Source organism: uncultured Algibacter sp. (genome assembly GCF_947487575.1).
Classification (GTDB): Bacteria; Bacteroidota; Bacteroidia; order Flavobacteriales; family Flavobacteriaceae; genus Algibacter_B.
Genome location: NZ_CANKXG010000004.1, coordinates 115,344 through 306,667, shown reverse-complemented (window position 1 = coordinate 306,667; position 191,324 = coordinate 115,344). Strand labels below are relative to the sequence as shown.

The window sequence follows — 191,324 nt, the reverse complement described above, 5'->3', positions numbered from 1 at the left end:
ACTAGAACGTATGCTTATACTTATACCGATTGTGCTGGTAACACTGCAAATTGGGCTTATGTATATACTATCGATACGCCTGCCTTCACTATTACCGATATTGACGGTGCAGAAACTGTAGATTGTATTGCTGATGCTACTGAAACATTTACTTTACCTACTGTAACCGATGCGTGTGGAAATACATTGACACCAAGTGCCGCAGTAATTACAGATAATCCTAATCCTTTAACTTGTGAAGGAACTAGAACGTATGCTTATACTTATACCGATTGTGCTGGTAATACCGCAAATTGGGCTTATGTATATACTATTGATTTAACACCATTTATATTACCAAGTGATGATGGAACTACAGTAGAGTGTATTGCGGATGCGGTACAGCCTAGTGCTCCTATTATAACTGATGTTTGTGGTAATGATATTACACCTGTAATTACTGAAAATGTAGACCCTGTTTGTGAAGGTCACAAAATCTATATATTCACATATACAGATTGTGCAGGTAATGAATCGGTTTATACTTATACTTATCTTGTAAAAGATACCACAGCTCCAGTACTTACAATACCAGCTAATGTATCTGCAGAGTGTAGTGATGATTTAACACCTTCAACATTTGGTGAGGCCACAGCTACTGATAATTGTGATGCAAATCCAGTTATAACATTTAGTGATGAAAGAACAGATGGCGTTTGTTCAGGCACATTTACTATCATTCGTACTTGGACAGCAACCGATGCATGTGGAAACCCTACAAGCGCTAATCAAATTATTTCAACAGCCGATACTACTGCACCAGAATTTGTACAATCAACGCTTCCTAGTGATTTAGTAGTTGAATGTAATGCTATTCCAGATGAAGAAATTTTAACGGCTACAGATAATTGTGGTACTGCTGAAGTTACAGTAAAGGATGAAAGAATCAATGGTAGTTGTACAAATAATTATGTAATTAAACGTTCTTATACAGCTACAGATGAATGTGGAGTTACTAATACTCACGTTCAAACAATTACAGTTCAGGATAGTACTCCTCCTGTTTTTGTAGAGGCATTACCAAATTTAAATATTGTTGCAGAATGTGATAATATCCCAGAACCTGAAACACTAACGGCTACCGATATTTGTGGTTCAGCTACAGTTTCAGTAAGCGATTCACGAATAAATGGCGATTGTCCGAACAGTTATAGACTTGCACGTACATGGGTTGCTGAAGACGAATGTGGTTTACAAACTACCTATACACAAAATATAATAGTTCAAGATACAACGCCACCAACTTTTGTTGAAACTTTGCCAAGAGATACAACTGTTGAGTGTGATATGGTGCCAGAAACTACAACTCTAACAGCTATTGATAATTGTGGAGATGCAACGGTAAGTGTAAGTGATGCAATAACTAATGGAGATTGTCCTTCAAATTATACCATTGCACGTACTTGGATTGCTGAAGATGAGTGTGGATTAAAAACAACGCATACTCAAGTAATTACTGTGCAAGATACAACAGCACCAGAACCAGAGTCGGCTATTGAAGAAACTCTTGAAGTTAGCTGTACAGATATTCCTGAAGCCCCTGAAGTAAAATTTATAGATAATTGTTCTTCAAATATTATTGTTGACTTTAATGAAACAAACTCATTTGATGAAAACGTTATTGCAGATTATCAAATTGTTAGAACCTGGACCGTAAGAGATGCGTGTAATAATGAGGCTGAATATACTCAAACATTAAATGTAGCTCTTGATGAAATATTAAACACAGTTAATGCTGATGATGTGTGTTTTGATAATGGTGTTGTGAACTTAGATAACTTTTTAGCAGAAGATGTTTATGGCGGAACATGGGAAATTGTTGAAGGAAACACTATAGCAACAATATCTGGTAGTGTTTTTGACCCTACTAATCTAGAAACTGCTTATTCTGAAGAATTTAACCCTAATACGGAAGGTATACTTTATCAATTAAGATATACAGGCTTCCAAACAGGATGTCTTAATATAACAGATGTTTATATGGTCGTTGATGCAAAGTGTAAAGTATTGCCTTGTGGTGAAAAAGACATTAGTATCTCAACTGCAATAACACCAAATGGAGATGACTATAATAAAACTTTTGACATTGAGGGTATAACATATTGCGGTTTTATTGCCGAAGTAAAAATATTTAACCGTTGGGGCGCTTTAGTCCATGAAACTAACGAATATACGTTAGGTAGCGAAAGAGAAGGAAGTGCTTTTGGAACTTTTGGAAAATGGGATGGTTCATCACCTAAATCATCATTTGGAAGCAACGGAAAATTACCAAATGGCACCTATTATTACATAATAAAATTATTTAGTATTAATACTATTACAGGCATGAAAACTCTTGAATTAGACCCAATAACTGGTCCAGTTTATTTAGGAACCAAATAACAACTTAACCTTAACCTATGAAATTTTTAAAATATAATATAATAGCTATTGCGTTGTTAAGCTGTACGGTTGGAATTGCACAACAATTGCCACAATTTACACAGTATATGTATAATACAGTCTCAATAAATCCAGCTTATGCAGGAAGTAGAGAGGTTTTAAGTATTGTAGGTTTACACAGAAGCCAATGGGTTGGTTTTAAAGGAGGACCAATAACGCAAACACTTTCTATTCATACTCCACTTCGAAATGATAGAATAGGTGTAGGTTTGTCGTTAATTCAAGATGATTTAGGTCCTCAAAATTTCACATATTTATATGGTGATTTTTCTTATAGTATTCCAACAGGAAGAGATGGAAAATTAGCTTTTGGTTTAAAAGCAGGATTTACACAATTTAGTTTTGATACAAATTTCCGTTTAGACAAAGACAATGAATTTGATCCTTTAATTTATGGAACTGAAGATAGATGGGCTCCAAATATTGGTGCTGGTGTTTACTGGAGCACTAATAGAGTTTATGCAAGTTTATCTGCTCCAAGAATTTTAAATAATGATGCAAATAATGCAAATGATTTTGAAGCTTTAGATCGCATAAGCTATTATTTTACAGCTGGAGGCGTTATTGATTTAACTAAAAATATAAAATTTAAACCCGCAGCTTTAATAAAAGCCACAAATGGTGCCCCTGCATCATATGATTTAACTGGAAACTTCTTGTTTAATGAAAAGTTCTGGATTGGTGGCTCGTATAGAATTAATGAACTAACTCAAGCTTTTGGTGGGATTGTTGATTTTCAAGTGTCCAGACAATTACGTATTGGTTATGCCTATGAAAAACCAATATCTGAAATTGCAGACTTTACACCCGGAACGCATGAAATACTGCTTATGTACGAATTTAAATTTTTGAGTTCTAAATTAAAATCACCTAGATATTTCTAAGATTAATTCCCTATGAATACAAAAAATTACATATTAGTTTGTATGGCTTTAATGTTTAGTCTTTCAATGTTTCCGCAACAGAGAAAACAAAAAAGAGCCGATACATTATTCAATAAATTTTCTTTTGTTAAAGCAGCAAAGCTATATAGAGAACTTGTTCAGGATAACTATAATAGAGACTATGCTACTCGAAAACTTGCTGATAGTTATGCACTTTTACGAGACCCAAGAAACGCATCTAGATTTTATAAAAGTGCAGTTAAGCAAAAAGATGTACCTGTAGAATATTATTATAAATATGCGCAATCACTTCGTGGTATGAAAAAATACGAAGAATCTCAAATATGGCTTCAGCGCTATAAAGATTCAGGTGGTGTAGTAAATACCAATGATTTTTCTAAAGACCTCAATTTTATTACGAGTGTATTCGGTGCAAAACAGCAATACTTTTTAGATAGAGTACGCTTCAATTCTAAGTTTAGTGATTTTGGCGCTTTTGAGCATGATGGAAAAGTGTATTTTGCTTCTGCCAGAGACGAAGGTGTTTCCATTGAACGTTTATATGGGTGGAATGAACAGCCTTTTTTAGATGTTTATGTGGCCAAAGCTGGTACAAGAAGAAATGTAGACCACACTGCCAAGGTTAAAGGTGAGGTGAATTCTATTTACCATGATGGTCCAGTTACAATCACTAAAGATGGAAAAACCATGTATTTTTCTAGAAATAACTTTAAAGATGATATAGAGTTAAAAGATAAAAAAGGGCTTACCAATATGAAAATTTATCGTGCTACCAAAGTGGATAGCTTGTGGACTAATATAGAAGACCTTTCTATTAATGGTGATGAATTTTCTACGCAACATGCTGCATTAAATACAGATGAAACAAAATTATACTTTACATCTGATAGACCTGGAACTTATGGTGGTTCAGATATATGGACAGTTGATATTGCTCAAGATGGTTCCTTAGGGAATATTCAAAACCTTGGAGATATTATCAATACAGAAGATGCTGAAGGATTTCCTTTTATAAATAATGAAGGTGTTCTATTCTTTTCTTCAGATGGTCATACAGGCTTAGGTTTGTTAGATATTTATGCAACCATTAAAGGTGAGGATGAAGAAAGCATTGTTGATGTTATAAACTTAGGTATTCCTGTTAACTCCAATAAAGACGATTTTGCGTTTACCATGAATCAAAATGGTATTACGGGCTATTTTGCATCAAACCGCCAAGGCGGTCGTGGTAGTGATGATATTTATGCATTTCATAGGGAGCCTGTACTTCACGTTGAAGGTGTAGTTACAGATGCTATTAACACAAATCCAATTCCTAAAGCTAAAATCACCTTATTTGATGATAAAGACAATCAAATAGCCTTTATGGAGACTGATGAAAACGGGTATTACCAGATAAACATCGATAGAAACAAAGACTATAAAATTGTTGCAAATCAAGATAAATATATTGAAGATTATAGAGAGTTTACCTCTAAAAATATTCAGACTGAATTAATAACGATTTCTGGTAATTTATTATTAAACCCAGTACAAAATGTTGTTAAACTTGCAGAATTAAATACCAACAATTTAGATTACGAAAATAACTTGGTTGGAGGCGATTCTACATCTGTAAAAGGTGCACAACTTAAGCCTATTTATTTTGATTTCGAAAAGTATAACATTCTTAAAGAATATGCCCTTGAGTTAGATAAAATAGTAAAACTTATGACAGAGGACTACCCAGAAATGGTAATTCGAATTGAAGCTCATACAGATTCTCGCGGAACTTTTGAATACAATGACATCTTATCTACTAATAGAGCTAAATCAACCTATAACTATTTAATATCTAAAGGTGTAAACTCATCAAACATTACAGAATATAAAGGTTATGGTGAACGTAGGTTAATAAATGAATGCGCCGATGGTGTATCTTGCGATGAAGAAAAACATCAATTAAACAGACGTACACAATTTATTGTAGTAAGAATGGAATAGATAGCGCAACACCTAATTGCGTAAATAATACATATTATCATAGGATTTTTTAATTAAATAAGACCCCAATGAAATTAAAAAACGACATAATAACAAGCACCCTCTTGCTTATCACTTTTTGTGTGTTTTCGCAAAATGATATGCAAAAAAAAGCAGATAATTTATTTAACAACTTTGCTTTTGTTCAAGCGTCAAATGCTTATCATGATTTAATCAATGAGGGTATTAACACAGATTATGCTATCAGGCAGCTTGCCGATAGTTATGCCTACCTGAGAAATCCAGATAGTGCTGTAGTTTATTATGAAAAGGCGGTTAAACAAAACCACGTCCCTATTGAGTATTATTATAATTATTCTCAAGCATTGCGTGGTATAAAAGATTATGAAACGTCTAGAACATGGATGAAACAGTATAAAGAAGCTGGTGGTAATATTCAAGAGAAATTATTTTCAAAAGATTCAGATTTTTTAAATGCTATTTTCAACGCGAAAAAGCAATACTTTTTAAAAGACGTAAAATTCAATTCTAAGTTTAGTGATTTTGGTGCCTATCAACATGGTGAAAAAATCTATTTTGCATCAGCAAGAGATGAGGGTGATTTTAAAAAACACCTTAATGCATGGGATGAAGAACCTTTTTTGAATATTTATGCTATTAATAAAACCTCAAAAGATAGTCTTAAAGGAAATAAATCAAAACTTAAAGGAAAAGTAAATTCAGTATACCATGATGGACCACTTACTATAACTAAAGATGGTAAAACCATGTATTTTTCTAGAACAGACTTTATAAAAAATGTTTTAGGCAGAAACGGTGAAGGTATTTCAAACTTAAAAATTTATAAGGCTTCATTAGTTGATGGCAAATGGGAAAATATTAAAGAATTACCTTTTAATAGTAATCATTATTCAAATGCTCATCCAGCTTTAAGTGCCGATGAAACAAAGCTCTATTTTGCCTCAGATAAATCAGGAGGTAAAGGAGGTTCAGATATTTATTATGTAGATATTAATAATGGTTCTTTTGGGAAACCAAAAAATCTTGGGTCTATTGTAAACACAAATAAAAATGAAAAGTTTCCATTTATTAATAGTGAAGGTGCACTTTTCTTTTCTTCAGATGGTCATCCAGGGTTAGGTTTGTTAGATATTTATGGCACTGTTTCAGATGAAAATAAAAATATTGTTAGTATTATAAATTTAGGAACTCCTGTAAATTCAAGTAAAGATGATTTTTCATTTTTCATGAATTCAGATGGTTTATCTGGATATTTCGCATCCAATAGAAAAGGTGGCGCTGGTAGTGATGATATTTATGCATATGATAGAAAAACACAATCACAGCTTCAAAATACTGTAGATGATACTAAAAACGAAATGATTGATGATGTAGCTAAAACTAATAATGATACAGATAAAGTGGTTTTAGAAACACCAGAACTGATAGTCCTATCTCCTATTTATTACAATTATAATAGTTTTAAAATTAGAGATGAAGATATTCAAGAATTAGATAGTATTGTAAACATAATGTTGACCCTACATCCAACTATGACAATTAAAATTGAGTCATATTCAGATTCTAGAGGTCCTGTAAATTACAATTACAAACTTTCTCAAGAAAGAGCAAATAATGCATATAAATACTTAGTAAATAAAGGTGTTAAACCATATAGGATTTTAAGTTATAAAGGCTACGGAGAAGAAAAATTAACCAATAACTGTGGTAATACTTCAAAATGTACAGAAACGCAACACCAGTTAAACAGGCGTACACAATTTGTAATTGTTAAAATGGAATAATAGAAACCTAACTTAATTATAGTGCCATCAAAGGAAAATTTCTTTTGGTGGTTTTTTGTTTTAGAATGTGAAGTATCTAAATCATTAATTTTAATTCTTAAATTAGATGCTTATTATTAAGATATTTTAGATATAAAAAATGAGAAGTTTTAACATCCTTTTAATTCTAGTTTTTATTTTTTCTTGTTCAAACAAAAAGCCTACAATAAATACTTCTGAAGAAGAAAACATCAAAGAGAAAAATATAAACAGCAGTTCCATTGTTATACTCGGAACGATTCAAGATGCAGGTTCTCCGCAAATAGGTTGTAATAAATCATGCTGTGTAAATTTATTTGAAAACATCGATAATAATAGACAAGTAGTTTCTTTAGGGCTCATTGATGTTCCGAATAGCGAAACCTATTTATTTGAAGCAACTCCAGATATAGTGAAGCAAACAAAAATGCTTACTAAATATGAAACAAAAAGTAATAAAGAAATTGTTGACGGTATCTTTTTAACTCATGCACATATTGGCCATTATACGGGCTTAATGTTTCTGGGTAAAGAAGCTATGGATGCTAAGAGTATACCAGTTTATGCGATGCCAAGAATGAAGGAATTTCTAATTAATAATGGCCCGTGGAGTCAACTTATTGCAAGAGAAAATATTCTAATAAATGAAATGGAAAATGAAAAAGCCATTCAATTGTCAAGTTCTATTCAAGTAACTCCATTTTTAGTACCACATAGAGATGAATATTCTGAAACTGTAGGTTATAAAATTAATGGCCCAAATAGAAGCGCATTATTCATTCCAGATATTGATAAATGGCATAAGTGGGATAAAGATATTATTGAAGAAATTAAAAAAGTAGATTATGCTTTTTTAGATGCTACTTTTTATAGTGGAAAAGAAATAGATAACAGAGATATTTCTGAAATTCCTCACCCTTTTATTATTGAAAGCCTAGAAGAGTTTAAAAACTTAAACAGTTATGAAAAGAATAAAGTAATTTTTATTCATTTTAATCATACCAATCCTGTAATTAATTCAAATAGTAGTGAAGCCAAAATAGTAGAAAAATTAGGTTTTAGAATCGGAAAAGTTAATGATGTTTTTGATTTGTAGATTAACTGTTAATTTAAATTATGAATACTCTTAAAAATAACTTTTATTTTAATAAATCAGAACCAAACAAAAGCTGTTTATTAACCTTGCGAGATATTATTTTAAAACAAGATAAAAACATAACCGAAACAACAAAATATGGTATGCCTTGTTTCTGCTTTAAAAAGAAAATGTTTTGCTATTTATGGGTAGATAAGAAAACAGAAGAACCTTATATGCTTTTTGTTGAAGGTGAGCATTTAAATCATCCAGAATTGGAAATAGGTACTCGTAAGCGCATGAAAATCTTTAGAGTTAACCCAAACCGTGATATTCCAATAAAAACTGTTAAATCGTTATTAAATAGTGCTTTAGATTTATATAGAAAAGGCACGATAACAGTAAAATAATTTTTGTTAGAAAAAATCTCTATCAAATATGACTTAAAATGTTAAACTAAACGGGCTTTAACCAATATACTCACACTAGAAATAGCATTAGAAAATCACAATACGAAATAATAAAGATTTGCAACTCATTTTAATCTCCAATCTAATTCTTTTTGGTTATGTATAAATGACAAAAATTATGAAGAGATTTAAATAAAACATCATCTCAGTACCTGAGAGGATGTTTTCTAATGTTAAGTTTAATAACAATTGCGTTACTATTATAACCAAATTGATTTTATTATAGCTATTAATCAGTCAATAAGAGGTTATACAGTGTTATTACTTAAATACTATTATTTCTGTATGAAGATATTAGTAAAATACCATCTGCCTTCTGCATTTTTTTCTGCTGATATATCAAAATTTGTATAGTCGCCTTCTAAATTTTCTTTATGTGCTTCGCTTCTTATCCATGCTCTTACTACAGCTTCTGCCGAACTATACCCAAAAGCTACATTTTCTGAAACTTTCTTTGCGCCAGCTTTAGATTTTAAATAGTCACTTCGTGTGAAAAAATTATGATGTGATACTTGATCATTGTCAACCATATAATCTGTATGACTATGAGCCACAGATTTTACAATAGTCATTTCCTCTAATGGATTTAAACCTAATGACAACCTGTGATTGTTTAAAAGTTCTAGAATTTCAACTTCAATAGCTTTTTTCTCAGGATTAATGAGGCTTAGTTCCATAGTCTCTGCCTTATCATCAAGGTTGTCCGTTGTACATGAAGACAGGCTAAAAACAACTAGAAATACCATAAATGGTAGATTAGTAAACAACTTCATAGGTTAAGTTTATTTAGATTTGGTTATGTAAAATTAACCGCCTAGCCTTGAAGTAAATGTTAATGAAGTGTTAAAATCGATAAAAAACATGTTGTTTGTCGATTTTATATGTTTTTAATCGATGAATCACACTATTGATGCAATTAAATATGTATTTAGTCGATGTTTTAAGGAGATAAACGATTTATTTTCCAGTTATAATCAACCTGAAGTTCGTAACGAATACGATCATGCAATCTATTTGGACGGCCTTGCCAAAATTCTATTTCTACTGGTTTTACTATATAGCCTCCCCAATGGTCTGGTCTAAGAATTTCTTTTCCTTGGTATTGTTTTTCTGTTTTTTTGAGTTTATCTTCAAGCTGTTGTCTATTTTTAACAACTTCGCTTTGGTTGGATACTATGGCTCCTAATTGACTACCGCGTGGTCTAGATTCAAAATAACCATCACTTAAATTATCAGCAATTTTTTCGACTTTACCTTTTATAATGATTTGTCTTTCTGCCCCATGCCAAAAGAAGGACAAACAAACATTTGGGTTAGCTTCAATAGCCTTCCCTTTTTCACTTTCATAATTGGTATAAAATATAAAACCTTCGTAAGTATATTTTTTTAATAGCACTACCCTATTCTTCGGAAAACCATCTAATCCTATGGTTGAAATAGTCATGGCGTTAGTTTCATCTTCTGCAAAATGGGTATCAACTTCATGAAACCACTTTTGAAACAATTCTAAAGGGTTTTCTGGCACTTCATCTAAAAGAAGTTCACTTTTCTCGTAAGATTTTCTATAATTGCTTAGATCCTTTTCCATTATTAATGTCTGCGAAATAAATATTATATTTATATGTTCAAATTTACATAAAATGCTTTTTGCAGAACCCCTTATAGGCTTCATTTTTATTATTTGTGGTCTTTTAGTAAAAAAATACCCAAACTTAATTGCTGGATATAATTCAATGTCTACAGAGGAAAAAAAGAAGATTGACGTTAAAAATTTTTCAACCTTTATACACAACGGACTAATAATAACTGGTGCTTTAGTAATTATAGCTAGAGTTATATGCTACTTTTTAGACGTAGCGCTTTTATACAGAATTTTAGTAGGGATTATAATTATAGTTTTTGGGTTATTTTATACTCTTGCAAATGCCACTAATACCAATTAAAAAAGAATTAAACTGAAATTTACTTGTTCTATAAACATTGATAAACCTAAGAAAGAGGTTGCAAAATATTAGGACTTACCTAATCTGAAAATTCTTCTTCTAAAACCAGTTATAAATAACATGTCTTTTTTGTGGTTTTGTACTATAAAATTTACCTTGTTGGAAACATTTTTTCTACTTAATATACCTTTAAAAGTTACTCGTTTAGTAAAGTCAGAAAATTCACTAAACTAGAAATGCAATTTGGTACTTATTATTTATGTGAAAATTTTTTTATTGGTGAACTACATGAAGGCATTCATTTTGATTGGGAAAAAACAAAACTAATTTACGATTAGATAATTAATTTTTATGGTAATGATTCACAAATTGGATACATTTCAAATCGAATAAATCACTACTCCACAGCCCCCTGTAATTGGATAAAAATTAAAAAAATTATCATTTGATTGTTGCAAGCGCAATCGTTATTTATAATAATTCAAATTACATGAATGCATCTATAGAAAAACAATTTACTAATAGAAGTATAAAACGATGTATGTCATTAAAAGAAGCCATTGGTTGGATGGAAAGCTTGAAGGAATTTAATTAAAATTCAAAAATTTTACCATCTTCGGCTAATTCTACTTTGTCAAAAACAACTTTTGCTTCGTCTTTAAAAGCATCTATATTCCCATAACGTGTAGAGTAATGGCCAAGTATTAAAGTGTCGGCATTGGCCAGTTTTGCAATAGTTGCAGCTTCTTTTGCTGTTGAGTGCTTCGTTTTTACTGCTAAATGTGCATGTTGCTCTAAAAAGGTTGATTCATGGTATAAAACATCAGTATTCTTTATAATGGGTACAATGTCTTCTTTGTACATTGTATCACTACAAAATGCATAACTTTTTGGTTTTAATCCAGGTTTAGTGACACTTTCATTTTTTATGATTACTCCGTCTTCATTCTCAACATCAAAACCTTGCGTTAGTTTTCTATAATAGGCTACGTTAATATTTGCATCTTCAACAGCATTCATTTTTAGTTTACGTAAACCTTCCTTTTCTTTAAATAGATAGCCATTAGTATAAATTCTATGGTTTAAAGGAATGGTATGTACTTCAACCTTATCGTCTTCATAAATTACTTCAGATTTCTTTGAGGTCAACTCATGAAAATACAAATTAAAATTAGTCCAAGAATCGGCTAGTTTCATTTGAAGCGTTACTATCTCTTTGATACCTTTTGGTCCATAGATATGCAAATCGGTTTCTCGTGTTAATAATCTAAACGTTGAAATTAAACCTACTAAGCCAAAAAAATGGTCGCCATGCAAATGCGATATAAAAACATGTTTAATTCGATTAAACTTAATTTTATGCTTGCGCAATTGAACTTGTGTACCTTCTCCACAATCAATTAGAAACATATGGTTGTTTATTTCTAATACTTGAGATGTGGTATTGTTTAAAGTACGCGGTGTTGCACTATAACAACCTAAAATGGTTAGTTTCATAAAGTTAGGTTAGTGTTTATAGTTTAATGCATCAGTACTAGTAAATTTGCTTTTAAATGAGAAAGCATAAGGTGTGTCACCATGCTTATTTAAATAATCCAAACGGTTTTTAGCGTCTTGAAAAGTAGGCTCATACCCTTCTGGAACATACCAAAATGCCATGTGCATCATTTTCATTTTACTAAACCATTCTTTTTTTCGTTTAAAAACTTTTATATGTCCAGAATTATAAGTGTAGTTAAAAAGTGATTCTAAATTTTCCCAAACAGACATGTTAATTATTAGGGAGTCATCTTGAAAAATAGCAGTTGCTTCGTCTTTATCCTCATCCTGTAATCTCCAAATAAATCCATCTGCTGCATCAGCAATAGCGTTCATTTTATCAACATTATTCACAAAATCTTGCATAATGGGATTATCCATTGGAGCCAGTGGTTTAGCTATATTTACTTCAGCAAGATGTAATGTGTTCATTTTAAAAACCTAAGTCGCGTTCCATGTCTTCCATTTCAATAATATCATGAGCTTCTTGAATGGTAGGTGCTACAACCATTTGATCTGGCACAATATCTAAATCTATTTTATTTGAAACAATCACAAAAGAATGTTTTGCAGCTTTATGTGTAGTTGATAACTGTAAAAACTCTGCAATTTCTGCTTTCGTTAAAACATCAAAAGACGTTAAAGCAATTATAATATTATTGTTTTTATATTTCGGGTATAGAACTTGTAGCTTTTTAACTAATTCTATAACAGAAACCTTTTCTTGAGTAATTATAGTAGTATTCTCTTTTTGTTCAAAAATCATAATCTATTGTTTTATTTTTGATGCTAGTAAATAAATAACGGCCATTCTCACTGCAACACCGTTTTGTACTTGATCTAATATAATAGATTGTTTTGAATCTGCAACATCGCTAGTTATTTCTACACCTCTATTTATTGGTCCAGGATGCATAATGGTTATTTCTTTATCTAAAGAATTCAGTAAATCTTTATTTACACCAAACTGTTGTGTGTATTCTCTTGTTGAAGGAAAATAACTAATATCCATACGTTCATTTTGCACACGAAGCATATTTGCTACATCACACCAATTCAATGCATTACGTAAGTTAGTTTCAACTTTTACTCCAAGATTATTTATGTACTTAGGAATCAATGTTTTTGGTCCGCAAACCATAACTTGAGCACCTTGTAATTGTAACGCAAAGATGTTTGAAAGCGCCACTCTACTGTGCAAAATATCTCCAACTATAACAACTTTTTTTCCTTTAACATCTCCTAGTTTTTCTCTAATTGAATACGAATCTAGCAGGGCCTGTGTTGGATGTTCATGTGCTCCATCGCCAGCGTTAATTATACTAGCATTAACATGCTTAGATAAAAACACACCCGCTCCAGGATTTGGATGGCGCATTACAACCATATCCACCTTCATAGATAAAATGTTGTTTACCGTATCAATAAGAGTCTCTCCTTTTTTAACTGAAGATTGTGAAGATGAAAAATTAAGAACGTCTGCAGACAAACGTTTTTCAGCAAGTTCAAAAGATAATTTTGTTCGGGTTGAATTCTCAAAAAACAGATTAGCAATAGTAATATCTCTAAGCGAAGGTACTTTTTTAATGGGTCTATTAATCACTTCTTTAAAATGATCGGCTGTTTCAAAAATAAGTTGGATATCTTTTTCTTGAAGATATTTAATTCCTAATAAGTGATTGACACTTAATTCGCTCATTGTTATACTATTAGCTGTTTTTATTTACTTATTATATAGGTTTCGACTTAGCCTGTCTTGAGCGACAGACGAAAGACTCAACCTGACAAGAACTTCTAACTTCGTGCTCCTATCTTCAAACTTAATTCTATTTTTCAATTAAGTAAACTGAATCTTCATTATCATGTTCTTTCCAGTTTACTTTTACTTTTTCATTATTTATAACATCTACCTGTCTGCCTCTATAATCTGGTTGTATTGGTAAATGTCTACTAAAACGTCTATCAATTAACGTTAAAAGCTCTATTTCATTAGGTCTTCCAAAAGATTGTATTGCCGTTAAAGCTGCCCTAATACTGCGTCCTGTATATAAAACATCATCAATAAATACAATATTTTTATCTTCAACTAAAAAGTTGATTTTTGTAGAGTTGGCTTCTAAAGTTTTGTCACCTCTTCTAAAATCATCTCTATAGAAAGTGATATCTAAATGACCTAATTCAATGTTTTCAACCCTATATTCTTCTCTTAAAATTTTCGCTAATCTATCTGCTAAAAACACGCCACGTGGTTGTAAACCAATGAGTACCGTGTTAGAAAAGTCGTTGTGATTTTCAATAAGTTGACAAGCCAATCGATGAAGAATGATGTTTACCTCTTTTGCGTTAAGTAAAACTTTTTGACTCATATACTATCCAAACGTATTCGGGGTACAAAGGTAATGCAAAATTTTAGAAGTAAAAACCAATAGCAATAATCTTTATTTGGGCGCATCCCTAAAAGGGTCGGGCTATCCGTTACAAGTCCTCGCACCTCCTGCGTCGGGCTGTGGGCTATCCACTACTATCCCTTGCGCACGTATCAGCTAAAGTTCGTATCTTAAATTAGCTTATTGTTTTATAAACCTTTTGTAGATAATACCGTTAAATGAATTAATTTTAATAAAATAAGTTCCTGATAAAATAGTTTTCATTGAAACATGAATATTGCTTTCAAGTTTGTTAATTTTTATTTCTTTAACCAAAGAACCTGAAATATTATAGATGCTTACCGCATTAAAAAACACGTTTGATTCTATAAATAACCTGTCTATAACTGGGTTTGGATATACTTTAAAAACAACAGAATCAACAAATGTATTTCCTAATGTTACATTTGCTTCTAAATAATCAGCAATACCGTTAAAATTTGTATCATCTTCTTTTGGGTCTCCATTTCCATTGTAATCTTCCTGAATAGTCAAAATACCATCTCCATCATCATCTAAGTCTTCATAATTCATTAATCCATCTTTATCAGTATCGTCATCAAAATAATTTCCGTTTCTATTTGAATCTTCTTCGTAATTTTCTAAGCCATCATTATCAACATCAACTACTACACAAGATTGCAAGGTTAAGCCAAAATAATGAATCATAACATCAGCATTTGCAGTATTAGAGATTCTATAGTAAATATCAGTATTTTGAGTTAACTGAAACACTTCATTTAGTGAATTAGTTTGATTTTCTGCGTCTTGCTCCGTAGTGTAAAAAGTTGTTACTATCTGATTATCAAATAGTCCACAAAAACTATTATTAAAGGCAGGACTATTGCCACTAATAGTTGTTAAATTATTTAAATAAACAATTTCTTGAACATCATTATCAATGTCGCAGATATCATACTGTATGTATCCTGGGGGCGGAAAACCTATAGGACTTAAGTTTAAAGTTACTTGTGAAATTGCGAAACTTGTATCGCTTAAATTAGTTACTCTAGCAAATAATACCTGATTATCACTTGTATAGCTATAGAATCTAGGTATTTGATTTACATTGTTTTGAGCATCACTAATAGACAGAAAAAAGGTCACTTCTACATTATTTTGATGTCCTATAACCTGAGGTATATTATAGTTTAAATCAACACAATCAATATTATTCCATCCAAAATATTCTGAGTCATAAGCTACAGTTTGAGAAATGGAATTAGAAACAGACAGGATAAATAATAAAACAAGGAAATTTTTCATAAATAAATATAATAATTTAAAAAGTAATATTTGTATCACAAATTTAAGCATAAAAAAAAGCCCCACATTTCTGTGAGGCTTTAATATTATAAATGAATTTCAGAAAGAATTACTTCTTCTTAGCTTTTGCAGGTTTTGCTTCTTTTCCATCCATTTTATCTTTAAGAGCTTGTAAAGCATCATTTGCATCACCTAAAGTTGGTTTTGCTTCGGCAGCTTGTGAAGCTTGCTTTTTAACAGCGGCTTTTACATTCTTAATTTCTTCTTCTCTAAAAATAGCAGTATGAGAAGCAACTACTCTTTTAAACTCTTTGTTAAATTCAATAATTTTGAATTCTGTTTCTTCACCTTTCTTAAGTTTAGAACCATCTTCTTTCTCTAAGTGACGAGAAGGTACAAAAGCAATAATATCTTCGTTAAAATCAATAGTAGCACCTTTGTCAACTATTTCAGTAATAGCAGCTTTATGTACAGTTCCTAAAGCGAATTCAGTTTCATATTTATCCCAAGGGTTATCAGTAGTTTGTTTATGACCTAAACTTAATTTACGTCCTTCAACGTCCAATTCAAGTACAATAACATCTAACTTATCACCTACAGCACAAAACTCAGATGGATGCTTTATTTTCTTAGTCCAAGATAAATCAGAAATGTAAATTAATCCATCAATACCTTCTTCTAATTCAACAAAAACACCAAAATTTGTAAAGTTACGTACAATACCTGTGTGCTTAGAGCCTAATGGGTATTTAGATGTGATATCTGTCCATGGGTCTGGCGTTAATTGCTTAATACCAAGAGACATTTTACGATCTTCTCTATCTAAAGTTAAGATAACTGCATCAACTTCATCACCAACTGTAACGAAATCTTGAGCAGAACGTAAATGCGTAGACCAAGACATTTCAGAAACATGAATTAGTCCTTCAACACCATCAGCAACTTCAATAAATGCACCGTAATCAGCTATTACAACTACTTTACCTTTTACTTTATCACCAACTTTCACCTCTTCTGCAAGCGCTTCCCATGGGTGTTTAGATAATTGTTTAAGACCTAATTGGATTCTTGATTTGTTTTCATCAAAATCAAGGATTACAACATTTAATTTTTGATCTAACTCAACAATCTCATTTGGATGATTGATTCTAGACCAAGATAAATCTGTAATGTGAACTAATCCGTCAACACCACCAAGATCAATAAATACACCGTAAGAAGTGATATTTTTAACAATACCCTCTAGTACTTGACCTTTTTCTAATTGACCAATAATTTCTTTCTTTTGTTCCTCAATATCAGCTTCAATAAGCGCTTTATGAGATACTACTACGTTTTTGAATTCGTGGTTGATTTTCACAACTTTAAATTCCATAGTTTTATTTACATACTGATCGTAATCTCTAATTGGTTTAACATCAATTTGAGAACCAGGTAAGAATGCTTCAATTCCAAAAACATCTACAATCATACCACCTTTAGTTCTGCATTTTACAAAACCATTAACGATTTCACCAGTATCATGTGCACCGTTTACACGATCCCATGCTTTAATTACACGTGCTTTTCTGTGAGATAATATTAATTGTCCTGTAGCATCTTCGCGTACATCAATTAATACTTCAACTTTATCTCCTACTTTTAAATCGGGATTGTAACGAAATTCGTTTAAAGAAATAACACCTTCAGACTTTGCGTTGATGTCAATAATTGCATCTCTATCAGAAATATGAACTACTGTGCCTTCAACTACTTCATCATCTAAAGTATCAACGAAATTTTCTGCTACTAATTTTTCAAATTCTTTAAGTTGTAAATCGTCAACCTCATCAATACCTTCTTGGTAATTGTGCCAGTTAAATTCTTTTAAAAACTTTTCAGGATTTGCTTGTGCTTCAGATACTACTGGAGCTTCTACTGCTGGTGCATCTGTTGCTTCAACTTCAGCTTGTTTTGCTTTTTCAGCCATTTAAGATAATTTGGTAATGCCTTTACAGGTTGTATTGGCACTACATTTTGTATTCTGCTATGTTTCAGGAATTTTAAGCGATTAACACACAGAAGTGTTATATTATTTTTAGTTTCATTCCTTTTATATTCCTGACGATTCGCTAAAAGGAGTGCAAAAATACATAATATTGATATAATTACCTAAAAATGAGAAAATAAAATACTGTGACTATTATAGTTACAATGTGTCATATTTATTAGAAACAATATCTTAATCATTATTTGTTTATATAATTCGAATAATTTATTATATTGTTGATTACAAATTAACACTTTAAAAAAATTCAAATCATGGTTAAAGCAAAGTATCAAGACGTATTAAACTTAGGAGAAGAACTAAACATTCAAGATGGCAATATAACAGAAGAAAATGGTGTACTTAAAATTAAAGGGACTGCTAATACGCAATATGAAAAAGATATTCTTTGGGACAAAATAAAAACTATTGGTGGAGATAATCCATCAGATATTATAGCAAACATATCAGTTGCCGATGAAAGCGTTTACGCAAGGCATACTGTAAAAAGCGGTGAAACTTTAGGGAAAATTGCAATCCAATATTATGGAAAGGCTTCTAAGTATCAAGATATTTTTAAAGCAAATACTGATATTTTAAAAAATCCAGATGTAATTCACCCAGATCAAGAATTGATTATTCCTAATTTATAGAAATACAATAATTATAAATTTATAAAACGAATCTTTATTCATTTAAGGGTTCGTTTTTTTTTGAAATTGAAAACTTGGTACAAACTTGTGTTTATTCCAAATCTTCAATAGTCATATTTGCTAATTTTAAAATTTTATTGAATTGTTCATCTAGGCTCATGTGAGAATTATCGATTTCAATAGCGTCTTTTGCTTTTATTAGTGGAGAATCTGCTCTATTAGAATCAATATAATCGCGTTCTTGAACGTTCTGTAGGACATCTTTATAATCTACCTTATCACCTCTTTCTATTAATTCTTGAAAACGACGCTCTGCTCTAGTTTCGGCTGAAGCTGTCATGAATAATTTAAGCTCAGCATCAGGAAAAACAACCGTTCCAATATCTCTACCATCCATTACCACTCCCTTATCATGACCCATTTTTTGTTGTTGCTCAACTAATTTTTTACGAACCTTAGATATTGCAGCTACTTTACTTACAAAACTTGAAACTTCTAGTGTCCTTATTTTCTTTTCAATATTAACATCATTTAAATAAACCTCGGCAAACCCCAAAGCAGCATTAAACTTAAAACTAATATTAATATTTGATAATTGATAAATTAAAGCTTCAACATTAAAATCTGAATTATTTATAAGTCCGCTTTGCATGGCATACAAAGTTACCGCTCGGTACATAGCTCCTGTATCTACATACACATAACCTAATGCTTTTGCCAGTTGTTTTGCAACTGTACTTTTACCTGTTGAGGAAAACCCGTCTATAGCAATGGTTATTTTATTCATTCGTATTAGTGCCTTGAGTGCGCTAAAATAATTAAAGTATGTTAAAGTTTAGAAATGCATAACGTTAAAAATAATATCCTTTGATTTATAGTAGTATTTACCTTAAATCTATCTGCAAACCGAAAAAATTTGAGTTTGCAGCACCTGTATACTTTGCATGTGTATAGCTAAAACGCATTTTATTCATTTTTATAGAAATACCTGCGGATAATCCCGAAAAGTTTCGTTGATCTATAATCCTTAATTCCTCGCCTCTTCTAAAATTATATCCTAGCCTAATATTAAAACCACCCTCAGGAAATAATTCTGCACCTACAATAGTATGCCTTATAACTTGACCCAAAAACCCAATTTCTTCTGAAGATTGATTTCCAGACAAATCACTTGTTGCCCGCGCTGGATTTGGCCTTGAAATTGGCCATTCTTGTAAGTTCTCTAAAGTTACATGCCAACGAATTGGTACATTTTCTAGGCGTTGAGACATTCCAAACGCGACTTCAAATGGTAATTTCTCGTTTAAGCCTGCATAAGTTGTTATTTGAGAACCTAAATTTCTTACTACTAAAGCGGCATTAAAATCTAGCTCTTCATTAATATATAATAAACCTAAATCTGCAGCTGCACCAAATGAAGTATACTGCTCTAATTTTGATGTAATTAATTTTATACTTGCACCAAAATAAAAATCAGAATAGCCAATTTGTGAAGCATATCCAAACGACAGTGCTGTTTCACTTCCAGTAAATGTGCCCGTAGAATTGCCTATCTCATCATAACCATCAAAAGAACCATAATTTACATAAGTAATACCAGCATGAAGCGTTTGAGTTCGCCTATCTAGCGTATAAGCATAAGCTGCTGTTCCATATCCTATTTCACCTAAATGGCTTGTGTAATTTAAAGCTAATTGATTATCCATTTCAGCATTAATGGTAGCTGGATTATAGATAGCTTGCGTAACATCATAATCAACATTAGTTAAAACCTTACCTCCTAGTGCTGCTTGACGAGGTGATGACACTAAATTAAGAAATTGATATGTTGCTTCTCCTCCAACCTGTGCCATTGTGAGAGACGCTAATGTTAAACAAAAACAGGTAATAATTTTCCTTAGCATATTTGGGATACAAAGTAAATGAATCTATACTAAAACGTCAGCATCCTTAGTTTATTTTTTTAAAATCTATATTTCTATTTTAAATACAGCTTTTGCCCTATTGATAAATGGTTACTCTTCAACCCATTTAAAAGCTTAATAGTTTCAATGCTTACACCCGTTTTTCTTGAAATGGAGTACAATGTGTTTCCTTTTGAAACCACCCAAATATCATCTAAATTACTTTGTTCTTCTTCATCAAAGTTTCTAACACGAAGCTTCTGTCCAACACTAACCAAAGTTGTTTTTAAATTATTAACTTCTTTTATTTTATTAATTGTAAGCCCATACTGCTGTGATATTATCGCCAAATTGTCTCCTGGCTTTACAGTATGATAATTCAACCTTTTTATTGAATTATCTTCATTGCTTTTTCGAGCATTAACAATTGAATCATTCCCACTCGAGTCAATTAATGTAAACTCTCCAGTAGCTACATTTAACTTTGCTGGTTTTCCATTTAATAGAACATCTTTATAAATAATTTTGGTTTGCGCCTGCAAATTGTATTTACAGGTTAGAACAACCATAATTAATACTAAAATCTTATAATTTTTTTGCATGCTGTACTTTTTGCTTGGTTACCGCAATATCAATAACATCGCTCATATCCGTTACATAATGGAACGTTAAACCTTTTAAATATTCTGGTTTAATTTCTTCAATATCACGTCTATTATCTTCACACAATAAAATTTCTTTAATACGTGCACGTTTTGCTGCCAATATTTTTTCTTTAATGCCGCCAACAGGTAATACTTTACCTCGAAGTGTAATTTCGCCAGTCATAGCTAAACTTTTCTTTACCTTTTTTTGAGTAAAAAGTGAAACCAATGAGGTTAACATGGTTACACCCGCACTAGGACCATCTTTTGGAGTTGCACCTTCAGGCACGTGTATGTGTACATTGTATTTTTCAAAAATGGAAATATCAATTCCAAATTTATCAGCATTAGATTTAATATACTCCATAGCAATAGTAGCAGACTCTTTCATGACTTTACCCAAGTTTCCGGTAATGTTCATTGTGCCTTTTCCTTTTGAAAGAATAGATTCTATAAACAAGATATCACCTCCAACACGAGTCCATGCTAAACCAGTTACCACACCAGCAACATTGTTATTTTCGTATTTATCACGTTCTAATTTTGGACCACCTAAAACTTCAATAATATCTTCGTTAGATACTTTGATGTTGTAGTCTTCTTCCATGGCAATATTTTTGGCCGCATAGCGTACCATTTTTGCAACTTGTTTTTCTAACCCACGAACACCAGATTCTCGAGTATAACCTTCAACAATTTTTTCTAATTGAGGTTTACCTACTTTTAAATGCTTATCCGTTAAACCGTGCTCTTTTAATTGTTTAGGTAATAAATGGCGTTTTGCAATTTCCACCTTCTCTTCTATAGTATAACCAGTAACGTTTATGATTTCCATTCTATCACGCAAAGCTGGCTGAATAGTTGATAAACTATTGGAAGTAGCAATGAACATAACTTTAGAAAGATCATAACCCATTTCTAAAAAATTATCATAAAACTCGTTATTTTGTTCTGGATCTAATACTTCCAACATAGCGGATGATGGATCTCCTTGATGCGAATTTGACAATTTATCAATTTCATCCAAGACAAAAACTGGGTTTGATGTGCCCGCCTTTTTTAAACTTTGAATAATACGTCCTGGCATAGCACCAATATATGTTTTTCTATGTCCGCGTATTTCCGCTTCGTCTCGCAAACCACCTAAAGAAATTCGAACATACTCACGCCCTAATGCCTCAGCAATCGATTTTCCTAAAGATGTTTTCCCAACTCCTGGAGGTCCGTAAAGACATAAAATTGGTGATTTCATATCATTACGAAGTTTTAAAACAGCCAGATATTCTATAATTCTTCGTTTTACATCTTCTAAGCCAAAATGGTCTCTGTCTAAAATCTTCATGGCACGTTTCAGGTCGAACTTATCCTTACTAAACTCATTCCATGGTAAATCTAAAAATAGTTCTAAATAGTTTCTTTGAATAGAATACTCAGCAACTTGTGGATTCATACGTTGCATTTTGGCAATTTCTTTTTCAAAATGTTTTGCTACATCTTCATCCCAAAGCTTCGTGCTAGCCTTAGCTTTCATTTCATCAATTTCTTCATCATGACTCACGCCACCCAATTCTTCTTGAATGGTTTTCATTTGCTGATGCAAGAAGTACTCACGCTGTTGTTGGCTCATATCCATTTGAACCTTAGACTGAATATCATTCTTAAGTTCCAATTTCTGAAACTCAACATTCATAAACTTAAGCGTAGCTAAAGCACGTTTTTTAAGGTCGTCAATTTCTAAAAGCTTTTGTTTTTCGTCAACAGAAAGATTCATGTTTGAAGATACAAAGTTTACCAGAAATGAATTACTTTCAATATTCTTAATAGCAAAAGAAGCCTCACTTGGAATATTTGGGCTTTCCTTAATTATTTCTAAAGCTAACTCTTTTATAGAGTCAATTATAGCTGAAAATTCCTTGTTTTTTTGAGCTGGTTTTGCTTCAGGAATATCTCTTATCGTAGCGTTCATATAAGGCTCTTCAGTAAGCACTTCAGCTACTTTAAAACGTTTTTTACCTTGAATAATTACCGTTACGTTGCCGTCTGGCATTTTTAAAACACGTAAAATCCTGGCAACTGTTCCCGTTTCATGAATATCTTTTGCAGTAGGTTTCTCAACCGATTCATCTTTTTGGGCTACGACGCCAATAACTTTTCCGCCTTTATTAGCATCATTTATTAGCTTAATTGAGGCATCTCTACCTGCTGTTATAGGAATAACAACACCTGGAAATAACACAGTGTTTCTTAATGATAGAATTGGTAGAGTTTCTGGTAACTCTTCATTATTTATTGCTTCTTCATCCTCGGGTGTCATTAACGGAATTAACTCTGAGTTTTCATCAAATTCCTGTAATGACAAACTGTCAAGGGTAGTAAATTTAGATTTCTTCATATTTATATTTAGGTCAATCTGTCATTAAAACTAGATTGAGCATTTATTCACGTTTATAGAAAATACATTAAACCGCTGAATATAAGCGATTTTAAACAAATTCAATATATCCAACATAACTATAAATTCAATAGCTGTGCCAATAATTAAATGTTGTTCATCTAAATTTACTAATTAAATCTAGTTATGTAAGAATATAAGACTACATTTGCGCCTTTGTAACTCAAAAATTATATAAAATGAAATTTAACAAATTCCTACTTTTTATCCTATGTGCTACTTTTTTTGCTTGTAGTACTGAATCTTCAAATGATAAAGATGATGATGAGGAAACTACTGATAATACATTATTAAAGAAAATAGTTTATAATAAAGGAACTATTGATGAATATTCTGAAACATTTAGTTATGATGGCAATAAATTAGTTAGCGTAGATTATGGAGGTGGTTCCTTTACAGATTACTTATATGAAAATGGTAATTTAGTGAGAGTAAATTCAACTATTGATGGAGTAGTTGATGCCTACACAATAATTACATACAATGAAGATGATAAAATAGGTAGCTATATCCTGCATATAATTGATAATAATACTTTTAGATATGAGTTTACTCATAATTCAAATAATACTATCAAATTAGATGCCTATATTGGTGATTTAAATTCTCAAACTACTTTAAGCAGAACAAATCTTATTTCCTATGATGGAAAGAATATAATAAGTCAAGTTAATGATGATGATGATGATTATGAATTAATATTTGAGTATGATAATAAAAATGGTGTTTTTAAAAATGTTGAACAAATGGAGGTCATAAATCTGGTATCAATTGATTTTGGCGGCTTAGAAGGCTTTACAGAAAACATAAAAGAAAGAACAGATAATGATTTTGTCGATATTTATAAAGAAACATATGACTACACGTATAATGAAAATGGATATCCAATTACTGCCATTTATAAAGATTTCTACGATGGAGAGCTTGAGGAAGAAACTTTAATTGAATATATCTATGAATAATATAAGTATTTCTAAAATAAAAAGGCTAACTCAATAATTGAATTAGCCTTTTTATTTTAGAAATACTTATATCTTCCCTAGCTTCTTCAACCCAAACAAAATAATAATTGGAATTGCTAATAAAACAATCATGAGCAAATTGGTTTCAAATAACCAAGGTGATAATAATAAGGTTATCAAATAACCACCAACAGCCCCTCCAAAATGCGCATCATGACCAATGTTACCTATTCTATTTTTCATGCCATAAATTGAATATAATAAATAGCCAATACCGAAGATGTATGCAGGAATTGGTATAGGGATAAAAAACATATATAAGTTCATTCCTGGTTGTAATAATATGGCTGAATAAATAACGCCACTTACCGCTCCACTTGCTCCTACTGCGCTATAATGATATTCATTTTTATGGAAATAAAGCGATAATAAATTACCTACTAAAAGACTTCCAAAATAAACTAATAAAAACTGAATTGGACTTAAAAGAGCTATAACAACATCTGCAAAAAAGTATAGCGAAAACATGTTAAATAATAAGTGTTGCGTGTCTGCATGCAAAAAACCAGAACTAAGCAACCTTACTTGTTCCCCGCGTTTAACACCACCTACATTGAATTTATACTTATCAAAAAAACCATAATCACTAAAACCTTTATAAGAGATAATCACATTCGCTGCAATAATTATAATGGTTACTAAATCTAAATTACCCATAAGGTTAGAACGTTTAAAATCAAATTAATTTATATTTGCGCTACAAATCTAAAACTAATTCATGCAATTTCTAGTTTATATTCTGGTTTATCCACTTTTATGGATAATATCTATATTACCTTTTAGAATATTGTATTTATTATCTGATGGCTTTTATGGGTTACTTTATTACATTATTGGTTATAGAAAACATGTTGTTCTGGATAACTTAAAGCTTGCACTTCCAGATAAATCAGAAAAAGAAATATTAGCCATTAGAAAACGTTTTTATCATCATTTATGTGATATGATGGTTGAGGCTATAAAATCTATTACTATTTCTCAAACCGAAATGCAAAAGCGCTATGTTTTTACTAATGTTGAGGAGATTCATAAGCTTGAAAAAGAGCATAGAAGTATTGTTTTGTTTATGGGACACTACGCCAGTTGGGAATGGATTTTTATTCTACAAACACACATAAAACATAAAGGTTACGCTGTTTACAAGAGGCTTAGTAACAAGTATTTTGATGCCCTTGTAAAACGCATTCGTGCTAAGTATAATAGTTATTTAATTACTACAAGAGAAACATTTCCAACACTTATAAATGCAAAAAGAAATAACGAATTAACCCTTAATGGTTTTGTTTTTGATCAGTCTCCAAAACTTAAAAAAGCTATTTATTGGCAAAATTTTATGGGTATCGAGGTTCCTGTTCATGTTGGTGCAGAGGTACTTGCTAAACGCTTAGATATGGTAACGCTTTTTTTAAAAGTTAAAAAGGTAAAACGAGGTTATTACGAAGCTACTTTTACTGATATTATTAGCAATAGTCAAGACTACACAGATTTTAAACTTACCGATTTATATTTAAAGCGTGTTGAAGAACAAATTTACGAAGCACCAGAATATTATTTCTGGACTCACAAACGTTGGAAACATGCTGGTAAAAAACCTAGTTAAATAAATAATTTGGGCGTTACCCACAAGGGGTCGGGCTATCCGTTACAAGTCCTCGCACTTCTCCGGATAGCTATCGGGATCAAGCTGTGGACTATCCACTAATATCACTTACGTGAGTAAATCTGTAAAGGCGTTTTATGGTTTGGTTAATCTAACTCAAGTTAGCTCAAAGTAATTGCTTTGGCGGGTAATTTAGCCCCGATTGAAGCGGCATCCTTTTTAAAACTTAAGAACAACATTTTTTGATTTGAAACTGTTAATTAACAGATTACCACGTCGCATACTCCTTGCAATGACGTAATTTTAAAAAGATATAGCGGAAAGCGGGAAATAGCTTCTAAAAAAATTAATTATAAAGCTTATTAATTAAATGGAAATCGGCTAAAACCAATGCAGCCATAGCTTCAACAATAGGCACCGCGCGCGGAACAACACAAGGGTCGTGACGTCCTTTACCTTGCATTTCTACAGTGTTTCCAGCCTTATCGATGGTTTCGTATTTCTGAATTAGTGTTGCTACAGGCTTAAAAGCCACATTAAAATAGATATCCATACCGTTACTTATTCCGCCTTGGATACCACCAGAATAGTTGGTTTTTGTTGAACCATCATTATTAAAGGCATCGTTATGGTCGCTGCCATACATGGTGCTTCCGTGAAAACCACTACCATACTCAAAACCTTTTACGGCGTTTATCGATAACATAGCTTTTCCTAATTCTGCATGCAATTTATCGAACACCGGTTCGCCTAAACCTACCGGTACATTTTTTATAACGCAACTTACAATACCACCAACTGTATCGCCTTTTCCGCGTACTTCTTTAATGTAAGTTTCCATTTTTGCTGCCATGTCTTGATCTGGACAACGCACAATATTTGACTCTACTTTTGTAAGATCTATTTCGTTATATGGTTTATCCAACCTTATATTTCCAACGCCAGAAACATAAGCTGTAATCTCAATGTCTTTTAGCATTTGTTTAGCTATGGCACCAGCAACAACACGACATGCGGTTTCTCTAGCAGAACTACGTCCGCCACCTCTGTAATCTCGTACACCATATTTTTTATCATAGGTATAATCTGCATGGCTTGGTCTGTAACTATTTTTTATATGCGAGTAATCGTGAGATTTTTGGTTAGTATTTTCAATAACAAAGCCTATAGAAGTTCCTGTGGTTATTCCTTCAAAAATCCCTGAATGAAACTTTACAGTATCAGGTTCTTTCCGTTGTGTTACAATAGCAGATTGCCCTGGTCTTCTTCGGTTTAATTCATTTTGAATTTCATTTAAATCTAATTTAATTCCAGAAGGGCATCCATCAATTACACCGCCTAAAGCAGGTCCGTGAGATTCTCCATAAGTGGTTAGGTTAAATAATTTTCCAAAGGAATTCCCTGCCATAATTTTGATTTTCGGCTAAAATAAAACTAATCCCATTAATAAGAAAATGAAATCGTATTTAGCTTAATAAATCTCATAACAATAAATTAACAATCCTCTGACGTACAATTAATTATATGGTAATGACTACATAATAATAAAGTGTGTTATTTATTTCGTACTAATACTACTCTAATTGAAAATAAAAAGGAAAATAGAAATTGTAGTAATATCAGACGTGCACCTAGGAACCTATGGCTGTCACGCAAAACATTTATTAACCTATTTAAACAGTATTGAGCCAAAAAAATTAATACTTAATGGAGACATTATTGATATTTGGCAATTTAGCAAAAGATACTTTCCAAAAGCTCATTTAAAAGTTATTAAAAAGATAATGACCATGGCATCAAACGGTGTAGAGGTTATTTATATTACCGGAAACCATGACGAAATGCTTAGAAAGTTTAGCGGTACAACCATTGGTAACATTTCTATTGTTGACAAAGCTGTTTTAAAATTAGACGGAAGAACAGCATGGTTTTTTCATGGTGATGTTTTTGATATTTCTATTCAAAATGCAAAATGGCTAGCTAAACTTGGCGGATATGGATACGACTTATTAACTCTTTTAAACCGAGGCGTTAACTGGTATTTAGAAAAACGAGGTAAAGAACGCTACTCACTTTCTAAGCGCATAAAGAATGGAGTAAAAGGTGCAGTAAAATATATAAATGACTTTGAAAAAGTGATTTCAGAACTAGCGATTGAAAACGATTACGATTATGTAATTTGTGGTCATATTCACCAACCCAAAATGGAATATTTTGAGAATAAATATGGCAAAACCATGTATTTAAACTCAGGTGATTGGATCGAGAATTTCACAGCACTTGAATATCAATTTAAACGTTGGAAAATCTATAGTTTTAATGAAGATAAATTAGCACCTTTTATAGTATTTGATGATGAAGATGACCACTTTGATGTTAAAAATTTGATTGCCGCTATTACTATAGTTGAGCAGGCCGAAAAATAAAATTAAATTAACGCCTCTCTTAAAATTGTTATAGGATGTTTAGCCTCTCGCTCTGTTCCGTCTTTAATTTGATGTCTACAACTTGTTCCATTTGCAGAAATAATTGTCTCTATTGAAGCTTTTCTAACTGCTGGAAATAAGGTTTGCTCACCAATTTGCATACTTACTTCGTATTTATCTTTTTCGTATCCAAAACTGCCTGCCATTCCGCAACATCCACTTGGAATAATAGCCACGGTATAGTTAGTTGGCAAATTCAACACCACAAAACTTGATAATTGATTACTCATAGCCTTTTGATGACAGTGCCCGTGAAACTTTATGGTTTTAGCTTCTAACGTAAATTGCTTTGGCTCTATATTACCTAATTGTATTTCTTGCTGTAAAAACTCTTCTATTAAAAAGGTGTTTTTTGATATCGCTTCAGCTGAATTTGTATCTGCTGACAATTTTAAGTATTCGTCTTTAAAGGATAAAATTGCTGAAGGTTCAATACCTATAAGCGGTGTTTCGTCTGAAACTTTGTCTTTAAAATATTCAACATTTTTATTAGCATGTTCTTTTGCTTCTTCCAGAAAACCTTTAGATAAATAGGAACGACTACTTTCTAGATGATGCACAGGAATTATCTTATAATTTAATGCTTCTAAAACTATCAAAGTGTCAATAGCAATTTCAGATTCTAGATAATTTATAAACTCATCTACAAATAAGTAAACTGTTTTTATTGGCTTAGGTGTATGATTTTTGCCATCTATCCAATTTGAAAAATTATTGAAGCCTGAAAAAGATTCTGATATTTTTGGTAAACTACGTTTTGGATGGATACCCAGAACTTTCTTGATAATATCACTAGAAAAATTATTTTGAAATAAGGCATTATAAAACTTCGGAATTCGTGAAGCTATTTTATTATATTTAGTTGATTTAGCAAAAAACTTATCTTTAAACTTAAAACCATTTGCTTTTTGATATTGGTATTGAAATTCTGTTTTTAGGCTTGCAACATCAACACTACTTGGACATTCACTTGCACAGGCTTTGCAGCTTAAGCATAAATTAAAAACATCTTTTAACTCTTTATAATTAAATTTATTTGCTTTTTCAGAGTTAGTTAAAAACTCTCTTAAAGCATTGGCTCTTGCTCGTGTTGTATCTTTTTCATTTCTAGTTGCTCTGTAACTCGGACACATCGTTCCTCCAAATTCGGGTAGTTTTCTACAATCCCCAGAACCATTACATTTTTCAGCTTCTCGAAGAATTCCTTGAGATTTTGAAAAATCTAGTAGGGTTTTTATTTCTGGCTCTTTTCTATTTGATTCATATCTAAGCGATTTATCCATTGGTAACCCATCAACTATTTTACCTGGATTGAAAATATTATCGCTATCAAAAGCTGTTTTTATACGTTTTAAAATATCGTAATTGGTTTCTCCAATCATTGTGGAAATAAACTCAGAACGTACTATTCCATCACCATGCTCACCACTCATAGAACCTTTATGCTTCTTAACTAAATGAGCTACATCAGTAGTTATTTTTCTAAACAATTCGACATCTTCGACTTGTTTTAAATTCAAAATAGGTCGCAAATGGATTTCTCCAGCTCCAGCGTGGGCATAATAAATAGCGTCTTGCTTATAGTTTTTCATGAGTTGCGTAAACTCAGAAATATAATTTGCTAAATCAGGTAATGCCACAGCCGTATCTTCAATACAAGCAGCAGATTTTTTATCGCCAATAATATTTCCTAAAAGCCCTAAACCTGCACTTCTCAATGCAATGGCTTTGTTTACATCATTCCCAAAAAGTTTAGGGTTTGCGTAACTAAAACCAGAATTCTTAATAGTTTTTTCAAGGCTTATTGCTAATTCTTTTGCTTTTTCTATAGTACTGGCTTTAACTTCGCACATTAATATAGCTTTTGGGTCACCAAATATAAACTGTCTGTTTTCTTGCTGTTTTTTATTATGTTTTGTGCAATCTAATATGGTTTTATCCATCATCTCGCACATATACAAATTGTGTTGCATAACAGGTTGCACTGCTTTCATGCAATTTTCTATACTATCAAAATGAGCTGCTACCATAACAGATTCTTGTGGTGGTAACTTATCTAATTTTAAAGTGATTTGAGTTGTAAACGCTAAAGTGCCTTCGCTGCCTGAAAGCAGTTTACACATATTAAATGATTCATTAGACTCTGTAAAAATGTTAGTCTTAATTAATTCATCAATCGCATAACCTGTATTTCTTCTGTGTATTTCAGGTTTAGGAAATTGTTCTATAATTTCTTTTTGAATAGATTTTAATTCTAAAGACTCAAATATGGTTTTATAAATACGCCCTTCTAATGAATCTTCTTTTATTTTTTGTTGAAATGTTTCTGAATTGATTTTACCAAAAATAGCTTGACTGCCGTCACTCAAAACAACCTCCATTTCTAAAACCTTATCACGTGTTACTCCATATTGAATGGAAGTTGTTCCTGACGAGTTATTACCAACCATACCGCCTATCATACATCGGTTTGAAGTTGACGTATTTGGCCCGAAAAAAAGCCCAAAAGGTTTTAAGTAATTGTTTAAAACGTCACGAACTACACCTGGTTGTACAGTAACAGTTTGCTCTTTTTCGTTAAGCTTAATTATTTTTGTAAAATACTTAGAAACATCAACAATAATACCTTCACCAACGCATTGTCCGGCTAATGATGTTCCTGCGGTTCTTGGTATTAATGAGGTATTATAATTCTTTGCAAATTGGATTAACAACTTTATGTCAAGTTCGTTTTTTGGGTATGCAACAGCCAATGGTAGTTTTCTATATACCGAGGCATCTGTAGCATATAGAGATTTCATTAAATCATCATAAAACAACTCACCTTCTAACACCTCTCTTAACTCCTGTAAATTTGGACTTAACGTCATCTGCAACAAAATATATTTGTAAATCTAAAAAGAAGTTAAATATAAATACATTTTTGGCGTTATTCTTGCTAATCTATTATGAATATTAAAAAAAGGTCTTTTTAACGTATAAGGCCGTATATAATTTATAAAAACTAAAACTTTATTTTATGAAAAAATTATTTTTATTGTCACTGTCATTAATAGGCTTTGCGTTTACATTGAATGCACAAAGCATTTCAAAGAATGCTATAGGTTTGCGCTTAGGAGATAGTGATGGCTTAGGTGCAGAAGTATCTTATCAACATGCTTTGGGAGCAAATAATAGGTTTGAAGGCGATTTAGGTTGGAGAAATGGAAATAGTTATAGCGCTTTTAAACTTACTGGTCTTTACCAATGGGTATTTCCTCTTGATGGGTCTTTCAATTGGTATGTTGGTGCTGGTGGTGGTTTAGCTTCTTTTAGCGGTAAAAAATCCTTAGACGGAGCAAGTGAAACTGCCCTATTTGCGGCTGGTGATATTGGCATTGAATACAATTTTGATATTCCCTTACTATTATCTTTAGATTTTAGACCAGAATTAGGTTTTGGAGATTTTAGTAATGATTTAGATTTTGATATTGCTTTAAGTATTCGTTATCAGTTCTAAAAAACAAAACTAAATTTAGATAAAAGCACCTTTAGAGGTAGTCATGGTCGGAAGAAATTTCGACCATTTTTTTTAAGTCTCAAAATGGTTTAAGTTTCCTTTGCAGTCTACAACAATCATAGCAATAGCTAAATTTCTGAGTTCCATTTTAAATCTTCTCTTGGCTGTTTTATAACCTATTTTATTAGCTTTTTTATAGATTAATATTAACATTGCTACAATTAAAGTCATGTATAGTAAAACTTCTATTCCATTTTTATTCAATGAGACTAGATGGCTTACATTGAGTTCTTGTTTTATAAAACGAAAGAATACTTCAATATTCCATCGCCTTCTATAAGCTTGGGCTACTTGTTTTGCAGATAAATCAAAATCATTGGTAATAAACCAAAAGTATTTTGGTTGCTCTGTTTTAGTTTTTGCTACGATTAAACGAAAAGGAGTTTCTACTAATTCTTCTCTGTAATGTATATTTCCTTTTTTGTTATGTATCGCTTTTCCAGTATAAAGATTTACTTTACTGTCTTTAATAAGGGTTAATTCTCCTAAATCTAGGTCTTGATTTTTATTAAGTAATGACTGAAATTCTACATGTTTTCGGTTTTCTTTTGCTCTAACAATAAAAGTAACAGCATCATTAGTAAATGAGTTCATTGTTCTTGTAGGTTGAAATCCTCTATCAATGACATAGATATTTTGATGATTTACGTCTTGCTTTACATGATTCATTATAGCCTCGGGTAAAGCCATATCTTCACTAGAATACTTCGACTTAGTAAATACTTCAGAATGACAAGGCAACAAACCATCAAAAGCCATGCTGCATTTAACAGATTTCTTTCCGTTTTTATGGTCAATACCTTTTAATAATTTGGAAGAAGCCTATAATTGACTTACTGAAATTCTGTGGTCTTTAAATACTGACATAATATATTGGCTATAAGGTATTAATATGCGAAAATTACACTAAAAAAACAAGGTAAACAACTATTAATCAATAAGTTAATTAACTGGTATCTGTGTTTTATAAAACAAAAAAACCGGAAGAATAAATCTTCCAACCATGACTACCTTTAGGGGTGTTTTTTTATTTCTGAAGTTCTTATTAATTTTAGTGATGACATTTTTAAAAGTCTTTTATGTATTATTATAAACTTAAAATTAGTAATATGAAAACTATTAAAACTTTAGCATTATTTTTATTTGTATTAACTTTTTCTTGTTCTGAAAGCAACGATTCGGAAGATGTAAAGCAACAAGAACAAGGTAGTATTTCCATAGCATTTACAGATTTTGGAGGCTTTGTAATGGAAAACATAGTAGCTACAATTTCTAATAATTATGAAGCTACTAATAATATATCCATTAATGTTAAAGCAGATGCGGAAGGTGCTAGCGGAAAACTAACACTAACAATTGTAGATAATAGTGATATTGAAGCTTTTAAAACTGGAGAGGAATATGCTTTTAGCGATAATACCGCTCCTATTTATGTTACTGCAAGCTTTGTTAACATTAACAGAGATTTTACAGGTTCAACTGGTAAATTAAGGATTACTAAATTCGAGGAAAATGTAAATGGTAATTCAAAATTAATAAAAATTAGTGGTACTTTTAATGTAACTGGAACGGGATTCACTACTATGCTTTCAACTATTAATGATCTCATATTAACTTGTAACAGTTGTGGGAGTTAATTTTAGAAACTAAATAAGTTTGATTTCATTTTAAAAACACAACTTAAGCAAGGTGCTTTTAAAATGGAATCTTCTATTACAATACCAAGCATTTTGCTAGAGTATCTTCATAAATAGCTTCATATTTAGGAACAATAGCGTGCAAATCGAACTTTAAAGCCTCTTTACGCGCATTATCCTTAAAGTTTTTTAGGCGCTCATCATTACTTAAAATATATAGTGCATTTTTAGACATTTCCTCAACATTACCAACGTTACTTAAAAACCCTGAAATACTTTGAATATTAACTTCAGGTAAACCACCTGTATTAGTTGAAATAACAGGAACTCCTGATGCCATAGCTTCAAGCGCCGCTAAACCAAAACTTTCAGTTTGCGATGGAAGTAAAAATAAATCGCTAAAACATAAAATCTTATCAATTTCATTACTTCTTCCAAAGAAAACCACTTTATCTAAAATACCTAATTCTTGACAACGTAATTCTACTTTTTCTTTTTCAGGACCTTCACCAATAAACATTAATTTTGCTGGCATTTCCTTTTGGATGCTATAAAAGATGCTAATTACATCTTGAACACGCTTTACAGGTCTTAAGTTACTAATGTGTGTGATTATTTTCTCATCATCATTAGCCATCATTCCGCGTTGACAATCTGTAAACCCGTGATTATACTTTTCTAAATCTATAAAGTTAGGTACTACATTTATATCTTTTTTAATATCAAATAAACGCAAAGTATCATCTTTTAAACTTTGAGATACTGTTGTTACAGCATCCGATTTATTAATGCTAAACGTTACAGCGGGTTTGTAAAACGGATGACTTCCAACAAGTGTAATATCTGTACCGTGTAAAGTCGTTACTATAGGAAGATGTATACCTTCTTCTTTTAACATTTTTTTTGCCATATATGCCGCATAAGCATGCGGAATAGCATAATGTACATGTAATATTTCTATATCATGAAGTTTAACCATATCTACCAATTTACTTGATAAAGCTAATTCATAGGGCTGATAATGAAACAATGGATATTCTGGTACGTTTACTTCGTGATAGTGTACATTGTTACTTATTAACTCTAACCTTACAGGTTGATTATAAGTGATGAAGTGTATTTCATGACCACGTTTAGAGAGTTCTAAACCTAGTTCGGTTGCTACTACTCCACTACCTCCAAATGTTGGATAACAAACAATACCTATTTTCATTTATTAAGTTTTAAGTACTTCTTTAATCTTCTATTGCTTCGTAAATTAAGCGTTGTATTTCCGTTCTAATATTTTTTCTGAGTAATAAATTTTTCCCAGCATGCGGATACGTTCTATTTGCTAAAAAAACGTATACAATCTCTTCTTCTGGGTCTGCCCAAGTATATGTTCCAGTAAACCCAGAATGACCAAAACTTGTCATGGATATACAGCCACATGTTGGTCCAGAATCTCCAAGTTGTGGTTTATCAAAGCCAATACCTCTTCTATTATTATCATCACAATAATAGCATGTGTTAAACTTATCAATTGTTTCAGGTTTCAAATAACGCTTGCCTCCATAATAACCTTTTTGCAAGTACATTTGCATAATTTTTGCAACATCATTTGCATTACTAAATACACCTGCATGACCACCTACGCCGTTTTGCATAGCTGCTCCCATATCATGCACGTAACCATGAACTTTTCCATATCTATAATAATCATCAATCTCTGTTGGTACAATTTTTTTATTACTGATTTTATAGTACGGATTATACAAAGTGTAATTGGCGCCTAGAGATTCATAAAAATGTGATTGAACTAACTCATCAAGTGTTCTGTCGTAATGTTGCTCAATAAATTTCTTTAAAATGTAATATGGGAAATCGCTATAACGGTATCTTTGGCGTTCTAGCAGTTCTGAATTTTTTATAATTTCGGGCAAAGAGTCCTGATAATCAGTTCTTAAAAACAAGTTTTTTGTGACTTCAATATTAAATTTATCGCTACGTTCTTTTCTATAATATTTTCTACTAGGGCGTTTGGTTACAGTATCTAAAGTGCGATAATAAAAAGGTTCCCATGGTCTTAAACGTGCATAATGAGATAACATGCTTTTTAAAGTAATATGAGATTTATTAGAGTCTTTATATTCGGGTAAAATTGAAGGTAATTTAGTGTTTAATGAAAGTATACCTTGCTCTTCAAGTTCCATCAATAAGGGTAATGTTGATAATATTTTAGTAAGAGATGCTACATCATAAATATCATCAAAAGACACTTTTTTCTTTCCACTATAGGTGTGTTTTCCAAAATTCTTGTTATAAATCACTTTTCCTTTTCTAGCTACTAGTAATTGAATTCCGGGTGTCATCATAGAATCAACAGCCATTTGAGCAACAGAATCTATACGTTTTAATTTATCCGAATTCATTCCCACGCGTTCGGGTATAGAATATGCTAAACGTTTAAGTTCATTATTATGTATACCATCACCTTCTTTAAAATAATTTCCAATAGAAACAGGTAAATTCCCTTTAGAAGGTATAGCTCCAAAAATAAGCTGTGCCGATTTTCTTTGTGCAATTTCGCTATTTTGATAGCTAACAACGATGCTCTCAATGTTTTCTAATGTTTTTAATTTTGAGAGCGCATAAGGCTTTACAAAAGCATCCAAAATAACGGTGTGGTTTTGCGCTATTTCATGTAGCCACACTAAGTCTTTATTAGTGAATTGATAAGCTTTCCATGGATTTTCGTTAGAACGATGAAAACCAATAACAACTGTGTTGTATGGCTTTAGGCTACCCATTAAAGAATATAAATTGTCTGATTTAATAGCGTGAACTTTGGCATACTTTTTTAACTCATCGAAAAAGGCTGAACCAGAATCATCACCAAGTTCTACATATGCAATACTTTTAGTTTCTAACCGCCTAAGTGGTAATAAATCATTTTCATTTTTAACGACGGTAATCGCATTTTCTAATAGTTCTTCATATAAAATATCATCTTTTAGTCGGTTTAAGTCCTTTAATATATTATACAACCCTATAGGCTCATAATGATGCAATCCTACTTTGTATTTTGCTTGAAGAATTTTTTTAACTGAATGCTCTAAACGGGCTTCAGTTATTTCCCCTTTGTTATATGCTTCAATGATTTTAGATATACCAAGCCCAACATCCTCAGACATTAACATAACATCATTACCTGCTTTAAACGCAGCTAAATCTATATCACCGCTTGTTATAAATTTTTTGGTTGTAGTGCCTTCTAATGTGGGTTCCATATAATCTGCAGCCCCTTTCATCGTTAACGCATCTGTAAAAATGAGTCCTTTAAACCCTAATTTTTCTTTTAAAATATCGGTAACAATGTGTTTTGATAATGAAGAAGGGTAGCCTTCACGAGATTCTAAACTTGGTACATTTAAATGGGCGACCATAACACTTGAAAGCCCTTCTTTGATTAATTTTTTATATGGATATAATTCTATAGAATCAATACGTTTCTCATTAAAACTTATAGTTGGTAATGTTTTATGAGAATCTTGATTGGTATCGCCATGACCAGGAAAATGCTTTGCATTAGCTAATACTCCAGCACTTTGCATGCCTTTCATGAATGCCGATGCCTTTTCTGTTACATTATCTCTGTCTTCACCAAAAGACCTGTTTCCAATAATTGGATTTAACGGATTTGTATTAATATCGACAACTGGTGCGAAATTGAAATGAACCCCTAATCGTTTGCAATGTTCTCCTATTTGTCTGCCTGTTTTCTCTACTAATTTATTATTACTAATGGCACCAAGGGTCATATTCCAAGGAAATGCATAAGTAGAATCTAAACGCATACTTAAACCCCATTCTGCATCCATACCAATAAGCATTGGGATTTTAGAAAACGATTGTAACTCATTATTGAGTCTTGCTTGTTTGTTAGGGTTGCCGTTTGAATATATAATTCCACCAATGTGGTGCTCTTTTATAGTACTGATTACCTTGTTTCTTGTGGCTTGATCTTGATTAGACATGACTTGAATCATGTATAACTGCCCCACTTTTTCAGCAAGACTCATTGAGTTGTATAAACTATCTACCCATTTTTTTTGAGCAATTGAATCTGTAGTTAGTAGAGGATTATTATTATTATTAGTTTGAGCAGCTGTTTGTAATACTAAAAAAAGGACTATAACAGTAATAAAGATTTGACGCATAAAAGATTTGTTAAGGGGAATTACTAGTAATTAATAGATATACTAATAATTATGCCAAAATAATACTTTTAAAAAGAAGATAAAAAGACTTTAAGATAGATTTATAAAGAAGTAATTAACCAAAAAATTATTTTATAAAACGGCCGTGCCAGCTTTCGCTTGCCGGAACTTCCCAATTTTCATTAAACTCAGCAATATTATTTACTAAATTATTAAAGACAATAGTGTTCTTGGATACTGCTTTATCCTTGGCCATTTTCCTGAAATCGGAAAGTGATTTATAGGCTACAAAGTCTCCTTGTTTATAAGAAACATTCATTTTGTCCATTAAGTCAACATTATAATCTTTTTCTAATTGTTGAATAAAATGAACAGATGCATCGATAGAACAGCCTGTAGCTTTGTTTAAGCTTTGATTTAAAGATAAAACAATAAAACGCTTATATTTAACAATATAACCTGCTTGTAAGTCGCTACCGTGAGCTGTCCAATTTTCAATAAAAATGTCTAGTTTTGATTGAATTTCCTGAAGTTCATCTTCTGAAAATGAACGATTAGCTTGGTATATCCAAACACGTGATTCTTCTGGTAATGTATTAAAATCTACTAGCATTAAATTGATTTAGGGTTTTACTATTATAAATTCTGGGAACTTGCAATGAGTTCTGCAATGTCCATGACTTTAATTTGATTTTCTTTTTCTTTAACTTTTACACCGTCCGTCATCATAGTCATACAATAAGGACAAGCTGTTGCAATAATTTCTGGATTTGTTTTTAAAGCATCTTCTGTGCGAAGTTCATTAATGTCTTTATCTCCCTTTTCGGGTTCTTTAAACATTTGCGCTCCACCAGCACCACAGCATAGAGCAAATGCTTTACTTCGCTTCATTTCAACTAAATTAGCATTTAGATTATTTAAAACGTCGCGTGGTGCATCATATTCTGAGTTCGCCCGTCCTAAATAACAAGGGTCATGAAAGGTTATTTGTTTGCCTTTATAATCGCTTTCTTTAATGTCTAATCTATTGGAGTTTATTAATTCTTTTAAAAACTGCGTATGGTGCATAACTTCATAATTACCACCTAAACTTGGGTATTCGTTTTTTAAACAATTGTACGAATGCGGATCGCATGTTACAATCTTTTTTATTTCATAAGCATTTAAAATTTCAATATTTGTAACTGCTTGCATTTGAAATAAAAACTCGTTACCGGCACGTTTTGCTACATCGCCAGTGCAACTTTCTTCTGTTCCTAATACGGCAAATTCGACATTGGCTTTGTTTAAAATTTTAACAAAAGCTCTTGTTATTTTTTTTGCTCTATCATCAAAACTACCTGCAGACCCAACCCAAAATAGCACTTCAGGTTGTTTTCCTTGAGCCATAAATTCTGCCATGGTTGGTACTTTTAGTAATTCGCTCATTTCTTTAAATTTAATGCCTATAAAGTTTTTAAAACTTTGCAGGAATATCGTTATATGTTACGTTTTGCGTTAGGGATTGAGGCATTTGTTGAAGCTCTTTTTTGTTTTTCTCAAAAAAAGCGACTGCCGAAAGCCCGACCCTTTTTGGGTAACGCTCTAATTATTTGTTTTTTCTTCTTCTCTTTTCTTTCTCTCTATCATTAAATCTTGATTGTAACTTTTTGCGCTTTCTAATAAGCTGGCTGGGACAATGTTATAGAATAAAGGGGAGTCTGCATCATAATTAACCATTACCCACTTATTATTTGTGGTGTTATCTTTTAGAACAATTGTGACTCTATCTTTCATGAAAATATCCATAGAGTTATTTGATATAAAACTAACTTCCATACCCTTAGCAAGCATTACATTTTTCATCATATTTTTACTTTCATCATCAAACTCTTGTTTATGGAATGTCATTTTCATGGCCATGTCATAAGAGACAAACACATACTTTAAGCTGTCTTTTTCGTTTATAAAGACTTTAGATAGTTTATATTTTGGAATGGTTTTAGGAACATCAATAGAAAACTCTTCGTTACCCTCAAACATGCTTTTAAAAACATCTTTCATTGATTCTTTAGGGATAATTTCAAATACTTTTGGGTGTGTCATTTCTATAATAGCATCGTAATCCCTATTGTTCATGTCCGTAAACATTTTTAGGGCTATTTTGTCTATTTGCTTAAGCGTTTCTTCGTTGCTTTGAGAAAATGCTGTTGCACACAAAAGCATCATAAAACTAAATAAAACACTTTTAAAAGTTATTGTTTTAATATTCATATTCTATTCGTTTTTCCAGTTTAGCCTGTCCATTTGATTGTACGGCCAAGGGGCTCCGTTGTTTTCTATATTGGTCATCATATTATTTAACTCAACTGGTGCTGCTGATTGTTCCATTACTAAATAACGACGCATTTCTAAAATAATAGAAAGTGGATCTATACTTACTGGGCATTCTTCTACACAAGCATTACATGTTGTGCATGCCCAAAGCTCTTCATGAGTAATATAATCGCCTAATAATTGTTTACCATCATCTTTAAACTCGCCTTTGTTAGTGTCAATATTTTTACCTACTTCCTCTAAGCGGTCGCGGGTATCCATCATTATTTTTCTTGGAGATAGTTTTTTTCCAGTTAAATTTGCTGGACATGCCGATGTACATCTACCACACTCTGTACAGGTGTATGCGCTTAATAATTGTACCCAATTTAAATCCTGAACATCGCTGGCACCAAACTTAGCTGGGGTTTCTTCTTCTTCTCCTTCTACGGGATTAGCAAATGGATCTGCAGTAGGATCCATCATCATTTTCACTTCTTTTGTAACTGCTTCAAGATTGTTAAATTGACCTTTAGGTTTTAAATTGCCATAATAGGTATTTGGAAATGCTAATAGAATATGTAAATGCTTAGAATAGTATAAATAGTTTAAAAATATAAGTATACCAACAATATGAATCCACCATGCGCCTCTTTCAATAAAGTGCAATGTGCCTTCTGATAGGCCTAAAAACCAAGGTGCTATATACTGACTAATTACATTGCCTGAATTTAAAGATTGAAAATGTAAGTCGGTAGCATTCATTATTAAAAATAGTGACATTAATACCATTTCAAAATACAGAATGAAGTTACCATCATTTTTTGGCCAACTTGTCATTTCACTGTTCCAGAAACGTGCTAGTTTTAATATATTTCGACGAATCCAGAATATGGTTACTGCAACAAATACAAAACATGCCAGAACCTCGAATGTTCCTATTAAAAATCCATATACAGATTTTGGCAACACACTTAAACCAATTCTATGTGTTCCAAATAAACCGTCAATTATGATTTCTAAAACTTCAATATTTATAATTATGAATCCTACATAAACAACAACATGCAAAAAACCTGAAATTGGACGACGTACCATTTTACTTTGCCCTAAGGCTATCATTGCCATGTTTTCCCAGCGCTGCGATTTGTTATCACTAACAACTGTGTCTTGACCAAGTTTAATATTCCGGATAAGCTTTTTAATGTTTTTAACGAAAAAGCCAATACCCAAAATAAGTATTATAGCAAACAAGATATTAGGTATATAATCCATAAATATTAATTGTCTTCTGGTTCTTTATAAGGAATTTCTTTTTTTGATAAAATACGTCTGTAACGCGCTGGGTGTAATTTAATATCTAGTATTAAAGCTTCCATTTCTTTTGATGCGCCTTCTAAATTATTATAAAGTGCATCATCCTTAAGAAGTTTGCCCATTGTTCCTTCTCCATTTTCTAAATCAACTAAAATTTTATTAAAATTATCTAGTGTAGATTCTAAATTTTTTACTGTTTGACCTAAATCAGATTCAGCTAACGACCCGGTAATTTTAGTTAAATCGGTAGAAGCCTTTTCAGCATTTGAAAAAACAACGTCAATTTTAACTTTATTAGTTTTCATTAATTGATCTAGAGAATTTGAAGTTTTTTTAAATGACTCTATTGTTGAACTTAATCCAGCAATACTAGTTTTAAGATTTGCCTTAGTTTTATCATCAAAAACATCGTTTAAATTTGTAAGTAGAACGTTTGCACTTGTTAATACAATTTCGATTTTTTCTTGTAGTGGTGTTAAACTTTGTGCTAATAAGGATGTTAAGCCTGCTTTAACTGTACCTTGAAGCACATCATTACTTTTGGCTTTTTCTGCGCCATCAAACGCAGGAATAATTGCTATAGCCTTCCCTCCTATTAAACCCGTGTCATATAACTCGGCTTTACTGTTTTTTGAAAATTCAAAATCACTTTCTACTCGAAGTTTAATTTGAAGTTTTCCTGAACCATCTCCTTTAAAACCAACATCAATAACTCTACCTACAGATAAGCCATTTATAGTTACTGGAGTAGATGGTACTAAACCTTCAACATTATTATAACTTGTATAAAACGTACGTGAAGAATCTAAAAGATTTTGCCCTTTAAGATAATTAAACCCAAAAATAAAAAGGATTATACCTATTATTACGAGTATGCCTGTTTTAACTTCTTTTGTTATTTTCAAATTGATTTTCTTTAGAAAAACAAATTTAATATAAATTTTAAGAAGTACACCTCTTAATTAGTTGTGGATTTTAGAGTATCAATTAACGTAATCTTTTTCCACCTTTAAACGCCACTATAAAACTTGAATTATAACCTTTATTTCGGGCTTCATTTTCTAAAATTTTTGTTTCCTCATAATCCGTACTACTTCCATAAAAATATTTATACAAACTCCCTTCTTTTACTCTTGAAATAGTTGTTAAACCTTTAAAATTATAAGGTTTTGTTTCTAGTGCTTTTGAGCTAGCGGCGATTTGAACTTTGTAAACAATGTCATTATTGTGTGTGTTTTTAGTTTCAGTGTTATTCGGTTTTTCATCATTAAAAACAGTTTTGTTTTTTACTCCTAAGAATTCCATGTAATCATCCAAGGCGTTAAAAAGAGCGTTGGTCATTATTCTTTTTCCTTTTTTCGAATTTAAAAAGTCTTCTTCTTTTTTATGAGTAAGAAACCCTAATTCAACTAACACGCTTGGCATATAAGTATATGCTAAAACATAAAATACATTCTGTTTTACACCTCTACTTTTTCGCTTTGCGTTTACTTTAAATTCTTTTTCAATTAATGTAGCCAATCTTATGCTCTGATCAAGATAATCTTCTTGAGCCAGTGTAAGCCCCAATAAAGATTCAGGAGAACTTGGGTCAAAACTTTTATAGGTTTCTTTATAATCTTCTTCAAGAAAAATAACTGAATTCTCTCTTTTAGCTACTTCAAGATTTTGTTTGTTCTTTGTAGGCCCCAATACATATGTTTCAGACCCATAAGCTGTTCCTTTCCCACCTGGCTGTGCGTTACAATGTATTGAAATAAATAAATCAACATCTTTATTGTTAGCAACTTTAGCTCTGCCATTTAAAGTAGGAAACATGTCATTCTTCCTAGTGTAAACAACATCTACATAGCTTATGTTTTCTTCTAACATTTTACCTAATGCTAAAGACACATCTAAAGCTATATCTTTTTCTGTTGTTTTATATCTCCCTGTTCCAGGTGTCCCTGAGTCTCGCCCACCATGGCCAGGATCTATCATAATAACAAATTTGTTATTACTTGATTGCGCATGAACATTATATCTTGAAGATAATGTTAATACTATTAAAAAAGATACGAAAAGTAATAAGTTGTTCGTTTTCATGTGGTAAATACTATTTTTTTCAATAGAATGTTTCATTTGGACTTAGTAGGGCATTATTATTGATACACTTGATAAACCAAACAATTAAGCAATTTTAACGACTAAAAAACACGGTTTATTTTAATTTTAAATTTTTAGTTGAATATTAAATCAATCACAGAAAAATATATGTAATTTTGACTTTTCAAAAACCGAGCCATACTTTTACAAAAATACATTTAAAAGCGTTGCATACAAACAACTTTAAAATACTTTTTGCATTAAGTTTTACAGTGTTTATCAACACGTTAAGCTTTTCTCAAGATATTCCAAATAAAGGAAAAACGATTAATAGAACGACTAAGGATAGTTTAGTAACAAGCATTGACAGTCTCTCGATTTTAAGCCCTTTAGAAAAGATTCAAGATACTATTGTAAAAGATTCTATAAAACCTAAAAAAGATCTTTTAGAAAACATTGTAAAATATCACGCTAAGGATTACACTAGATTTAGTCATAAAAAACAAAAGCTATACTTATATAATGAAGCCAATATTGATTATGGCGACATGAAAATTACTGCTGGTAATATAATAATTGATTATAATACGAATACAGTATATGCAAAAGGTATTACAGACACGATTGATGGGTATACACAAAAACCAGTGTTTTCACAAAGTAATAACGTTGTAGAACCTGACTCGATTGTTTTTAATACACAAACGCAAAAAGCACTTATTTACAATTCTAAAACAGAACAAGGTGAAGGTACTGTTATATCTGAAATTACTAAAAAAGAAAATGATTCTGTTTACTTTGTAAAAGATGCAAAATATACAACTTCGGAGAACCTTGATGACCCGGAATATTACATAAAATTAAGAAAAGCTAAAATTGTACCAGGTAAAAAAATTGTTACAGGGTTAGCAAATATCTTTATTTATGATGTTCCAACACCATTAGGTTTACCATTTGGCTTTTTTCCACAAAGTGAAACGCAAACCTCTGGTATTATTATACCAACTTTTGGGGAACAAAATAACCGAGGCTATTTTTTGCAAAACGGAGGATATTATTTTGCCATTAGTGACTACTTAGATCTAGCAGTTTTAGGAGACTATTATACTAATGGAAGTTACGGTATTCGTTTAGAGAATACTTATGCCAAAAAATATAGGTTTAGAGGCAATGTTGCCTTTAGATATGAAAACTTAATTACTAGCGAACGTGGTTTTCCAGACTATGCGACAAGCACCGTTTACAACCTACGTTGGTCTCATAGTCAAGATTCAAAAGCAAACCCAAGTTCTCGATTTTCAGCTTCTGTAAATCTTGGAAGTAGCACGTATTATAGGCAATCTGTAAATCAAGTAAACGCTGGTGCGTTTTTAAATAACACCTTGGCATCTTCTGTTTCGTATTCAAAAACATTTCAAGGCGAGCCTCAGGTTAATTTTAGTTTAACAGCTACACATTCGCAAAATACGAATACAGAAAGTATAAACATGACACTACCAACCTTTCAAGGAAGTGTTGGCAGAGTATACCCGTTTGCATCAAAAAATGGTACTAAAAAAGGCATTATTCAAAATGTAAATTTGCAGTATAACTTAAGAGCAGAAAACAGAATACAAACTACAGATTCTTTATTTTTTACAAAAAAAATGTTTGATGATGCTAAAACAGGCTTTCAACACACTATACCTTTAACAACAAATTTTAAGGTATTTAAATATTTTAGTGCCAGTGCAAGCACAAATTATAATGAAGTATGGGCATTAAAAACAATTAATAAAACATACGACACTGTAGAAAGGAAAGAGGTTACAGAAACAATTAATGGCTTTGACTCCTATAGAACTTATAATTTCAGTACCAGTTTGGGTACCACTATTTATGGGATGTTTAATTTTGAAAAAGAAGAAGGGAAAGACAGAAAAATTAAAGCAATACGTCATGTTATAAGGCCTTCCATTAGTTACAATATTAACCCTGCTTTTGATAAATATTATGATACTTACGAAGTCGTTAGTGCAGATGGTTTAACAACAAGTGATGTGGAATTTAGTAGATTCGAAGAAAGCATATTTGGCTCTCCAAATAAAACTTTTTCAAGTTCTATGGGTATTTCTGTTTCTAATAATTTCGAAGCCAAAGTAAGAGATAAAGACAGTACAGCTACAGAACCAAAGAAAGTTATTCTATTAAATAACCTAAATTTTTCCACATCATACAACTTCGCCGGAGATTCTTTGCAATGGAGTCCAGTTAGAATGAACGGTGGAACGCAGCTTTTTAAAAATAAAATGAGTATTAATTTTGGTGCCACTCTCGACCCTTATGCTCTTGACAATAATAATACTAGAATTAATAAATTCAATATAGATAATGGTGGGAGTCTTTTTAGGTTAACTAGTGCAAATCTTAATGCTAGTTGGTCTTTTTCTAGTAAAGATGGCAAAGGGAAAGACAAAAATGCTGAAATTGAAGAAAACAAGCGAAGTGGAGGTCGAGCAGATGATTTATTTGGTGTCTCCCAAGATTTTTCAAATCAACAAATAGAGGACAAAAAAGGTAATACTGATGATGAAGAATCTGGAGAGTTATATAACTATAAAATTCCTTGGAGTTTTAGAGTTGCTTATGCCGTTAATTATGCAAATAGTAGGCGGCAAAATGAAATTTCTTCTCACTCACTTATGTTTTCTGGTGATATAGAACTCTCGCCCAAATGGTCTATTGGTGGATCATCTGGTTATGATTTAAAAAATGCCGGTTTTACTTACACCCAACTTCGTTTTGAACGCGATTTGTTAAGTTGGCGCATGAATTTTAGTTGGGTACCATTTAGTACCAGAACATCCTGGAATTTCTTTATTGGAATTAAATCTAGTATCTTAAGTGATCTTAAATACGAAAAACGTAGACAGCCAGATATTAGGTTATAGATTTACTAAATCCATAAACAAACAGTTTTCTTAATAGCAGAAATAAGCTATAAAAATAGATTCTCATGAAAACAATAATTACAACCAAAAATGCTCCTGCTCCTATTGGTCCATACAGCCAAGCTGTTTTAACAGGTAACACATTGTATACATCTGGTCAAATTGCTATAAATCCTGAAACTAATAATTTGGTCTTAGGTGATATAGCTAAGGAAACTAAACAAGTAATGCTAAACTTAAAAGCTGTTTTAGAGGCTGCTAATATGACCTTTGAAAACGTTATTAAATCATCTATTTTTATTAGCGATATGAATAACTTCTCGTTTATTAATGACATTTATGGAAGTTATTTTGATGATTCAAATGCGCCAGCAAGAGAAACAGTAGAAGTTGCTAGATTACCAAAAAGTGTTAATGTTGAAATTAGTATGATTGCTGTTAAATAAAAACAGTCAATTCCTAAGCTGGTGTATTCGCTTTAGAAAACTTTGTTAGTATAGCATTTAGTTTTTCTTTATCAATGGGCTTTGGTAAAAAGCCATCAATACCAGCACGCTTTGCTTTCTCAATATCCTTCTCAAAAGCACTCGCAGAAACCCCAATTATAGGCGTATTATTTCTTAAATATTTATCGGTTTCTCTAATGAATTTAGTTGCTTCATAGCCATCCATGTCTGGCATGTATATATCCATAAAAATCATATCAAAATCCAATATTTTGTAGAGATCAAGTGCTTCGAGTCCATTTTTGGCAAACGTACAATCAGCCCCCTGACGCTCTAAAAGAAACTTTATTACCTTTTGATTCATCCTATTATCTTCGGCAACCAAAACATTAAACTTACTTGATAAAATTGGCTTAACGTTTTCTTCAACTGCCTTGATATTTAGTGTTTTCTGTAGTTGCAAACTAAAATAGAATGTAGAACCTTCATTTTCTTTACTTTCCAATTTAAGGTCACCTCCCATAACTTCTACTAATTGATGAGAAATTGATAAGCCCATACCTCCGCCACGGTAATCTTTCTTGATTGAATTATCATAAATGCCATCAAAATTATTAAAAATCCGTTTTGCTTCTTCAGGTTTCATACCTATCCCTGTATCCTTAATATAAAATGTGATAATTTGATCGTTATCAATGCCAACAGATTGATCAATAATAATAGAGATTTTACCAGCATTAGTATATTTAATTGCATTATTAATTAGATTAATTAATACTTGCTGAATCCTATTAGAATCGGCTAAAACTAAAAACTTATCTTTTTCTTCAGATATAAATTTGTATTCAAACTCTAAGCCTTTTTCCCAAGCCTGATATTCTAAAATTTTAAAAATATTTGATAAATCTGCTTTTAAATCGACTGTTAACATGTTCAATTCTATGCGTCCTTCACGAACTTCCTTGTTTGAAGACACCATATTTACTAGTTGTAATAAATGCTTTGATGAGAATTCAGCTATTTCAACTTGTGCCGTTTGGTCGCTATTTAGTTCTGTTTGTTTTAGCATATTAAGCATCCCTAAAACCGTATTCAATGGCGTGCGAACTTCATAAATCAAATTAGCCAGATAAATCGATTTTTGATTTGCTAACTCCTCAAAAGATTCTAAACTTGCTTTTAACTCTTCAACCCTAAGTCTCAGATTTGTTTTAATTACATCATTCTTAAGTTGATTTTTTAAAAAGAATTGTAACGCTAAAACTTGTATAATTGCCAATACAAACAAAAAAAGAGCAGCACTTTCAGCATATATTTTCTTTTCAAGAAATACATAACCAATAATTAAAATCGCAGCAATAGATATAAAAATGAAAAAAGATAATTTCTTCTTCATTTTTAATTTCATAATAGATTTAGGGAAAATCTTCATTAAAAAGTGCTTTTAACAAACTTATCCAAAATTAAATTAATTAACAAAAGTATTATAGTAGTAAAGAAATACAGTTTAACAAACAGCACTAGTTGGTATATATCATTTTACCTTTAGAACCTTGTTTGTCAGGGAAAAGTTCATAAATAAAATCTGGAATTATATACTCTTCTTTTCTGTGAGACACATAAATTATAGCAGTATTACTTTCTTTTGCTATTTTGTTTACTAGTTCTGAGAACAATTGAGCATCAGTATCATCAAGACCATTTGTAGGTTCGTCTAAAATAAGGAGTGATGGATGTTTTACCATTGCTCTAGCAATTAAAACCAAGCGTTTGTGTCCGTTAGATAAAAATTGAAAACTTTTATCTTTAAAATGAAACATATTTAAAAGAATTAACCATTTATGAGCGATAGCAATTTGCTTATCGGTGGGTTGTCTATAAAGACCTATGGAATCAAAAAAACCAGAAATTATCATACTTTCAATAGAATCTTTTCTTTTAAAACCGTGTAAAATTTCGGAAGTATAAAATCCAATATTTTTTTTAATATCCCAAACGGTTTCACCACTCCCCTTTTTTATTCCAAACAACATCATATCAGCCATATAACCTTTTGGGTTGTCTCCAGAAATCAAAGATAGGATAGTGCTTTTTCCTGAACCATTAGGGCCTATGAGTTGCCAAAATTCTCCTGGTTTTATTATCCAAGATATGTTATTTACAATGGGTCTTTCACCATAACTCACAGACACTTTATTAAGTTTTATTAAAGGATTAAACGTTTCATTAATAGTTATATAAGGCTTAGGTAAATCTTGGGTAAAATTGATATTAGCCACTTTAGTGCTTGTTGTAAACAATTTTGGACGATTATCTTCTAATATATAGACATTATCAATAAATGACAAAATATCACGTTTTCTAGCTGATATTTGAATAATTAAAATGCGCTTGCTTAATTCGGTAAGTTTACTTTCAATTTTAGATTGAGCTTCAACATCTAAACAATCAAAAACATTATCTAATATAATGTATCCTGGATTGAACTGTAAAATATGGTTTAGTAAGGCACGTTTACGCTCGCCTTCAGAAGAATTTTTAAGACTGTTTTTTGTAGATGTTTGGACATCAAAACGACCATAACGTATTTCTTTATCAATAAACGCGTTCAAAGTCAATTCAGAAAATAGTACTCCTTCAAGAGAATCTAAATCGTCAAACCATACACCTGATATTATATTATTTAATAGCTGTTTTTTATTTTCGGTATTAGAAATGTAAAATGCTTTATGCTGAAGCACGGATAAAGATTATAGATTTTTAGTATGAAACGGTACTAAGCCGTCAATTGGTCTACGTTCAAAATTACCAACTTTGAATCCCATTTCTTCTGCAACCTCTTTAATCTCTTTTTGAGCAAAGAACGCAATAGAACCAGCAAAATGCACTGGTACTGTTTTAAGTTCTTCTTTATATTGCATAATCATATTTTCAGCGAATAATCGTATACCATTTTTAATAAGATTGATAGTATATTCAGAATCTTTATGTAAAAACATAAACTCAGCAAAATTCGCTAAATATGCATTTGGACTAGGTTGTTTGTATAAATTATATTTTATAAAATCTGCCTCCATGTTAAACTTAGCACCAAAGGCTATTTTTACATTTTCGGGCATCTTATTAAAATAATAATCTCTTATTAATTGCTTGCCATAATAATTTCCGGATGCGTCATCCATTAAGGTGTAACCTAATGATATGACACGTTGATGTAACGTTTGCCCATCATAATAACTACAGTTTGACCCTGTACCCAAAATGCAAACTACAGCCGCTTCTTTAGGATTGTTTATAGTAGCATAAACAGCTGCTAGAGTATCTTCATTTACTTCAACATGTGCTTTGGGAAATATTTCTGTGATTACACTATTTAAAAGCTCTTTTGCGTTTTCTGTACCACAACCAGCACCATAAAAAAACACATGAGTAACTTTTTCTTTATTGTTTTTTAAATCTTTACTTTTTAAGATTCGTTTTGCTAGTTTTTTTTCATTTAAAATAGCTGGATTTAATCCTTTGGTTCGGATTTTATCCATTAATTTATTTCCATTACTATCTACAGCTAACCAATCGGATTTTGTAGAACCACTATCAACAATTAAAATCATAAGTTTAGATATAAAAAATCCACAGCATTAATCAATATGATAAATACTGTGGAAATATATTAATAATTACTATAATGAACCAATATGTTGAGCTAAATCAACTAATTTAGTTGAATATCCAAACTCATTATCATACCAAGAAACTAATTTTACGAAACCATCATTTAATGCCATACTTGCATTAGCATCGAATGTACTTGTTTTAGGTTCAGATACAAAATCTTGAGATACTACACCTTCTTCAGTATATCCTAAAACACCTTTTAATTCATTATCAGACGCATCTTTTAAAGCCGCTTTAACATCAGCCCAAGAAGCAGGTTTCTCTAAACGACAAGTTAAATCTACTACAGATACATCAACAGTAGGAATTCTAAAAGCCATACCAGTTAATTTTCCGTTTAATTCAGGAATTACTTTACCTACAGCTTTAGCTGCTCCAGTTGAAGCAGGCACAATGTTGTTTAAAGAAGCTCGACCTAAACGGTAATCTTTTTTAGAAACACCATCAACAGTTGATTGTGTTGCAGTAGCAGCGTGAACTGTAGTCATTAAACCTTCAGCAATTCCAAATTTATCGTTAATTACTTTAGCTAATGGCGCTAAACAGTTAGTAGTACAAGATGCGTTTGATACTATGGTATGAGCAGCAGTAAGCTCTTTATCATTTACTCCCATTACAAACATTGGCGCATCAGCAGATGGTGCAGAAATTGCAACCTTTTTAGCTCCAGCTTTAATGTGTTTACCTGCACCTTCTAAGTTTGTGAAAATACCAGTGCAATCTAAAACAACGTCTGCTCCAACAGCATCCCATTTTAAATCTTCAGGGTTACGTTCTGCAGTCACTCTAATAGTATTACCGTTTACTACAAGATTTCCATCTTTTGTAGAAATAGTACCATCAAACTGTCCGTGAACAGAATCGTACTTTAATAAGTAAGCTAAATGATCTACATCTAATAAATCATTAATCCCTACTACTTCAATATCATTTGATCTAGATGCTGCTACTCTAAAAGCAATTCTACCTATTCTACCAAATCCGTTAATTCCAATTTTTAATTTTGACATAATCGTGTTTATAAATGTTTATGTGCTCATGATATCTGAGACACGCAATAATTCTAAGTTTATTTTTGTTTTTCCTTTAATAGCATTGTCTAATGGCGTTAATTCCATTTTTCCGTTTAATAAACCAACCATGTAATTGGTTTGTCCGTTTTTTAAGGATTCAACAGCTTTTACACCCATTCTACTGGCTAAAACGCGATCAAAACACGAAGGTGCACCACCACGTTGCATATGGCCGAGTACTGATACTCTCACATCATAGCCTTCCATATTCTCATCTACATAGTCTTTCAACTGAAAAATATTTTTACCAATTTTATCACCTTCTGCAACTATGACTATACTTGAACTTTTACCAGATTTCCTACTTCTTCTTAAAGATTCTACTAATCTATCTAAACCTAAGTCTTCTTCAGGTATCAAAATTTCTTCTGCTCCACCAGCTATTCCAGCATTTAAAGCTATGTGACCTACATCTCTCCCCATAACTTCAATAAAAAACAGTCTATTATGTGAACTTGCTGTATCTCTAATTTTATCAATAGCCTCAACTACAGTATTTAGTGCTGTATCAAAACCAAGAGTGTGTGAGGTTCCAACTATATCGTTATCAATTGTTCCTGGTATGCCCATTACTGGAAAACCAAACTCTTGATTAAATATTAAAGCTCCGGTAAAAGAACCATCTCCTCCAACAACTACAAGACCATCAATATTTTCTTTATTTAGATTTTGAAATGCTTTTTCACGACCTTCTTTCTTTCTGAATTCTTTTGAACGTGCAGATTTAAGTATGGTACCACCTTTATTGATAATACCTTTTACACTTCTTGCATCCATTTTTTTGAAGTCACCGTCAATTAAACCTTCATAACCACGGTAAACGCCAAAGCATTCTATATTATGGTAGGCACATGCTCTAACTACAGAACGAATGGCAGCATTCATGCCAGGCGAATCTCCTCCTGAAGTTAAAACTGCTAATTTTTTTATTGTTTTCGGCATTAAATTCTCTAATTTATATGGTAAAATTACTAAACAAAACTCATATATCTATAGCATTTATAGTAAATAATATAACTTTTGAGACTATAACGTTTTAGTTGATAAAAAAAATAAATGATATAAAATTACAGAGTGAAAAACTATTACTTTTTTGAAGAAGGTTTAATAGAAATAAAATCTGGAAGTGTGTTTTCGTTTACTGTTTCTTTTTCTTCACTAGCAGTTTTTATATCTTTTTCAGATTTCTTAAAGAGTTTTTGAAGAAGTTCTTTAAAAGTATCAAAATCTACACTATAAGAAAGTCCCACGCCCTGAGTATAGCCAATTGGATCTCCAAAATTTCTTATACTATTTTCTCTATTGAATACTTTTGCTGATAGTGTGCCTTCTTCATTTAGCAAAAAATCTATTTCTACATCGCCCGCAATAACAGTTTCAGTTGCCCCCCCAACTGGTACACCTACTTTACCATTTATTAAAACACGGTCGCTAATTTGGGTTTGAAGCGTTACACCAAATCGATCATCTGTTTGGTATTCAGGTAAATTTTGACCTGCTTCGTAATTAAAACCAAAATTTAGCTTTCCATTATCAGATGAAAAAATGCCATTAATAATACCATTAAGTCTTTCTGCAATTGTACCAGATGGGTTTAGATTGAGCGCATTAAGTCCACTCGAAAAAGCACCTGTAGATACTAAAAACAAAGCTTGTTGGTCGCGTTCATCTTTTGCTTCCAAACGATAATTAAGCTCAGATTTTATAGTTGAGTTTACATTAGGAAAATCAAAACTAAATTCTGGATCTAACTGTTCTAAATCTCCATTTAAAGTAATATTCAATTCTACAGGAATACTTCTGTTGATAGGATTATCAAGCAATGGCGAAGGATTAGTTTGTGTTTTATATTTAGCAAGCATATCAATTTTTGGTTTAGCTGGTTCGCCTTCCCATGCAATTGTTCCTCCTGGTTGTACTATAAATTCTTTTTGTATTATGCCTCCAAATGCAAAATTATAAACGCCCTCAAAAACCGAGAAATCACCCCACATGTCAAATTTACCATTGGTATTTATTTCTACTAATAAACCTCCAACACCACGTCCTTTTAAGGCATGGCCAGTTTCCTTATCTATAATCAATTCTACCTCTGCAGCTTCAGTAACATCTAAATCAAAATCAAGTTCGATACCTTTAATTTCATCAGCTTCAACTTCTTCACCTTTTTTTCGAGCTTCTTTTTCTTCTTTAGTTATAAAATGAACATAAGAATTATCACCAAAGGATTCTGTGTCGCTTAACGGTATTTTAAATACTGTTCCTTTTTTAGTTTCTCCTATAACATTTATTACTAATTGCTCTGTAGGTCCAATTATGCTAGCTCTTCCTCCTATAAAACCAGTGCCATAATAAAGAGATTCTTCGGTTTCTTTAGTATCAAGAATTAAAAAACGTGGCGTTGTGACCTCCAAGTCTAAGTTCCATTTAGAAAAATTTACATGACTCAAAGCTCCGTCTAAAAAACCGATTGATTTGTGTTTTGAATCTGTTAACCTTATTCTATTAAAAATAAAACTTTGATTTTTTAAAGTTACTGATGCGTTGGTATTAAAATCATAATCCACATTAAGATAAGGTATTCCTAACCCAGCATTTTTAAGTATTAAATCTCCGTTTATTTCGGGCCTTTTAAGATCACCTATTACTTTAACATCACCATTTGCTTCTCCTCTAATATCAGACAAAACCCCATCAAGCAATGGGTTTAATGGAGATAAATTAAATGCATTGAAATCTAGAGTTACATCTATAGTAGATTTACTACCAGACACAAAAATATTTCCTTTAGCACCAAATGCCTTTGTAATATCGTTTTTTATTGTAGCATCTACTTCATAATTAGTAAGTGATTCATTGCCAGTTATTGTTGCATCAAATGATCCCAATAAAAAGTCATTAACTTTAAAATTATCAATAACAATGGTGGAATTTGGAAGATAACTTCCGTTTTTTTGCAAAAGATCCAATTTACCATTAACATTACCGGCAAGTGACAAGCTATCAATAGCTGGTGTTATTTTGGCTAAGTCTACGTTTGTAAAATTAAGTTTAAGGTCTTTCTGTGTAGAATCTCTAACAAAACCAGAAAGTTTAATTTCTTCATTGTTATGATTAACCCTAAACTGATCGATATCAAACTTGACTAGTTTTTTATCAAATGATATTTTATGAAATTTATCTTGGTTTTCATTTATCAACCATTTGTTGTCGCTAATAGTAAAATCGGATTTTTTAAAACCAATAACTGACTCGTTTTCTTCATTTATTGTATGGTAAAAACTAAGGTTAAACTCATCGTTATTACGCTTTCCTCCAGAGAATTCTGTTCTCATAAAAAGCGTATCATTTACAGTAACATTTATTAAATTAAACTTAGATACGTCGTAAAATTTTGTATTCAGACTATCAACTTCAACATACGTATTAAATAGCGGATTACTATTATCTACTTGCAACTCTATATTATCTGCAAAGTTTTCAAGGTATTTAATTTTAGGCGATTTAAAGGTGAGTTTAAAATTCTGTTCTTCACTTTCAACCCGACCTCTAATAAATGTATTTTTACCAAGTTCAATCTCAGGATAAAATACTTCAACAATTTTATTATAAATTTTAAAATTAAAGTCTATGCTTTGATTTGAATCTACAACATGTGGCAAATAGTTTGTATAAATATGCCCAACAGAGTTTTCAAATAATTTTTTTAAATCCTTCAGAAAAAAACGTCCTTTTAATCCGCCTTCAATTATATCAGGTGAATTAAATTCTACAAACCTAATATCTTTTTCAAATCTTGAAGACACATTAAACTTATTAAAGTAATACGTATCATTTTCATTTTTATACATGGTTTTAGTAAATGCTATTTTTCCATAAGCATCATCAAGACTACTACTATTCATGTTCATCTTAACCTTACTTTTAAAGATAGAAATACTGTCTTTATTTATAAAATTAAGCGTCTTTAAGTTTGCATAGTCAACTACTGCTTCAAAATCATATTTCCTAACAGCTTCTGAAAAATCTATTAATCCCGAAAAGCTTAGCTGCAGATTTTTATCATTTACATTTAAGTTGCCATCAAAAATTTTGTTCTGAACATTACCGCCTACTTTTATATGATTATAGTTGTAATCATTATAAACTAATTCGAAAACCTCCCCTTTTACTTGCGTATTAATCTTTTCGGCAATAAACCCTTTACCGTTTACATCAAAATCAAGAGAGCCTATTCCAACACTTGGGTCATTTAGAAATGTACCAAAATCAAATTGTTCAAATTTAATATCTCCTTTATAATCGGCATTATCAATATCATTAATTCTTGTGATTTCTAAATTGGAATCGACAAACCCCAAATCGGTATCAATTTCAATATCTGCTATAACCTTAGACGATGTAACTTGGGAGTTTCCTATAATTGTAAAATACCCCAATCTATCAAAAGAGGTTGGTATAGCCGCACCTAAAACATTTGGCAACAGGGCTTTTAAATCTTTATAAGTTGAAGATAGATTTCTGAAATTTCCATTCATATAAAAATCATCAGCTTCTTTGCTAAATAAATTTTTAAAATTTATATCACCATAAACTTTTGTGTTATAGCTTGTATTTAACTTTAAATTAGTTGTGTTTAAATTATTTAGAGTACCTGAAATATCTGTACTAAACTTTGCAGATTGATTTACTCCAAATTCGTTATAGAATGTATTGAGTTCATCCAATAAAACGTTAGAATCTTTAAAACTTGCGTTAACTTGAACTTTATCAACAAAATATTGTAAATCATCACGATTATAAGAAAACTTTAAATTACCTTTTAAAACAGAACTGGGTGTTTTTATTTGCAAATTATTAAAAGTCATGTCTGTTAGTGTATATGCAAAATCTGTCATCAAATTTTTCACTACAACCCCTCTACTATCTTTAAAAGCCAAAGTGTTTATTCTTGCACTTACATCGCTACCATTAATTAAAAAATTAGTGGCGTTAATATTTAAATTTTCAAAATGAAGTGCTTTTACAGTCTCTTTGTTTTCATTTGAGAGTTTAAAAACACTGTTATAAATTGAGACATCGCTTGATGAAAGCAAAAAACTACTCTTACCCTTTCTAGGATTATCACTCTCAAGTTTAGCAACAAAAATATCAAGGTTTGTATCCGTATCGCCCTTGTATGTTTTTATATGAAATAATAGGTTTTCAATATCAATATCTCCAAAATTTAATTTACCATTAGTAAGGTTACCAAAATTTAAAATTGAAGTGTTTAGTTCGGTTATACTGATGAGCGTATCTTTTTTATAATCTTCAACGTAGATGTTTTTAATTTCGACATCGCCATTAAATTGCAAACTAACTTTATCTATATTAATGTTTGTTTTAAATTCATCATTTAATCGCTTAGTAGCATATTTTCCTAACCCAGTCTGAACTACAGGAATAGAAAGCATCAACACCGTAATGATGAAACATAGCAGTATAATCCCTGCTACTTTTAACGATATTTTTAAATTTTTTTTGATGCCTTTAAAGTTATAACTTTATTAAGAATAAACTACTTTTGTAATTACGAGTAAATGTAAAGGTTTGAGATGTTTATTCGTTTTCAAAATTAACAATTATTGTGCCTAAAATTTATTAATGTCGTCACAAAATATTTATATTCTAGGAATTGAGTCATCTTGCGATGATACTGCGGCTTCTGTAATTCATAACGGGCGTATTTTAAGCAATGTTGTTGCAAGCCAAAAAATACATAAAGAGTACGGTGGTGTTGTACCAGAATTAGCTTCTAGGGCTCATCAGCAAAATATTGTTCCTGTTGTACATCAAGCCATAGAAAAGGCTGGAATTACTAAATCGCAACTACATGCTATAGCTTTTACCCAAGGCCCAGGGTTAATGGGGAGTTTGTTAGTTGGAACCTCATTTGCTAAATCATTGGCTTATGGTTTAAATATTCCATTAATTGATGTGAACCATATGCAGGGGCATATTCTTGCTCATTTTATTGATGAAGATGGGTTTGAAAAACCACTCTTTCCTTTCTTAGCAATGACTGTTTCTGGAGGCCACACTCAAATTGTTAAAGTAGATAACTATTTTGATATGACCGTTATTGGTGAAACTATTGATGACGCTGTTGGAGAAGCTTTTGATAAAAGCGGAAAAATTTTAGGTTTAGGCTACCCTGCAGGGCCAGAAATTGATAGACGTGCGGCTCTTGGAAACCCAAAAGCATTTCAATTTACTAAACCCAAAGTGGATGGATTAAACTTTAGTTTTTCTGGTTTTAAAACGGCTGTTCTATATTTTGTACAGCGAGAAGTAAAGGCTAACCCAAATTTTATTGCAGAGAATCTTAATGATATTTGTGCTTCTATACAATACACCATTATTGGTATTTTGATTGATAAGCTAAAACTGGCAACCAAAGAAACTGGCATAAGTCATATAGCCATTGGTGGTGGTGTATCTGCTAATTCTGGAATACGGCAAGCGTTAAAAGATGGCGAGCAAAAATTTGGTTGGACTACTTATATTCCAAAATTTGAATTCACGACGGATAATGCTGCTATGATTGCTATTGTTGGATATTTAAAATATTTAGAGGGCGATTTTGCAGAACAGGGTATTGTGGCTTCAGCTCGGTTGAAGATTTAAACAAGAAGTTATAAACAATCTCTTCTTAAAAACTTATTTCTTCTTTATTCATATCATTCACAATTCCTTTTAAATTTGAAATTGAATTTAAAACCTACATTATGATTAAACAATTACTTATTTTATTTTTCGTTGGAATAACCTCATTTTCAACCGCTCAAACTAAAGGAGAGCAGGCTCTTGTAGCTATTGAAACCTCCGAACAAGCCAATTTATTTCTTAAAAATAAACCTTCAAAAGAGAACAAAATATTCACTTTCAATGAAGAGAAACATAAAACTGACCTAGCTAAAGCTTTATTTAAATTAGAAATAGGAAATGTTAAGTCTATAAGAACAGAACGCGACAAAACATTTTATAAAATTTTAGAAAAAAGCAGCAAACCATACTACAGAGTTTCTTATATAGTTTTAGATGGCTCCAAATATACTAAAGAGAGTATCAACCAACTAAGAACAGCACTTATAGAAAAGCATAGAAATGGATCACCTTTTAGTTTTTTAGCAAAACAATATTCTATGGATCAAAACGCTAATAGAGGTGGTGATACAGGATGGTTTACAAATGGGGATGTGTCGCCAGATTTTGAAAGTGCTATTATTTCAGAAGAGCATAGCTTAGAGGATGTTTATACTTTTGATATTCCAGAAAAAAAACAATATTATCTGATATTGCAATCGCATGAATCTAAAGATATTTCGGAAATAAAAGTTTTAAAAATTGTAGAAACAGCCAGATAATGCAATTATTTTTTAATTCGGAACTAACAAAAGACACTGTGCAATTTTCTTTTAATAAAGAGGAAAGTAAGCACATTGTTAAAGTACTTCGAAAATCCATTGGCAATAAATTATATATAACTAACGGCAAGGGTATACTATTTACAGCTGAAATCTCACTACCAAACATTAATAAATGCATTGCTAATATTATTTCCAATACACTTCAGCTAAAACGAAAATACAATTTACATTTGGCAGTTGCACCAACAAAAATGAATGACCGTTATGAGTGGTTTTTAGAAAAAGCTGCCGAAATTGGTATTGACAGCATCACTCCTATTATCTGCGATCATAGTGAACGAAAAATCATTAAACCTGAACGTTTTGAACGTATTCTCCAATCTGCTATGAAACAATCACTAAGTTGCTATTTACCAAAACTTAATGAAGCTATTACTTTTCGAGATTTTATAAATCAAGAGTTCAGTGGTGATTTATTTATTGCGCATTGTGAAGAAACAAATAAGAAGTCTTTAAAGCAACAATTAAAGCCTAATACGGATATAACTATTCTAATCGGGCCAGAAGGTGATTTTTCTGTTAAAGAAATATCCAAAGCACTTGAAAACAATTTTATTCCTGTAACTTTGGGTGAAACAAGATTACGTACAGAAACGGCAGCTATTGTTGCTTGTCATTCCGTAGCTTATACTAATGAGTAAAAATTCTATGAAATTATTTTTCACTTTTATCTTTTCATTTTTAGTTTTTAACTTATTTGCACAAGATTTAGCCATTTTAAAATACAAAGGCGGGGGCGATTGGTATGGAAACCCAACCGCCCTTCCAAACCTTATTGCCTTTTGTAATGCCAATATAAACACCAAAATTAACCCAAAACCTCAAACTGTTGAGACTGATAGCCCTGATATTTTTCAGTATCCCTTTTTGCACATGACTGGTCATGGCAATGTGTTTTTTAGTGAAACTGATGCAGAAAACTTACGTAATTATCTTATTTCAGGTGGCTTTTTACATATTGATGACAATTACGGTATGCAACCTTATATTACTAAAGAATTAAAAAAAGTATTTCCTGACAAAGATTTAGTAGAACTACCAACAAACCATGCTATTTTTAATATAGAATATAAATTCCCAAACGGATTACCCAAAATACATGAGCATGATGGCAAACGTCCGCAAGCATTTGGCCTTTTTTATGAAAATAGATTGATGCTGTTGTTCACTTACGAAAGTGATTTAGGCGATGGTTGGGAAGATGCTGAAGTACACAATGACCCAGCCGATATTAGAGACAAAGCACTTAAAATGGGTGCTAATATTGTGAAATATGCTTTTGAGAATTAGATTGCATTGAAAGAACTTTTAATTACAATAGTTGAGTGGTTTTTTGAAAACCAAAATGAGGAAAGCACTTTAAAAGGGCTGCTTAAAATATTATTAAAAGTTTTAATCTTTATTTTGCTATTTATATTGATATTATATTTTCTTCTAAACAAATAAATTTCCAGATTGCAACTAACCCACTACAATACCAACTTCAAAAAGCAAAAATTTCCTATCACATTAATTTGTGATAACGTAACTAATGCACCAAACATAGGTAGTTTATTCAGAATTGCTGATGCTTTTGGAATTGAAAAACTAATGCTTTGTGGCGAAAATATTCAGTTAGGACGGAAAATGGCGAAAACATCCAGAGCTACTGAAAAAATTGTGCTTCATGAAATTAATTGTGATGCTTCAGAAGTTATTGAAGATTTAAAAAGTAAAAACTACCAGATTATTTCATTAGAAATTACAGATTCTAGCAAACCTATTCATAAGGTTCAATTTTCAACAGAAAAACCAATAGCATTAATTATTGGCGATGAAAATTTTGGCGTTTCAGAAAACATTCTAAAAATCTCTGATTTGATTATTCATATCAATATGTTTGGAAAAAATAGCAGTATGAATGTTGTACAAGCAACCAATATTGCTTTATATGAAATGACTAAGCAGCTTACAATGTCATAGTGTAACAAACAGCCAAAATAATATACCAATCATAGCATGTTCTGCTAATTACAAATTATTATATTTACTTTATGAATTCAAACACTATTTCTAATGGTATTTTAAAAGCTATAGGTATTATTTTAGGTATTGCTCTTTTACTCTACTTCTTATATCAAATTCAATCTGTAATTGGCTATATAGCCATAGCTGCGGTTATCTCTTTAATAGGAAGGCCAATAGTTTTGTTTTTAGAAAGAAAACTCAAATTTAAAAACACCATAGCCGTAATTGTTGCCATGATCTTGTTATTAGGAGTATTTATTGGGTTAGTTGGTCTTTTCGTCCCCTTAGTTATTAAACAAGGGCAAAATTTATCGTTACTAAATATTGAAGAACTACAGCACAATCTGGAGAATTTATACAGCGAAATTGTAACTTATTTTGATTTACATCAAATAGATGTTGAGCAGTCTTTAAAAGAATCGAACTTACTTTCTAAGATTGATTTCTCTTTAATTCCAGATTTTTTAAATTCGGTTATTAGTGGCCTAGGTAGCTTTAGTATTGGTTTATTTTCAGTGTTATTTATTTCGTTTTTCTTCTTAAAAGATAGCCGATTGTTTGAAAATGGTATATTAACTTTTATTCCAGATAATAAAGAGGCACGATGGAAAACATCTTCCACACAAATTAAAGATTTACTCTCTAGATACTTTGTGGGACTCATATTTCAAATACTAATTCTTTTCATAATTTATACCATTGGCTTACTGATTATTGGTGTAGAAAATGCAATAGTAATAGCTTTTTTGTGTGCGCTTTTAAATTTAATTCCATACGTTGGTCCATTAGTTGGAGCTTTCTTAATGCTAACATTAACCATGACAAGCAACCTAGGAGAATCATTTAGTGATGTTATACTACCAAAAACATTCTGGGTGTTTATAGTATTTATGATTGGGCAGTTGGTTGATAATTTTGGAAGTCAGCCTATAATTTTCTCTAAAAGTGTAAAATCACATCCTCTTGAAATTTTCTTAATAATTTTGATTACAGGTATTTTATTCGGTGTTATTGGTTTAATAATAGCTGTACCTGCTTATACTGCTATAAAAGTTATTCTAAAAGCGTTTTTATCAGATAACGAGATAGTAAAAAAACTCACTAAAAACCTTTAAGTTTTATTTTGAATAAAGATATATTAAATACTTATATTCAAGAATTTATAAAAATTAACACGAATTCCGAAATCAGTAATTTATTGTTAAAAGGAATTTCCTTTCCTGAAGTTGACACAAAAACTATAATAGAACAAATTGAGGCTAAAAAAAGATGTAATACTAAGCTTCCAACCTGGTTTTCTACTAAGAATATTTACTATCCCAATAAGTTAAATATAGAGCAAACATCATCTGAAACTACAGCAAAGTATAAATCGCAATTATTAAAAGGAAATTCGATAATTGATTTGACAGGAGGCTTTGGAGTAGATTGTTTTTACTTTTCAAAACAATTTAAAACAGTTACCCATTGTGAAATAAATAATACACTTTCAAAAATTGTTACCCACAACTTCAAACAATTGGATGTTTATAATATTGAAACTATTCAAACGGATGGTATTGAATATTTAAAAAAATCATCTAAAATCTATGATTGGATTTATGTAGACCCCTCAAGACGGCATAATAGCAAAGGAAAAGTATTCTTCCTAAACGATTGTTTACCAAATGTACCAGAACATTTAGATTTGCTGTTTAAGCATTCTAAAAACATCATGATTAAAACATCACCGCTATTAGATTTATCTGTAGGGATTAACGAGTTAAAGCATGTAAAAACCATACATACAGTTGCCGTGAATAATGAGGTAAAAGAATTATTATGGGTTTTGGAGTATAGTTTTACTGGTGTTATTTCTATAGAAACTGTAAATATTAAAAAGAAAGCTAACACTATTTTTAAATTTAATTTGGAAGATGAAAAACAAACCGAACCAGATTATAGCTTACCACTCAACTATTTATACGAACCTAATTCGGCTATTTTAAAAGCTGGCGCGTTCAATGAAATTTCAAAACAATTAGAAGTTTATAAACTCCATAAACATTCTCATTTATATACTAAAAATCAACGCATTGATTTTCCTGGCAGAGTTTTTAAAATTGAAAATATAATCCCTTATAGCAAAAAAACACTTAAAAGTTTATCCATAAAAAAAGCTAATATTACCACTCGAAATTTTCCTGAAACGGTTCAACAAATCAGAAAAAAATTTAATATTAAAGATGGTGGTAATCAATATCTATTTTTTACCACCGATTTGAATAATAATAAATTAATTTTAATAACAAAAAAAGACTAACTCCTAGGCTTATTTACGCCTCTATCATAAAGTACAATACTTCCAGCTACGGCAACATTTAAGCTTAATTCCGACTTAAATTTAACTAAAAAATGTGCTTTTTCAATGGCTTGTTTAGATAAACCATGATCCTCGGCACCTAATAAATAAACACAACGCCTTGGGTGATGGAATGTTTCCAACGCTTCAGCAGTATCGGTAAGTTCTACACCAACTAAGCGAGCGCCTTTTGGAAGGTTATTAAAAAAATCATCAAAAGTTTTATAATGAAAATAAGGCATTGCTTTTACAGCATCATGCGTGTCACTAGCCTGTTTAGCATATCTATTGCCTATTGTAAAAATAAAACTAGCTCCTAAATTTTGTGCTGAACGCCATAATACACCTAAATTTTCAGGCGTTTTTCCATTTTGGATACCTATTCCAAAAAATTCATTTTCAAAATTATTACTCATATTCAGAGATGCTTAAAAAATACACCACAAAAAAACCTAAAAATATCTTTAAAACAAAAAATACACATATAACCTTTAAGGATTAAAACTATTTTCTTAATTGCACTTAAAATGATTAAGCATTATCATCCATGTTTTCAGCAATTTGATTAATATTAAAGCTATCATTATAACATAATTTTACAGAACTGATAAACCTAAAAAAAACAACATTATTAGTTATGAAAAAAAACACTCTTAAAATATTGAGTTTTGCTTGTCTTACAACTATATTAATATTTGTTCTTGTAAATAAGAATGTATTGCATAGAGGAGAAGCTTATGAAGACGAATATTACCATGAAGAATATGGCGAAAATTATGAAGAAGAGAGTGCTGAAGAGATAGCCTATGAAATGGCTATGGACAAAGAATCACTTCCAAAACCACTTGATATTTCTAATTTAAGTGGTGATGCCCTGGAGGAATATAATACTTGGGCGACAAATGCTGAAAAGTCTAATTTCACGTTTAGCAATCCTGATGCTTTTTCTGCTTATTTTAAAACGGCAAAGCAAAACATGACTGTTCTCCCACCAGACGATTACGCTTATGCAAATAACACACTTACAGGAAAATGGGATCAAAAGTATTTACACATGACCTCAACTACCAACCCTGGTTATAATGAAGGTGGTTTTAGAACTGACGGCTCTTTATATGATCCAGTAAACGAAGAAATGTATATCGTATCTTTTGCAGGACACATCTATAAAATTGATGAAAATGCACCTATAAAATGGTTGCTTAGAAATCATACAAAAAGTTTTGAAGGCGATAAATTCAACGGTGTAAATCTACCGGATGGTTCTTTTAGAATGTTAAATCAAAAAGATAATGGTGGTATGGAATTTTCTGATGATGAAGGTAGAACATGGATGGACGCCAATGGTGCTTTCTTTGAAGGATCAGCAAATTACACAACAGTAGTTACTAAAAAAGATGCCGACAAACGTATAGTTGCTCACGGAGCCAGAAGAAACGCTGCTGATGCTAACGCTTTTTATGATTATGTGTACATATCTACAGATTATGGTTTAAACTATACAACATCTGCACTAAACTTTAAAAGTAGTGTTTTTGATGTTGAAATATTAAAACCACACTCTAGTAAAGCCGTTTACCTTTTTGCTAAACGAAATAGTGATTCTAAATTGTTTGTTTATAAAATGGGAGAGAGTGATACAGATTTTATTCTATTATACGAACCAACAACAGCAATAGGTTCTTTAGATTCTGTAAAAGGCACTACAGTAAGTGGCACTACGCATTTTTATATTAGCTATAACAATACTACCATTTTTTATTCTGGTGATGAAGGCTCTACTTGGACACAAAGTATAACATCTAGTGATACAGGTAGAAACATTTTTGAAGTACACCCTACACAACCAAATGTAGTTTTTAAAGGTTTTGTTGAATTATGGATATCTACAGACTACGGTGTGAATTGGACAAGAAACAAACACGTTTTAAGCAATAATGATATTTATGTGTGGGATTTACAACACTTTAAAACTTTTGATAAAGAAGATGGAGGGTCTATAACTATATCAGGATATGACTTTGGAACCTATTACTCTACAACCCCTGAAGATTGGAATTCTTGGGTTAGTGTGAGTAAAGGTAATCCAACCACCATGTGTTATGATGCAGATACTAGTGAAAAATATAATAGAATTTACACAGCAAATCAAGATAGAGGATCTCAAAGTTTTATAGATGATGCCAATCATGATACTACGCAACCTATTCCTACCATAAGAGAAGCTAACACAGATGTTTTAAGAGTAACCATAGGAAAAGATGGCGAGTCTGCTTGGTATTGGTATTATTATGGAGCTGTAGGAAGAAGTTCAGTTACTGATGGTGGTAATTTCAGAACAGTAGTTTCAAAGAGAGATCTTTATCCAAATTGGGCTGCTACTAGTATGATTCCATCACCAATTCCTAGTGAAGACGCAGTTTACATCCCTTGGGGAACTCAATTACAAAAAATCACGTACGATGGTAGTTCTATTGAAAGAACTCTACACTCTTATATTTTCCCTGAAGCAGCTCATAGTTTTGGCTATTCAAATGTAAATACAAACAGATGGTATGCGGGATTACAATCTGGTAAATTTATGTACTCTACAGATGGAGGTAATACTTTTACAAATTCAACTTTTAATGGATCTTGGCCACAAGGTGATAGTTCTCATAGAAAACGTAGAACAGTAATTGCTACAAGCCCTGTAGATGAAGCTACTGTATATTATGCAGGAAAAGGCAATAATTTTTTAATCTCTGTAGATGGAGGGCAATCATTTACAAACCATAATGATGGATTAACAGTTGCAAGAATAGTTGATATGGAAGCATCACCTAATGGACAATTTATTTTTGCGGCCTGTGAATTTGATGGGGCTTGGGTTTACGCTTTACAACAAGACAAATGGTTTAAAATGGATGGTGCAGATGTACCAAGCGCATTAGCCTTTACTGATGTACAATTTATAGATTCTGAAAACCTAGTGCGTTATGCAACTTATGGTAGTGGTATCATAGATTTTAGTTTAAATGAAGATTTCTCAACTATTTTTGTTGCAGCAGATAACTTTGAAATTCAAGTTACTGATGAAACGTGCCAAGGAAAAAACGGACAGTTAAAAATAGACACTAAATTTAAACATAATTATAACGTAACTGTTGCTAATGTTGATTACAGTTTTACAAATACATTAAACATACCTAATTTGGAACCTGGAACATATGATATTTGTATTGGTATAACCGACACATCATACTCGCATTGTGTTACTTTAAACATTGAAGAATCTAGTCTATTATCAGGAAAAACATCTTCTATAAAAGGAAACAAAGTAGAAGTAAATATAAAATCTGGTACTGCACCTTTCTCTGTTTCTGTAAATAATATTAAAGTATTTGAAACTCATAGTACTAATTTTAGTATACCTGTAGAAGAAGGAGATTTTATTCAAGTAGAATCGAAAGCCACTTGCGAAGGTAAGCTATCAAAGGTTGTTGGGTCGTCGTTTGAAGTAAAAGCGTTCCCTAACCCAACAACAGATGCTTTTGAGTTACGTATACCTAAATCAAAAGAAAACGTAACTATAGAATTATATTCTCAATCCTCTGGATTAATATCCAAGAAACAATATACCGTTGTAAACAATAAAGTAAAAATGAATCTAGAAAACAATCCTTCAGGAGTATATTTTGTAAGATTGAATTTAGACACACCAAAAACAATTAAAATCATAAAAAAATAAAGATGAAAAAGATATTATATATTTTAGTTTTTAGTATTATCGCAGCATCTTGTTCTTCCGGGTCAAGTGATGATGACGGCGGAAGCGATAAAGGTAAAGACAGTACACCTTCAACACCTGTATTGGTCTTTCCTAGCGAGGATCAATTATGCATTGAAAATACACTTAATTTCACTTGGAATGCATCAACCAATGAAGATGGAAGTTCCGTTATTTATACTTTTGAAATAGCAACAGACAATCTGTTTTCAAATATTGTAGTATCTGAAGTGCAAACTTCTTTATCAAAAATTGTTACTTTAGATAAAGGTGTTGCTTATTATTGGAGAGTTAAAGCAAAAAGTACTAAAAATATAGAAAGTGATTTTTCTCCAGTTTCTCAGTTTTATACTGAAGAAATAGCAAATACCAATAACTTGCCATTTTCTCCGGCTAATATTTCGCCATTTTTGGGTCAAAATTTTGATAGTGTTAGCACTATTGATTTACAATGGACAGCCTCTGATGTAGATAAAGACCCTTTGAAGTTTGATGTTTATTTTGGAAAAAACAAAACAGCATTAACATTAGTTTCTGGAGACACAGACAATACAACTTTACAAGTTACAGTAGATACTGCCAATACCGTTTACTATTGGCAAGTTATTGCTAAAGATGATAAAGGCGCTCAAACATCTAGTCCTATTTGGGAGTTTAAAATAAATAATTTATAATGTAACCAACCATTTTATATTATATTAATTAAAAACATCCTTATCTAAGTTTTTTAATAAAACTGGTAAGGATTTTTTTATACATATACTTCACTATTTACTCTGTTTTATAAAAGCAGGACTCCAAATATCCTTATACTCTGCTTCTTTATTTTGCATAAGCTGTTTATGAATATGATATGTAACATCCATCCAAGGTTTTCCCTCTTGCCATAAAGGGTCTATTAATTGATTTTGCCATGTATTATAAGCAGACCAAATGGTATCAAATTGTTTAGAATTAGTTTGAGATATATCAATAGTTTCATCTAAATCGTCACTCAAATCGTACATGACTGAACCATAATATTTCAGATTTATTATTTTATAATCCCCTATTCTAGCAGCAGATTCATCTAATTTCCTCCAAAAAAGTTGCTTATGTGGGTCACCTAGTTCTTCTCCTTTTAGGTAAGGAATTAAATTTACACCATCTAACTGAAGTGTTTTTGGTTTTAAAATATTTGCTGCTGCTATAGACGTTTCAAATATATCTAACGAAGATGTTAAGCCACCAAATGAAGCGCCTGAAACAATTTCTTTAGGCCATGACATAACAAATGGTACACGATGTCCGCCTTCAAACTTATTACCTTTCCAGCCTTTTAATGGTCCTGTTGATGATTGATTATTGTGTGCGCCACCGTTATCACTTAAAAAATATATTAAGGTATTGTCCCTTTTTCCTAAATCATCTAATTTATCTAGTAACTTGCCAATATTCTCATCTAAACTCCATGTCATAGCAGCTAGTTCTTTTCTTGGATGGTCTTTAAACTTTTTTAAATCTTCCACTTTAGCATGCATTGGTGTATGCACAGCGTTATAGGATAAATACATAAAAAATGGTTTGTCTTTTGATGCTTCAACAAATTTTATGGATTGTTCCCCTAAAACATCTGTCATATATCCATCAAAAACAATATGCTCTCCATTGTGTTGCAACATTTTTTCTTTTGAAGGATTGTTTATAGGGAAGTAAGACCTACTCCCTGCTAAAAAACCGTAAAATTCATCGAACCCACGTTGGTTAGGATGGTCTGACACATCTGATCCTAAATGCCATTTTCCTATAGCATATGTATTGTACCCGTTATTTTTAAAAACATCAGCAATTGTGGTAACATTATCACTTAAACCAATGCCTCCCGTACCGTTAGCTTCAAAACCAAAACGCTGTTGGTATTTACCAGTTATCAATCCTGCTCTTGATGGTGCGCAAACTGTTGCACTTACATGTGCATCTGTAAATGTCACTCCGCTTTTTGCTAAAGCGTCAATTCGAGGTGTTTGTAAATCTTCACTTCCCATAAACCCAAAATCTACATAACCTGCATCGTCAATCAAAATGATGATAATATTTGGCTGATCGATTTTGTTATTTTGACTTTGCTTATTATCTGTTTTTGATTTACATGATAAAGTAACAACCATCAATAGAATAATAACTATAAAACATTTATTCATTTTTTACTATTTTGAAGGTTTTAATTTTAACGTAAAGGCAAAATACTATACGAATACGTTTGATTTTTAGCTTCAATTTGATACTGTTCTAAAGGTCTTGTCCACCAGCTAGTATCTCCTCCAACTCCCATTTGTACCTTATCAATATTTATATTTACTAAATCTCGTTTAAAAACATCTGTTGTATGCCGTTGTTGTTTAGTTTCTCCTGCATCAAAATCTGAATTATATTGATGATGTGCGCTAAAACTCAATAATTCAGGCCCTAACATTTTTATACCTTTTCCTTTACTATTGGTAAATGTAACCCAACGCACATCTGTTTTATAACCATTTTCTTGAGGTCTTATATACGGTACGTATAAATCTTGAACAGAAGCTTTATAGTTTCCAACAAACTGAGATGTTTTTCTATCTTGATAATTTTCTAGCGGCCCTCTGCCATACCAATTTACCTGATTGTATTCGTTATTAATAATAAAGTTAGAACCAAAACGCGGTATATTTGGCAAATCCTTTTTTACATCAGTTAAAGTATTTGTAACTGTTATTTGCCCTGAAGCTTCAATTTTATAATTCATTTTTACTTTAGCTACAGCGTTAGATAAATTATAGATCACCTCAAGATTAATAACGCTGCCTTTAAAGTTTGAAATTTCTTCATTTGAAGATAAATCTAAAATCTTTCTTTTATCTTTTAATTGCATAGAAACTAACGTTTGTTTTTCGGTAGCACCTTTCCAAATACCTAAATGTTTTGGCATATTAAATCCATAATCGTTATCAGTTGTAGCTCTCCAAAAATTGGGAGATATTCCGTTAAGAATTATATTTCCATCCCCATAATCTAACTTTGATAACTTTCCTGATGTTTTATTAAAACTAGCACTAAACGTTTCTGATTTGAAAACAACTTCATTTTGCTCAGTAAAAACAAGAAGTTTATCATTAGTATTTCTCATAAAACTAGATGCAAAATCACCCACTATAAATTGCTCTTTAGCTACAGGAAAACCTTTAGATAATAATGGTAATTCAACATCTGTTGAAGCTAAAAAATTAAGTGTGTATTCATTTTTAGTAGTATCGAGTTTTGGTAAATTCAACTTTAAAATTTTGGATGCTCTAGGCTCAACATCAATCCTGTCAATACTACCAAATTCTATCTTTTCACCTGCTTGAAATAGTTCCCATTCTATTTTGAAATTATTCAAATTAGTAAAGAAATATTCGTTAGTTATTTTTACTTGCCCTGTTTTAAAATTAGCATCTGAAAAATGAATGTTCTGATACACCTTTTTAAGCTCTTCCAATCCTGGATGAGGTGTACGGTCTGGATTAACAATACCGTTTAAACAAAAATTAGCATCGTGTTGTAAGTGTGAAGCTCCAAAATCGCCACCATAGCCCCAATACTTTTGTCCACCTTCAGTTTGAGCAACAAGTCCTTGGTCTACCCAATCCCAGATAAAGCCACCTTGCAATACATCATATTTTCGGATAATATCCCAATAATCCTTGAAATTACCAAGACTGTTTCCCATGGCATGTGAGTACTCACATAGAATTAATGGACGCTTTGGGTTATTCTCTGCATATTTAATTAATTGAGGTATACGATCATACATTGGTGCTTGTATATCTGTGTTTTCGTAATGTGTTGCTCCTTCATACTGAGTAGGCCTTGTATTATCGTGTTCTTTTAACCAATTGTATGTAGCGAAAAAATTATCGCCATTTCCAGCTTCATTACCTAAAGACCATGTCACTATTGATGGATGATTTTTATCGCGTTCAAACATTCTAATTGTTCTATCTAAATGCGCTTCTTTCCAATCAGGTCGATATGCAGGATGCTCTTTTTTAAGCTCTGGTTTTTTATCTAAACCTTGGTTGGTTGTTCCCATGCCATGGGTTTCAATATTAGCTTCATCTATAACATAAAATCCATATTTGTCGCAAAGCGAATAGAAAAAAGGATTTTTTGGATAATGACTACAACGTATCGCGTTTATATTATTTTCTTTCATTAGCCTTAGGTCTTTAATAGTTAAAGCTTCATCAATAACATGACCTGTAGCTTCATCGTGATCGTGAAGATTTACTCCTTTTATTAAAACAGGTTTACCGTTGACTAAAAATTGATTGTTTTCTATTTTAATATTTCTAAAACCAACTTTCACAGAAGTTGCTTGTAATACTTTGTTTTCTGAATCGCTTAAAGTTATAATTGCAGTATATAAATTTGGAGTTTCCGCAGTCCAAGATTTTACATTAGGGATTGTACCTTCAAATACAACATTTGTTTTTGTTATAGCAACTTCTATATCTTTAATTTTACTGAATACAGAATTATTATCAGCATCAAGAAGTTCAACTTTTAATTGTCGTTTTTCAGTTGATTTTTTAGTATTCTTCAATTCAATATTTACATTGAATTCACCATCCTTATAATCATTCACTAAATCACTTCCTACTCTAAAATCGTTTATTGCAATTGGGTTATCTGCTCGTAAATACACATCGCGCTCTATACCGCTTAATCTCCAAAAATCTTGATCTTCTATATAACTCGCATCAGACCATCTTAATACTTGCACTGCTATTTGATTTTTTCCAGATTTAATATACTTTGATATATTAAATTCCGCTGGAGTTTTACTGCCTTCGTTATACCCAACTTGAATACCATTTATATAGACATACATGGCACCACTAACACCTGCAAAATGTAAATAAATATCTTTATTCTTCCAATTAGAAGGGATTTCAAAATCACGCTTATAACTTCCAGTATTATTTATATTATGAGGTATAAATGGTGGGTTTTTAGGAAAAACATAGACAATATTTGTGTAAATTGGAAGTCCAAAACCTTGCATTTCCCAGTTGGAAGGTACACTAATAGTATCCCAACCTTTTAGATTAAAATCTGTTTTATAAAAATTAGCAGGCCTGCCTTGAACACTATCCGTATAATAGAAATCCCAATTACCATTCAACATCTTATAATTTTGAGATGATTTCCAATCTTTACCAAAAATAACAGCATCAACACTATCAAAACTATAAAAAGTAGCTTTAGCAGGTTCTTTATTTATTTGAAATATATCAGGATTTTCCCATTCGGGGTTTTCCCATTTTTCTGAAGTATAAAAAGGCTTAGAAACTATTCGCTCTTCACATGAAACAAATAATACTAAAACGGTAAATATTTTTAAATAGATTTTCATTTTATATAATTTATCAATAAAACATATTTATTTACTCTACTAAACACAATCTTATGAATCTTTTCATTTTATTTAAACAAAAAAGAACAGACATATTTTACATATCTGTTCTTTTTACAAAACTAATTATTTTATTAACCAGTTATAATCTTAATTTTTAATTAATTTTTTAGAAGCTACACCTCCATTACTATCAGTCATTTTAACAAGATACATACCAGAAGCTAAGCTACTTATATCGTATTCATTTTTATTTATTTTTGTTAAATTTTTAATTTGCTTACCTAATATAGTATAAACTAATACATTTTCAATTTCAACATTTTTTCTTGATGTTACTTTAAATGAAGATTGAGCAGGGTTTGGATATAAAGAAATACTATTCTCTAATTCAACATCTAATGTGCTTAATGGATTAGCATCTAAAATTTGAATTTGATCAATATATCCTGCTATAGTACCTCCACCATCAAGAACTTGACCTGCTGGGTCATTTTCAAAACCCATGTCTGGATGAATTGACAATCTAAATAATGTACCGTGTGTAAAAGCAGTAGCATCTTGATTATCTTTAATTTCAAATACTATTTCTTGCCATTGATTTAACGTAGTATAAGCATTTAAAGCCCTAACAATTGATCCTCCACCTCCATTTGAATTATCATCAGGAGCATCAAAACGAATTCCTAAATCTGGTTGCGCAGGAAAATGCACCATCATACTTACATACTTAGTTTCAGTCCCAGAGATAGCTAAATCTGGTGTAACATTAACACCTCCTATAATCCACCATTGGGTTGCAGTTCTTTTAATTTCAAGACAATTTCCAGTGGTATTTAAACCCGTAGGATTAGGGTTAGCAATAACTGCAGTTGTTATCCCTCCAGCATTAGCGACCAAACCTCCTGCTCCAGATTCGAAATCATCTACCATAGTTTGCCCGAAAATCAATCCAGAGCAGCTCAGCAATAATAAAAATAAAAAAGTAATTTTTTGTTTCATAATAAAAAAGTTTAGTATTGATTAATATGCATAAAAATAGCCCATATAACCAAAGGAAAAATGGACTAACATTATCAATACATAGACAAAAATACTTTTTATCTACTAATTCATTTTCCAAACTCTAATATAATCAACCTTGGCTTCAGTTGATGCCCCAACAGCCCTTGATGTAAAATCTGCTGTACCTCCAAAACTAGCACCTGTTGATAGCCATAAAAACTCTTCTACCTGTGGTACCCAAATACCTTGATAACGCGTCATGAATTGACCATCATAATATATTTCAAGTTTATCCTCATTCCATAATAACCCATAAGTGTGATAGCCTGAATGTATTCCAGGAGAATCATAGCGTCTAGTATTTGCTTTTTTATTAGCGCCGTAGCCATCAATGTGAACAACACTCTTGGTATAGTCTCCTACCCAAGCCGATTCGAAGACATCTATTTCTGCTCCATCATTTCCTGTGCCATCAACATTTCCCATATTGTCACCTTGAAGCCAAAGCGCCGTATGCGTTCCAAACATGGTTTCTGCAATATCTATTTTTGCTTCTATGTAGCCATACTTAAATTCGAATAAATTATTAGAATATATAGAGCCACAGTGCAATGTATTATCGCTAACTTTTGAACTTCTTAGTATCACATTTCCATCTTCATAACTCACGTTTTCTGGTTTCCAAAACCACTGAGTAATTCCTATATTAGGTCGCCCTGCTCTACTTTTAACGGAATTGTTTTTAGTCCATTTTGCAGGCTCAAATTTATCAAAGTTATCTTCGAACATTAAAGTCCAGCTACTTGTGTTTACTGAACTTAATAAAGGTTTAGCAGTTATTTCGGGATTTTTATCACCATCATTAAATTTCTCATCATCTGGTGAGGTGCTATTATCTTCACTACAGGAAAAAAATATAAAAGCCAATAAAAAACAGCTTAAAATAAGTGTTATGTCATTAAAATATTTTTTCTTCTTATTCATATTTTATAATTTTTAGGGTTATATAATCTATTTAAAATTCAGGTTTTAAATAGTGCTATTTTTATAAAGTATTATATTTATTCATATATATCCTTAGCTGAAAAACCTGATTGTTTACCTTCCAATTTCAAAGCTTTTAAATCTTCAATTGTAGTGCTCTTTGAAGGATTAAAAGCATCACTTATCATATATTCTAGAACACTATGTCGAAACTGTCTTGCTACTGGTCTATCATTTAGATTTGATATTAAATCTATAGACGAAAACACTAATGTACCATTACCCACTTTAGCTTCAAACACATTTGATAAATGGTGATTGGTTACAAAATTATCAATAACCCTTACTATGGGTGTGATATCTAAATTGTCTGTAATAACAGATTTTGAATTAATACACAAATCCCACCACTGCCAATTACTATGTGTGTCTGTTGGGAAATCATTAAACGCTGGATGTTCCGTGTCTACAAAAACTCCCATTGTTGCTGGTTGATTAGGAAAATGAACAGGGCTCCAAAATACTGGTACAAATCTACCTTGAGTCCCTTTTAGAGTTTTAAAATCTGGATTTAATAACACTTTACCTCCTTTTTTTAACGCTTGTGCAGCAACAGCACAAGATGAAGTAACAACAATATCGTTATGGGTTAAATTAACATCTTTAGGGTATACCCAGATGTTCCATGAATTCTTATATTTTGTACCTTCTAAAGTCACTTCTACTTTTAGTTTTTTGGCTTTATCTATATTGATTTCAAAAGCTATTTCTCCTAAATTAGTATTATTACCAATATTTAAATTAGCATCTTTAACTTGAGAGTTACTTAAAACACTGCCAGCTTCATCCGTAATACTCCAAACAATATTTTGATTTTTCATTGGTTTAAAGAAATTGGTTACTTCTAGTGAAGCCTTAAACGTTTCACCGTTCTCATAAACAGCCTTTTCAAACCTAAGTAATGGTACTACCTCACTATTAAACTGACTGAATTCTTCTGCTGAAATAACACCTTTAGATTCCCAAAACGCATTAAGTAGGCCTACTAAAGCTGTACCCTGACCAGGGAAATCTTGTAATTGCAACAACTGGAACCCATCGAAACTTGGAGTTTTTAAAGCACGTTCAATCTCCTCTTTATAAAGAATTGCAGCTAACTTTCCAGAATTATGCGTAAAATCTGGCGCAAATTCTAATAAGCCTTTTTTCTCCAAATCGTTTCTTACCGCTATAAAGTTTAACGGTTCTAAAACACCTGTATATTTTTCGATTTCACTCATATCTGGATATACCGAGTATTGCCCAATTTCATGTGAGATTAAAGGCTTCGTTATATGCTCGCTAGTAGATGAGTAATCTGCATTAAAATGAGGTGGTTTATCATTAAAAATACCTTGTCCACGAACCCATCCTTTATCTGTGTACTGTGTAATAAAGAAATCATCCTCGGGTTGTGGTATTTTCCCCATTGATGATGGTCTTCTATGCGGCTGAAAAGAATATACTGTAGTGATATACATGTGTCTTTTATCCTTTGCCTTTAATTCTGCAACCATACTGTTTAACAAACTTTCATCGCCTTCCAACTCATTACCCAAAGCCATAAAAAGAAATGAAGGGTGATTTCCGTAATCTTTGAGTATTTTTTGACCTTCAGCTTTTAAAAACTCTGTGGTTTTTTCATCTTCACCAACTTTTAAACTCCAATGTGGTAATTCTACCAGATAATAAAACCCAGCCTCATCAGCGGCTTCAAATGCTGCCTTTGGAGGGCACCAAGAGTGAAAGCGTAAATGATTTAAACCATACGCTTTTGCTTGCTTAATTAAGGTTGCCCATTCTTCTTTTTCCATTGGCGGATGACCGGTTAACGGAAAAATAACACACTCTAAATTACCTCTTAAAAATATACGCTGATTGTTTAAAGTGAGGTCTCCATTAGTATTACCAACGACTTTAAAACCAAAATCTGTACTTACATTCCCTGTGTTCGTAGTAATTAAAACAGTATATAAATTTGGGTTAAACTCATCCCAAAACTCAAGTCCTTCTGGTTTGTTTATGTTTAATGCAAACAGGTTATCTGATTCTTTTGAAACAGCATGTTTTGCATTGTAAACTTCATCGCCATTTAATTTTTTAATTACTACATCAACCTTATCCTCAATAGATATTGGCTGCTGGAACGTTATCTTAAGTGTTTTTAAATCTTTGTTGGGATACACCTGCATATTTGTTGGCTGGTTTGATGCTGCCGCCACAAGAGACATATCTCCTAGAATACCATTCCACTTAATTTGAGTATGATTGGTGTATGCATGCGCCATATCCTGATTCACTTTATCTGGATAGCGATTTCCTGCTACGTTTATGTTTGGAAACTTATTAGAATTATCTACAACCACTGTTAGCAAATGTTTGCCTGAAGTAACGCTTTTCGGTAATTCAAAACTATGTTTACCTATTAAACTATTAGCCGAACCTATTTTTTCACCATTTAAATACACTGTTGATTCCCATAGAATGCGCTCTAGTTTTAGAGTTACGGTTTTATTCTCCCAAGAACTAGGAATTTCAATCTCTCTTTGGTACCAAGCTTTTCCTATATATTGATGCTTTCTTGTTAGGTTAGACATCACGTAATTGTTTAAAGCTGGTTCTAAAGTACTTGCAGTTCCCATTTCTGCTCCATCTAGGGTATTAGGCAAAGTAATTGCTGTTCCTGAAAACGGAGAGTTAGCCCAATTATCTGTAATACCAATATTTGTAGAATCTATTTTTACAGACCACGTTCCAGATATATCAATGGTGTTAACTTCTGGTCCTTTACAACCGCTTAAAACAGAAAATATAATTAAAAAAACTAGTATACTATTATTATGTTTCATAAGAAAAATTTTAAAGGTTATTTTAAAATATCAAATCAACCTTTTTGTTTCATGATTTTCACTAATTCACTTTCCATCACTTTAACAATGTCCGGATAAGCTCTGTAAACATTATTACTTTCTGAAGGGTCGTCTTCTAAGTTGAATAATTGTACTTCTTCTCTAAATCCAGGATCTACAAATTTTTGAACAATCCAATTAGGTACAGGTTTGTTCTTAGGTTTAATATACTTCCAATTCCCCATTCGTAAACCGTAAGTATAGGCTTCTTCCAATAAAAACTCACGTCCTTTTTTTGATTTCCCTAACCACGATTTTAAAAAATCCTGACTATCTGGAGCTGCCCCGTTTTCAACATCTTGACCAACTAAACATGCTAAAGATTTGTATAAATCGACTTGAGACAACAACGCATCACTTGTACCTGGTTTAACTTTTTTTGGCCAATGCACAATGGTTGGCATTCTTGTTCCTGCTTCGTAAACCGAATATTTTGAACCACGGTAAATTCCAGCTGGTTTATGTTCGCCCACTAGTTCTCTTGCATAATCTAAATAGCCATCATCTAGAATAGGCCCGTTATCACTTGTAAAAATAATTAAGGTATTTTCCAGAACATTTGCTTTCTTTAAGCTTTCGGTTATCTGACCTACACACCAATCCATTTGAGCAATCACATCGCCTCGTGGCCCCATTGTGCTGCTTTCTACAAACTTGATATTTGCAATTCTTGGTTGATGAATATCGTGTAATGAGAAATATAAAAAGAACGGATTTTCTTTATGTTCTTCTATAAACCCGTTTGCTGTTTCAGAAAGTACAAAAGGAATATCTTCATCAATCCAAAGTGCATCTTTACCTCCTTTCATGTAACCAATACGACTTATGCCATTTATAACAGCTCCTTGATGATATGGGTCTGTATGTTGTTTTAACAATTCGGGATGTTGAAAACCCCAAGGGTAACCTTCAATTCTTGTACCGTAGCTTACCGTAATAGGATCATTTAAATCTAATCCCACTACTTTTTGGTTTTCTAAAAATACGCACGGTACTCTATCTCCTGTTGCGGGAATTAAAAAGCTATAATCAAATCCAACTTCTTTTGGCCCTAAAGGAATGTATTTATTCCAATTAATTTTTCCTTGTCCAAGTCCTAAATGCCACTTACCAACAACACCTGTTTTATAGCCCGCCTTTTGTAACATTTTTGGTAATGTTTCCTTTGTAGTGTCTATAATTAAAGGTGCATCACCTTCTAAAATAGCAGCATTATTTCTAAACGCATAACTCCCTGTTAACAATGAATAACGAGATGGTGTGCATGTTGAAGCACTACAATGTGCATCAGTAAAGTTGAACCCATTTTGTGCAAGCGTATCTATATGAGGTGTTTTTACCCCAATAGCTCCATTTATTCCAATATCGCCAAATCCTAAATCGTCAACGTAAATGATGACGATATTAGGTTTGTCTTTTTGTGAGTGTGCAAAATAACTAGCCGCAAAAAACAGCATCAATAATGCACTTTTAAAATGGAATTTATAATTCATCTTTTTAAAACAATTATACATTTACAAGTTCTGTATGAATATAAGCTGGAATATGAGATAAATTTGTGTTGGTTACTTTTCCAAATGCTTCTGTAGCCTCAGTATTATTACCTAGCCCTAATTGGCCTAATCCGATTAAATAATTACAATGAATTTTATTAATTACATTTAAATTTTCTTCCCAAATTAATAAATCTGGCAATGAAATGGCAAAATAGTCTAGTTTCACATCATCATTCATATGCTTTTCACCATAATTAAGAAGGTTTTTAAAACGCATATTTGCTTCATCAGTTCTACCTAATTTTTGTAAGGCCAATCCTTGATAAAAGATTTTATCTGGCTGTTGGTCATTATAAAAAATAGCAGGACTGGGGTCACTCAACCCATAAGATGCTAATTCAAAATATTTTTTTGCTTTATCTGAATTTCCTAAACCTTCATGAGCGCAACCTAACCAGTAGTCAATATCATTCTCAACGGTGCCATGTAACTTTCCTTCTCCTAAATTATGAGGGTAGGTTTTCGCTGCTTCTAACAACTCAATTGCGTAATCAAAGTTTTTTAAGTTGATATTTTTCTTCGCAAGTTCTGTATAAGCTGTTAAATATTGAAATGGTACTTTACCTTCACCTCCTTCCCAAGGATGGAACTGGCGGTTTTCAATTAACTCTTTTGCTTTCTCGAATTCGCCTTTCAAATTATATAAAGAAATACGCTCTAAGTATAAATCATCCCTAGAATTTGTTAAGTCTAAATATTCCTCTAATAGCGCTAAACGTTTATCAACTGAAACATTAATTTTCTTATAAAGTTGGTCTAACTCCATTAATAACCTAGCATCGCTATTATCTAGCTCAAAAGCTTGTTCTAAATGCGTTACTGCTAGTTCTTTTTTGTTGGTTTTATTGTAGTACAACAATGCTAAATTACGGTGCGTAATAGCGAAACCATCGTCTAACTTCACAGAAGATTCCCAACAGTTTTGAGCTTCTGTATACTGTCTGTTAGCGTACCAAAAGTTTCCTAAATAGTAAAATGCTTTGGCATCAGTTGGGTTTGCTTTACAAGCCGCTTGTAACGCTAAAACTTCTTCTATTTTATTAGGAAAACAATAGATGTCTGGCATTTGCGATGCTTTTTTGTAAGCCGCTAATGCATTAGCATCATCTCCTTTTTGAGTGAAATACCATCCCATAAAATAATGTACCATTGGGTACACGCTATCATTAGCATGGGTAAGTACTTTTAATAATGAAATAGCTTCATCAAACTGACCGGCCATAGCATAATCTAAAGAAAATTCTATATAATTATGAGCATAATCTCTTAAGATGTTTTTGAAAGCCTCTAAATCTTCTTGCTTGTTAGATAAAATATAACGCTCGTATAAAGCGCCAAAATTGAACTTATCAATAGCCAAAGACTCTTCTACTAGTTTACTGGCTGCTTCAACTTTACCCAATTTTCTTAAAATGATAACTTTTAAGTGTCTTGCTTTATGGTTGTGCCAGTTTTTAATTAAAGCTCTATCTACTAAATCTAAAGCTTTATCTAAATCTCCTCGAAAACAATCTATTTGTGCTAAATTGAAATAACCAGCATCCTGCCATTGTGAATTCCAACAGGATTTAAAGAAACTTTCGTAAGCTTCGTCCTTTTTTCCTAAATAATTTAAGGCAAGACCTTTATTGAAGTATGACTCGCCATCATACGGGTTTGGATTATGACTAGTTAATGTTTCAATAGCCGTATCGAAATAAGAAATAGATTTTTCTAATTGCCCTTTGCGCATGTGCCAAAGTCCCATGGCATTATTACAACGTACATCTTTTGGCGAACGTCTTAATGCTTCTTCGTAATAATCGGTTGCATTAAAAGTAGCGTGTCTATATTGCTCTAAATGAAGTCCTCTTAAATATAAACCTTCAACGGTATCAATATCTTTTGGGTCTTTTGCTGCTTTTGCAGGTTCAGGAATTTCTTCAGATAAATCTTTGTCTGGTTCCCAAGCTACTAATACTTTTCCCGCACTATCGTTAACTGATATTTGTAAATCGCCAAAGGTAAAACTCTCGATATCTATCGCTTTTTCAAATCCTACTGCAGGAGAAAGATTTAAAACTTCGTCATGTAGCACTTTGTTTCTTGCTTTTAGAATAATTACGCAATTATCATAAGTTGATGTTACATAAACTTTTACCAAAGCTTTTCCGTCAATCATTTCTAGGTTCACCAAAGCTTCTTTAGTTGCATTTTTTACAACACCTACATTGTAGTATGGCATAAAATACTGCTTAAAGCTTTTTTCTTCATACGGATGCATCCAAGAAAAATCTGGCTGATTATCTGTATAAACACCACACATTAGTTCAATATATGGCCCGTCTTCATCTGTTAAATTTCTATCCCAAGCTTTACCAAATTCTCCGTTACCCCAAGTCCATTGTTTTTTTCCTGGCGATACATTATGATCTGCAACGTGAAGTAACCCTCCTTTTGAATCGTTTTCATAACCTCCTACAAAATCGTATTTTGATGTAATTGCCATATAACTGGTTGGCACAGGAATATTTTTATATCTAGAAATATCGGTTCCTGGCGAATAGTCTACTTTGTAATATTCTCCTTTTGCTATTGGAAATTCTGAAACGTCTCGCTTTCCATGATCAAAAACTGCATTTACATCTGGCGGAAATACTGACTGATAATGATCATTTACGGCTACAGCAGGGTTTGCCCACCATAAAAACGTTTGTGGATGGGGCGTTCTGTTATACAAATGTGCCTTAATTTCAATATACGCCTTATCTGGATGCAATGTAAAACCTGCCATACCTTTAGTACGGAACATGCGCTCTAATTCGCTTACCCAAATCGTTTTACTGCCATCATCATTTTCTTCTATATAAAAATCTGTAGGGTCGTACGTGCTTGGTCTGTGGTGTTGTGGCCAGTTGAACTCTATACCTCCAGAAATCCAAGGCCCGGTTAAACCAACAAGAGCTGGCTTTATAACGTGATTGTAATATACAAAATCGCGTTTACGAATCTTATCATACGCTCTTTGAATTCTACCTCCTAAGGCTGGTAAAATCATCAATTTTATGTAATCATTTTCTATAAAAATGGCATTCCACTCTTTATCTACTTTAACATCACTAATTTTTTCTATCACAGGATGCGGGTAAACGGCACCACTACTAGCTTGATATACGCGTTTTTCTAAAAAAACAGGATACTTTTCTGGAGTTCCAACTTCATAAGTAGGAATGATTACTTTTTCTTCCCAGGCTTTTACAGTCTTCATATTCTAATGATTTATACTACACTAACAATTATTTAGTGTATTAATACTTTACTAATTTCTTTAATTGGTCTATTTCTATAATTGTTTTTGGGCTAAAAGCATCACTTGTAATGTAATTTTCTAAACTATACAACAACTGTTTTGCTTCTATTCTTTCTTCTAAATTTGTATGGAGATCAATTCCAGAAAACAATAGCTTTCCTTTTCCTACTTTAGCTTCAAAAATTAAAGCTATTTTTCTGTTTTTAAACCAGTCGTCAATAACTCTTACTATTGGATTGAGTTCTGGCATTTTATCAAAAATGATGGCATTTGAATGACTCATGGCATCCCACCATTGCCAATTGGAATGGTACTCTGTTGGGAAATTTACCAAGGCTGGATGCTCTGGATTACACAAAATACCAAGGGTATGTGGTTTTTGCTCTTTGGTCCATGATGTATTCCAGAAAATACTTGAAAAACCTACACCAATATTTCCACCGTATTCAGGCTTAATATCGCCTTTGGTAATATTCAATAAAACAGTTCCACCATTATTTAAATAAGACAAGGTTTTAACATCTAACTTACTAGTAACTTTATAATCAGCTTTATTTTTAATTACAGGATTTTCTTCAGGGTAAACCCAAATATCCCAACTATTTTTAAAATCACTTACATAAACATGTAGTGTTAACTTTTGTGGTTTGGTAATTGTTTTTAAAGATTGCTGTACAGTACCCAACTTAATTCCGTTACCTATTGGAATATCAGTTGTATTCAATTTTCCTTCTGAAAAAAGACTTCCATCAGACTCTGTCAATGTCCATTTTGGTGTGATATTCTTCAGTTCTACTTTACCAAAATGAGCAATTTCAATTGATGTCGATAAAGTGTCTGTATTCTTAAATGTTCTTTTTTGCAAACGTGCTAAAGGAACCGTATTACCGCTAAATTGCTTAAATTCTTCTGGAGACACATATCCTTTTTCATCCCAAAATGCATCTAAAACTCCCACCAAAGCAGTACCTTGACCAGGAAAATCATGTAAGTCTAACAACTGAAAACCTGCCATTCCTTTAGTTCTTAAAGCCGCTTCTATATCTGCCTTGTAGCAGAGTGTTTGTAGTTTACCTGAAGCCATAAGAAAACGATCAGCTAATTCACTCATTCCATTTGCTTCTAGGCTTTCTTTAAAAATCTCAAAGTTTTTCGGTTTTAAAACACCTGTGTACTTAAACATTTCTTTAAAGTTTGGATACACACACCATTGTCCCATTTCATGACTTACGTAAGGCATTGGAGTTTTATCTATGAACTTACTCCAATCGAATTCTGTCTGTGGTGCTTTTGCATTTATAATACTTTTTAAATTTTCATTCCATCCTTGAATTCTAGGACCTCTATGGTTGTAATAATCCATATTATCTAAATAAGGATACCCTGCACCGCTAGTATACAAGCGTCTATCATCAAAATTTTTAAAATGATTTACATAGTCTGTTAAATAGGCTTTGTGATGCTTACCACTTGGCTCGTTACCATACGTCATCATTGCAAAAGATGGGTGGTTTCCATATTTATTAATAATCGCTTCACTTTCTTTGTATAACCATTTATCAACAGGATTACCATCACCTAAATTAGCCAACCATGCAGATGCTTCAGCTTGAATATAAATCCCCATTTCGTCAGCTGCAATAAATGCCGCTTCTGGTGGACACCAAGAATGAAAACGCATGTGGTTTAAACCGTGTGCTTTAATAATTTTGAAAATTCGTTTCCAAGAATCTACATCAGTTGGTGGATATCCTGTTTTTGGAAAAATGGCACACTCCAACGTTCCTCTTAAATAAACAGGACGTTCATTTATTTTAAAAATGGTGCCGTCTGCTTTAAAATTTCGCATTCCAAAATCAATACGTTTTGTATCAACCCCAGCATCAGATTCTAAAGATATTTGCATTTCATAGAGGTTTGGGTTGAATTCATCCCAAAGCTTAGGATTGTTGCCCATTGGATACTCTAGAACAATCTCTTCATTATTAATTTTAATATCTTTTTTTATCGATTGAATTGAAACGTCATCAATTGATTTCTCTTTAGCTTGAAGAACTAATTGACCTGTTTTATTTTCTTTAGAAATATTTTCAATTTGAATAACAATCTTTACAGTTTTATCTGAAACATTTGGATATAACTTTACATTACCAATGGCTGTTCTTGGGGCAGCAGTAAGTTTAATATTGCCTATAATGCCATTCCAATTACTCTGTGTATTATCTGATATGCTATGTGCATCTTTGCCAACATCAATGTCTTTTATTCTATTATCAACACGAATTGAAATAGTATGTTTACCAGGGTTTAAAACATCTGTTAAGCTATAATCATGCGAAGTTGCTAGGGTATTTTGCATGCCTACTTTTTTGTTATCTACCCAAACTGTAGATTCCCAATGCACGCGTTCTAAGTGCAGATTAATATTTTGATTATTCCAATCCTCAGGAATTATTACTGTTTTTTGATACCAAGCAGCGCCTTTATAATCCTTTACAGGTTGTAACCAAAAAGGTATTTTTACATTTCCCTTTTGGCGGTATTTTTTCATTTTTGGGTCTTTATACCACAAACTATCATTCCACATATTACCTGTCCAATTCGTATTTACGGTAATATCATTTCCTTTACCATTTTCCGCCATAGAACCTGGTAACTTTACAACATCGTTTAAGGTAGTATTAAACCAATTGTCTTGAATTCCAACATCTAATGAATCTATTTTAAAGCTCCATTCTCCAGTCAAATCCATTTCTTTTTGCTGATGTTCTGTACAAGCAGTTAGCGCAAGTAAGCACAGGCAAATAGTTAAGATATGTATGGTTTTATAAAACTTCATTCAGTTTAAATTCTTATAGTTTGAAATATTCAAAAATAGCATCGGCGACAAATTGATGTCCTTTTTGGTTGATATGATTGTTTTGCGACATGTATCCTTTTAATGGCTGAATTTCTGCTAATGCTTTAAACAGCGCATAACTGTCCACCAAACCAACATTGTATTTTTTTGCCAATGCTCTAATTTGTTCGCTATGTTGTACTAAAGGAGTTTCGTTAGAAGTAATATCTTCTTTTAAATCTGGTGTTGGTGTTAACAGAATGACTTTTGTGCCGTAGGCTAATGCTTCCTTTATCATTTGTTCCCATGCTACTTTTGCACGTTCTAACCCTATGCTCCTATCGTTTAGTCCATAATCGATAAAAAGTACATCTGGTTTGTGATTTAAAACTTCATCTTTAAAACGCTTTGCCCCTTGTTCTGCTTGTTCTCCACCAATTGAAGTTGTAATGGTATTTACTACCGAATACGGGTAGAAATCGTTTACCTTTTTTAAGGTTCTATAGGGATAAGCATTCAGTCTATCCAAAACACCTCCTGTGGTATATCCTGTTGGCACCGAGTGGCCGTGAAACACTAAATTTATAGTATGGTTTTTAGGCCACTTTACTTTTAATTTGGTTTTAAGTGAATCTAAATAATGAGATGCTATTGCTTTATTTGATTCTTCTGCGTTTTTTTGTTGTGCGCATGCAAAGTTTAAACTCAAAAATAGTATGAGTACTAATATGATATATCCTTTTAATATAACTTTCATATACTGTATAGTTTACTTTTCCTTGGTTAATTCCATTTCAATTTCTTCTAAACTCTTGCCTTTAGTTTCTGGTAATTTGCTTTTTATAAATAAGAATCCTAGAATACAAATGAAACTATACACCCAAAAAGTTCCTGAAGCTCCCAAAGCATCATTTAAAATTGGGAATGTAAATGTGAGTATAAACGAGGCAACCCATAACGCAAACGTTGCTATAGACATAGCAACTCCGCGTATTTTATTTGGAAAAATTTCTGATAACACCACCCAGGTAATTGGTGCTAGAGACATGGAATAAATGGCAATTGCTGTGATAACTAAAACAAGTACTGGCCACCCTGTAAACTCCATATAATATGCACCACCTAAAATAAGATACACCACACCAAGACCTATAGATCCTAGAAGCATTAACTTTCTACGCCCCCAACTATCTACAGTTCGCATCGCAACAAGAGTAAATATTAAATTAACACTACCAGTAATAACAATATTGAATAGCATATCGCCTACACTATAACCTGCAGCAGTAAATATTTCTTCTGCATAATTAAAAATGATATTGATACCACACCACTGTTGAAATATGGCTAATACAATACCGATGATTAGAATTGGTTTAATCTTTGAGCTTTTGAAATCTGAAAACTTAATTTTAGACGTTCCACTTTCTTGAAGTGTTTGTTGAATACTAGCTAATTCTTGCTCTGCATAAGACTCTCCTCCAATTTTTGCTAATACATTTTTAGCAGCATCGTTATTATTTATTTTTACCAAAAATCTTGGGCTTTTAGGCACGACAAACATTAATACAAAAAATAAAATTGCAGGAATTAATTCTGCCCAAAACATCCAACGCCATCCTGTTTGCCCATTCCATGAGCCTAATATCTCATTAGGTGAAAAATTATCTGGTATGGCTTCAGCTATAAAAAAGTTAGCTACTTGAGCCGCTAAAATTCCTATTACCAAAGTAAGCTGATTAATGGCAACAAATTGTCCTCTATATTTTGCAGGAGCAATTTCAGCAATATACATAGGTGACAAAGTAGACGCTAAACCAATACCTAAACCACCAATAAGCCTATAAATTATAAATGGTGTAAATTCATTTACATACCCTGTTCCAAAAGCAGAGATTGTAAATAACGTAGCTGCTAGAATTAACGGTTGCTTTCTGCCAAATTTATCGGCTACAAACCCAGAAATTACTGCTCCAAAAATACAACCTATTAATGCACTACTCATGGCCCAACCTTGTAGTGTTGGTTCTGAACTGATATTAAAAAACAGCTCGTAAAATGGTTTTGCTCCTCCTATAACTACCCAATCGTAGCCAAAAAGAAAACCGCCCATAGCAGATACAAGTGCTAAAAATAGAAGGTAGGTAAAATTAAATTTTGTATTACTCATTATAGTTTAGTTTGTTTAGTTAGCAAGTAGTTTATAATTTTCTGCAAATAAGATGGTTAATCTTTTGTATTTAAACTGCTGTCATACCAATTATTATTGGGGTTAAAATCTTTACTTAAAAAGGCTTTGCGCTGTTTTTCTACACGGTGCAATACTTTTGTTCTTCTATTTTCTTGTGTAACTTTTGCTTTTTCAGGATCATATTTAGCATAAATTTCAGGTAATCTAGCATTTGCATTTGCTAAATAATTATCCAATTCAGTTCTTAGATTTTTAGTTATTTTAGCTTGATTGTTTGAAATATCGTTTTTCTCACCAGGATCAGAAGTTAAATCATATAATTCATCGTGCCTATCTTCCCAATAATGTATGAGCTTATATTGTTCTTTTCTTATAATACTTACAGGTTCACCACCTTGATTTCCGTAGTGAGGATAATGCCAAAACAAAGGCCTAGTATCTAAAGGCTTCCCTTTTAAAAGCGGAACCAAACTTACACCGTCAATAACTTGTTTTGGGTCTGTTTCTGCACCAACTAAATCTAAAAGTGTTGGATAAAAATCGATTCCAGAAACTGGATAATCAACAGATTTAGGTATATTTTTTAACATTGGTGCTTTTATAAGATAAGGCTCTCTTATACCACCTTCCCATTGATAACCTTTACCTCCTCTTAACGGGAAATTTGTTGTAGAAAAAGCATCACCACTAGCTACACCTCCATTGTCTGATGTAAAGACAACTATAGTATTATCATCTAAATCAAGTTCTTTTAATCTTTCTAAAACAACACCAACAGCATCATCCATAGATTCTACTAAACCAGCATAAACGGGATTATCTTGTACGGTTCTTATTGGTAATCTCGCTTCCATTTCAAAACCAGATTCAGGAATACCTTGAGCTTCAGCTTTTTTTCTGTATTTACTCCATTTTTCTTCCGTAGTTTCGATAGGACCATGAACAGCATAAAAAGAAAGAAAAGCAAAAAATGGTTCATTCTTATTTTTAGATATAAAGTCTGCTGTTTCAAGAGCTAAACGTTTAGTTAAGTTTTCGCCTTCATATTTATAGTCCAATTTTGGGTTTCTCCAAGGTGCGTAGTAGCCGCCTTTAGGACCACCTACTTCCCAACCGCCTATATTAATATCAAATCCATTATTTTCAGGTGAGTAAGGTTCGTCTCCTAAATGCCATTTTCCTGCAAAAAAAGTTTTATATCCGTTACTCTTTAACGCTTCGGCTATAGTGATACTTTCATCAGATAAAGCATGAGTATACTCTGGGGGCATTACTTTAGTATTGTAATAATCTCCCCATTTTTCACCTGTTGCTGCACCTATCCAATCGGTAACTCCATGACGTGCTGTATATTGCCCCGTCATAAGACTTGCTCTAGACGGGCTACAAACTTGGCAAGCAGCATAGCCTTGTGTAAACTGAACACCTTGGTTTGCTATGGCGTCAATATTTGGCGTTTCATAATATTTGCTACCAGAATAACTTAAATCATGTGCTCCTAAATCATCAGCCAAAATAAAAACGATATTTGGCTTTTTCTTTTCAACAGTTAGTTTTTTATCACCTTTGTCTTTACAGCCACTCAAAAAAATGACTGCAAAACAAAGACTAAAAACTAAAACTAACTCAAATTTTTCTATTCTGATTTTTAACAAGCTCATATAATTATCTTTTTTTTCTTTAGAAATCTCCAATTAATGTGGCTATGGAACGTCCTTTAAACTTTATATTTTTATTGTTAGAGACAGCTTCAAAAGCTAAACTGTTATCTTTTGATGTTTCATATTTTTTATCCAATTTAACATCTGAAAAATCTATAATCCTATCTTCATCACCATAATTAACGCCAACAATTACAAGTTTTGATGTGTTTTTATCAATGTATGCAGAAAACATAATATCATTTTTATAAATGTCTTCAAGAGTCTTGTTTCTATTCAAAACATCTATTTTTACTCTGACCATATCTGGAGAAATAAATCGAGAATAATTACCAAATGCCCACAATAGTTTTGAATCATGAAAATCCCCATCAGACTTCATAGTATCTAAATTAAATAAATCACCTTTGTTACCAGAATCTAGATAAATTAAACCGTCCTTATAGTCAGCATTAGTAAGTGCTGTCCACCATTGCCATGAACTAGCATTGGCTAAAGTTATATCGGCATGCATTACTCTTGCTACATAAAGCGCTGTATCTATACTCAAATCTCTTTTATTTCCACTTCCTATATCATCTGTATTTTCAAGAACACAGAATTCACTTTGCCAATAATCGATATTGTGTGATTCTAACTTCTTATTGAGTTTCTTACGAATTTTTATCAAACTGTCAACAGGCCAAGTTGTAAAATAACTATGCCCTGTTATCACATTTTTCACGTTTTCATAAGTTTTTACTGATTCCTCTTCACCAAAAAAAGATTCTATTTGTTTTCCACGTTTTTCCTTATTGTATCCCGAATATAACCAACGTAAATCAGCAGCTTCTGCTATTGTAATATTTGTATTTATATCGGATTTATTAATTTCAGTATTTAACAACTCAGTTAATTTTAGGATATCAGCATTGGTGGCAGGCGTACCTTCTTGTGTTTTTTTCTCCCATTCCCATTGTGGTTCATTAATAGGGCTTATAAAATCAAAAGCTACACCTTCAGATTCAAAATATTTAAGAACTTTAACCATAAAAACAGCATAGTCATTATACTTATCTGCTTTAAGGTTTAGGCTACCACTTATCATATCACTATTATAGGCTTTACCATTTTTTGTCCAATGTACAGGAGCAGAAATTGAAAAAGCTAAAAATTTGTCTACCCCAAACTCTTTTGCTTTTTGTAAAAACCACTGTTGGCCTTTTTGCTTACTCCAATCATAATTTCCATATGAATCAATAAACGATTCTCCTCTGCGCCACTCGTTTTTTATATTAGAACCTTGACCTTGTTCTGCACTTCCTGCACCAATGTAAAATCTCCATATCGATAAACCTATACCTTTGGGGTTTCCATTTTCATCAGTCTCTTTACTGAATAACAATTCGGCAATTCGATTTTTTTTAGATTCTGGCCAGTTTGAACCAACATACTGACATCGCCATGCATCTGATGCTCCAAAACCTTCCATAGTTTGATACCTTGTATTTGTATCAATCGCAATTTTATTATAATTTGATGATGATTTACAAGACTGTAAACTAAAAGAGCTTACTAAGGATAGAATAATTGCTACCTCAAAAAAGGATAGTTTGTTTCTTTTAATTCTATGTTTAAAGCTTTTTTTCACTAGTTTTAATTACCTTTTATAACTATCTTATAAATTTGATAAAGACCTTCTTTATTAATATCAAATACAACTTCATTATTTGTTGATAACTCTGCAGTTGCTGTTTGTTCAAGATAACCCTCTGCTTTTGCTGTATCACTATAATCAAAAGGAACAAAACGTTCTACTTTTTCTATAGAATTTATTGTAAATCCATTTACTTTTACAGCCACTTTTTTACCGCTTTCTTTAGCACCTGTAACATACAAAACCATAGTATTAGCATCTTGTAGTGCTGCAGCTAAATGAAACTTATTTGAAGTTGTCTTTAAGGCTTTACCTGTATATGATGCAGCCATATCTCCAAAAATTTGACCTGTTGGAAAAACTTTAGAGTAATTCCAATTTGTTAAACCTAAACCGGGTATAGACGTGTTAATTGGAGGCCAAAATGCTGCGGCTTCTGATCCTGTTCTTGCATATATATGGATGATATCTGGAATAATGTTAGCTGCCTCCATATACAAGGCTCTTTCATTATAATCTCTAGCAGGCATCCACTCTGATAGGTATTTGAAGTTTTTATTTGGGTTAAAATTGTTTGCACAATCGACAATACGCTTCTCCAAATCTGCAATGTTATGGGTATCTGTACTATAGCCAGTGTAAGTATGAAGTGCTACTCCATCAATTGCATCATATGCCTTTGTGAATTTATTTTTCATTGTTGTAAATTCTTGGGGCTGTGTATAATCTCCATTTATTAATAATTTAAATGTACGACTAGGAAACTCACTCTGAATATACTCAGCAATATCCATGGCTACTTGTACATATTTGTCTAATTTTTGAGCTCTAGAACCTCCACCAGCAAATTGTAACCACCACTCGTTACCAATTTCTACTATGCCATTACCAATGTTTGATACAGTTATAGCTTCTTTAGCTTTGGCTTTTAATTTATCCATTGCAATATTGTATTGAGAGGATCCAACAGCAACATTCATAGCATCCACTGTTGGAAGTACAATACTATAATTAGAGATATTACTTTTTAAAGTAGAGACAGATGCTCCTGGAGTTGATGGTGCATTATTCCAACCTGGAGTTGTATTACTTGTCCATGCATAGAATTCAGACTCCCAACCACCAGGATATCTAACGATTGTAGTTCCAATATTGTTTAAAGTCCCAGAAAAGTTAGGAAACGTGTTGTCTGGTATTTGTCTCCAGTCATTATTTACACCAAATAATAATGGATTGATATTGATACCATCTGTAGCATCTACAGACAATGTAATATCTGCACTTACTTCTACAGGAGGATTATTATTATCGTCTGGATCGCCAAATTTTGGATCATTAGGATCTGTAGCCTCATTTGTACTGCAAGAGAATATAACTCCTATTATAACTAATGCAATAATTTTTCTAATCTTTAACATATTTTTTTATTTAAAAAAAGCTTAATAGGTAGTACTAAGCTTTCGTGCTTAATCATATTTTTATAATAAAACTTTACTATAATTTATTTAGTAACTGCTTTAAGTGTTACTATAGACTTACTAGGTATCGAAATAGCATCATATTGCATTGTAGATTTTCTTAAATTGCTACCAGAAGATGTTGTATATGATTCAAAACTTCCATTTTTAACTTCAAAATCTTTTTCATAATTCTCTAATGATATTTCCCTATTACTATCAGTATTATTTACACAAACTAAAACAATCTCATTATTTGCGGTACTCTTATATCCTGAAATCATGAAATTCTCAACTGATGTCTCATCACTATAATCAGGGTCATTTACTTCAAACCGCACCATTCCAGGTTTTACAAATCGACTAAAATTACCAAGTGCCCAGAGCAATTTATTTTCTTCAAACGTACCATCTGTATGTGATGGACTGTTAGAATTTGGTTGATATAAAATTAGGTTAAACCTAAACGGATGATCTCCAAAAGTAGATTGGTTTAAAGCTGTCCAAAAACTCCAGCCCGTTGCGTTACCAAACACCAAATCTGTATGAATGATACGACTAAGCCAAAGCGCATAATCAATTTCCTTAAATGTTGACACATCGAGTCCTTGCTGATATGCAGCTCCAAGTAAGCTATATTCTGTTTGCCAATAATCCAAACCATAACTTGACAGTGCAGTACGCAACGATTTACGCTGCCTTAGCGACTCATTAGTAGAACCATTGCTAAAATAACTATGACCTGCTATGTGGCTCGACAGACTTGTTAAATTTCCAATATAATTTGAACTAGAGGAATTAAAAAAATCATTTACTTGATTTGTGGTATTTTGAGATCCTTCAAACAAATATTTTAACTGAGCTGCTTCAGGAACCATAATTTTAGCGTTAATGCCTGCATCTACAAACTCATTGTCCATAATTCTTGTTACAGCAGCAACTTCTGAATTAAATGCTTTAGTACCAGATTGACTTGCTTCTCCTGCCTGTGCATTCCAGTCATATTGGGTTTCATTAAAGGCACATACGGTTTCAAAATTATAACCTTCAGTTTCATAGTGTTTTACAACAGTAGTTATAAATTTAGCATAAGCTGAATAATTAGATTCTGGACAATTAAATCCGTTTACATCACTAGTACTAAAAGTATAACCATTTTTAGTCATAAAATAAGGAGGGGTTGTTGCCCAAGCTGTAAATTTAGACACTCCATAATCACGAGCTTTTGATAGAAACCATTGTTCTCCTGCTTGCTTTGTCCAATCGTAGTTACCACTTTCATCTAACAAACATTCTGTTTCTCTAAACCATGACGATGATTTGAAACCACTATTTGATTGATCTGCAGCACCATCACCAATTATGGTTCGCCATAGCGAGAGACCAATGCCTAAGGGATTTCCTTGAGCATCGGTTTCACTACTAAATAATAATTTTGCTATAGGTTCTTTTGAAGCTTCTGGCCATTTGCCAACCCATTGGTCTTGAAAACCACCTGAGGCTCCAAAATGATCTATAACTTGAAATGTATTGTTTAAGTTTAAAGTTATACCCTCTTCAGGTATGTCAAACTTTGGGTCATTAGGATCTGTTGCAGAGTCTGAACTACATGCAACAAACAAACTAACACATAAAACGTGTATGAAAAACTTAAACATTACTACTTGTATTTTAAAAATTAATATCCTGGATTCTGTACTATATTTCCTCTAGATAATTGAATTTCTTCTGGAGGAATAGGCCATAACATGTGGATATTTGGATCAAATAAAGTTCCACTATTTTGAGGTTCATTTAAGTTTGTTGTTTCAAATGGATCTGTGCTTATTTCTGTATTATATTTTACAAACGAACCACTTGGCCCTAGAATAAGTGCTATTCTAGGAACACCATTTATTTTTTGCCTTCTGATATCATAAAGTCTGTGCTGTTCTAAAGCCAACTCTAAGCGTCTCTCCTTCCAAATTGCATCTCTTAAAGCCGTTCCTGACAAGGACATATTTGTAGTTAAATTAACTCTGTCTCTTACTAATTTCAAAGAATTTTTAGCAGTTGTTGGGTCGTTATTAAAATAAGCAGCTTCTGCATTTATAAGTATGACATCTGCCAACCTTATATGAATGTACTGTCCTGGTATTTGACCTCTAGAATAAGGCTCTGGTCTCTCCCCTACAGGCGTGTAATATTTTCTATTTGTACGACCTGGCTTATTTTCAGTAGGTTTGCCATCAAACTCAGTTACTGCTGGATCTCCAAAAACAGGTTCTCCATGTTTGATAATCGTTGACCGTAACCTAATATCATCGCCTTCACTTAAAAAGGCATTTTCTAAATCACTTGTTGGAGCACCCCATCCCCAGCCACGATCACCACGACTACCGTTAGTAATTGAGTATTGTCCTCCAATTTCCCGGAAAGTTGGATTGTTGATAAATTCTATTGCGAATATAGATTCCATACCATGTGCATTACCTATTCTATAAAGATCAGCAAAATCTGGTTCCAGTCTAAATTCTCCCGATTCCATAACAGTATTTGACATAGACTGAGCTAAACCCCATTTTTCTTGGTATAAATAAACTTTAGCTAATAATGATTGTGCTGCGCCTTTAGTAGCTCTTCCTAAATCGGCTGGTGGGTACTCACTTTTTCTTGGTAAGCCTTTTATGGCATCTTTTAAATCGGTTTCAATAAAAGCATACACATCCTCTACAGACGCTCTTTTTTTGTCGTTTATTGAAGGGTCTAAAATTTCCTGATAAGAAGAAACAATAGGTACCCCTCCAAAATTACGCACCAAATCAAAATAGAAAAATGCTCTTAAAAAACTTGCTTCCCCAATAAACTGTGCTTTCTTATCTTCATCAATATCAGCAACAGATATTTGTTCTAGTGCCAAATTAGCTCTTGTAATACCAATATAATGACTTTCCCAAAAAGAGTTAAAATAGGTAGAGCCTGGGAATACGTTATATTCTGCTATTCCTGTTATGTCTGGTCTTGGTTGTGCTGTGTTACCAGCCCAGTTGTCATCAGATGCCATTTCGTTAATTTGACGCTGGAAATTTACCTGCCACCAGCTTTCACCATTTACTTTTCTGTAAATACCGTTGATAACAAACTCTGAGTTCTCCGAATTTGCAAAGAAATCATCTAGTGTTTGTCTACCATATAAAGGCTGGTCTAAAAACTCTTCTTTATCACAACTTGTAACAAACATAGTTGCAATAACTAATAAAAATAAAACAATCTTTTTCATAATCTTATAAAGTTAAATTAAGTCCTAATAAATATGTTTTAGATACTGGATTTCTACCAAAATCCACCCCAAACTGGTTAATAATATTATTGTCACCAGTAGCTCTTCCAGAAACTTCAGGATCGAATCCACTATAATCTGTAATTGTTATTAAGTTCTGTCCTGAAACGTACAATCTACATTTTTGAAACCCTTTAACATTAAAGTTATACCCCAATTGAATGTTACGTAATCTTACATAGGATCCGTCTTCTATAAATAAATCGGAAGGGCTTTTATAGTTTCCATTTAAATCAAGCTGAGTGAGTCTTGGAAATCTTGCACCCGTATTGGTTGGTGTCCATACCACATCGGCGGTTCCTGCAAGCACATTAAGGTTTTGTGTACCTGCACGATTATATTCCAGTCCAGCGTTATAAACATCATTACCAAAAGTACCATACCATTGCATGGACAAATCCAATTTTTTATAGCTCATGTTAATATTTAAACCACCAAAAAAGTCTGGAAATGGGTTTCCGGTGGTTACATAGTCGTCATCAACTGTTAAAACACCATCTCCATTTTGATCTACAAAGCGTAAATCACCTATTTGGGCATTAGGCTGAATAATAGTTCCATCCTCGGAGGTATGAGAATTCAATTCTGTCTGATTTTGAAAAATGCCATCGGTCTGATAGCCTTTAAATAAACCTACAAAATCTCCCAACACGGTTTGTTTACCAAATTGATTTCCTAAAGCTTCCCTTCTCAAACCTAAAAGTACTTCGTTTCCAGGAGCTAAGTCAACAGTTTTTGTTTCATTTGTCGATACTGTTAAATTAATACCTAAGTTAAAATCATTCCATACTTTATTATAACCCAGGGCGATATCAATACCCTTTGATTCGAAACTACCTACGTTTTGATCTACAGTACCTGGTACACCCGTGTAATTGGGTAATTCTACACTAAACAATAAATCTTCAGAAGTTTTTTCATAGTACTCAGCAGAAAATGTAATGGTATTATTAAACAACCCTAAGTCAACGCCAAAGTTCTTATCCCTTACTGTTTCCCACCTTAAATTCTCATTACCAAATTGACTTAAGAAATTTGAAAGAACGCGATCGCCTCCTAGAACATAACTATCAGAACCTATTGAAAAAAAGCGACCAGTGGTACGAATATTTTGGTTACCAACTTCTCCCATCCCCACTTTTAATCGCAAGTTATTTATGGCTTCGCTCTTGAACCAATCTTCGGAGTCCACGTCCCATGCTAAAGAAGCACTTGAGAACATCGCTGTTCTAGTATCCCTTGGAAATTTTGAGGCTTGATCTATCCTTACCGATGAGTTTATAGTAAATCTATTATCAAAACTATAAATAACCCTAAAAATACCAGACCAAATATTTTCAACTAATCTATCACTATCAACTCTTACTGTTTCACCTTCAGCTGCCCTCAACTCTCTTAAATTCAGCTTAGTATTACTCGGTAAACCATCTGCATATCCTTCAATCCAATTTCTATCATTAGAATCCCATAAAACGCCTCCCAAAATATTAAAATAGTGCTTATCAAGAATAGTCTTATCAAAAGTGATGGTATTATTAAGAACATAATCAAAAGAAGTCGTCTTTCTTTCTCTATAATTATTTATTTCCAATTGCCTATTGGGACCTAAAAAGTACTCTGGTGCAAACCGCTCCCTAGTCGTAGATGTCAAATTAACACTTGCCTGCGAAGTAAAGGTTAAACTAGGCGTAATTTTAATATCTAATTGTGTATTTGAGAAAATCCCAAAAAATTCATTATCATCAAAATGTCTAGACAAAGCGTTTACAGGGTTAGTGACCAAATTAAGAGGCAAACCATGTATACTAAATTCATTACGCCCTACACGTTCACTCTGAGGAATAAAAACTGGCGTTAGTGGATCGATTCTTAACACATTAGACAACAGACCTTGAGTTCTTTCCCAACGTTCTACCCTAGGACTTATGTCTTGTTTTAATGTAACTCTGTCTGATATTTTAAAATCCACATTAAATCTACCAGTAACCCTTTTATACCAACCTTTATCATAATTAGATTTCTGATCGAAAAAGCTAGCACTTGCCGAATACTTAATTTTTTCACTACCACCAGAAGCTCTTATATTAGCATTTATAACAGGTGCAAAATCGTCCACAACTTCATTCCACCAATCGGTATCGGAAACCCCATCATATAGGCTAAGTACAGAATTATCTCCTAAATTATCATTTTGAGAACGCGCATTCATAACTTGAATGTACTCCTCAGCACCTGCTAACTCAATTTTATCCCATGTTTGAACACCATAGTTAAAATCAAAATTAACAATAGTTTTTCCTACTTTACCTCGTTTTGTAGTTATCATTATAACACCATTAGCAGCTCTAGACCCATAAATGGCAGAAGCCGCAGCATCTTTTAAAATATCCATACTTTGAATATCCTGAGTATTGACAGCATTTAATGACGTACCATCTGGCTGCAATACCCCATCTATAACTAAGAGTGGATTAGTTGAGCCACTAAATGTTGTTATACCACGAATAAGAATTTGCGGAGAAGCCCCTGGAGAACCTCCCGATGATAATACCTGGACACCAGCGGCTTTACCCTGAAGTGCCTCAGCAGCATTACTTGCTACTTGTTTTGCTATTTCGTCACCATCCACAGAAGCCATAGAAGTCGCGATTTTATCTCTTTTAACTGCTCCATAACCTATTACTACTACTTCATCCAGTTGTGCATTATCAGTTACCATGATTATATTAACAGTATTTCGGTTACCCACAGCTACTTCTTGAGTTTTAAAACCTATATAGCTAAACACTAAGATAGAATTATCTCCAATTGACATTGTATAGTTTCCATCGAAATCGGAAACAAATCCATTAGACGTATTTTTTTCAAGAACATTAACACCCGGAATAGGCTGCCCTTGCTCGTCTGTAATCGTCCCAGAAACCATGTTTTGGGAGGTTGCCGTAAAACTTAAGCACAGCGCACTTATCAAAATTAAAACTAGTTGTTTCATTTAATTTGTTTTTAATTAGTTTGGTTGTTATTTTATTATCTGACTTTGAAAAGATATATACTATCTCTCTTTTGCAATAATTCTGTTTAAATGAGTGTCAAAAATGAATGTATAATCCTTATCCAAAGCACTGTCATCAAACACGTAGTTATTACCACCACCAGGAATAGTTTTAGAAGGATCTCCTCCGCTAACATCTACTCTCCAAAACGGTGCCCATCCGGAAGTATTGGCATTTAAGATAAAACCATTTGCTCCTTCATCACTAGGCTGATCTCGCAAAGTCACATCAATAGCCCACAAATAAGTATTAGTTCCATCTTGAGTAAATGGCTTCCCTGAATTAAAATGCCAACATTGGGTACTACCGTCGTTATTATTAGTACATGTAGAAGTGGCTGCATCAACATATACACCTCTACCTAAAATATAAACTTGATCAAAAGCAGCGTCAGTAGGTGTATAAGGAGTTATTGTATAACTAAGGTCTCTCACGTCCATAGTTATTTCATAATACCCCACTTCCGGAAGAACAATTGGGGATACCGAAGCATTTTGTCCAAGAACCAATTTACCTGGATTATTAATATCTGCACCAAAAGCAAAAGGCGCAAAAGATGCTTGCTGAGGTATAAATCGAACTTCAGAATTTGCAGATGAAGCATAATAACGTGCCGTAAACACATAACCATTTTCTCCTGTGGCTTGACTTCCCGTAGTTGTAAATGGTATTCCAAAAATATCTTGATTTAAAGCAGTATCATTAATCTCATCAGTTAAAAACATTGCATTGAACTGCAAATCTGTTACTATACTAACCGATACAGAAGCTATAGCCTCATTTCCAGTAGCATCTGTTGCAGAAATGGTAAAAGTATACTCACCAGGACTAGTAATATCTAAATCATTAGTATAGCTATAAGAATCTCCAGAAATAGCAATTGTTTCATTTAGTACATCACTTTCAATTTTCAATTCAGCTAATTCTCTATCAGCTAATTCAATATTTAAACTAACTTCATTACCAGAACCCATTAATATTGTAGCTCCATCTACTGGACTAATAATGTTTATAGTTGGAGCAGCTATATCTCTATCTAAGGTAACTACAACATCTCTAGTTGTAGATACATCACCTGCATTAGTTGTTGTGATTGCAATAGTATGTACACTAAACTCCTCTTCATCTTCTGGTACTTTAAAACTATAAGCCAATTCATAAATATCAGGCAAGGAGTCTTTAATAATTGTTTTATCCAAAAACCATGAGTCATATTTAAGATTAACAGATTTTACTCCTGCAGGATCTGAAACCACACCTTCAAAAGTAATAACATCACCTGGCAAAGAAGATATCTCGTCCACGAATGACACGAATTCTGGAGTAGAATCTACATTTACAGAGTCTCCATCTTCGTCATCACAACTTATCATAATTGCTGTTAGGCAGATTACAAATAGCAATTTTGTTTTAAATGTTTTCATTTTTTTTGTTTTTTTAAAATTAGTTTTAGTTGATTTTACTTTAAACATAGATATTTTTAATATTAATTAGCTTACCTATGTTAGTTTAGTTTAAGATTAATAATTCATAATAAATCATTCATTTTATAAATAAATAGATAATCTAAGTGGATTTAACTGCTAATATATTACAAATATATAGTAGATAATGCTTCGTTCAATAGACAAAAAAAGCATATACATGGATAATATTGTTTAGTTTAAATGATTTTTATCTAAAAAACTAAAAATGTAATATATATCTTAAAATCAAGTTTGACTTCCAAAATTAAAGTTGAGAATTAAGCCTTTTAAGTATCATATAAAAAACACTACAGAATTAAAAAATATAGACAATAAAACTTTCAAAAAATAATATTTAAAATATAATTAGCTACCTTTATAACACATAAACATTACATTTATAGAAAAATAAGTCAATATAATGAATTTAATACTAGATAATAGATTTTAAAAAATGGATGAAAACACTTTAAAAGAAGGCTTTCTGGGGCAAAAAATAATTGCTTTTCCAAAATCTATTTTAGAACAGGTAAAAAACAATCCTATTTCTAAACAATTCTATATTAGTGATTTGGGGTATTATCCTTTAGCTCATCATCACTATAGAGCAAGAAAAAAAGGAGCAAAACAATATATTTTTATCTATTGCACCAAAGGCAAAGGCGAGATTACCATTGAAAATAAAAGAACACTAATTAATCCAAATCATTTTTTTATAATACCAAAGCACACAACACACGAATATAAAGCTAGTGATACTGATCCTTGGAGTATTTATTGGTTTCACTTTAACGGCCCTTTTGGTAAAGAAATTTACAACAGGTATTCAAAAACAGACAGTAATCACTATAAGGACATTCCTTTTTCAAAAAGCGTTATCGATCAGTTTAATAAAATCTTTGATTTATTTAACAACAATTATTTATTAAATCATATTGAATATGCAAATTTGCTGAGTCTCAATTTTATAAGCTCATTTGTTTATCACGACTTTCAATCAATAGCCAAAACAAATCAAAGTGATAATTTAGTAGATTTAGTAAAAAATTATTTGTTAAATAATTTGGACAAAAACTTCACGCTAGATGAACTTGCATCAAGGTTTAATTATTCCAAATCATATCTTCACACTAAATTTAAAATAAAAACGGGGTATCCAGTACTTGTGTTTTTTAAATTAAAAAAAGTACAAAAAGCTTGTGAATATTTAAGCTACACCGACTTAAGCATAAAAGAAATTAGTTATAAAATTGGTTTTGATGATCCACTGTATTTTTCAAGAATATTCAAAAATTTTATGGGAAAATCTCCTAGAAACTACAAACAAAGTCAACGTAAATAGTTGGGCTGTTTTTATATATTGTGTCATCACCAATCGTAAAAGAGTTTTCGTTACCAGATTCTAAAGTAGTATCATGGTATTACAAATTTTTAATTTGTAACAAACCAACTGATTTTAAAAAATATCACAAAATTAAAAGGTAGATTAGGCAGATTAAACCAAAGTAGCATAAAACAAAAAAGCTCCAATATTTTCATATTGAAGCCTTTTGTGAGCCCTGAAGGATTCGAACCTTCGACCGCCTCCTTAGAAGGGAGGTGCTCTATCCAGCTGAGCTAAGAGCCCTCAAAGAAATCATTTCTAATTTCTGGTGTGCAAATATAAAATTAACTATATATCTAACCAAAAGAAATGTTTATAATTTTTCCCCTTTCTAAAAATAAAAAATTAGGACTGCTTTATTAAAAAACTTTACTTTTACGTTTCCAGAATGTCTTTTTATTTAAAATGAATACATACGAAACAACTCTACTAGTTACAAAAAACCACATAGACGATTTAAATCATGTAAATAATGTGCATTATGTGCAATGGGTTCAAGATATTGCAAAAGCGCATTGGCAATCTAAAACCTCTTTAGACTTTCAAACTAAGTTTGGTTGGTTTTTACTATCTCATTTTATTGAATATAAAAGTGCTGCTTTTTTAAACGACACCATACATTTAAAAACCTACATCGCAAAAGCAGAAGGCGTTACTTATACACGTATTGTAGAAATGTACAATGCTAGTACAAACAAGCTACTAGCCAAATCTAAAACAAAATGGTGTTTTATGAATATGAAAACAGAGCGTCCATCTAGAATTCCACAAGAAATTGTTGATTTATTTGATTAATTCGTCCACTATATAGTTTAACTCAAAATATCATTTTAAAATTAAATTGATACATCATACTAAATCATAATTTCAAAAGTTATATTTTTAGCCATCTAAACTTGCTCCTTAATAATGAAACGTTACATTTACTTTATAATTACACTAGGATTTTTAATGCTTTGGAGTTCTTGTCGTAAAGACCTTGAGTTCTCTCCAAGTACTGGAAGTTTGCAATTCTCAAAAGACACTGTTTATCTAGATACTGTTTTTACCAATATTGGGTCAAGTACTTACAATTTAAAAGTTTATAATAAAAGTGATAAGGATATTGTAATACCATCTCTTGGTTTAGCACGTGGTGAGGCTTCAAATTACAGATTGAGTGTAGATGGTTTAACAGGAAAAAGTTTTAATAATATAGAATTATTAGCTAAAGACAGCTTATTTATATTTGTAGAAACTACAGTTAATATTGAAAATGAGGCTGCAATTGGAAATCAATTTTTATATACAGATGCAATAGAATTTGATTCAGGTTCTAATCTACAAAAAGTAGAATTAGTCACCCTTGTTCAAGATGCTGTTTTTATTTTCCCAGACAGAGATGATGATAATATTATTGATAGATTAACTCTCGATATTGGCAGTGAATTTGGTGAAGTACAATTTCTTGGTCGTGAATTAGAATCCTCAGAGCTTAACTTTACCAATGAAAAACCATACGTTATTTATGGGTTTGCAACTGTACCAAACGGAGAAACTTTAACTATTGACGCTGGTGCACGCCTACATTTTCATGAGAACTCAGGTATCATTGTTTCTAATAGCGCCTCAATTAATGTAAATGGAACATACAGTAACGACAGGGATTTAATGGAAAACGAAGTGATTTTTGAAGGTGATCGATTGGAACCTAATTTCTCCGAAGCCCCAGGACAATGGGGCACTATTTTACTAGTTGAAGGCAGTATAAATAATACTATAAATTATGCGACTATAAAGAATTCTCAAATTGGTATTTGGTCTATTGGTAATCCCAATGAAATTAACAACAAACTTACTATAACAAATTCTCAAATCTATAATTCTAGTAATTTTGGAATTTTAGGTAGAAACACATCTATTTTTGCAGAAAATATAGTTATTAATAATTCTGGTTTATCGTCTTTTACTGGAACACTAGGTGGAAAATACAATTTAACACATTCTACCATAACGAATTATTGGGATAATGGTTTTAGACAGTTCCCATCAGTTTTAATAAATAATTTCATAATAGATGAAGACAATATAGCTACTATAGCTGATTTAACAGAAGCTAATTTTAACAATTGCATTATCTACGGAAATGATAACCCTGAAATTTTATTAGATGAAATTGAAGATGATGCAGTCGTTTTTAATTTCAAGTTCACCAACTGTTTGATTCGTTTTGATGATAACAATAATAATTTCACAGGGGCTAACTACGATTTTAACGATACATCTAAATATGAAGGTAATATTTTTAATCAAGACCCAAATTTTAAAGATGTAGAGTTAAATGAAATGATTATTGGCGATGACTCTGCAGCTAATGGCAACGGTTTAGCTGTTTTTGCCACACAAGTCCCAGTTGATATTTTAAATATTAATAGAACAAATTCTCCAGATATCGGAGCTTATCAGCATATTACTTTTCCAGAAGATGATTAATAATCATATTATTCAATACTCATAATTAATTACTAAATTATTTATTTACATGGAAAATATTATGGGTTTTCCTCCTATTCGTTTTCTTTTGTTAACTTAGTTCAATCCACTACAACTAAATCACTCAGTTTAAATTTCTGGCATATTCGTTTTTATGACATTAAAAGACATTATAAAAAAACTTATACGTAAATATGAAAACTACAAACATAAAAATTCCAATGTTTACTATATTTCTATTGGTGAAAACTGCCTTACTGATAACATTTTAAATAGGTTTAGAATAAAAAGTTTTAGCACACCATACTCACACGGAAGAAGCAACTTAGATTATGCAATTCAATTAGAAAAAGAAAATTACTGCAATCTATTAAATTCGGAACATTTATTTTACGAATATATTGGAGAAACAAAAGTTGTAAGGAATAAATTTTATTCAAAATCTGATAACATTTATATTAAACTGCATCAACATGGTTTTGAATTCACCCATCATGATGTAATAAATAATGATTTGCATAGAAAAAGTTATGAAAGAAAGCTTTTAAGAATGAAATCTTTGGATAAGCGTAAAAAAATAAAGTTTATATATCATTACAGACATAGCAATAATAAAGACCTAAAACTAATAGCAAAAAAGGCTGAAGAATTTTTAATCTGTTATCAAAAAAAGGGTGTAAAATGTGAATTTATATTTTTTACTCAAGAGATTATTTTGAATAAAGAAGAAAGGGACATAATTAAAATACATGATGAGAATAGCGTAAAAGGATATAGTTTAAAAACTCTAGAAATTTGGCAAGGCGATGATCAGGATGTTTTTTGGGCAAGAAAAGATGATGATTTAATATCAAAAATGATAAAGGATATAAAATAAGTATATGCAAATTCTAAGTAAGTACTATATGAGTGAGTGCGTTAGGGATTGCAGTGGCATCCTTTTTTGAGGCACGAGAAAAAGATATAACGAAAAGCCCGACCCTTGTGGTAACGCCAAAAAACTTTTTACAGCAAAAAAAATCCCGCATAAAGCAGGATTTTTACAATTAACACTTGAATTGATTTAAGGGCTTACACAAACAAAGGTTTATCCTTCATCATTGTATTTACTTTTGTTTTAACAGCTTCTAGAACAGCTTCATTTTCAAAATTAGTAATTACTTCATCAACCAACTCTACAATAGCCCCCATATCTTCTTCTTTTAAACCACGGGTAGTAATAGCAGAAACGCCTAAACGTATACCTGAGGTTACAAATGGTGATTTATCATCAAAAGGTACCATGTTTTTATTTACCGTAATATCTGCCTTCACCAAAGCTTGCTCTGCATCTTTACCAGACAGGTTTTTGTTACGTAAATCGATTAACATACAGTGATTATCTGTACCGTTGGATATAATATTATATCCTTTTTCAACTAGTGCGTCTGCCATAGTTGTAGCATTCTGCTTTACCTGTAATTGGTAATGCAAAAAGTTATCGGTTAGCGCTTCACCAAAAGCAATAGCTTTTGCTGCTATAATATGTTCTAATGGACCACCTTGATTTCCTGGAAAAACAGCAGAATCTAATAGCGATGACATTTTACGTAAGTTTCCGTTTTTAAGCTTAATTCCAAATGGGTTTTCAAAATCTTGCCCCATCATAATCATTCCTCCTCTTGGCCCTCTTAAAGTTTTATGAGTAGTAGTTGTAACGACGTGACAGTGTGGAAGAGGGTCATTTAAAATCCCTTTTGCAATTAATCCTGCAGGATGCGAAATATCTGCCATTAAAATTGCCCCAACGCTATCTGCTATAACTCTAAAACGTTTAAAATCTATATCGCGAGAGTATGCTGAAGCCCCAGCTATAATAAGCTTTGGTTGTTCTTTTGTAGCAATTTCTTGAATTTTATCATAATTTAAAACACCTGTTTCCTGCTCTACACCATAAAATACTGGATTATAAAGTTTACCAGAAAAATTTACTGGCGACCCATGTGTTAAATGCCCACCGTGAGATAGATCAAAACCTAATATTTTATCACCTGGCTTTAAACATGCATGATAAACTGCTGTATTAGCTTGACTTCCAGAATGAGGTTGAACATTTACATAAGCCGCACCAAACAAAGATTTTGCTCTATCAATAGCAATTTGTTCAACTTCATCAACCACTTCGCAACCACCATAATAACGCTTTCCTGGGTAGCCTTCAGCATATTTATTGGTTAATACAGAGCCAGCAGCTTCCATTACTTGGTCGCTTACAAAATTCTCTGAAGCAATAAGTTCAATACCATGTAATTGGCGTTCCTTTTCAGCTTGAATAAGTTCAAAAATTTGTTCGTCGCGTTGCATAAATATAATTTTATTATTTCCATTTTCATGGAAAATCTGATTCTAGTTAAATAATGTGCAAAAATAGGAAATTGATTAGTTATTAGTATTAAAAAAACCAGATTTACTTTTAAGTTTTCAACGGTTTGTTAACCGTTAAATTTTACGCATATTTTATGCTGTTTTTTCAAATAAAATAAAAAAATTATGTACGTTTGATAAGAATTCAATAACCCAAATAAATTAATTTATGGCATTATTCGCTAACAATCCAGATAGAACTTCGTGGTTACACGTTGATAAAAATTCTGATTTTCCAATACAAAACATTCCTTTTGGCGTGTTTTTAACTCGTGATGATATTATTACTATAGGCACACGCATTGGAGATACCGCTATTGACCTTGGTGCTTTACATCAATTAGGTTATTTTGACGGGATTCCGTTAACAGATGATATTTTTCTGCAAGACACACTTAATGATTTTATCGCGGACGGTAGAAAAACATGGCGTGCGGTTAGAAATAGAATTGCTGAAATTTTTGATGTAGAAAATAAAACGCTAAAAAATAACACAAAACATAAAGAAACTATTTTGTTTCGCCTTGATGAGATTGAAATGCAATTACCAGTACAGGTTGGTGATTACACAGATTTTTACTCAAGTATAGAACATGCAACAAATGTGGGTACTATGTTTAGAGACCCAGATAATGCACTTTTACCAAACTGGTTGCATATTCCTGTTGGGTATCATGGTAGAAGTAGCTCTATTATTCCATCAGGAATACCAGTACACAGACCACAAGGGCAAACACTTCCAAACGGAGCTTCCGAACCTGTTTTTGGCCCGAGTAAACTCGTTGATTTTGAATTAGAAATGGCTTTTATTACAACCGATGCAAATGATTTAGGAGAGCCAATTCCTATTGAAGAATCTGAAGAATATATTTTTGGATTAGTATTACTTAATGATTGGAGCGCCCGCGATATTCAAAAATGGGAATATGTGCCATTAGGGCCTTTTTTAGCTAAAAACTTTGCATCTTCAATTTCTCCATGGATTGTAACTTTAGATGCCCTAGAGCCATATCGAGTAGAAAGCCCAAAACCTCTAAAAAAACAACTTGACTACCTTAAATATAAAGGTAAAAAAAGCTATGATATAAATTTAGAGGTAGCCATCCAACCTCAAGGTGCTAAAGAAAATATTGTAAGTAACTCTAACTTTAAATATATGTATTGGAACATGGTGCAACAATTAGCGCATCATACCGTTAATGGTTGCCCAGTAAATTCTGGAGATTTAATGGGAAGTGGTACCATTTCTGGTCCTACCGAAGGTAGTTATGGCTCCATGCTAGAATTATCTTGGAGAGGTGAAAAACCACTTAAAATGAAAGATGGTACAGAACGGAAGTTTATAAACGACAACGACACCGTAATTATGAGGGGCTATTGCGAAAAGGACGGCACTCGTATTGGGTTTGGTGAAGTCTCTAATAAATTATTACCTGTTTACAAGAAATAAATCTTCACAAATTAAAACAAAAAAAACGTCTTTAAGCTAATGTTTACAGGCGTTTTTCAGTTCGGCATCATAACCAAAATATAGTTTTATAACCAAATTTTAAGATTATAAAGAAACTACTTTTATCAATTTTTTCAGTATTCATACTATCATGCAATACCAAAAAACAATTTCAAAAAGCTATTAATTCTAAAAATTACAACCACATGCTATAACTAAAGCCTTAAAGAATCTGTAAACAAGCAGTATTAAATAAATCGACTTAAATCAACCTCATTAATCGCACCATGCGAAGCATGCGCAACTACTACTCCATTCTTAATTACTAAAATCTGAGGAGATTGATGCATAACCTGAAATTTAAAACCAACTTCATTCGAAACATCACGGTAATTCAGTAAATCTAAATAATATAAATCTAAGTCGTTCTCTGTCAAATCGTAAGCATCTACAAACTGATTCATTACCATTCTACTTATTCCACAACGTGTAGAATGTTTAAAAACAACTTGCGTTTTTGTTTTTGATTTTTTAGCAATAGCATCCAATTGCTTCAAATCACTTAAAGTAATCCAAGGCAACAGCTTTTCTTCTTTTGGTTCAGATGAACCTCCAAATAATTTATTTATAAATCCCATAGTTTTTTTTATTATGGCGTTACCCAAGGGTCGGGCTTTCACTACTCAATCCCTCCTACGTCGGGGATTTCAAACATCCCGTTCAATCCCTAACGCGCCACGGTTATGTGCTCACTTAAATGTAAAAATAAACTAATCACGCATTTAAGTAGACACCCTATAAGTCGAAATAGGTTTCAAAGCTTACAAACCGACAAAAAGTCACTAAAAACACGCTCTAAACCGACATTATGTCCTCTAAAACCCATTGGTAAGATTATTGACTATATGATGATATAAAAGAAAAATAATATCCTTTTTAAAAGGATTAAAAAATAAAAAATGAACTTAAACAATTATACCATAAAATCGCAAGAAGCCATTCAGCAAGCCCAACAACTTGCTCAAGGTTTTGGGCATCAGCAAATAGAAAATGAACATATTTTTAAAGGCATTTTTGAAGTTGATGAAAACGTATTACCATTCATCTTAAAAAAACTAAATGTTAATGTCTCTATTCTTGAACAAGCCTTAAATAAACAACTAGAAAGTTTTTCTAAAGTTTCTGGAGCAGAACTTATGCTCTCTCGCGAAGCTGGAAAAACATTAAACGAAGCATCAATCATTGCTAAAAAAATGAAAGATGATTTTGTATCCATAGAACATTTAATTCTTGCTGTTTTTAAATCGAATAGCAAAATAGCACAAATGCTAAAAGACCAAGGCGTTACTGAAAAAAGCTTGAAAGCAGTTATAGATGAATTGCGCAAGGGAGAAAACGTAACCTCACAAAGTCAAGAAGAAACATATAACTCATTAAATAAATACGCAAAAAACTTAAACCAATTAGCTAAAGACGGAAAACTAGATCCTGTTATTGGTCGTGATGAAGAAATTCGTAGAATACTTCAAATTTTATCTCGAAGAACCAAAAACAATCCCATTCTTGTGGGAGAACCAGGCACTGGTAAAACCGCCATTGCCGAAGGTTTAGCTCATAGAATTATTGATGGTGATATCCCAGAAAACTTAAAAGACAAGCAAATTTTTGCTTTAGACATGGGAGCACTTATTGCTGGAGCAAAGTTTAAAGGTGAATTTGAAGAACGTTTAAAAGCCGTAATAAAAGAAGTTACAACCAGTAATGGCGATATAGTACTATTTATTGACGAAATCCACACCTTAGTTGGTGCTGGTGGTGGTCAAGGTGCTATGGATGCCGCAAACATCTTAAAACCCGCTTTAGCACGTGGCGAACTGCGTGCCATAGGCGCAACCACTTTAGATGAATACCAAAAATATTTTGAAAAAGACAAAGCTTTAGAGCGTCGTTTTCAAAAAGTAATGGTTGATGAACCTGATACAGAAAGTGCTATTTCAATTCTTAGAGGTATTAAAAAAAAGTACGAAACGCATCATAAGGTTCGTATAAAGGATGAAGCTATTATTGGCGCTGTAGAGCTTTCAACACGCTACATAACAAATCGATTTTTGCCAGATAAGGCTATCGATTTAATGGATGAAGCTGCCTCTAAATTACGTATGGAAATCAATTCAAAACCTGAGGAATTAGATGTTTTGGATAGAAAAATCATGCAATTAGAAATTGAAATTGAAGCCATTAAGCGCGAAAAAGATGAAACTAAACTAAAATCATTGCGTTCGGATTTGGCAAACATCAAAGAACAACGCAACGAAATTAATGCCAAATGGAAGTCTGAAAAAGAAGTCGTTGACAATATCCAAAACACTAAACAGGACATTGAAAATTATAAACTTGAAGCTGAAAAAGCAGAACGTGAAGGCGATTACGGAAAAGTAGCCGAATTACGCTACGGAAAAATTAAAGAAGCTCAAGAACAACTTGAAGTGTTTCAAAAAAAATTACAAGAACAAGCAGAAACCTCTTTAATAAAAGAAGAAGTTACTTATGATGATATTGCAGAAGTGGTTGCAAAATGGACAGGAATCCCTGTTACTAAAATGCTTCAAAGCGATCGTGAAAAACTTTTAAAATTGGAAAACGAATTGCATAAACGTGTAGTTGGTCAAGAAGAAGCTATTGAAGCGGTAAGTGATGCTGTGCGACGAAGTCGAGCTGGTTTACAAAACCCTAAAAAACCTATTGGAACATTCCTGTTCCTAGGAACAACAGGTGTGGGTAAAACAGAATTAGCAAAAGCTTTAGCTGAATACTTATTTGATGATGAAAATGCCATGACTCGAATTGATATGAGTGAGTATCAAGAGCGCCATGCTGTTAGTAGATTAGTTGGTGCACCTCCAGGATACGTTGGTTATGATGAAGGTGGACAGTTAACCGAGGCTGTTAGAAGAAAACCATATTCTGTAGTGCTTCTGGATGAAATTGAAAAAGCACACCCAGATACATTTAATATCCTTTTACAAGTACTAGATGAAGGCCACTTAACAGATAATAAAGGACGAGTTGCTGATTTCAAAAACACAATCATTATCATGACTTCAAATACGGGAAGCAACATTATACAAGAGCGTTTTGAGGCTACTAAAGATATTGACTCAGCCATTGAAGCTGCAAAAGTGGATGTCTTAGCCTTGTTAAAACAAACAGTACGTCCAGAATTCCTAAACAGAATTGACGACACGGTAATGTTTACACCACTAAGTAAAGAAAACATAGTAGAAATTGTTGGATTACAGTTAAAAAGTGTTACAAAAATGATAGCAGAACAAGGCATTACTTTCGATGCCACACCTGAGGCCATAGCCTATTTAGCAAATAAAGGCTATAATCCAGAATATGGTGCACGACCTGTAAAACGCGTAATCCAAAAAGAAGTTTTAAATGCCCTGAGTAAAGAAATTTTATCCGGTAAAGTAACTACAGATAGCATCATTTTACTTGATGCCTTTGATGATAAGTTAGTTTTTAGAAATCAAGGCGATTTAGTTACTGAAGAATTTTAAAAATTAATAGTATTATTTGTAACATTTTCTTTTACAGATAGTCTATTAAGTGGTTGGTTAGTTGAAAAGCAACATGAATCTAATTATTAAGATGAGTGTTGCTTTTCCTTTTTTACCGAATAAAATAAATTCAAAATATACCGATTGGTATATTTTTTAATATATTTGTACAAGTTATGACAACAAAAGCTGAACTCACTTCGCAATACATTATAGAAACTGTCGCTCCTATTTTTAATAAAAATGGTTATGCAGCAACAAGTATGTTTGATATAACAAATGCAACGGGTCTAACCAAAGGAGCCATTTACGGAAACTTTAAAAACAAAGAAGAACTTGCTTTAGCTTCATTTAAATTTATGGTTAAATCATTAATGAAACCACTATCAATTCATTTAGAACAAAGCAATTCGCCAATTCAAAAGTTATATTTAATTACAGATTTTTACAAAAACTATTACCATTTCAGCAAACAACTTGGCGGCTGTCCCGTTTTAAATATTGGTGTTGATGCAAATAATAGTAATTCAGAGTTACTAAATAAAGTTAGAGATGTTATTCAACGCATTCAAGACAAGTTGTGTAGTATTATTGAAAACGCTATTGAAATTGGTGAGATTTCATCAGAAGTTAATGCCATGCAATACGCAAAACGTATTGATACTATGATTCAAGGAGCAATTTTTATGACTTATACTATGAATGATGAATTTTACATGAAAGATACCATGAATCTTATTAACCATATTATTACTAACGAATTAAAACAATAATATTTTTTTAACTCATAATATACCAATTGGTATATTTTAAATTTAAAATTATGAATCAACTTCCAAAAGTGCTAGAAAGTAAAACTAAAATCAGGTTTCAAGATTGCGACCCTTTTAATCATCTTAATAACGGTAGTTATATTAATTACTTTATGAATCATCGAGAAGATGTTCTAATTAAGGATTATAACTTAGATATTTACAAAAAAGCTAAACTAGAAGGTAAAAGTTGGGTTTCTATTTCAAATCAAATCGCTTACTTAAAACCTGCACTTTTAATGGAAACAGTTGTTATAGAGTCGCAATTAATAAAATTTGATACTAAAAATTTATTAGTTGAAATGCGTATGTATAATGAAGAAAAAACTCATATAAAATCTATAATTTGGTCTGGTTTTGCTCATTTTAACTTAGTATCACAAAAAAGAGAAATACATTCAACGGATTTATTGCAATTGTTTAAAAATGTATACAGATCAGTAGATGCGACAATATTTGAAACTCGTTTCAAGCAACTAAAACCAAATTTGATATAAATATATCGTCCAAAACACACTTTTTTACCGTATATCTAGTTAAAAGATAATATGGGTTACCGTTAATCTAAAATTTAATGTTTTATATAGATTTATTCATATAAATTAATAATTTAGCTTATAAGAATGCCCCGACAAACATTTAAATAAATAATATTTGATTTTTTTCATTTCCTCAAGAATTAAATCATTAACACATAAAACCTACTTATAACCTATGGACATTTCCAATTACATTGACTATACATTATTAAAATCTTCTACAACCGAGCGAGAAATCATAGACTTATGCAATAATGCTAAAGTTAATGGATTTTACAGTGTTTGTATTAATAGTTGTTATGTCTCATTGGCTAAACAGTTATTAGAAAATTCTAATGTTAAAGTCTGTACAGTTGTGGGATTTCCGTTGGGAAGCATGTCTACAGAAGCTAAAGTTTTTGAAGCTGAAAAAGCTATTGAAGATGGCGCAGATGAAATTGACATGGTTATTAACCTAGGCTATTTAAAAAGTAGAAATCATGTTTCTGTTCTAAAAGACATTATTGATGTAAAATTAGCCATAGGAAAAACACCTTTAAAAGTTATTCTTGAAATTTCAGAATTAAATAAAAATGAAATCATAAAAGCTAGTGAAATATGCTTAGATGCAAAAGCAGATTTTATTAAAACTTCTACAGGGTTTTCTAAAAGTGGTGCTACTTTAACTGCTGTGAAAATTATAAAAAAAACAGTAAGAAATAAGGCGAAAATTAAAGCTTCAGGAGGTATTGGTGATTTTGACTTAGCCTTAAAATATATTGATGCTGGCGCCGACCGAATTGGCACTTCTACTGCCATAAAAGCCACTAAGAGCCGTAGACAAATAAGAAACACAAAAATTTATACAAATTATATTGAAACAGTGTTAAAAAGTCCTTCTTCCACCTCTGTTACTACAAAGACATCGAAAGGAGTTTAAAGTTAATTTTGTTGTTAGTATACTTTTGAGCTAAGATATTTATAGAGGATTCTTTTAATTGTAAAACTCTTGGGTAACCACCTGTAGTCTGACAATCTCGCATTAAAACAATTAATTTTCCTGAAGGTGTTAACTGAACAGTTCCAGGAAGAACTGCTGATGTTATAATAGCTTCTAAATTATTTTCTAGAAATTCTTCTATTTGATATGCCATTCTATTGTTTTTCATCGAAATAGTGAATGAATTTGTAAGCAATTTTTCTTGTTGTGTATTGGTTAGCAAGTCGAATTCTGGGCCTTTAAAAACTTCAATAATAAACGTTTCTAAATAAGATTTATTGATTCTGAGTTTAGCATGAAGCTCGCCTCTAACTACTGAAGACTTAAAAATACTCAACTCATCATGTTTTTTTATAACATACTTTGAAGTAATACCTCGATACATGCTTTTGCTACCCATTATAGTTTCTGTTTCAAAACCACCTGAAACACCCAAATAACAACGAAAACCTAATTCTAATTTCCCAAAGGACAATACATCATTTTTACAAACCTTAATTACCTTATAATTTAAAATTGGCAAATCATTTAATCTTGGATTAAAGTTTGCCCCAGATATGCAAATAAACGTATCGCAATTAAATAGCAAAGTGGCACCAGTCATTGTCATTTCAATAACTGCAGCAGTTTTAATATTACCAAGCAATCCGTTTACCAATGAAGCAGCATATCTATCCATAGCACCAGAATACGGCACACCATAGTGTTGAAATCCGTTACGTCCAAAATCCTGAATAGTAGAATAAAAACCAGACTTTAATACTTTAACCATCAATGCCCTCACTTTCTAATTGAAATTCATTAACTTCTAGTAATGCTTTAATATTCTCATGTTCATTTAGAGTAATTGAATAAAACTGAAGCTTATCCCCAGCTTTTGCAAAACATGGCTGATCTTTTGAAGTATCAAAAAAATTAATTGGCGAATTCCCAATAATGTTCCAACCGCCAGGACTCTCATCAGGGTATATTCCAGTCTGATTTCCTCCAATGGCAACTGCACCCTTTTCAATTTTTAATCTTGGAGTTCCTTTTCTTGGTGTAAATAACGTTTCATCTAGTCCTCCCAAATATAAAAACCCAGGCAAAAAACCAATAAAGTAAACCGTATAAATAGCCTTTGAATGACGCTTAATAATATCTTCTTTAGAAATATTATTGGTTTCTGAAATAACATCTAAATCAACTCCAAAAATGGCATCATAGCATACTGGAATTTTCCATAAACGAGATTCAATTTTTAAAGAATAATCGTTAGATTTATATACTTCCTTAAGCTTGTTTACTTCATATTCAAAATCAATATCTATTTTTTTGTAAATAACTAATAATGAATTATATGCTGTTCTTATATCAATTATATATTTAATCTTTTTATTTGCAATTTTTTCTTTAAAACATAGTATATCTTGCAAAATATGCGGTTTAATTTCTGGTGGCCATTCAACTAAAATAGTTCGCTCTCCAAAAGGCTTGTATGTCAATAAAAAATTCAATTTATAATCATCTTATTTTTATGCCTTTATTTTTCAAACGGCCAACTAAATTGGATACTATATTAACCCCATCAGGTTGGTCACCATGAATACAAAACGTTTCCGCTTTAAGCGGTACAAAATTACCAGAAATAGTTTTTACTTTTTTATTTAAAATTATGTTGTTAATATGCTCAAACATTAAATCTGAATTAGAAATTAAGGCGTTGCTTTCGTTTCTTGAAACAAGTGTTAAATCATCATTATAATTTCTATCTGCGAAGGCCTCATATATAATTTGTATGTTATTTTTAATAGCCACATTTGCAATAACCGAATTGAATGGTACATATAATTTTACGGGTATTGCTAACGCTTTTACAGCCTCAACAATAACATTAGCCACTTTTTCATCAACTGCAGCTAAATTATATAATGCGCCATGTGGTTTTATATGATGAAGTGCCGCATGCTCTTCATTTAGAATAGTTACTAAATCTTTAATTTGGTTTTTTATTGAAGTATATAAGGCAACACAAGATATATCCATGCGGGTTCGTCCAAAATTCTCTTTATCAGGAAAAGATGGATGTGCCCCGATTTTAACACCATATTGTTTTGCCAGTTTAACAGCATTTCTCATTGTTTCGCCATCTCCTGCATGTCCGCCGCAAGCTATATTGCAAGCCGAAACATAAGGCATAATTTGAGACTCATTACCTATTCCCTCCCCTGTATCAACATTTATATCTATAATTAGACTTTCCACAATACCAATTTAACTAATCTGTAGTAGAATTCAAGGCATAAATAGCAAAACTTCCTAACCAATGTCCACCTTCATAACTATCGTCAAAAATGCTTGGCAATGAATAATTAATATGTTGGTTTGCAATGCTTTTAAGATGATTATAATCTGGTAAATCTTTAGTAATTTTATTTAAACTCCATGCTCTTGAAAAATTAACGCCATCTAAATGTACCAAGTGTCCATCGGTTCTATCTGAAACTACTCCAACTTCTAAACTATATTTTTTAGCTTTCAATTGTGGCAGAAAATCATTTAACCATACTTTATAATCTTCAATTAGCAATAAGCGCTTCATTAAAGCTGCCTCCTCCAAACATGGCGATAAAAAATCACTTCCGCTAGGTTCCCATAACATTGGGCAATCTTCATCATTTTTAAAAAAATATAAAGCTCGCTCTTTAATTGCTTTTTTCAAGGTTTCGTTATGCAATGTTTTGGCATAATCATAAGCAAATGATAAACCAAATGCTGTATTTGAATGTGTTCCAACACGCATCGGGTAATTTAATTTTGGTAAAAATTCAATGTATTTTTCAACTATTAAATCGGTTAAAGGCTGCAAATTAGTTTCTAATTGTCTTGCTGTTTTATCATCCCAAGTATGTAATTCTTCGGCAAGTTTTAACAACCACGCCCAACCATAAGTGCGCTCATAAGATTTATTATGTTTTCCATCAAAATAAGCCACTTCTGCTTCAATATTTTCTTTTGAAATATTATTGAGTAACTTGTGTTTGATGGCATCAGCATTATCAATTTCTGGAAATGATTTTAATAAACTCACCAAGCTCCAATGCCCATGAACAGATGAGTGCCAATCAAAACATCCATAAAACGCAGGATGTAATTGGGTAGGCGATTTTAAATCTTCATCACCACCTAACGTTTGTGATAGCCTGTTTGGGTATTCTGTGTTTATACAGTGCAAAGGTAAATTGGCTAGTTTGTTGGCTTGTTCTAGGTTTAGAATTGGAACTATGTCTTGTTTAATTTCTGACGTTGCAATTTGATGACCTTCTTTAGTTTTATTACAACCTAGAATAATCACTAATACTAATATCGAAATATATTTTTTCATTTTACAATTTATAAAAATTACTCCATTCGAGGAATGTATTGAAAACTTATACTTAATAACTTTTAAACTAATTACTTTTTTTGATGACATATTTTTAAAATGTTAATGTAATAATGAACAATAAAAATCAAATATATTATGAAAACTGAAATTCAATATGTACTAATTTTAATCTTATGTTTAGGTTTATCGTCATGCTCATCAGAAGATGATTCTAATAATGCGATAACAGAAATTTGCAATAATGGTATTGATGATGATAATGATGGACAAACAGATTGTGATGACGGAGATTGCTTTGAAAATGCAAACTGCGAGCAAATATTTTCAGATTACAGATTAAAAGAGAACATCTCCCTACTTCAATATGGTCTTAATGAAGCATTGCAATTGGATGCAAAAATATACAACTATAAATCTGATGAATCATCAGAAAAACGCATGGGTTTTATAGCTCAAGATGTACAATTAATTATGCCAGAATTAATACGTGTAGATAAATCCAATAAACATCTAAAACTAAAATATATGGATTTAGTGGCTGTTTTGTTTAATGCCGTAAAAGAACAACAAAAAATAATTGAAGCTAACCAACAACAAATTGAAATACTTAATTGCGAGATTATAAAGCAAGATATATTCAACTAATTAAAAAACAAAAGAGGCGTTTTTAAGCTTACTCATAACGCCACTAGTTACAAACTAGCGGTAGCGGGTGAAAGCAGTAGAATATGTGTGTTTTTCATTCTATAAATTTAGGATTAAATCTATTAAAGAAAAAGTGTTCTATGAAGATATGAATGCAACCCAAGTAATACCCGTTTGTAATTAGTGGTACAACAATATGTTTTTATGACTTACTCTTACCGCCACTAGTTACAACCTTAAATCCGTAGGTCTACCGATAGGAAGTTTAATCGGTTTTGTTTTCAACTAGTGGCGGGGTTGTTATTATTACTTAAATTATAATTTAGTTTGTTTAAAAAGTGAATCAAAATTTAAAATAATAATTTCCTTAGGCACCTCTTTATCTTCTTTAATCAATTTTTGCATTTCATGTTCTGATACAGTTATATGCTCAACAAAAATATAACTGTCATTAAAATATTTTATACTGTATTCATGTGGAGATATGCCATATTCATTTTTAATAGTTTCCTCTACGTTCTTTATATTAGAAAGATTATCTGAAATGAAGTAATCCCCCAAAAAATCAACAACGCTAAAAAACAAGATGAGCAGTAAAAAAGTAGAAAGCGACAAAATTATTGCCCAAATAAATCCAAATACTGACTCTATCAAAAATAATATATAAGTAATAATATTTTGAATTATTGATTTACTTCTCATTTTAAACAATCTACTATAAACACTTAACTTTTTTTCAATTCTTTCCCCGAGAATATAATAAGTTTCAATTAATGGTATATATATCATTATAGTTAAAAACAAGAAAAACGAACTCGGTTTACCATTACCATTCATATAATGGTAAATCAACAAAACGAGAAAAAACATAGAAATTAGCAAAAAAAAGAGCTCTCTTAAGAATGAATATTTATTTTTCTTTTTAATAGTTTCACCCATAATTGACTTGAACATATGATAGATTAAAAATGGAAAAAAAACTATAATTGGAATAACTATTATCATTAATAACCCATCAGCAACCAATTGACTTACCGAAAAAAACCTAATATATTCAAACCCTAAAGTTAATAGAGATAAAATCTGCCAAATGCCACCTACTAAAGTTGGTATCAATAAAATCATAGCAATATTATTTTTTGCTATAAAATACCAATTCTTTAAATGGTTTTTATTACTCAGTTTTTTATTCATTTAATCATAAATCATTTCTACCCTAACCACCCTTCTCTATCCAAACTACGATACTGAATAGCCTCACTAATATGAGAACCATTTACATCGTCAACACCCTCCAAATCAGCTATTGTTCTAGATACTTTCAATATTCTATCATAAGCACGTGCAGAGAGATTCAAACGTTCCATAGCCGTTTTTAAGAGTTCTTTGGAAACGTCATCCAATACACAGTGTTTTCTAATTTGTTTGACGTTCATTTGGGCGTTGTAATGTACAGTATCAGAATCTTCAAAACGTTTGGTTTGTACTTCTCTAGCTTTAGTTACTCGTTTTCTTATTTCAACAGAAGTCTCCCCTTTTCTATCATCCGAAAGTTTATCAAAAGGTACAGGTGTGACTTCAATATGAATATCAATTCTATCTAACAACGGACCAGAAACTTTACTCAAATAACGTTGCATCTCAGCAGGACTTGATGTTACAGGAGAATCTGGGTCGTTAAAATAACCACTAGGGCTCGGATTCATACTCGCTACCAACATAAATGACGACGGATAAGTAACGGTAAACTTCGCTCTAGAAATAGTTACTTCTCTATCTTCCAAAGGCTGACGCATCACTTCTAAAACTTCTCGCTTAAATTCGGGTAATTCATCTAAAAATAAAACACCATTATGCGACATTGAAATTTCACCTGGCTGTGGATAACTGCCGCCTCCTACTAAAGCAACATTTGATATCGTGTGATGAGGACTCCTAAAAGGCCGCTGCGCCATTAATCCAGAGTCTTTAACACGCCCAACTACAGAATGAATTTTTGTGGTTTCTAAGGCTTCATGCAAAGTCATTGGCGGTAAAATACTAGGTAAGCGTTTTGCCAACATCGTTTTACCAGCCCCCGGTGGGCCTATTAAAATAATATTATGCCCGCCTGCCGCTGCAATTTCCATACAACGCTTTATACCTTCTTGTCCTTTTACATCTGAAAAATCAAATTCTGGAAAATCCAAACTCTTTTCAAACTCTTCTCTTGTATTTATAATAGTTTGTTCTAAAGGCTCTCCTTTATCAAAATAATTAATGACTTGCTCAATATTATCTACACCATAAACTTCTAAATTATCAACAATAGCTGCTTCCTTAGCATTTTGAGCTGGCAGGATAAACCCTTTAAAACCTTCTTCCCTAGCTTTAACAGCAATGGGTAAAGCCCCTTTTATGGGTTGTAAACTGCCATCTAAAGACAATTCGCCCATGATTAAATATTTATCTAAATCTTCAGCTTTAATTTGGTCTGTGGATGCTAGAATACCAATTGCCAATGTTAAATCGTAAGCAGAGCCCTCTTTTCGTAAATCTGCTGGCGACATGTTTATAATTATCTTCTTTCCTGGAATTCTGTAACCGTTATTTTGAAGCGCTGCTGCAATTCTAAAATTACTTTCTTTAATAGCATTATCTGGCAACCCAACTAAATGATAACCAACACCTTTATCTACGTTTACCTCAACCGTTATTGTAGACGCTTCAACACCAAAAACGGCACTAGCAAAAACTTTTTTAAGCATATTTTTTATTTACTGCTTAAATGTAAGAAATGTATTTGGAATATTTCATGATTTAAAATAGGACATAGAAAATATCCCTATTAGCTATTGAGATATAGAGATAAAAAAAATCCCGCCAAGGCGGGATTTTTATGAATTGAAATAAAAATTTGTAACACTACATTACTATCAATTCACCGATGATTGTTTATAATTTTTATTTAATTTAAAAATTTTGGCTTTAAAACTAACATAGCCCATGCCCAGTTTTGCATATCAGCTGCTACTTCTTCAGTAACACCTTTAAGTTCATACATACCATCACTAGCAAACATATGTGAGTATCCAACAACTAAAGCATAACCTTTAAATTTCTTTTTGAAAACTAAATCTATTTCTGTTCCTAAAGCACTTTCTCCGCTTGGCAAATCTTGTTCTCCACTAAAGTTTAAAGCTTTTACTAATAAGCTTGAAGTATCACTTAGTTTAAAGTTAGCACTAGCATGAATATCAACTAAACCTATATTATTAGCATGATTACCTACATAGAAATAATCCATAAAACCATTGAATTTGTGATTAGTACCATATAACGGGAAGAAGGCACCTGTTTTTGTTGGATCTGTCTCATCATTTCCACTAATAATTTCTAGCCCTGCTCCTAAAGTAACTTTATCAGATGTTTTAAATGTTAAATCAAGACCTAACAAAGATGCACTAACATCTTTATACGATGTTCCATAAATAGCTTCACCAGTTTGTAAATAAACATTTGCTGCTGCACCAAACGCACCATTTTTATATTTTAAATGTGTTCCAATAGTCTGTAAATTAGCAACATCATTTAAACCAGCTGCATCGTTTTGGAAACCATTATTCATTAATAGTAAACTACCAGAAAAGTTTTTCCAATCTTGACTTAAATGAGCCATTTGCATCGTTTTATAAGAAAAGAATCCTGATGTGTTATACACATTTGCTACCGAAATAAACCCTGTTGGATGTGAGTAATCTTGATTAAATGCCAATGCCACATCCAATGCAAATTTGTCTTTTTTATACCTTAGTAGTCCAGCATCATGATTACGCCCTTGTTGAGCCCAATCTAATCCGCCAAGAATACGTTGATCATCATAAGATAATACCTGACGTCCTAATTTTGTAGACCAGCCAGAACCTAAATTTAATTCTGCCCAAGCTTGAAAAACAGCAAACGAATTATTTTGGTCAAATGGTAAAATTTGTCTGTTTTCACCCCAAACCAATACATCTTGAAAACTCACATAAAATTTGTACGCATCCACTTCATAACCTGCGTTTAGGCGTATTCTAGTTGAAATACCAAAGCCTGGTTCTAAAGCCTTAGGAATAATGCTTCCAAATCCGTTACGGTATTCTGTCCTTGGTCTAAATTCTCCATCTAATGTAAACTGCGCCTGTGCAAATTGAACTATCAATGCTATCAAACCTATTAATACATATTGTTTTTTCATTTTACTTGTTTTTAATATTGATTTTCTGTTAATTATTTTATTATATCTAATTTGTAATGCAAATATATGGTTGTACTTATCCTAAGATTATGACATTTCTCATGTTTCATAATCTAAAAAGATATTTTTATCTTGTTTATTATTTAATGCTCTAAAAAGTCAATTAAATGTTTTCTATATTTGTAGTAATCATTGTGTTCTAATACAGATTTTCGAGTTCTAGGTCTTTCAAAATCGATATCTAAAACATCTCCAATTTTCGCTTTAGGTCCGCTAGTCATCATCACAACACGGTCTGCTAAAAATATAGCCTCATCCACATCGTGCGTAATCATAACTGCGGTAATTTTTTCTTTATTCCAAATTTCAATTAGGATATCTTGAAGTTCACCACGTGTTAAAGAATCTAACATTCCAAAAGGCTCATCTAATAACAACACTTTAGGTTTTATGGCGAATGCTCTAGCAATCCCAACACGCTGTTGCATTCCTTGTGATAATTCCGAAGCACGCTTATTAAAAGCATCTTCCAAACCAACCTTTTGCAAATAGTACTTTGCAACATCATTACGTTGACTTTTTGTAGCATCAGGAAACACCTGATTTACACCCAAAAGCACATTCTGTAACGCCGTCATCCAAGGCATTAAACTAGGCGCTTGAAATATAACGCCTCTATCTGGTCCTGGGCCTTTAATATGTTTTCCAAGCACCGAAATATTACCGCCAGAAATAGGGTTCAATCCCGCAATCATAGAGAGCATTGTTGTTTTACCACAACCCGAATGCCCAATAATCGTCACAAACTCCTCTTTACGAATTTGAAGATTTAAATCTTCAAGCACCACATAATCGCCCTTTGGCGTTGGGTATATTTTCTTTAAATCCTTTAAATCTAGCATCACATCCTTAGAAGGAAATCCAGATGTCTCCGTAATAATTTTTGTTTTATTTTTAATTATAGTACTCATCTTGATGCTTATTTAAATCGGTTAACAAAATCTTTCGGAGTTAATTCTGGAAGCACAAATCCTTCACTAGCCTCAACTTTTCGCTCTGCGCCTATATCCATCAAATACTCAATAATCGCATTTCGTGTGTTCTTAAAATTCGGGTTATCGTTCATTTCGGTTTTATCGCGAGGTCTATCTAAATCTATTTTAAACTCAGGCCCCAACGTTGCATTTGGCCCTGGACGCAACGGAATAATACGGTCTGCCATATAAATCCCCTCATCCACATCATTGGTAATGAGTAACGCTGTACGTTTCTCTTTCCCCCAAATATTAAGAATTTCGTCCTGTAAATTTCCACGCGTTAAAGCATCTAAAGCCCCAAGCGGTTCGTCCATAATAATCATCTCAGGTTTCATGGCCAAAGCACGTGCAACCGCCACACGTTGACGCATCCCACCCGATAATTCTTTCGGACGTTTATTAATTGCAGGCGTCAAACTAACCATCTCCACGTAATCCGCAACAATAGCGTTCAACTCGCTTTTAGACTTCTTAGGGAATGCCTCCTTCACAGCCATATACACATTCTGTCCAACGGTTAACCAAGGCAACAAGGAGTAATTCTGAAAAATTACACCACGCTCATGGCTGGTCCCCTGCACAGGTTTCCCTTTAAACAAAACTTCGCCTTTAGTCGGTTCAAGCAAGCCATTAATCAAGTTTACCAGCGTCGTTTTCCCACTCCCCGTAAACCCAACAATCGCTACAAACTCACCCTCTTCTATCGTCAAATTAATGTTAGAAAGCACCTCGGTTTCGCTCCCGCCTTGTTCGTACGTTTTATATATATTATTTAATTCTAAATAGGCCATTTTACTGCTGTTTATTCGTTAATTCGTTTAGTTGTTTAGTCAATTATTACGGTTACATAATTAAACTTTATATTTTTGGGCGTTACCCCGAAAAGGGGTCAGGCTTTCCGTTACAAGTCCTCGCACCTCCTACGTCGGGTTGTGGGCTATCCACTTCAATCCCTAACGCGGAAGCCTCCCCTAACCTCTCCAAAGGAGGGGAACTCTTACTCATTTGCTTTATTTATTATTTGCTTTTTTTCGCAAACAAGCTAACTTCTGTCTTCTGTCTTCGGTCTTCGTGCTTCCAAATTCCAACTCATCTAAATCGCATCCGTCTTATCAAAACTAACCCAGTTCTGAATCGTCAACATCAACCTATCTAACAAGAAACCAATAATACCAATCACAAACATGGCAACAATTATTTTAGCATTAGAGTCGTTCGCACCATTCTGGAATTCTTCCCAAACAAACAATCCTAATCCCGGACTTTGTGCCAATAATTCAATAGCAATTAAAACCATCCACGCTACCGATAAGGTAATTTTCAACCCTGTAAAAATTAATGGTAAAGACGATGGTAATACTACTTTAAATATCTTCTGAAAAGGTCCTAATTTTAAAACTTTAGCAACATTAATGTAATCTTTATCTACCGATGAAACGCCCATAGCTGTATTCACTAAAGTTGCCCACATCGAGCATAAACCAACACTTATAAACGAAATGGTAAACGAGCTATCCTCACTAGAACCAATCAATAATGTTTTCACAATCATGAATACTAATAAGTACCAAACAACAGGTGAAACTGGTTTGAAAATCTGAATAAACCAATTGAACGAACTCTTCAACGTCGGGCTCAATCCTATAAAAATTCCTAAAGGCACCGCAATTAATAAGGCTAATAAAAATCCTGCAAAAACCGTTTGCAAACTTCTAAAAATTTGGTCGACAAAAGATGGTCTTCCTGTGTATACAATTGCATCTTTTCCCTCTGCTAAACGCTTTTCATTTAAAGCCGCAGTCTTTTCAATAAAAGCCGCTTTATCTGCACTAATAATATTATGGTCTCTTAATAACGATTGGTAGGAACTCCATACTTGACTAGGAGATGGCAACGTATTAGGTTGGCAACTAGAATCTCCAGATGCTATACATGTTCTTAAAGCTTCTGCAGCTGCAGGACCTTGATCGTTTAGCGCTTTTTCAATTTTAAATTCGGCTTCAATGTTATACAAACTCTTAGAGCCCATGTGCCACAAACCAATAAATAATAAAATGGAAGCAATTGGTACGACTACTTTACGTAGAAAGTTTTTAAAATCTTCCTTTTCTAGCTTCCCAGTAAACAGGTCTTTTATTGTGGTTAGAAAACCTAAACCCATAAATTTGGTTACTTTTCCTAATGTTAAACTTTGCTTCATCAGTGCTTTGTTTTAGTGTTACTCGTTTTTTATCAACCTGTCCTGAGTTTTCGAGACAGGTTGATTGATATCAATTATATATTATTGTACAGCTTTATCTTTGTTTCCAATTTTGAAACTGTTGATATAAGCAATTGGGTCTTTAGCATCATAAGATGTTCCGTCAATAAAATCAGCAGTTGCAGGTTTATAACCATCTGTTGTTGGAATATCTCCAGCAGGAATATTTCCTTCTTCAACTAATAATTTTGCTGCTTTTGTCCAGATATCTGGTCTGTATATATCTTTAATAGTGCTTGCATACCAATCTGCTGCTTTAGCCTCAGGAATTTGTCCCCATCTACGCATTTGAGTTAAAAACCAAATACCATCAGAGTAAAACGGATAAGTTGCATTGTATTTGTAGAATACGTTGAAATCTGGCATCTCACGTTTATCGCCTTTTTCAAATTCAAATGTACCTGTCATAGAATTTGCTAATACTTCTTCTGGCGCACCAACATACTGAGACATCGCTAATATTTTTACAGCTTCTGCTCTGTTACTTGGTTCGTCTAGCCATTTTCCAGCTCTAATTAATGCTTTAGTTACAGCAATGGCAGTATTTGGGTAATCATCAACAAATTTCTTTGTCATTACAAAAACTTTTTCTGGGTTGTTTTTCCAGATATCATAGTTGGTAGTTACTGGGACACCAATACCTTTAAAAACCGCTTGTTGGTTCCATGGTTCACCTACACAATATCCATAAATAGTTCCCGCCTCAAGAGTAGCTGGCATTTGTGGTGGAGGTGTTACAGAAAGTAAAACTTCAGCATCAATTTGTCCTTGTACATTATCCGCTGTGTACATTCCTGGGTGTATGCCTGCTGCTGCTAACCAATAGCGTATTTCGTAGTTATGGGTAGATACAGGGAATACCATACCCATTTTAAAAGCTTTACCAGAGTTTTTATATTCTGCAATAACAGGTTTTAATACCTCAGCTTTTATAGGATGAATAGGCTTTCCGTCTGCTCCTTTTGGTACGTTTGGTTTCATTTTACTCCAAACATCGTTTGAAACCGTAATACCATTACCATTTAAATCCATTGAAAATGGTGTTACCAAATCTGCTTGACGACCAAACCCTGCTCCTGCAGCAATGGGCTGACCCGCTAACATATGTGAACCATCTAACTGACCATCAATAACACGGTCTAAAACGTTTTTCCAGTTTGATTGTGCTTCCACAGAAACAAACAACCCTTCATCTTCAAAAAATCCTTTTTCTTTTGCAATGGCTAAAGGCGCCATATCTGTTAATTTGATAAAACCAAATGTTAATTGTGGTTTCTCAATATCTAATGTTTTTGTTTTAGATGTTTCTGCAACCGCAACTTCGGCTACATCTTTCTTTTTTTCGCCACCGCAAGCAAATAGCAATACTGCTAAGGGTAACATCCAAGTTGATTTTTTTAGTAGAGACTTCATTTTAATTGTTTTTAGAATTACTAAGTATATATACTTATTTTTTTGACAAATATATAAGTAGTCTTAGTTTTAACTCATGTTGTTACCCATATAAAAACCTCTTTTTGTTCCATAAAAAAACCTGTTATAAAACAGGTTTGCATCATAAGCAACTCATTAATAAACACTTAAATTAAACTAAGTAAACCATGAGGCTACGTAATAGTATGCGTAAAACAGGTATTCTTTTAATATTTTTTGGTTTGTTTAATCCTACTTTTAATAAAAAAAACGAAAATAGATTGAATTTTGGACTTTTTACTACGTAGTTAAAATCTATGTAATTTATATATTGACCTTATATATATAACTACAGAACCTACTTTAGCGGATTAACCCGCGCTAGGGATTGCAGCGTCATCCTTTGTTTGTCTTATTAAAAAAAACAGAAGAATGCAACGAATATATGTGTTATGAATTCCTGCCGGCGGAAGAATGACAAAAAACAAAAGATATAGCGTAAAGCCCGCCCCCTTTTGGTAGCGCTCAAATAAACATTAATTTTTTTAAATTAAGTATCTAGAAAATAGTTGTGTTCGCTAATTTCGGTTTTGAGTTTTGAGACATTTACGATACTTATTTTTTTGCCTCTTGTGGTAATGAGTCCTTCTTTTTTTAGTGCTGAGAATATGCGGATAACTTGCTCTTCGGTTGTACCAGCGTAGTCTGCGTATTCCTTTCTGCTAAGTGGTAAATTAATATACCCGAGTAAGTCACCAAATTTTCGGTGGATGTATAATAGGGTGTCAATGACTCGCTCGCGTACCGTCATTTGTGAAATGGACTTGACTTTGTTTTCGCTTCGGTTTAGCTCGTTGGCGTAAAACAGCATCATATCATAAGTAAACTTAGGGTTTTCTAATAGAGCTTCTTGTAAATGTTCTTTTGAAAAATAATGCAATTCGGAGTCTTGTAACGCTATGGCTCCAATAGAATAGTATTCTTGTGTGCCAAAACCTCGATGTCCAATAATTTCGCAAGGTTTTGCAAACCGTACGATTTGCTCGCGCCCGTTTATACCTGTCCTAAATACTTTTACAGTACCTGATTTTATAAAAAAAAGCCCGTTTACAGGTGCTCCTTCTATAATAAATTGCTGTCCTTTTTTGCATTTTAACACAGTATTGCTTTGTGATAATCTATTATCAAACAACAGGTTACTATGTTTGTTCACAAGACACCCTGGACTGTTGCATACATTGCATAAGCCTTCTAAATTTAATATTGTTTTGTTGCTGTTCAAAAAGTAAAACGTATTCTGATGTATTCAAAATTAAGTAATAATACTTAGTTTTAAAACACTAGAAACAACTTTTACGACCTTAATAAAAAATAGAGGCCTTTTTTGTTCATCTTATAAATTAAGCATACGAAATTGTGAAAAAGCAAATGCATTAAGTAATGGAGTTTTCAAAATACTATCTAAATCATTCTATTAGCTCACTTGATGTTTTTTATACTTTAAAGCTGCAAACACTGCAATAAAAATCATAAATATCGCTAAAACATAAACAAATGTTGGTATAGGTAACGGATCTCCTGCTGCATAACTATGTAATCCTGAGAGGTAATAATTAACACCAAAAGACGTCATAATAATGGACCAAAATGCAAACATACTAGCCACATTAAGCACATAAACATTATTTAATTTTGGTATAAATCGCAAATGTAGAACGATAGCATATACTATAATACTTATTAAAGCCCAAGTTTCTTTAGGGTCCCAAGCCCAATAGCGTCCCCAAGACTCGTTAGCCCAAACACCACCTAAAAAAGTACCTACTGCTAATACAAACAAGCCAATAGTCATGGCTATTTCATTGATGTAACTAAGCTCTTTTATTTTTATATCTATTATAGTTTTAGTTTTGTTTGTTCTAAAAATCAATAATAACAAAGCCATAAGCCCTAAAATTGAAGATAGTGCTAAGGGTGCATAGCTACTTACGATGGTTGCTACGTGAATTTTTAACCAATACGACTTTAATACTGGCATCAAGTTGGTAATTTCTGGACTTAACCAATCTAAGTAACTAACGAACAATAACGCGCCTGAAAATAAGGTGGCTAATGGCAATGAAAAGTCTGATTTTCTAAAGGTAATTAGACCACACAAAACAAGAACCCAGGCTACAAAAATGAGCATTTCATATCCATTACTCCAAGGGGCGTGCTGTGCAATATACCAACGTAATAGAATATTACCTGTAAAACATAAAAAGGCTATTAAAGTTAAAATAATGAATGTATTATTTATAAACTCAATCCATCTTTTATAAGAAAACATTTTAACGATAGCGAGCAATAATAAAACAAAACCTAGTGTAAAAAAGACTTGAAATAGCCAGAAATTAATATTGGCTTTGTTATACCACAATTCTGCCTCAATACGCTCTGGAGTAGGAATAACTTCTGCACCTAATACATCTTGATATTTCTTGATGTACATGAGTTTATCGTGAGCATTGGTATAATTTTTAGCAGATACATCTTTAAAATAATTAGCTAGTATGGTTTTAGCAAATTGACCATCTTCATCAGGGAAATCTTTAAAATGATGTGTATAACTAAACCACGTATTATTTTTATCGTTTTTATTTGGAAAAATCTTTAGATAATTACCCGAAAATACATTGTAAAGGATGTTAAAACGTTCGTCTATTTTTAAAACTTCTTTATCAAACTCATCACGCTCTGATGGTTTCTTTTTATTAGCTTCTTCTACCTGATTAGTAAGTATATACTCCCCTGCTTCGTCTAATAAACTAGAAAATGCTAACAGCTTATTTTTACCTTTTGAAACACCATCAAATACATCGCCTGTTTTTACAAAATCTGCTTTTATAATAGGAACATGTTGCCAAATTTGAGGAGACATGTGCATAGCCAAAAAGGTTTGATTTGCATCTAGAGTTATTTTTTTATCAGGCAAGGGATAACTGAACTTTGATTTTCTGGAAATTTTTCTAAGAAATTCCGATGCCAATGTATTGATGGGTTTGATACGACCATCTAAATCTTGAACTAGTAAGCGTCCAAAAACCTCTGCATGGTATTGGTCTACAGCTTGGTATTCAATAGACTTTTCTACAGCAACTGTTAAAGAATCCGCTTTTGTTTGCGCAAAAATATTTGATATACTTAACAACAATACAGCTACTATTGCCACTTTAGATTTCTTTTTAAGTTGCCCTAACTTTTTATTAATCAATCGAAAACGTGATGTTTTTCCAAAGAGTGTAAAAAACATGCCTAACATCATTAATAAATAGCCTAAATAGGTGACAAATGTGCCTATCTTATCGCGGTTTACTGAAAGTACAGTCCCTTTTTCGTCTGTATCATAACTGGCTTGAAAAAAACGATAACCTTTGTAATCTAAAACATTATTCATAAAAATTCTAAATGGTGTTTTTACATCATCATCTAAAATTGTGACTTCGCTGGCATAAGCCGAAGGACTTGAAGATCCAGGATAGCGTTCTAGTTGAAAATCATCTAATTGAATTGAAAAGGGTGTCTTTATAGCTTTTGCTCCATAAGACAATGTTACTTTTAAACCTTCAATATCTGTTTGATGATGCATTGGTAAAAATCCTTGGCGATATAATATATTAACTGGTTCCGTTTTGCCATTAACTGATAAATCAACAATTAAAGCATCATCTTTAGTATTATCATTATCCTTTACCTTTTCAGAATCGCTTATTAATTGAAATTTTCCTTTTTCGTGGTAAACTAATGGTACGAAAGATATATCACCGTCTCTGTAAAGAGTTCTTAATGTTATAGCTTGTAAACTATCTTTTGTTATTTTTCCTGCTTGTTGCGAGGACATAATGAAAAAATCTAAATCGTGTGGTGTTTTAATACTGAAAGCACCATCTTTTTCAACAATGTTTATAATACCAGCCTTGTTTGAGTTAAAGCCAATTTCGTGCTGATGTTCACCTATTTTTTCGATTTCGCCTTTTTTTAGATAAACGGTGTTCCTACCATTTCCAACAGTGACTACCATTTCTAAAAGTGCTTCTCCAGAGGCTTCATCATGAATAACTTCTGGAATAGCATCAGCTATATAATTATGATAAGATACCTTTATAGGTTGATTTTTAAAATCTGTTTTTAAAGTAAAATCATTATTCTTTATAGGAGAAAAGGATAGCTTCTTTTTTACAGTCTTCGTATCTGTACCATCACTAATGCTTAATGTTAAAAAATTAGTGTCTGAGATTACAATATTAGATGATGCGCCTTCCCGAATTCTCATAATACCACCATAAGATGAATATCTTGTAATTGCAGCCCCTAATACAATAACAATAAATGATAGATGAAATAATAAAATTGCCCATTTTTCTTTTCGCAAAAGTTTGTACTTAAAAATATTAGCTATAAAAGAAATGGTCAACCCTAACATCACAACTTCAAACCACCAAGAATCGTAAATAGTATCCCAAGCTGTAGCTGTACCAAAATCATTTTCAATAAACGTTGCTGTTGCCATGGCTGTTGCAAATACTAATAAGAGCAATAATGCCAAACTTGATGATGAAAAGAATTTATATATTTTTTGCATGATGGTGTTTAACTAGAAAAGAAAAAGATAGCATTGGCGATTTTACAACTAATGCTATCTTTTACAAATTATAATAATTATACTAAGCTTAATTATTCATCGATACATTTTTAGTATCATATCCAGCTTCTCGCTCTTTAGCTTCTTCTAACCATTTTGGAACTAGATTTTCTTTAAATTCAGCTTTATCTTTTTTCATTTTCTCAACGTCTAAACCAATAAACTCTTGAGCCTTTTCTTTAGTAGAAATATCTGGCATCTCTACAGGTTTATTGTGTCCTAAATCAGATAATAAACGCGCTAGTTTTATACGCCCTTCTTGAATGATTGTAAAACCACTACCCAATACACGAGCTGTTTCTACAGGAGAGTGAAATGATGCACCATGTGCTGCAGCTGAATAATCCCAACGCCATTGCGCATGACGAATATCCATTAAAATGTCTTTCATCTGCTCTTCTGTAGCGCCTAAGTCCCAAGCTTTTTTAGCTTCAATATGCGCCTTAACAATAAAGTCTTCTAATTTTATTCTATTTTCAGCCGCTTTTTTCTGACGCTCATATACATTTTGCTTTAATTTATCAGCATCTTCCCTATGGCAAACCTGACATGCATTGGCTACATTATTTAAAGGCGATTGTATATGATGATCTGTAAATTTCTGACCACCTTCACTTTTATAAGGCATATGGCAATCTGCACAAGACACGCCTCTATCAGCATGCACACCTGTTAAATAGGTTTCATAACCTGGATGCTGTGCTTTAAGCATAGGCGCACGACTTAACTTATGTGTCCAATCTTTAAACTCAATAGCATCATAATATTCCTCCATCGCTTCAACAGACATACCATTTTTCCAAGGAAACTTTAAATATGGCACACCTTCTTTTCCTGGTATTTTCTTATCAAAATAATATTCGACATGACATTGAGCACAAACTAAAGAACGCATTTCTTGGTGTGTAGCTTGATTGATGTCTTTCCCCATTTCTTGAAACGCTTCAACTAAAGCAGGTCTAGAAATTTTCAACTTCATCGTTTTAGAATCATGACAATCTGCACAACCTATTGGATTAACCACTTCTGCTCCTTTATCAGCCCATTTGCCAGAATAAAATTCTGCAATACCATTTTCATTCATTAAACGTGGTACATCCGGACTCTTACAAGTCCAACAGGTAGCTGGCATAGGGCCATCTCCTTTTCCTTTTGGCCCTCCTGTTCTCAAAGAATTTCTTAAATCCTCTATAGCATATTGATGCCCACGACCTTGATTATAGTCTTTAGAAAAACCATATCCTGCCCAAAGCACAACTAACCGTGAATCTTCATGTAAAACATCCCTCATGGCAGAACCACCTTGATGTGATGCGAAATCAGTTTCTGCTGTTTGTAAAAATGATTGATACTCAGCTGGGAAGTTTTTTCCCCATTCTTCATTTCTAGGCTCATTTTCACTAATATCAACTTTCGGAACGTATTTGTACTTAGCTTCATTCTTTCTGTTAACAATACTAGAAGCTAACATACCAAGCAGAAATACGACTACTGCGGTAACGATAAATAATACTTTGTTTTTCATTTTTTAATTATGGTTTATTTGTCTTCAATTTGTTTTTCTAACCAATCCGGAATAACAGCCTCTTGTGTGTCTGTTGGAAGTGGTGCTATATTACTTCTTATAGTAGAAATACCATGTACAGTTCCATGTGGGACTTCTTGATGGCAACTCCAGCATTGGCGTTCTGTTCGGTTTTTTGCATGGTCATCAATCCAGCCATCATACTTAGTTTGCGTAACCTGTTGTACATGACATCGAATGCAATTATTTTGAACAACTTCCTGAGATTCTTCACGCATAAACATAACTTCGGGTTCTGCTCTTAAAGTAAAAACTGAAGCGTGAAATAATCCATCTTTAGCCTTAAAATAATACTTATTAAAGATGTTGTTATGCGGTACGTGACAATCGTTACAATTTGCCCATTCTCGATGCGAACTATGCATCCAGCTATTATATACAGGCGTCATAACGTGACAATTAACACAAGCCTCTGGTTTATCAGACATGTAAGAGACTAACTCGGCCTCTTTAGCCATAAAAAAACCTAGTCCGGTTATTACTGCAATAAAAAAGATAGCAACAGATCGCCATCTTGATTTTTTTTCTGGTAGAATATTTTTTTTGAGATTCACGCTATTAAATTTCTATCTGGATTTATAGTCTAAAAACACTTTATTATTACTTTGAAAAATTCAATCCATTATTTTAATCTAAAAATCTACTTTTAACTAAGGTACAAATTTTAAACAATTTGTATTAAAATAAGATGATATATGTCATATAAATTAAATTTTATCAACTAAAATTCATTAATCTTTCCTGCTCTTATACCGCAACGTACCCAACTCAATACCAATAGCGGTCTTCGCTAAAATGGTAAAAATAAAAGCGCCCATAGCCCAAATACCAATGGTTACCCCTACTTCTATTCCAGTTGGTAAATACTCAACTATTTTACCATATGGCCCTGGAATAAAGCCAGGAACAATAAGTCCAAAACCTTTTTCTATCCAAATAGCAACAAACAATAGTGCACAGCAGAAATAGAGTACTTTTAAATTTCTACGCAGCTTACCAATAGTAAGTATTACTGTAGCAACAACGTTCATGCTTATCGCTGTCCAAATCCAAGGTAATAAAGCTGTTTTTCCGTCTAGTCCAAAAAATAAATAATAGGCACTTTCACTATGGTGTGTTGGTGCGTAAAATTCTTTAAAAAGCTCAGAAATCAACATAATTATATTTATTTGCGCCGCAACCACCACAATCATAGAAATTTTATTAAGGGTTTTATCTTCAATTTTAAAAGCGGTAAACGAACGTATTACAGCCAAAACCAAAATAATTAAAGCAGGTCCTGCTGCAAAAGCCGATGCTAAAAATCGAGGCCCTAACAAGGCATTATTCCAAAACGGACGCGCCTGCAACCCTTGATATAAAAACGCTGTAACCAAGTGTATAGCTACTGCCCACAACACAGACAAAATAGCTCCAGGTACATAAATTTTAGGATTTGGTACCTTGCCTTGGTAACGTCTAAACAAAATATAAAACGGAATACTTAAATTCAAAAACAAATAGCCGTTTAGCACAATAACATCCCAAGTTAACATAGAATTCGGAAAATTAAACACCCCAATTCCAGGTATCATGTGCCACAAAACCGATGGGCCTCCCATATCTGCAACCACAAACGCTAAACACATAATTAACGCCGCCACTGCTAAACCTTCGCCCATTAAAACCGAGCGTTTAAAATCAATATCTTTCAACACATAGGTAGGCATTACCAACATTACAGCTGCCGCAGCAACCCCAACTAAAAACGTGAAATTAGATATATATAAGCCCCAACTCACACGGTCAGACATCCCTGTAACGCTCAACCCTTCCTTCAATTGTATCGAATAACAATACATGCCCGCCAACATCACAAACGTTAAAAACGCCATCCAAATATGGTATTTGCGCGACCCTTTCGTAATCGCATCCAAGCTATCAATCACTAAATTTTTAAAAACTTTTAATCGTCTCATCCGAATGTGAATTTCTATTTTTACACTTCAATTTTATATTTTGGGCGTTACCCACAAGGGGTCGGGCTTTCCGTTACAAGTCCTCGCACCTACTTCGTCGGGCTGTGGGCTTTCCTCTGCAATCCCTAACGCGTGGCGTACTTGCCAATTCCTCTTTATTTAATTGTTGATTTGTTTATACGTTTAATCGAAAACCATCCGATTACACAATTCAACAGATAAACAAATCAACGAATAAACATATATTTAATCCATAAAATACCAGAACTTAGGCTCCGTACCTAAATCTTCTTTTAATCTAAATACCTTTTTATTCTCTAAAACCCATCTAATGGTACTCTTCGGGTCTAATAAATTTCCAAAAATTCTAGCTCCAGTTGGGCAGGCTTCAACACAGGCTGGATTTTGTCCTTTTCTAGACCGCTGCACACAAAATGTACACTTTTCCATCACGCCTTTTTTACGCATTCTATTGCCTAAATAATGCTGATTCTTGTTAATTTCAGCTTCAGGAACTTCAGGTTTACTCCAATTAAAACGTCTACCATCATAAGGGCAAGCCGCCATACAATAACGGCAACCCACGCACCAATCGTAATCAATAACTACTAAACCATCATCTTCTCTCCAAGTGGCCGACACCGGACAAACCTCAACACAAGGTGGGTTATCACAATGAAAACATTGTGTTCCCATATAAAAATGACCTTCCGCAGGCACTTCATGGTAATAATTATCATCGGCCTCATTAAAATTAAAACCTTTTCCATCCTTCATTTCATGTATACGGATGTATTGCATTTGCGAATCTCTATCTTGGTTGTTTTCCTCAACACAAGCATTTACACAATCCATATACCCTTGGCACTTCGATATATTAAACGCATAACCAAACAACACATCATCAGCTGCATTTTCAGCAGTCATGCTTATATTTTTACCCGTTCTTAATTCATAAGAACGCATCAATCTATCTACAGTTGCTTTTTTCTCATCATCATTCATCAGTTTATAGTTGCCCTTAAACTGCTCTTCCCAATCTATTTGTGCTTTTTCTTTAGAATCATCTCCACTTATAACACTGCATGATGTGCTTACTGCTCCTGCGCCTATTAATAAACTAGCAGTTAACTTTTTAAAAGCAGAACGTCTGTCCATCTTCACATCAAAAACCTGCTCAAATCCATCTTTTCGAACCTCTTCGCCTATTGATGCATTTACAGCAGCTTCTAGAAAAGCGTCGTCTGTCATTTCTGGTTTATGACTCCCGCAACCGCCTTCAGTTTTTCCACAACCACAAGTTGTGTCAGACTTTTTTCTGTTCAAACCTAAATCTAGCGAATACCATTTTTTCTTCTCACTCATACCTTAATTTTTAATGACCTGACTCTGCTTGAGGTGCTTCAACTTGTTCTGTATTATAGCGCGATGGCCATCTCGATTTAAAACCTGGGTCGTGCGGATTATGACAATTCACACACGTATACGATGCTCTTGGTGGTGCCCATCCTGCTACTTTTTTACCGTGTGCGCCACCTTTCCAATCTTCAAACTGCGAAGAATGACATTGTGCACAAAGCTTATAACTGTTATTAAAATCAATCTTATTACCTGTTAAGGTATGCAAAGAGTTCATTTCATCTCCATTATGGCAAGTTGCACAATTCATTGTATTTTCATCGGCATGCGCCAAAGCAATATCCCAATGGGCTTTCTTAATATCTTTACTTTGTAGTTTATCTAATCCAGTATTATGACACTCAATACATGCGAATGATTTTATCTGACTCTTACGTTCTGGAATTAAAAATGTGTGTTCGCCTTCGGTAATTTCAACAGTTTTTACTCCGTCAATCAATCCTTCAGAAGATATCGCTGTACCGTGATAGTTCTTACTTTCAGCTTCTATCTTATCATTTAAGTTATGATATTCGCCTTCGCTATGCTTACAAGAAAAAAGTACTACCAAAAACGTACATGCTAAAATGTGTATATCGTATTTCCTATTCATTGTTATCACTTTTAGTTCTTGTAAAAGGCGCTATATCTGAAACTACTCTATCGGTTGGCACATGGCATTGGCGGCAATTAACACGCTCTGGATGTGTTACCCGAATTTCTTTAGGTGCAGCTGGTCCTGCATGACAAGACAAACAATTTTCTCGCATTTGTATTTGGTGCGGAATCATTGGCGGTGTTCCTATTAGCGCATTATTTACACCCACTTTTGGCGCCTTAACCTGTGCTAAATTTGCAGGTTTAAACAACGTATTACTATTTTGTGCCACATGACATTGACGACAATTAATCATCTCTGGATGCGGCGTAACAGGTGCATAAGCATCATATTTATTTACAAATCCTCCATTTTGATGACATTGTAAACAGGTGTTTTCTCCTAGATTCATCTCTTTCACAGGATGTGGAATACTTGGAGGTGCACCATGGTAGGCTCTATTTTTGTAATAATCTTTTAATAATCGTTGATGATTTTTATCAACAGGCATATTAGAATATTCAACAGCATATTCTGACCGTTCAAAAACACCTGCTTCCGACGGAAGATAATGTTTAGACGTACTTTCTTCAACTGGAATGTATCCTTCTTCTAAACCTTGTTGATAACTAAAATTCCAAATAGTTATAAAAGCGATGAAGAGCAATACAAAAAGTGAAATAATTCCGAGTCTTTTTTTCATGTCTTAAGCTTTTTCAACTTTAACAGCACATTTTTTATAATCTGGTTCTTTGGAGATTGGACAAAAAGCATCCAAAGTCACATCGTTTATCAACATATTCTCATCAAAAAACGGTACAAAAACCTGACCTCTTGTTGGCAGACCTCTTTTATTTACCGATGCTGGCAATACGCAAGAACCACGTCTTGATGTTACTTTTATATTTTCGCCATCCCTAATTTTTAATGCTTTAGCATCATCTGGATGAAACTCTATATACGCTTCTGGCATTGCTTTATGTAGTACTGGAATTCGCCTAGTCATAGAACCAGTATGCCAATGCTCAATTACACGACCTGTGTTTAACCAGAATGGATATTCAGCATCTGGAGATTCTGCAGCAGGTTCGTAAGGACGTTGCCAAATAACCGCTTTTCCATCGGGTTTTCCGTAGAAATCAAAATCAGAACCCTCTTTACAAGCTGGGTCATATTTTGCGTTAAAACGCCATTGTGTAGATTTTCCATTTACGTATGGCCAAATGGCTCCTGATTCTTTCTTTAAAACTTCTAAAGGTGCCATGCCATGTTTTGCTCCTTCATGGAATTGACGGTATTCGTTATAAATTTCCTCAACATGATTTTCTTCGCTATATGGAAATAAATCGCCATAGCCCATACGTTTTGCAACTTCAATAGTCATCCACGCATCTGGTGTGGTTTCTCCTGGACCTTCTACCATTTTGTCCCAATGTTGAGTGCGACGTTCTGAATTTCCGTATAATCCACTTTTTTCAATATGCCATGATGCTGGTAAAATAACATCGGCCACATCAGACGTTGGTGTTGGAAACACATCTGAAACCACCACAAAACAAGAGTCTTTTTCCATAGCCGGTCGATATCGACTCGTTTTAGGTAAAGACACTAATGGATTAGTAACTTGTGTCCATATAAATTTAATATCGCCACGGTCTACGGCTCTAAACATTTCAGTAGCATGATAAGTTGGCTTCGCAGGAATGCGTTCTACAGGCACTTTCCATATTTTAGCAGCTAATGCTCTATGTTTTGGATTCATTACAACACCTTTTGGTAATTTGTGTGTAAACGTTCCAACCTCACGAGCTGTTCCACATGCTGAAGGTTGCCCTGTTAATGAAAATGGGCCATTTCCTGGTTGTGATATTTTACCTGTCAGTAAATGAATATTATATACTAAATTATTCATCCATGTTCCTCTGGTATGCTGGTTCATCCCCATACACCAATAAGACACTACTTTTTTATTAGGGTCTCCATAAATAGAAGCCAAATACTTGATATCTTTAGCAGATACTTTTGAATATTTTTCAACCTTCTCTGGTGTGTAATCATTTAAAAACGCTTTAAAAGCAGCAAAGTCTATTTTTTCGGGTTTATCTTTAAAATTGAATTTATCTTCTGTTCCATAGCCAATATTAGTCAGTCCTTTACTAAAATTACAATGTTTTTCAACAAAGGATTTATTAACCCATCCGTTATTAATAATCTCATAACAAATAGCATTTGCAACTGCTAAATCGGTTTGTGGTTCAAATAAAATAGACCTATCTGATGCTGTACTTGAACGAGATGTACGAGTTGCAAAATCTATAATTTTCGCACCTCTCCTTGTTTTCTGCTCTAACATTCTAGAAAATAACACAGGGTGCATTTCTGCCATATTATTTCCCCAAGTTATAAAGTAGTCTGCATGGTCTATATCTTCATAACATCCCATAGGCTCATCTGCACCAAAAGTGGTTAAAAAACCAGCCACAGCACTCGCCATACATAAACGGGCGTTACAGTCTAAGTTATTAGTCCCAATGGCACCTTTCATTAATTTTGAGGCCACATAACCTTCTGGAATAGTAGATTGTCCAGACGTATACATAGCTACAGAATCTTTTCCATGAGCTTCAATAGTAGACTTCATTTTATTAGCAACTATATCTAAAGCTTCATTTAATGGTGTTTTTACATACTTCCCATTCTTTTTTACCAAAGCATGGGTTAATCTATCTTTAGATTGAATACACATGGTTTGATGATAGCCTTTCACACAAAGCAATCCTTTATTAACTGAACAATTAGGGTCGCCTTTTACAGCAACTGCTTTTCCGTTTTCAGTACCTACAAGAATACCACAGCCTACACCGCAGAAACGACAAGGCCCTTTTTTCCAGTCTAAATTGGCACTATTAGGAATTCCCGCTTCTTGCTCGCTAGCAAACAATATACCCGGAAACATGGCGGCAGCTGCTGTCATTGCAGACAGTTGCGCCATTTTTTTAATAAAATTTCTTCTACTTGATAATGAATTGTACATACGTGTGCTAGTTTTGTGGAGTATTAAAGCCAGAAACTAATGCTAGTAGTTTTAGGCTATCTATATGTTCTATCTTGTCTTTGAGAATGACATCAGAAGCGTCGTCTGATGTTTCTGTTACTACCACAACCACATCTTGATTTGTAGCGGGTATTACTTCACATCCATTTAAAAGACTTAACGCATTAATAAGTGTTTGTTTTTCTCCTGTTTTTGGATGTGCTAAATAACTTTTTATTGGCATATTTTTTTTATTTCGGATATAAAAGTCCTGTTTTTTAGCATGTAATTATATGACATTTGTCATGTTGTAATAAAAAGCATTATCGCTATATTTGCAAATACATAACGATAATTTACTATGATTACAATTTCCGAAGCTATTTCAATACTAAAAAACAACGGAAAACCTTTATTAAAAAAAACAACAAAAAAAGTTGAAAAAGCTGGAGGTTATATCTTATTTAAAGACATACTATCTCCTATAAATATGCCACCATTTAGGCAATCTGCTATGGATGGATATGCTTTAAATATACATGATAATTTATCGTATAAATTAAAAGGAGAAGTAAAAGCTGGTGATGGTCATCAACCTATTTTAAAAAAGGGTGAAGCTATTCGCATTTTTACAGGAGCTCCTGTACCAGATTCTGCAAATGCCGTTATGATGCAAGAAAAAGTTACTGTAAATGAAAATACTATTACTATATCTCATCAAATTAAACTAGAACTAAATATACGCCCATTAGGCGAACAAGTAAAAACTGGAGAAATAGCTCTAAAAAAAGGGACGAAACTAACTCCTGCTGCTATTGGGTATTTAATTTCATTGGGGATTACCGAAGTTTCTGTTTTTAAAAAACCAAATATTGCCATTGTAACTACAGGTAACGAGTTAATTGAACCTGGACAAGATTTACCATATGGTAAAATTTACGAAAGCAATTCTAAAATGTTACTGAGCGCTTTATACAATTTAAGATATTACGATGTAACACTTTATAAAGTTGAAGATGATTATAATAAAACTGTTGAAACACTTAATACAGCCATAAATGATAATGATTTAGTTATGATTACAGGCGGCATATCGGTTGGCGATTACGATTTTGTTGGAAAAGCATTAAGAGAATTACAAGTTTCAGAACTATTTTATAAGGTAAAACAAAAACCTGGAAAGCCTTTATTCTATGGAAAAAAGGATACTACTCAAATTTTTGCATTACCAGGAAATCCTGCTGCTGCCCTATCGTGCTTTTACGTGTATGTGTATATCGTTTTGCAGCAGTTAATGAACAGAGAAAATTTAGAATTACCTCGGGTTATGGCAAAATCTATTTCTAATTTTGAAAAGAAAGGCGACCGACCGCAGTTTTTAAAAGGTATTTATGAAGACGGACAAGTTGAAATTTTAGACGGACAGAATTCCTCCATGTTGCAAACATTTGCGTTATCAAATGCTTTGGTGTTTGCTCCTGAAAACGTTACTAAAATAGAAAAAGGCGACAGTATTGAAGTGATACAATTACCTGCGTAAATAAATATTATGGGTTATAAAATAAAAAGTAGAATCTGGATTGAATCTGATAACAATGTGCTTTTAGGCGAAGGCAGAGTGCATTTATTGAAAGCTATTGATGATACAGGCTCATTATCAAAAGCAGCAAAATCTTTGAAAATATCCTATAAAAAAGCTTGGCAATTATTAGACTCTGTAAACAAATCTGCTAAAAAACCTGTAACCATAAATATTATTGGTGGTAAAGGTGGTGGTGGCGCTGAACTTACAGAATACGGAAAATCTTTGATTGAAGCCTTTGATGAAATCAATAAAAATTGTTGGAAGTTTTTGGATGAGCAGTTGGAGAAGATTAAAAGTTTATAAGTGCCTAAAATATTTAAAATGCCTAAAGTTAAAAAGTGATGGATAATAAAGAATTTGCTAAAAAACTAGAATATAGAACACGTCAATTTGGAATATCAATTATCAAATTATCGGCAATTCTTCCTAATACAATTGAAGCCAGAGTTATTAAAAACCAAATTACAAAGTCAGGCACAAGCGTAGGTGCTAACTATCGTGAAGTAAACAGGTCTCGGAGTAAAAGAGATTTTAAAAATAAAATTAAAATATCAGAAAGTGAAGCAAGTGAAACATAATATTGGTTAGAAATAATAAATGACATGAATTGGATTGAAAAAGACAAATTAAGTTCTATTACGAAAGAAGCAAAAGAACTTTTGGCACTTTTTACATCTATAGCAAACAAACTTTAAATATGTTGAGCACATTTAACTTTAAATACTTTACACTTTAGACACTTTAGACACTTTATGTTACAAACTGAAAACATATACATCTTTTTACTCATACTCCCAATAGTATCGTTTTTATACTCTAGTGTGGGACACGGCGGAGCTAGTGGCTACTTAGCACTTATGGCATTATTTTCATTTGCTCCAGAAAGCATGAAACCTACCGCCCTACTCCTTAACATTTTTGTGGCTGGTATTTCGTTTTACTATTACTACAAAGCAGGGCATTTTAATAAAAAACTATTTTTAGCATTTGCCATATCATCCATTCCTTTTTCTTTGTTAGGTGGTCGATTTGATATTGATGCGTCTTTATATAAAAAAATATTAGCGGTCTTATTAATATTTGCCATCTTAAAAATGATGAATGTTTTTGGAAAAGAAAATGATACTATTAAAGGCATAAAACTTTGGCAAGGACTTATAGTTGGTGCTGTTATCGGATTCTTCTCTGGATTAATCGGAATTGGAGGCGGTATTATATTAACACCTCTAATTTTATTATTCCATTGGGGAAAAATGAAGGAAGCTGCTGCTGTTTCCGCGCTATTTATTTGGGTTAATTCGGTTTCGGCATTAATAGGACAATTTAGCGTTGGTGTTACCATAGAAAAAGAATCATTTTTATTAGTTGCTATTGCACTTATTGGCGGGATATTAGGTGGCTATTATGGCAGCAAAAAAATCAACAATCAACGTTTACGGTATATTTTAGCCTTTGTATTAATCATAGCTTGCGCTAAACTTATGTTTACATAAAATGATAAACAAAACGAACATAACGGGCATTATTTTAGCTGGGGGAAAAAGCTCTAGAATGGGTTCTGATAAAGGGTTTTTAATATTAAATAACAAACCCTTTGTACAATATAGCATTGAGGCTTTACAACCTTTAGTTTCTGAAATTTTGATTGTTTCTGATGATTCTAAATATGACTCTTTTGGATTAAAACGTATCAACGATATTACAAAAGATGCTGGTCCTGTTTCTGGAATATGCTCTGGATTAGAAGCATCATCAACCGAGTATAACTTAATATTAAGTTGCGATATCCCTTTAATTAAAACCGAAATACTTCAAAAGTTAATTGATAATATAGATAATACATCTCAAATTATCCAAGCTGAAAGCAACGGAAAAAGCATGCCTTTAATTGCATTGTACAAAAGCAATGTATTAAATACGTTTAACACCTTTTTAAAAAATGATGAAAGACGTTTGCGAGTGGCTATTAACAGTTGTAAATCGAAAAATATAATATTAGAAAAAGAACTAGAGTTTTCTACAACAAACGTGAATACTCAAAACGAATATAAAGCCATTAAAGATGCAAATAACCATTAAATATTTTGGGCAAATAGCAGAAGTTACAAAACTAGAAGAAGAGTCTTTAGAGTTTTCTGGAAGTTTAGTTTCCGATTTAATAGAAGTGCTTAATAAAAAATACAGCAAACTAATAAACAAAGATTTTCAAATTGCTCAAAATCAAGAATTAGTTTCTAACGAAACAGAAATAACAGGACAAGAAATTGCTTTATTACCACCTTTTGCTGGTGGATAATTTCTGTTTAATCGTTGATGTGTTTATCCGTTTAAACAATTCAACAAATAAACAATTCAACAATTAATGAGTAGATATAACAGACATATAATCTTATCGGAAATCGGGCAAGCAGGCCAAGATAAAATTTCTAGTGCCAAAGCTTTAGTTATTGGAGCAGGTGGATTAGGCTGCCCCATATTACAATATCTAGCTGCGGCGGGTATTGGCACACTTGGTATTATTGATTTTGACACTGTAGATATTTCTAACCTACAACGTCAAATTTTATTTGGAACCTCAACGTTAGGAAAAAATAAAGCTGAAGCGGCAAAACAACGATTAGAAGATTTAAATAGTGATATTTCAATTATCGCTTACGCGGAAAAATTAACGCATCAAAACGCTATCAATTTATTTAATAAATATGATATTATTGTTGATGGAACCGATAATTTTGAAACGCGATACTTAGTCAATGATGCTTGTATAATTACGAACAAACCTTTAGTTTTTGGTGCTATTTATAAATTTGAAGGTCAAGTTTCTGTTTTCAATTACAAAAAAGGTCCAAGTTACCGCTGTTTGTTTCCTGAAGCACCAGCAAAAGGAAGTGTTCCAAATTGCTCAGAAATTGGTGTTTTAGGTGTACTACCGGGTATTATTGGAACCATGCAAGCCAACGAAGTTTTAAAAATAGTATTAGAACTTGGCACTACCCTTTCGGGAAAACTGTTTTGCTATAACGCACTAACACTTCAAAATTCAATATTAAAAATTAGTAGAAATGAAAAGACCATTGCTAATGTTTTAAAAAACAAAGCTAATTTCCATAAAACCAAAATTGATTTTAATTGTGAAATTGAAGTAGTTCCTATTTCGATAGATGCCTTTTTATCAGAAGAAAACATTCAGTTTATCGATGTTAGAGAAACACACGAACAACCAAAAATTGAAGATTTAAATATTACATATATTCCTTTAAGCGAACTAGAAAACAGTTTAAACAAAATAGATAAACCCAAAAAGAAAGCGCTGTTTTGCCAATCTGGAACACGCTGTAAACGCGCTGTATCATTACTACAAGAATTAAACATAGAAAACAGCTTTAGCATAATAGAAGGAGCATCAGAAATAAAAAATAAAATAAAAAATCATCAAAATGAAAGATAAAAAACCTAAAAGTGTATTTAAAGAAGGCGCTATAACATCCGATTTTATTGGCAATTCAATTTATAAACACCAAACCAAAACGAGTATTGGTGCTCATAATATTTTTTTAGGACAAGTAAGAGCTGATGAAATCGACGGTAAAACAGTTTCAGCTATTGAATATACGGCTTATGAAGATATGGCAAACCAGAAATCCCATGACATTAGAGAATCGGCTTTCGAAAAATTTGAACTCACATGCATGCACATTTACCATAGTTTAGGCACCGTAAAAGCAGGTGAAATATGCTTATTCGTATTTGTATCGTCACCAAGACGAAAAGTGGTTTTTGAAGCTTTAGAATTTATTGTTGAAGCCATAAAAGCTGATGTTCCTGTTTTTGGAAAAGAGATTTTTGAAGATGAATCGCATCAATGGAAGAAAAACACATAAGTATTTTTTGTTTACCTGTTAATTAGTTTAACTGTTTAATCGTAAAAAATGGCGTATACATTTTCATTTGAAAAATTGAATGTTTGGTTAGATTCAAAAGAATTAGTCAAACTTATTTATTTAATAACTAAAGAATTTCCTAGTCAAGAAAAATTTGGATTAACAAATCAATTGAGACATGCTTCAATATCAGTAGCTTCAAATTTAGCAGAAGGTACTTCTCGAAATACAAATAAAGACAAAGCACACTTTTCAACTATGGCTTTTAGTTCGTTAATGGAAGTTCTTAATCAACTTATTATAGCCAAAGAATTAAACTTTATAAACGAAAATAATTATCAAACACTTAGAACGGAAATTGAAAAAATTTCCAATAAGTTAAATGCATTACGCAAATCACAATTAAAAAAATAAACAACTCAACGAATCCTCACCATTATGGTCGACATAACACATAAAAGTACAACACTAAGAACCGCAATAGCACAAGCTGTTGTAAAGGTTAGTAAAATAGAAACAATACAAGCCATAGAAAACGATACGGTACCAAAAGGAAACGTATTTGCTATGAGTAAAGCCGCTGGTTTATTAGGTGTAAAACGCACTCCAGATATTCTTCCTGATTGCCATCCTTTACCAATTGAGTTTACAGGTATTGAATACGTAACCAACGGATTAGAAATCACCATTTTATTTACTGTAAAAACCATTTACAAAACAGGTGTAGAAGTTGAAGCCATGCATGGAGCAAGTGTGGTGGCACTAAACATGTACGACATGCTTAAACCCATTGATAAAGGCATAGAAATTCATGCTATAAAACTGTTGAATAAAAAGGGAGGGAAATCCGATTTTACAGATAAATTTAGAAAAGATTTAAGAGCAGCCGTTGTGGTTTGCTCAGATACGATTTCAGCTGGTCATAAAGAAGATAAGGCAGGAAAAGCTATTATTAACAAGCTTGAAGAGTGTGATGTTAAAATATCAGAATATGTTATTATTCCAGATGAAGTTGATGCTATTCAACAAAAAGCAAAATCATACCAAAAACAAGGTATAGATATGGTTATATATACTGGAGGAACAGGGCTTTCTGGACGTGATGTGACGCCAGAAGCACTTCTCCCTTTATTAGAAAGAAGAATTCCAGGAATTGAAGAAGCGATTAGAAGTTATGGTCAAGAACGTATGCCGTTCTCCATGTTATCTAGAAGTATTGCAGGTACTATTGGAGACACTTTAGTTCTGGCATTACCAGGCTCTACAAATGGCGCAAAAGAATCTATGGAAGCTATTTTTCCAGCCGTATTACATGTTTTTAGAATACTAAAAGGTGCAAGACATGACTAAAATGTTTATTCGTGGAATTGTTAAGTCGTTTAACCGATTTCACAGTTCAACGATTCAACAATTAAACAAAACAAAGAAATGAGTGAAAACAAAAACATATTACAAGATACACACGGTAGAGACCATACCTATTTACGCATCTCTTTAACCGAGCGTTGTAATTTACGTTGTACCTATTGCATGCCTGCAAATGGTGTACCTCTATCCCCTAAAAGTCATTTAATGACTTATGAAGAAATTTATAAAATCGCTAAAACATTTGTAGATAATGGTGTTACAAAAATACGATTAACAGGAGGCGAACCTTTAGTTAGAAAAGATATTCCTGTTATATTAGAAAAGTTAGCGTCACTTCCTGTGGAGCTGTCAATAACATCAAACGCTGTTATAATTGATAAATTTATTGATATTTTAAAGAAATATAATGTCAATAAAATTAACGTAAGTCTAGACTCTTTAGACGAAAGTAAGTTTAAACATATTACTCGCAGACACGACTTTAAAAAGGTTTATAATAATATTTTATTATTGGTAAAAGAAGGCTTTACTGTAAAAGTAAATGTGGTTTTAATAAAAGGTTTTAATGATAATGAAATTATCGATTTTATTAAATTCACTAAAGATTTACCTGTAGTTATTCGCTTTATAGAATTTATGCCTTTTGATGGTAATAAATGGGATATGAGTAAAATGATATCGTATGCCGAAGTAATGACCTATGTTAATAACGCTTTCGCGGAAGATAAAATAGAGCGCTTACAAGATGCTCCTAATGACACCTCTAAAAACTATAAAATTAAAAACTACAAAGGTAGTTTTGCTATTATTAGTTCTGTTACCAATCCGTTTTGCGATTCTTGTAACAGATTACGTTTAACAGCTAATGGACAATTAAAAAACTGTTTATTTTCTTCTGGAGAATCAGATTTATTAACAACACTTAGAGCGGGGAAATCTATTGAACCTGTGATTCAAAAAGCAGTTTTGGCTAAATTAAAAGTACGAGGTGGTATGGATACTTTAAAAAAACTACAAGAGCCTAAATTACATAACAATAATAGAAGTATGATTACTATTGGTGGATAATAAAAATGAAAAAAGGTAGTACATAAGCACTACCTTTTAATCACAAAAACATAAACAAATTAAACCAAATTAGCTCTTGTGAACTAATTTTAGTTCAACTTGAGTACTATCAACCAAACTATTTTTTCTTTTTCTATATACCCATGCTATTTGTCCTAATTGCATAATTATTTTAATGGAATCTTTCATAGACAGTTTAGAGCCATCAGCATGAATCCAACGTTTTAAAGGCTGCTCACAAATTAATTTTGCTGCATGTTTGGTTCCAAAATGGATAGACATTCTTTTAAATATTTCAACATCAAAAATCCATTGGGTTACAAATTTCTCATCAAACGCTAAGTGAATCACATCTTTACTAAAAATTTTAGCACCGCATTGTGTGTCTTTAAAATTCATACCTAGAATTTTTCTAATAATGAAATTAACTGTCATGCTTATAATTTTCCTAGCAGACTCTTTAGTAATATTTGCGCCCATTCTACTTATTCTAGAGCCACTAACTATTTTGAAGTTAGAATTTTCGATGGTAGATACTAAATCGTCAAAATCTTTTAAGTCCGTAGATAAATCAGCATCTAAAAATCCTATGTAATCCAAATCTGATTTTTCAGCCATATGTAACATACCCAATCTTACAGCTTCGGCTTTTCCACCGTTTTTCTCACAATTGTAAACTGTAATGAAATCTTCACGTCCTTTCTGCAAATCATGTAACACTTCTAAAGTATTATCTTTACTACCATCATTTACAAAGCATAAGTGATATCCCGTATTTTTATCAATAAACTGAAGGAATTCGTCACTCAATAATCTATCTTCTTCATTATAACAAGGAATTACAACGCCAACGCAACGTTGTTGAATCATTACATCAGTTTCAATACTTGCACTTTGATTTTCAGGACTTCCAATTAATCGTTTTACACGTGCACAAATTTCATTAAGACTTAATGGTTTTTTCATGTAATCGTTAATTCCTAAATCAAAGCCCGTAGTTATTATGGCATCATCTGTATTTCCAGATAACACCATGATTGGTGTTTCTGAATTTTTAGAATTTCTAATATATTTAACGATGTCTAAACCAAAAACTCCTGGCATATTAATATCTACTATTACTAAATCTGGATTAAAGCTATTGTACTTCGAAATACCTTCGTTGGCATCAGTTTCTGCGATAACTTCGTATCCTAATTCGTTTAATCGTTTTTGTAATGGCAACAATACTAATTGTTGATCGTCGATTGCTAAAATTTTCATGATAAATAGTTTTTGTGATTATTTACATGACAAAAGTATTATGATTGCCGTAAGAAAAAGTCTATTTTAGCTTAATACGATGTTTTGTGTAGACGAATGGTAATTTACTGTAGACGATTAAGATTGAAGTAACCAAACCCATTATATATCTTTACATTGTTGAAAACAAGAACCTATTGAACCCAAAAAAATCAAATAAACATTTAATCATTGCGCTGCTTATTGGCATTGCGTTTCATGGTACTTCTATATTTTTCACCTTAGAAAGTACATATGATGCATTAATACATTTATTTTTTGCAGAACACTATGCTGGTAGCTGGTTTGAACCTTGGAGTTACAAGTGGTATACAGGCTTTACGGTAATGAGTTATCCACCACTAGTTCATCAATCTATTGCGGCTTTATCGCTTATTGGTGGTTTAAAATTTGGCTTGTTTGTGGTGGCACTTATTAGTATTGTGCTCTTTATAACTGGAGCGTATAGATTCTCATTACTTATTACAGGGAATAGAACCGTAGCAGGATATGCTGCTATTTTAGCTGTGTTATCCTCATCATTTGTAGAGACTTTACATGTGTTTGGACAATTGCCAAGTATTATTGGTATATCAGTATTAATGCACGCCTTACCAGAAATATATTTATGGCTTAAAACTGGCAAACTTAGGTATTTATGCACGTGCTTATCTTTAATTGCAGTTACTGTAACATCACACCATGTGACACCTATATTCGGGATGATATTTTTTATTTTTCCTTTAATTGGCATGGTGCTTATGGATGTTTCTAAAGAAGCGGTAGGCAACATGAAAGCCGTTACCTTTAAAGTATTCTTAAATAGCTTTTTTAAACTATTTAAACGCATTATAAGTTTTGGGTTACTATCACTAGTTATAATTGTTGGTTGTATTTTACCTTATTGGATAAACTCAAAAAACAACCCCATAACCCAAGTACCAATTCCTCATGGTTCTCGTGATAACTTTTTAGAAATCACCTCATCAGGTTTAGTATTCTTTTTAATTCCTTGGGGTGTATTACTTATCGTATTGCCTTATATTTTTTATAGATATTATAGCAAACGCTATCTCTTTTTTGGACTATCTATAACCATACTTACAGTTTTAGGTACGGGTGGCACCACGCCTATTCCGCGTTTATTTTTAGGTGAAACTGCTTTTAATATTTTAACTTTAGATAGATTTACATTGTGGGCATCTATTATGTCTATTCCGCTTTTTGGAGAATTTGTATACCGATTGTCTGAAGGTGATTTAAAAACACTAATACAAAACAAATTTGGAGCTGTTTACCACAGAATTATTGGAGGTATTCTTGCTGGTTTATTCGTTTTTATGACCATCTTCACAATGAGTCTTGGATATTTTAGGCCCTCACAACCTCAAAAAATTAAGATGTTACCTATTGTGAATTTCTTAAATCAAGATCAGCATGACCAATGGCGGTATATGACTTTAGGTTTTGGTGACCAAATGGCTTGGTTATCGGCACAAACCAAAGCTTTGAGTGTTGATGGTAATTATCATTCTGCAAGACGCTTACCAGAATTAACCACACGCCCCATTGAGCGTTTAGAAAATTCAAAATTTAAAGGTGTTGAAGGTATTGGCTCTTTACAACAATTTTTAACCACACCTGAAAAATATAATTTCAAATACATATTTTCTAACGATAAATTTTACGACCCAATTTTGTATTTCTGCGGATGGCAACGTTTGCGACAATTAGAAAACGGCATACAGGTTTGGGAAAAATTAAACGTGCCGCCATTATCCTCCATTTTACCAAAAGATGATGTTGTTAAATGGCAAAAAATACTTTGGGGCACAATACCTTTTTTAACGGTGCTTATTGCCTTCTTTTTAAACATCCATTTACTATTTGCACGTGCACTTAAAACAAGAGTAAAACATGTACCTGATTATTTAAACTTTAAAAATAACTATGCAAAATTTTCTAATGGCGTTTTAAGAACAACTCATGTTTGGTCTATAATATTGGCTATTATTTTTGGTTTCGGCATGTATCAATTCTATTTAAAAAACGAAAGTCATCATACTCCAGAAAATGCACTACTTGCCTATTATGACGCCTTAGATTTTAAACAGTATGAAAAAGCACATAGCCTTATTAATCCAGAAAGTGATTTAACCATTTCGCAATATATGTTGGAAATATCGGTAACAGATGGCCTATTAAGTTCTTACGCTAAGCTAGATGCTATAGATACCGAAATAACTACACAAACAGATACATTAGCTTCTGCCATTGTGAAAACAAAATGGATTACACCTTTAGAAAAAATAGACAAAACCTTTTATAAATCTTTAATTAAAGTAGATGGGAAATGGTTTATTGAACCAAACGCTGTAGATTTAGATTTACCACCAGACCAGTTTTACAGTAACAATACAACAGACTATTTTAACCAAGGTAGACGTCGCATTACCACAGAACAAACCCATCATGAAGATGTTTTAAAGCAACCTGTTTTAGAAATATTGCAAGCTAAATTGGTAAAACACAATAAGAGTTATGCCCTAATTGGCGAAATTCAAAATATAGATAATGTACCTGCAGACGTGGTTTTAAAAGGCACATTGTATAATGATGATAACAAAGCGCTGGCGACGTATAACGCAAAACACCAAGTAAAACATAAATTAATGCCTAAGGAAGTAAGTGCGTTTAGAATTAATTTTGAAGGTATAGCCTGGTCTAAAACCCAAGATTCTATTCCTAAAACATTTAATCCAGATGAGTTTACACCTGTTGAGTTTGAAGAACAGCCTACTAAGTTCAATTTACAAGTTGCAGGCAACGTTTCTGGGTCTGATTTATACAAACAAACAGTGTTGAGTCATTTAAAAATTTCTAAAAAAAGTATGTCAGGAGCTTTATTTAATTCTGGAATAAAAGAAATAACCATTCCGCAAGTATTGATTAGTTATTATGATGCTGACAAAACCTTGCTATGGGTAGACCATACCTTTATTAAAGAAGGCATAAGGCAACAGCGTAAGCAATATTTTGAATACACGTTTGATACAACTAAGGCATCAATTATTAATGATGATATGAAAAACTGTTATGTAAACGGATTACCAAATACTGCAATTGCTGATAAAGTATTACCTAATAGAATTAAAAACCAAACCCAATCGCAATTGCAACCTATAACCCATCCCGTTTATAGTTTTATAAAGATTGAAACAAATGCCTATTTAGGAAACCCAAATTAATGCAGATACTAAAAACATATATAACTATTATTTTGCTAACAGCATATACCTTTGCCTATGGTTTAGCAAAAGAAACCTATACACTTATCACCTCTAAAACTGAATATGTTGCAGGGAGCAATATTGTATTAGAATTTAGCACAACAACAAACACAACACCTTTACTTTATGTAAGTAACAGCTTTGGCTCTACAGTTATAACGCCTTCTAATACTCTAGATAAGTTAAGTTATCCTATTCCTGAAACTATAACTAATAAGTCTGGTATTGTATATTGGCGTTTGCTGACTAAAACAGAGGAATTACAAGGGCAATTCAACATTATACCGCAGCAAAACGTTACTACTATTCAGACGTATTTAGGGCCACCGAGTATAGCCGCTGGTGGAACAGATTTTAGCATGCTTGTTGCTATTCCTATAGATATTTATGATAATCCATTGGCAGAAAACACCAAAGTTGCTGTAAAACATCAGTTTTTAGATACGCAACAAATAGATACGATCAGTATTAAAAACAGCATTAGTTATAAAAATATTTTTTCACCATTAAAAACAGGTAGAATGCTAATGGGTTCATCATGTTTAGGTTTCGATTCAAAAGAATACACCGTTAATATTATGCCTACAACACCTATTGATTTTGAAATCAGTTACCAAAGGCATCATGAGTTCGCAGATGGCAACCAAATAACAACCTTATCGACTTCAATTATAAAAGATGAATTTCAAAATATAGCTAGTGATGGTACTTATGTAGAATTTTTTCTTACAACAGCTAATCAAAATATTTTAAAAACATCTGGTACAACTATAAATGGTATCGTGACTGCTAGAATAATTCATCCTGACCATGCTGATAAATGGTTCATTCAAGCCTTTATTGAAGGTATGGCTAAAAGCAATAAAATTAATATTGAATACAAAGCTGTAATTTCAGATTTTGACATAGAACTTTCTAACGCTAATCGTAAAATTACGGTAGGCCCATTAAAAAGTTTCATGAATCAAATGATTCCGGATGGTTTACAAGTCACGCTTCAAATTTATAGAAGCAATACAATTGTAGAAACACTACGAAAAACAAGTGCTGATGGTTATGTACAATTTGAATTAAAACCAAATCAATTTCCAAAAGGCAATTATTCTATTACGGTACAAGCAGCTGGTATTAGTAAATCTGTAAAAAACATCACACTTTAATGGGGATTAATAAAAACATATTGCGTGGGGTTTTAGTATTGTCGTATATAGTCATAACAGCGATACTTATATTAGGCATTGGCAGCATCTATTCTTACCTCAATACAGGTGCAGACCGCAGTAACATGCTACACACTGAGATAAAAAAAATAGAGCAATACTTACCAAAAATAGAATGGGCGCCTATACATAATGAAGGTCGCGCTATGGATTCACAAACTTTAGCCACAATTGAAACCGATTATTTAGATGCTTGGTACGTTAAGCATATTGCTTATAAAACCAATACCACCAAAGGTATTGATGATTATTATACCGAAAATGCACGACAATCTATTTTTGATATTATATCGAAAAACAAAGCAGACAGTATTTATATTGATGGCACGACTCTAGAGCATCATCTTAATTTAGATTTTTTTAGTGAAGATGGGCAACTTGCCGTACTTACAGATAGTAATGTTATAGAATATAAACGCGTATATAAAAATGATTTGCTAGTTTTAGAAACCAAAGAACAATCTACCTATAGAATTATTCTGCTTTTAGAAGATGGGTTTTGGCGCATTAGGCATTTAATAAAACAACAGAGTGTGCCTTATGTGAGTTCTGACAAAAAAGTACCAAAACAGGTTTCAAATATTAGAGGTATAAATTATTATCCGCAGGCCACGCCTTGGGATATGTATGGTGATGGTTTTGATGAAACAATTATTAATGCAGATTTCAACATAATAAAAAATGCAGGATTAAATACCATTAGAATTTTTGTACCGTATGACGATTTTGATAAAGCCAACATCAATCCTAAAAAATTAGAAAAACTTAACACTGTACTCGATTTGGCGCAAACGCATCAGCTAAAAGTTATGGTAACGCTTTTTGATTTTTATGGTGATTATAGTGTTATTAATTGGTCACTTAACCAACATCATGTGCTTGGTATTGTTTCGGCATTACAACATCATGATGCGCTTTTTGCTTGGGATATTAAAAATGAACCTAATTTAGATTTTGATTCTCGTGGAAAAACACTTGTAACTGCGTGGTTAAAGGAAATGATAGCTACAGTTAAATCGGTAGACACCATTCATCCTGTAACTATCGGATGGTCCAATGCTGCCAGCGCTACGCTGTTGACAAACCAATTAGATTTTGTAAGCTTTCATTACTATGATGATTTAAGTGATTTGGATACTACATTTAAAACGCTTAAAACTGAATTACCAAATACAACTATAGCTATTACCGAATTTGGAATGTCGTCAAATAAAGGATTATGGCATCCACTAGGAAATTCAGAAGACAATCAAGCTGAGTATTATAAAGACGCTCAAAAGATTTTTAAAGCGAATAATATCTCGTTTATGTCTTGGACACTTTACGACTTTACTGAAATACCAAAGGAAGTCGTTGGACGACTTCCTTGGAGAAAACAGACTCAAGAGCATTTTGGGTTTATCGACCAAAACGGAGAGACTAAGCCTGCTTTTAAATATATTTCTAAAGAATAATTTCTTGCGGTTGCGATGCTACTTTAGGTAATTTGCTATCAACAATACCTTTAAACGTATTGATATACATATCTGCAATTCTAGACATCGGATACGCTGTAGCTGCTTTGTAATTAGCTTTTTCAAGTGAAACACGATACGCATTATCTTCTAATATTTTCTGTAATGCTACAGCTAAACTACTAGGGCTTTCGGCATCAAAAAACTCACCTCTATACCCTTCATCTTGTACTAACAGTGCTAAATCTCCTAAATCTGGCATCACTACGGCTTTACCATAACTTCCTGCTTGGTGCAACACACCAGAACTTCCTGTGGTAGATGTATATGGGAAAACTACAACTGCACTTTCATTAAATATCTTAGGAACATCTTCTTCGGCTACATAACCTGTAAACGTAATCCCTTCTACATGACTGTATTGTTCTCTAACGGCATCTAAATATCCAGGTGTATTAGGATTATCTGTTCCAGCTATAACAATTTCAAGATTTAAATCTGAAACATTTCTAAGCATTTCAACAGCTTCAATCATACCTTCTACTTTTTTATAGGTTCCAAATTTTCCAAAAGTCATAATTTTAAATGGCTCTAAAGGAATATCATAATTTGGTTCTTCAAGAATTTCAAACGTGCCATGAGGTATTAATTTCACATTAGTCGCATTATATTTTTTACTTAAAATATCAACGTATTTCTGCATGGTTACTGCAACCGTATCAGCTTGTAGAATAAGTCTTGTAAGTGTGCTCCCAATAAATCCATACAATTTTTGCATGATTTTATTATTAGTAAAACCAGCACTTCCTAAATCTACTTCTTCAAGTATATTGTGCAATAACACAATGTTTGGTATCTTTTTTAGCTTACAAACTAGTGGCAACATTAAACCTAAAGCAGCAGCTACTTTTTTATCGCCAAACTTCATAAACTGCAAATTGAATAATACAGCATCTGGTTTTTCTTGATTGATAGCCTTTGTAACGTTTATAATATTTAAATAGCTATTAAATGTCCAACATTCTTTTATTGTAATTTTGCATCCATCTTCTGTAAAGTTGATGTCTTTTTTTCCTTCAGTAGTATCTGTAAGTAACACCAATTCTGTAATATGCTCTTTTTGTCTGAAGTGTTTTACTAAATGATATGCATATTCATTTAAAGTAACTTTACTTGGAGGATATGCTGTAACGATTGCTAATTTCATAATGATTTGGTTTTAAATATTTTTAATAATAACACTACAAATATCCAGCTTAGTAGAGACTAAAGCTGGTGTTTTTAGATAGTTGGAATTTTACTGTAGACGAATGGCAAATTACCTTAGATTAAGCTAATTTTAGTGGAGCATTGTTGTCTTATATGAAATATTTCAATAGTATTCATTTTCTAGAAAACTATTGTTCTTTTATTTATATGGCTTAGCCATTTCGAAAACGCAAAGCATATGCAACAATAAATCGCATCAATTTTGAAGAAAAGGTTTTATTATACCTTTTTTGAAGACTTAGAATCCAGCTTAAAAAACACAATCTGAATGACTAAAAGCAACACCATAGCAATAATTTGCATATGGACTACTTGCTCTAAACTGTCATGAAAAAAGACCACCAATACCATTTGAAGCATCCCAAATACACCCGAAATAATGACTGGCACATATTTATCCAAAGACAGATAGTAATACGCGAAAATATTAGATATCGCGAACATAGAAGTAGCGATAGCATACTGCCATAACAAAGGCGCCATAGCGATATAACTTTCTCCAAACAAAATATTAATAATAAGCTCTGGAAAACTCAAACAAACCAAAATAATTGTGATAGATATTGCTGCAATGTAACCGATGTATTTAAATAGTATTGATGCGGTTTCTTTACCATCTTTTTTGAGTTGTACAACAGTTGGTAGTAGTAACATTACAAACATCCATGCGATAAAATAAACAATACGACCTATTAAAGCTAAAGACGCGTATAATCCAGCTTCGTAAGATTCAAAATAATGCTTCACTAATAGAATATCACTATTATTAATAATGATTTGCGTTAATTCATAAAATGCAGTTATGATGAAAAAATGTTTAATGGGTTTTGAATGTTCTTCTGGAAGTGCTACTATTTTTTTAAACGACACATGTTCAGACTTAAAAGGAAAAAGTCCAAATACAAAAGATGCCAAAATACCAATGGCAATAACTACTGAAGATTGGATATTAAAAATCAAGATTAATCCTAAAGTGATAATTAATCGGCTTAACATTTCAGATTGATACGTAATCGATAAATGCTTAAATGCTTTTTTGCCTTGAAATACGCCCCTATTCACACTCATTAAAAAATACAAAGGCACACCAAAACCAAACACAACAAACATATTTGATGACGAGGTGTTAAACACCGATTGTAATTCTGAAGCAAAAACAACAATGAGTAATCCCATTAAAATCCCAACTAAAAGTGCATTTTTATAAACTTTTGCTATAAAGCTTTTAAAAATTTGATGCTCAAAAAGTACCGAGAATTTTGCAGTTACTAATTGAAACGTCATAGCTGCAAACGATAATACTAATAAAAATGTAATGAGTACAGCAGCATCTGCAAATTCAGCTGGACCAAGTAGCCTGCCAAGAATAAGATTATATAAATAATTACCGCCATTAACAGCTAAAACACTTAACATGAATAGCTGTTCTGGCGTAATTTTTTTTAGTAAGGTTTTAGCAGTCATAATCATTTCTAAAAATACCTTTTAAACTAGTTTTGTTAAATAAACTTGTAATACGCTTATTGTTTTTTCCTAGAACAAAGAGCGTCTTACTTCGTCTTGTGGCTTTATTAGTTAAAAACTGCATAACTTTCAAAGCACTGTCATCAAATTTTCTCACTTTTTTTAAGCATATCACTATTTCATAATACTTATCCAATAAGTTACTGAAATATAGAGCTGCTTCATTTGTGTTGGTAGTTGTAAAATCACCATGTATTTCATAAACACCTTTATTATTTACTATCTGGAAATCCATCATAACATAAATTTAGGGTGATACAATTAGGCTACATTACTTACATACAAATCGTCATACACTTCTTTGCACCCTGTTCCAACAATATAAACTCTTTTATTTATTGCCATACAATCTGCATATAAAGATCGCATTGCCTTCATTCCACTAGAATCAATTTCTGTTACATGCTCTATATCAATAACCAACTCTTCAACATCTTTCATACCTAAGCTGATATGCTTTTTGAAGTTTGCAGCTGTAATAGCATTAATGATTCCTGATACTGAAAAAATTTCTTTGTTTTGTGTGATTTTGAGTGCCATAAGTTTAAAGTTTAATTTGTTAATATAAGTTTGGGGTAATAAGTTAATCTGGGTCAAATATCTAGGAAAAAGCATTAAGCGTTTCTCCTATTTCGTCCAGTTGTACATAGCTGTAGATGAATGGTTAAAACATAGAGACTAAGCTCCTACAGCTTTAAAAGTGTTAAGGTACATATCTGCTATATCCGACATAGGGTGTGCCGTTGCAGCTTTATAATTGATTTGTCCTAACTTAACTTTATAATCATTATTAGTTACAATACTCTCAATAGCTTTGGCTAAACTATCCACAGATTTAGGATCAAAAAACTCACCTTGATAGCCTTCGTCTTTAACTAAAAGAGCTAAATCTCCCAAATCTGGCATAATCACTGCCTTACCATAACTTCCTGCTTGATGTAAAACACCAGAACTTCCTGTAGTAGACGTATACGGAAAAACAACAACTGTACTTTCATTAAACAATACAGGAACTTCGTTTTCTTCAACATAACCCGTAAAGCGAATTTGCGGTACATCTTTATAGGTTTCTTTTACCTTAGCTAGATACCCAGGAACATTAGGATTATCTGTGCCGGCAATAACAACCTCTAAGTTTAAATCAGTCGATTTTCTTACTTTTTCCACAGCTTCAATCATCGCTTCCACCTTTTTATAAGTACCAAACTTCCCAAAAGCCATTATTTGCATGGGGTCTGATGGTGTTATGTAATTAGGCTCTTTAGGAATTTCAAATGTGCCGTGTGGTATCAGCTTCACATTCTTTACGTTGTATTTATTCTCTAATATAGTAACATACTTTTGCATGGTCACAGCCACAACATCTGCTTTAAGAATTAACTTGGTTAGCGTGGTACCAATAAAACTGTATAACTTTGTTAAAACTTTATTTGTTGTAAAACCAGCGCTTCCTAAATCTACTTCCTCTAAAATATTATGCAACAGCACGATATTTGGTATCTTTTTCAGCTTACATACATAAGGTAGCATTAGCCCTAAAGCCGCAGCAACTTTTTTATCACCAAATTTCATAAACTGTAAATTAAACAATACGGCATCGGGTTTTGTTACATTTATAGCTTTTGTAACGCTCACTATATTTTTGTAACTATTAAAAGACCAACATTCTTTTATGGTAATTTTACAACCAGCTTCAGTAAAGTTGATATCTTTTTCGGCTTTGGTATAATCGCACAATAAAATTAATTCTGAAACTTCTTGTTTTTGCCTAAAATGCTTTACTAAATGGTAAGCATATTCGTTAAGAGTTACTTTACTTGGTGGGTAGGCTGTTACAATGGCTAACTTCATAATATGGTTGGTTTGGGGTTAAAATAATCTTCGTTCTAATTGCTAAAAACTGACACGAAAACGAACAAATATACCATTTGTCGATAAAAAATACAAAAAAATAATACATTTCTTTCAAAAAAAAGTTATATTTACAACATCTAAGGTCAAAAAATTGAACTTAAAATTGATATAGCAACCCCAAAAACCTACCAACATGATAAAAATTTTAGCCATTGATGATCAGCAATTAATTCTGTTATCATTAGAAAAACATTTAACCGATTTAGGTTTTAGCATCAAATGTGCTAGTACAGGAGAAGAAGGCTTAGCACTATTTGATTCCTATAAACCCGACATTGTAATTGTAGACATAAATATGGATGGCATGTCTGGTTTAGATGTTGTTAAACATATAAGAATCGAAAAAAAATCTCAAGTAAAAATATTAGTGCTTTCAGGAAATACCAGTGAAGATACTATTATTGATGGTTTTGATTTAGGTATTGATGATTATATGAAAAAACCCGTATCATTAAACGAAGTTACCGTAAGAATTTCTAGAATATTTGGTATTAAAATAGATAAACTTCAAAACAAAGACACCAAAGACCAAATGCTTCAAAAACGCTGTGTTGGTGTAGTAATACCTTGTTATAATGAAGAAGAGCGTTTATTAAGTAAAGAGTTTATTGATTTTGTAGACAGTAACTTGGGCTACCATTTGTGTTTTGTAAATGATGGTAGTACCGACAAAACACTAGAAGTTTTAAATAACCTAAAAAAAGATAGAGAAACTAATATTAGTGTATACAACTGCGAAAAAAACGGCGGAAAAGCTGAGGCTGTGAGGCAAGGTGTTTTACATTTAGCCAAAGATCCGCAATTGGATTATATAGGCTATTTAGATGCCGATTTATCCACCGATTTTAGAGATTTTGATGATTTGGTTAAAACTATTGAAACTTCAGATTTTAAAATTGTAAGTGGTTCTAGAATGAGCCGGATGGGTGCAGATATTACCAAAGAATCTGCCAGAAAAATTATTAGTAAAACCATAAACCTTATTATAAGAACGATATTAGGGATGCCGTTTAACGATACCCAATGTGGTGCAAAAATTATGGATAAGGATATTGTAAAACACATGTTTAATGATAAGTTTATAAGTGCTTGGATTTTTGATGTTGAGATTTTTATACGCATGCGAAAGCATTACGGAAAGAAAAAAGCCATTTCATACATCTGTGAACAACCTTTAAAACGATGGATACATGCAGATGGTTCTAAACTGTCTATGAAAGATTCTATTAAAATTGTAGGGCAGCTTGGGCAAATTGCATTACACTATAAATAAAAAGTATAAACTTTGCCTTTTTAAGTAACTCCATTTAAAATTGGCTAAACATTTTTTGGGTTAGCACATGCGGTGATTAACCTAACATTTTACTTATATACAATGAATAGCAATTACATATCGGTAAGTGGCAAATTACTGTAGATGAATGAAACAGGTTTTGGTTTTAACTTGCAGTATCACAAAAACAACATAATGAGTACTAAATTTTATAGCGCAATAATCGCCTTTTTCATTACTACTTTAGCATATACACAAAACATGCAAGAAGGATTTACCTATTTAGAAACTGGAAAATATGCAGAAGCCGAATCGTTTTTTGAAACCGTATTAAAGGAGTATCCAAAAAATAAAACCGCTAAGTTGTGTTATGGAAGAGCTGTTGGTTTATTAGGTAATTCTGAAAAAGCCGTGGGTATCTTTACTAACTTATTAAACACCTATCCAAACGATTTTGAAATTAAATTAAACTATGCAGAATCTTTACTTTGGAATAAAAACTACATAGATGCAAAATCGTTTTACGAAAACTTAATTAAAGAAGATGATAAAAGTTTCCCTGCGCTTTTAGGTTATGCCAATACCCTATCTAACTTAAAATTATATCCTGATGCTTTGGTTTATGTGAATAAAGCGTTAGAGGTTTCTCCAGGAAATCAAAATGCTTTAACCTCTAAAAAATATATCTATTTGGGCTATGCGTATCAAAATCAACAAGCTCAAAATTATGATGAAGCGGAGCGCCTTTTAAAAGACAACTTAGCCCTTTTTAAAGATGATAAGGACACGCTTTTAAATTTAGCCAACCTCTATGTAATTGCAGGCAAATTTGATAATGCCGAAACCACGTACAACACCATAGCCAACACTCCAGAAAACAAAACACTAGCATTAAATGGATTAGCCTTAGTAAAACATTTAAAAAGCAAAGACAAAGCCGCTTTAAACATTAGTAAGGACGCGTATAACACGATTTCAAACTTAAATGATGCAACGCTAATACAACACACCAAAGAACGTTACATACAAGCGCTTATTTGGAATAAAAACTATAAAGCGGCTCAAGTTTTAATAGATGAATTATATGAAGCGCAACCCAACGAAAATTGGATTTTAGCCTTACGCGCTACTTTAAATATTTATAAAAGTGATTTTAAAAAGAGTGTTGCTGACTACAACCGTATTTTAGAAAATGATAGCACCTCTTTTGATGGTAATTTAGGAAAAGCAAATGCCTTAAAAGCTTTAGGGAAATATGATGACGCCTACCAATCTGCAGAAAACACCTTAAAATTTTACGACAAGCAAAAAGATGCCACCAATTTTATTACAAGCTTAAACACGAGTTTTACACCATTTTGGGAAACTAAAGCCTCCTACTCTTTTGATAATGGCGATAACAAAGCCTTTGCAGTACAAACTAATATTGAATTTCCAACCTCAACAAAATTTAAATGGTTGGCGCGTTATGGTTATAGAACCACAACCAATAAAGTTACTAATTTTGATGCCACATCAAACGATTTTTCATTGGGTTTAGCTTACCAACTGTTACCAAACATAACCTTTACAGGAACTGCTGGCGTAACAGCAGCTAAAGCAAATACGAACGATTATACGCAATTGGTAACCGATTTATCCTTTAACATCAAACCCTTTAAATTACAAGTTTTAGATATTGGGTATAAAAGCGACGTACAAAGTTTTAATGCCGAATTATTAAACAGAGAAATCGTGATGAATAACTTGTACGCCAATTATAACCTAAGTACCAATTTTAATTTAGGTTGGTTTACACAGTATTTTTACACCTGGCAAAACGATGATAATGCTAGAAACTTATTATTTACCTCGCTTTACTATAACATACTTGCAAAACCTGCCTTAAAAGCGGGTTTAAACTACCAATACATTACGTTTAAAAACCAAGTACCAACCATTTATTTTAGCCCAAAACAGTTTAATGCTGGCGAAGTATTTGTAAACATTATAAAAGATGAAGCCATTACAAAACCTAAGGCGTGGTTTTACGAGTTAACTGCAGCTACAGGTTTGCAATATATTGAAGACGATAGCAGCCAAAGCACCTACCGCATACAAGGAAAATTAGGCTACAAGTTTACAGAACGTGCGTTGTTAAACCTGTATGGCACCCGAAGTAATATTGCCTCTGCTACAGCAGCTGGTTTTACGCTTAATGAAATTGGGGTACGATTTAAGTGGTATTTGAGTGGCGTTCCTGGGTTTAGGAGGTAAATGTAAACGGTTAGTATATGAAAAGTAGGGCGGTTGATAAGCACTTACTTTCGGTTTTGCACATAGCCATATTTTTTATTTTATTTTTATCTTTTCGTTATCTAAAATACAAATTAAAAATATGGCGGACTTAGTAGAAAAACACTAGCCTTTGTTTAAGCACTTTCGCCCTATTTTTTATATACATTGTTGGCATTTCGTTTTTTATTCAATATCTCTTAATGTGTCTAACCAAAGTTTAATTTCTTCAAATCCATTTCTTTGATTAATTCTATCAATATTCATTTTTTCAACTGCCTGAGTGTTTAATAATTTTTTCACTCTTGATTCTTTTCTTTTTTGCATAGATGCTTCTAAATCATCCCAGACTTTTTCTTCTGACGTTTCATATAGTGCTTTAGCAACTGTTTTAGGAACATCCATTTCATCCGTTATTTCTGGAACTGTCATTATTGTTCCATTTTGTGCGTAGGCTTCTTCTATAGCTTCTTTAGTTAAGAAGTTTTCAAGTTCCGTTTTTGTTGTGTTAAACGCTTTTTTTGAAGGGTTTCCTTCATCGTTTATTCGAGTAACGTATGCTCTATATTCCAAAATGTCGTTGTCGTAAATATGAACTTCTGGTTTCCCTAGTCCATTTAAATATTTGTTATCTATGTAGAATTTTAAACTAGAGCCACCTGAAATAATAATACCTATTTCAAAATTGTCTTCCAATTTAATTATTGAATCATCATTTTGATTTAATATTCGACTATATATTTTTAAAGCATTTATATCGTGGTTTCCTTCTACAAAAAGTAAAGAACGAACAGAATCTTTAGGATTAGGTAAGACACCTAAAGTTTTAATTATTTTATTTAAAGTCTCTTCGTTAAATATTCCTGTTTCCGAATTTTTACCATAATCTACATTAATTCCGTGTTCATTCTTGTAGATATATGTCAAAGAGTTAATTGGTATTTCTTTGACTAAATTAGAACTATGAGTTGTAAATAGAACTTGAATATTATCTTGTTCGCTAAGTTCTTTTAATGAGTTTATTAAAATTAACTGATGATTTGGGTGCTGAGAAGTTTCAGGTTCTTCAATTGCATAAATAATACCTGGTGAATTATTTTCGAGTTTCTTTTTCTCTGCTTGTGCTTGAAAAAAGGCCAGTAACACAAGTCTTTTTACACCACTTCCTCTTTTGTTTAAAGGAATGTCATTTTCATTGAGTAAAGTCAAGTCAAAAATCCTGTCCCAAGTAGGAACCTTATTGAAATCAGATTTCATTTTTTCAGCTAGACTTTCATCAATTTCTCTTAATTTTTCTAAAGTTTGCTCTGCAACTTCTGTAGATTTTTCTTTAACTTCTTTCTCAATTTCTAAGAGCAACTGTTGAATCCTCGGTACTGCAAGAGATTCTTTTATTGCGTGTTTCATTGGGTCTTGTACATCTTTATCTTTGTCATCTATTGTTTTATCGACTTTGAATAAAGAAAAGATTGGTAAAAAGGTTTTGAGTTTTGACCACAACGTTTTTAGATTATTATCAGAATCTAAGCTACCATCTACTTTAAGTTCGGTAAGTTGTTTTTCACTTTCAACAGCTTCTCTAATCGCTTTTCTTAAAGGTGGATTTTTAGTTTTTTTAATGCCTTCTAAATTTGCTCCAACTTCTTCTGCTAGATTTTTTAAAGGTGTATTTTTAAGACTAAGAATGTTAATTAGTTTTTCGTGAGTAGGATGTTCAGCAATTAGATATGTTGCTTTTGAAATAGTTTTCCCGACTTTGAAAGCTTTTTTAATTTCGAGATGACCTTGTTGGTTTAAGATATTTTCTTCTTTTGGACTTGTTTCAACAGATGAGTCTAGAATTATTATCTTAGGTATTTCGTCAAATAAACAAGTTATTTCGATGATGGTATTTTCACAATCGGTACTTAAATCTCCTTTATCAATATTATCATTAAAAAAGCAATCTAATGCCTCAAGAATTGTTGATTTTCCGATATCATTTTTTCCTATTATACAGGTAAGGTCGTCAATTTTTATTTTGACTTCATCTTTATAACATCTGAAATTTTTTAATCGTAATTCTATTAGTCTCATAGGTTATTTTAAATGAATGCCAACTCGTTTATATGCGGAACTTTATAAGCCTATACCTCTGTTTTGGTTAGCTATACAAAAGTTTAATACATATAAAGTTTTATTAATCTGCCAGAAAAATACTAAACAATACCATAAAAACCTATAATTTTCTTACTTAATACAATATACAAATAGTTGTCCTAAACCCGCGTTAGGGTTTACAGTTGTATGCTTTTGTTTTATGGTGTAGTACTTACTCAAATGTAATACCTCCTATCGTTGACATGACTAACGTTGTTTTGTTTACACGCCTTTGTCATTTCACAGAGCGAAGCATGAGCGACGAGAAATCTCATTATTTTAATAACCCACTGTATTTGCTTACTCAAATGTAATACCTCCTATCGCCGACATGACTAATCGCTTTTTAATTTATGTTGCTTAGTCATTTCGAACTTATGTGAGAAATCGCATTATTTTTGTTAACCCAACATGCTTATTCTTATGCGATGTATCAATCGTGCCTCATTTCGACATGACTAACACAAATTTGTTTAACATTCCTTGTCATTTCGACAGAGCGATTCCGATAGTTATCGGAAGAGCGACGATAAATCGCATTATAATAAAAATGATTAATTAAAAATTTTTGAAACTCAATTTTTATAGATTCCTGCCTTCGCAGGAATGACAGAACATTATATTTTAGTAATTGGCTTTGGCGGATGAACCCGCGTTAGGGATTGTAGCGGCATCCTTTTTTTTTGTGAAAGACCTAAATTAGTGTAGAACTATTATTATACAGATTGCCACGTTGCTCACTCCTCGCAATGACGTAAAAAAAGATATAGCAGAAAGCCCGACCCTTGTGGTAACGCCCTAATTATTTTAAAAGTCGAACAATAAAAAAAAGCGAAAAACTTTCGTTTTTCGCTCAAACCACTTATGTTAATTTGCTATTAATTAATCTAAGAGTAGTTTTAGGGTTTGATACTGGTTTTGGCTACTTACAATTTTGCAGAAATACATGCCTGAACTTAATTGTCCTCTTTTTAGTGGCAGGTTATTTTCTCCGCGGTTAACGGAATAGTCTATTTCTTTTACTAAGGCGCCCATTTGGTTGTACATTTTTAGGGTTACCGTTTCGTGAACTTTTGCGTTAAACAATATGGTGGTGTTTGAGCGCATTGGGTTTGGTGATGCCAATAGGGTTTCGCCTTGATTTTCTGTTATATCGCTTACTGATAGCGCTTCGGTGTTTGCAAAATGTACTTGCTGTAGCGTCATTGTTTTGGTTTGTGTTTCGCCATTATCGGCTAGCATGGTGTACACTATTGAGGTAACATCATGGGCTTGTAACGGTGTACCGTTTGTTGATCTGAAATCTGAAAACATAAGGTTGTATTCTGTAATGGCATCTGTTAAATTAATGCTGGTTTTATACTGTGCTTCCCAATTGCTGATGCCTTCTTTTACCAAGCGTACTATTAACGTACCTGTACCTTTTGCTTCTAATTTTAGGCTGTTAAATTCTGATAAATCTATTGGGTTAAATTTTGGCGTTAAGGCACGATAGGTAGCTACATAATTGTTTGTTGTGGCTTCTAGGGTGATGTCGCGCTCTACGGCATATACGTCTTCATTAAATGTTGTGGTATTTGGTGCCACATCAAAACGTGTTACATTGGCTTGTGCATCGTCGTAGCCCCAGGGACCGTCTGATAGGAATAAATCGTCTGGTGTGTTAACGCCATCGCCTATTCTAAACCCTACATCAAATAAACTTCCTGCATCTACTTCTACATTTGAAATGTAATGCTCATCTAATGTTATATTAGTTGATACCATTTCTACAGTCTCTGTTTCGGTTGTTCTTAGTCCGCCATCAAATACTACACTTGTAGTTTTGTTAGTGTTTACAATTTGTAAGTCTAACTTACCGTTACGGTATTTCCCTGATTTAACAAATACAGTTGGTGCCGCAGAATTGTTATAACTTGTTACTGGTTTTTGAATGTCTAATAACGTTACCACTTCTTCGCCTAGTTTTACTAAATCGTCTAAAGAATTAGACCAGATTTGGAAATTGTAAAAGCCTACATTTTCTTGGTATTTATCTAAATTCCAGTGACTTTCTATCGCAAAATTGGTATCGTTATCTATGGCTTTGGCTGAAAAACTTAGTACAAACTCTAAGCTGCCATCTATATTGCGTATTAATGCTTTTATAAATTGTTGTTCTTTAATTTCTATAGTGGATACTGATACTAATTCTGCTCCTAATAACCTATCGCAGATGTACTTGGTGTGTTCGTATACGCCATTGTCTGTTTTTAGTAATAAAATTGAGGCTATGGCTTCGTTATGCTTCATATAATCTACTGAATAGACTTCTTTTGCATTGGTAATACCTATTAAATCTGTTGGAGAAGATTCTATGGCTTCGTCTTCGTTTACAACTTCTAACGGAATGAAATCTGATAATTGAAAGCCGTTGCCTTTTCCTGAGACCGTTTTACCGTATGTGGCAGACTTTTTAAAGCGTTTTGCTGTTGCTTTATCAAAATTGTAATTGCGTTTTACACGATTAAAATTACGTTTGTTGATTAATTCTGATAGTCTGTTATTACTCTCTAACCCTCCTTCGTTTGCACTTGATGATATTGAAGTTTCAATTACAGGACACCCTGCGTAACCTGAACATGATGGGTCTTCACAATCGATTAAACCATCGCCATCATCATCAATACCATTATCACAAATTTCTTGTGGTACTGGTGCTGTAGGACAACGTGCGCCATCGTTTTGAGAACTTGATGGCCCAAAAGCAAATAAATTAGATTCCATATCGGCTGCACTGTTTACATCTTGCACATTTTGAATGACATATATAGTTCCTGTTTGGTTAGCAGATACATAAAAACGACCAGAAGCATCAAAATAAACGGCACCGTATGTGTAATTTAATCCTGATAAAATTGGTACTTCACCTAAACTTTTAATGGTACCTGTTTCAGCATTAATTCTATATAATATGTTTGTTTTCTTTTCTACAGTATATAATTGCCCGTCTACAGCGTTAAATGCCCAATCGTGAATACTTATGTTTAGAGGCAAGTCTAAAGTAGCTTTGTGTTGCCCATAGTTTTCTGATTCTGGATCTAAATCTATAGCATAATACGTTGTACCACCACCTTTAAGGTAATACACCCCATTTGCACTTACATCGCCTATATAGCGACCATTAGTTGGTAATTCATCTACATAAAAAATAAGTGTAGAAAAATCTTTTCCTATGCGTACAATAGATTTTGATGGAAAACTTAATGAACCCCAGATATAACCATCTGCTGGATTATAAGCAGCTGCATTTATAGTGCCTTGTGTTACATCTTTAGCTACTTGGTACGAATTTCCAGAAGCTAAATCGATAGCATATACATCGTTATATTGAAATAAGTAGGCGTTATAATCGCAGTTAAATGGCGTATCTTGTCCGTAAACTGCGCTAGTGATAAATAATAACAGTATTAATTTTTTCATGGGTTCTTTGTTTTACACTACAAATGTAGGTTGGTTGGTAAGGGGGTTTTGTTGTTTTTCGTTAGATGAAAGTTTACTGTAGACGAATGGCTAAATGGTTAAGTTTAAATTGAAATGTATGATATTTTATATAACACAATGTTAATGTACGAAAAAGATTATTTATAATGTTGTAATTACTTTTTATTAGTTGAATTACATAATATTTTAACAGTTGAAACATGAAGTTTACCGATGAAGTGCAACTTTATTACTACTATTTGAGATTAATGCGGCATTACTATTGTTGTAGAACGTCTATGCCATATGGGTCTTAGTGCAATTAGGTAGCTAGAATTGGTATATGATAGTATTCAAATAATTAAAAGGATTTATTTTGGCTGAATGGAAGTAAGATAAGTTGACATATCTTTATTAAGATTCGTGTTGTCATGTCGAAAAGAGATACGATTGAGACATCGCATTTGTGTGATATAAAACCTAATAACAATATACATGATGAGATTTCTCCCAACGTCGAAAAGACTATGAATAGTTAATTAATATACGTTAGTCATGTCGAAATGAGGCACGATTGAGACATCTCATTTAATTGATATATAACAAAATAACATTATTCAAAATGCAATTTTTCCTAACGTCGAAATGACTTAAAATACTTCATTATTAAGTGTTTCCCATTTTGGATTAAAATCTGAAATCAATTTATTCTTCTTTTCCCGCCTCCACTTTTTTAATTCTTTTTCTCTTGCAATACCTTGTTTTGGAAATTCAAACGTTTCATAATATACCAGATAAACACAACCGTACTTACCTGCAAATGATTTTTTAGCATTTTGAGAATCAAAATAATGTTGTGCTAGTCTATTTTGAATATTATTAGTAAAGCCTATGTATAAAGTTGTTCTGTATTTATTGGTTATGATGTAAACGAAATATTTGTTTTCCATACTAAAATAATTATTTCTTACTCGAATGTGATTTCTCCTGACGTCGAAATGACTATGAAACATTAGTCATGTCGAAATGAGGCACGATTGAGACACCTCATTCGAGTAAGTATCTGTTGATTGGCGTAAAAACATTTGATTTCTCGTCGCGCATACTTCGTTCTGTCAAATGACAAGATGTGTTTAAAGCAAGTTTAATCGCTTCATTAATTCTGGTCGGTTAGAACGACTTACAGGAATAACATCTTTTTTAATAAGCACGCTATTATCCTCAATATCAATGATTTTTTGGACATTAATAACGTATGAGCGATGAATTTTCAAGAATAAATCATTAGGCAATTTTTCTTCTATTTTCTTTAACGTAGAATGTACTGTGTAATTCTTATCCTCTGTTTTTACATATATGTAATCGCCTTTAGCTTCAATTAAGTATATACTTGGAATATCTATTTTTATCAAACGTCTATCAATATTCACATACAAATCATTACCAGAAGTAGTTTCTACTTTATCATTTTCAGTAGTGTTTGAAGTTGTTGCTGCAAAAGATTCAGCTTTTTTAATCGCTTTTTCAAATCGTGGTAATGCAATAGGTTTTACTAAATAATCTACAATACAATCGTACTCAAACGCCTCAATAGCAAATTGAGCATCAGAAGTTGTGAGTATGATTTTAGGTGGGTTTTTTAAGGTTTGAATAAAATCGAAACCTGTAAAATCGGGCATATGAATATCCAGAAAAATTAAATCCACTTCATGTTGATTTAAATATTTTATTGCTTGTAGTGCATTAGGAAACTCTTCTAAAATATTTAAACTTGGAATGTTTGAACACAACTGAATGATAATTGCTCTAGCTGTAGCTTCATCATCTATGATAATACAATTCATTAAAGTGGCTTTATAACGTCTCTAAATAGTCTGTTATATTTTGAAGAATCTCATTAAATGTTTCATAACCAGAAATATTACTTTCTTTTAGGTTATCTTCAAAATCTTCAGCTATTTTATAACTTTCTTCGAGCCCTAAAATACTAATTTTATGTTTAAGTTTGTGGACGTTTTCTGCGGTTTTCTTAAATTTTTTTCCTTCAAAATTTTTAAGGTACACTTCCTTTTCTTCTGGAAATTCTTTTTTTACAATAGCAATCAACTTATTTTTAAAAGCATCATCCCCTCCAGACAATTCGTTTATATAGGATAAATTAGGTTGTTCCATCTTTTATTTTTTTAATGTAAAATGAAAGGTTGTGCCTTTTTCAATTTCAGATTTTACCCAAATGTCACCACCATAAAGATTTACTATTTTTTTGACAATAGATAAGCCTATACCTGAAGATTCAGGATTATTTTCTAGCTTTTGAAATGTTTTAAATATCTTATCAAAATAGTTATTATCGATACCTTTACCATTATCTTTAATAGAGAATTCCCAAAACTTAATGTCATCTTTAACACCTATTTCAATCAGCCCTTCCGACTTATCATTATACTTTATAGCGTTATCTATAAGATTTTGAAAAAGTTGTTGCAATCTAAATTTATCGCCTTTTACTACTGGCAATTTATTAGCTTTTTCAAAAGTAATATGTTGTGGCACCAACATAGTAGACATAATATTATCTACTAGCTTATCAATATCAACCTCATAGAATTCAGTTTGATTTTTATTAATGGTAGAATAATCTAAAATACCGCTTATAAGCGTATCCATTTTTTCAACATTATTTCTAATAAGTGTTAAACTTTCACGTCCATTCTCGTCTAGCTTTTCTTTATAGTCTTCACTTATCCAAGCTGTTAAAGCATCAATACTTCGCAAAGGCGATTTTAAATCGTGAGACACCATGTGTGCATAATCACTTAGTTCTTGATTTTGATGTCCTAACTCTTCTAAAAGTTTTTCACGCTGTTTATTAATCTTTACAATTTCTTTGGTTTGATTATCTATAAAATCTACAAGTTTAGAACCATCTAAATCTACATTATCTAAATTTTTATGATCTGGTAATTCGTAAAACTTAAGGGTTTCAATAACGTGTTTAAGCTTATCAATTACTTCCTTTTGCGCAATCGCTTCTTGTTTTAACTGCTCATTAGCAATAAACAATTCTTCTGAACTGATAGACATGGCGCGTTGTTGCATCACATACTGTTCATCAAAATTAGTATATGAACGGTTTATTGCATCTAAAAACGCAGTTAAACCCTCAGAAGATACTTGTTCTTCAGATAAATATTTTCGTATTTGACGTTTTAGTAATGAATTCATTATTCGCTTATTAGCGTTATAGTCATGGTTTGGTTGTGCAACTGGCAATTATTTTCACCATGAAAGGGTGCAATCTCGCCATAGGAATAAAAACCACATATTGTAGTTTCATTCCCTACCACAGCAACTACTTCTTCAATTTCTTCTTCTACACGCTGATCTAAAACTAATTTTCTACCAATACAACTAACTAATATAGCCAATTGTGGTTTTGTGCTTCTTAATTCTAAAGCTTGTCTAGCAGCACGTTCAGATGCATTTGCTATGTTATCAACATTAGTCATCATTAACTGTACTTTAGAATTTTCTGGAATATCGCCAGCTAAAATCATGGTATTATCAGCTTCATCTATGTTAAGTATGGTTCGCACAAAAGATTGTTTTTCTTCCGTAGATTTCACATTTAAAGGATACAACAATGCTGCAGCTGGTAATTCTTTAGATTTTTCACCAAGGTATTTTTTATACAAGTCCAATGCTGGTTGATTATCTAACTCATAAAGTACGTTGGATTCTGATTTGGTAACCACACGTTCTGGACCAAACGGTGTCCATCCACCATGAATTGAAAATGAAGCCTCAAACGATTCACCATAAAACCCTATAGCTATAATTTCGCCTGGTTTTGGATTCTCATTATAGCCTGCTAAAGTTTTTTCAAATCGAGCTGCATCACCACATAATCCTCCTGTAATTAACACATTATTACTTGTAGAGGTGTTCATCCCTTTAGTAAGTTCACTTCCATTTATAAAGCTGCCTTCTGATAATACAAAAACATATTTTAGCCCTTCCTCTGGAAATTGCTTTAATAAATCTACACCCGTTTTATGACTGTCTAAATCTGAATTTAAAACGTTACTCGTTTTAATTAAAAACTCTGTTTTTTCAAATTCTATGGCAGTAATCGTTATACTATCATCATCAACTGCATCTGAAGTAATATCGCCACTTGTAGAACCCAAAACGATATCCCCATCTGGAAACAAAGTTTTCACTTCTTCAAAAATAGTATCATTTTCTAACAAGTACCTGTTTCCTAAAACCAAAACCAAGGGTTTAGATAATGGTTGCTTTGGTGACAAATATTCCCAATCACTTTCCTTATGTTTTTTTAATTGTACTATTTTCATTTATTATTTTTTTAGGGTAAAAAAGAAGGTAGTTCCTTCGTTTGGTTTACTTTCTAACCAAATATCGCCTTCATGTAAATCCACAATTTTTTTAACAATAGAGAGTCCTATTCCTGATGAATCTTTACTTTTATTTAGCGCGTGAAAAATTTTAAAAATTTTATCATGAAACTTTTCTTCTATACCAATGCCGTTATCTTTTACTGAAAATTGATAATGTGTATGATTATCTTTTACATCAATTTCAACTAATCCAATCTCTTTATCTATAAACTTAATAGCGTTACTAATTAAATTTTGAAATAACTGTTGTAATTTAACTTTTTCGCCTTCTAGTTTAGGTAAAGGATTTAACACCAAAATAGATATATGATCTGGAACGTATAAAATGGTTTTTAAATCTATAATCAACGCATCCAAATCAACAGTTTGTTTTTCTAAAGTTTCAGCACCAACGCTAGAATACATCAACACATCAGAAATAAGTTGTTCCATTTTTTCTAATGTAGTCTCAATTAAATTAAAATTTTGAAGACTAGTGTCATCCAATTTATCTTGATTATCCTCTTTAATCCAATTGACCAAAGCATCTATGCTTCGCAAAGGCGATTTTAAATCATGAGATACAATATGTGCGTATTCTTGTAGTTCATTATTACTTTTTTCTAGCTTTTCTAGTAAAGTTTCTTTTTGTAATTGTAAACTTTTTAAATCTGTAATATCCAAGTGAATCCCTATAGAACCTGTAGCTTCTCCATTTAAATTATAATTTGGCGCGCCACTAATTAACCAATGCCTAACTTCACCCGATTTTGTTTTTCCTTTTAATTCATAAGAATTGGATTCGCCTTTTCTACGCTTTGTATTTTCTTTTTTTAATTTTTCAGAATCGGTATCTACTAAAAATGTATTGCTAGCTACTTTTCCTATTAATTCAGCTTCATCATACCCAGACATGTCTAAAAAACTTTGATTTACCATCAAAATTTTATCATCATTATCAACCTCCATTAATCCTAAATTCATATTAGCAATAATGCTGCTATATTTTTGTTTTTGCGCTTCTAGACTTTTACGATAATTACGTCTTAAAGTCACATCTTTATAGGCCCAAAGATGTCCTTTGTATATTTTATTTTCAAAAATGGGTATATAATCGCGTAGTAAAATTTTACCATTGACCATTTCTAATTCATCACCAATAACCTCTTTTCTGTCTTTTAGAATTTTGTTAATTCTATCAACAAAAAACTTAGGCTTACTAAATAGAATTTTATTTTGTTCAGTAGCATCATTGCAGTCAGCTCCTTTTAATTCCTTTGGACTTTCCTGTATATCAAAAAGTTCACAAAATTTATTATTTGTGAGTACTATTTTTCGATTTTCATCTTCTAATAAAACACCGCTATCTAAATTAAGAACAAGTGATGCTAATCTATTTTCAGATTCTATAAGTTGTACCTCTGCCGCTTTGGCTTGGGTAATATCTCTAACTATACCTTGAGCTGCAACAGGTTGTCCATTATCATAAATAATACTAGCATTTACATGTACTAATTTTTCATCTTTTTGCTTGGTAATTATTCTAAAATCAGAATCTGTAACCGCACCATCAGCAAGTAAATTTTTAAAGGTTTTTGATACTAGTTTTAAATCTGAAGGATGCACCATATCCATCAAATTAGCATTTTCTTTAGTGCTTGAAAACCCTAATAGTTCTACGGCTGGGTCATTCATTTTCAGAATATTCCCCCACAAATCCATGATAACATAGGCATCAACAATGTTTTCAAAAACGCCTTGTAATTGGGAATCTGTTTTATTGAGTAAAGCTTCTAATTCTGTATAGGATTTCTCTAGCTTTTGATTTGTTTCATACAATTCGGCAGCCTTACTTTCAAGGATTTTTTCTGCCTGTTTCCGCGCTGCTTTTTCTCGTGCAAGCGCACGTAACAGCATGTCAATTTTATCTTGACTCATTAATTTTTATTAATCAAAAACTTAACTTCAGTACCATCTTCATTCAATTTCTCTAAGACTATATTTGCTTTAGAGTTGAAATGTTCGAAGGTTTTATTCATCAAACCTAATCCAAAATGATGCATGGCTCTACTAGATTTGTAAATCATTACAAGAGAATTTTCTGTTTTCTCTATGACTTCAAACGTTGGTAATTCTGCATCCGGATATATTTTTCTAACCTCAACGTGTATATGGTTTTCTATTGAAGATAACATCTCTATAGGGTCTTTATAAGTGGCTAACAGCCCTGGGTAACTTTGTTCTAATACAGCAAAAAAATGTTCAGCATATACAAGAAGTAAATCATCTATAGAAATATCAGTATGTGCACTTAAATGCTGAAGTAATTGTAGCATTTCAGAAAATTTATAGGTGCCAATAGATGTATAAATACCTCCAGATTCTAAATTAGATTGTGTGATGATTTTATCAACAACCTCCAATCCAAATTTATCTTCAACAAGGTCTAAAAACTCTGTAAATACAATTCCTTTCATTTAAATTTGCTTTAATTCATTTATGCTCCAATACCCTAAAAGCTTTTCTATTTTGGAGACATAATCTTCATATTTTAAAGGTTTTAAAACATATCCTGCAATACCTATTTTATAACATTCCAATAAATCTTTTTGATTATTGGACGTTGTTAATATAATTGTTGGAATATATTTTAAAACGTCATCCTTCTTTAAAATACTTAAAAATTCAATGCCGTTTAACTTTGGCATATTCAAATCTAATAAAATAATGTCAGGTAATTCGTCTTTTTTTTGTAAAATTTTTAAAGCTTCTTCGCCATTGTTGGCTTCCACGATGTTATGAGGTAATTCTAGTTTAGAAATTGTTCTGTTCAATTTCATAACCTCTATCATATCGTCCTCAATGAGCAATATATTTAATGTATTCATAGTCTCTCCTAATTTTAAGAGGTTAAATTAATTTAAGTAAATAGGAAAGTGAATAATATTTCGCTAATTTGGGTTTTAATATAGTTGAATAACGGATAAGTGTCGACGAATGGTTTTTACTTTACAAAGATTTAATCAACACTTTCTTCTCAAAACTACTTTTTGGTGCTTCGCAAAGTGAACATTTGTAGTCTGCCGGTAGGCTTTCAAATGGTGTATTTGGAGAGATATTTTGTGTAACATCACCATAAACATCATTGTAAATGGTCATGCATTCTGAACATTGATGCACTTCTTCTTCAGTAGTTTCTTTTACTATTGTTTGAGTCGTTTTATCCTCTCTTTCGGTTCCTAATTGCTCGAAATACAACTGACTTAATTCCATTAATAATCCTGGTAATTCGAGTTTATCTACATCTTGAACATGCATGATATATTCGCGTGTATTAGGGTCAAAGTTTTTAGCATACAACAAATTAAAGGTGTCTCTTATTGTAAAATCTCCCTTGATTTCTGGCGGTCTGTTTTTTTCAATAACAATGGATGTGAAGTTATAGGTATCGCTATCAAAACTCTTAATACCGAAAGTTAAACCATAGGTACTAATGTCGTTTTGGTCAAAATTTGTAACCAAATATTTTTTAAGACTTAAGGCTTCTTTATCGTTTACTGGTAGGTGCCAATTCATTTCTAGCATGGAGTGACGCACGTTGATACCGTACTTTCCTAAAAACTTTTCCCATTGCAATTTAGAGTGTAACGGAATACCTTTTACAATGAAAGATTTCCAAGGTGTGATAGATATTTTACCAATCTTATTTTCGGAACATAACTCGCACATGGCTTTCAAAAACGGGATATCATACCTGTTATTTCTCCAATATAATCCTAACCAATAACGATCTTGACCAATACGATTCATACCTTCGTAATACGGGAATGGATAAAATGGCACCTCAAGAGGTTTATCTACAGTTCGGTTATTTGTATCGGTAGCATCACTTACTAAATCGAACACCATTTCGATAGTTTCTGGCTCTTCAATTAAAATATTTTCAATGGCTAATTCTATCTTATCCATGTCCCAACTGTAAATTAAAGCGGGATACATTTCTGTTTTTTTCCAATCTGGAAGTCGTAAATACAAATACCAATAATCTTCATGTTCAGAAGCTATAAAATTCACATTTCCAGTAAATAATGGCACTAAACGTTGCATAGGGTCTGTAACGTTGATACGGAGCTTAGGCGTATGCTTAAACTGTTCTAAAATATATAAGTATCTATCACTTGTTAACCAAGACGTGCTTGCTAGAATTTCGGTAGAAACATAGGATGATGCTATATTTTCAACACCATCGCGTTTTGGCTTTACAAACTGAATTTTATCAAATTGATTAAACTTGCTTTCATCAATTTCTTCTGGAAAAATAATGTCTTGTCTAGAACCAAAAGATATGGCATCTAACCCTAAACCTTCAGCAGCTTCACAAATATATTTTAGTTCTCCTGGAGATAAAACACCTCCATTTATCCTTAGTCTATACGGTTCTTCCATTATGCTAATACTTTTGAGTTTTGAAGTATTTCTCTAACTTCAGTTTTACAACTTCCACAGCCTAAACCTGCGCCTGTTTTATTACATAGGGCTGTAAAATCGGTACATCCTTTTGCAATGGCTTCTTCAATATTTCCTGCGCCAACTTGACTACAAGAACAGACTAACTTACCTAAAACAGGAACATCATTTGATGAACCACGAAGTAATTTATCACGCTTTTCAGCCATTTCAATCTTACTTTCAATCATGGTTTTAAATTCGGCAAATTCATTTTTATCTCCCATTAAAACAGCACCAACTAGCAAATCATCTTTTACAATACACTTTTTATAATAGCGCTTTTTGATATCAGTAAAGATAATTTCTTCGTAGCTATCATCATTTTCAGGAACATTAATTTCTCCAATACTACACAGGTTTAAATCGTTGAACTTCAAAATATTCATCAATACCGAACCGTTATAAGCACAACTAATATCGCCTGCAATAAAATTGGCTAAAATATTAGCTTGCTCTTCTGCTGCAGATGTAATTCCAAATAATTGATTATTAAATTCGGCAATTTCACCAATAGCAAAAATATCTGGATGCGAGGATTGCAAATGCTGATTTACCTTTATACCACGACTGCATTTGATACCGTTTGCTCTGGCAATATCTATATTTGGAATTGTACCAATGGCATACACAATGGCATTGGCTGTAATGTACTTTCCACTTTTTAATGTGATGTTTAATTCACCAGTATCTTCATCATCAAAAACTGTACTTACCTCATTATCGAAATAAATTTGAATACCACGCTCTTGAACATCCAAAGCCAATAGTTTACTCGATACTTTATCTAATTGACGTTCCATTAATCGCGAAGCACGTTGTACAATTGTAATTTTGGCATTTTTATGTTTCATCGCAGCTGCTAGCTCCAAACCAAGCAAACCTCCTCCTACAATAACCACATGCTGCTCTTCTGGTGGCAATCCTGTGGCATCTAAATATGTTTTAAATTTGTCAGCGTCAATTTTATTACGCATGGTAAAACGTCCTGGCAAATCTATCTGAACATCCTTTGGAATAAAGGCGCGGCTACCAGTAGCTAATATTAATTTATTAAAGTTGTGAGCATCTCCGTTACTATCTGTTACAACCTTATTTTCTTTATCAATTTTTGAAATATAAATTTCAGGATGCAAATGAATATTAAGTTTATTTAATTCTTTTTCTTTAATCTTAAGTAATTGCTCCCAACTTAATTCTTCAGTAACATACTCTGGCAATAACACCCTGTTATAAAACAAATTAGGCTCTTTCGAAAACACATGAATTTCATCTGTTTCATTTTGTTCTCTATAGTTCTGTACAAATCTAAATGCTGCCGCTCCTGCTCCAGCAATTATAATTTTATCTACTTCTTTTATATACTTTGAAACCGATACACGCGTGAATTTAAAATCTGGTTCTTTAGATGTTGGGTCTACATGCGTATTGGTTAAATTGTTTGCTCTGTTTAAATTACTTTGCAATTGTTTTCCCCAATGCATGGGTAAAAACACAACACCTTTTTTGATGTTTTCAGTAATACTGACACGTACCCTAACAACCCCGTTTTCACTTTTAATGTCAGTAATATCACCATCCTTAAGCTTATTTAAATAAGCATCAACAGGGTTAATCTCTAATACTGGTGTTGGATAGTGTGTTTTTAAACGCGATACCTTTCCTGTTTTAGTCATGGTGTGCCATTGGTCTCGCACACGACCTGTAGTTAAAATTAAAGGATACGTTTCATTAGGTAATACCGATGTATTTACGACACTACTCGGTAAATTAAATTGTGCTTTTTGTGATGGCGTATAGAATTTTTTATCTTCAAACAAACGAGGAGTTCCTTGGTGTCTATATTCGGGAACTGGCCATTGGAAGGTACCTTCATTTTTTAATCTATCGTAGTTTAAAAAGGAAACATCAATATTTGTGCCTTTGGTCATAGATGCATATTCATCGTATATCTCGCTGGCATTATTAAAGTTGAAACCCCTAAAACCCATACGTTGCGCAAAATCACAGAATATTTGAACATCTGGTCTGGCTTCTCCTGGTGCTTCTATTTCTTTTGGTAAATATGAAATACGACGTTCAGAATTTGTCATCGTTCCTTCTTTCTCTAGCCATGCTGCTGCTGGCAACACTAGATCCGCGAAAGCGACCGTATCCGATTTATGAGAAATCTCTTGAACCACAACAAACTTTGCGTTTTTCATGGCTTTTTCAATCCTATTTAAGTTTGGCAAACTCACCAATGGATTTGTACAGGCAATCCAAACGGCTTTCATTTTACCACTTTCTAAGGCATCAAACATTTCGGTTGCCGTTAATCCTGGTTTCGGATTGATTTTATCTACACCCCAAAATTGCGCTACTTCTCTGCGGTGTTCTTCATTACCTAAATCTTTATGAACAGCTAAAAGATTTGCCATACCTCCTACTTCGCGTCCGCCCATGGCGTTTGGTTGACCTGTTAACGAAAACGGACCTGCTCCTGGTTTTCCAACCTGCCCCGTAATTAAAGATAAATTTAAAAGCGATACGTTTTTATCTGTACCAACAACACTTTGGTTCAATCCCATAGCCCACATACTTATAAAGCCTTTTGAAAGCCCAATAATATCTGCCGCTTTGCGTATATCTTTTTCATCAACACCACATAATTTTGAGGCTTGCTTTAATGAGGTTTTAAAAATTAGATCTTTGTAATCCTGAAAGCCTTCAGTATGTTCGTTTATAAATTTTTCATCAATTAAACCACGCTTGTACAAACATCTTCCTATAGCGTTGTATAAAATAACATCTGTTCCTGGTAATAATTGCAAATGCAAATCGGCAAAATTAGCAGTATCTGTTTTTCTAGGGTCAACAACTATAATTTGTACCTCTGGGTTGTCTTCTTTACGTTTTTCTATACGCCTAAATAAAATGGGATGGCACCATGCAGGATTAGCGCCAGTAATTAAAAATGTGTCTGCCAATTCAATATCTTCATAAGATACAGGCACACTATCTTCGCCAAAGGTTTTCTTATAGCCAACCACTGCAGAACTCATGCATAAACGCGAGTTTGTATCAATATTATTTGTCCCTAAAAAACCTTTTGTGAGTTTATTGGCTATATAGTATTCTTCGGTTAAACTTTGCCCAGACACATAAAAACCAACGCTATCTGGACCATGTTTTTTTATAATGGATTTAAAAACGCTAGCAGCTCTATCTAAAGCATCATCCCAACTTACACGCTCACGCGGATGTGAACGGCTCCAACGCATTTCTGGGTATAAAATTCTATCGGAAGTATCATTAGCTACGTAGTGCAAATTCATACCTTTAGAACATAGCATACCCTTATTTACAGGATGCGTTTTATCGCCTTCAACCAACACGTTGTTGTTAGCATCTTTTTTAACAATAATACCACAACCTACACCGCAATATGAACACGTTGTTTTGACTTCGCTTTTTATCATTTCAGACTAACATTTTATACTAAATAACATTATTTAATTTCAGAAAACAAATACTCAATTCATTATTCTGAATACCATAAAAAAGACTCTTTCAATTTTAAATTTGATAAAAATCATTGCTTAAAATTAGCTTTTTACCTTAATAGGAATTAAGTCTTCTGACTTAACGCTAGAATCTGCTTTAGCTATTTTTTCGTCTTCTGCTGAGAAACGGATGGCTAAAGAAACTACCGCAGTTATAACAACAATGGTCCCAATGATGAAGTAACCACTAGATACTGCGGTAGCTGATGCAGCGGATTGGGCTGCACTAATAACATCTTCTCCTAAACCTTTATTCGCGACTATGGCTGCTTTTTCTGCAACAGCCGATTGTGATTTTAATAGCATGGCTGCTAAAAATGCACCTACATTTCCTCCTGCTCCTACAATTCCTGAAACCGAGCCTATTGCCTTTTTATTAATAAAAGGAACTACTGAAAAGGTTGCACCTTCAGCCATTTGAACTGATAAGCTAAATAGTATTAAAAAACAAATACCTACCACTATACTAGTGGTGGTAGAAAACGTCATCAACATTACACCTTGTACTGCTAAAATAGCAGCTAAGAATAATACACGACCTCTTAAGCCTTTTAGTTTTCCAAATTTATCTCCAAAGAAACCACCTAGTGTTCTTGCAAAAATATTCATTAAAGCAAATGATAATACAATGTTTCCAGCAGTTACTCTTTCTAATTGAAACGTGTTTTGTAAGTAGTCATCCATAGTACCGTAAACCGTTAATTCTATACCAAAACATGACGCATATACTACAAATAAAATCCATGTTCTGTAATCTTTAATTACTGCTGAAAAACCGACTTGGTCTTTTTTAGTGCTTACCATTTCACCAGAAGCCTTTAAATCTTTAAAATTGCCTTGTGGTGTATCTTGGGTAAAAAAGTAATATATAATACCCATTGTGAAACACACAATACCAGCAATGACCATAGAATATCTCCAAGCTTCACCTTCAGCAACTCCAAAACCAATTACCGCAGCTGCTATTATTGGCATTCCTAAACGGTTGGCACCCCCACCAAGGTTTCCCCATCCTGCCGATGTTGCATTTGCTGTACCAACAATATTTGGCGCAAACATTAACGAGGTGTGTACTTGTGTAATAACAAAAGATGCACCAATAAACCCAATAAATAAACGACATACTAAAAACTGTGTTGGTGTTTGTACCAATCCACATAAAATTACTGGAATAGCTCCTAACATTAGTAACCATGTATAGCACAAGCGTGGCCCATATTTATCACATAATTTACCGATAAGTAAACGTGCAAACACCGTTCCTGAAACCGCCAAAATAATAGAGTTCCATTTTTGGTCGGGTGTTAAACCTAAATCTTTTACCACATCTGGCATAAACGGTACAATACCAAACCATGCAAAAAAGCATAAGAAAAATGATATTGCTGTTATCCAAAATGTACGTATTGGTAAGCTTTTAAGATTTAATAATTGTAATGTTGTTGACTTAGTTTGAGTTGCAGTATTCATAATTACGTATTTTTACAATACAAAACTAAGTATTTATACTTAAATTTGATGTTAAAAATTACGTAATTTACTAATTTATGTTAGATTGATAAATATGGTATGGGGATTTTGAGGATTTGGTAAAATTGATAAAAACTATTTGTTAGAATTTATTGAAATATCAAAATAGGATTATTTATTTTAAGGTGAAAAATCTATCATCCTTATAGTTATTTGAGAATGAATATAAATTAAGAAGAATTGACCCCAATACTAAACCAACCTAAACTCCTTAGCCTTATGACTCAATTCCATTAAGTTTTTAACCTCTAATTTTTTCATGAGGTTAAAACGGTGTACTTCGGCGGTACGCTTGCTAATTTTTAGTTCGTCAGCAATATCTTTGTTGTTCTTTAATTCTAATACTAAACTAAGTATTTGCTTTTCGCGCTTAGTTAGTTTAAAAGGGTCTTCTTTTGGTACAACTTTAGGAGCAACTGCAGTATTCGTATTTCCATTTACAAAATTATTCATGATAATTGCGGATACATCGCCTGTAAAATATTTACCTCCAGAAGCCACTTTGGTAACTGCTTTTAAAAATTCCTCTTTACTTGCTCCTTTTAGTAAATAGCCATCTGCACCAGCTTGAATGGCTTGTACTACGTATTCCTCTGAATCGTGCATAGATAATACTAAAGTTCGCACATCAGTATACAATTTATTTATTTCTCTAACTGCATCAATGCCGTTCATCTCTGGCATTCTAATATCAATAATTAGTACATGTGGCTTGTTTATACTAACAACTTCTAAAGCTTCTTTTCCGTTAGAGGCTTCGTCTATTACCACAATTCCTGTTTGGTCTTCTATAAGTGCTTTTATACCATCTCTTACTAAAACATGGTCATCGGCAAGTACAACATTGATTATATCCATAAATCACAATTATAAAACAAATGTAATAAAATTACGTAATACTACGTAATTTTAACTTTTTAGAGCAGTCGCCTGGATTTCAATCTTCATTTTATCATCAGCTAATCCTGCAGAAAACATAGTAGCCGCAGGTTTAATGCTTCCTAAGTACTTTTTAAGTATGGGCCAACAATGCTCAAAATCATCTGCATTTGGTAAAATATACGTTACACGAACAATATCAGAAAGGTTTGCGTTAGCCTGCTCTAACGTATGCTTTATATTTAAAAGGCATTGCTCGGTTTGTTTTGCAATATCATTGCTAATAGACATATCGTCATAATTATAACCTGTTGTTCCAGAAACAAACACCCAATCACCCTGTACGACAGCTCTAGAATAACCAATTTTTTCTTCGAATGTAGAACCTGAACTTATTAGTTTTCTTTTCATACGTTGTTTATTTTATATATTATACAAATATTAATCTTTTGTCATTTCGGAGCTAGAAGACATCACACAATTAAAAAACTTACTCTGTTGCGATGTTTCCTAATCTCTACATGACAATTCGGTGTGTTTTTAAATAGTTACCAAAGGAATATTCAAAGTAACGCGAGTGCCTTTACCTGCTTCCGAAGTTAAAAATAAACGTCCGTCAATATACTTTATACGCTCCTTCATAAAGGTTAAACCCATACCACCGTCACCAGTTTTAACACGCTTTACTTTAGTCGGGTCGAAACCTTTGCCGTTATCATCAATAACAATACTCAGTATGTTTTTACTATGCGATATTGAAACTAGAATATGTGTAGATTCTGCATATTTAATAGCATTATTTACGGCTTCTTGCGTAATACGATAAATATTAATTTCAGCAAGCGAATCTAAACGCTGATTAAAATCTGTTTTATTAAATAATACGATTTCTTTTCCAGTAAGTCTTGCCAGTTCTTGCGTTAATTTAGTAATTGCAGGAACAACGCCATGGTCTGTTAATTCAGGTGGGGTTAAGTTAAAAGTAGCTGTTCTAACCCCTTTAATAATATTAGTAGTTAATTCTTTAAGATACTCAATTTTTGTAGTGGCCTTAGCAACATCTTTAGTATCAATACTTTCCAAATTATACTTTAATCCTGTAAGCATCTGCCCTATACCATCATGCACATCTTTAGCTATGCGGTTTTGTTCTTTTTCCTGGTTTTCAATAATCTTACTAGAAATAATTTTTTGCTGATTCATTTTCTCCTCAAAACTCTTTTCTGTAAGGCGTTCAATTTCTAATTGCGCCACTTTGCGCTCTGTAATTTCTGAAGCTATTATGAGTAACTCAGACTTTTCATCGGTTGGACTGTATGGAATAATTGCCATTTCCAACCAAATAGCATCACCACTTTTAGCAGTTGCTTTAAACTCACCTTGCCAACCCGTTTTTTTATATTTATTAATTAGCTCTTCAATTGCCGTACGCTCATTTTCATCAATAGATAAAACGTTCCAAAACATAGCAGATTGATTAAACTTAGAAAACTCAAACAAGCGTGAAAACTTGTTTCCCATATGCACCACACTCCCATTTGGTAAAATACGGGCAAACAATAAAGTATCATCCATGGCATGGCTTAAGGCACGCAACTCTTTAATCGATTTTTCTTTAGAGATACTCAATTCATCCGCATCAAATGCCATTTTTTTTGCACGCTTTTCTGCCAACAACAAATCTGCCAATATCGATTTTACAGACTTAGCCGCAGGCCAAAAAATAAATAAAAATTCTGCTAAAAGAATTGCTAAAGTAAGTGCCGTTAACCAAAACTCTAATTGTCTTAGCCAGTCTACCTTTTCATTAGCTTCTAAATCATATTGATTTACAATATCATCCATCATCATTAAAAAAGCAGCTTCATTACTTTTTACACTTTTTACATCAGTAGCATAGGCATCAAAACCTAATAGCGGTGAGTTTTCTAGTTTTGTGATTATGGCTTTTGAAGCTTCATTAATAGTATTAAAAATAGGATTTAGTTTAATAAATCTATTAGTAATTTCATCACTATTTGTTTTGGGCAAGCCTAAACTATCATTTCCATTTTGCAATGCATAATGAGATACTTCCCAAAGACTTAAAGTATTTTTAATTTTATTTTTAAGTTCAATTTTAATGTCAGCATTGGTTTCTGAAGCTAGCGAGACAATATCCTTAGTCAATTTCTGACTCAACATACGTTGCCTACCCGCCACATTAATTACAGTAGAATCACTTTCTTGTCTGCTAAGATGTGTTCTAATTAATATCTGACTTGCAATTACCGAAACAGCAATCGTGCTTAAAGCAATAATATATAAACGGCGTAGTTTATCAAAAGTCCGTTGGTCTAATGAATTACCGTTCTTTGTCATATCAATAACAGCTTTTAAGAAATAGCCTGTTTTACTAAAGCCAAACTTGCATCAGAAAACGGCAACTGTAAAGCAGCTTCATGTCCTTTATCAGACATTTTTACCCAAGTTTTCTTCAATATATCAATGACTTTTTCATCATCATGCTTTTCAGCAAATTCCTCAAAGTAGTAATCTAAAAACACCAAACAAATGGTATCTTCTAAAGTTTGAGACTCTTCGTTTTTCTTGATTAGTTTTTTAAGAATAATGGTTTTAACCCTATCGGTAAATTGGTCATCAAAACCCACTTGTTTTAAAATATCCGCAGTTAAATCTCCGTGCATTCGCTTTAAGGTTTCACGCCATTTTAAATAGCCCACGCGGTCCATTGGATATTCATCTCGAGCTATTTTCCAACGGCAAATATGTTGTGCTCGTGCCGCTATTTGTAGTGCTTTTGAAGCGTTAGGTTCAAACTGCAATAATTTCCTGGTCATGCGTTGCGAGTACAATAACTCCTTTGGATAATCCATACCAGCAACATCATATGTATTTATATCTTCAGAATTGGCTTTATCAATTAAAGCAATGGCAGTTTCAAAACGTGTAGGCTTCATGTCTTTTAAATAATATTAACAGTGAAAAGCCAAGATACATAATTACTTTTTTCTAAAAATAATATATTTAATATTTTTGAAAGGAATTTAGAAATTATAGTTACTAAAAAAACCGATTTTCTTTAGTCTCAATTTTCATTGCTTTATTTTACTCAGCAAAACCAACATAAACATAATCTCCTTCTATTTTCACAGGATATGTTGCAATAGCATCTAAATCTCCATTTAGGTTTTCACCATTTTCTAATGAAAATGTTTTTTTATGAAGCGGGCAAGCTACCTTTGGAATACCTTTATCATCCCCTATCATACCTCTACTCAAAACCATTTCCATTTTATGCGGACAAAGGTTTTGGCAAGCATACCACTTCCCTAATCTTGCAAAATTAAAAACAGCAATTTGTTTGTCCTTATATTTTATACAAGCCCCTCCGTCTGATGGAAAATCATGTATTGATGCCGCTTTAAACCACACTTTTACATCCTCTGTCTTGGTTGCCTCGTATTTTTCTAAGATTTCTTCCATTCTTTTAAATATTATTTCTGTTCTAAATTTTTATTTGGGCGTTACCCACAAGGGGTCGGGCTTTTTGTTCCAAGTCCTCGCTCCTCCTTCGTCGGGCTGTGGGCTTTCTTCTGCAATCCCTAACGCAGGCAAATCTGCCAAATTCAGTTTTTCAATCTCAGCAAAATGCTTGTTTGCAAAATGCTTTTTAAACAATTCAACAGCAATCTAAACCCAAGGTTCAGGCATTTTTTGGTCTCTCATAGGAACAAAAACTAGGTTATCATCTTCCTCCTCGCTATTCACAAAATGATTGAAACGTTTCATCATTTCTGGGTCATTAACAGCCTGTGTCCATTCACATTCAAACCTATTTACTAAAGTTTCCATTTCTTTTTCAAGGTCTTCAGCAATACCTAATTTATCTTCAATAATCACTTCTTTTAAATACTCTAATCCGCCTTCTAAACGTTCTTGCCATGCAGCAGTTCGTTGTAAAGGTTTAGCTGTTCGCATGTAAAACATCAAGTATCTATCAAGATATTTAATTACCGTTTCGTTATCTATTTGTTCTGCAAATAATTCAGCATGACGTGGATTTGCACCACCGTTTCCACCAACATATAAGTTCCAACCACCTTCAACAGCAATTAATCCAAAATCCTTACCTCTTGCTTCTGCACATTCACGAATGCATCCAGATACACCACCTTTAATTTTATGCGGTGCACGAATACCTCTGTAACGATTTTCCAGTTCTATACCAAAACTTACACTTTCATCCATTCCGTAACGACACCAAGTTGAACCAACACAAGTTTTAACGGTTCTTAAAGATTTACCATAAGCGTGTCCACTTTCAAAACCATGACTAATTAATTCTTTCCAAATAAGTGGTAATTGCTTTAACGTAGCCCCAAATAAATCGATACGAACTCCTCCTGTTACCTTAGTATATAGGTCGTATTTCTTAGCAATTTCACCAAGTGCGATTAATTTATCAGGAGTAATTTCTCCTCCCGGAACACGAGGTACTACTGAATATGTTCCATTACGTTGAATATTTGCAAGAAATCTATCATTAGAATCTTGAATAGCATATTCTTCATTTGCAGTATCGGCATGTATCGTAGCCATTAATGAAGCAATAAGCGGCTTACATAATTCGCAACCATGACCGCCATTTCCGTGGTTATCCAGTACTTCATTAAAAGTTGTATACCCTTTTACTTGAATTATTTTATATAAATCCTGTCTGTTTAAATCGAAATGTTCACAAACGGAATCTTTAACTTCAATACCTAAAGCTTTAAGTGTTGCATTGGTTAAATCTGCAACCATTGGTTTACAACCTCCGCATCCTGTACCTGCTTTAGTGCAGCCAACAACACCAGCTAAATCTGTAGCTTCACCATTTTCAATAACACCACAAATTTGTCCTTTTGTAACACTCTCACATGAACATACTTGAGCTTCATCAGGTAAATCAGTAACATCTCCAAATGAAGTTGCACCATCACTAGCAGGTAATATTAATTGCGATGGGTCTTCAGGAATAGCCATTCCATTTAAATATACCTGATGCAGCATATTATAATCTGAAGCATCACCAACTAGAATTCCTCCTAATAAAGATTTACCATCCAAACTAACGTTAATTCTTTTATATAAATGCTGTGTTTTATTTTCGAAAATTATAGAGTGTCCTTTTGATGCTGGCATAAAAGGTTCTCCAAAACTAGCTACATCAACACCAATTAGTTTTAATTTAGTAGACATATCAATGTCTGCAGGCATTACCGTTTCTGTATTTCCAATTATTTGTTCAACAGCAATGGCGGCCATATCATAACCCGGTGCAACTAAACCATATATCATTTGATTATAAAGCGCAATCTCTCCAATAGCATAAATGTTTTCATCTGAAGTTTTCATGGTATTATCAACCACAATACCTCCACGAACACCAACTTCTAATCCACAAGCTTTTCCGAGTTCATCTCTCGGACGAATACCTGCTGACACCACAAGCATATCTACATCCAAAACATCATCCTCTCCAAACTCCATTCCTGTAATTGCTGTATCTCCTAAAATCTGATTTGTTGCTTTACTCAAATGAATATTTAAACCTATAGATTCTAATTTCAATTGTAATACTTGGCTACTTCTAGAATCTAATTGCCTAGGCATTAACTTAGGAGCAAACTCAACAATATGAGGCTCTAATCCCATATCCATAACAGCTTTACCGGCTTCCAAACCTAACAATCCCCCACCAAGCACTGCTGCCCTACCATTAGGTTTTTCCGCCTTTACTTTTGCAGCATAAGCAAGCATACCTTCTAAATCTTCAATAGTTCTATATACAAAAACGCCTTCCTTTTCAACGCCTTTTATTGGAGGTACAAAAGGAGAAGACCCTGTTGCTAATACTAAATAATCATAAGCAAACTCACGGTCTTTTGCAGTTTTTATAGTTTTAGATGTTCTATTAATATCTGCTACACGCTCGTTAGTAATTAAATCAATATTATTGTCGGCATACCATTCTGCTGGTGCCATCTCTAAAGCTTTCGCATTTTGATTCTCAAAGAATTCACTTAAATGAACTCTATCATAAGCAGGCCTTGGCTCTTCACCAAAAACTGTGATTTTAAAACCTTTAGCCTCTGATTTTTCTACAAATTTTTCACAAAACTTGTATCCAACCATTCCATTTCCAACAACAATAATATGTTTCATCTGTAAATTTTTATTTAATTAAAACGGTCAGATGTAATTCGCCAATAAAATGCTTGATTCATATCAATAATTCTATATTGGTTCATTTCATAATTACGTATTTAAATACAAAACTAAGTATTTATACGTAATAATACTTAGTTAGAAATTATAAATTTACGTAGAATAGCTATTATTATCAATTTCACAAATTGTAATAAGAATAATTATCTATTAGGGAAATAATGGGGTTTGAATTGATTAAATATTAAACAATTCTTATTGTTATTTTTACGCTTTTTGAAGCTGGAGTCTTAGCAGTATGCGCAAAACTATCCAATGGTACGAGTACATTGGTTTCAGGAAAATAGGTAGCACAACAGTTTTTAGGAATATCATAAGCAACTACTTTAAAATTATTGGCTTCTCGAATAACACCATTGTATTCAGATTTTAAATTGACAATATCGTGTTCTTTTAAACTACGTAGTTTCATGTCCTCTCGGTTCATAAAAATGATACGTCTTTCATTAAAAACACCCCTATATCTATCGTCTAAACCATAAATCGTAGTATTGAATTGGTCATGACTTCTGATAGTCATCATAATTAATTCATCATCTTTCAATTTCCAATTTGGAAGTTGATTTATTGAAAAATTGGCTTTTCCTGTTTTGGTTTTAAATTGTCGCTCCCTAGCACCATTTGGCAAATAAAATCCTGAAGGCTGTTTTAATTTTTTATTATAATCCGTAAATCCTTCAACCACCTCAGCAATATCATCTCTTACTAAATTATAATCGTCTTTATACTGCAACCAATTGACTTTAGATTTTTCTTTTAAAGTTGCGTGAGCAATTCCACAAACTACGGCAACCTCACTCAACAAATTTTCAGAACAAGGTTCTAAAACGCCTTTAGTAGTATGCACAACACCCATTGAGTTTTCAACACTTTGAACCTGTATTCCAGATTTTTGATAGTCCTTTTCTGTTCGTCCCAAACATGGAAAAATCAGAGCTTCTTTACCAGTTACTAAATGCGAACGATTAAGTTTTGTACTCACATGTACCGTTAAATTACAATTTGCCATAGCCTGTGCAGAATACGCTGTATCTGGAACTGCAGAAATAAAATTACCGCCCATCCCAAA

The 191,324-nt window shown here is 32.5% G+C and carries 149 protein-coding genes and 1 tRNA gene (1 of these 150 only partly in view); 51 read left to right on the top strand and 99 right to left on the bottom strand.

All coding sequences use genetic code 11. From position 1 onward, the window contains the following. The 6 genes from Q0870_RS06190 to Q0870_RS06165 all read left to right on the top strand — a co-directional run. Window positions 1–2,421, top strand: a 2,421-nt coding sequence (locus Q0870_RS06190) for a gliding motility-associated C-terminal domain-containing protein (protein WP_298553441.1), incomplete at its 5' end; no start/stop codon positions are given. A 17-nt stretch (window positions 2,422–2,438) separates the two neighbouring features. Continuing rightward, entirely contained in the window at window positions 2,439–3,365 is a 927-nt protein-coding gene (locus Q0870_RS06185; RefSeq protein ID WP_298553440.1) for a type IX secretion system membrane protein PorP/SprF, read from the top strand. 12 nt (window positions 3,366–3,377) lie between these two features. After that, window positions 3,378–5,369: an OmpA family protein gene (locus tag Q0870_RS06180; protein WP_298553438.1), complete on the top strand. Its 1,992-nt coding sequence runs from the start codon at window positions 3,378–3,380 to the stop codon at window positions 5,367–5,369. A 140-nt stretch (window positions 5,370–5,509) separates the two neighbouring features. After that, window positions 5,510–7,174, top strand: coding sequence for an OmpA family protein (locus tag Q0870_RS06175; protein WP_298553437.1), 1,665 nt, complete (start codon window positions 5,510–5,512; stop codon window positions 7,172–7,174). A gap of 139 nt (window positions 7,175–7,313) precedes the next feature. Then, a complete protein-coding gene (locus Q0870_RS06170) occupies window positions 7,314–8,288 on the top strand; it encodes an MBL fold metallo-hydrolase (RefSeq protein WP_298553436.1) in 975 nt (324 codons plus the stop codon). 20 nt (window positions 8,289–8,308) lie between these two features. After that, complete coding sequence (locus Q0870_RS06165) at window positions 8,309–8,677, top strand: DUF1801 domain-containing protein (RefSeq protein ID WP_298553435.1); 369 nt, start codon at window positions 8,309–8,311, stop codon at window positions 8,675–8,677. Window positions 8,678–9,012: 335 nt separating this feature from the next. On the opposite strand, the gene Q0870_RS06160 is transcribed toward Q0870_RS06165, so the two are convergent. Continuing rightward, complete coding sequence (locus tag Q0870_RS06160) at window positions 9,013–9,510, bottom strand: CAP domain-containing protein (RefSeq protein ID WP_298553433.1); 498 nt, start codon at window positions 9,508–9,510, stop codon at window positions 9,013–9,015. A 167-nt stretch (window positions 9,511–9,677) separates the two neighbouring features. After that, window positions 9,678–10,325, bottom strand: a complete 648-nt coding sequence (pdxH, locus tag Q0870_RS06155; RefSeq protein WP_298553432.1) for a pyridoxamine 5'-phosphate oxidase — start codon at window positions 10,323–10,325, stop codon at window positions 9,678–9,680. A gap of 52 nt (window positions 10,326–10,377) precedes the next feature. Between pdxH and Q0870_RS06150 the strand changes: the two genes are divergently transcribed. Together Q0870_RS06150 and Q0870_RS06145 are read left to right on the top strand one after the other, a co-directional pair. Continuing rightward, the gene (locus tag Q0870_RS06150; RefSeq protein ID WP_298553431.1) at window positions 10,378–10,680 is read left to right on the top strand and encodes a DUF3784 domain-containing protein; all 303 of its coding nucleotides are present in this window, start codon (window positions 10,378–10,380) and stop codon (window positions 10,678–10,680) included. A 445-nt stretch (window positions 10,681–11,125) separates the two neighbouring features. After that, window positions 11,126–11,275 (top strand): hypothetical protein, encoded by a 150-nt coding sequence (locus Q0870_RS06145; protein WP_298553430.1) that lies wholly within the window; start codon window positions 11,126–11,128, stop codon window positions 11,273–11,275. On the opposite strand, the gene Q0870_RS06140 is transcribed toward Q0870_RS06145, so the two are convergent. The 7 genes from Q0870_RS06140 to rpsA form a co-directional block, all read right to left on the bottom strand. Continuing rightward, window positions 11,272–12,177 carry a ribonuclease Z gene (locus Q0870_RS06140; RefSeq protein ID WP_298553429.1) on the bottom strand — a complete coding sequence of 302 codons (906 nt, stop codon included), beginning with the start codon at window positions 12,175–12,177 and terminating at the stop codon, window positions 11,272–11,274. The genes Q0870_RS06145 and Q0870_RS06140 overlap by 4 nt on opposite strands. Before the next feature lie 9 nt (window positions 12,178–12,186). After that, window positions 12,187–12,651 (bottom strand): DUF3291 domain-containing protein, encoded by a 465-nt coding sequence (locus Q0870_RS06135; protein ID WP_298553427.1) that lies wholly within the window; start codon window positions 12,649–12,651, stop codon window positions 12,187–12,189. Between the two features lies 1 nt (window position 12,652). Further along, entirely contained in the window at window positions 12,653–12,985 is a 333-nt protein-coding gene (locus Q0870_RS06130; RefSeq protein ID WP_298553425.1) for a ribonuclease Z, read from the bottom strand. A gap of 3 nt (window positions 12,986–12,988) precedes the next feature. After that, window positions 12,989–13,918: an aspartate carbamoyltransferase catalytic subunit gene (locus Q0870_RS06125; protein WP_298553423.1), complete on the bottom strand. Its 930-nt coding sequence runs from the start codon at window positions 13,916–13,918 to the stop codon at window positions 12,989–12,991. 127 nt (window positions 13,919–14,045) lie between these two features. Then, window positions 14,046–14,585, bottom strand: a complete 540-nt coding sequence (gene pyrR / locus Q0870_RS06120) for a bifunctional pyr operon transcriptional regulator/uracil phosphoribosyltransferase PyrR (RefSeq protein ID WP_298553421.1) — start codon at window positions 14,583–14,585, stop codon at window positions 14,046–14,048. 201 nt (window positions 14,586–14,786) lie between these two features. Beyond that, window positions 14,787–15,911 (bottom strand): T9SS type A sorting domain-containing protein, encoded by a 1,125-nt coding sequence (locus tag Q0870_RS06115; RefSeq protein ID WP_298553419.1) that lies wholly within the window; start codon window positions 15,909–15,911, stop codon window positions 14,787–14,789. Window positions 15,912–16,020: 109 nt separating this feature from the next. After that, window positions 16,021–17,880 (bottom strand): 30S ribosomal protein S1, encoded by a 1,860-nt coding sequence (gene rpsA / locus Q0870_RS06110; RefSeq protein WP_298553417.1) that lies wholly within the window; start codon window positions 17,878–17,880, stop codon window positions 16,021–16,023. A gap of 332 nt (window positions 17,881–18,212) precedes the next feature. On the opposite strand from rpsA, the gene Q0870_RS06105 reads away from it, so the two are divergent. Beyond that, window positions 18,213–18,590: a LysM peptidoglycan-binding domain-containing protein gene (locus Q0870_RS06105; protein WP_298553415.1), complete on the top strand. Its 378-nt coding sequence runs from the start codon at window positions 18,213–18,215 to the stop codon at window positions 18,588–18,590. A 91-nt stretch (window positions 18,591–18,681) separates the two neighbouring features. On the opposite strand, the gene cmk is transcribed toward Q0870_RS06105, so the two are convergent. The 4 genes from cmk to lon form a co-directional block, all read right to left on the bottom strand. Beyond that, window positions 18,682–19,377 (bottom strand): (d)CMP kinase, encoded by a 696-nt coding sequence (gene cmk / locus Q0870_RS06100; RefSeq protein ID WP_298553413.1) that lies wholly within the window; start codon window positions 19,375–19,377, stop codon window positions 18,682–18,684. 97 nt (window positions 19,378–19,474) lie between these two features. Further along, on the bottom strand, window positions 19,475–20,494 hold the full coding sequence (gene porQ / locus Q0870_RS06095) for a type IX secretion system protein PorQ (RefSeq protein WP_298553410.1): 1,020 nt from the start codon (window positions 20,492–20,494) through the stop codon (window positions 19,475–19,477). Window positions 20,495–20,568: 74 nt separating this feature from the next. Beyond that, window positions 20,569–21,096 carry a LysM peptidoglycan-binding domain-containing protein gene (locus Q0870_RS06090; protein ID WP_298553408.1) on the bottom strand — a complete coding sequence of 176 codons (528 nt, stop codon included), beginning with the start codon at window positions 21,094–21,096 and terminating at the stop codon, window positions 20,569–20,571. Beyond that, window positions 21,080–23,530 carry an endopeptidase La gene (gene lon, locus Q0870_RS06085; protein WP_298553406.1) on the bottom strand — a complete coding sequence of 817 codons (2,451 nt, stop codon included), beginning with the start codon at window positions 23,528–23,530 and terminating at the stop codon, window positions 21,080–21,082. Before lon ends, Q0870_RS06090 begins: the two co-directional genes overlap by 17 nt. A 239-nt stretch (window positions 23,531–23,769) precedes the next feature. On the opposite strand from lon, the gene Q0870_RS06080 reads away from it, so the two are divergent. Beyond that, window positions 23,770–24,552, top strand: a complete 783-nt coding sequence (locus Q0870_RS06080) for a hypothetical protein (protein ID WP_298553404.1) — start codon at window positions 23,770–23,772, stop codon at window positions 24,550–24,552. A gap of 66 nt (window positions 24,553–24,618) precedes the next feature. On the opposite strand, the gene Q0870_RS06075 is transcribed toward Q0870_RS06080, so the two are convergent. After that, window positions 24,619–25,269, bottom strand: a complete 651-nt coding sequence (locus Q0870_RS06075) for a rhomboid family intramembrane serine protease (protein ID WP_298553402.1) — start codon at window positions 25,267–25,269, stop codon at window positions 24,619–24,621. A gap of 61 nt (window positions 25,270–25,330) precedes the next feature. Between Q0870_RS06075 and Q0870_RS06070 the strand changes: the two genes are divergently transcribed. Next, entirely contained in the window at window positions 25,331–26,212 is an 882-nt protein-coding gene (locus Q0870_RS06070; protein WP_298553400.1) for a lysophospholipid acyltransferase family protein, read from the top strand. A gap of 346 nt (window positions 26,213–26,558) precedes the next feature. On the opposite strand, the gene aroC is transcribed toward Q0870_RS06070, so the two are convergent. Then, on the bottom strand, window positions 26,559–27,620 hold the full coding sequence (aroC, locus tag Q0870_RS06065) for a chorismate synthase (RefSeq protein ID WP_298553398.1): 1,062 nt from the start codon (window positions 27,618–27,620) through the stop codon (window positions 26,559–26,561). A gap of 175 nt (window positions 27,621–27,795) precedes the next feature. Between aroC and Q0870_RS06060 the strand changes: the two genes are divergently transcribed. Then, window positions 27,796–28,638, top strand: a complete 843-nt coding sequence (locus Q0870_RS06060) for a UDP-2,3-diacylglucosamine diphosphatase (RefSeq protein WP_298553396.1) — start codon at window positions 27,796–27,798, stop codon at window positions 28,636–28,638. A 2-nt stretch (window positions 28,639–28,640) separates the two neighbouring features. Here the strand turns inward: Q0870_RS06060 and Q0870_RS06055 are convergent, their stop codons facing one another. Next, the gene (locus Q0870_RS06055) at window positions 28,641–31,568 is read right to left on the bottom strand and encodes an FAD-binding and (Fe-S)-binding domain-containing protein (RefSeq protein WP_298553395.1); all 2,928 of its coding nucleotides are present in this window, start codon (window positions 31,566–31,568) and stop codon (window positions 28,641–28,643) included. A gap of 149 nt (window positions 31,569–31,717) precedes the next feature. Between Q0870_RS06055 and Q0870_RS06050 the strand changes: the two genes are divergently transcribed. After that, window positions 31,718–32,197 (top strand): hypothetical protein, encoded by a 480-nt coding sequence (locus Q0870_RS06050; RefSeq protein ID WP_298553393.1) that lies wholly within the window; start codon window positions 31,718–31,720, stop codon window positions 32,195–32,197. Between the two features lie 72 nt (window positions 32,198–32,269). On the opposite strand, the gene Q0870_RS06045 is transcribed toward Q0870_RS06050, so the two are convergent. Continuing rightward, window positions 32,270–33,055, bottom strand: a complete 786-nt coding sequence (locus Q0870_RS06045) for a transposase (RefSeq protein ID WP_298553449.1) — start codon at window positions 33,053–33,055, stop codon at window positions 32,270–32,272. 311 nt (window positions 33,056–33,366) lie between these two features. Between Q0870_RS06045 and Q0870_RS06040 the strand changes: the two genes are divergently transcribed. Further along, window positions 33,367–33,894 (top strand): hypothetical protein, encoded by a 528-nt coding sequence (locus Q0870_RS06040; RefSeq protein ID WP_298553391.1) that lies wholly within the window; start codon window positions 33,367–33,369, stop codon window positions 33,892–33,894. Between the two features lie 76 nt (window positions 33,895–33,970). Here the strand turns inward: Q0870_RS06040 and bshA are convergent, their stop codons facing one another. The 8 genes from bshA to Q0870_RS06000 form a co-directional block, all read right to left on the bottom strand. Beyond that, on the bottom strand, window positions 33,971–35,107 hold the full coding sequence (bshA, locus tag Q0870_RS06035; protein ID WP_298553389.1) for an N-acetyl-alpha-D-glucosaminyl L-malate synthase BshA: 1,137 nt from the start codon (window positions 35,105–35,107) through the stop codon (window positions 33,971–33,973). Between the two features lie 22 nt (window positions 35,108–35,129). Further along, the gene (locus Q0870_RS06030) at window positions 35,130–38,093 is read right to left on the bottom strand and encodes a glycoside hydrolase family 3 N-terminal domain-containing protein (protein ID WP_298553387.1); all 2,964 of its coding nucleotides are present in this window, start codon (window positions 38,091–38,093) and stop codon (window positions 35,130–35,132) included. Between the two features lie 127 nt (window positions 38,094–38,220). Then, window positions 38,221–38,706, bottom strand: a complete 486-nt coding sequence (locus Q0870_RS06025) for an ABC transporter ATPase (protein ID WP_298553385.1) — start codon at window positions 38,704–38,706, stop codon at window positions 38,221–38,223. A 23-nt stretch (window positions 38,707–38,729) separates the two neighbouring features. Beyond that, complete coding sequence (locus Q0870_RS06020; protein WP_298553384.1) at window positions 38,730–39,521, bottom strand: (Fe-S)-binding protein; 792 nt, start codon at window positions 39,519–39,521, stop codon at window positions 38,730–38,732. A 156-nt stretch (window positions 39,522–39,677) separates the two neighbouring features. Then, the gene (locus Q0870_RS06015) at window positions 39,678–40,346 is read right to left on the bottom strand and encodes a hypothetical protein (protein WP_298553382.1); all 669 of its coding nucleotides are present in this window, start codon (window positions 40,344–40,346) and stop codon (window positions 39,678–39,680) included. Window positions 40,347–40,349: 3 nt separating this feature from the next. Then, window positions 40,350–41,663, bottom strand: coding sequence for a (Fe-S)-binding protein (locus Q0870_RS06010; RefSeq protein WP_298553380.1), 1,314 nt, complete (start codon window positions 41,661–41,663; stop codon window positions 40,350–40,352). A gap of 5 nt (window positions 41,664–41,668) precedes the next feature. After that, complete coding sequence (locus Q0870_RS06005) at window positions 41,669–42,610, bottom strand: MlaD family protein (protein WP_298553378.1); 942 nt, start codon at window positions 42,608–42,610, stop codon at window positions 41,669–41,671. A gap of 82 nt (window positions 42,611–42,692) precedes the next feature. After that, window positions 42,693–43,826: an N-acetylmuramoyl-L-alanine amidase gene (locus Q0870_RS06000; protein WP_298553376.1), complete on the bottom strand. Its 1,134-nt coding sequence runs from the start codon at window positions 43,824–43,826 to the stop codon at window positions 42,693–42,695. Between the two features lie 140 nt (window positions 43,827–43,966). Here Q0870_RS06000 and Q0870_RS05995 point away from each other — a divergent pair, with 140 nt between their 5' ends. Both Q0870_RS05995 and Q0870_RS05990 read left to right on the top strand, forming a co-directional pair. Then, complete coding sequence (locus Q0870_RS05995) at window positions 43,967–46,720, top strand: putative LPS assembly protein LptD (RefSeq protein ID WP_298553374.1); 2,754 nt, start codon at window positions 43,967–43,969, stop codon at window positions 46,718–46,720. A 65-nt stretch (window positions 46,721–46,785) separates the two neighbouring features. After that, window positions 46,786–47,166: a RidA family protein gene (locus Q0870_RS05990; protein WP_298553372.1), complete on the top strand. Its 381-nt coding sequence runs from the start codon at window positions 46,786–46,788 to the stop codon at window positions 47,164–47,166. A gap of 13 nt (window positions 47,167–47,179) precedes the next feature. Here Q0870_RS05990 and Q0870_RS05985 read toward each other — a convergent pair whose 3' ends face one another. The 6 genes from Q0870_RS05985 to Q0870_RS05960 all read right to left on the bottom strand — a co-directional run bounded on the left by Q0870_RS05985 (window position 47,180) and on the right by Q0870_RS05960 (window position 57,370). Next, window positions 47,180–48,562, bottom strand: coding sequence for an ATP-binding protein (locus tag Q0870_RS05985; protein ID WP_298553369.1), 1,383 nt, complete (start codon window positions 48,560–48,562; stop codon window positions 47,180–47,182). A gap of 124 nt (window positions 48,563–48,686) precedes the next feature. Further along, the gene (locus Q0870_RS05980; RefSeq protein WP_298553367.1) at window positions 48,687–49,907 is read right to left on the bottom strand and encodes an ATP-binding cassette domain-containing protein; all 1,221 of its coding nucleotides are present in this window, start codon (window positions 49,905–49,907) and stop codon (window positions 48,687–48,689) included. Window positions 49,908–49,916: 9 nt separating this feature from the next. Beyond that, the gene (locus Q0870_RS05975) at window positions 49,917–50,777 is read right to left on the bottom strand and encodes an N-acetylglucosamine kinase (RefSeq protein ID WP_298553365.1); all 861 of its coding nucleotides are present in this window, start codon (window positions 50,775–50,777) and stop codon (window positions 49,917–49,919) included. 69 nt (window positions 50,778–50,846) lie between these two features. Further along, a complete protein-coding gene (gene gap, locus Q0870_RS05970; protein WP_298553363.1) occupies window positions 50,847–51,851 on the bottom strand; it encodes a type I glyceraldehyde-3-phosphate dehydrogenase in 1,005 nt (334 codons plus the stop codon). Window positions 51,852–51,869: 18 nt separating this feature from the next. Next, window positions 51,870–52,856 (bottom strand): 6-phosphofructokinase, encoded by a 987-nt coding sequence (pfkA, locus tag Q0870_RS05965; RefSeq protein WP_298553361.1) that lies wholly within the window; start codon window positions 52,854–52,856, stop codon window positions 51,870–51,872. 143 nt (window positions 52,857–52,999) lie between these two features. Beyond that, window positions 53,000–57,370 (bottom strand): translocation/assembly module TamB, encoded by a 4,371-nt coding sequence (locus Q0870_RS05960; protein WP_298553359.1) that lies wholly within the window; start codon window positions 57,368–57,370, stop codon window positions 53,000–53,002. 190 nt (window positions 57,371–57,560) lie between these two features. On the opposite strand from Q0870_RS05960, the gene tsaD reads away from it, so the two are divergent. From tsaD to Q0870_RS05925, 7 genes are all read left to right on the top strand, one after another. After that, the gene (gene tsaD / locus Q0870_RS05955; protein ID WP_298553357.1) at window positions 57,561–58,583 is read left to right on the top strand and encodes a tRNA (adenosine(37)-N6)-threonylcarbamoyltransferase complex transferase subunit TsaD; all 1,023 of its coding nucleotides are present in this window, start codon (window positions 57,561–57,563) and stop codon (window positions 58,581–58,583) included. A 101-nt stretch (window positions 58,584–58,684) separates the two neighbouring features. Further along, on the top strand, window positions 58,685–59,323 hold the full coding sequence (locus Q0870_RS05950) for a peptidylprolyl isomerase (protein ID WP_298553355.1): 639 nt from the start codon (window positions 58,685–58,687) through the stop codon (window positions 59,321–59,323). Continuing rightward, window positions 59,323–60,027 (top strand): 16S rRNA (uracil(1498)-N(3))-methyltransferase, encoded by a 705-nt coding sequence (locus Q0870_RS05945; RefSeq protein ID WP_298553353.1) that lies wholly within the window; start codon window positions 59,323–59,325, stop codon window positions 60,025–60,027. Before Q0870_RS05950 ends, Q0870_RS05945 begins: the two co-directional genes overlap by 1 nt. 7 nt (window positions 60,028–60,034) lie before the next feature. Next, window positions 60,035–60,676 (top strand): DUF4159 domain-containing protein, encoded by a 642-nt coding sequence (locus tag Q0870_RS05940; protein ID WP_298553351.1) that lies wholly within the window; start codon window positions 60,035–60,037, stop codon window positions 60,674–60,676. Between the two features lie 165 nt (window positions 60,677–60,841). Continuing rightward, a complete protein-coding gene (locus Q0870_RS05935) occupies window positions 60,842–61,348 on the top strand; it encodes a TrmH family RNA methyltransferase (RefSeq protein ID WP_298553349.1) in 507 nt (168 codons plus the stop codon). Between the two features lie 71 nt (window positions 61,349–61,419). Beyond that, window positions 61,420–62,508 (top strand): AI-2E family transporter, encoded by a 1,089-nt coding sequence (locus Q0870_RS05930; RefSeq protein WP_298553347.1) that lies wholly within the window; start codon window positions 61,420–61,422, stop codon window positions 62,506–62,508. 8 nt (window positions 62,509–62,516) lie between these two features. Then, window positions 62,517–63,695 carry a class I SAM-dependent methyltransferase gene (locus Q0870_RS05925; protein ID WP_298553345.1) on the top strand — a complete coding sequence of 393 codons (1,179 nt, stop codon included), beginning with the start codon at window positions 62,517–62,519 and terminating at the stop codon, window positions 63,693–63,695. On the opposite strand, the gene Q0870_RS05920 is transcribed toward Q0870_RS05925, so the two are convergent. Continuing rightward, complete coding sequence (locus Q0870_RS05920) at window positions 63,692–64,150, bottom strand: RNA methyltransferase (protein WP_298553343.1); 459 nt, start codon at window positions 64,148–64,150, stop codon at window positions 63,692–63,694. The two genes, Q0870_RS05925 and Q0870_RS05920, sit on opposite strands and share 4 nt — an antisense overlap. Before the next feature lie 221 nt (window positions 64,151–64,371). Here Q0870_RS05920 and Q0870_RS05915 point away from each other — a divergent pair, with 221 nt between their 5' ends. Together Q0870_RS05915 and Q0870_RS05910 are read left to right on the top strand one after the other, a co-directional pair. Next, the gene (locus Q0870_RS05915; protein ID WP_298553341.1) at window positions 64,372–67,464 is read left to right on the top strand and encodes a T9SS type A sorting domain-containing protein; all 3,093 of its coding nucleotides are present in this window, start codon (window positions 64,372–64,374) and stop codon (window positions 67,462–67,464) included. A 2-nt stretch (window positions 67,465–67,466) separates the two neighbouring features. Continuing rightward, window positions 67,467–68,177 carry a hypothetical protein gene (locus tag Q0870_RS05910; RefSeq protein WP_298553339.1) on the top strand — a complete coding sequence of 237 codons (711 nt, stop codon included), beginning with the start codon at window positions 67,467–67,469 and terminating at the stop codon, window positions 68,175–68,177. A gap of 93 nt (window positions 68,178–68,270) precedes the next feature. Here the strand turns inward: Q0870_RS05910 and Q0870_RS05905 are convergent, their stop codons facing one another. The 17 genes from Q0870_RS05905 to Q0870_RS05825 form a co-directional block, all read right to left on the bottom strand. Beyond that, a complete protein-coding gene (locus Q0870_RS05905; RefSeq protein WP_298553337.1) occupies window positions 68,271–69,683 on the bottom strand; it encodes a sulfatase-like hydrolase/transferase in 1,413 nt (470 codons plus the stop codon). Window positions 69,684–69,709: 26 nt separating this feature from the next. Continuing rightward, a complete protein-coding gene (locus Q0870_RS05900) occupies window positions 69,710–72,916 on the bottom strand; it encodes a glycoside hydrolase family 2 TIM barrel-domain containing protein (protein ID WP_298553335.1) in 3,207 nt (1,068 codons plus the stop codon). A 150-nt stretch (window positions 72,917–73,066) separates the two neighbouring features. After that, window positions 73,067–73,918 (bottom strand): T9SS type A sorting domain-containing protein, encoded by an 852-nt coding sequence (locus Q0870_RS05895; RefSeq protein WP_298553333.1) that lies wholly within the window; start codon window positions 73,916–73,918, stop codon window positions 73,067–73,069. Between the two features lie 105 nt (window positions 73,919–74,023). Next, entirely contained in the window at window positions 74,024–74,905 is an 882-nt protein-coding gene (locus Q0870_RS05890) for a glycoside hydrolase family 16 protein (RefSeq protein WP_298553331.1), read from the bottom strand. A 77-nt stretch (window positions 74,906–74,982) separates the two neighbouring features. After that, window positions 74,983–77,793 carry a sugar-binding domain-containing protein gene (locus tag Q0870_RS05885; RefSeq protein ID WP_298553330.1) on the bottom strand — a complete coding sequence of 937 codons (2,811 nt, stop codon included), beginning with the start codon at window positions 77,791–77,793 and terminating at the stop codon, window positions 74,983–74,985. 35 nt (window positions 77,794–77,828) lie between these two features. Next, complete coding sequence (locus Q0870_RS05880; protein WP_298553329.1) at window positions 77,829–79,346, bottom strand: sulfatase-like hydrolase/transferase; 1,518 nt, start codon at window positions 79,344–79,346, stop codon at window positions 77,829–77,831. Between the two features lie 13 nt (window positions 79,347–79,359). Continuing rightward, window positions 79,360–82,656 carry a DUF5107 domain-containing protein gene (locus tag Q0870_RS05875; RefSeq protein WP_298553328.1) on the bottom strand — a complete coding sequence of 1,099 codons (3,297 nt, stop codon included), beginning with the start codon at window positions 82,654–82,656 and terminating at the stop codon, window positions 79,360–79,362. Window positions 82,657–82,696: 40 nt separating this feature from the next. Beyond that, the gene (locus tag Q0870_RS05870) at window positions 82,697–85,537 is read right to left on the bottom strand and encodes a sugar-binding domain-containing protein (protein WP_298553327.1); all 2,841 of its coding nucleotides are present in this window, start codon (window positions 85,535–85,537) and stop codon (window positions 82,697–82,699) included. A 13-nt stretch (window positions 85,538–85,550) separates the two neighbouring features. Then, the gene (locus tag Q0870_RS05865; RefSeq protein ID WP_298553326.1) at window positions 85,551–86,294 is read right to left on the bottom strand and encodes an SGNH/GDSL hydrolase family protein; all 744 of its coding nucleotides are present in this window, start codon (window positions 86,292–86,294) and stop codon (window positions 85,551–85,553) included. A gap of 12 nt (window positions 86,295–86,306) precedes the next feature. Further along, on the bottom strand, window positions 86,307–87,707 hold the full coding sequence (locus Q0870_RS05860; protein ID WP_298553325.1) for a sugar porter family MFS transporter: 1,401 nt from the start codon (window positions 87,705–87,707) through the stop codon (window positions 86,307–86,309). Between the two features lie 56 nt (window positions 87,708–87,763). Beyond that, the gene (locus Q0870_RS05855; RefSeq protein ID WP_298553324.1) at window positions 87,764–89,389 is read right to left on the bottom strand and encodes a sulfatase; all 1,626 of its coding nucleotides are present in this window, start codon (window positions 89,387–89,389) and stop codon (window positions 87,764–87,766) included. A gap of 19 nt (window positions 89,390–89,408) precedes the next feature. After that, on the bottom strand, window positions 89,409–91,019 hold the full coding sequence (locus Q0870_RS05850) for a glycoside hydrolase (protein WP_298553323.1): 1,611 nt from the start codon (window positions 91,017–91,019) through the stop codon (window positions 89,409–89,411). 5 nt (window positions 91,020–91,024) lie between these two features. Then, entirely contained in the window at window positions 91,025–92,443 is a 1,419-nt protein-coding gene (locus Q0870_RS05845) for a hypothetical protein (protein ID WP_298553322.1), read from the bottom strand. Window positions 92,444–92,526: 83 nt separating this feature from the next. Then, entirely contained in the window at window positions 92,527–94,140 is a 1,614-nt protein-coding gene (locus Q0870_RS05840) for a glycoside hydrolase (RefSeq protein WP_298553321.1), read from the bottom strand. A gap of 20 nt (window positions 94,141–94,160) precedes the next feature. Then, window positions 94,161–95,741: a RagB/SusD family nutrient uptake outer membrane protein gene (locus tag Q0870_RS05835; protein WP_298553320.1), complete on the bottom strand. Its 1,581-nt coding sequence runs from the start codon at window positions 95,739–95,741 to the stop codon at window positions 94,161–94,163. Window positions 95,742–95,745: 4 nt separating this feature from the next. After that, a complete protein-coding gene (locus Q0870_RS05830; RefSeq protein ID WP_298553319.1) occupies window positions 95,746–98,793 on the bottom strand; it encodes a TonB-dependent receptor in 3,048 nt (1,015 codons plus the stop codon). Window positions 98,794–98,853: 60 nt separating this feature from the next. After that, window positions 98,854–100,278, bottom strand: a complete 1,425-nt coding sequence (locus Q0870_RS05825) for a hypothetical protein (protein ID WP_298553318.1) — start codon at window positions 100,276–100,278, stop codon at window positions 98,854–98,856. Between the two features lie 496 nt (window positions 100,279–100,774). Between Q0870_RS05825 and Q0870_RS05820 the strand changes: the two genes are divergently transcribed. After that, window positions 100,775–101,662, top strand: a complete 888-nt coding sequence (locus Q0870_RS05820) for an AraC family transcriptional regulator (RefSeq protein WP_298553317.1) — start codon at window positions 100,775–100,777, stop codon at window positions 101,660–101,662. A 211-nt stretch (window positions 101,663–101,873) separates the two neighbouring features. Here the strand turns inward: Q0870_RS05820 and Q0870_RS05815 are convergent. Further along, window positions 101,874–101,947 (bottom strand) — tRNA-Arg (locus tag Q0870_RS05815). A gap of 162 nt (window positions 101,948–102,109) precedes the next feature. Between Q0870_RS05815 and Q0870_RS05810 the strand changes: the two genes are divergently transcribed. From Q0870_RS05810 to Q0870_RS05800, 3 genes are all read left to right on the top strand, one after another. Beyond that, window positions 102,110–102,499: a thioesterase family protein gene (locus Q0870_RS05810; protein WP_298553316.1), complete on the top strand. Its 390-nt coding sequence runs from the start codon at window positions 102,110–102,112 to the stop codon at window positions 102,497–102,499. Between the two features lie 114 nt (window positions 102,500–102,613). Beyond that, window positions 102,614–104,176 (top strand): hypothetical protein, encoded by a 1,563-nt coding sequence (locus tag Q0870_RS05805; RefSeq protein ID WP_298553315.1) that lies wholly within the window; start codon window positions 102,614–102,616, stop codon window positions 104,174–104,176. Between the two features lie 154 nt (window positions 104,177–104,330). Beyond that, window positions 104,331–105,053, top strand: coding sequence for a DUF1796 family putative cysteine peptidase (locus tag Q0870_RS05800; protein WP_298553314.1), 723 nt, complete (start codon window positions 104,331–104,333; stop codon window positions 105,051–105,053). Window positions 105,054–105,247: 194 nt separating this feature from the next. On the opposite strand, the gene glyA is transcribed toward Q0870_RS05800, so the two are convergent. Beyond that, window positions 105,248–106,519: a serine hydroxymethyltransferase gene (gene glyA / locus Q0870_RS05795; RefSeq protein WP_298553313.1), complete on the bottom strand. Its 1,272-nt coding sequence runs from the start codon at window positions 106,517–106,519 to the stop codon at window positions 105,248–105,250. Between the two features lie 229 nt (window positions 106,520–106,748). Between glyA and fahA the strand changes: the two genes are divergently transcribed. Then, on the top strand, window positions 106,749–108,029 hold the full coding sequence (fahA, locus tag Q0870_RS05790) for a fumarylacetoacetase (protein ID WP_298553312.1): 1,281 nt from the start codon (window positions 106,749–106,751) through the stop codon (window positions 108,027–108,029). A gap of 248 nt (window positions 108,030–108,277) precedes the next feature. On the opposite strand, the gene ytxJ is transcribed toward fahA, so the two are convergent. Next, window positions 108,278–108,667, bottom strand: a complete 390-nt coding sequence (gene ytxJ / locus Q0870_RS05785) for a bacillithiol system redox-active protein YtxJ (RefSeq protein WP_298553311.1) — start codon at window positions 108,665–108,667, stop codon at window positions 108,278–108,280. A gap of 321 nt (window positions 108,668–108,988) precedes the next feature. On the opposite strand from ytxJ, the gene clpB reads away from it, so the two are divergent. The 4 genes from clpB (at window position 108,989) to deoC (ending at window position 113,865) form a co-directional block, all read left to right on the top strand. Next, window positions 108,989–111,595, top strand: a complete 2,607-nt coding sequence (gene clpB, locus Q0870_RS05780; protein WP_298553310.1) for an ATP-dependent chaperone ClpB — start codon at window positions 108,989–108,991, stop codon at window positions 111,593–111,595. A 176-nt stretch (window positions 111,596–111,771) separates the two neighbouring features. Beyond that, window positions 111,772–112,368 (top strand): TetR/AcrR family transcriptional regulator, encoded by a 597-nt coding sequence (locus tag Q0870_RS05775; protein WP_298553308.1) that lies wholly within the window; start codon window positions 111,772–111,774, stop codon window positions 112,366–112,368. A 50-nt stretch (window positions 112,369–112,418) separates the two neighbouring features. Continuing rightward, a complete protein-coding gene (locus Q0870_RS05770; RefSeq protein ID WP_298553306.1) occupies window positions 112,419–112,904 on the top strand; it encodes an acyl-CoA thioesterase in 486 nt (161 codons plus the stop codon). A gap of 217 nt (window positions 112,905–113,121) precedes the next feature. Next, the gene (gene deoC, locus Q0870_RS05765; RefSeq protein WP_298553304.1) at window positions 113,122–113,865 is read left to right on the top strand and encodes a deoxyribose-phosphate aldolase; all 744 of its coding nucleotides are present in this window, start codon (window positions 113,122–113,124) and stop codon (window positions 113,863–113,865) included. Here deoC and Q0870_RS05760 read toward each other — a convergent pair. From Q0870_RS05760 to Q0870_RS05745, 4 genes are read right to left on the bottom strand one after another with little or no spacing between them, the layout of a single operon-like run. Continuing rightward, a complete protein-coding gene (locus Q0870_RS05760) occupies window positions 113,840–114,697 on the bottom strand; it encodes a biotin-dependent carboxyltransferase family protein (RefSeq protein ID WP_298553302.1) in 858 nt (285 codons plus the stop codon). The two genes, deoC and Q0870_RS05760, sit on opposite strands and share 26 nt — an antisense overlap. Further along, entirely contained in the window at window positions 114,690–115,409 is a 720-nt protein-coding gene (pxpB, locus tag Q0870_RS05755; RefSeq protein ID WP_298553300.1) for a 5-oxoprolinase subunit PxpB, read from the bottom strand. Before pxpB ends, Q0870_RS05760 begins: the two co-directional genes overlap by 8 nt. A 19-nt stretch (window positions 115,410–115,428) precedes the next feature. Next, window positions 115,429–116,169 carry a 5-oxoprolinase subunit PxpA gene (gene pxpA, locus Q0870_RS05750; protein ID WP_298553299.1) on the bottom strand — a complete coding sequence of 247 codons (741 nt, stop codon included), beginning with the start codon at window positions 116,167–116,169 and terminating at the stop codon, window positions 115,429–115,431. A gap of 13 nt (window positions 116,170–116,182) precedes the next feature. Further along, on the bottom strand, window positions 116,183–117,289 hold the full coding sequence (locus Q0870_RS05745; protein ID WP_298553297.1) for a DUF2891 domain-containing protein: 1,107 nt from the start codon (window positions 117,287–117,289) through the stop codon (window positions 116,183–116,185). Window positions 117,290–117,427: 138 nt separating this feature from the next. Here Q0870_RS05745 and Q0870_RS05740 point away from each other — a divergent pair, with 138 nt between their 5' ends. Next, window positions 117,428–117,937, top strand: a complete 510-nt coding sequence (locus tag Q0870_RS05740) for a tail fiber domain-containing protein (RefSeq protein ID WP_298553296.1) — start codon at window positions 117,428–117,430, stop codon at window positions 117,935–117,937. A gap of 315 nt (window positions 117,938–118,252) precedes the next feature. Here Q0870_RS05740 and Q0870_RS05735 read toward each other — a convergent pair whose 3' ends face one another. The 17 genes from Q0870_RS05735 to Q0870_RS05655 form a co-directional block, all read right to left on the bottom strand. Further along, window positions 118,253–119,131: a hypothetical protein gene (locus tag Q0870_RS05735; protein ID WP_298553295.1), complete on the bottom strand. Its 879-nt coding sequence runs from the start codon at window positions 119,129–119,131 to the stop codon at window positions 118,253–118,255. Between the two features lie 17 nt (window positions 119,132–119,148). Continuing rightward, window positions 119,149–120,684 (bottom strand): YifB family Mg chelatase-like AAA ATPase, encoded by a 1,536-nt coding sequence (locus Q0870_RS05730; RefSeq protein WP_298553293.1) that lies wholly within the window; start codon window positions 120,682–120,684, stop codon window positions 119,149–119,151. 200 nt (window positions 120,685–120,884) lie between these two features. Next, complete coding sequence (locus Q0870_RS05725; protein ID WP_298553291.1) at window positions 120,885–122,156, bottom strand: alginate export family protein; 1,272 nt, start codon at window positions 122,154–122,156, stop codon at window positions 120,885–120,887. Window positions 122,157–122,299: 143 nt separating this feature from the next. Continuing rightward, window positions 122,300–123,127, bottom strand: coding sequence for an ABC transporter ATP-binding protein (locus tag Q0870_RS05720; protein WP_298553289.1), 828 nt, complete (start codon window positions 123,125–123,127; stop codon window positions 122,300–122,302). 8 nt (window positions 123,128–123,135) lie between these two features. Further along, window positions 123,136–123,984, bottom strand: coding sequence for an ABC transporter ATP-binding protein (locus Q0870_RS05715; RefSeq protein WP_298553287.1), 849 nt, complete (start codon window positions 123,982–123,984; stop codon window positions 123,136–123,138). Window positions 123,985–124,286: 302 nt separating this feature from the next. Then, window positions 124,287–125,393, bottom strand: a complete 1,107-nt coding sequence (locus Q0870_RS05710) for an ABC transporter permease (RefSeq protein WP_298553285.1) — start codon at window positions 125,391–125,393, stop codon at window positions 124,287–124,289. A gap of 81 nt (window positions 125,394–125,474) precedes the next feature. Continuing rightward, the gene (locus Q0870_RS05705) at window positions 125,475–126,866 is read right to left on the bottom strand and encodes a CmpA/NrtA family ABC transporter substrate-binding protein (protein ID WP_298553283.1); all 1,392 of its coding nucleotides are present in this window, start codon (window positions 126,864–126,866) and stop codon (window positions 125,475–125,477) included. Between the two features lie 550 nt (window positions 126,867–127,416). Then, a complete protein-coding gene (locus Q0870_RS05700) occupies window positions 127,417–128,025 on the bottom strand; it encodes a Crp/Fnr family transcriptional regulator (protein ID WP_298553282.1) in 609 nt (202 codons plus the stop codon). A 315-nt stretch (window positions 128,026–128,340) separates the two neighbouring features. Then, window positions 128,341–131,487 carry a cytochrome c biogenesis protein CcsA gene (gene ccsA, locus Q0870_RS05695; protein ID WP_298553281.1) on the bottom strand — a complete coding sequence of 1,049 codons (3,147 nt, stop codon included), beginning with the start codon at window positions 131,485–131,487 and terminating at the stop codon, window positions 128,341–128,343. A gap of 88 nt (window positions 131,488–131,575) precedes the next feature. After that, a complete protein-coding gene (nrfA, locus tag Q0870_RS05690) occupies window positions 131,576–133,072 on the bottom strand; it encodes an ammonia-forming cytochrome c nitrite reductase (protein ID WP_298553279.1) in 1,497 nt (498 codons plus the stop codon). 14 nt (window positions 133,073–133,086) lie between these two features. After that, window positions 133,087–133,686 (bottom strand): cytochrome c nitrite reductase small subunit, encoded by a 600-nt coding sequence (gene nrfH, locus Q0870_RS05685; protein ID WP_298553277.1) that lies wholly within the window; start codon window positions 133,684–133,686, stop codon window positions 133,087–133,089. A 177-nt stretch (window positions 133,687–133,863) separates the two neighbouring features. Further along, the gene (dsrP, locus tag Q0870_RS05680; protein WP_298553276.1) at window positions 133,864–135,090 is read right to left on the bottom strand and encodes a sulfate reduction electron transfer complex DsrMKJOP subunit DsrP; all 1,227 of its coding nucleotides are present in this window, start codon (window positions 135,088–135,090) and stop codon (window positions 133,864–133,866) included. Window positions 135,091–135,336: 246 nt separating this feature from the next. Further along, complete coding sequence (locus Q0870_RS05675) at window positions 135,337–136,455, bottom strand: 4Fe-4S dicluster domain-containing protein (protein ID WP_298553274.1); 1,119 nt, start codon at window positions 136,453–136,455, stop codon at window positions 135,337–135,339. A gap of 10 nt (window positions 136,456–136,465) precedes the next feature. After that, window positions 136,466–137,101 (bottom strand): multiheme c-type cytochrome, encoded by a 636-nt coding sequence (locus Q0870_RS05670; RefSeq protein ID WP_298553273.1) that lies wholly within the window; start codon window positions 137,099–137,101, stop codon window positions 136,466–136,468. Further along, window positions 137,094–137,789 carry a nitrate reductase cytochrome c-type subunit gene (locus tag Q0870_RS05665; protein ID WP_298553272.1) on the bottom strand — a complete coding sequence of 232 codons (696 nt, stop codon included), beginning with the start codon at window positions 137,787–137,789 and terminating at the stop codon, window positions 137,094–137,096. The genes Q0870_RS05670 and Q0870_RS05665 overlap by 8 nt, the downstream gene beginning before the upstream one ends. Window positions 137,790–137,792: 3 nt before the next feature. Then, entirely contained in the window at window positions 137,793–140,120 is a 2,328-nt protein-coding gene (locus tag Q0870_RS05660) for a molybdopterin-dependent oxidoreductase (RefSeq protein ID WP_298553271.1), read from the bottom strand. Window positions 140,121–140,127: 7 nt separating this feature from the next. Then, window positions 140,128–140,364, bottom strand: a complete 237-nt coding sequence (locus Q0870_RS05655; RefSeq protein ID WP_298553267.1) for a hypothetical protein — start codon at window positions 140,362–140,364, stop codon at window positions 140,128–140,130. 117 nt (window positions 140,365–140,481) lie between these two features. On the opposite strand from Q0870_RS05655, the gene Q0870_RS05650 reads away from it, so the two are divergent. From Q0870_RS05650 to moaA, 11 genes are all read left to right on the top strand, one after another. After that, complete coding sequence (locus Q0870_RS05650; protein WP_298553263.1) at window positions 140,482–141,660, top strand: molybdopterin molybdotransferase MoeA; 1,179 nt, start codon at window positions 140,482–140,484, stop codon at window positions 141,658–141,660. A 9-nt stretch (window positions 141,661–141,669) separates the two neighbouring features. Further along, window positions 141,670–142,008, top strand: coding sequence for a LysR family transcriptional regulator (locus Q0870_RS05645; RefSeq protein WP_298553259.1), 339 nt, complete (start codon window positions 141,670–141,672; stop codon window positions 142,006–142,008). A 38-nt stretch (window positions 142,009–142,046) separates the two neighbouring features. Further along, window positions 142,047–142,283, top strand: a complete 237-nt coding sequence (locus Q0870_RS05640) for a four helix bundle protein (RefSeq protein ID WP_298553255.1) — start codon at window positions 142,047–142,049, stop codon at window positions 142,281–142,283. Between the two features lie 174 nt (window positions 142,284–142,457). Further along, window positions 142,458–143,198 carry a sulfite exporter TauE/SafE family protein gene (locus Q0870_RS05635; protein ID WP_298553250.1) on the top strand — a complete coding sequence of 247 codons (741 nt, stop codon included), beginning with the start codon at window positions 142,458–142,460 and terminating at the stop codon, window positions 143,196–143,198. 1 nt (window position 143,199) lies between these two features. Continuing rightward, window positions 143,200–143,784, top strand: coding sequence for a molybdenum cofactor guanylyltransferase (locus Q0870_RS05630; RefSeq protein WP_298553242.1), 585 nt, complete (start codon window positions 143,200–143,202; stop codon window positions 143,782–143,784). After that, the gene (locus tag Q0870_RS05625) at window positions 143,768–144,001 is read left to right on the top strand and encodes a MoaD/ThiS family protein (protein ID WP_298553224.1); all 234 of its coding nucleotides are present in this window, start codon (window positions 143,768–143,770) and stop codon (window positions 143,999–144,001) included. The genes Q0870_RS05630 and Q0870_RS05625 overlap by 17 nt, the downstream gene beginning before the upstream one ends. A gap of 66 nt (window positions 144,002–144,067) precedes the next feature. Further along, window positions 144,068–145,153, top strand: coding sequence for a HesA/MoeB/ThiF family protein (locus Q0870_RS05620; RefSeq protein ID WP_298553214.1), 1,086 nt, complete (start codon window positions 144,068–144,070; stop codon window positions 145,151–145,153). Continuing rightward, window positions 145,143–145,586: a molybdenum cofactor biosynthesis protein MoaE gene (locus Q0870_RS05615; protein WP_298553202.1), complete on the top strand. Its 444-nt coding sequence runs from the start codon at window positions 145,143–145,145 to the stop codon at window positions 145,584–145,586. The genes Q0870_RS05620 and Q0870_RS05615 overlap by 11 nt, the downstream gene beginning before the upstream one ends. Window positions 145,587–145,634: 48 nt before the next feature. Next, the gene (locus Q0870_RS05610) at window positions 145,635–146,000 is read left to right on the top strand and encodes a four helix bundle protein (RefSeq protein WP_298553188.1); all 366 of its coding nucleotides are present in this window, start codon (window positions 145,635–145,637) and stop codon (window positions 145,998–146,000) included. A gap of 24 nt (window positions 146,001–146,024) precedes the next feature. After that, window positions 146,025–146,936, top strand: a complete 912-nt coding sequence (gene moaCB, locus Q0870_RS05605) for a bifunctional molybdenum cofactor biosynthesis protein MoaC/MoaB (RefSeq protein ID WP_298553174.1) — start codon at window positions 146,025–146,027, stop codon at window positions 146,934–146,936. Window positions 146,937–147,014: 78 nt separating this feature from the next. Continuing rightward, entirely contained in the window at window positions 147,015–148,022 is a 1,008-nt protein-coding gene (moaA, locus tag Q0870_RS05600; protein ID WP_298553166.1) for a GTP 3',8-cyclase MoaA, read from the top strand. Between the two features lie 69 nt (window positions 148,023–148,091). On the opposite strand, the gene Q0870_RS05595 is transcribed toward moaA, so the two are convergent. Beyond that, a complete protein-coding gene (locus Q0870_RS05595; RefSeq protein WP_298553155.1) occupies window positions 148,092–149,285 on the bottom strand; it encodes a response regulator in 1,194 nt (397 codons plus the stop codon). A 176-nt stretch (window positions 149,286–149,461) separates the two neighbouring features. On the opposite strand from Q0870_RS05595, the gene Q0870_RS05590 reads away from it, so the two are divergent. The 3 genes from Q0870_RS05590 to Q0870_RS05580 are packed head-to-tail and all read left to right on the top strand — an operon-like array spanning window position 149,462 to window position 155,267. Further along, window positions 149,462–152,551 carry a hypothetical protein gene (locus Q0870_RS05590; protein WP_298553141.1) on the top strand — a complete coding sequence of 1,030 codons (3,090 nt, stop codon included), beginning with the start codon at window positions 149,462–149,464 and terminating at the stop codon, window positions 152,549–152,551. Then, entirely contained in the window at window positions 152,551–153,753 is a 1,203-nt protein-coding gene (locus tag Q0870_RS05585) for a hypothetical protein (protein WP_298553130.1), read from the top strand. The genes Q0870_RS05590 and Q0870_RS05585 overlap by 1 nt, the downstream gene beginning before the upstream one ends. Next, window positions 153,753–155,267, top strand: coding sequence for a cellulase family glycosylhydrolase (locus tag Q0870_RS05580; RefSeq protein ID WP_298553122.1), 1,515 nt, complete (start codon window positions 153,753–153,755; stop codon window positions 155,265–155,267). The genes Q0870_RS05585 and Q0870_RS05580 overlap by 1 nt, the downstream gene beginning before the upstream one ends. On the opposite strand, the gene Q0870_RS05575 is transcribed toward Q0870_RS05580, so the two are convergent. From Q0870_RS05575 to Q0870_RS05555, 5 genes are all read right to left on the bottom strand, one after another. Then, window positions 155,257–156,474 carry a glycosyltransferase gene (locus Q0870_RS05575; protein WP_298553109.1) on the bottom strand — a complete coding sequence of 406 codons (1,218 nt, stop codon included), beginning with the start codon at window positions 156,472–156,474 and terminating at the stop codon, window positions 155,257–155,259. The genes Q0870_RS05580 and Q0870_RS05575 overlap by 11 nt on opposite strands. 281 nt (window positions 156,475–156,755) lie before the next feature. Continuing rightward, complete coding sequence (locus Q0870_RS05570; RefSeq protein ID WP_298553091.1) at window positions 156,756–158,000, bottom strand: oligosaccharide flippase family protein; 1,245 nt, start codon at window positions 157,998–158,000, stop codon at window positions 156,756–156,758. After that, window positions 157,990–158,298: an STAS domain-containing protein gene (locus Q0870_RS05565; RefSeq protein WP_298342995.1), complete on the bottom strand. Its 309-nt coding sequence runs from the start codon at window positions 158,296–158,298 to the stop codon at window positions 157,990–157,992. Before Q0870_RS05565 ends, Q0870_RS05570 begins: the two co-directional genes overlap by 11 nt. Window positions 158,299–158,321: 23 nt before the next feature. After that, entirely contained in the window at window positions 158,322–158,600 is a 279-nt protein-coding gene (locus tag Q0870_RS05560) for an STAS domain-containing protein (RefSeq protein WP_298342999.1), read from the bottom strand. Window positions 158,601–158,738: 138 nt separating this feature from the next. Then, window positions 158,739–159,911 (bottom strand): glycosyltransferase, encoded by a 1,173-nt coding sequence (locus tag Q0870_RS05555; protein WP_298553075.1) that lies wholly within the window; start codon window positions 159,909–159,911, stop codon window positions 158,739–158,741. Window positions 159,912–160,110: 199 nt separating this feature from the next. Between Q0870_RS05555 and Q0870_RS05550 the strand changes: the two genes are divergently transcribed. Both Q0870_RS05550 and Q0870_RS05545 read left to right on the top strand, forming a co-directional pair. Further along, the gene (locus Q0870_RS05550) at window positions 160,111–161,247 is read left to right on the top strand and encodes a response regulator (RefSeq protein ID WP_298553448.1); all 1,137 of its coding nucleotides are present in this window, start codon (window positions 160,111–160,113) and stop codon (window positions 161,245–161,247) included. A gap of 195 nt (window positions 161,248–161,442) precedes the next feature. Then, window positions 161,443–163,503, top strand: coding sequence for a tetratricopeptide repeat protein (locus Q0870_RS05545; protein ID WP_298553061.1), 2,061 nt, complete (start codon window positions 161,443–161,445; stop codon window positions 163,501–163,503). 204 nt (window positions 163,504–163,707) lie between these two features. On the opposite strand, the gene Q0870_RS05540 is transcribed toward Q0870_RS05545, so the two are convergent. The 20 genes from Q0870_RS05540 to Q0870_RS05445 form a co-directional block, all read right to left on the bottom strand. Continuing rightward, on the bottom strand, window positions 163,708–165,597 hold the full coding sequence (locus tag Q0870_RS05540) for an ATP-binding protein (RefSeq protein WP_298553049.1): 1,890 nt from the start codon (window positions 165,595–165,597) through the stop codon (window positions 163,708–163,710). Between the two features lie 945 nt (window positions 165,598–166,542). Beyond that, window positions 166,543–169,122 (bottom strand): T9SS type A sorting domain-containing protein, encoded by a 2,580-nt coding sequence (locus tag Q0870_RS05535; protein WP_298553034.1) that lies wholly within the window; start codon window positions 169,120–169,122, stop codon window positions 166,543–166,545. 650 nt (window positions 169,123–169,772) lie between these two features. Beyond that, window positions 169,773–170,072: a GIY-YIG nuclease family protein gene (locus Q0870_RS05530; RefSeq protein ID WP_298343034.1), complete on the bottom strand. Its 300-nt coding sequence runs from the start codon at window positions 170,070–170,072 to the stop codon at window positions 169,773–169,775. Between the two features lie 183 nt (window positions 170,073–170,255). Then, window positions 170,256–170,966 (bottom strand): LytTR family DNA-binding domain-containing protein, encoded by a 711-nt coding sequence (locus tag Q0870_RS05525; protein WP_298553007.1) that lies wholly within the window; start codon window positions 170,964–170,966, stop codon window positions 170,256–170,258. Window positions 170,967–170,976: 10 nt separating this feature from the next. Next, entirely contained in the window at window positions 170,977–171,294 is a 318-nt protein-coding gene (locus tag Q0870_RS05520) for an Hpt domain-containing protein (protein ID WP_298552999.1), read from the bottom strand. A 3-nt stretch (window positions 171,295–171,297) separates the two neighbouring features. Beyond that, window positions 171,298–172,347, bottom strand: a complete 1,050-nt coding sequence (locus Q0870_RS05515; protein WP_298552990.1) for an ATP-binding protein — start codon at window positions 172,345–172,347, stop codon at window positions 171,298–171,300. Then, complete coding sequence (locus tag Q0870_RS05510) at window positions 172,347–173,480, bottom strand: FIST N-terminal domain-containing protein (protein ID WP_298552986.1); 1,134 nt, start codon at window positions 173,478–173,480, stop codon at window positions 172,347–172,349. Before Q0870_RS05510 ends, Q0870_RS05515 begins: the two co-directional genes overlap by 1 nt. 3 nt (window positions 173,481–173,483) lie before the next feature. Next, window positions 173,484–175,460 carry a PAS domain S-box protein gene (locus Q0870_RS05505; protein WP_298552985.1) on the bottom strand — a complete coding sequence of 659 codons (1,977 nt, stop codon included), beginning with the start codon at window positions 175,458–175,460 and terminating at the stop codon, window positions 173,484–173,486. Further along, window positions 175,460–175,999: a heme NO-binding domain-containing protein gene (locus Q0870_RS05500; protein ID WP_298552983.1), complete on the bottom strand. Its 540-nt coding sequence runs from the start codon at window positions 175,997–175,999 to the stop codon at window positions 175,460–175,462. Before Q0870_RS05500 ends, Q0870_RS05505 begins: the two co-directional genes overlap by 1 nt. After that, a complete protein-coding gene (locus tag Q0870_RS05495; RefSeq protein WP_298552981.1) occupies window positions 176,000–176,410 on the bottom strand; it encodes a response regulator in 411 nt (136 codons plus the stop codon). 121 nt (window positions 176,411–176,531) lie between these two features. Beyond that, on the bottom strand, window positions 176,532–177,968 hold the full coding sequence (locus Q0870_RS05490; RefSeq protein WP_298552980.1) for a rubredoxin: 1,437 nt from the start codon (window positions 177,966–177,968) through the stop codon (window positions 176,532–176,534). Continuing rightward, window positions 177,968–181,489, bottom strand: a complete 3,522-nt coding sequence (locus tag Q0870_RS05485; RefSeq protein ID WP_298552978.1) for a nitrate reductase — start codon at window positions 181,487–181,489, stop codon at window positions 177,968–177,970. The genes Q0870_RS05490 and Q0870_RS05485 overlap by 1 nt, the downstream gene beginning before the upstream one ends. A gap of 126 nt (window positions 181,490–181,615) precedes the next feature. Further along, window positions 181,616–183,043: an MFS transporter gene (locus tag Q0870_RS05480; protein WP_298552970.1), complete on the bottom strand. Its 1,428-nt coding sequence runs from the start codon at window positions 183,041–183,043 to the stop codon at window positions 181,616–181,618. Window positions 183,044–183,295: 252 nt separating this feature from the next. After that, window positions 183,296–183,961 (bottom strand): response regulator transcription factor, encoded by a 666-nt coding sequence (locus Q0870_RS05475; RefSeq protein WP_298552961.1) that lies wholly within the window; start codon window positions 183,959–183,961, stop codon window positions 183,296–183,298. 51 nt (window positions 183,962–184,012) lie between these two features. Beyond that, window positions 184,013–184,393: a RidA family protein gene (locus tag Q0870_RS05470; RefSeq protein ID WP_298552952.1), complete on the bottom strand. Its 381-nt coding sequence runs from the start codon at window positions 184,391–184,393 to the stop codon at window positions 184,013–184,015. A gap of 129 nt (window positions 184,394–184,522) precedes the next feature. Then, window positions 184,523–186,343 (bottom strand): ATP-binding protein, encoded by a 1,821-nt coding sequence (locus Q0870_RS05465; protein WP_298552943.1) that lies wholly within the window; start codon window positions 186,341–186,343, stop codon window positions 184,523–184,525. A 14-nt stretch (window positions 186,344–186,357) separates the two neighbouring features. Next, window positions 186,358–186,942 carry a DUF4202 domain-containing protein gene (locus Q0870_RS05460; protein WP_298552934.1) on the bottom strand — a complete coding sequence of 195 codons (585 nt, stop codon included), beginning with the start codon at window positions 186,940–186,942 and terminating at the stop codon, window positions 186,358–186,360. Between the two features lie 148 nt (window positions 186,943–187,090). Beyond that, window positions 187,091–187,468 (bottom strand): nitrite reductase small subunit NirD, encoded by a 378-nt coding sequence (gene nirD, locus Q0870_RS05455; RefSeq protein WP_298552926.1) that lies wholly within the window; start codon window positions 187,466–187,468, stop codon window positions 187,091–187,093. Window positions 187,469–187,675: 207 nt separating this feature from the next. Continuing rightward, the gene (gene nirB / locus Q0870_RS05450; RefSeq protein WP_298552919.1) at window positions 187,676–190,192 is read right to left on the bottom strand and encodes a nitrite reductase large subunit NirB; all 2,517 of its coding nucleotides are present in this window, start codon (window positions 190,190–190,192) and stop codon (window positions 187,676–187,678) included. Window positions 190,193–190,439: 247 nt separating this feature from the next. Further along, on the bottom strand, window positions 190,440–191,324 hold the 3' portion of the coding sequence (locus Q0870_RS05445; RefSeq protein ID WP_298552910.1) for an FdhF/YdeP family oxidoreductase. Its footprint extends 1,410 nt past the window's final position; 885 of the gene's 2,295 nt are visible here — the last part of the coding sequence; its start codon lies beyond the right edge, outside the window; it ends in the stop codon at window positions 190,440–190,442.

Excerpts from the sequence above, each read along its gene's own strand:
- Q0870_RS06185 (WP_298553440.1), top strand. The coding sequence starts at position 2,439 with ATGAAATTTTTAAAATATAATATAATAGCTATTGCGTTGTTAAGCTGT.
- Q0870_RS06180 (WP_298553438.1), top strand. The coding sequence starts at position 3,378 with ATGAATACAAAAAATTACATATTAGTTTGTATGGCTTTAATGTTTAGT.
- Q0870_RS06175 (WP_298553437.1), top strand. The coding sequence starts at position 5,510 with ATGCAAAAAAAAGCAGATAATTTATTTAACAACTTTGCTTTTGTTCAA.
- Q0870_RS06170 (WP_298553436.1), top strand. The coding sequence starts at position 7,314 with ATGAGAAGTTTTAACATCCTTTTAATTCTAGTTTTTATTTTTTCTTGT.
- Q0870_RS06165 (WP_298553435.1), top strand. The coding sequence starts at position 8,309 with ATGAATACTCTTAAAAATAACTTTTATTTTAATAAATCAGAACCAAAC.
- Q0870_RS06160 (WP_298553433.1), bottom strand. The coding sequence starts at position 9,510 with ATGAAGTTGTTTACTAATCTACCATTTATGGTATTTCTAGTTGTTTTT.
- pdxH (WP_298553432.1), bottom strand. The coding sequence starts at position 10,325 with ATGGAAAAGGATCTAAGCAATTATAGAAAATCTTACGAGAAAAGTGAA.
- Q0870_RS06150 (WP_298553431.1), top strand. The coding sequence starts at position 10,378 with ATGCTTTTTGCAGAACCCCTTATAGGCTTCATTTTTATTATTTGTGGT.
- Q0870_RS06140 (WP_298553429.1), bottom strand. The coding sequence starts at position 12,177 with ATGAAACTAACCATTTTAGGTTGTTATAGTGCAACACCGCGTACTTTA.
- Q0870_RS06135 (WP_298553427.1), bottom strand. The coding sequence starts at position 12,651 with ATGAACACATTACATCTTGCTGAAGTAAATATAGCTAAACCACTGGCT.
- Q0870_RS06130 (WP_298553425.1), bottom strand. The coding sequence starts at position 12,985 with ATGATTTTTGAACAAAAAGAGAATACTACTATAATTACTCAAGAAAAG.
- Q0870_RS06125 (WP_298553423.1), bottom strand. The coding sequence starts at position 13,918 with ATGAGCGAATTAAGTGTCAATCACTTATTAGGAATTAAATATCTTCAA.
- pyrR (WP_298553421.1), bottom strand. The coding sequence starts at position 14,585 with ATGAGTCAAAAAGTTTTACTTAACGCAAAAGAGGTAAACATCATTCTT.
- Q0870_RS06115 (WP_298553419.1), bottom strand. The coding sequence starts at position 15,911 with ATGAAAAATTTCCTTGTTTTATTATTTATCCTGTCTGTTTCTAATTCC.
- rpsA (WP_298553417.1), bottom strand. The coding sequence starts at position 17,880 with ATGGCTGAAAAAGCAAAACAAGCTGAAGTTGAAGCAACAGATGCACCA.
- Q0870_RS06105 (WP_298553415.1), top strand. The coding sequence starts at position 18,213 with ATGGTTAAAGCAAAGTATCAAGACGTATTAAACTTAGGAGAAGAACTA.
- cmk (WP_298553413.1), bottom strand. The coding sequence starts at position 19,377 with ATGAATAAAATAACCATTGCTATAGACGGGTTTTCCTCAACAGGTAAA.
- porQ (WP_298553410.1), bottom strand. The coding sequence starts at position 20,494 with ATGCTAAGGAAAATTATTACCTGTTTTTGTTTAACATTAGCGTCTCTC.
- Q0870_RS06090 (WP_298553408.1), bottom strand. The coding sequence starts at position 21,096 with ATGCAAAAAAATTATAAGATTTTAGTATTAATTATGGTTGTTCTAACC.
- lon (WP_298553406.1), bottom strand. The coding sequence starts at position 23,530 with ATGAAGAAATCTAAATTTACTACCCTTGACAGTTTGTCATTACAGGAA.
- Q0870_RS06080 (WP_298553404.1), top strand. The coding sequence starts at position 23,770 with ATGAAATTTAACAAATTCCTACTTTTTATCCTATGTGCTACTTTTTTT.
- Q0870_RS06075 (WP_298553402.1), bottom strand. The coding sequence starts at position 25,269 with ATGGGTAATTTAGATTTAGTAACCATTATAATTATTGCAGCGAATGTG.
- Q0870_RS06070 (WP_298553400.1), top strand. The coding sequence starts at position 25,331 with ATGCAATTTCTAGTTTATATTCTGGTTTATCCACTTTTATGGATAATA.
- aroC (WP_298553398.1), bottom strand. The coding sequence starts at position 27,620 with ATGGCAGGGAATTCCTTTGGAAAATTATTTAACCTAACCACTTATGGA.
- Q0870_RS06055 (WP_298553395.1), bottom strand. The coding sequence starts at position 31,568 with ATGACGTTAAGTCCAAATTTACAGGAGTTAAGAGAGGTGTTAGAAGGT.
- Q0870_RS06050 (WP_298553393.1), top strand. The coding sequence starts at position 31,718 with ATGAAAAAATTATTTTTATTGTCACTGTCATTAATAGGCTTTGCGTTT.
- Q0870_RS06040 (WP_298553391.1), top strand. The coding sequence starts at position 33,367 with ATGAAAACTATTAAAACTTTAGCATTATTTTTATTTGTATTAACTTTT.
- bshA (WP_298553389.1), bottom strand. The coding sequence starts at position 35,107 with ATGAAAATAGGTATTGTTTGTTATCCAACATTTGGAGGTAGTGGAGTA.
- Q0870_RS06030 (WP_298553387.1), bottom strand. The coding sequence starts at position 38,093 with ATGCGTCAAATCTTTATTACTGTTATAGTCCTTTTTTTAGTATTACAA.
- Q0870_RS06025 (WP_298553385.1), bottom strand. The coding sequence starts at position 38,706 with ATGCTAGTAGATTTTAATACATTACCAGAAGAATCACGTGTTTGGATA.
- Q0870_RS06020 (WP_298553384.1), bottom strand. The coding sequence starts at position 39,521 with ATGAGCGAATTACTAAAAGTACCAACCATGGCAGAATTTATGGCTCAA.
- Q0870_RS06015 (WP_298553382.1), bottom strand. The coding sequence starts at position 40,346 with ATGAATATTAAAACAATAACTTTTAAAAGTGTTTTATTTAGTTTTATG.
- Q0870_RS06010 (WP_298553380.1), bottom strand. The coding sequence starts at position 41,663 with ATGGATTATATACCTAATATCTTGTTTGCTATAATACTTATTTTGGGT.
- Q0870_RS06000 (WP_298553376.1), bottom strand. The coding sequence starts at position 43,826 with ATGAAACATTCTATTGAAAAAAATAGTATTTACCACATGAAAACGAAC.
- Q0870_RS05990 (WP_298553372.1), top strand. The coding sequence starts at position 46,786 with ATGAAAACAATAATTACAACCAAAAATGCTCCTGCTCCTATTGGTCCA.
- Q0870_RS05985 (WP_298553369.1), bottom strand. The coding sequence starts at position 48,562 with ATGAAGAAGAAATTATCTTTTTTCATTTTTATATCTATTGCTGCGATT.
- Q0870_RS05975 (WP_298553365.1), bottom strand. The coding sequence starts at position 50,777 with ATGATTTTAATTGTTGATAGTGGTTCTACAAAATCCGATTGGTTAGCT.
- gap (WP_298553363.1), bottom strand. The coding sequence starts at position 51,851 with ATGTCAAAATTAAAAATTGGAATTAACGGATTTGGTAGAATAGGTAGA.
- pfkA (WP_298553361.1), bottom strand. The coding sequence starts at position 52,856 with ATGCCGAAAACAATAAAAAAATTAGCAGTTTTAACTTCAGGAGGAGAT.
- Q0870_RS05960 (WP_298553359.1), bottom strand. The coding sequence starts at position 57,370 with ATGCTTTCTATTCCTGTAGTTCAGACTGGGTTAGGAAAATATGCTACT.
- tsaD (WP_298553357.1), top strand. The coding sequence starts at position 57,561 with ATGTCGTCACAAAATATTTATATTCTAGGAATTGAGTCATCTTGCGAT.
- Q0870_RS05950 (WP_298553355.1), top strand. The coding sequence starts at position 58,685 with ATGATTAAACAATTACTTATTTTATTTTTCGTTGGAATAACCTCATTT.
- Q0870_RS05945 (WP_298553353.1), top strand. The coding sequence starts at position 59,323 with ATGCAATTATTTTTTAATTCGGAACTAACAAAAGACACTGTGCAATTT.
- Q0870_RS05940 (WP_298553351.1), top strand. The coding sequence starts at position 60,035 with ATGAAATTATTTTTCACTTTTATCTTTTCATTTTTAGTTTTTAACTTA.
- Q0870_RS05930 (WP_298553347.1), top strand. The coding sequence starts at position 61,420 with ATGAATTCAAACACTATTTCTAATGGTATTTTAAAAGCTATAGGTATT.
- Q0870_RS05920 (WP_298553343.1), bottom strand. The coding sequence starts at position 64,150 with ATGAGTAATAATTTTGAAAATGAATTTTTTGGAATAGGTATCCAAAAT.
- Q0870_RS05915 (WP_298553341.1), top strand. The coding sequence starts at position 64,372 with ATGAAAAAAAACACTCTTAAAATATTGAGTTTTGCTTGTCTTACAACT.
- Q0870_RS05910 (WP_298553339.1), top strand. The coding sequence starts at position 67,467 with ATGAAAAAGATATTATATATTTTAGTTTTTAGTATTATCGCAGCATCT.
- Q0870_RS05905 (WP_298553337.1), bottom strand. The coding sequence starts at position 69,683 with ATGAATAAATGTTTTATAGTTATTATTCTATTGATGGTTGTTACTTTA.
- Q0870_RS05900 (WP_298553335.1), bottom strand. The coding sequence starts at position 72,916 with ATGAAAATCTATTTAAAAATATTTACCGTTTTAGTATTATTTGTTTCA.
- Q0870_RS05895 (WP_298553333.1), bottom strand. The coding sequence starts at position 73,918 with ATGAAACAAAAAATTACTTTTTTATTTTTATTATTGCTGAGCTGCTCT.
- Q0870_RS05890 (WP_298553331.1), bottom strand. The coding sequence starts at position 74,905 with ATGAATAAGAAGAAAAAATATTTTAATGACATAACACTTATTTTAAGC.
- Q0870_RS05885 (WP_298553330.1), bottom strand. The coding sequence starts at position 77,793 with ATGAAACATAATAATAGTATACTAGTTTTTTTAATTATATTTTCTGTT.
- Q0870_RS05880 (WP_298553329.1), bottom strand. The coding sequence starts at position 79,346 with ATGAATTATAAATTCCATTTTAAAAGTGCATTATTGATGCTGTTTTTT.
- Q0870_RS05875 (WP_298553328.1), bottom strand. The coding sequence starts at position 82,656 with ATGAAGACTGTAAAAGCCTGGGAAGAAAAAGTAATCATTCCTACTTAT.
- Q0870_RS05870 (WP_298553327.1), bottom strand. The coding sequence starts at position 85,537 with ATGAAGTTTTATAAAACCATACATATCTTAACTATTTGCCTGTGCTTA.
- Q0870_RS05865 (WP_298553326.1), bottom strand. The coding sequence starts at position 86,294 with ATGAAAGTTATATTAAAAGGATATATCATATTAGTACTCATACTATTT.
- Q0870_RS05860 (WP_298553325.1), bottom strand. The coding sequence starts at position 87,707 with ATGAGTAATACAAAATTTAATTTTACCTACCTTCTATTTTTAGCACTT.
- Q0870_RS05855 (WP_298553324.1), bottom strand. The coding sequence starts at position 89,389 with ATGAGCTTGTTAAAAATCAGAATAGAAAAATTTGAGTTAGTTTTAGTT.
- Q0870_RS05845 (WP_298553322.1), bottom strand. The coding sequence starts at position 92,443 with ATGTTAAAGATTAGAAAAATTATTGCATTAGTTATAATAGGAGTTATA.
- Q0870_RS05840 (WP_298553321.1), bottom strand. The coding sequence starts at position 94,140 with ATGTTTAAGTTTTTCATACACGTTTTATGTGTTAGTTTGTTTGTTGCA.
- Q0870_RS05835 (WP_298553320.1), bottom strand. The coding sequence starts at position 95,741 with ATGAAAAAGATTGTTTTATTTTTATTAGTTATTGCAACTATGTTTGTT.
- Q0870_RS05830 (WP_298553319.1), bottom strand. The coding sequence starts at position 98,793 with ATGAAACAACTAGTTTTAATTTTGATAAGTGCGCTGTGCTTAAGTTTT.
- Q0870_RS05825 (WP_298553318.1), bottom strand. The coding sequence starts at position 100,278 with ATGAAAACATTTAAAACAAAATTGCTATTTGTAATCTGCCTAACAGCA.
- Q0870_RS05820 (WP_298553317.1), top strand. The coding sequence starts at position 100,775 with ATGGATGAAAACACTTTAAAAGAAGGCTTTCTGGGGCAAAAAATAATT.
- Q0870_RS05810 (WP_298553316.1), top strand. The coding sequence starts at position 102,110 with ATGAATACATACGAAACAACTCTACTAGTTACAAAAAACCACATAGAC.
- Q0870_RS05805 (WP_298553315.1), top strand. The coding sequence starts at position 102,614 with ATGAAACGTTACATTTACTTTATAATTACACTAGGATTTTTAATGCTT.
- Q0870_RS05800 (WP_298553314.1), top strand. The coding sequence starts at position 104,331 with ATGACATTAAAAGACATTATAAAAAAACTTATACGTAAATATGAAAAC.
- glyA (WP_298553313.1), bottom strand. The coding sequence starts at position 106,519 with ATGCAACGCGACGAACAAATTTTTGAACTTATTCAAGCTGAAAAGGAA.
- fahA (WP_298553312.1), top strand. The coding sequence starts at position 106,749 with ATGGCATTATTCGCTAACAATCCAGATAGAACTTCGTGGTTACACGTT.
- ytxJ (WP_298553311.1), bottom strand. The coding sequence starts at position 108,667 with ATGGGATTTATAAATAAATTATTTGGAGGTTCATCTGAACCAAAAGAA.
- clpB (WP_298553310.1), top strand. The coding sequence starts at position 108,989 with ATGAACTTAAACAATTATACCATAAAATCGCAAGAAGCCATTCAGCAA.
- Q0870_RS05775 (WP_298553308.1), top strand. The coding sequence starts at position 111,772 with ATGACAACAAAAGCTGAACTCACTTCGCAATACATTATAGAAACTGTC.
- Q0870_RS05770 (WP_298553306.1), top strand. The coding sequence starts at position 112,419 with ATGAATCAACTTCCAAAAGTGCTAGAAAGTAAAACTAAAATCAGGTTT.
- deoC (WP_298553304.1), top strand. The coding sequence starts at position 113,122 with ATGGACATTTCCAATTACATTGACTATACATTATTAAAATCTTCTACA.
- Q0870_RS05760 (WP_298553302.1), bottom strand. The coding sequence starts at position 114,697 with ATGGTTAAAGTATTAAAGTCTGGTTTTTATTCTACTATTCAGGATTTT.
- Q0870_RS05745 (WP_298553297.1), bottom strand. The coding sequence starts at position 117,289 with ATGAAAAAATATATTTCGATATTAGTATTAGTGATTATTCTAGGTTGT.
- Q0870_RS05740 (WP_298553296.1), top strand. The coding sequence starts at position 117,428 with ATGAAAACTGAAATTCAATATGTACTAATTTTAATCTTATGTTTAGGT.
- Q0870_RS05735 (WP_298553295.1), bottom strand. The coding sequence starts at position 119,131 with ATGAATAAAAAACTGAGTAATAAAAACCATTTAAAGAATTGGTATTTT.
- Q0870_RS05730 (WP_298553293.1), bottom strand. The coding sequence starts at position 120,684 with ATGCTTAAAAAAGTTTTTGCTAGTGCCGTTTTTGGTGTTGAAGCGTCT.
- Q0870_RS05725 (WP_298553291.1), bottom strand. The coding sequence starts at position 122,156 with ATGAAAAAACAATATGTATTAATAGGTTTGATAGCATTGATAGTTCAA.
- Q0870_RS05720 (WP_298553289.1), bottom strand. The coding sequence starts at position 123,127 with ATGAGTACTATAATTAAAAATAAAACAAAAATTATTACGGAGACATCT.
- Q0870_RS05715 (WP_298553287.1), bottom strand. The coding sequence starts at position 123,984 with ATGGCCTATTTAGAATTAAATAATATATATAAAACGTACGAACAAGGC.
- Q0870_RS05710 (WP_298553285.1), bottom strand. The coding sequence starts at position 125,393 with ATGAAGCAAAGTTTAACATTAGGAAAAGTAACCAAATTTATGGGTTTA.
- Q0870_RS05705 (WP_298553283.1), bottom strand. The coding sequence starts at position 126,866 with ATGAAGTCTCTACTAAAAAAATCAACTTGGATGTTACCCTTAGCAGTA.
- ccsA (WP_298553281.1), bottom strand. The coding sequence starts at position 131,487 with ATGCAAAAAATATATAAATTCTTTTCATCATCAAGTTTGGCATTATTG.
- nrfA (WP_298553279.1), bottom strand. The coding sequence starts at position 133,072 with ATGAAAAACAAAGTATTATTTATCGTTACCGCAGTAGTCGTATTTCTG.
- dsrP (WP_298553276.1), bottom strand. The coding sequence starts at position 135,090 with ATGAGACGATTAAAAGTTTTTAAAAATTTAGTGATTGATAGCTTGGAT.
- Q0870_RS05675 (WP_298553274.1), bottom strand. The coding sequence starts at position 136,455 with ATGAGTGAGAAGAAAAAATGGTATTCGCTAGATTTAGGTTTGAACAGA.
- Q0870_RS05670 (WP_298553273.1), bottom strand. The coding sequence starts at position 137,101 with ATGAATAGGAAATACGATATACACATTTTAGCATGTACGTTTTTGGTA.
- Q0870_RS05665 (WP_298553272.1), bottom strand. The coding sequence starts at position 137,789 with ATGAAAAAAAGACTCGGAATTATTTCACTTTTTGTATTGCTCTTCATC.
- Q0870_RS05660 (WP_298553271.1), bottom strand. The coding sequence starts at position 140,120 with ATGTACAATTCATTATCAAGTAGAAGAAATTTTATTAAAAAAATGGCG.
- Q0870_RS05655 (WP_298553267.1), bottom strand. The coding sequence starts at position 140,364 with ATGCCAATAAAAAGTTATTTAGCACATCCAAAAACAGGAGAAAAACAA.
- Q0870_RS05650 (WP_298553263.1), top strand. The coding sequence starts at position 140,482 with ATGATTACAATTTCCGAAGCTATTTCAATACTAAAAAACAACGGAAAA.
- Q0870_RS05645 (WP_298553259.1), top strand. The coding sequence starts at position 141,670 with ATGGGTTATAAAATAAAAAGTAGAATCTGGATTGAATCTGATAACAAT.
- Q0870_RS05640 (WP_298553255.1), top strand. The coding sequence starts at position 142,047 with ATGGATAATAAAGAATTTGCTAAAAAACTAGAATATAGAACACGTCAA.
- Q0870_RS05635 (WP_298553250.1), top strand. The coding sequence starts at position 142,458 with ATGTTACAAACTGAAAACATATACATCTTTTTACTCATACTCCCAATA.
- Q0870_RS05630 (WP_298553242.1), top strand. The coding sequence starts at position 143,200 with ATGATAAACAAAACGAACATAACGGGCATTATTTTAGCTGGGGGAAAA.
- Q0870_RS05625 (WP_298553224.1), top strand. The coding sequence starts at position 143,768 with ATGCAAATAACCATTAAATATTTTGGGCAAATAGCAGAAGTTACAAAA.
- Q0870_RS05620 (WP_298553214.1), top strand. The coding sequence starts at position 144,068 with ATGAGTAGATATAACAGACATATAATCTTATCGGAAATCGGGCAAGCA.
- Q0870_RS05615 (WP_298553202.1), top strand. The coding sequence starts at position 145,143 with ATGAAAGATAAAAAACCTAAAAGTGTATTTAAAGAAGGCGCTATAACA.
- Q0870_RS05610 (WP_298553188.1), top strand. The coding sequence starts at position 145,635 with ATGGCGTATACATTTTCATTTGAAAAATTGAATGTTTGGTTAGATTCA.
- moaCB (WP_298553174.1), top strand. The coding sequence starts at position 146,025 with ATGGTCGACATAACACATAAAAGTACAACACTAAGAACCGCAATAGCA.
- moaA (WP_298553166.1), top strand. The coding sequence starts at position 147,015 with ATGAGTGAAAACAAAAACATATTACAAGATACACACGGTAGAGACCAT.
- Q0870_RS05595 (WP_298553155.1), bottom strand. The coding sequence starts at position 149,285 with ATGAAAATTTTAGCAATCGACGATCAACAATTAGTATTGTTGCCATTA.
- Q0870_RS05585 (WP_298553130.1), top strand. The coding sequence starts at position 152,551 with ATGCAGATACTAAAAACATATATAACTATTATTTTGCTAACAGCATAT.
- Q0870_RS05580 (WP_298553122.1), top strand. The coding sequence starts at position 153,753 with ATGGGGATTAATAAAAACATATTGCGTGGGGTTTTAGTATTGTCGTAT.
- Q0870_RS05575 (WP_298553109.1), bottom strand. The coding sequence starts at position 156,474 with ATGAAATTAGCAATCGTTACAGCATATCCTCCAAGTAAAGTTACTTTA.
- Q0870_RS05570 (WP_298553091.1), bottom strand. The coding sequence starts at position 158,000 with ATGACTGCTAAAACCTTACTAAAAAAAATTACGCCAGAACAGCTATTC.
- Q0870_RS05565 (WP_298342995.1), bottom strand. The coding sequence starts at position 158,298 with ATGATGGATTTCCAGATAGTAAATAATAAAGGTGTTTATGAAATACAT.
- Q0870_RS05560 (WP_298342999.1), bottom strand. The coding sequence starts at position 158,600 with ATGGCACTCAAAATCACACAAAACAAAGAAATTTTTTCAGTATCAGGA.
- Q0870_RS05555 (WP_298553075.1), bottom strand. The coding sequence starts at position 159,911 with ATGAAGTTAGCCATTGTAACAGCCTACCCACCAAGTAAAGTAACTCTT.
- Q0870_RS05545 (WP_298553061.1), top strand. The coding sequence starts at position 161,443 with ATGAGTACTAAATTTTATAGCGCAATAATCGCCTTTTTCATTACTACT.
- Q0870_RS05540 (WP_298553049.1), bottom strand. The coding sequence starts at position 165,597 with ATGAGACTAATAGAATTACGATTAAAAAATTTCAGATGTTATAAAGAT.
- Q0870_RS05535 (WP_298553034.1), bottom strand. The coding sequence starts at position 169,122 with ATGAAAAAATTAATACTGTTATTATTTATCACTAGCGCAGTTTACGGA.
- Q0870_RS05530 (WP_298343034.1), bottom strand. The coding sequence starts at position 170,072 with ATGGAAAACAAATATTTCGTTTACATCATAACCAATAAATACAGAACA.
- Q0870_RS05525 (WP_298553007.1), bottom strand. The coding sequence starts at position 170,966 with ATGAATTGTATTATCATAGATGATGAAGCTACAGCTAGAGCAATTATC.
- Q0870_RS05520 (WP_298552999.1), bottom strand. The coding sequence starts at position 171,294 with ATGGAACAACCTAATTTATCCTATATAAACGAATTGTCTGGAGGGGAT.
- Q0870_RS05515 (WP_298552990.1), bottom strand. The coding sequence starts at position 172,347 with ATGAATTCATTACTAAAACGTCAAATACGAAAATATTTATCTGAAGAA.
- Q0870_RS05510 (WP_298552986.1), bottom strand. The coding sequence starts at position 173,480 with ATGAAAATAGTACAATTAAAAAAACATAAGGAAAGTGATTGGGAATAT.
- Q0870_RS05505 (WP_298552985.1), bottom strand. The coding sequence starts at position 175,460 with ATGAGTCAAGATAAAATTGACATGCTGTTACGTGCGCTTGCACGAGAA.
- Q0870_RS05500 (WP_298552983.1), bottom strand. The coding sequence starts at position 175,999 with ATGAAAGGAATTGTATTTACAGAGTTTTTAGACCTTGTTGAAGATAAA.
- Q0870_RS05495 (WP_298552981.1), bottom strand. The coding sequence starts at position 176,410 with ATGAATACATTAAATATATTGCTCATTGAGGACGATATGATAGAGGTT.
- Q0870_RS05490 (WP_298552980.1), bottom strand. The coding sequence starts at position 177,968 with ATGGAAGAACCGTATAGACTAAGGATAAATGGAGGTGTTTTATCTCCA.
- Q0870_RS05485 (WP_298552978.1), bottom strand. The coding sequence starts at position 181,489 with ATGATAAAAAGCGAAGTCAAAACAACGTGTTCATATTGCGGTGTAGGT.
- Q0870_RS05480 (WP_298552970.1), bottom strand. The coding sequence starts at position 183,043 with ATGAATACTGCAACTCAAACTAAGTCAACAACATTACAATTATTAAAT.
- Q0870_RS05475 (WP_298552961.1), bottom strand. The coding sequence starts at position 183,961 with ATGGATATAATCAATGTTGTACTTGCCGATGACCATGTTTTAGTAAGA.
- Q0870_RS05470 (WP_298552952.1), bottom strand. The coding sequence starts at position 184,393 with ATGAAAAGAAAACTAATAAGTTCAGGTTCTACATTCGAAGAAAAAATT.
- Q0870_RS05465 (WP_298552943.1), bottom strand. The coding sequence starts at position 186,343 with ATGACAAAGAACGGTAATTCATTAGACCAACGGACTTTTGATAAACTA.
- Q0870_RS05460 (WP_298552934.1), bottom strand. The coding sequence starts at position 186,942 with ATGAAGCCTACACGTTTTGAAACTGCCATTGCTTTAATTGATAAAGCC.
- nirD (WP_298552926.1), bottom strand. The coding sequence starts at position 187,468 with ATGGAAGAAATCTTAGAAAAATACGAGGCAACCAAGACAGAGGATGTA.
- nirB (WP_298552919.1), bottom strand. The coding sequence starts at position 190,192 with ATGAAACATATTATTGTTGTTGGAAATGGAATGGTTGGATACAAGTTT.